The sequence below is a fragment of the Achromobacter sp. Root565 genome, from assembly GCF_001427425.1.
Taxonomy (GTDB): Bacteria; Pseudomonadota; Gammaproteobacteria; order Burkholderiales; family Burkholderiaceae_B; genus Achromobacter; species Achromobacter spanius_D.
In genome coordinates this window covers 399,811-618,709 of sequence record NZ_LMGO01000006.1, presented here as the reverse complement: position 1 = coordinate 618,709, position 218,899 = coordinate 399,811, and the positions used below count along the sequence as shown (strand labels likewise).

The following is a 218,899-nucleotide window of genomic DNA, read 5'->3' as shown; positions in this document are numbered from 1 at the left end:
CAAGACGGAATACGCCGGACGGAACGCACACAAACTGCAGAGTGGAACGTTCATCAGCAATTATTTCGAGGGGATGAAGAAACAGGCTGCGACTAATCCAAACCTGGGCAAGACGCTCGTAAGGCAGCAAAACCTGGTGAACTACGCAGGCGCGCTTTCGTTTCCCCGCATTTATGCCAAAGAAATAGAAGCGTTCGAAAACACAATTGCCAAAGCGGTACAGGATTCCCTGGCGTGGGTCCGCCTGATCGACTTATCGCAACTCTTGGGCAAGGCACTACGGTGCTTTGACCGCAGCGTGATCCACAACGCACACGACTATGAGGAAGCTGTACTTCAGTGCATTGGCGGACTGGTGCACTCCAAAGATGGAATACAGGTACTGAACCACCTAATCAATTTGCCCGTCGACGAAAGCCCCTTTTGGCTTGCGCTGGCCAATGGCAGCGAGCTGCTTCTTGCCCGTCTGAAAGCCAGTTCCGGTGAAATTGCCAAGAACCTTTTCAGCGTCATGGACAAGGTCTTGGAACAGCACCAATTGACCGCAGCCTCCAACGCGCTAATTGGGCTCCTGCAGCCGCTGCCGGAATCCAAAGTGGCGGATGTACTGATGCCACGTCTGCGGCACGTGATGGAGGTCAGAGCCGGCTTCACCATTGTCCGTTACGACGTTGGAATCGACGACCTGCTGCGAGCCGCTTATGAATTCCAGGGGTATCAAACGCTNTGTGATGGAGGTCAGAGCCGGCTTCACCATTGTCCGTTACGACGTTGGAATCGACGACCTGCTGCGAGCCGCTTATGAATTCCAGGGGTATCAAACGCTTGGCGAAGACGGATTGCGGGGGTGGAAGATGCCGTCCCCGAAGATCAATAAGGCAGACCTTGGTCAGAAAACGTCAGTCTATGACTGGGTGAAGGTTGGTGAAACCACGTACCGCGAACTTGACGAGGCGCCAACGGACAAGCCAGCACTGCCGCCGCCCAGGCCTATCAGGATGGAAGGCAACCCCTTCCTCAACTCGGTTAATAAACTCAGGGCGCCCGGAGGACTCGTCCTTACGGGATTGGGGGGCTTTCTTGCATTGAAGCCGCTAATCAATGCCTGGCGGGAATTCAGCCGCGGAACCGCCCGCATAGCAAATTTTTATAGTCTGCTGGGCGCCTCGAGCGCGCTTATTGGAGCAGGAATTGAAATTGGCGCAACGACTGTTGCGATACATGCCGGATCTCGTGGAAATGCCGCCTTCGCAACGAATATGAAAATCGTTGCAGCAAAACGAGGTGTTGCACTCTTCGGAGCTGGCGGGGCGGGACTCTCAGCCGTAGCGGACTTCGTTAAATCTATCAGTGCATTTAATGAAAGCAACCCACAACTGGGAAGCATGCTGATTGGCTCGGCGCTAGCCGGCGGTGTTGTATCAGTTGCGACGTGGGCAGGAGGAGTAGCCACAGCTAAGGCGCTGACTAGCGGAGGGGCAGTCGTCGTGCTCGGTCTTAACCCTGCCGGTTGGGCGATTGTTGCAGGCATCGCGCTCGTACTAATTGTTGGATTCGCGTTCGGCGCCGATATGACCAAACACGGACCAATTGATATCTGGCTTAAACACTCCGTCTGGGGCGTGGATCGTCGTCGATACACGAACCTGGAAGAACTGAATGCCTTCCACGGCTTGTGCTACCGTCCACGACTGACGCCGGAATGGAATAAGTCCTACGGGTACTCGGTCGGCACTCTTCGCATCAGCTGCCAGTTGCCGAACACAAATCGCCTGAACGGAGAAGAATTTCAGACCAAATTGGTCGTTACCTTGCGAGGGACCATGCTTTCCCGGGTTGACGGACCAATCGCTTACGCACCCGGTTCCAACCCGATTGACTATCGACGTGAATGCTTGGTTACACCGTTGGGCAGCACCAGCAGTGAATGTGGTTGGTCGATTCAGATGGACGAGGATGCTGAAGTTGCACTGGAGTATCTATACTTCCCCGACCCCGAACGTCAGCCTAATCTCGCACTACGGCAACCGGATGCTCCGAAAGCGCTCGTATTCTCGCCGGGGGGATGGCTCTCAGACCCTATCGATTCCGCCAAGCTTGAACCCGTCGAGGGTCCAAAGTGACGATTGAAGTCAAGCGCCTTCCAAAGAATCTGCGTTTCGGTGGGACACCGCTAGGTACCGGAAGTTGCGCCGGCCATGAGCCTCAGCCGGACGGGGTGAGGTGGATCAACGACAAATGTGTCGAGCTCGAAACATACCCAAACTACATTCGGAGCGGCACTGCGGGCTACATTGGCATGTCCGCTCTGGTTTTCGTCATCGTTTTTGCGTCAGTCTTGCTTGCTCTGGGGCCCGCCGACGTGGACTTGGAAACGGTCCTAATCATGCTTTCAGGACTCCCGGTTTCGATCGGGCTCGCCTTTGTTTTTTACATTGCCAGCGGTGCGCATCGAAGTCGGGGAGGTTTTATCCGGATTCACCGCGGTACTCGCAAGCTGTACTTCGTGTCCCTGCCGCAGAAGCGCCTCCACGCGCTCGATTGGGACCACATAGAGGCTTTGGCCGGCTATATCCCCATCGTCTCCACTAGCGGCTACACCAGCCGACATCCGCTGTTCTTAATTGGCGTTGACCACGGTATGAGCCCGCCAACGGAGATTTGCGTTGCATGCGGCAACCTCGGCCTGTTCGACGGAGACCGGTCAGCCAAGGCGCTGTGGGCTTATCTTCAAGCCTTCATGGCCCGAGGCCCTGAAGGCTTGCCAGAACCCGCGCCGCTGCCTCCTCGCCCAAGCCGCAGACAGGAAACCCTTCAACCATACCGGAAGTGGTATGCCGGATTGTGCCGCAGGTTGGCCGAGCCCTACGGCATATTGAAGGCACCTATCACCATCCCGCTATGGATAATTCTGCTGCTGATTGAAGCGTATCCGGACAGTGTTGAGGCCTTCATTCAGTTCAACGTGCCTTACACGCAGTTCCCCAAGGAAATCGACCGGTTGTGCGGCTTTGATGAAACAACCTAGGCCTTCCTACCGCCTACGCATCCCATCCAGCAGCAGATCCGTCATGAACTCCGCAACCGCCTGCTGCCCGGCCGCGTCGGGCAGCAGGCGCGTGAAACGTTCGATGATGGCTATGAGCGACTGGCCGAACCACTCGGGCGATATTTCCGGGCGGAAAAGTCCCGCTCGCTGCTCCGACCTGACGTTTTCGGCGATCAGGATGACCAGTTCATCCTTGAGCGCCTCGGCCGCTTCGGCCTGGAAAAAGCCGATGCGCGTGAGGTTTGGGTCTTCCTGCAGGATGGCGAGCAGTGTCCCTATGCCCTGCCGGATGCGGTTCACCAGAGCTTCGCCCTGCAGGTGGCCGGGAAGCCGTGCCTCGCTGATTGCCTGGCGCAACCGCTGGGCGAACAGCCCCACCAGCTCGTCATAGGCCGCTTGTTTGCTGGTGAAGTATTGATAGAACACCGGCTGGGTCACGCCGGCGCGGGCGACGATGTCGCTGACCCGGGTGTGCTGGAAACCGCGTTCGGCAAACTCGGCCGCGGCGACGGCCAAAAGCTGTTTGCGCGTGCGTTCGCCCTTGGTAAGACGCTTGTCCTGGGACGCTGTATTCGGTAGTGCCGTGATCATCGCAAAAAAATACTACCGATCCCCTGATTCCGCCACTGGCCGCGAGACCAATTTGCGGCACCCTTGATGGTTCATTTCACTGCGTTTCGCCCGTCACCCTTCTGAAATCAGTTGAAATTCCCGTAGCGTCTGGGGACATTCTTCTCGTGTCGGCCGAGCAGTACATTACGCCTATCGCCCGGCCTGATGGCAAGGTGCCGGCGCCGGGCGGCCGAGGAGCAAGATCATGAAGCGGTTTATTGGCCGGGTGACGATGGCGGCGTTGGTGCTGGCGGTTGCCAGCGCACCCGCAATGGCGGGCGGACGCGGCGGATATTGGGGCGGTTATGGCGGCGGCCATCATCATTACCGCGGCAGCTCGAACGGCTGGTGGATCGGCGGCGCCGTGGCGCTGACGTCGGTGGGTCTCATCGCAGCCAGTTCAAGGCCCGGATACGTGCGGACCGGCGTGTATTCGTCGGGGGTGGGTTATACCAGTCCCCCCCTGTACGCCGCACCCGTCGCCATGCCGGTATACGGCACGACGGTCTACCAAGCCGCGCCGGTGTATGACGCCCCCGTTTACCAGGCGCCGCCGGTGTACAACGCGCCCGTCTATCAGGCGCCGCCGGTCGTTTATCCCGTGCCAGTGGCCGTCCCGGCCAACCCGCCCGTCGTATACGCCCCTGCGCCCCAGGCCGAAATCGCGCTGGCCGATGCCTCGTACGAATGCCGGCGCTGGGCCATGAACGAAAGCGGCCATGACCCGTCCAACATCACCCCGTGGACGACGAAGGTCATGATCGATTCCTACAACCGCGCGCGGGATTCCTGCATGGAAAGCCGCGGCTACCGGGGATACCGCGCCTACTGACGCGAGCGTCCGGCTATTCCGGATACTGTTCGGCGGCGGCGCGGCGCCAACTGTCCTGTCAGCGCCGCCAGCCGCGCCAGGCAAACATCAGGCCGGCGGCCAGCAACGCCCCGGCCGGCAGCACCCAGACGAAGCCCGAGTCGGTGTAGACCACCTGCTCCACGGAATCGTAGTAGCGGCCAAGCTCGTTGAATTCCCAGCGCAGATACTGCGCGTACCAGGCGTAGAAGAAGACGGCGGAAAGCGCCAGGCTGACCAACGCGGCGGTCCGGGCAAGCACCCGGCTGCGGCCAGCATGCGCCAAGACCTTCCAGGCCAGATACCCGCCACCGGCCACCGCGGCCAGCACCATCCAGTCTCCCGCCTCAGCGAGCATCATCGGCCTCCAACTGCGCCAGAAACGCTCCGGCTTCAGCCCATTGGTGTTCGCTGAACACGTACAGGCCCGCCTCGCGCAGCAGTTCTGCGGTGACGCCCACGCCGGGCTGGCGGCGGCCCGCAAAATGGCCGTCGTAGACGTAGCCGCTGCCGCAAGACGGACTGCCCTCTTTCAGCACGGCGATGCGAATGCCGTGCGTCTGCGCAGCGGCCAGCGCCTGGCGTGCGCCGTGCACGAAGGGCGTCGTCACGTCGTCGCCCGTCACCGCCACCACACGCCCGTTTCCGGCCAGCACCGAGGCCGCGCTTCTACCCGGCTCGATTTCCGCCGGGGGGCGTGGGATTGGCATGCCGCCCGCCACCTCCGGACAGACCGACACCACACGCCCCTCCCGCAGCCAGCGGGCCAGGACGGCATCGTTATGCGTCACGCCGCGTCCGTCGTATCGCACGGGGTTGCCCAAGAGGCAGGAGCTGATCAGAACATGGTGCATGGGACGGCGGGATCGGGGGCCGGCAGCGGCCCGGGCGATCACCGATCTTAAGCCGAGTCGGTTTTCTTCGCGGTTTTGCGCGGCGCCGTCTTGCGGGCCGCGGTTTTGCGTGCCGGTTTTGCGGCCGTGCCGGTCTCGGCGGCGGGCGCCGTCGCGGGCGCCGCGCCGGCCGACGCGCTTTCCGGTTTGGCCGGCGCCTTGGGCGTGGTCTTGCGGGCGCCCCGGGCAGGCTTGGCGGCGGACTTGGTGGAAGCAGCATCGGGAGCAACTGCGGGAGCGGCTTCGGAAACGGCTTTAGTAGCCGCTTCCGACCGACGCGGCGCCCCGGCGAAGGGATCTGGCGCCTCGCCGCGGCGCTCGCGCTCGGTCTTCGCCGGCGGCGCGGCGAAGGTCCAATCGGCGACATTCACGACGGGTGGCGGGCCGGAGACCAGCGCCGACTGCGGCGGCGGGGGAACCGGCCGTGTGAACGCGGGCGGCGCCACGTCGTCGCGCTTGCTAGCCGGCGCGTGTCGCTTGGACGACGCCTGGCGCCCGGACGATTCTGGCGGTTCAGCCGAAGTCTTCCCTTCGGACGGCCCCTGCCCCTCGACCGGCTCACGCGGCTGAACGGCATCTTCACCCGACCCGGAATTCCCGGACTGCCGGGCATCATCGCCCGTCCTTGACCCGCGCCCCCGGCGGCCCGAGCGGCCCTGCCGCCCGTTATCCGCCTGTCTGGCGCCGCGCGGCGGCGACGAGCCGTCGGCAGAATCCTCGCCAGCAATCTGACCCGGCGCCTGCGACACATCCAGCACCGTGCCGCCTTCCGTCTGCTGCGGCGCGTCGGGCTGTTTCCAGGCATCCGCAACCTCGGCGGAACCCTCCGACGCGGTCACGGTCGCTTCCCGCTCCGAACCCTCGCCGTGCGAGCCAGCCGTCCGGCCGCCCGCCGTCTTGCGGCCACCGCGCGATTTGCGGCTGTTTCGGCCGCCAGAGCTCGGCGCCTCGCCGACATCGGCCGCCCCGTCAGCGCTCGACGCACCATTCGCGTCGCCAGACGGGTCCGAGGACGCGTCGCCCGAGCCATCACGGTAGACATACGTGCCAGATTTTTCTTCGCGGCCGACCTCAAGAAAGCCGCGCGACTGCGCTTCTTCCAGCAGATTGCCGAACGCGCGGAAGCCGTAGTAGGACTCGTTGAAATCAGGCTTGCGGCGCTTCAGGGCGTCTTTCAGGGCCGATGCCCAGATCTTGCCGCTGTCGCCGCGTTCGGCCATCAGCGCCTCGAAGGTCTCGACGACCATCTCGACCGCGCGCGTCTTGCGCGCGTCCTGCTCTTCCTTGCGGCGGCGCTCTTCGTCGGGCGAGCGGCGCTGGGCGCTGACGCCACGGTTGTCGCGGCGGGCCTCGGCGGTGCGCTGGCCTTCGCGGGCCAGGTCGTCATAAAAGATGAACTCGTCGCAGTTGGCGATCAGCAGGTCCGACGTGGACTGTTTGACGCCCACACCGATGACCTTCTTGTTGTTCTCCCGCAGCTTGGACACGAGCGGCGAAAAGTCGGAGTCGCCGCTGATGATGACGAAGGTATTGACGTGGGACTTGGTGTAGCAGAAGTCCAGCGCGTCCACGACCAGGCGGATGTCCGCAGAGTTCTTGCCCGACTGGCGCACGTGCGGGATTTCTATCAGTTCGAAATTGGCCTCGTGCATCGGCGCCTTGAATTCCTTGTACCGCTCCCAGTCGCAATAGGCCTTCTTGACCACGATGCTGCCCTTGAGCAGCAGGCGCTCGAGCACCGGCCGGATGTCGAACTTCTGGAATTTAGTGTCGCGCACGCCCAGCGCCACGTTCTCGAAGTCGCAGAAAAGCGCCATGCTGACGTTTTCGTTGGGGTTGTTCATGTTCTCTCCAATGCCGCGGTCGGAAGGCCAAACCAGGCCTGACACCGCCAGAATTCGCCCATGATATACATTTCCGCTTGGTCTCCCCCGTCATCCGCCCCGAGCCGCCATGCCCGACACCCTGCTGCCCCCCGAACTTGTCACCGATCGACTGGTGCTGCGCCCCCTGTCCCTGGACGATGCCGACGCCATTCAGCGCACGTTTGCCCACTGGGAGGTCGTGCGCTTTCTGGCAGACAAGGTGCCTTGGCCCTATCCGGCCGATGGCGCGCGCCAGTTCCTGCAAAACGCCGCCCTGCCCGCCATGCGCCGCGGGACGCAATGGCATTGGTCGGTGCGCACGCGCGCGCAGCCTGACCAGTTGATCGGCGTCGTCAGCCTGATGGACGACGAACCCGGCAACAACCGGGGTTTCTGGCTGGATCCGGCGCATCAGGGGCTGGGTTACATGACCGAAGCCAGCGCGGCCGTCACGGCGTATTGGTTCGACGTGCTGGGCAAACCCGTGCTGCGCGCGCCCAAGGCCGTCGCCAATACCGCCTCGCGGCGGATTTCCGAAAGCAGCGGCATGCGGCTGGTGGGTACCGAAGAACGCGGCTTCGTCAGCGGCCGTCATCCCGCCGAAATCTGGGAGATCACCCGCGAGGAATGGCTGGCGCAGCAGGCAGCCGCGCGGCAGCGCTAGACCGTCCCCGATTCTCGCCAGCGTATCGCTGGCACGCCGCGCGCCTGACTGGCCGATTAAGCCGGCGCTTACCGCCTATTTCGCCCCGCTTTCCGGCGAATTGACCGAGGCCCGCGCTGGCTAGAATTCCCGACAATCCGGCATTCCGCGCGTGGGATGCCATGTTCTCGGGCAAGATCCATGAATCCGTCTACCGTCATCGGCGCCGTTGTCGGCCTGCTCACCCTGATCATCGTGGTGGCGCTGTCCGCCAACGATGCCAGCCTGTACTTCAACCTGCCGGGCCTGGCGATCGTGCTGGGCGGCACCTGCGCCGCGCTGTTCATTGCGTACCCGCTGCAGGAAGTGGTGCGCGTGTTCAAGCTGGTTCGCACCGTGTTCCGCAACGACCAGCACGACCAGCAGCGCGACATCGAGGAATTGGTGTCGATGGCGCAGCTCTGGATGAACGCCGACGTCCACAAGGTCGAGCACGAGCTCAAGAAGGTCTCGAACCCGTTCCTGCGCACGGGCGTGCAGCTCATCATCGACAACACGCCCGAAGACCAGATCATCGAACTGCTGAAGTGGCGCGTGGCCCGTCTGCGCGCCCGCGAGCAGGCCGAGGCCCAGATGTTCCGCGTCATGGCTACGTTCGCGCCCGCCTTCGGAATGCTGGGCACCCTGGTCGGCCTGATCAACCTGATGGCCGTCCTGGGCGACGGCAGCATGCAGACCATCGGCCAGCAACTGGCCATCGGCCTGATGACCACGTTCTACGGCATCCTGCTCGCCAATCTGGTCTGCAAGCCGATCGCGCTGAAGCTGGAACGCCGCACGGCACGCCGCGTCGAGTCCATGAACATGGTGCTGCAGGGCATCTCGATGATGTGCGAGAAGCGCGGCCCGGCCATGGTGCGCGAGACGCTGAATTCCTTCGTCATGCACGTCGAAGACGAAATCTATGACGGCGGCGCCGACGCCAAGCCCAAGACCAAGACGGAAGGCCAGGTCAAGCCCGGTGCAACCGCCCCCGCAGCCGCCCCCGTGTCCGTCGCCCGCCCCGCTGCCGCGCGTCAATGAGCCTGATTTCCCCTTCCCTTGCGCAGCGGATCGAGCAGGCCCGCCAGGCGCAGCTACGCGCGCAGAAAACCGCCGCCGCGAGCGGCTGGCGGCCCAGCGATAGCGACCGCCAGGACCGCTATGCGCGCTGGCACGTCGAGGACGCCGTTGAACAGGATTCCGAGAACTGGCTGCTGAGCTACCTGGACCTCATCACGCTGCTGCTCGCGATGCTGGTCGTGATGCTGGCCGTCACCATGCACGGCGGCGCCACCGGCAAGTCCGAGCAGCCCGTCGAACTGGTCGGCACGCTGGGCGGTAGCGGCCTGCCCAAGTACGACGGCGAGTATTCCGAATTCGAGACCGTGCAGATTCCGGCCAGCTGGACTGAGCTGCCCGCTCCCGCCACCGCCGCTACTACCGCCACGCCTGCCCCGGCAGAAGACGAGGTCGTGGTGGCCGAGGCCGCCCCGCCGCTGACCGCGCCGTCCAAGGAATCGCTGGGCCTGGCGGACCTGGGCAATTCAGTGGACGTGATCGTCAATGAGCAGTCGGTCAGCTTTCGCATCAGCAACGAACTGCTGTTCGCCTCGGGCCAGGCCACGCTCAGCACCGCAGGTCTGGACGTGATCAAGCGCCTGGCCGGCATCCTCAACAAGAACGACTACCAGGTCTCGGTCGAAGGCCACAGCGATCCCGTGCCGATCCTGACCAAGCAGTTCGCCTCGAACTGGGAGCTGTCCAGCAGCCGCGCCACCAGCGTGCTGCGCGAGCTGGTGCGCGATGGCGTGACGCCGCAGCGGCTGCGCGCGGTGGGCTACGCGGAAACGCGGCCGATCGAATCCAACGACACGGCAGCAGGCCGCGCCGCCAACCGCCGCGTCGAACTCATCATGGACATCACGCCGCAGCAGCCGAAGACCGCCGCCGCCCCGCAGACGCCCGCCGCCGGCAAGCCGGGCAACGCGCCGCAAGCCGCCGCCCCCGTGGCGAAACCGGCCGTGCCGGATGCAACGCCGTCCGCGGCGAAGGCGGCCGCTCCGGACGCCAAAGCGCCTGCGAACGCCATGAAGGCGCCCGCTCCCGCCGCACCGGCGCAATCCTGATCCGCGATCCCTTTCCTTCCAAAAAACCGGCGCAAGCCGGTTTTTTATTGCCGGCTGGTCGCATATTGGAGATGTAAAGGACGCTTGACACACCGAGGCACGCCCGCCAGAATGTCAAGCACGCTTTACATCAACAAGGGCATTCCCATGAATCAACAACAAGCCAAGCGCCGCTATTTCAAGGAACTGGGCTTCTCGATGGCGCTCTACGCCGTCCTGCTGGTCGGTGCGCTTCGGCTCAGCTTCGACATGCAACCCGGCGCATTGCGCACCGTGGTGCTGCTCACGCCCATGCTGGCGTTTCTGCTGGCGCTGCGGGCCGTCGTGCGCGCCGTGCGCGGGTCCGACGAATTCATCCGCAAGATCACGCTGGAACACCTGGCCATTGCTGCCGCCGTCACCGCCGGCGTCACGTTCACGTATGGATTTCTTGAGATCGCCGGCTTTCCCAAACTGAGCATGTTCGTGGTCTGGCCGCTGATGGGCGGAGTCTGGGCGTTCACCACCATCGTCGACACGCTGCGCCATCGATGAAAAACAGCATCCGCGAATTGCGCGCCGCGCGCGGCTGGAGCCAGGCCGCGCTGGCTGAACGCCTGGACGTCTCGCGCCAGACCGTCAACGCCATCGAGACGGGCCGATACGATCCGAGCCTGCCGCTCGCCTTCGCCATCGCCCGCGTGTTTGAAACGTCCATCGAATCGATCTTCCAGGAAGATTGAGGCGATTTTTCCGGCATGGCGCGGACGCCGGGATCGGCGTTAACCTAGCGGACCCGCCGCTCGCGGCGACCCCAGTCCGCCCCGGAGTCCCCATGCCGTACATGCTGCTGATCGTCGAACCGGTGGGCCAGCGCGCCCAGCGCACGCCCGAGGAAGGGCGCGAGGCCTATGCGCAGATGGTGCGCTACGCCGAATCCCTGCAATCCCGCGGCCTGCTCACGCGCGCCGAATCCCTCAAGTCCGATGCCGAAAGCGTGCGCCTGCGCGTGCGCGACGGCGAACGCCAACTGATGGACGGCCCCTACGCCGAGGCCAAGGAAATGATCGGCGGATTCTTCCTTTTGACCTGCGAGTCGCGCGAAGAAGCGCTGGCGCTGGCCGCCGAATGCCCGGCCGCGCAGTGGGCCACGGTTGAAGTCAGGGAGCTGGGCCCCTGCTTCATGTAGCGCCAAAGGCGGCCTGCGCAAGGGCGCGGGGCCAGACCGGCCGTCGTTTCGCGGCCGGCCGCCGCCGGATCAGCAATTGCCCTTCTTGGCCTGTCCGGGCGGACAGAAGCCGCCACGGCCGCCGCCGTCATGCGGATCGACGACAACGGAGCCTTGCGGGGTGTACACGGCACAGCCGGACAGCACGGAGACGATGAGGGCAAGACTGCACAGAACTTTCATGGCGTTGCTTCAGGGTGGTTAAAGACGCTGCGAGTGTATGGGACCCGCCTGCAACAAGGCCTGGACCTTCGTAACGGGGTGCTAGGACGGCGATACATTCGCTTGACTCGGTGTTTACCCTAAGCAGGCGATGTGCTTGTCGATATCACACCACGCCGTTCGTCGTACCTGTACAAGCGCCCCTATCGGCCTTGCGATTCCCTCCCAGGAGACCTCAGATGCGATTCATGATCATCGTCCGGGCCACGCCCGACAGCGAAGCCGGCATGATGCCGGACGACAGCCTGCTTGCCTCGATGGCGACCTATCACGAAGCCCTGGTCAAGGCCGGCGTGTTGCTGGACGCCAACGGCCTGCACCCGACGTCGAAAGCCTGGCGCGTGCGCTACGACGACCGCGGCGAACGCAAGCTGCTCGACGGGCCGTTCGCCGAAACCAAGGAACTGATCGCTGGCTACACGATGATCCAGGTGCGCTCCCGCGAAGAGGCGATGCAATGGGCGATGCGCTTTCCGACGCCCTTCCCCGGCCAGGACTGCGAGATCGAGGTGCGCCAGGTATTCGAACTGGATGACTTCGAGCCCAGCAAGGAAGTCGAGCGCTTCCGCCAGATGCCAGCGCCGAACGCCTGACCCTCTGCGTACACCCCTGAACCGAAAGCGAGACACGCCATGCACAAGCAGATCTTCGTCAACCTGGCCATCAACGACATGCAGAAGTCCCAGGAATTCTTCAAGAAACTGGGCTACAGCTTCAACCCCGACTTCACCAACGAACAGGGCGCCTGCATGGTCGTCGGCGACAACCTTTACGTGATGCTGCTGGTGAAGGACTTCTTCCAGAGCTTTACCGGCAAGCCGGTGGCGGACGCCACGCAGACCACGGAAGTGCTGGTCTGCCTGTCCTGCGAAAGCCGTGCCGAGATCGACGGCCTGGTCGCGCGGGCCGTCGCCGCGGGCGGCACGGCGCCGCGCGCGCCGCAGGATCACGGCTTCATGTACGCGCACGGGTTCGACGACCTGGATGGGCACATCTGGGAATTCGCTTACATGGTGCCCGGCGAAGCGACCGGCGCATGACGCAGGCGGCCACGCATCGCGCCATCGAGGCGGTCTGGCGGATCGAAGCCGCCAGCGTCATCGCGGGGGTGGCGCGCCTGGTGCGCGACGTGGGGCTGGCCGAAGAGCTGGCCCAGGATGCGCTGGTCGCGGCGCTGGAGCGCTGGCCCCAGACGGGCGTGCCGGACAATCCCGGAGCATGGCTCATGACCACCGCGAAGAACCGCGCGCGCGACCGGCTGCGGCTCGATGCCCTGCACACCCGCAAGCACGAGCAGATCGGCCACGAACTGGAGGCCTTGCAGGCCGACGTGGAGCCCGACTTCGTCGACGCGCTGGATGCAGCGCGCCAGGACGACATCGGCGACGATCTGCTGCGGCTGGTCTTTACCGCCTGCCATCCGCTGCTGTCCACCGAGGCCCGCGTAGCGCTGACGCTGCGCCTCCTGGGCGGGCTGACGACGGCCGAGATCGCGCGCGCGTTCCTGGCGTCGGAATCGACCATCGCCCAGCGCATCGTGCGCGCCAAACGCACGCTGTCCGCCGCCAACGTGCCCTTCGAGGTGCCGTCGGCCGCCGACCGGGCGCAGCGCTTGGCCTCGGTGCTGGAAGTCGTCTACCTGATCTTCAACGAAGGCTATTCCGCGACCTCGGGCGACGACTGGATGCGGCCGGGTCTTTGCGATGAAGCGCTGCGCCTAGGCCGCATCCTGGCCGAATTGACGCCCGCGGAGGCCGAAGTGCATGGGCTGGTCGCGCTGATGGAACTGCAGGCGTCGCGCCTGCATGCGCGCACCGATGCCGAGGGCCGGCCGGTGCTGCTGATGGACCAGGATCGCCGCCGTTGGGATCCGCTCTTGATCCGGCGCGGACTGGCGGCGCTGGACCGGGCCGATGCGCTGGGCGGCGCGCGTGGCCCCTATGCGTTGCAGGCTGGCCTGGCCGCCTGCCATGCGCGGGCCCGGACGCCCGAGGAAACCGACTGGACGCGCATCGTGGCGCTGTACGATGCGCTCGCCCAGGCCGCGCCGTCGCCCGTGGTGGCGCTGAACCGCGCCGTCGCGATCGGCATGGCCTTCGGTCCGCAGGCGGGCCTGGATCTGGCCGACCAGTTGGCGTCGGAGCCCTCGCTGGCGAACTACCACTGGCTGCCCAGCGTGCGCGCGGACCTTCTGGCCAAGCTGGGCCGCAAGGCCGAAGCCCGCGCCGAATTCGAACGCGCGGCCGGCATGACCCGCAACGCCCGTGAACGCGAACTGCTGCTGGCGCGTGCAGGGGAAATGTCCGGGGAAACGGGAGACGTCAGCGGCGATTGAGGGGGCCAGACTCGGCGTGCTTAAATTCCAGGCATGCCACGCAACGCCGCCATCCCCGATCCGGCCGCCCCCCCGATCACGGGCGTGCCGACGGCGTTCGACCATCCCAATGACCGCGCACAGTTCCGCCGCGCGGCCCATCAGCCCGGCGTCGAGCTGTACCGCGCGCACATCATCCGCCACGCCTTCGAGCCGCACACGCACGAGGCCTTCGGGCTGGGCGCCATCGAATCTGGCGTCGAGCGTTTCCGCTATCGGGGCGCCGACCACCTGGCGCCGTCCGGATCGCTGGTGCTGATGAATCCGGACGAACTGCATACCGGACGCGCCGAAACCGAAGGCGGCTGGCGATACCGCATGGCTTACATCGACCCCGACGTCGCCGCGCGGGTAACGGGCGAATCCGGCTGGTGGTTCGGCGCGGCGGTCGGCCATGACCCGTCCGGTGCGCAGCGCGTCACGGCGTTGCTGGATGCGCTGTGGCACGCGTCCGAGCCGCTGGCGTTCGACAGCGCGCTGCACGCGCTGCTGGGCGAATTCCGCCGGCATGCCAGCGTGCCGCGACCGGCCGCCACCGAGGGCGCGCCGCGATTCTCGCAGGTCATCGAGTACTTACGCGCGAACCTTTCACGGCGCCTGACGCTGGACGAACTGGCGGCGGTGGCCGGATTGAGCCCCTTCCATTTCCTGCGCAGCTTCCAGGCCCACCATCACGCCACGCCGCAGCAGATGCTGATGGCGCTGCGGCTGTACGAGGCGAAGCGCCTGCTGGCGGCGGGGGTGGCGCCAGCCCAGGTCGCGCTGGCGGCGGGACTGACCGACCAGGCGCACCTCACGCGCGCGTTTTCGCGCCGCTACGGCGTCACGCCGGCGCGTTATCAAAAACAGACGCGCGGCTAGCGACGCCCCGCACCGCAATCTCGTACAAGATTTCCTCCATCCGCCTGGCTAGACTGCCCGCATTCATGATCTGGAGCGATGTATGTGGGCTGGAACCCTTTACGCCCTGGCCGCCGGCCTGATGTGGGGGCTGGTGTTCGTCGGGCCCTTGCTGCTGCCGGAATACCCGGCGGCCCTGCAATCCGTGGCCCGCTACCTGGCGTTCGGACTGATCGCCCTGCCGCTTGCCTGGCTTGACCGGCGCAACCTGCGCCTTTTGACGCGCGCGGACTGGATCGAAGCGCTCAAGCTCGCCGCCATCGGCAACCTGCTGTATTACCTGTGCCTGGCCAGCGCCATCCAGCGCGCGGGCGGCCCCGTGCCCACGATGATCATTGGCACGCTGCCCGTGGTCATCGCCATCAGCGCCAACCTGCGCAATGCGCGCCGCGACGGCCGGTTGCCGTGGAGGCGGCTGGCGCCGTCGCTCGCGCTCATCGCGCTGGGCATCGCCTGCGTCAACCAGGTGGAACTGCAGGCGCTCCGCCAGGACGCGGATGCCGACCTCTCGCGCTACGCCATCGGCGCGCTGCTCGCGCTGGTCGCGGTCGCATGCTGGACGTGGTATCCGCTGCGCAACGCCGACTGGCTGCGCAACCATCCCGGCCGCAGCCCCCGCACCTGGGCAACCGCGCAGGGTGTAGCCACGTTGCCGCTGGCGCTGGCGGGCTATGGCGTGCTGTGGGCGGGCATGGCGGCGGCGGGCAGCCCGTTCGACATGCCGCTCGGCCCTCGCCCCGACGTGTTCCTGGGGCTGATGATCGCCATCGGTCTCTTCGCGTCCTGGCTCGGGACGCTGTGCTGGAACGAAGCCAGCCAGCGGCTGCCGACCGCGCTGGCCGGTCAGCTGATCGTCTTTGAAACGTTGGCGGCGCTGGCTTACGCCTTCATGTTGCGTGGCGCCATGCCGGAACCGCTGACGCTGGTCGGGATCGGCTGCCTGATGGTGGGGGTGCTGAAGGCCGTGCGCGTGAAGCCGGAGCCGGTCGCGGCGGCGGTGTAAAGCGGCACATGATCTCCGGCGATGGCGATGGCGATGTGCGCCGGCGCGCCGTACGCAGCCAACGGCCAGACCGCCGCCCGCGCCTTCGCATGAGAAATAATTAGACGACGTATACTTTTCAACATCGTCTAACTATCTCCCCCCATCATGCCCGACTCTCAGTTCCTGCTACCTGGCGCAGACGCCACCGATATCGGCCGCCGCGAGCGCAAGCGCCAGCAGACACTGGACCATTTGACGCAGACCGCCTGGCGCCTGTTCGAAGCGCTGGGCTACGACGCTGTCACGATGGAGCAGATTGCCGCGCAGGCCGACGTGTCCAAGGGCACGCTCTACAACCACTTTCCGGTCAAGGAGGCGCTGCTGGCGCAACGCTTCCACGGCGAGCTTGCGGGCGCGCTGATGGCGCTCTGGCCGACGCTGCAAACGCTGCCCACCTTCGCCGAACGGCTGACGCGGCTGCTGCATGCGTCAGCGGATTGGGCAGAATCGCACCGCGCTTATCTTGGCCCCTATCTGCGCTACCGCTTTGCCACGATGCACGCAGGCACACAAGACGACGAGCGCCATCCGCGCAGCGGCCTGCACCGCGTGTTCGCGGCGCTGATCCAGAACGCCCAGGCCGCCAACCAGGCCCGCTCCGACATGGACGCCGAGCTGCTGGCCCATCACCTGCAATTCCTCTACCTGGGCGCCCTGCTGCGCTGGCTGGACCAGCCCGGCGCGTCGCTCCAGCAGGAATTCGACGCCGCCATTGCCCTGTTCGTGCATGGCATGGCGGGGAGCGCCGCATGAGCGCCCTGGTGCTGGACTGGGCGGCCGCGGCGCAGGCCGGTCCGCAAGCCGCGGGCGGCAAAGGCTGGCAGTTGGGCCGCATGGCGCAATTTGGCGTGCCGGTGCCCGACGGCTTTGTGATGGCGGCGCAGGCCAGCGTCGAACACCAGCCCGGCCAGGACGTCCCCCCCGCCGTGGCGCAGGCCCTCTTCCAGGCGCTGCACGCACGCGGCTGGCTGGAACGCCCCCTGGCAATGCGCTCATCGGCGCCGCAAGAAGACTCTGCCGGCGCGTCGTTTGCCGGCATCCATCTGTCCTGCCTGAACGTGCGGGGACCCGATGCCGCCGTGCAGGCGCTTGGCCGCATCTGGGATTCGCTGTGGACGCCGCAGGCGCAGGCGTACCGGCAGCGCCTCGGCCTGCCGATAGGCGGCACGGGCGGCATGGCGGTCGTCGTGATGCCGATGATCGAAGCGCAGGCGTCGGGCATCGCCTTCACCATTGACCCGGCAACGGGCCGCCACGACGAGATGGTCATCCACGCCAACTGGGGCCTGGGTGAATCCCTTGTGAACGGCGAGGCGGACGGCGACGAATACCGCCTGCGCGAAGACTACCTGCGCCAAGCCTGGCCGGTGACCGCACGGCGCATCGGCGCCAAGCGCCACGCCACACAACCCGCCGCCAGCGGCAGGGGCACACACTTGACCGATACGCCCGCGGCCCGCGCCGCGCAAGCCGTTCTGACGGACGCGCAGGCCGAAGCACTGGGCGATATTGTCCGCGATGCCGCCCGGGCGTTGGACTACAGCGGCGCGGCGTATGACCTTGAATGGGCCTGGGACGGCGACCGGTTCTGGATCGTGCAGGCGCGCCCGGTCACCGCGTCGGCGCGCCACACCTATCCCGCGCTACAAGACCAGCCGGACTACTGGTCGCGCGGCAATACCCGCGAGGTCCTGCCGCATGCCATGTCGGCCCTGGAGTGGGATGCGGGCCGCGTGATGGCGCAGCGCATGCTGACCTGCGGCTTCGAGTTGAGCGGCTACGCCACGCTGCCCGGCGTGCCGCTTGCGGCGCTATTCCAGGGGCGCGCCTACCTGAATGCCTCGGTCATCCAATGGGTGGGCCATGACGCGCTGGGCGTCAGCCCCCGCGACATGAACGCATTGCTGGGCGGCGCGCAGCCCGAGATCCGCGTGCCACCGGTCAGCGCCGCACAGCGCTTGCGGCACGGCCTGCGCATCGTGCGCTATCTGCGCCGGGCCGCGCCGCTGCGCCGCCAGGCCGCCACCGACCTGCCCCGGCTTCTGGCCCGCGCGCAAGCATGGCTGGATGCGCCGCTGCCCGCCTCCGACGCCGCCCTGGGCGCGCAGTTGCGCGAACAGTTCCAGACCGTGCTGGCCGCCGATCAATTGTTCTTTTTGCAGGGTTCGGGCGGCGGTGCGCTGTCCAAGCTGCTCGACATGGTGGAAAAGGCCGTGCCCGGCGAAGGCCACGCGCTGACCGCCGCGCTGATGGCGGGCGGCGCCCCCAGCGTGACCGCGGAGCAAGGTTATGCGCTCATGGCGCTGGCGCAATTGGCCGAGCAAGACGCGCAGGCCCTCGCGTGGCTGCGCGCGCCGGACCGCGACGACGCCGCGTGGGCAAAGGCGTTGCCCGATGACAGCCCATTCAAGAAGTCCTTTGCCGACTTCCTGCATCGCTACGGCCATCGCGCCGTTTACGAGACCTACCTGCGCAATGCGCGCTGGCGTGAGGCGCCCGGCTATCTGCTGGACAGCATCCTCAACCTGATCGGCGCCGATCCCGCCGCCCTGCGCGCCCGGCAGGACGACGCCGCGCGGCAAGCGTGGCAACGCGTGCGCCGCGCCTTGCCGTTCTGGCAGCGCCCGCTGGCCGCCAAGCTCCTCACGGCATCCCGCCTGGAAGGCAACCAGCGCGAGGCCGCGCGCAGCGTGCTCGTGGCGTATCTGGCCGTGGCCCGCAAGCGCGCGTTGGAGCTGGGACGCCGCAACATGGGCCCGAACGGTCTGGCAAACGCCGACGACATCTTCCATCTGAACGCGGCCGAGATATTTGCGCTGGCGGATGGCCGGATGGATGCCGCGGCGCTGGGCCGGCGCGCCGCCGCTCGACGTGCACAATTGCAGGTATGGACGGCGCTGCCGGATCACGACGTCATCACCGAATTCGCGGGCCAAACCGCGCCGGCTACTCAGACGCCCCCTGCATCCCGTGCGAACGCATCGCACGATTCCTGGCGAGGCACGCCGGTGGCGGGCGGCCGCGCACGCGGTCGTGCGTTCGTCGCCCGCACGCCAGACGAAGGCCTGTCCATGCCCGCCGGCGGCATTCTGGTCGCGGCGTCTTCCGACCCTGCGTGGACACCGCTCTTTCTACGCGCGGGCGCGGTCGTGATGGAGGTCGGCGGCTATCTGTCGCACGCCGCCATCGTCGCGCGCGAGTTCGGCGTTCCCGCCGTCGTCAGCGTCCACGGCGTGCTGCAAGGGGTCGCCACCGGCGACCTGCTGGAAGTCGATGCCGTGAAAGGCGTCGTCACCCGGCTGCGGGACGACGCCCTCGACTGACAGCGCCTACCCCTGATTTGCTGTCGCCAGTTCGAACTGAAACACCGCCCCGCCGCCTGCCCCGTCCACCAGCCGGATCTCGCTCTGGTGCAGTTGCAGGATGCGCTGCACGATCACCAGCCCCAGTCCGCCGGCTTCGCCCGGCCCGCGGTTCAGCGCCGACGCCCGCGTGAACAGCCCCGCACGCAGCGCCTGCGGGATGCCTTCGCCGGAATCGCTGACCCGCACCTGCACCCGGTTGCGCGACAAGCCAAGCTGCAAGGCAATCTGACCGCCCGGCGGGCTGTGCCGGATCGCGTTGTCCAGCAGGTTCGTCAGCACGCGTTCGATCAGCCCCAGATCCGCGCGCACCGGCGGCAGCGCCTGCGCAATGTCCGTGGTCAGCTGCTGCTGGCGCGCCTCGGCCGCCAATTCGAACTTCTGCATCACGTCCTGCACCAGTTCCGGCAGCGAAAACGTCTCGGGCTCCAGGCGCACCAGTCCGGACTCCAGCCGCGCCAGTTCAAAGAGTTCCTGCGCAAGCCGGCCGACCTTGCGGCTTTGCGCCAGCGCGATGTCCAGGTAGCGGCGGCGCTCGGCGGGATCGAGCGTCTCGTCCTTTAACCGCAGCGTTTCCAGATATCCATGCAGCGACGTCAGCGGCGTGCGCAGATCGTGCGAAATGTTGGCGACCAGATCGCGGCGCTGCTGGTCCTGCCGCGTCAGCTCGCGCCACTGATCCGAGATCCGCCGCCCCATCTGCGCAAACGTGCGCCGCAGCACCGCGATCTCGTCGCCGTTGCGCGCCGCCTGATCGGCCGGCAGCTCCAGCGCGGCCAGCGCCTGGCCGTCGTCGCCATCAAAAGCACGCACCGCGCGCGTCAGCGACCGCAACGGCCGCGTGATCAGCGCAAACGCCGCCAGCCCCGCCACCAGCCCCAGCAAGGCCACCAGCGCAATCGACCACAGCGTCGTGCGCAGCACCGAGGTGCGCGACACGTCCATCGCCAGCGCGTCATGCGCCTGGCCTTGCAGCACCACGTACACGTAGCCCTGTTCTCGGCCATCCACGCGCACCGGCGCCGCGCTGAACACCTTTTGCGCGTCCAGGCTGCGCGGATCGTCGCCCGTGATGGGCAGCATGCCGCCGGCAAGCAGGCGCTTGACCGGCGCAAGATCCACGCGCTCGCGCTTGATCTGGCCGGGCGGCGCGGCGTCGCCCACGATGCGGCCATCGTTGGACAGCAGGTAGACCTCCACCGCCGGATTCACCGTCATCAGCATGTCGAACATCGAGCGCACGGCATCCGGCTTCCAGCCGCCCGCATCCATCAGCTCGGTGGAGCCGGCGATGTGCTGCGCAAGCCCGCTGGATAACCGCTGCACGACCTCCTGTTCGTAGCGCGAGTTGGCCGCGATCTGCAGCCACGCGGACGCGCCGCAGCACGCCAACAGCAGCAACGCAAAAACGCCGGACAGGCGCTGAGTCAACGTGAAACGCTTCATGGCTGCACTCCGGGCGCCGCCGCAAACTTGTAGCCACGGCCCCAGACCGTCAGGATGCGCTGCGGATTGGACGGGTCGGCCTCGATCTTGGTGCGCAGCCGGTTGATGTGGGTATTGACCGTGTGCTCATAGCCTTCGTGCTGGTAGCCCCACACCTGGTTCAGCAGGTCCATGCGCGAGAACACCTTGTCCGGATGCCGCGCAAAGAAATGCAGCAAATCGAACTCGCGCGGCGTCAGATCCAGCCGGCGCGCGTCGACATCGACCGTGCGGGCAATCGGATCAATCGACACGCCATGGACGGCCAGGCTGCCGGCGTCCTGGCGCGCATTGCGCTCGATGGCGTCACTGCGGCGCAGCAGCGCCCGCACGCGCGCCACCAGTTCCAGCATCGAGAACGGCTTGGCCAGATAGTCGTCGGCGCCCAACTCCAGGCCCAGGATCCGGTGCACTTCGCTGGACCGGGCGCTGGTGATGATGATGGGGATGTAGCGCGCCATCGCGCGCGCTCGCTTGCAGATCTCAAGACCGTCGATGCCGGGCAGCATCAGGTCCAGCACCAGTGCGTCCCAGCCGCCTTCTTCAAGCAGGCGCATGCCCTCGTTGCCGTCGGCCGCGTGCTCGACCGCGTAGCCCTCGTCGCGCAGATGCAGGCGCAGCAGTTCCGCGATGTGGGCGTCGTCTTCAACTATCAGTACGCGGCGGGGCGTATCCATGGGGCAACCTGGGGCGTGATCAATGCGCCTATTGTCGCCAATCGGCGCGGGGCAAAGTTCACAATTAATTTAACTTTGCGTGAGGACTTCGGTATGGGCCAGGAGGAAGAATGCCTCCATCGACAGCCCACCGGAGACCGCCATGCTGGCCCGACCCGCCCCCAACAATACGCCGCTTGTTACGCCGGCCGCCGCGCCACCGGGCGCCCCGCCAGCCGTTGCCTCGGCGCCGGCGGCAAGAAAACAGGCCGATCAGCCAGCGTCCCCCGGGTCGTCCCCCGTCATCCACCCCCGCTGGCTGCGTTTGACGCATTGGTTGAACGCGCTGGCCGTGGTCGTCATGATCATGAGCGGCTGGCGTATCTACAACGCCGCGCCTTTTTTCGATTTCACCTTTCCCAACGGCATCACGCTGGGCGGTTGGCTGGGCGGCGCGCTGCAGTGGCACTTTGCCGGCATGTGGCTTCTGTTTGCCAACGGCCTGCTCTACCTGGCGCTGAACGTCGCCACCGGCCGCCTGTGGCGCAAGTTCCTGCCGGTCAGCCCCGGCGGCGTGGTCCGCGACCTGCTGGCCGCGCTGCGCGGCCGGCTCTCGCACGCCGACCCGCGCCGCTACAACCAGGTGCAGCGCCTGGCCTACCTCTTCGTCATGGCCGACATCGCCGTGCTGATCCTGTCCGGGCTCGTGCTTTGGAAGTCCGTGCAATTCGACCTGCTGCGCGACCTGATGGGCGGGTACGAGGCCGCACGGCGCGTGCATTTCTTCGCGATGGCCCTGCTGGCCGGCTTCGTCGCCGTGCACCTGGCGATGGTCGCCCTGGTGCCCCGCAGCCTGCTCACCATGATCCGCGGCAAATAGGAACCTGCCATGACTGAAAAACGCCGCCTGCTGCCAGGCCTGGACGCATCCACCATCCTGCGCGAAGCCGGAAAACTGCTGGGCAAGCGCGTCGAGCAACCCTCGCGCCGCGCCTTCCTGCGCCGCGGCCTGACGCTGGGAGGCCTGGCCATGCTGTCCGGATGCTCGCTGTCCGACGACGAAAGCGTCGAACAGGCGCTGTCCGCCGTCTCCCGCTTCAACGACCGCGTGCAGGGCTGGATCTTTGACCCGGCCAAGCTTGCGCCGACCTATCCCGAATCCATGATCACCCGGCCGTTTCCCTTCAATGCCTTCTACAGCATCGACGACGTGCCACAGGTGGACGAGGCGTCGTTCCGGCTGGAAGTCACCGGCATGGTGGCCGACAAGCGCCGCTGGCGGCTGGACGAGCTGCGCGCCATGGCGCAGGTGGACCAGGTCACGCGGCACATCTGCGTCGAAGGCTGGAGCGCCATCGGCAAATGGGGCGGCGTGCAGTTCTCTGCGTTCTTGAAGCGCGTGGGCGCCGACCTGTCCGCCAAGTACGTCGGTTTCAAGTGCGCCGACGACTACTACACCAGCATCGACATGCCCACCGCGCTGCACCCGCAGACCATCCTCGCCCTGACGTACGACGGCCGGACGCTGCCCCCCGAATACGGCTTTCCCATGAAGCTGCGCATGCCCACCAAGCTTGGCTACAAGAACCCCAAGCACATCCAGGCGATTTTCGTCACCAACACCTACCCGGGCGGTTACTGGGAGGACCAGGGCTACAACTGGTTCGGCGGCAGCTAGGTGATTTCCCGCTTTTTTTCACTGTCAAAAGGAACGCATCATGAACAAACTCACCACCGCCGCATTGTCCGTGTGCCTGGCCCTTGGCGCCACGGCCGCCCACGCTGCCGACACCATGGGCAAAGACGGAATGAGCAAGAACAGCATGTCGAAGGAAGCGCCGGCGCAGGACGGCATGAAGAAGGACTCGATGGGCAAGGACGGCATGTCGCACGACGGGATGAAGAAGGATTCCATGTCGCGCGATGGCATGTCGAAGGGGTCAATGTCGAAGGACTCCATGTCCCGCGATTCGATGTCGAAGGGGTCCATGCCGAAGGACTCCATGTCGAAAGGCGGCATGTCGAAGGACGGGATGAGCAAGGACGGCATGCAGAAGTGAACCCGCGCCGGGGCCGCATCCGCCGGCCCCTGGCTCGAACAAACCCGCATGGAACTCGCCATGAACCTCACACGCAGACACTTCCTTGGCCTGGGCGGCGCCGCGGCAGCCGCCGTTGGCATCGCCCCGCTGCTGGTCACGCGCAGCGGCTCGGCGCAAGCCGCCGCGCCCGCCGCCACCTTCCCCTACACGCTCACCGACGCCCAATGGCGCGAGCGACTGACGCGCGAGCAATACCAGGTGCTGCGCCGCGACGGCACCGAACGGCCCTACTCCAGCCCGCTCAACGACGAGCATGGCAAAGGCACGTTCGCCTGCGCCGGCTGCGAACACCCCTTGTTCTCCTCGTCGACCAAATTTGACAGCGGCACCGGCTGGCCCAGCTTCTGGCAGCCCCTGCCCAGCGCCGTCGGCGAAACCCGCGACCGCAGCTTCGGCATGACCCGCACGGCCGTGCATTGCGCCAACTGCGGCGGCCACCTGGGCCACGTGTTCGACGACGGCCCCCGCCCCACCGGCCTGCGCTACTGCATGAACGGCGTGGCCATGACCTTCGCCCCGCAAGCCTGATCGTCCCTCGCATCGCTACAAGGACCCGACACCATGTCCACGCACCCCACCCTGCGCCGCCTCTGCGCCGCGCTTGCCACCGCAGGCGGCCTGATCGCTTCGACCGCCGCCCCCGCCGCCGAACGCGCCTTCATCATCCCCCCGCCCGCCGACCAACAGTCTGCGAACGCGGCCAGTGCCACCGCCACGCAGGAAAAAGCCGTCATCGCCGGCGGCTGCTTCTGGGGCGTGCAAGCCGTCTTCCAACACGTCAAGGGCGTCAGCAACGCCGTGTCCGGCTACGCGGGCGGCCAAGCCAACACCGCCAACTACAACGCTGTAAGCGGCGGGCGCACCGGCCACGCGGAAGCGGTGGAAATCACCTACGACCCCAAACAGGTCAGCTACGGGCAGTTGCTGCAGATCTATTTTTCGGTGGCGCATGACCCCACCCAGCTCAACCGCCAGGGGCCGGATCACGGCACGCAGTACCGATCCGCCGTGTTTCCGGCCAACGACAGCCAGCGCAAGGTGGCCGAGGCGTATATCGCGCAGCTGAATAAAACGGGGGTGTATCCGAAGGCGCTGGCCACCACCATCGAACCGTTGCAGGCGTTTTATCCGGCGGAGGATTACCACCAGGACTATCTCGTGCGGAACCCCAACAGTATGTACATCGTGATCAACGATGTGCCGAAGGTGGAGAATCTGGCGAAGACGTTTCCGGATTGGTGGCGGGATAAGCCGGTATTGGTGAGCGCGAAGGATAGATAGCGCCGGGGGGGCGGCGCAAACGCGCGGCGAGGAATTCGGCATTTTCTTGCCGGCCACCGAGCCAACCGAGGCCCTACGCTGCGCAGAACGCCTACGCGCCGCGATTGAGCACGCCGTGCGGCATCCAGGCGACGAATCGCCGGTCACGATCGGCGCGGGGGGTGGCGCATACGGATGGCCTGGACTCCTGGGAAGCGTTGTATCAGCGGGCCGACGTCAAACTGTATCAAGCCAAACGGGCGGGCCGGAACCGGGTCGAGGCAGAGTAAAATCCGCCCCCCATGCGCTTTTCCGACCTCACCCATCGCCTCACCGCCCTAGGCGCCCTGCCCGTCCACCGTGGCCGGGTCGTGCGCGTCTGGTTGAACGGGCAAGCGCTCGACACCGGGACACGGCGGCGTAGTGCCGAGCACTTCCTGCCTCTCGCACTGCGTGATGCCATTCCCGCCTTGACGTCGGAACTGGATGGCCTTGCCCAGATCCGCTCCGAACACGCCGGCAGCGACGGCTCGCGATTGCTTGTCGAGCTGGCCGACGGGCAGATGGTCGAAAGCGTGCTGCTGCCGCGGGACGGCCTGTGCGTTTCCACGCAGGTGGGCTGTGCGGTCGGCTGTCGGTTCTGCATGACCGGCAAGAGCGGCCTGATCCGTCAGGTCACGAGCATGGAAATCCTTGCCCAGGTCGTGCTGGCTCGGCGTCAGCGCGCGGTGAAGAAGGTTGTCTTCATGGGCATGGGTGAACCGGCGCACAACCTGGACAACGTGCTCGAAGCCATCGACCTGCTCGGCACGGAAGGCAATATCGGCCACAAGAATCTGGTGTTCTCGACCGTGGGCGATCAGCGTGTGTTCGACGCCCTGCCGAAGCAACGCGTCAAACCGGCGCTGGCGCTGTCGCTGCACACGACCAAAGCCGACCTGCGCGCCCACCTGCTGCCGCGCGCGCCGAAAATCGCGCCCGAAGCACTGGTTGAACTTGGCGAGCAATACGCTCGCGACACGGATTACCCGATCCAGTATCAATGGACGCTGCTCAAGGGCATCAACGACGGCGACGACGAACTCGATGCCGTCGTGCGTCTGCTCAAGGGCAAGTACGGCGTCCTGAACGTCATCCCCTTCAATAGCCTCGAAGGGGATGACTACCAGCGCCCTGATGCAGAGCGTATCCGCGCGATCGTCCGCTATCTGCACGGCCGTGGTGTGCTGGCCAAGGTCAGGAACAGCGCTGGGCAGGACGTGGACGGCGGCTGTGGCCAGCTGCGCGCACGCGCGGTGGGCGCGGCGCAGGTGGTTGAACTGCGGCGAAAGCCGGCGTCAGTTGACCAGGCCGATCACCGGTAAGCGGATGTGGCGCGCATCACCCTTTAAACGCAAGGGCCAGAAGTTGTCGATGGCCTAACAAGTCGGCGTGGCTTGGCCCGCAGCAACAGGACGCTCAACCACTTGGCGCAGCCGCTCACTAATGCCTACGGAGTGCGATACATCGATTGTGCAAGTCTCCAAAATTCTATCGGTGTTCGTGACCCTATGAAACGTCTGCTGCCCCTCGCTCCTTGCCAGTCCAAAATGATGCGGGTACAACAGAGTCAAGCGCTCACAACCATAAAGGCTGCCATAGGCCATCATTTGATAAACGTCTTGTTGCGAAACCCCTAGCTTCTTGTCCTCGATATCGCTGCTTATCCGCTTCCATTTCGTATCGATGACTTGCAGCACCTGGCCCCCCTTTTTGATCAGGATGTCGGGTTTGGTCTGGAACAGACCACCCGCATTCCTGTGCGTCAGGCAATACACCAGTCCGCCCTGACTCACTACGCGCAAACCTCGGCCAGCCAAGCTCCGTCGCAGAATTCGGGAAACGTAAGTCTCGAACAACTCATTCATGGGAAACAGCAAGGAATAGCCGGACGAGTCTCCAACTGACGACGTCTGAAATCTGTTGCCTAACAACAATTGGGCAATGTTCAACAGTTCTTTCCAACGAACGTTGGTACGATCGAGAACTACGTCACTCCAACGAAGATCCGAAACGGCAATGTCAGAAACGTCGGCGTAGGCGAACGCGAGCTCACTCAGTCGGCGCTGGTTGGCAACGCTCTTGGTCATTCGCTGCAACCGTGCCACCGCAGCCTTCATGATCTGATTCAGGACGATGTCCGACGATAGGGCGTCAAAGCGGCACGCAAGACGTGAAGGGCTGGCAGCCAACACAGTGAATTGCCGCACCACGTCCAAACGCCCCCTCAATGCGCTCAAATCCTCTTCATGAGCGATGTACCGTCGAGGCATGCCTTGGTGTACGGCGGCAAGAAGCTTCTCCGAAAATACCCGAACAAGGATTTCGAGAAGATTGCTGCCTTGCCCTAACGCCGTCATTTGTCCCACGTCGATCTTGATATCGAGTGCTTCCATGAGCATATGGACCAGACGAATCCGAACGCTTCCCTCCTGGGATTTGTCCGTGACAGGCAGGCAGTCGATTTTCGGAAGTATTTCCAAAACGCAGTCCCCGGTGGCGACAACACCCACCATGCCGCGTGCGCGGAGCGCCTTTCTTCCATGTTCGATCACGCCCTGCCCGCCCTCGCCTGCTAACGATGAAGCGGCCGCCACTGCCGCTATTCGATCAGCTGCGCGAATCGGAATCGTCTGAACGTTATCTGGGTCTTCGCCATACTCGAGCTTTCCCCATTCGAGGACGGTCCGACGGATCATGGCTTGAGCAGTCCAGAGTAGTCAAAGTTGTCCTGGACGCTCCAGGCATATCGAACCCGCTCGTCGCCATCGGCGTCCAGCCCAGGAGGCGCGACTAGTTTCCTGCGATCGAGAAAACCAGGCTTACGGCCCCTTTCACCTTGATTGGCGTCGCCCAAGATTGCGGCTACTTTGCTCCAGTCTTCATAGGAGTATTCAGCGAGCAGGGGAATCACTTTGTGGCGCATCACATTGTCGACTTGCTCTCTGGAATCGCATCCTATGAAGTAGGCGTGTCCAATTTGATGCTCTCGATCAAAGAGATACTCGATTCGCTCATTGATGGTATTGAGCACTGTGGCCAAATCGATGCCATCGACAGTCTTCAGTACCTTGGGATCTGGCATCAATTCCTGAAACTCGAAGCGGCGGCGCAGCGCCGTATCAAGCAAGGCGATCGACCGATCCGCGGTATTCATGGTGCCGATGATGTGCAGGTTTGGAGGCACACCGAACTCCTGGTTGGAGTAAGGCAAGGTCACCTTGATCTCGTTGACGCAGCCAAGCCGTTTGTCAGTCTCAAGCAGGGTGATCAATTCCCCAAAAACCTTTGAGATGTTTGCCCGATTGATTTCGTCGATGACTAGCACATACGGCTTGGCAGTCGCAGCAGGACTAATTGCCTTGTCACCCAAAACAAGCTCTTCGAGCGCATCCCAGTTCACCAGGGTCGTATTCAACCGATAAATCGTCTGGCGACGGAAATAGTTCGGATAAAACTTCGCGCGGAGCGCACCTTCAGGATTGATCCAAATCCATTCAACCTTGCGACGGTGCGGGTGATAATCGGCCGATTCATCGAAATAATACTCGCCCGTGACTCGGCCAAACGCCCGAACATAGTCTCGGCCATCAGACAAAACCACGTAATCGCCCACTCGCATTTGCGACCGGAATGCGAAAAGCATCTCAACGTTGGCCTCCCGACCGGAGCCAATCGGATAGTTCTGCGCCTCCCATTCCTTGCGTACTTCCGGGCCGCTATCGAATCTTGAGTCTGACCAATCGATCTTTCCTCCCCAGCCCAGGTGTATAAGACCGTTGTCCAAGCCCTCGGCAATCCGGTCTTCTTCGACTCGCTTCTGCCCCAGCGCCATTTTAAATATCGGACGTTGGCGGTCGAGGTGCATCTTGTCCGTATCACTTCCGGTGTCCAGATGGGCTCGCTCGCAGATTCGCTTGAAGATGCCATCCTTCGTAGCCAATCGAAATCCGCCTGTTGCCGGTACCAAGCCATCGCTTTCATCATCATCCTGCGAGCTATCCGACGGTTCGGTTGTAGGCCTGAGACCCTCAACAAATTCCTCATAGGAGTAAGACTGATGAAACGTGACGAACTCGATTCGCTTTTCCGCGACCAGCCGACGATACGTTTCCATCAAGCGCTGACGGCCCCCCGCTTCTAGCAGCTGACCCATTTCATCTGCGCCTAAGCAAAGCTGAACCGCTTCCAATGCCGTTCTGTAGGTCTTTCCTGTTCCCGGAGGACCATACAAAATCAGATTAGTCGCGGTCTGCGTAGGCTGTAGCATCTTGCTCACTTTTGATGTCAGGTTGAAGGTGAAACGGGTCGTAGAGCCGTTGTCGGGGCCTTGCTGTTCGGGAGGAGGGACGGACGCGTACTCAAGAAATATTTTTCCACGGAGAACTTGACAAACATTGGGCAAATTCTGCTTCAATCCCAGTTCTTTATGAAGTGTTCCTGAAGTAATAGAGACGGTGGCATCACCCCGTTCACGCGCGGGACCAATATAGTTGGTCAAGGCATATGCGCGGATCCAATTCGCGCCGCTAATTAAATGCGCGTATTGATCCAGGGGCACGGGATGTAGTTGACCTTGTTCATCAACAATTAGATAGCCGGTGTTATGCAGCAACGCCCCAGCGGAGAGGGGTTGGGACCATCCGCCGTTAATCGACGTTACCCCGCGGGCGATAGCGGCAATAGCTTTGCTGGGATAGGCAGGGTATTTGCGTTGACGCGAGGGCCGAACCCAAAACTCCCTGGGCGAAGCAAACGTCGGATATCTCTCGCTGAACCCTTTCCGACCAAGCTCGTCGTATATGGACATCGCTTTTTCCACTGCGCTTCGGTCAAGTTCGATAGCGGAAGATCCCTGATCAATTACTTCTTCATTAGCCACGACTGCTCCGTGATATCTGATCTAGTTGTCTCGCGACAAAACTGAATTCGCTCCGACTTTCCAAATTAAGCCTTAATCCCGGCGAATGTAATAACTGAAGCAACGGCCAAGGTTACCTCTTGATACATCAATTCAGGGTGACGTCCCCTTTTTGGTCGCATGCCGCAGCCACCCCGCCACCGCCTGCACGGCCACCGACGCGTCCCGCTCGCCAAACATCGCCAAGTGATACGTGTGCCCGTCGATCTCGGGCCCGAACGGCTGCACCAGATGCCCGGCCCGCAACTCATCGTCCACCAGCGCCAAACTGACCAGCGCAATCCCATGCCCCGCCACAGCCGCCTGTATCGCGTGGCCTTCATCTGAAAACCGCAACTGCCCGCCCTCGGGCGGCAGCGGGCGCCCAGCTATTGAAAACCAGCGCTCCCACGTTGGATTCTCGGTTTGCGCGCGTTTCCAGTCGAAGCGGATCAACGGCACTCGCGCCAGATCATCCGGCGACACGACGCCCAGGCGCGGATTGGCGACCGGCGCGAACCGGTCGGTGAACAGCGGCTGCGTCACCAACCCGGGATACGGCCCGCGGCCATAGCGGATGGCGATGTCGACCGTGGACGAGCGCAGGTCGACGAGGTCGTCGCTGGCCTGCAATTGCAGGTCGATATCGGGATGCAGCCGACGGAAATCAGCCATGCGAGGCACCAGCCACTTCACGGTGAAAGCGTTGGTTGCCGAGATGCTGACTTGCGCCCGCGTGCGCTGCTGCGTGAGGCGCGCCAAGGTGGCCTCGAACTTGTCGAAGCCGTCGCGCAGCACGGGGTAAAGCTGCGCCCCGGTTTCGGTCAGCGTGACCTTGCGCACCTGGCGATCGAACAGCGCGAGGCCAGTACCCGCCTCGAGCGCGCGGATCTGGTGGCTGACGGCGGTGGGGGTGACGGCGAGTTCCTCGGCGGCGGCCTTGAAGCTGCCCAGGCGGGCGGCGGCCTCGAAGGCGCGCAGTGCGGATAGCGGAAGGGACCGGCGTTGCATGGGCGGCTGGCTTATAAATGAGTTTTTCTCGTCTTATAGCTGACAAACGAACCTTTGTCACGGTTCAGTCGCAAAGCCTACATTGGCATCACCGGACACCAGCCCCCATATTCCCGTCCGGTCATAGATGAAGGAATTCGCATCATGCTCAAACAAGTCATCACCCAGCCCGACAATTACGCACCCTTCCTGCTGTCGCAGGGCATCCAGTTCAACAATCTGCTTTTCATCTCGGGGCAGGCCGGCGCCGCCGACGACGGAAAGATCGTGGACGGCGGCTTTCTGGCGCAGGGCGAGCAGGCTTTCCAGAACCTGCGCCGCGCGCTGGAAGCCGGCGGCTCCAGCCTGAAGGACGTCATCAAGGTCACGATCTTTGTCACCGACATGGGACATTTCGACGACGTGGTGGCGCTGCGCCGCAAGTTCTTCTCGGCGCCCTACCCGGCTGACACCATTGCGGAGATCAAGGCCCTGTATGACCCGGCCGCGATGATCGAGATCGAAGCCATCGCCGCGGTCCGCCAATCGGAGGGCCAGTGAAATGACCACGCTTAGCAAGCGTCCGCGGAACGACGCGCCGACGCCACCCGCCACGCTGTTCACGCCGCTGCGCGTGGGCGCGCTGAACCTGCCCAACCGGCTGGCCGTCGCCCCCATGACACGCGTCAGCGCCACGGCGGACGGCCACGCCACCGCGCAGATGGCCGAGTATTACGAGGCTTTCGCCGCCGGCAGCTTTGGCCTGGTGATCACCGAAGGCATCTATACAGACAAGGCCCATGCGCAGGGCTACCTATTCCAGCCCGGTCTGGCGGACGACGCGCAGCGCGAAGCCTGGCGGCCGGTGGTGGACCGTGTGCATGCTCGGGGTGGACGCATCATTGCGCAGCTCATGCATGCGGGTGCGCTGTCGCAGGGCAATCCGCATCGGTCCGGGACCAAGGGACCGTCGGCGGTGCAGCCAGCCGGACAGCAGATGACCTTCTACCGCGGCCAAGGGCCCTACCGGATGCCGGAAGCGATGACGATCGATGAGATCGCCGAGGCGGTCGACGGCTTTGCGCGGGCGGCGCGCCGGGCGCAGGAAGCTGGGTTTGACGGCGTGGAGATACACGGCGCCAACGGTTATCTGCTGGACCAATTCCTCGGCGCCCACACCAATCTGCGCCAGGACCGTTATGGCGGCAGCGTGGACAACCGCCTGCGTCTAACCGTGGACGTGATCCAGGCGGTACGGCAGTCGACGCCGGCGGGCTTTGTCGTGGGCGTGCGCAGCTCGCAGGGCAAGGTCAACGACTTCACCCACAAGTGGCCGGGCGGCCAGGACGAGGCCGCACGGATCTTCGGCACACTGGGCGCGCAGCCCATCGATTACCTGCACACCACCGAGTTCGAGGCCTGGCGTCCCGCCTTTGGCGAGGACGGCCCCAGCTTGGCGGCGCTGGCGCGCAGGCACGTCTCGGTGCCGGTGCTGGCCAACGGCTCGTTGCATGACGTGGCGCGGGCCGAAGACCTGATGGCCCGGGAAGAGGCGGACTTCGTTTCGCTGGGGCGAGGCGCGCTCACGCATGCCGACTGGCCGGCCAGACTGCGCGCCGCCCAGCCGCAGGAGGAATTCGACCGAGGCCTGCTTGCGCCGATCGCCGATCTGGACAATGCGGTCCGCCATCGCGCGCTGGCTCAGCCTGCCTGATCTGTGGGCGAAATCCCGAGGATGAGATCAATCGGCGAGACAGGTCGGCGTGATCAATCGCTCACGCCGGCTGAGTCTGATTGTCGCGTCGGCACGGGCAGGACGCGGGTGCGCCCTGCTCGCGCTTCGCGCCTTTCGGCTCCCTGCACCCCGTCCCGGCCTCGCCGGCGGCGGATCAGCCCGCACGCAGCAAGGACTGACAGATCCACGTCCCGATGCCGGTGATTGCGGCATCGCCATGCGCCATCCCCATCACCTGCAACCCCAGCGGCAAGCCATCGACGGCCATCAACGGCACGTTGATCGCGGGCGCGCCCAGCAGTGACGACGCGCATGCAAAGGAGACGTCGCCCGTCGGATACTTGCTGTCGCGGATGTCGGCCGCGATGGGCGCCGCGCCGCAGGCATTCAGGCTCACCAGCGCATCGCATTGCGTGGCCAGGGCCGCCAAGCATTGGCGCGCGTGTTCGCGCAGCAGCAGGCATTCGCGGTATTCGGCCAGCGTCATGCCGCGGCCGCTTTCCAGTTGCCGCACCAGGCTGGGACCCAGCGTGTTGGGGTGGTTGGCAACCAGATTGGCCAGCGACCAGCGCTGCTCCCAGGAGATAAGCCGCAGCGACAGGGGCGCCGCCTGCGAGATGGCGCGCTCCAGCGCGTCGACCAGCGGCGAATCGCCACGGCGGATGATCGTCACGCCTTGCCCGGACAGCTTGGCGAGGCTGGCCTCAAACGCCGCGCGGGCATTCGGTTCCGCGCGCGCCCACCCCTCGGTTTCCAGCGCGACCAGCCGAGCAGGCTTTTGGGCCGAAGGCGGATGCAGCGGACCATACAAGCCCGGATGCCCCGGGTCGCCGCCTGCGCGCTGGGCGATTTCCGCCGCCGCTGTCCACATGTCCTCGACGGAATTGGCATGGATGCCGATGTGGGCCTGGCTAAGGCCCAGCCGTTCGCCACGATTGAGCGCGCCGAACGTCGGCTTCAAGGCCCAATTGCCGTTGTAGCTGGCCGGCCGCAGCACAGAGCCCACAAGCTGCGATCCGATGGCCATGGGCACCATGTTGGCGCCCACGACGGCGCCCGACCCGCTGGACGATCCGCCCGGCGTGCGGCGGGGGTCGAACGGGTTGGTCGTCGGACCGGGGTCGAGAAATCCCAGCGCCGTCGTGACGGTCTTGCCCAAAATGATGGCGCCGGCATCGCGCAGCGCACGCACGACGGCGCTGTCGTTCTTCGGGAAGTTGCCATCGAACGCCGCGCAGCCCATCTGCGTGGGCATATCGCGTGTTTCGATCAGGTCCTTGATGCCGACCGGCATCCCGTCGATCGCCGACAGCGGGCGGCCGTCGCGGTAGCGCTGGGCGCTGGCGTCGGCCGCGGCGCGGGCGCCGGCCTCGTTCAGGACGACCCAGCCCTTGAGCTGGCCCTCCCGCGCGGCAATCACTTCCAGACAACGTTCCAGGTAATCACGCGGCGAGTCGCGGCGTTCGGCGAAGTTGGCGCGGGCGTCATGAAACGTCAGCGCGGTGTGGGTGCTGGGATCGTAGGTCAAGGTGTGGCTCCGGTGTCTTATTCGCTGCTTTTTATTCGCTGCTCTTGATGCCGAGGGTCCGAATCAATGCGCTCCATCGGGCATATTCGGCGCGGAAGAACGTATCGAATTCGGCCGGCGTGCCTGGCTGCACCAGCAGATTGATGCCCTTCAGGCGTTCCTGGATCGCGGGCTCGGCCAGCACCTCGTTCAGGTCGCGGTTGATCTTCAGCTTGATGTCGTCGGGAATGCCGGCGGGCGCGAACAGGCCGTACCAGGCCTCCAATCGCAGCCCGGGCAGGCCCGCCTCGGCCGCTGAGGGCACGGTGGGCAAGGCCTCCAGACGCTGCGGCGACGCCACGGCGTAGGCCTTGAGCCTGCCGGCCTTCACGTGGTTGATGACGTTGCCCGACGCGAACTGCACCAGCAGGTCGACTTCGCCGCCAATCGCCGCCATCGAGGCCTCCAGCGCGCCCCGGTAAGGCACGTGCATCACGTCCACGCCGGCCTCGCGCTTGAAGATCTCGGTGAACAGCTGCAGCGACGATCCCGAGCCGTTGGACGCGTAGGTGTACTTGCCCGGTTCGGCGCGAAAGCGTTTGATCAGCGTGGCCAGATCGGCATCGTCGATGCCCGGGCGCGTGAGGACCAGGACCGGCAGGCTGCCGATCTTGCCGATGCGCGCCAGGCCGTTCTCGACGTCCAGCTTGGCGTTGGGATTCAAGGCGGGCAGCGTGGCCAGTTCGTTGAAGGTCAGCATCAAGGTGTAGCCGTCGGGCTTGGCCCGGGCCACGTAGTCGGCGCCGATGAGGGTGCCCGCGCCCGGTTTGTTCTCCACCACGACAGGCTGCCCCCAGCGTTCGGCCAGCCGCGGGCCGATCAGGCGGGCCAGGATGTCGGCGGTTCCGCCGGGCGTGGTCGGCACCACGATGCTGACGGGACGCTGCGGATAGCCGGCCGCCGTTGCGGGTCCGGCCAGCACTGCGGCGCCGCAGAGGGCGGCGATTCCGATCCGTCGAGCCAATGTTCTAAACATGGATTTCCCCTTATGGATGTTTCTTTTGGCTGCTCTTGCGCCGCGAAGTCGGGGCGGCCGTGCCATCTTGGGCGTTTGGGCATCAGGGTTCAAACGACTTTATCTATGGCACACTTAACTTTTTGTTAACTGAACCACCCCGATGACCGCCCTGCCTCCGCTCAATGCGCTGCGCTGTTTCGAGGTTGTCGGCCGTCTGGGCAGCATTACCAGCGCGGCCGAGGAACTCAGCGTGACGCCCGCTGCCGTCAGCCGCCAGATCCGCCTGCTGGAGGAACATCTGGGGCTCCGCCTGTTCCTGCGCCAGCACCGACGCATTGTGCTCACCTCCATGGGCGCGGGGTATCACGCCGATATCGCGCGCCTGTTCGGCGGGCTGCAGCGCGCGACGTCCGAACTGGGCGAGCGCTCGCGCCGGCGCCAGTTCGTCATCAAGGCGCCGCACAGCGTGGCCATGCGCTGGCTGCTGCCGCGCCTTTCCGGGTTTCACCGCCAATATCCCGACATCGACGTCAAGCTCCACACGGCCGTGGACGCGCCGGACTTCGAGCGCGAGGAAGTGGACGCCGGCATCTGCATGGGCGACGGCCGCTGGCGGGGCCTCGTCAGCTACAAGCTGATGGTCAATGAGTTGCTGCCGGTGTGCATTCCGGAAAAGCGCGCCCGGCTGCACACGCCCGCCGACCTGAAAGGCGAGATCCTGCTGCACACGCTGGCGCGCCCCGACTACTGGGAAATCTGGCTGCGGGCGGCCGGTCTGACGGAGATCGATGTGTCGCGCGGTTTGCGCTACGAGTCGTCCGCGCTGGCCTACGAGGCCGCGTTGGAAGGTTACGGCGTGGCCATCGCGCAAAAGCCGCTGGTGCAGAAGGAACTGGACGAAGGCCGGCTGGTTGCGCCGTTCGACCTGACTGTGGATCTGGGCGCGCAAAGCTATTACTTCGTGCTGCCGCCCGAGGACTACCGAAGGCCCTCGCCCGAGCTCACGCAATTTCGTGCCTGGGCCGAGTCGTGCGCGATCTAGCGGGCGCGGCAAAGGCGTACGGTCGCAATCGCCGTGCCGCGCCCCGGCCTGCGTGACAACCGTGCCACCCGCCCTGCCCGCGCATTAGGCTACAGTGCAGGGTCGCCCTCAAGGCCCGCGCCGTCATCGCCGCGCATCAACGAATCCAGGAGCAGTACCGCAGTGAACGACACTTCCACGCCGGACACCGACATTTCCGACGCGCCCAAGGAACAGGAAGCCAGGCTCTGGCGCGACGACGGCTGGACCGCGCGCGTCATCAAGAACGAAGACGACGACGGCTGGGCCGTCGAAATGACCAAGGACGGAGAGGCCGAACCCGCCCTGGTGGGCCCCTGGACCATGGGCCGCGACAAGAAGAACCCGAAGCCGCTCGACTCGCCTGCCTTCATCACGCTGGTCAAGACCGCCAACGAAGTCCTGCGCCGCCACGAACAACAACTGCACGCTACGCTGCACAAAAGCGTAAAGATCGACACCGACGATGGCCGTGTGACCATCAAGCTGGACATCGTGCCCGACGAGGACGAGCCCTATGCCACGCTCAGCGCCTACGACGAATTCGGCGACCAGCTCGCACAGATCCGCGTGCCGCCAACGTACAAGCTGAACGTGCAGCGGGCGTCGGAATGGGCGGCGGGCGGGTTCGGCAGAGAGGGCTGATATCCGCGGCCTGTGAAAGCACCGCCCGAGCACGCGCCAAAGCGTGCCCAGGCGGGCGGTTGCCGGGTAGTGCGCTGCCGCTTGTCGCCACATCGCGGCTTCTCTTAGAATGCGGATGATTCTCATTTTTCACGGTGCCGGTATTCTCCAGCCCCGCGACGCGCTGGAGGGCAGGATGTCCGCGACTGAGTTTGCAGTGCCGCAGCAGGGCATCGATGTCCTGTACGCGAATCACCATGGCTGGCTGAAAGGATGGCTGCGGCGGCGGCTGGGAAATTCATCCGATGCCGCCGATCTTGCGCACGACACCTTCATGCGCCTCCTGGTCCGCGGCGACACCGTCGAGGTGCGCGAGCCACGCGCGCTGCTGACCACCGTGGCCCAAGGCGTGGTGTCCAATTTCATACGGCGCCGCAGGATCGAAGAAGCCTACCTGGCCACCCTGGCCGACCTGCCCGAGCTTGAAACGCCCGGCCCCGAAACGCGCGCCATCCTGCTTGAAACCCTGGTCGAACTGGACCGCCGCCTGGATACGCTGGCTGCTCCCGTGCGCCGGGCGTTCCTGCTGTCTCAGTTGGAAGGCATGAAGCAGGCCGACATTGCCGCCACGCTGAACGTCTCACTGGCGACCGTGCAGCGCCATATCGCGAAGGCCGCGCACCTTTGCTTCTTCGGCGCCTGAGCATCGGCACGGCCGTAGCCGCCTGTTCCAAGAACGCCCGCTTCCCCATGCCCAACTCGCCCGCGGACCCGAGCCCGACGGCCTTCCCCCAGCTTGAGGGCCCGCCATTGCCCGCCAGCGTCAGCCTGCGCGCCGTGGACTGGCTGGTCGCCCTGCAGGCGCCCGACGCCAGCGACGCCACGCGCGAGGCCTGCCGGCGCTGGCGCGAGGCCGACCCCGACCACGAGCGCGCCTGGCGGCACATCGAGACCTTTGGCCAGCAGTTGCGCGGATTGAACACGCCGCTCGTACGCGGCGCGCTGACGCGCGAGGGCCGGAGCCGTCCCGCGCGGCGCCAGGCCGTCAAGGCGCTGGCGGTGGCGCTGTTTGCCGGCGGCGGCGCCTGGCTGGCGCGCGACAACCTGTGGCGCGGCTGGCAGGACTGGCAGTCCGATCACCACACTGCGGCCGGAGAACGCACGAGCATCCTGCTGGCCGACGCCAGCCGCATCGACCTGGACACGGCAAGCGCCATCGATGTCCGGTTTGACGGCTCGCAGCGCCTGGTCCGCCTGCTGCACGGCCGGATCCTGATCGCCACCGCGCCCGATCCGGCATCCCAGGCCGGGCGCCCCGCTCGTCCTTTTCTGGTGGAAACGGCGCAAGGCCGCGTGCGGGCCCTGGGCACTCGCTACAGCGTGCGGCAGTTCCCTGGCCGCAGCCACGCCGCGGTGTTCGAGGGCGCCGTGGAAATTCGCCCCGAACACCAAGCGGATACGCCGCACGTCATTCACGCGGGCGAACAGGCGTCGTTCACCCGCGACGCCGTCGGCCCCACGCGGGTGGCTGACCCGCGCGATGCGTCATGGTCCGTGGGCATGCTGGTTGCGCAGGACATGCCCCTGTCCGACTTCATTGCAGAGCTTGCCCGGTATATGCCCGGCCGGCTGGCCTGCGACCCCGATGCCGGCCGCCTGAAGGTCTCGGGCATCTATCCGCTGGACGACACCGACCGGGTGCTGGACATGCTGCGCCGGACGCATCCGATCGACGTCGACCAGGTGACGCGCTATTGGATCACCGTGCGCCTGCGCGGCGCCTAGCGCCGCGGCGCGCCTCGCCTCGCCGCGCCACGCATCGGCCCCAAAACTTTTTCGCGCCAACATGAGGGGTTTCCGTTTCCCAAGTGGCAAACCTAATAGAAGCCACATTTTTTCAACCGGAAACCGGACCATTCATGCACCCCCGTCAGTCTCGGCGCGCCGCGCGCCTCATCGCACGCAATACCCTCGCGCTGGCGGCAAGCCGCGCCCTCTGGCTCACGGCATCGGGCATCGCCCTGTCGGCCGGGACGGATGCCGTACACGCCCAGGCCAGCGTGAAAAGCTACGCGATCCCCGCCGGGTCGCTGGAAAGCGCCCTGACCCGCTACGCCCTCGAAAGCGGTTTGATGTTGTCCTATTCGGGCAGCGACATCGCGGGCAAGCGCAGTCCCGGCTTGCAGGGCAGCTTTGACGCGCCCGAGGCGCTGGCCAGGCTGCTGGCCGGCACCGGGCTGGCTGCCCGGCCACAGCCGAATGGCGGCTACATCCTGCGTCCGGTACCCGGCAGTCAGCCGGGCCAGGACGCCGCGCAAACCCTGCCCGCAGTGACGGTGACAGGCGTTGCCGAGGAATCCGCCTTCGGCCCGGTGCAAGGCTTTGTGGCCCGGCGCAGCGCAACCGCCACCAAGACGGACACGGCGCTGCATGAAACGCCCCAGTCCGTATCGGTGATTCCGCGCGACCAGGTTGTCGCGCAGGCGGCGGACTCGCTGGACCAGGCACTGGGCTACACGGCCAGCGTCCAGCCGCTGGAAGGCGGGGCGCTCAGGCACATCGGCACGGGCTTCACGATCCGTGGATTCAACGTTACCGGCGCGGCCCCGCTGTACCTGAACGGCACCAAGTTCCCCATCAACTCGCTCAGCGGCGCCATTGAGCCCTACAACTTCGAACGCATCGAGCTGCTCAAGGGACCGGCCTCGATCCTGTACGGCCAGGCCGCGCCCGGCGGCATCATCAACCTGGTCAGCAAGCGCCCCACGGCGGAGCCGCTGCGCGAGCTCGAATTGCAGACCGGAAGCTGGAACAAGAAGCAGATCGCGATGGACCTGGGCGGTCCGGTCACCGAGGACGGCAATGTCCGCTACCGCCTGACCGGACTGGCGCGCAACAGCGACAGCATGGTCGACTACATCAACAACGACCGCACTTCGCTGGCCGGCGCGCTGGAGTGGCAGATCAGCGATGCAACGCTGATCACGTTCCTGGCCAGCTACAGCCGCACCGATAGCCCCTACGATGTGGGCAAACCTCTGGAAGGCACCCTGCTGTCCAACCCCAATGGCCGCATTTCGCGCTCGCGCTTCGTTGGCGAACCGGACTTCGACCGCTATGTCACAAAGGGCGCCACGCTGGGCTACCTGCTCGAACACAAGCTGAACGACGACTGGAAGGTGCGCCAGAATCTGCTGACCTACAAGCAGCGCGCCGACAATCAGTACGCCGCGGTAGACACGCGCGTGGACGAGTCGGACCCGGCCCTGGCCACCCGCTATGCCCTGACGCGGTACGACACCGACAAGGGTCTGGCCGTGGACAACCAATTGCTGGGCAAGCTGCGCCATGGCAGCTTTGAACACACGCTGCTGTTCGGCATCGACTGGAGCAAGAACGAGTTCTCGCGCTCCCAGAAATTCGGCTCCATCGCGCCGCTGAACCTGTACCACCCCGTCTATGGCGCCCGGCCGGACCTCGGCCCCGCCGGTTATGGCGAAGACAGCACGCGCCAACTGGGCTTTTACGCGCAGGACCAGATCAAGTTCAACGAACGCTGGATCGCGCTGCTGGGCGGGCGCTACGACTCCGTGCGTACCGAGTCGACCCCGGGCACCGGCGCACAGAACTCCCACGCCTTCACGCCGCGCGTCGGCCTGATGTATCTGTTCGACAACGGCTTGGCGCCCTATTACAGCTACAGCAAGTCGTTCCAGCCCGTGACGGGACTGGACTTCGCCGCCAATCCCTTCAAGCCGACCACGGGCGTGCAGCACGAGATCGGATTGAAATACGAACCAAAGGGCGTGGATGCGTCGATCACGTTCGCGCTCTACGAAATCACCCAACGCAATGTCCTGACCAGCGACCCCGACCACGTGGGATTTCTGGTGCAGACGGGCGAAGTCCGCTCGAAAGGCGCGGAAATCGAGGCCCGGGCCAGCCTGAACCGGCAACTGGATCTGGTGGCCGCCCTGGCAACGACGGACGCGCGCGTGGTCAAGAGCAATTTCGGCAACGAAGGATCGCGGCCCGAATCGGTCCCGCGCAACATGGCATCGCTGTGGATGGATTACCGGTTTTCGTCCGTGCCGGGCCTGAGCGCGGGCGTGGGCGTGCGCTATGTGGGCCGCCAGGAAATCAACGAATTGCCGATACCGTCGTACACCACGTATGACGCAGCGGTGCGCTATCAACTGGACAAGTGGCAGTTCGCGCTGAACGTGAAGAACCTGACCAACAAAACCTATGTGGCCGCGTGCCCCTACACCTGCTATTACGGCGACGAGCGCAACATCACGCTGACGGCGCGCGTGAACTGGTAGGCCGCGTTCGTGTCGCATTTGGGATAGCCACGCTGTCGCATCCTGGTTTGGCCCTGGCGGCTGCGATCCATAGACTTGGGTTTGCCGACTGACGCGGGCCAAGAGAACACCACGCCCAGCAAGTTCCCCCCGCGTTTACGGCCCCGGCTTCACCAAGAAAGCCGTGAATCGCTCAGATTGCAAAGAAGGGGAAACATGCAAACCACCGAGTACGAGCGCCTGGACGGCCTTGCTCTGGCCAAATTGCTTGAACGCGGCGAAGTCACGTCCGCAGAACTCATGGATTGCGCCATCGAATTGGCCGAGCAGCGCAATCCCGTCCTGAACGCCCTCACCTATCCGCGCTACGAAGAATCGCGCGGCATCGCCGCCGGATGGACGCCGCGCGGCCCGTTTCGCGGCATTCCCTTCCTGCTGAAGGACTCCGGCTTCGCTCACAAACGATTTCCGTCAAGCATCGGTTCGGCGCTGTTCAACGGCACGACCTACCCTTACGCGGCAACCGTCGCAGACCGCTTCGAGGCGGCGGGCCTGATCCCGTTCGCGCGCACCACGGTTCCCGAGCTGTGCATGGCGGGCACCACCGAGGCCGTGCGTAACGGCGGCGCGACGCCCAACCCGTGGGACCGGACCCGCTCCGCGGGCGGCTCCAGCGGCGGCGCCGCAGCCGCCGTCGCAGCGCGCATCGTGCCCGTCGCCCACGGCAGCGACGGTGGCGGCTCCATCCGGATTCCGGCCGCGTGCTGCGGCGTGTTCGGATTGAAGCCCTCACGAGGCCGCGTGCCGATGGGTCCGGCGAAAGGCGAAGGATGGGCGGGCATGGCGACGGACGGCGTATTGAGCATTTCCGTGCGCGATACGGCGGCGGCGCTGGACATGATCTCCGGCTACGAAGCCGGCGCGCCCTATGCCGCACCGCCCAAGCCGCGCGCATTCCTGGAGGCCGTTCACGAATCGGCTTCGCGGCCGTTGCGCGTGGGCTTCCTGCGCACCGCGTGGAACGGCATCGCCATCGCCCCCGAGTGCGATGCCGCCGTCGCGCACACGGCATCGCTGCTGGAAGCCTTGGGCCATGACGTATTCGAGGCCACGCTGCCCGGCATCGACTATGACGGCTTCGTGCACGCCCACGGCAGCATCCTGGCCAGCAACATCGTGGTTGCCGTCGAAGGCCGTCTGAAGACGCTGGGCCGCAACCTGCAAGCGGGCGACCTGGAATCGGTCATCCACGACGGGTATCTCGTCGGCAAAGGCCTGGACGCGGCGTCCTACATCGACGCCGTGGCCCGCCTTCATGCCGTGGGCCGCGCCTTTGCCGCCGCCATGGCGGACCTGGACGTCCTGCTCACTCCCACGCTGGCGCAGCTTCCGTGCAAGCTCGATTATCTTGCGCTGAACACGTCCGATGGTCTCGGCTTTCGCGAGTACCGGGCGCGCGCCGCCACGTATTCCACCTTCCTCCCTGTCATTAACGGCGCGGGCCTGCCCGCGGCCAGCCTGCCCTTGTCCTGGACAGACGCGGGTCTGCCCGTGGCCACCCAACTGATCGGCCATTTCGGTCGCGAAGACATCCTGCTCGAACTCTCGGCGCAGCTTGAGCGCGTGGCCCCTTGGGCCGCGCGCAGACCGCAGTTCGGCTGACCAGACGGGCTCGCGGCCGAGCCTCGTCCATTTCGCCTGTTCCACCCTCACTCTGAAGGTACCGGTATGAAATTCACGCTTCCCGGACTGGGCCGCCTCTGCGCGCCCGCCGTTCTTGCTCCCACCCTTGTCTGCGCCATCGGAATCGCGCCTGTCAGCGCGCTGCACGCCGAAACCACGGCCAGGATCGTCATGCAGGCGCCGCTTCGCGTCGTCGATCCCATCCTGACGAATGCCTACATCACCCGCAACCACGGCTACATGGTCTTCGACACGCTGTTCGCCCTGGATGCCGCCGGAAAGCCCCAGCCCGAAATGGTCGAAAGCTGGCAGGAAAGCGCGGACCGGCTCACCGTCACTCTGACGCTGCGCAAAGGCCTGACGTTCCATGACGGCACGCCGGTAACGGGCGAAGACGTCGTCGCTTCGCTCAAGCGCTGGGGCCAGCGTGACGTCCTGGGCCTGCGCCTGATGGCCGCTACCCGCAGCCTGGAAAGCCCCGACGCCAGCACGGTCATATTCCACCTGAAGCAGCCGTTCGGCATGCTGATCGAAGCGCTGGCCAAACCGGCCTCGCCCGTGCCCTTCATCATGCCCAGCCGCATCGCGGCGGTGCCGGTCTCTCAACCGATCACCGAGGTAATCGGTTCGGGTCCGTACAAATTCGTGGCGGCGGACTTCCAGCCCGGCGTGAAGGCGACGTACGTGAAGTTCACCGGCTATGTGCCGCGCGCGGAACCCGCCAGCGGCTTTGCCGGCGGCAAGGTGGCCATCGCGGACCGGATCGAGCTGGTCAGCATTTCGGACTCGCAGACCGCCGTGAACGCCTTGCGACGCGGCGAGATCGACTTCGTGGAAGATGTGCCGCCGGATCTGATGCCGCAGCTCAAGGATGCCAAGAACGTTGCGCTCAAATCCTATGGCGACAGCACCAACATCTTCACGATGCGCATGAACTGGCTACAGCCGCCCTTTGACAATCCCAAGGTGCGCCGCGCGGTGCTTGCCGCCGTGTACCAGGGCGATTACCTGGCCGCGCAGATCGGCGACGAGACCATGTACCGCCTGTGCGGCGCCGTCTTGAGCTGCAACTCTCCGTATGCCTCCGAAGCCGGCGCCACCCAGACGAAAGAGCCCGATCTGGCGCACGCGAAGGCCCTGCTCAAGGAAAGCGGCTATGACGGCAGCAAGGTGGTGATCCTGCACCCCACCGATCTGCCGGTGCTGTCCAGCCTGGCGTCCGTGACCGCGCAGGCGCTCAAGACCATCGGCATGAACGTCGAGATCCAGTCCATGGACTGGGCCACCCTGCTGTCCCGCTATTCGAAGAAGGATCCGGTGGCGCAAGGCGGCTGGAGCATCTTCCAGACGGGCTTCACCAGTCTGGACCTGATGAACCCGCTGACCAATCCCAACCTGGATGGGCGCGGCGAAGCCGGCTACATCGGCTGGACCAAGAGCGACGAGATGGAGCGCCTGCGCGACCAGTTCGCCGAGACCGGCGATGCGGCTCGACGCAAGGAAATCGCCCTTGCCATCCAGAAGCTCAATTACGACCAGGTGTTCTTCATCCCGCTGGGCACGTACTCCAAGATGAAGGGATACAACCCGGCCAAGCTGGGGCGCATGACCGACGCGCAGATTCCTCTCTTCTGGTAGCGCGCAACGTCTCAGCCCGGCCGGCCGCCCCCGGACCGGCCCGGGCAATGGAAAGGCATATTCATGATTGAACTCATCATCAAACGCCTCCTGGCGGCGATCCCCGTCATGCTCATCGTCGCCACGGTGGTGTTCCTGCTGCTGCGCATGGCGCCCGGCGATCCCGCGCGCGTCATCGCCGGCGACATGGCCAGCGAGGAATCCATCGCCCAGATCCGGACGGAAATGGGCCTGGACCAATCGCTGGGCACGCAATACCTGCGCTGGATGGGCGCGCTTGTTCAGGGCGACCTGGGCCGCTCCATCCAATCCAGGCAGCCGGTGACCTCGCTCATCACGGCGCGGCTGGGCCCGACCTTCTCGCTGGCGGCGTGCGCGATCCTGCTGACCATTGCCACCGCGATTCCGCTGGGCGTGCTGGCGGCGTGGCGCCACCGGGGCCTGGCGGACCGCGGGATCATGGCCGGCGCCGTGCTGGCGTTTTCCATGCCCGCATTCGTCGTGGCGTATCTGTTGATTCTGGTGTTCTCGGTCCATCTGGACTGGCTGCCGGTGCAAGGGTACTCGCCGCTCGACGAAGGCATTGGCCGATATGCCCAGCACCTGTTGCTGCCGACCGTGACGCTGGCCATGGTGTTCGTCGCGCTGATCACGCGCATCACGCGGGCCAGCCTGCTGGATGTGCTGGGGGAAGACTTCGTGCGCACCGCCAGGGCAAAGGGCGTCACCGAACGCTTCGTGCTGTTTCGCCACGCGCTGCGCAACGCCGCGATTCCCATCGTCACGATTGTCGGGGTGGCGCTGACCACCCTGATCAGCGGCGTCGTGGTGACCGAGACCATCTTCAATATCGCCGGCGTCGGCCGCCTGATCGTGGATTCCGTGCTTGCCCGGGACTACCCCGTGGTGCAGGGAACCATCCTGTTCTTCTCGTTCATCTACGTCTTCGTCAACCTGCTGATCGACATGGCGTATGTCGTCCTCGATCCCCGCATCCGCTATTGAACCGCCGACGATCCGGAGCTGACTCATGCCCCCCACCCTTCCCGCCACCCTCCTGCCCGCCGCACCGCCATCGCGGCTGCGCCAGGCCATCACCGCCCTGATCCACGACCCTGTGATGCTCGGCTCTTTGCTGCTGCTCCTGCTGCTGGTGGCGCTGACCGTGGGCGCGCCGTGGCTCACTTCCCATGACCCCGGCACGCTCGCGCCGCGCGCGCGGCTGCAGCCCTCTTCCGATGTGTATTGGCTGGGCACCGATTCCCTCGGCCGCGACCTGCTGTCCCGGGTGCTCTACGGCGGCCGCCTGTCGATCACCCTTGCCGCGCTGGTCAGCGTAATCGCCATCGCGGCAGGCCTGGCCATCGGACTGGCCGCCGGGTATGTCCGCCGGCTCGATGCCCCCGTGATGCGATTGATGGACGGCATCATGGCGATCCCCGGCCTGCTCCTGGCGGTGGCGATGGTCGCGCTGGGCGGCGCCAACATCGTGACGATGGTCATCGCCATTTCGATTCCCGAGATCCCCCGCGTGGCCCGGCTGGTGCGCGGCGTCGTGCTGTCCGTGCGCGAGGAACCCTATGTCGAGGCGTCGCTCGGTTCCGGCACGCCGGCCCTGAAGGTGTTGTGGTGGCACATTTTGCCCAGCACGATCAACCCGTTGGTGGTGCAAGCCACCTTCGTCTGCGCAGCCGCCATCCTGACCGAAGCCGTGCTGGGCTTCCTGGGACTGGGCTTTCCACCGGAGATTCCCAGCCTGGGAAGCATCATCGCCGAGGGACGCCCCTTCTTCCAGCGCGCCCCCTGGATCGTGCTGTATCCGGGCGTGTTCCTTGCCCTGCTGATCCTCGCCGTGAACATGTTCGGCGACGCCTTGCGCGACCGCCTGGATCCCCGACTCTCCCGCAAATCGAAGGGCTGACGCCATGAACCCAGCATTCCCCCAGGCCCCGACGGCCGGCGCCCCCGACTCCCCCATCCTTGACGTGCGCAACCTGAAGGTGCGCCTGCCCGGCAGCGGCGATCGCAGATATGCCGTGGACGACGTGTCATTCACCGTTCGTGCCCGCGAAATCGTCTGCATCGTGGGCGAATCCGGGTCCGGCAAGTCCGTGACGTCCAGCGCCATCATGGGCCTGTTGCCCAAAGGGACGCTCACGCTGGAAAGCGGCCAGATTGCGCTGTCGGGCCGCGATATCACGCACGCCGGACGGGACACGCTGCAGAAGCTGCGGGGCAACCGGATGGCAATGATCTTCCAGGAGCCGATGACGGCGCTCAATCCGCTCATGCGCGTCGGCGACCAGATTGCGGAGGTGTTCGAGTTCCACGCGAAGACGCTCGGGCGCGAGGCGGTGGCCAGCCGTGTCCTGGCCCTGCTGTCCGATGTGCGCCTGCCCCATCCCGAAAAGCTCCAGCATGCGTACCCCCACCAGTTGTCGGGCGGTCAGCGCCAACGCGTGATGATCGCGATGGCGCTGGCGATGGAGCCGGGCTTGATCATCGCGGACGAGCCGACCACGGCGCTGGACGTGACGTCGCAGGCGCAGGTCTTGCGGCTGCTCAACGACCTGCGGGGCCGCCACGACAATGGCGTCCTGTTCATCACCCACGACTTCGACGTCGTCGCGGAGATTGCCGACCGCGTCGTCGTGATGCAGGCGGGGCGTATCGTTGAGCAGGGCACTGCCGCCGATGTGCTTGAGCGCCCCCGCCACCCTTACACGCAGCGCCTGCTGGCAGCGCGCCCGCGCGGCGATTTCCGCGCCAAGCCGCTGGAACCGGCAGACATGCCGGCGCTGGAGGTCCGCGACCTGACCCTGCGCTTTGAAACCCGGTCCCTGTTCAGATCCCGGCGCCGCCGCGTCGATGCGCTGGGCGGCGTGTCGTTGCAGTTGGCGCGGGGCGAGACGCTGGGCATCGTCGGCGAGTCAGGCTCGGGAAAGACTACGCTGGGCCGCTGCCTGGCCCGCTTCGCCTCCCCGACGTCGGGAGAGATTTTCATCGATGGGCAACCGGTCGGCAGGCTGTCCGGACCGCAGGCGCGTGCTTACCGAAAACGCGTGCAGATGGTGTTTCAGGACCCCTTCCGCTCGTTCAACCCGCGCCGCAGAATCGGCCGCACGCTGGCGGAAGGCCCTCTGAACTTTGGGGCGCAACCCGCGCAGGTTCACGCCCGCATGATCGAGATGCTGGAGCTCGTCAGCATGGATCCCGGCGCGCTGGACCGGTTTCCGCACGAGTTCTCGGGCGGACAGCGCCAACGCCTGTCAATCGCCCGCGCGCTGATGATGGAGCCGGAAATCCTGATTGCCGACGAAGCGGTCTCCGCGCTGGACGTTTCGGTGCAGGCGCAGATCCTGGACCTGCTGGAATCCATCCGGGAACGGCTGGGCGTGAGCATTGTTTTCATTACGCACGACCTGCGCGTCGCCGCACGCCTGTGCCATCGCATCGCCGTCATGCAGCGTGGGTGCGTGGTGGAAATCGGCGCGGCACGGGATGTGTTCCTGCAGCCATCCAGCGACTACACCCGGGAACTGATCGCTTCCATTCCGGGCCACGCCCCAACGGCGGGAAGCCCAGGAAAGGCGTTGTTCGAATCCGACGCGGGCACCGCCCGCTCGCCTGCCCTTTCAGGACTGTGCGGCGATGCCGGCTTCTGATGAGGGGTCCACCGCACGCAGCAGCCGGCCCAGGTGGCCGCTGCTGGAAAACCCCAATTCGGCGCTGACTCTCGCCGCCGGCTCGCCCATGGCAAGCCGCTGGCGCGCGGCCTGCGCCAGGACCATGCGGCGCAAGGAAATGGGAGACTGGCCATAGGCTTCCATGCAGGCGCGCTGCAGCGTGCGCGTGGTGGCGCCGAGCACGCTGGCCGAATCGGCGATCGCCGGCAACGGCTGCCCCGCTTCCAGCCGCTCGCGCAAGAGCTCCAACCATTGCCGCGCCAATGGCAGCGGCGCCTGCGGCGTCAGAACCTGGCCGTGAATCCGGTGCGTCGCATCCAGTTGGGTGATCAACGCCTCCACCAGCATCGGCAGCGCCGACGCCGACAACGCCGGCTTCCAGAGTGCGTCCAGCATGGCCTGCGCCGCGCCATCCAGCTGCAGCACGCCCCCCGCCCGGCAGGCCCGTAGCAATTCCGGCGCCAGATAGAGCTCGCCATGCTGTTGCGAAATGCTTTCGGCGCGCGTGCTGTGTTCGACATGGGACGGCAGCAACAACGCCTGGCCTCGGACCAGCCGGCAGCGGCGGCGCGCGCCCGCCTCGTCCCGCCAGGCGCTGTCCAGCGCGCCGGCCCGGGGCCAAAGCAGCATGGCGCAGTCGTGTTCGTGCCAATGGAAGGCGTAGCGCGGCTGCCGGCTGGCAGCCAGGGCGAAACCTGTCTGGGCGATGAGGTCCTGTTTGGAGGAAAGCGGGACGGAACGCGACATGAGGGAGTGCGGGCGTGTGGTGCGCCGGGGGATGCCCGGCAGCGGCAAGATTGGGCGTTGGGCCAGTATCGGCGCGCGGCCGCTTTCATGCAAGCCCGGCGCGGGCGCGTGGTTTCCCTTGTCGCGCTTGGGATCGGCTACTGTCGCGTCGCGGTTCGCCGCCGGCACGCCTGCTTCTTACGATCTGGGTCATTCGACAAACACACAAGGGGAAATCCATGAATCGCACACTTCCGTCGGCGTTGCTCTGCGCCGCCCTGCTTGCCCTGCCGCTTGCCAGCGCCCTGGCCGAGCCCGCCTGGCCGGACAAGCCGATCACCCTGATCGTGCCCTTCCCGGCCGGCGGCGGCACGGATCTGGTGGTGCGGACGTTGCAGCCTGCGCTGACGCGCGAACTGAAGCAGACCGTGATCATCCAGAATGCGGGCGGCGCGGGCGGAACCGTGGGCTCGGGCCAGGCCGCGCGCGCCAAGCCGGACGGCTACACCGCGCTGGCCGTCACGACCAGCACCACCGCGCTCGCCGCCCACCTGTACAAAAACCTGCCATACAAGCCGGCCCAGGATTTCGATTACATCGGCTTCATCGGGACGTCGCCTTATGTGCTGGCGGTGCAGCCCGCCCTGAAGGCAGCCACGCTTGCCGAACTGGTCGGCGCGCTGAAAGCGCGCCACGTCGGCACGTATGCCTCGGTGGGCGCCGGCACGGTGTCGCACCTGCTGGGCGAGATGTTCAAGAAAGACGAGAAACTGGATCTGACGCACGTTCCCTACCGTGGCGCGGCGCCCGCCTACACGGATCTGATCGGCGGTCAGGTCGACATCATGTTCGACAACCCCGTGGGCCTGGCGCCCTTCGTGCAGAGCGGCAAGCTGATCGCGGTGGCGACCACCAGCGCCACCCCCATCCTGCCCAACGTCCCCACCTTCGCGGCGCAGGGCATGCCGGCCTACACGCAATCGCTCTGGTATGGCCTGGCCTTTCCCAAGGGCACGCCGCCGGCCATCGTGGAAAAGATGAACCTTGCCCTGAACACGGTACTGCGGGACCCGGCCATTGCCGCCGACCTGGCGGCCAAGGGCGTGGACGTCAAACCCGGCACGGCCGACTCGCTGACTCAAACCGTCTCACACGACCTCACCTTCTGGGGCAACCTCATCACCAAGACCGGAGTCCAGTTTGACTGACCTTCACCCCACCCCCCTTCCCGCCCAGCCTCCCGCCGGTCAGGCGGCCCTGCTGCGCGTGTTCGTCGATTCGTCCCAGCCCCTGCAAGGCGGAAACCCGGTGCCGTTGGTGCTTGACGCGCGCGGCATGTCGGCCGCCGACATGCAGGCCCTGGCCGCCCATCACGGCCACGAATCTTCCTTCGTGGTGCCGGCCGACCGCGATGACCACCTGTGCCAACTGCGATTTTTCGTGCCCGGCCACGAAATGGAGATGTGCGGCCACGCAACGGTGGGCACGCTCTGGGCCCTGCGGCAGTGGGAACGCTGGAGCACGCCGCGCGCACGCGTTCAGACCTTGAGCGGCAGCGTGGACATCGAGTGGGACAACGCCGGCAATCGCGCCTGGGTGTCGCAACCTGCCGTTGTCACCTCAGCGCTCACGCCAGCGCAATGCCGCGCGATCGCCGCCGTGCTGCGCATCGATCCCGAATTGCCCGGCCTGCACATGATCAATGCCAGCACCAGCCGCGTAAAGACGTTGGTGCGGATGCCGACCGTGGCCGACCTGGATGCCTTGGCGCCGGACTTCGATGCGATGCGGGACATCTGCGAAGCGATCGGCTCGACCGGCCTCTATCCCTATGCGCTGAGCGAGGACAGCGCCAGCGCGCGGCAATTTCCCAAGGCGTCCGGCTACCCCGAGGATGCCGCCACCGGCATTGCCGCCGCGGCCTTGTGGGGTTACCTGAACGAGACAGGCAGCGTGCCGGCGGACCGGGTATACACGGTCCGCCAGGGCGTGGCCATGGGCTCGCCGTCGGCAATCCAGTTGCGCCGGCGCGCAGACGCCCCCGGATGTTGGTTGAGCGGCGAAACGCAATGGATGCGGTAACCCGCCTCTGTACGGCCGAGTCGCGGCTGACCGCGGCCGGCTGGCGCCTGCCCGCCGCGCCCGTTCCGCGCGGCGCCTATGCGCCCTACCACCTGGCAGCCCTGAGCGGCGCAACCCTGGTCTGCGTCAGCGGCCAGGCCAGCCGGCGGGACGGCACACCCATCGTCGGAATATGCGGGCATGGCGCCGATCTGGACGCGGCTCGCGCGGCGTGCGCGCAGGCTGCACTGAGCGCGCTGAGCGCCCTGCGCCAAGCCTGCGGCGGCGATTTGGACCGCGTGCGCGCCGTCCTGCAGTTGCGCGGCTATCTGCGCAGCGAGGCGGAATTCGAAGACCACAGCGCGGTGCTGGACGGTGCATCACAAGTGCTGCAGACCGCATTCCCGCACATGCCGCGTCCGGCGCGCAGCGCGGTGGGCGTGACCAGCCTGCCAGGCCGCAGCTGGGCCGAAATCGAAATCAGCGCGCTGCTGGACGACCGCAGCTGACCCCGCCAACCCGCCCGCGCGGTCGGGCGGGCGGGTTGGCGGGCGGCTCTGATACGACGATAACGGTATGACTGATCCGCCGCTTCGGCGGCCAGGCTCAATGCCCCGTCGAGTCGCCCTGACGGCTGGCTTCGAACAGGAACCACGTGCGCCGCTCGGTCTCGTCGATCCAGTTTTCAATGAGGCTGGAACTGGCGATGTCGCGATGCTCGTCGGTGACGTTGTGGGCTTCACGCAGCGACGCGGCCAGCACCTTGTTGTCTTCGCGCAGTTCGGCCAGCATGTCCAGCGGCTGCACGTAGTCGGCGTCGTTGTCGGCAATGCGCTGCGACCGCGAGATATGCCCGATGGACCGCAGCGTGGTGCCGCCAATCTTGCGGATGCGTTCGGCGATGGGATCCGTCATGGCGAACAGCTGATCGCCCTGCTCGTCCAGCAGCAGGTGATAGTCCCGAAAGTGGGGACCGCTGACGTGCCAATGAAAATTCTTGGTCTTCAGATACAGCGCAAATACGTCGGCCAGTATCTGGTTCAGCGCCGCGGAGATGTCGCGGGTGGCGTCAGCGGCGAGGTCGGTGGGCGTCGCCAGCGGCGCCTTGCGGCGGTCCTTCAGCGCCTTGGTGGTCTTCTCATTCAGTTTCTTGGCCATGAATCGCAGCTCCTGGATATGAATCGGAAAACACGATCGCGGCGCGCTTGCAACCGGCCGCGAGGCTCAGCGTAAATCTCCGGCTGCGCTTTGCCAATGCCCGGCGCGACGAAGGAGTATGCTACGCCGCTTCGCATCTCCCAGTTTCCTTCACCACCATGCGCGGCAATCCCGACGCCAGGCAAGGCGCCATCGCGTTGCACGGGTTCTATTTCCTGTACTACGGCTTGCAGGGCGTAAGCATCCCGTTCTTGCCCTTGTGGTTCGCCAGCCGGGGACTGGACCCGGCGCTGATCGGGCTGATCGTCGCCACCTCATTCCTGCCAAAGATCGTGTCGACGCCGATCGTGGCCCACGTGGCGGACCAGACGGGCCGCGCCCATGCGCTGATCGCCTCGGCGCTGGCCGCATCGCTGGCGCTTTTCGTGTGCTATCCGTTCAGCCAGACTTCAGCTTGGCTGCTGGCGATCACGTTGCTGCTGAACGCGGTGTTTCCCGCCGTGCTGCCGCTGATGGACCGCATGGCCATTGCAAGCGGGCGTGGACAAGGCAACTCCTACACGGTGATGCGCGCGTGCGGGTCGCTGGGATTTGCCACGGTGACCGTGGCGGGCGGCTATCTGATCAAGACGTTCGACACGGACTGGGTGATGTGGCTGTCGATCCTGCTGATCGTCGCGTGCCTGGCGTGCGTGCGCCTGTTGCCTCGGGCGGCACGGCCTGCGGCCAACGACACTCCGGTCGACCGCACGCGCCTGCCCATGCGCGACGTCCTGCGGGACCGCCCGCTGCTGTTGTGCATCGCCGCGGCTTCGCTGGTGCAGGCGAGTAATGGCTTTCTGTATTCCTATTCGACGCTGCACTGGACCGCGAACGGATTGTCGACGGCGATGATTTCGCTGCTGTGGGTGGTGGGCGTGACGAGCGAGGTTCTGTTCTTTTTTCTGGCGCCTCGCATTTTGGCGCGCACGGGCGCGCAGTGGCTGATTCTTGCCTCGGCCGTCATGACTGCGATCCGTTGGACGGGATTGTCTGCCACCACGGATCCTGCGTTTATCGCTGGCCTGCAATTGCTGCAATGCTTCACCCTGGCCGGCAACAACGCCGCGATCATGTGGTACATCACCCGCCATGTCCCGGCAGCCTGCAAAACGTCCGCGATTGCGTTGTACGCGTTGCTGTCGGGCGGCGTGTTCATGTTCGCCAGCATTCAGATTGGCGGCGCGATGTATAGGAGCTATGCGCCGGGTGGCTTTCTAGTGATGGCGATTTGTGCGGCTGGAGCGGTGCCGATGGTGGGGTATGCGGAGAAGATTCGGCGGCGGGGGACGGTGTGATTGTGGTTGGCGGTTGCTAAGCATGGTTGGCGGTTGCTGGGTATCGTCGGCGTTGCTGGGCATGGTTGGCGTTCTTTAGACGCCCGGCGCGGCGTGGGCCTGGGGCGGGCGGGGCTCCGATTGCGGTCCGGAGCCTTCGCTCCGGACTGCCCCGTCCTCAACTTCGTCCGCCTTCGGCTCCCTTCAGTTTCCGTCGGGCGCATCTAAACGCCCCGCCCACCCCAGGCCCACGCCACACCGGGCTCTGATTGCCTAATCTTTACGGGCGCTGGGGCGAGATGGGTTCTTTAGGTTCTTGCACACGGCGGGGTGGAAGAAAAGCGTCTTGCGGTGCCCGCCCCCGGCCGGCCGCGCGGGCGGCCTTTGGGGGCTTACGCAGCGTCTTGCGTCGTGGCGATGACGCTTCGCGTGTGGCTGGATCTGGGTCAGGTGTCTGACACCCTGGTGAGATGGCCGTCATGCCAAGCCCATCTCCCAAGGGTGTCAGACACCGGCAGCCGCATCCACCGCCACATTCGTAAGACTGATTCGGGTGTCTGACACCATCAGCAGCAACCGCCGCCCGCCAGTCATCGTCAAGTGAAATCCAGTGCCCGATGGGCGGCGCGCGTACTGGTCGGCAAGCTGACGCTGGAAGTCGCTGCGCGCCGCCCATCACCGCCCCACCCCCGTATTGGAGCGCCCATTAGCAATCACCCCTCCGTCAGCGCGCAAGCGCACAACGCTCGACGTCCCACGGAACCGATGCCGATTGCCGCCGCCCGGGCGGCAGCAATTCGGCGGCCCCGCAGATCCCCTGCCCCGTCCACAGGTCTTGCAGCGCGCAAACCAAAGAYGCGCCCGAGGGAATCTGAAGGGAAGGCCGAAGGCCTGGACGAAGATGACAACGGGGCAGTCCGGAGCGAAGGCTCCGGACCGCAATCGTGGGCGATCGCACCCACGGTGACCGCGGCGTCGGGCGACCTACGAAGAACTAATGCAACCTACGAAGAACATAACGCGCACGAAAATCGCCCCCTACGAACTGCCTAACATCACCCACAAAAAAAAAGGCCCTGCATCCGCAAGGCCTTCCAATTACCACTTCAGCAGCACCCAATCCGCTTCTTCCCCCCGTATCGCGCCTCCTGACGCTCCCGGAAGAAATCCTCATAGCTCATTGGCTCCTGCTCAGGGTGCGTGCGCCGCATATGCTCGACATAGGTCTCATAATCCGGCACGCCAACCATCAGCCGGAGCGTCTGCCCCAGGTAGCGGCCGGCGGCGCCGGCCGCTGAAGTCATATTGCTGAACAGCATGCGGCTTCTCCTGGATAAAGGTCAGTCCGCGCCAGCCGCGGCGGCTGCGGGCAGCGACTCGTACGGCGTTTCGCGGGACGTCGGCTTGTTTTCGTTGCGGGCGCGCTGCACCGACTTCAAGCCGAACACCACGATGCTCACCACCACGAAGATGAAGATCGCGCACAGCCCGGCGTTGATGTAGTCGTTCATCACCACCCGCGACATCTCGCCCAGCGACTTCGCCGGCGCCAGCACCTTGCCCTCGGCAATCGCCGCGTTGTACTTGTCGGCGTGGGCCAGGAAGCTCACGCGCGGGTCCGAATGGAACAGCTTCTGCAGACCGGCGGTCAGCGTGCAAGCCAGCAGCCAGAGCGTCGGCAGCACCGTCACCCACGCATAGCGGTCGCGCTTCATCTTGAACAGGACCACCGTGCCGAGCGTCAGCGCAATCGCGGCCAGCATCTGGTTGGCGATGCCGAACAGCGGCCACAGCGTGTTGATGCCGCCCAGCGGATCCACCACGCCCTGATACAGGAAGTAGCCCCACGCCGCCACGCACAGGCCCGTGGCGATCAGGTTGGCCGGCAGCGAATCCGTGCGCTTGAGCGACGGGGCGAACGTGCCCAGCAGATCCTGCAGCATGAAGCGGCCCGCGCGGGTGCCGGCGTCCACGGCCGTCAGGATGAAGAGCGCTTCGAACAGAATCGCGAAGTGATACCAGAACGCCATCATGCCCGGACCGCCCAGCGCCTGATGCAGGATGTGGGCCATGCCCACGGCCAGCGTCGGAGCGCCGCCGGCGCGCGAGATGATCGTGCTTTCGCCCACGTCCTTGGCCGTCTGCACCAGATCGGCCGGCGTGATCATGAAGCCCCAGCTCGACACCACCTGCGCGACCTGCTCCGGCGTCGTGCCGATCACGGCCGCCGGGCTGTTCATCGCGTAGTAGATGCCCGGTTCGATGACGCATGCCGCCACCAGCGCCATGATGGCTACGAAGGATTCCATCAGCATGCCGCCGTAACCGATGTAGCGGGCCTGGGTTTCGTTCTCGATCAGCTTGGGCGTCGTGCCCGAGGAGATCAAGGCGTGGAAGCCCGACACCGCGCCGCAGGCGATGGTGATGAAGAGGAACGGGAACAGGTTGCCCGACCACACCGGACCGGTGCCGTCGACGAATTGCGTCAGCGCGGGCATCTTCAGTTCGGGGGCCACGACCACGATGCCGATCGCCAGACCGACGATCGTGCCGATCTTCAGGAAGGTCGACAGGTAGTCGCGCGGCGCCAGCAGCAGCCACACGGGCAGCACCGAGGCGATGAAGCCGTAGACGATCAGGATCCAGGTCAGGCCCTTGCCGTCGAAGTCGAACATCGGGCCGATGACCGGATGCGCGGCCACGTCCTGACCGAACGTGATGGCTGCCATCAGACCCACGAAGCCGATGATGGACACCTCGCCGATCTTGCCCGGACGGATGTAGCGCAGGTACACGCCCATGAAGAGCGCAATGGGAATGGTCGCGGCCACCGTGAAGGTGCCCCACGGCGAATGCGTCAGCGCCTTCACGACGATCAGCGCCAGCACGGCCAGGATGATGACCATGATCATGAACGCGCCGAACAGCGCGATCACGCCCGGGATCTTGCCCAGTTCCGACTTGACCAGGTCGCCCAGCGAGCGGCCGTCGCGGCGGGTGGAGATGAAGAGGATCGTGAAATCCTGCACGGCGCCGGCGAACACGACGCCGGCCAGGATCCACAGCATGCCAGGCAGGTAGCCCATTTGCGCGGCCAGCACCGGGCCGACCAGGGGACCCGCGCCGGCGATGGCGGCAAAGTGGTGGCCGAACAGCACGTGCTTGTTGGTCGGCACGTAGTCCAGGCCGTCGTTGTACTTCCAGGCCGGCGTCATGCGCGTCGGGTCAAGCTGGAAGACCTTTCGTGCGATGAAGCGGCTGTAGTAACGGTAGGCGATGAGATAGACGCAGACGGCGGCAATCACCACCCAAAGCGCGTTGATGGTCTCCCCTCTGGCCAGCGCCACGGTGCCCAGCGCAAACGCGCCCAGTACCGCAACCGCCAGCCAGACCAGGTGCTGACCCAGTCCCTTACTGCTGGTGTGCATAAGTGCTCCTCTTGCCTCCCGCCATGCTCTTGGCGTGAAACGCTTTTTTCGTCCCGCGGAAGGCAGACTCATTGTTGTGGGGTGGCGGACGCACGCGTCCACGCTGCGTCAGGTCGACGCGGGCGCCAGTATTGCGCTGCGGCCATCGCGCCAACAAGCGCGGAACTACGCAACCGAGCTACGTGTTACTACGTCATGCGCCGCAGCAAATTTCCGTGGAAATCGTAAAATCCCCGAAGTTTCCGCGTTCCCGCCTCGATTCCCTTCCGGTTGATGCGTCGCAGCAAATTCGCTCCGACCTGATACAAATCCTTATGAAGCTGCGTCTCAAAATCTTGCTGCTTGCGGCGGTCCCGTTGCTGGTGGCCGTCGCCGCCATCACGGTCGCCGTCTACGTGCAGGGACTGCAGTTGGCGCAGCGCGAAAAACAGGTGGTCGAAACCGCCTGGCTGGCAAGCAAGGAAGGCGAGCTGCGCCACTACGTGAACCTTGCCTACAGCGCCATCGCGCCGCTGCAGGCCGCGGGCGACGACGAGGCCACGCGTCAGCGCGCCCTGGACCTGCTGGCGCAAATGGAGTTCGGCCACGACGGCTACTTCTTCGTTTATGACCTGAATGGCAAGAATCTGATGCATCCGCGCCAGCCCGAACTGGTCGGGCAAGACCTCTGGAACCTGCGCGACACCAAGGGCCAGCCCGTCATTCAGAACCTGCTCACGGCGGCGCGACGTGGCGGGCAGCAGGGCGAGGTGGTGCACTATCTCTGGGAAAAGCCGTCCAGCAACCAGACCGTGGAAAAGCTCGGCTACGTGGTGGTGCTGGAACGCTGGGGCTGGATGCTGGGCACCGGCATCTACCTGGACGACGTGCAGCAGGCGCTGGTGCGCATCGACGCCGCGGCGCAGGCCAACATTCGCGACATGTTCGCGTGGGTGGCTGGCATTGCCGCCGTGTCCATCCTGGGCGTGGCGGCCTGTGGTCTGGCCCTCAATATCAGCGACCATCGCCAATCCGACGCCAAGTTGCGCCTGATGGCCCGCCAGATCGTGCGCTCGCAGGAAGACGAGCGCGCCCGCCTGTCGCGCGAGCTGCACGACGGCATCAGCCAGGTGCTGGTATCGGTAAAACTGTCGCTGGAGGCCGCCCGCGAGCGGCTGCGCCAGTCGCACACGGACGATTCCCGCGCGCTTGCGCACATCGACACGCCGCTGGGCGGCGCGCTGGACCGCCTGAACATGGCGGTCGGCGAGGTCCGGCGCATCTCGCACAATCTGCGCCCCACCCTGCTGGATGACCTGGGCCTGCCCGCCGCGCTGGAGCATCTGGGCCGGGAGTTTGCCATCCGCCCCGAGAACGGCGCGCCGCCGCTGGCCGTGGACCTGCGCACGGTCGGGCAGCCGGTGAAGCTGCCCGACGCCTATGCGACGGCGCTGTTCCGCGTCACGCAAGAGGCGCTGACCAACGTCATGCGCCACGCCGGCGCCACGCGCGCCGACCTGACGCTGGCGTATTCGGCGCGCGACCTGCGTCTGACCATCAGCGACGACGGCTGCGGCTTTGACGACGCCGAGGTCCAGCAGGACCCGCATCGCGGCATCGGCCTGCGCAACATGCGCGAACGCATGAGCGCGCTGTCCGGCACCCTGACGTTTCATTCCACCGCGCAAGGCACGACCTTGCAGGCCTGGCTTCCGCTGCCGCCCGCCGGCGGCCCCCTTCCGACGCATTCTCAAGCATGACCGACAAACCCGACGCCGTCCGCCTCCTGCTGATCGACGACCACCCCCTGGTGCGCGATGGCCTGCGCCTGCGCCTGGAAACCGTGCCGCAGTTGCGCGTGGTGGGCGAAGCGGGCAACGCCGCTGCCGCCCAGGCTTTCCTGGCTGCCTGCATGGCCGAGGACCCGCAGGGCAGCACCCTGCCTCATCTGGTGCTGATGGACCTGAACATGCCCGGTGTCGGCGGCCTGGAGCTGACCGCGCTGCTGCACGAGCGCTATCCGCAGATCGCAGTATTGGTGCTGTCCATGCACGACAACCCCGAATACATGGTGCAGGCGGTCAAGGCCGGCGCTCGCGGCTATCTGCTGAAGGACGAGCCCGCGCAGGAAATCATCACCGCCATCGACGCCGTCATGGCCGGCCGCAGCTACTTCAGCGCCGCAGCGGCCGTGCGGCTGTCGCAGGCCAGCGCCCTGGCCACGCTGCTGACGCACCGCGAACGCGACGTGCTGCGCCATATCGCGGACGGCCATGCCAACAAGCAGATCGCGCAGACGCTGGGATTGTCGGTGCGCACCGTCGAGACGCACCGCTTGAACATCAAGCGCAAGCTGGGCATCGATGGACAGGCCGAACTCATCAAGTACGCGGTCGAAAACCGGGGGGTTTGAACGCGGGAAATACCCCCACACGCCGCGGGTAAGCCCGCGGTCCGTCCGCCCCGCTGAGGTAGACTTGCGACACCTACGCATTACGCCAAGCACCAAGCCTGGCGTTACCCCACGCATCACCCTTCGCATCATCGCGCGCCAGAGGGCGCGCCGCCAGGAGTCCCCATGTCATTGGAAAAGCACTACACCGCCATTCTCGAAGCACTAGGGGAAGATCCGTCCCGCGAAGGGCTGGCCGACACGCCCGCCCGCGCCGCCAAGGCCATGCGCCACCTGTGCCGCGGTTACGACCAGAATCTGGAAGAAATCGTCAACGGCGCGCTGTTCACGTCGGACACGCGCGAGATCGTCCTGGTCAAGAACATCGAGCTTTACTCGCTGTGCGAGCACCACATGCTGCCCTTCATCGGCAAGGCGCACGTCGCCTATCTGCCTGCCGGCAAGGTACTGGGCCTGTCCAAGGTGGCCCGCATCGTCGAAATGTACGCGCGCCGCCTGCAGATCCAGGAAAACCTCAGCCGCCAGGTGGCTGAAGCCGTGCAAAGCGTCACCGGCGCCGCTGGCGTCGCGGTCGTCATCGAGGCGCAGCACATGTGCATGATGATGCGCGGCGTCGAGAAGCAGAATTCCTCCATGGTCACGTCGGTGATGCTGGGCGAGTTCCACGAAAACCCGTCAACCCGCGCCGAATTTCTTAGCCTTATTCGCTGAACGGTGTCTGACACCCTACCGGCGCGGCCGTAATCTGACGGATATCTCTGGCGGGTGTCAGACACCTTGCCGAAGGCCGTGATCTGACGGCGCTCTCTGCAGGGTGTCAGACACCCGGCATGCAGTCACTGCCACGTCCCTCATCCTTTTGGCGCATATCGCGGGCCCGCCCGCTGCGACGACGATGCCCGTTCGGGCATTGCCGGCGCAGCCGGCGGGCCCGGTTGCTTTTGGCTCCTACTGATCCGGACATCTGGCCCTAGCGTTCTGGTCCCATCCGGGCAAACTGGAACCAGCAAGCCGGTCGCGCCGGGGCGCGGCCGTTCTCTCCCGGAGATCTCCATGAACGCGATATACCGCCTGATTCGCCGCTGCACCCTTGCCGGCCTGGCCGCCGCGCTACTGGCTGCGCCCGCCTACGCGCAGACCAAGCTCGTGGTGGGCTACCAGCTCATCGTCGGGCCGTTCCTGTCCGCCATCGCGGACGGCAGTTTCGACAAGGCCCTCAAGGACGCCGGCTACCAGGTGGACTGGCGCCAGTTCACCTCCGGCGGCGACATCTCCACCGCGCTGGCCTCGGGCAACGTGCCTGTCGGCGTACTGGGTTCGACCGGGATCACCTCGGCCGCCACGCGCGGCGTGGACATGCAGCTCTTCTGGATCCTGGACAACATCGGCAAATCCGAAGCATTGGTGGCGCGCAACGGCTCCGGCATCAACAGCACCGCCGACCTGAAGGGCAAGCGCGTCGCCACGCCGTTCGTGTCGACGTCGCACTTTCATTTGCTGGTCGGGCTTGAGCAGGTCTGGAAGGTGCCGCCCCGCGACGTGCGCATCCTGAACATGCAACCGCCGCAGATCGTGGCCGCCTGGCAGCGCGGCGATATCGACGCCGCCTACGTGTGGCCGCCGGCGCTGACCGAGATCGCCAAGACCGGCAAGATCATTGCCGACTCCGAACAGATTGGCGCGGCCAGCGTGCCGACCTTCGACGGCATCGTGGTCGACAAGGCCTGGGCGCAGAAAAATCCGAAGTTCATGGCCGCCTTCACCGGCGTGCTGGCCAAATCCTACGCGGACTATCGCGCCAACAGCGCCAAGTGGACGGCGGATTCGCCGCAGGTCAAGGGCATCGTGAAACTCATCGGCGGCAAGCCGGACGACATCGTCGAGGCGCTGGGCCTGCTGGTCTTCCCGACCGCGGAAGAACAGGCCTCCAAGACGTGGCTGGGCGGCGGCAAGGACTCGGGCGCCGCCCGCGCCTTCGCGGCCAGCGCCAAGTTCCTGAAGGACCAGAAGCAGATCGACAAGGCGCTGGACGACTACAGCCCGTTCGTCACGGACCAGTACGCGAAGGCGGCCCTCAAGTAATCCGTCCGGCCCGGCCCGGCGCCACCCCGGCGCCGGCCGCAGCGTCATGGCGGGGCCCGCAGCCGCAGGTCTCGCCGCCACGATCAGGGGGAACAGCATGACCATGCAGTCCACACCCGCCGCGCAGCGCCTGTGCGCGGAAGGCGTCAGCGTCACCTATCCCGGCCTGCACGACAGCGGCCCCGTCATCGCGCTGCACGACGTCAACCTGACCATCCAACCCGGCGAATTCGTCGTCGCGCTGGGCGCGTCGGGCTGCGGCAAGACCACGTTGCTCAGCCTGCTGGCCGGCTTTCTGTCGCCGACCGAAGGCGAGATCACGCTGGGCGGAAACCCCATCGTCGGGCCGGGCGCCGACCGCGGCGTCGTGTTCCAGAAGCACGCCCTGCTGCCCTGGCTGAACGTGCTGGAGAACACCGAATTCGGCTTGAAGCTGCAAGGCGTGGACAAAGAGACCCGCCGCGCGCGCGCCCGCCGCAATCTGGAACTGGTGGGGCTGCAGGACTTCCACCGGCACATGATCTACCAGTTGTCCGGCGGCATGCAGCAGCGCGTGGGCATTGCGCGCGCGCTGACCTGCGACCCCGCCATGCTGCTGATGGACGAGCCCATGGCCGCGCTGGACGCGCTGACCCGGGAAACCATCCAGGAGCTGCTGCTGGACATCTGGCGGCAGACCAACAAGATGTTTTTCTTCATCACCCACAGCGTGGAAGAAGCGCTCTTCCTGGGATCGAGGCTGATCGTCATGTCGCCGCGCCCGGGCCGGATCACGCATACGTTTGAGCCGGCGTTCAACCGGCGCTACCTGGAGACCCGCGATGGCCGTGGCATCAAATCCAGTCCCGACTTCATCGCCATGCGCGAACAAGTCCTCGGCATCATCTACGGGGACGAGCGCGCCGCCGCCCCGCACGCCCTCCATGCCTAAGCGCCGCATCGGCCACACGCCGGCGGCGCCGGGCAAGGTGTACGGGGCGCCGGGCGCCGGCTACAGCGGCCACATCAGCCTGCTGACCAGCCTGGCGCTGATCGCGCTGTGGTTCCTGGTGACCAGCGCCGGCTGGGTGCGGCCGCTGTTCCTGCCGTCGCCCATCGCCGTTTACGACAAGTTCGTCTTTGCCATGACCGAAGGGGTGGCCAACTCCACGCTGACCGAGCACGCGCTCGCCAGCCTGGGCCGCGTGTTCGGCGCGTTCTTCCTGGCGTGCGTCACGGCGACTCCGGTCGGCATCCTGATGGGCGTGAACCGCTACGCGCGCGGCGTCTTCGATCCGCCGATCGAGTTCTACCGTCCACTGCCGCCGCTGGCTTACCTGCCGCTCATCATCATCTGGTTCGGCATCGGCGAGTTCCCGAAGATTCTGCTGATCTACCTGGCCATCTTCGCGCCCATGGCGATCGCCGCGCGCGCGGGCGTGCGCTCGGTGTCCATCGAGCAGATCCACGCCGCCTACGCCATGGGCGGCACCAGCCGCCAGATCGTCTGGCACGTGATCCTGAAGGCGGCGATGCCCGAGATCTTTACCGGCATGCGCATCGGCATCGGGGTCGGCTGGACGACGCTGGTTGCCGCTGAAATGGTGGCAGCCGACCGGGGCCTGGGCTTCATGGTGCTGAACGCCGCGCAGTTCCTGGCCAGCGACACGGTCATCATGGGCATCATCGTGATCGGACTTTTTGCGTTCGCCTTCGACCTGCTGGTGCGTTACCTGGAACGCTTCGCCATCCCGTGGAAGGGACGAATCTGACAGGGCAATCCCCCATTCCTTCCCCCATCCGGCTCCCTTATTCTGAGACTCGGACGCCCCGGGCGCGGCAGTGCAGCGCCGGGCGTGTCCGCAGTCAAAAGGAGCCAGCCATGTCCAGCCAGGCCTCGATGCTCAAGCCTGTGTTGTGGGAACGCCTGTTCGAAAAGGCCAGCGCGCCCAACCTCAGCCTGCAGGGGCGCGTGCGCCAGATGCTGGTGTCGGCCATCCTGAGCGGCCACCTGCCGCCCGGCATGCCGGTGCCGTCCAGCCGCTACCTGGCCGACCAGTTGCGCATCGCGCGCAACACTGTGGTGTTTGCGTACCAGCAGCTCGTGTGCGAAGGGTATCTGGTGTCGCGCGAACGCAGCGGACACTTCGTCAGCGACACCGTCATGGAAGGCCACTCGGGTCCGGCTGCCGACGCCACGCCGGCGGATGGGCCTGAAACCGGTGGTGTGCGCTGGGACGAACGCCTGCGCTTTCGACCCTCGCGGCAACGCAACATCACCAAGCCGCGCGACTGGCAGAAGCAGCCCTATCCCTTCGTCTACGGCCAGTTCGACCAGGACCTCTTTCCCACCGCCGAATGGCGCGAATGCTGCATCAAGGCGCTGTCGGTGCTGGACATCCGCAGCTGGGCGCCGGACCTCATCACGCATGACGACCCGGCGCTTATCGAACAGATCCGCACCCAGGTGCTGCCGCGCCGCGGCGTGTGGGCGGACGCCGAGGAAATCGTCATCACGGTCGGCGCGCAGCACGCGCTCTATCTGCTGGCCGACCTGCTGGTGAACGAGGACACCGTGGTCGGCATGGAAGACCCCGGCTATCCGGACGCCCGCAACATCTTCGCCAGCCACACGCGCCATCTGCTGCCGCTGCCCGTGGACGAACAGGGCCTGCGCACGGGCACGCAACTGCTGGGATGCGACTACCTTTTTGTGACGCCGGGCCATCAATGCCCCACCACCGTCACGCTGTCCATGGAGCGCCGCGCCGCTCTCCTCGCCTTGGCGCGGCAGTCCGACAGCCTCATCATCGAAGACGACTTCGAAAGCGAAAGCCGCTGGGGCGAAGGCGCGATCCCCGCGCTGAAAAGCCTGGACCGGGACGGGCGCGTAATCTATGTGGGCAGCCTGGCCAAGTCCTTCGCGCCGGGCCTGCGCATCGGCTACATCGTCGCGCCGCGCGGGCTGGCCGCCGAACTGCGCGCGCTGCGCCGCCTGATGCTGCGTCACCCGTCCGCATACATCCAGCGCGCGTTCTCGCTCTTCATCTCGCTGGGCCACCATCATTCGCTGCTACGTCGCCAGTCGCAGGCCTATCAGAAGCGCGGCGCCGAATTGGCGCAGGCGCTGGCCCGGCACCTGCCGGATTTCACGGCCATTCCGATCACCGGTTCGTCATCGTGCTGGCTGCAGGGGCCGCCGTGGCTCAATGCGGCGGCGCTGTCGGAGGCCGCGCTGGCTGAAGGCGTCGTGGTCGAACCGGGGGACGTGTTCTTCATGGACGGCGCCAACGCGCCGCGGAACTTCCTGCGCGTGGGGTTTACGTCGATCCGGCCGGAACATATCGAACCCGGCATCGCGCGGCTGGCGAAGGTGGTCGACGCCCAGCGGCGCGTGGCGCAGGATCTCGTGCTTGACGGTGTCTGACACGCTTCATTTTGACGGTGTCTGACACCCTGGTGAGAACGTCCTCATCCTGCGATGCCGTCTCAGAGGGTGTCAGACACCTGCATCATTGCCCTTCATTTTGACGGTGTCTGACACCCTGGTGAGAGCGTCTTCATCATGCGATGCCCTCTCAGAGGGTGTCAGACACCTGCATCATCGGAGGGACTGACGTCCCCGCACCGCTACAGCAACTCGTCCCGTAAGTAGTACCAGCGGTACAACAACCCCTGCCCAATGCGGCGGAATGGTGCGAAGAGATGCCCCGGTAAAGGCGTGTCGTAAATCGGCAGGTTCCACGCAATCCCGTCCTTGCCCATCATCCGTTGCGCCAGCCGCCTGCCCGCGTGGGCCGAGAAGGCCACGCCGTTGCCGCCGTAGCCGAAGGCGTAGTACACCTGTTGCGCCGGATCCGGTTGCGTCACGCGCGGCATCATGTCGTGGCTGACGTCTACCCAGCCCCACCACGAATACGCCACATCCACGCCGCGCAGCGCGGGGAACTTGCGTGCCAAGCCTTCGCGCAGCAGTGCAAGGTGGCGCGGGTTTTCGGCGTCTGCGCCGCGTAGCGCGCTGCGGCTGCCTATCTGCATGCGGCCGTCGGGCAGCAGGCGGTAGTAAAAGCGCAGCGTGCGCGTGTCGGTGATGAACACCGTGCTTTTCAAACCCGCCGCCTCGCGTTCCTCTGCCGACAGCACCCGCGTGACCATCGAATTGGACAGCACCGGCATGATGCGGTTGTCCAGCAGCCGGTTGACGCCCTGCGCGGTGTAGCCGCCGGTGGCGAAGGCCACGCGCCGGGCGCGCACGGTGCCGCCGGGGGTTTGCAGCCGGTACACGCCGTTCTCGACGCGCCAGCCCAGCACGGGGCTGGACGGATGGATGCGCACGCCCAGCGCACGCGCCTGTCGCAGATAGCCGTAAGCAAGCTTGAGCGGGTGCACGCCGACACCATCTGGCTCGTGCATGGCGCCCACGGCCTCGCGATCGTCCACGTAGCGTTCGCGCAATTCGGCGCGGCTAAGCATCTTCGTGTCGTAGCCAAAGACGTCGCGCATCACGCGCGCTTCGTTCTGCAGGAAGGCCATCTTTTTCTGGCGATGCGCCGTGTACAGATGCCCGCCGGGCTGCGCGTCGCAATCCACCTGCGCGACCAGGCTCTTCCAATACTCGAAGCCTTCGCGGATCTCGGCATCCAGGCGCTTGGCCGTGTCCAGTCCCCAGCGTTCGATCCACTGCGAGCGGTACAGGCGTCCCGACGCATTCTGGCCCTGGCCGCCATTGCGACTGGTGCAGCCCCACACGGCGCGATTGGCCTCCAGCACCACGGCCTTCACGCCGAAATCGCGCGCCAGCGCCAATGCCGCCGACAGGCCCGTGAAGCCGGAGCCGACAATCACCACGTCGGCATCGACGTCGCCGCTGATCGGTCCATCGTCTTCGGGCGGCGTACCGGCCGTCGCCACCCAGTAGGTGGGCGCGTAGTCCTGGCCCTGGCCGGGCGGCGAGACCAGCGGATCGTAGGCCGGGTTGTAGGCGTTGATGGCGGCGCCGGACGCGGGCGCCGGACGGGAGATTCCGACCGACATTTGCGTGTCCATGATGTTGGCTAGCCCCGTGCCGGCAAGGCCGGGCGCTGCTTGCGGAAGGCGTTCTTCACCTGGATCTTGCCGCCCTTGAAGGTGAACACGTCGACCATGTCGGCCTCCACCCGCGAGCCGTCCGCGGCCGTGCCGCGAAACGTGGACTCGGAGACGCCGCGATCGCCGGCCACCCAGTGCCGGCCGTTTTCCCATTGCGCGTCCGGGAAGTTCTTCCAGGCCGCGGCGAAGGCCGCGCGCACCGCTTCCGGGCCTGCATGGCGGCTGCCGTACTGCTCGGGGCCGCCGACGGTCTCGAACACGCAGTCTTCGCTCATGAATGACATCAGGGCGTCGATATCGTGCCGGTTCCAGGCGGCCGCAAACTCGGCCAGCATTTCCACGGTGACGGTCTGTTGCATTGCCTACCCTCCTTCTCTGGCGCGGCGCGAGATGCGTCCACGCTGAACCTTCAAGGTACGTGCGCGGCATGCGCGCGGGTAGGACCAGACGCGGGGAATCGCTTGCACCAGAACTAGCGCAGCGGCACGGCGCAGGCTGCTTCGTGCGCGACTGCGACGTCGACATCGAGCAGCGCCGCCAGGTCCAGATGTGCCGCGATCGCCGGCATGCGGGTGACGCCACGCATGCCGATCACGACCAGCGATGGCTCGCATTGATCAGCAGGCGCGCGCGCCTGCGTGTCAAAGCGCACGCGCCGGCCCGCGAATTGCACCAGCACCCAGCCGTGCCGGCCGGTGCGGACCCAACCTTTGGCGCGCAGCACGTCTCGGGGCAACTGCTTCAGGCGCTCGGCCAGCATGTCCGCGTCCAACACCGCGGGCGCCCGCCATAGCCAGCTTTGAAAAGGATGGGCGGGATCGGACGGGTCGACGTGGTGCGGTATGTGCCGGCCGACGTGAGCGCCACCGGGATAATCGCCATGACCGCAGGCTGGACCGCAGTCATGACCGCACCCATCCTCCGCCTCATGCCCACTCGCCGTCCCCTCATCGCCGCCGATCAACACCTGCAAATCCACCCGCCCCTCACACACGCGCACCACGGGCGCCCCGCCGCTTGCCTCGTGCAGCCAATCCTGCACTGCCGCCAGCGCATCCGGCACCACCAGGTCGATTTTGTTCAACACCAGCAAATCCGCGGCGCGCAGCTGCCGCTGCACGGTATCCGCCAACAGTGGATCGGCCGCCACCTCGCGGATGGCGCCGGCATCGGCCAGTACCACCACACCTTCCAGCTGCAACAGCGGATCGGCCATCCCGACCTGCGCGATTCGGCCAGGATCGGACACGCCGCTCGCCTCGATGACAATCCATTCCGGCAACGGATCCAGCGCCAGCACACGCGCCAGCGCGTCATCCATTCCACCCGCCATCGAGCAGCACACGCAACCGTTCGCCAGCCGGATCACGTTGTCGGCGCGCTCCGCGATAAGACCCGCGTCGATGTCGACAGGCCCGAAGTCGTTGACCAATACCGCCGCGCGGCGCGGGCTGGCGGTCAGCACGTGGTTCAGCAAGGTGGTCTTGCCCGCGCCCAGAAAGCCGCCCACCACCGTCAGCGGTATGCGCGCCACGTCACGCCTCCCGCAGCGGCAGCGGACGCCCGCCGATGACCGTGCCCAGCACCTTCAGGTCCTTCAAGGATTCCGGCGCGGCTTCGGACGGATCGTCCGCCAGCACGCAGAAGTCCGCGTACTTGCCGACCTCGATAGAGCCCACCAGATGGTCCATGTGCAGCGTGTACGCGGCGCCCAGCGTGATGGCGTGCAGCGCGGCGTCGACGCCGATGCGCTCGGACTCGCCCAGCACGCGGCCCGAGGCCGTCTGCCGGTTCACGGCGCACCAGGCCGTAAAGAGCGGACCGAGCGGCGTGATGGGCGCGTCGGAATGGATGGCGTACGGCACCCCCGCGCGCGCCGCCGACGCGCACGCGTCCATGCGGTTGGCGCGGTCCGGCCCCATCGTCAGCGCATAGTGCGCATCGCCCCAATAGTAGATGTGGTTGGCAAAGAGGTTCACGCACATGCCCAGGCTCGCCATCCGGCGGAACTGGGCGGAGTCGGCCATCTGGCAATGCTGCAGCGTGTGGCGATGGTCGCGCCGCGGCGTGCGCTGCAATGCGCGGTCCACGGCTTCAATCGCAAGCTGCGTGGCCTCGTCGCCGTTGGTATGGATGTGAAGCTGCGCGCCGGCGTCGTGATAGGTTTGCACCATCGCGTCCAGTTCGGACGGCGCGATGACCCAGATGCCGTTGGGTGCGCCGTTGAAGTAGCCCGGCCAGCGCACGCGCGCCGTAAAGCCCTGGATCGACCCATCGACCACCAGCTTCACCATGCCCAGATGCAGCTTGGCGTGATTCAGCCGCCGCGCGGCCGTCAGCTTTTCCAGGCAGCCAGCCGCGTTGCCCGCGTACGTCAGCGCCGACGCGGCGGGCACGATGCGCACCGGGTATTCCTCCTCGCCCGTCACGCGCGCCAGGGTCGCCAGGCCTTCATCATTCAACTCGTTGACCAGATCCGTGGCGGTGGTCACGCCCGCCCACTGCGCCACCTTGCCGAACATCCGCAGCCCTTCCTCAGTCAGCCCGACCGTGCGGAACGGGCTGCCGATCAGCCGCATGACCGGGAACATGGCCGCGAATTCGCAGAGCTCGCCGCTCGGTCTGCCGTCCGCCAAGCGGGTCACGCCCTCGATGTCGGTGTCGCGGTCGATGCCCGCGCGCGCCAGCATGGGCGAGTTGACGTTCATGAGGTGCATGCTGGCGTGCATGACCACGATGGGCCGCTGCGCCGACACGGCGTCCAGGTCATGAATGCTCATGCGATCGCCGCCAAAGAAGATGGGATCGAAGCCCCACCCTATCAGCGTCTCGCCCTGCGCCAGCGCGCCCTCGGCATCGCGCAACCGGGCCGCAACCTCCGCGAAGCTTTTCAGGCCGGACCAGAGTTTGCCGTCCGGTCCGCGCCGGTCGTAGTAGCCGACGTAGACGAACTTCCACATGCCGCCCTCGGGCAGATGGCAATGTCCCTCCACGAGGCCCGGCATCAGCACGCATTCTGCAAAACGATCGTCAACCTGCGCCGGCCCCCAGCCGGCCAGATCCTCCCGGTTGCCCACGCCCAGAATGCGGCCATCCCGCACGGCAACGTGCGTGGCGCGCGGCTGCGCGGGGTTCATGGTCAGGATCGATCGGGCGACATAAAGCGTCGTGGAGCCGGAAGGCTGGGTCATCGGGGTTCCTTATCGGTCGGTGAAATCGGTACGCGCGGATCAGCCCTGCAACGGCGACACCGTCACGCCATCGCGCGTCTCGACAAAATGGCAGGCCACGTGATGCGCCGGCGCTACCTCGCGCAATTCGGGCTCACGGGTGGAACACAGCGCCTGCGCGGCCGGGCATCGCCCCGCGAAGCGACAGCCGGGCGGCGGGTTGACCGGGCTGGGCGGATCGCCTGTCAGCTTGACGCGCCGCGCCGCCGTTTCGCGGCCCCCCTTGACTGTCGGCACGGCGGACATCAGCGCCACGCTGTACGGATGCAGCGGCCGTGAAAAAAACGCCCGCCGCGAGGCCCGCTCAATGATCTTTCCCAGATACATCACGGCGATGTCGTCGCACACATGCTCCACGACCGCCATGTCGTGCGAGATGAAAAGAAACGACTGCCCCTGCTCGCGCTGGATGCGCCGCAGCAGATTCAAAATCTGCGCCCGGATGGCGATGTCCAGCGCCGACACGGGTTCGTCGCAGACGATCAGGTCCGGCGCGCTGGCCAGCGCCCGGGCAATATTCAGCCGCTGCCGCTGTCCGCCGGAAAACTGGTGCGGAAAAAGTTGGCGTTGTTCGGGCCGCAGCCCCACCAGTTCGAACATCAGCGCCACGCGCGCCTCGCGGCCGCCGGGCGGATCGATGCCCATCAGGTCCAGCGGCGTGCGCACGATCTCCTCGGCGCGCTGACGCGGATTGAGCGACGAGTACGGATCCTGAAACACCAGTTGCAGGCGCCGCCGCATCCGCCGCAGGGCTGCGCCGCGCATCGCGGTCAGGTCGCTGCCGTCGAAATGGATGCTGCCGCCGGTGGGGTCCGCCAGCCGCAGCACCGACAGCGCCGTGGTGGTCTTGCCCGAGCCCGACTCGCCCACGATCGCCAACGTGCGGCCGCGCTCAAGCTCGAACGACACGCCGTCCACCGCCCGCACCACCACCGGCTTGCCATCGCGTCCGCGCCCGCCCACCGGAAAATGCACCGACAGGTCGCGCACCGACAACAGGGATGACGATTGCGCCTGGCTCATTGCGATGCCTCCGGATAAAGCCAACAGGAAACGCCCTGCCCGCCGGCCAGCACGGTCATGGGCGGAAACTCGCGGCTGCAGCGCGCCATGGCGCGGTTGCAGCGGTCGACGAACGGACAGCCGACGCCACGCTCCCACACGGACGGCACCACGCCCGGAATCTCGGGCAGGTCGGGCCGCTCGTCGTCGGGTTCGCGGTCCAGCTCGGGCAGGCACGCGATCAGGCCCTGCGTGTACGGATGGCGCGGCTGCGCCAGAATCTGACCGACACTGCCCTGCTCCACCACCCGCCCGCCGTACATCACCACCACGCGGTCCGCCATCTCGGACACCGCGCCCATGTCGTGCGTGATCAGCAGCACGGCGGTGCCCCGGCGTGCCTGCTGCTCGCGCAACAGGTCGAAGATCTGCGCCTGCACCGTCACGTCCAGCGCGGTCGTGGGCTCATCGGCAATGAGCACGTCCGGGTCGCAGGCGAGCGCAATCGCGATCATGACCCGCTGCCGCATGCCGCCAGACAGTTGATGCGGATAATCGTCCACGCGGCGCTCCGGCAGCGGGATGCCCACGGACTTGAGCATCTCGATGGCGCGCTCGCGCGCCTCGCGCTTGGACAGCCCCTGATGCAGCCGCAGCGGCTCGCCAATCTGGTCGCCCACCGTGTAGACCGGGTTGAGCGCCGTCATCGGCTCCTGGAAGATCATCGAAATATTGTTGCCGCGCACCCGGCGCATCGCCTCGTCGTCGTGCATGGCAAGGTCCGCGCCGCGCAGGCGCACGTGACCGGCGCCCACGCGCGCCAAGGGCGGAATCAGCCGCATGATGGCCAGCGCCGTCATGCTCTTGCCGCAGCCCGATTCCCCCACCAGGCACAGCGTTTCGCCGGGACGCAGGTCGAAGCTCACATCGCTCAGCACCTCGGCCTCACGGCCACGCGTGCGGAACGCCAGGCTCAGGCCGTCCACTTCCAGCACGGGGGCCATGTCGGCGGCGTTCATGCCCGGCCCCGCGATGTCGGATTCAAGGCGTCGTTCAGCCCGTCGCCAATCAGGCTGACGGCCAGCACGGTCAGGAAGATGGCTGCGCCCGGCAGCGTCACCGCCCACCACGCGGTCAGGATATAGGGGCGGTTGCTGCCGATCATCAAGCCCCAGCTCATCACATTGGGATCGCCCAGGCCCAGAAACGACAGCCCCGCCTCAAACAGGATCGCCGTGCCGATGGCCAGCGTGGCCGACACGATCAGCGGCGCCAATGCGTTCGGCAGGATGACGCGCCAGATGATGCGCGCGTCTCCGGCGCCGATCACGCGCTCGGCAAGCACATACTCGCGCCGCTTGAGCCGCAGGAACTCGCCGCGCGCCAGCCGCGCCGTTCCCGTCCAGCTCACCACGCCGATGGCGACCGCGATGGTGGCCAGCGACGGGCTGAACAGCGTCACCAGCACCATCGCAAAGAGCAAAGTGGGCAGCACCTGAAAAAACTCGGTGATGCGCATCAGGGTTTCGTCGACCCAGCCGCCGTAGTAGCCCGCCAGCGCGCCAACCGTGATGCCGATGGCCATGGACAGCACCGCCGCCACCACGCCCACCAGCAACGTCGCGCGGCCGCCGTAGATCATGCCGGTCAGCACGTCGCGGCCCAGGTAATCGGACCCCAGCAGCAGCTCACCGCCGGGCGGCTCCATGGGCGCCGCGGCAATCTCGAACGGGTCGGCCTGCATCAGCATCGGCCCGAAGATCGTGATTGCCAGAATCGTCGCCAGCAGCAGCACGCCGGCCAGCGCGCTGGGGTTGCGCGCGAACACGCGCAGCGCCTCGTAAGTTGGCCGGGGTGGCGGCTTGGGCCGGGCGTCGGCGCCGGCGGCGCCGGGCAGCGCGATGGGTGCGGGTCTCATGATGTCTTGATCCGGGGATCGATCAGGCGATACGCCAGATCGGTAAGCTGGTTCATCACCACGACCAGCAGCGAGGCAAAGAGCAGGATCCCGAGCAGGGTCGGATAATCGCGCCGAAGCACGGAGTCGAATGCCAGACGCCCCAACCCGGGCCAGTTGAAGACCGTCTCCACCAGAATTGCCCCGGCCAGCACGTTGCCGAATTGCAGACCCAGCATGGTCACCACCGGCAGCACGCCGTTGCGCAGCGCGTGCTTGTACAGCACGGTGTTCTCGGGCAGCCCCTTGGCGCGCGCGGTGCGGATGTAGTCGGCCTGCAACGCGTCCATGACGCTGGCCCGCGCCAGGCGGCTGTATTGCGCCAGGTACACGAACGCCAGCGTGAAGGCCGGCAGCACCAGGTGATGCAGCACGTCCAACGCGCCCGCCCAGCCGTCCTGCGGACCGCCCGCCGACCGCATGTCCGACACCGGAAAGATCGGCCACACCGAGGCAAACAGGATGATGAGGATGATGCCGGTCCAGAACACCGGCGCCGAATAACCCACGACGGACAGCAGCGTGATGCCTTGCGACAGCAACCCGTTGGGCTTGCGGGCGGCCAGCGTGCCCAGCAGCGTGCCGACCAGGAACGCGACGGTCACCGACGTCACCACCAGCAGCAGCGTGGCGGGCACGCGATCCCAGATCAACTGGGCGACCGGCACGTTGAAAAAGTACGAGTAGCCCAGATCGCCGCGCACGACCTGCCCCAGATAGATGCCAAGCTGCGCGAGGAAGGGCTTGTCCAGCCCGTACTGCACGCGAAGCTGGGCCCGCAGGTCTTCGCTGATGCCGCCCATCGACCCCGCGATGGTCTCCACAGGGTCGCCCGGCGAGATATGGATGAGCAGAAAGTTCAGCGTCACCACGGCCAGCAGCAGGATCGCGGCGTAGAGCAGGCGGCGCGAGAGGTATCGCAGCATGACGGCTCCCGCTACTGCACGGAGGTGTCATCCAGCGGCGACAACAGGCCCCATATGCCGGACGGCAGACCTTGCACCTTCTTGGACGACAGCGTGTGGTACGGAATGACGGTCAGGAAATCGATGGGCACATCCTCGGTCACCAGGCGCTGAAACTCCGCATACAGTGCGCGGCGCTTGTCCGCGTCGGTCTCGGTGCCCGCCTGCTCCAGCAGCGCATCGACCTTCGGGTTCTTGTAGGACTGCGTGTTGGTCCAGATGATGTCGCGGATGTTGGACGACATGTACGTGCGATGCACGCCGATGACCGGATCGCCCCAGTTGAAGACGATGTCGGTGGTCATGTCGAAGTCCTTGCCGGCGATGCGCTTGGCCCAAGTCGGAAAGTCGGGCGAGGCGCGCACCTGCACGTTGATGCCCACCTTCTTCAACTGGCTGCGCAGGTATTCCGCGACATTCTTTCCCTGCACGTCGCTGCCGGGCATGTAGTCCACCGTCAGCGTCATGCGCTCGCCCTTGCCGTCCTTCTTGAAGCCGGCCTCGTCCAGCAGCTTTTCAGCCTGCTTCAGATCCAGCGGGTACTTCTTCACGTCGTCGCTGGCGAAGGGGCTGGTGCCCACGATGGGCCCATGCGCCGGCGCGGCAAAGCCCGCGTTCAGCGCCTTGGTGATGAAGCCTTTGTCGGTCGCATAGGCGATGGCCTGGCGCACCCGCACGTCGTCCAGCGGCTTGCGCGTCGTATTGAACGCCAGCCAACTCAGCGCGCCGATGCCTTCATAACCCTTGTTGGTCATGACGATGGACGGATTGTCCTTGGCGCGCCGCAGGATCGTCGGCTCGGTCATGAACGGCAGCGCGCCGATGTCGCCGCGCTCCAGCCCGATCAGCAGATTGGTCGCATCGGGATTGATCTTGACCACCACGCGGTCCAGCAGCGGCTTGCCCTTGATGAAGAATTTGTCGAAGCGTTCCAGCACGATCTCCTGGCCCGGCTTGAATTCCTTGAAGATGAACGGCCCCGAGCCCACCACGTTCGCGGAGTTGCGCGGATGGTTTTTAAGGTCCTGGCCGTCGCCGTAGATGTGCTTGGGCAGCACGGGCATCAGCGCCGGCGACAGCGCCAGCAGAATGGCCGGATGGGGCTTGCTCATGCGCAGCACGGCGGTGCGGGCGTCGGGCGTTTCGACGCTTTCGACGGGCGCGAACATGGTCTGAAACGGATGGTTCTGCTTGACTGCCATGATCGAGAACGCCACGTCCTCGGAGGTCACGGGCTTGCCGTCATGAAAGATCGCGTCGCCGCGCAGGTGCAGCGTCAGCGACTTGCCGTCCGGCGCCAGTTCCCACGACTCGGCCAGATAGGGCTGCGGATTCCAGTCCGCGTCGTAGCGCAGCGGACTGGCAAAGAGCTGTGAGCTGGGCAGCGCCGTGGCGGTCCCGGATTGGACCGCGCCGTTCAGGTGCCGCGGCACCTGCGTGGAGCCGATGACGAGCGTGCCGCCGGCCTTGGGCGCATCCGCCGCGGCGGCGCCCCCCGCCATTGCAAACACCGACAGAATCGTGGCCAGGCCTAGTCTTGCGCTGCGCATGTGCTACCCCTTTGATGTTGTCGCGTGAACCATTCATGGATGGCTTGCGGTCTAGCGTAGTCATCCCTCGGATGCACGCTTAGTACCAAACCGCTGGACTTGGTGGTGCCAGGCCAGCCTGCTCTCAGCCGCCCAGCGCGTGCGCGTACAGCGCCGCGACGGCGCAACTGTTGACGCGCGCCTCCATGGAATCGGACCGGCTCGTCAGCAGCACCGGCACGCGTGTGCCCAGCACCAGGCCCGCCGCGCCGGCGCCCGCCAGCCACGTGAGCTCCTTGTAGAGCATGTTGCCGGCCTCGATGTCCGGCACCAGCAGGATGTCCGCGTCGCCCGCCACGCGCGACACGATGCCCTTCTGGTCCGCCGCTTCGCGCGAGATCGCGTTGTCGAACGCCAGCGGCCCGTCGATGTCGCCGCCGCGGATCTGCCCTCGGTCCGCCATCTTGGATAGCGCCGCGGCATCCAGCGTGGCCGGCATCGCCGGATTCACCGATTCGGTGGCGCACAGCACGGCCACCTTCGGCCGCTCCACGCCCAGCGCGCGCGCCAGGTCGATCGCGTTCTGCGCGATGTCCGCCTTTTCCTGCAGCGACGGCGCGATGTTGACGGCCGCATCCGTCAGGATCAGCAGCTTCGGATACGCCGCCACCGCCATCACGAAGGCGTGGCTGATGCGCCGATTGGTGCGCAGGCCCGATTCACGCGTCACCACCGCGGACATGAAGTGGTCGGTGTGCAAGCTGCCTTTCATCAGCATGCTGACCGCGCCATCGCGCGCCAGCGCCGCGGCGGCGCGGGCGGCCAGCAGTTCGTCGTCCGGCGTATCGACGATCTCCATGGAACCCGCTCGCATGCCCTCCTGCGCCATCAGCGCGGCGATGCGGCCGGCCGGCCCGACCAGCACCGGCTCGATGTAGCCGGCCTCGCTGGCCTGGACGGCGGCGCGCAGGCTGACGGGGCACAGCGGATACGCCACCGCGGTGCGCAGCCGCCCCGCCGCCAGCGCGGCAACGCGCAGCGGCTCGAACAAACGGTCGAAAGCCATGTCTTCGCTCCTGCCGCGGCCGCGCGTGCGGCGGCCGGGTGAATGACCGGCGTGGGCCGGGGCGTCAACACACGTCCCGGCCCGCGCCGCGCGCGCCGGTCAGCGTCCGGCCGGCTCGATCGGCAGCGGCACCTCGCCGGCCTGGAACGGCTGGTTCACGTACTTGCGGTACTTGTCCAGGAAGCGCACCGGCTGCTTGAGCGCATCGCGGCGGAAGGGATCGCCCAGCTCCTTGCTGACCATCATTTCCAGCACAGTCGTCTTGCCTTCCAGCTGCGCCTGGCACGCGGCCTGCAGCGCGGCGCCAACCTGGTCGGCGTGCTCCACCCGGATGCCTTCGGCGCCCATGGCACGCGCCAGCTCCGAGAAATTCGGATTGAGCAGGTTGCTGCCCACGAAGCGGCGGCCATAGAAGTCCACCTGGTTCTTTTTCTCGGCGCCCCACTGGCCGTTGTGGAACACCACCGCGGTCACCGGAATCTGCTCGCGCACGCAGGTCAGCAATTCCTGAAAACTCATGCACCAGGCGCCGTCGCCCACGTAGGCCACCGCCGGGCGGTCGGGCCGGCCCAATTTGGCGCCGATCAGCGCGGGCAGCGCATAGCCGCAATTGCCGAAGCTCATGGCCGCGAGCATGGAATTGGGCTCGTCAAAGCGCAGATAGCTGTTGGACACCGAGCAGATGTTGCCGATGTCGGTCGACACCATCACGTGCTTGGGCATGGCGCGTTCCAACTCGCGGAGCATGCGGCGCGGGTGCATGCGGCCGCCGCCCTGCTCGATGATGTCCAGGCTCCAGTCGTCGCGCTCGTGCGACCAGCTGTCCAGTTCCTGTTCCCACTCGGCCTTCTGCGCGGCGATCTCGCTGGCGCGCCCTTCCTTGGTGCGGGTGCAGGCGACATCGCGTGCCTGCAACCGTGCCGTCAACGCGGCAGCAGCCGGCTTGGCGTCGCCGCAGATGCCCACCGACACCGGGCGTACCAGGCCAAGCATGCGGTGGTCGGCGTCGACCTGGATGATGCGGGCGTTCTGCGGCCAGTATTCCAGGCCGTGCTGCGGCAACGTGCCGAAAGGTCCCAGCCGCGTGCCCAGCGCCAGCACCACGTCCGCCTGCGACAGGAGCTTCATCCCCGCCTTGGCGCCCTGATAGCCCAGCGGGCCGCACCACAGCGGATGACTGGCCGGAAAGGCGTCGTTATGCAGATAGCTGGTGACCACCGGCGCGCCCAGCAGCTCGGCCAGCGCCACGCATTCGGCCTGGCCGTCCGAAAACAGCACGCCGCCGCCCGCCACAATGACCGGGAACTTGGCCTCGGCCAGCATGCGCGCCGCCGCCTCCAGGTCCTCTTCCGACCCGGGACCGCGACGGATGCGGCGCGGCTCCGGAATGGCAACATCGATCTCGCCATAGAAGTAGTCGCGCGGAATGTTCAGCTGCGCGGGGCCGCGCTCGGCCATCGCATTGTCGAACGCCTTGGCGGTGAATTCTGCCATGCGGTCCGGACGGTTCACGTGCGCCTGGTATTTGGTGATGCGCGAAAAGATAGGAAGCTGTTCGGTTTCCTGGAAGCCGCCCAGCCCCATGCCCGCCGTGCCGGTCTCGGGCGTGATCGCCACGACCGGGCTGTGCGCCCAGTAGGCGGCCGCCACGCCGGTCACGAAGTTGGTAATGCCGGGGCCGTTTTGTGCAATGCACACGCCGTGCCGGCCGGTCACACGCGAGTAGCCGTCGGCCATGTGCGCCGCGCCCTGTTCGTGCACCGTCGGCACAAAGCGGATGCCGGCCGCGGGAAACAGGTCCAGCGCATCCATGAAGGCCGAACCGACGATGCCGAAAACATCCTTGACACCCTGCGCGACCAGCGTTTCGACAAACGCTTCGCTGGGGGTCATGTGTTGCTTGCTGCTCATGGTCTCTCTCCTGGCGTGCCGGCGCTTGTCCGATTGCTGATTGGCCGGTGTGATCCGATACTGCGCCAGAAACCCCCGGCTTCCCACCCCATGCCGTTTCATTTTCTGCAATTTCTGTGCGAGGATGGTCAGCCGATCGCGGAAATCTCAATTATTGAAAGATGAAAGACGAATCCTCCGCCGCCCTGCGCGCGCTGACCTTGCTGGAACAGGTTGCACGCTCGGCCCAGCCCGTCTCGCTGGCCGAACTGACCGACGCCACCGGCCTGCCCAAACCTTCCGTGCTTCGGATCCTGTCGCGCCTGGTCGATGCCGGCATGCTGCTGCGCGAACCGGCCGGCAAAAGCTATGTCAGCGGCCCGCGCCTCGGTGCGCTGGCCCGCGACACGCTGCTCAATTCGCCGCTGCGTGGCGAGCGCCACCGCATCCTGGACAGCCTGGTCGACGAGATCGGCGAGACCTGCAACTGCACCATGCTCGACGGCGACGAGGTCATCTACCTGGACCGCGTGGAAACCGCCTGGCCGCTGCGCGTCAACCTGCAATCCGGCTCGCGCGTGCCGCTGCATTGTTCGGCCAGCGGCAAGCTGTTTCTGGCCTATATGCGCCGGGAAACCCGGCAACGAATGCTGGCCGCCGCGCAACTGCCGCGCTATACGCCGAACACGCTGTGCGACGTAGCCTCGCTGGAAGAAGAGCTGCGGGTCATCAAGAAGGAAGGCGCCAGCTTCGACCGGGAGGAATTCCTGCTGGGCATCGTCTGCATGGCGGTGCCCATCCTGCATGGATCGCGGGCGATTGCGGCGGTGGCGCTGCATGCGCCGGTGGCAAGGCTGTCGATCGACGGCGCCCGGGCGTGGCTGCCGCGCATGCAGGAGGCGGCGCGGGCGCTGGCGGGGACGTATGAGGCGTCCGCGTAACCGTTATTCAGCCGTCCTGATCTTTGCGCGCGGCGCCGGACTCGGCCCGCTCCTGCCGGCGGTTTCGCGCGCCCTCGATCTTGGCGAGCAGCGGCTGCTTTTTCTGAATGACGATTTCCAGGTAGCGTTCCCGGGGCAAGACAAGCCTGATGACCGTGGGCAACGCCTCGTAAGCGCGCTCCAGCACGTCTTTGACCATCGCGTCGTCCTTGAGCTTTTCGGCCGAGACGCTGAGCAGGCCGTCGACTGTCACGCGCTCAATGGTCTGCCAATGCTGTTCGACGAGCGCGCTGCCTTTTTCCGCGGTGGCGCCGGCCAGCTCGCGACCCTTTTCGGCCGTGGCACCCGCCAGTTCCCTGCCCCTTTCGGCCGTGGCGCCCGCCAGCTCAAGGCCCTTGGCCCGGGCAATCGCCGCGGCATCGCCCAACTGGGCTTTTGAACTTTCGAGCGCGCCTGCCGTGCGGCTGGTGAGCGCCTTTGCCTTGACGGCTGCGCCTTCCCGTAGCGCCTTCAACTTGTCGAACATGATCCACCCTGACATCGGTTGCCGTTGATTATCGGGACAGGCCCGCCCCGCAGCCGGCCATGCCCGTCGGCAGATCATACCGACTCAGGCTTTACACTAACGCGCAACTCAGCCTTTTTCCGATCCCTTGCGGGATCCGCCCCTCCGTGACCGACACCGCCTTCTCTACCCTCCCCCTCCTGCCGCCCCTGCTCGACAACCTGAAAACCCTGGGTTTCGAACAGATGACACCCATCCAGACACAGGCCCTGCCGCTGATCCTTGAACGGCGCGACGTGATCGCCCAGGCCAAGACCGGCAGCGGCAAAACCGCCGCCTTCGGGCTGGGCGTGCTGCAGAACCTGGACGTGAACCGCCTGACGCCGCAAGGGCTGGTGGTCTGCCCTACCCGCGAACTGGCAGATCAGGTCGCACAAGAGCTGCGGCGGCTGGCGCGCCTGATTCCCAACGTGAAGATCCTGACGCTGTGCGGCGGCGCCGCGGCCCGGCCGCAGGCCGAGTCGCTGGCGCGCGGCACGCATCTGGTGGTGGGCACGCCCGGCCGCATCCAGGACCATCTGGCGCGCGGCAGCCTGGACCTGTCCGGCTTGAACACGCTGGTCCTGGACGAGGCGGACCGCATGGTGGACATGGGCTTTTACGACGACATCGTCGCCATTGCCTCACACTGTCCCGCCAAGCGCCAAACGCTGCTGTTCTCAGCCACCTACCCTGACAACATCCGCAAGCTCAGCGCGCGCTTCCTGCGCAATCCGGCCGAGGTCAAGGTCGAGGCGCAGCACGACGCCAGCCGCATCGAGCAGCTTTTCTACGAGATCAACGACGGTGAACGCCTGGATGCGGTGGCAAAGCTGCTGGCGCATTTCCGGCCGGTTTCCACGCTGGCCTTCTGCAACACCAAGATCCGCAGCCATGACCTGGTGGAACGCCTGCAGGCCGAGGGCATCAGCGCGCAGGCGCTCAATGGCGACCTGGAACAGCGCGAACGCGACGAAATCCTGATCCAGTTCTCCAATCAGAGTTGCGCCGTGCTGGTCGCCACCGACGTGGCCGCGCGCGGTTTGGACATCCAGAACCTGGGCGCGGTCATCAACGTGGACGTGACCAAGGACACCGAAGTCCACGTACACCGCATCGGCCGCAGCGGCCGTGGCGACCAGAAGGGGTTGGCGCTCAGCCTGTGTTCGCCCGAGGAAATGCGCTGGGCCAACCTGATCGAGCAGTACCAGGGCGCGCCGCTGAAGTGGGCTGACCTCAAGTCGCTGCGCCCCAAGGCCGACCGGCCGCTGCGCGCGCCCATGGTCACGCTGAACATCCAGGGCGGCAAGAAGGACAAGCTGCGTCCCGGCGATCTGCTGGGCGCGCTGACCGGCGACGGCGGCCTGACGTTCGAACAGGTCGGCAAGATCAACATCACCGAGTTCAACTCGTACGTGGCCCTGGACCGGCAGATCGCCAAGCAGGCGTTCTCGCGCATTTCCAACAGCAACATCAAGGGCCGCCGGTTCCGCATGCGCTTCCTGGAAGAGTTCTAAGCACGTTGCTGCCGAAGCGGATTGAATGCGGGTTTACACCTTGGCGCTCTTTCCGCCCGGCGGGCTCTGACGAACGCGCTATGGCGTCTTCAGCGCCAACAGCGCCTTGGCGGCCTTGGCGGCGGCTGACGTGCCGGTAAAGCCCGCCAGCCAGCCGCGCAGTTCCGAGTCCGCAACCGGCTGCGCATGGCGCAGCGACTCATCCAGCAGCACCGTGAGCAGCGATCCGATACCGCGCGCCTTGGGATCCAGGCGCGGCAACAGGCCGCCCAGCACGGCAATGACCGCGGCGGGCGCCAGCGTCGCCGCATCGGTGAAGGACGCCGCCCAGCGCGTCAGCACGATAGCCGGCGCGCAGGCGGCGTAGGCTTGCGCCGCGGCCGTCGCGTCCACGCGCTGCGGGATCGCGGCGGCAAAAACTTCCACCGCTTGTGCGCGCACCTCCGCCTGCTTGGCCGCCATGCCCAGGGCCAGCAACTGGACTGTCTCCGGCTGCCAGGCGCCCGGATGCACGGCAAGAACGCGCAGGACGGCGGGCGCGCGATGCTCGGCCTCGTCGCCCGCCGCCACGTTCATGATCTCGATGCTGGCCGCGGCCAGCGGCAGGGTCGATGCCGGATTGGCCAGGCCGAGTTCCGCGCAGACCAGCGCGTGGGCGTCGACACTGTCGTGGTGTTGCGGCGCGCTCGACGGAATCAACGCCGGCTGCGTGGCCGTAGGCGCCTCGGCGGGCTCGGCATGGACCACCGGACTCCACCACACCCACTGCGGCGAACCATCGGTCTTCAAGGTGCTGGACCCGCGGCTGCGCCACTCGACCCGCACCGTGTCGGTTATCTGCGGCCATGCACCGCCGGTGGCCTGAATCACCCCCGCGCGGTGCTCGGGATGCACGCGCAGCAAGGCCTGAACCAGATCCACCGGTAGCGGCGCGCCGCTGTTCCTGCCCGCCTCGAAACGGGCCAGCAGGGCATCCGCGTCGACCCAGCCGTGCGTGTTGGTAGGCGTGGCCAGCAGCGGACGGTGCGGCGCCCTGCCTTGCACGACCCCGGCCACTTCGCGCAGGCGGGTGATGAAGCTGGGCAGCAGGGAGGATTGCTCGGCGCTCGGCAGCGGCTGGGGTTCGCCCACGTTCTCATACACCCACTCGCCGTTGACGACCTGGCTCGTGGTCTTCTGCCAGTACTTTTGCGGCAGGAAGGGACTCTCGGGATCATGCGCCGCCAGCAGCAACGCCGCTGCGTAGTGCTGGGCGTCGCGCTCCGCCAGGTGGCGGGCTCGCTTCACCAAGGGCGCGACGGTGGCAGCCACCTGACCGGACGTCGCCAGCCACGCCAGCGCCAGTTCGAACTCCAGCACGTCGGCGGGCGCTTCCAGCAGCGCCGCATAGCGCTCAAGGGCGTCAGCGTCGGTCCACGGGTGCAGCGGCCCGGGCAGCGGCAAGCCGGAAGACGTGTTTGTCGGGAGATGGGCAGTGGCGCCTTCCGCGAGGCCTGTCCCCGGTGTGCGCAAGGCCTCGGCGGCCCCGGCATCTTTGCCGGCCAAATCCGGCAGCAACACCGCCACCGCCGGCGCCAGCGCGTCGCGCTGCTGCTGCGCCAGGTCCGTCCGGCCCAGCTTCGCCAGTGCCTTCACCGCCGCCCGCTGCACGTCGGCATGCGGATGTGCGAGGCCCAGGGCCAACGCCTCTGCCAGGGCATCGGGTTCGGTGCTCGCCTGCGCGCCAAGCGCTTCCAGGATGCGCAGCACCGACAGCGCCGCGGCCTTCGATCCCGAGAAAGCGCCCCCGCAGGCGTCCACAAAGGGCGCAGCGTCGAGCAGGCCCTGCTTGTGCAGCGTTTCGAACTGCTTCACGGCCAGCGCGACGGTGGCCGTGATCGGCGAACCCAGGCTCTGGCGCAGCAGCGGCTGGTCCGCCGCCGCCTCGCCAGGCGTGGGGGCCAGCGTGGCGTACACACGCGAAAACCAGCCGGCGCGATAGGCGGAGAAATCCCGGTTGAGCGCCTCCAGGCAGCCGCGCAGCACGCGGCGACGGTCCAGCGTGCCTTCGTTGGCCAGCAGCACGACCGTGTTGTGCCAATTCAATTCCTCACGCGAGAACTTGTCGATGTTGGCCAGCGAGATCTCGCCGCCGCCTTCCACCTCGAAGAGCCGCCAGAACACTTCGTCGCGCAGCGCATGGTCGTGGCGCAGCATGAACAGACGCACTTCCTGTTCCTGCCGTCCGCCCAGCCCGCCGACCATGGCCAGCACATAGTCATCCGTCCGGTCGACCTGCAGCCCGTTGAACACCTCGTTCAGGCGGATCGGCAAAAAATTCGGGCGCTGGGACCAGCCCTGCGCCATCTCGCGCAGCCGCTTGGGCGAGGCCTGCACCGCGCGCATGTCTTCCGACTGTACGCCCAGCATGGCGTCGTACAGCGAGCGCAACGTCGCGCCCTCCTCGATCAGCCGCGCCGTATCGCGGTAGTAGTCCCAGAGGTTTTTGTAGGTGGTCATGCGAGTGGCTATCCTTCGAGAGCCCGCTGCGCGGCGGCAGCGGCAGTTGTGGCCAAAGGCGTCACGCGCGGCACGACGGCTTCCAGGCTGCGCAGGGTTACCGCCAGCACGGATGCGCCCTTGCGCCGCGCCGCCAGCGTGGCGGGCAACGCGATTGGCATACCGTAGTCATCGGACAGGCGCGCGGCCAGTTCGATGAGCTTGCCGGCCTGGGCCAGCGGCTTGCCTTCGGCATCGAGCAACTGCGGCAGCAGCGCCTCCAGCGTCTGAAGCGTGCGGCAGCCGGCGAGCGCGCTGATGGATGCGGCATCGCCCAACGTCTGCGCGAGCCGCCCGGCCAAAGCGAAGCCCTGCGCCAGATACGCTGCGATCTGAGCGGCGAACGGCGCGGGATCCAGCAGGCCGGCGTCGGCCAGCCGCGCGATCGCCTCCGCCGCCTGCGCACGCTGCTCGGCCATTTTTCCCGATGCGGCCAGCGCCAGGGCCGAATAGACGGGCGCGCCGGGCGGCAACCGGGACGCGCCCAGCGCCGTCAGCAACGGCCCCAGGCCGCGCACGTTGATGACCTGCACCGCCGCGCACAGCATCGGATGGAAATGCGCGGCCAGCGTGTCGGGGTTGGATTGCAGCAGCCAGGCCGTCCATTCGACGACTTGGCCGTAACCGTCCTGCTCACGCGCCTCCTGGGCGCGGAACGTGAATTCGGGGGGCACGTCGGCAACATCGAGGGCCGCCGACGCAAAGGTGTCGCCGACCGCGGCGGCGCCCGTCGCCATCCAGAACGGTTTGGGGCCATCTCCCAACACCGCCAGGTCGCGCGAAAACGTGCCCTCGCCCGGCTCGGCAAGCACGCGCTCCCACACGAAGCGCTGCGCGGAGATGGCCGCCGGCGGCCTGAACGGCGTGCCCTGCGCCCGGCTCGACCGCAGGTCGTGAAAGACGCCGGCCAGCAAGGCCAGCGGAGAATGCGTGGGCAGGTATTGATAGCCCCAGCGGGAGGTCCAGGTTTCATCGGACTTCCAGTCGCCGGTTTCCGCGTCGTAGCGGCTGCTGGAGACGGTTTGTTCCTGCAAGGCCACGCCGACGGGCTCCGGCTTGCCCGCGACGGCCACGACATAGCGGGCGTAGCCTCGGAAACTGACGTCTTCCCTGCCCAGCAGCGCGGCGGCCAGCAGGCGTCGCGGCGACGCATCCCGTTCCTCCCACACCGAATCGATGATCTCGGCGGCGCGGTATTGCAACGCGTCGGGCAGCGGCTGGTGCGGACGGCCGGCTAGGTAATCGAAGATGCGCGGCAGGTCGGCGCCGTGCCCTGTCCCCTCGAACTGCGCGGCGATCGATGCGTGCAATGCATCGTCGCCGCTGATGCGGGGCGTTGGATCGGGAAGATCGGGCAGCGGCATGCGGCGCGGCGCCGGTATTGCGATCCCTCGGGAAACGCCGTCAACCTCCACGCAGGCCTGACCGCGCGCCTCGGCCGCTTGCGTCTCGCTGAACGGCGTCACCAGCTTGCGCGCCAGCGGAGCGAGGTCCAATGGCATGCCTTCCAGCGCTTCGCCCACGATCCCCGACATGCGATGCCGCTGCCCGGCATCGGTTTTCAGCGCGGCAAACAGCCCAAGCAGGGCCTTGACGAGCTTCTTCTCCGATCGGGTCAGGACCGCGGACCCGGCCTCGATCATCGCGTCCACGTCCAGCTGTCCGGCGGCGCGCTTGAGCATGTCCAGGGCCAGGCCGAGCGCCGTGCTCGGCGCTGTGCCGAGCACGGCGAAATACGTGTGCTGGCGGGCCGCAACCTCATGCGCGGCCGGGTCGGCCAGGCGATGCATGCGCAAATACCAGGCAATGGTCTTCGCCGGAAAATCGCGCAGCAGCGCCTCCAGCGACTCGGCGAGCAGGCGGTCGCGGAACGCCTCGTTGTCTTGGCAAAGCGTGAGGACGGCGGCGTCCCAGGCAGGCCCGGTGCGCTCCATGAGTAAGTAATCGGCGCCCATGCCCTCGACCCGGAACAGGGCCCAGAACTCGCGCGCGATCTGATCGGGGTGGGCCTGAAGATAGGCGGCCATGAGCTTGCCATGGTCCGCGTCCAGTTGTCCGTCCCCGCCGATGGCGCTGACCTGTTGCACGAAACAGCGTAGATAAGCCGCGGATAGAGACGCATCGCTGTCCAGCCGAACCAGCGCGTGGCACACCGGCCATGCCAGATCCTCGGCCCACCAGCGCTGCTCCGCCAACAGTTCGACGAACGCGGCGCGCCACGGCGCGTCCCGTCCCGCCGCGGCATCGACGACAGCCGCCGCCATGTCGCCATGTCGCGTGGCATATTCGCGCTTGCGCACCATGTCCGCCGGCGCCAGCGTATCCGCCACGAGCTTGGGCTTGCCCAACGCCGCCAACACAAAGCACGCCCGCGGCGTGGGGCCCTCCGCGCTGAACAGGCGGGACGGCGGCAAGACCTTGGCCAACGCGGCGCGGTCCTCCTCGTTCGCCCCATCCAGCGCGCGTGCAAAAGATGCAATATCCGCCGCATCGCCACCGCCGGCGGCGTCGCGCAGCGCCGCACGGCGTTCAATCAGGCTCAGGGTCATGCGTCGGCTCCAGTTGCGTTGAGCGGGTCAAGAAACATGCGTACCGCCAACGTGTGTTTGCACGGCCCGCGCGTGCCTTGATATTTGGCGTGCCAGGGGCAGGTGCAGCGATCCAGAACCGGTTCGGCGCCCAGCGCAACCCGATAGCGCTGCTGCGCCGATTGGACGGAGAACTGCCCCTCGCCTTCATGCCGGACACCACCGCCGGCCACCAGCTTGCGTGCATCGGCAAGCCGCGGGTGCAGCGTATCGAGCAGCCCCGCCTGGACCGGCAGCGGCCGATGGAAATACGCGCCGGCCGCCAGATCGAACCCCACCTGGCCGGAAGACGCCAGCACGCTCAGCGCGGACAGGATCTGCGGTTCCGGCAGCAGGGCCCGCTCGGCCAGCCGCGCAATGTCGATGCGCGGCTCGAAGGCCAGCAGCGTCGACACGAACGCTGCATCCTCATTCGCATCCCCGCCCGCGACCCGGTGCAGCACCGCCCCCTCGCCCGAGAAACCGCGCGCTTTCTCCGGGCTGAGGCCCAGCGTGACCCGTGCGCCCGGCAGTTCCAGCACCCAGGCGCTGGCTTGCGGCAGCGCCCCTGCCGCCGCATCGGCACCATACGCGCGCAGCGCGGTGGCATGGCGCAGCAAGGGTTCCAGGACGCGCAGCCTTTCTGGCCCCGCCATGCAGACCGCGCCAGGCGTCGCCTGCGTGGCCAGCCGCAGCGAGCGGGCAGCCTGGGTCGCCCACATCACGGTTTTGGTCGCCGATGACCGGGGCAAAGCCTGCATGAACTGGCGCAAGGCCGCCCCCGTCAGAACATGGCGGCACGCCATGTCCGACGACAGCATCTGCGTCTCGGCAAAGCCCTTGAGCCAGCGCGCGGGCAGCGGCACTTTCTCTTCGACGATCTCCCCCGCTTGCGTCGTCACCCGCAACGCATCGCTGCCCACGTTCAGGTGCAGGGGCTCCGACGGTCGCAGCCCTGCCAGCGCCTGGCGCAACGGGGGATTCACGTCCACGTTGGTGACGCCCGCCGCCAGGTGCGTAGCGTCCAGCGCCGCCGCGTCCACGTCCAGCCGCGCATACACGCCGCAGCACACGCTGAAGGACTCGAAGCGCAGGCCTTCGGGCGTGGACGTCACGACCGGATCCGCCGCCCGCAGCACCGCCGCCAGCGTATTTGGCGGCACGTAGAAGCGCGTGCGCGCCACCCGCGCCAGCATCAGCAGCGCTTGCGCCACCACGGCGGGCTGCGCGACGAATCCGGAAAAGAAGAAGGGATGCACCACCGCGCCCGAAGGCGCAAGACCGCCGCTGGTGGCCAGGTTCAGGTCGGCCTGGCCCTGCCGCTGGGCGATTTCGGAGGGGGCAAGATACGCATAGGCCAGCGCCGTCATGATTCGTGGCTCCAACGGCGCGGCACGCTGCGCGGATCCGTTGCCGTCATCGGCAGGGACGTAGGCCCGTGATCTGGCTGGGGCGCGCACCTGCCGTGGGGTGTCTGCGCCAATGAGACTTTCAGCTGCTTGTTCATTGGGGACACATCTTAACTGGCATGGGCAGGCGCCCGGCTACCGGCTGCGGGCAAAGCTTGTGGGTTTTGTACCGGCTTTGCCATAATGGCGCCGCCTGCACGCCCGTATGCTGGATTTTTCGAATGTGCGGCGGGCACGGAACCAAAGGCAAGCGGTGCGTTCCAACTGGCGCACTGTCCCCCTTAACCATCAAAAGAGAAACTCACCATGATGAAGTCCGATGACACCGGCAAGCTGATCCTGCGCCTGACCCTCGGTATTCTGATTCTGCTCCACGGCCTGGCCAAACTGACCGGCGGCGGCGTCGGCGGCATCAGCGGCATGCTGTCCTCCCACGGCTTGCCCGGCTTCCTGGCCTACGGCGTCTACGTGGGCGAAATCATTGCCCCCGTCCTGCTGATCATCGGCGTCTACACTCGTCTGGGCGGCCTGATCATCGCCATCAACATGGTCGTCGCCATCCTGCTCGCACACAGCGGCAGTATTGCCAGCATGACCAACAACGGCGGCTGGGCACTGGAACTGCAAGGCATGTTCCTCTTCACCGGCCTGGCAATTGCCTTCATGGGCGCCGGCCGTTTCAGCCTGGCCGGCAACGGCGGCCGCTGGAACTGACCGCCCGACCTGCCCGCCGCGAATAGCGCGGCCGATCAAGGCGACGTCATGGGGACCGCATCACGCGGTCCCCTTTCTTTTTGCGACGCAAATAACGCATTCACGCAGGCATTGATACGAACGACATCGACCGTCACGCACCCGCAATCACTGGTCACGCGAAAGCTGTTTCGGAACGATTACAGTCCCGAACTCGACCCCGTGGCCGTGGCCTAATTCCCATGAGCGCAGGAAAGGCGTATCTCGCGCCTTGCGCCCGGCGGGAGCCGAAAATGAAGAAGCAAGTGTTGCTGTTGATGGCGATGGCAAGCGCCCTGAGCGGCTGTGTGGTCGTGCCGGCGCGGCCGGCCTACTACCGGCCCGCTCCGGTCTATTACACGCCGCATTATTACTATTACCCGGCGTATCCCGCCCCGCATTATTACTATCGCGGCTATTGAACCGCGGACTTGCTGCGCAGAGGACATTCTCATGAGCCCTTCCTTCCAGATCGCCCGCTTGCGCCCCCTGGCCACCGCAGCCCTTTTGGCGGCCAGCGCGGCCGCTACCGCGCAGACCGTCTATTCGACGCAGCAGGTGCCGGCGCCGTCCGCCCCGAACGTCTATTCCACGCAGCAGGCCCCGGTTCCGTCCGCCTATGAGCCAGCCTACGACGAGGGCGACCCCGCCAATGCGAACCTTGCGCTGGTGGACCGCAGCCCGGAACCGCCGCCGCCCCTGCCGGTGTATGTACAGCCGCCAGCGCCATCCGATGGCTATCTGTGGGTGCCGGGCTACTGGAGCCGCAACCGCTACGGCTTTTTCTGGGTGCCTGGCGCCTGGGTGCTGGCTCCGTTTCAGGGCGCGCTCTGGACGCCCGGATATTGGGGCTTTTCCAACGGCGTGTATCTCTGGAACGCGGGCTACTGGGGACCGCATGTGGGGTTTTACGGCGGCATCAACTATGGCTTCGGCTATACCGGTCTGGGGTATGTCGGCGGCTACTGGAAGCGCGACCGCTTCTACTACAACCGGTCCGTGACGAACGTGAACGTGACGCGCGTGACCAACGTCTACCACCGCGACATTGTCGTCAACAATGTGGACAACCGCCGTGTCAGCTATCACGGTGGCCCGCAAGGCGTGCGCCGGACCGCCGACCCGCGCGAATTGGCCGCGCGCAACGACCGCCACTCCGGACCCACGGCCGTGCAGCGTGGCTACGTGCGCGATGCGGGCGGCAACCGTGCGCAGTTCTACGAACACAACAAGGGACGGCCGCCGCAGGCGTATCTGGATCATGCTGACAACGGCAGACCGGGCCGGGATGGCCGCGCGCAGGGCAACAACCCGCCGCCTGGGTCAGCCCTGACCGACGATCGCGGGCGTGACGGACGGCCTGGGCAGCGTCCGCGCGACCCTTCCGCACAGCCCGACCGCCTGGCGCAAGACCGCCAGCAGCAGGTCCGCGACCAGCAGGCGCGCGATCAACTCAGAAACGACCAGCAGCGCCAGCAGCAGGCTCGCGAGCAGCAAGCCCGTGAGCAGCAGGACCGCAACCGCCAGCAGAACGACGCGCAGGCGCAGCAGCAGCTTCGCCAACAGCAAATGCGCGACCAACAGGCCCGCCAGCAATTGCAGCGCGACCAGCAGAACCAGCAGGATCTGCGAGAGCGGCGGCAGCAGGATCAACAGGCGCGCCAGCAGCGCGAACGCGATGACCGCGCGCGGCAAATGGCGCAGGACCGTCAAGAGCACGAACAGCAGGCGCGCCAGCAACGGGAACGCGACCAGCAGCAGACACAGCAACGCCATCAACAGCAGCGCGACCAGCAGGCCCGGCAGCAGCAGCAGCAGCAGCAGCAGCAGCAACAACAACGGCAGCAACAGCAACAACAGCAGCAATCCCGCCAGCAACAGCAACGAGACCAGCAGGCGCAGCAGGCGCGCCAACAGCAGCAGCGCGATCAGCAACAGCAGCGCCAGCAGCAGCAACAGCAGCAACAGCAGCAGCGCGACCAATCCCGGGGCAATGGCCGTGGCGGGCCTGATGGCGGCTAACTGGACCCTCGCCCGCCGCGCCGCTACAGTAGGCAGCTTGCCGCGGCTTTTTCGCGGTCCCAACTGGAGACTCCCATGAAGCGCCTTGCCCCCTGGTTCCTGGTATGCGGCCTGCTGGCCGGCACGGCGGCGAATGCCGCACTGCCCGTCGGCGCGCCCGCACCGGACTTCAGCGTGCCCGCTTCGCTGGGCGGCAACGAATACACGTTCAAGCTGAACGAAGCACTCAAGCAAGGTCCCGTGGTGCTGTATTTCTTTCCGGCGGCCTTCACGCAGGGCTGCACCATCGAAGCCCACAACTTTGCGGAAGCCACGGACGAATACAAGTCGCTTGGCGCCACCGTCATCGGCGTATCCACCGACAACATCGACACGCTCAAGAAGTTCTCCGTCAGCGAATGCCGCAACAAATTTGCCGTCGCGGCGGACAGCGACGGCAAAGTGATGAAGGCTTATGACGCCGTGCACGACAGGCGGCCGGAGTATGCGCAGCGCGTGTCTTACGTGATCTCGCCGGAAGGCAAGATCCTGTATGAATTCACGGACATGAGCCCCGAATCGCACGTCACGAACACGATGCGGGCGCTGCGGGCCTGGAAGGCAAAGCAATAAGGCCATGGCGCGCGCTCACCGCGCGCGCCAACTTCCCGACTTAAACTGCCCGCCTTAATCTTCCCGACTTAATTGAACGGCCAGACCGTCGGATGCGTACCCGGGGGGCTGGACGGCCGGATCCACCGCGCCGGCGTCTCCGAGAAGCGCGCCGCATGCCGCACGGCGACCAGTTCGCCAAAGCCTGACGGCGACGTTTCCATCAGGCCGTCAAACCCGGGCATCGCACAGTCCAGCCCGCCATCGACCCGGCCAAGGCCACGAAGCCAGTGCGCCGTCTGGGCAAGCGACACACGCACGTGCCAACTGCCGCCTTCGGTCGCCTGGCGCGCCAGCGCCGCCTGCGCGCCGAACGCCATCAGGTAACCCGAGGCATGATCCAGGATCTGCATGGGCAACGCCTTGGGCGTCGCCTGCCCGGCCGCCAGCGCTTCCGCGTGGTTGAAACCGGTGGACGTCTGCACCAGGGAATCGAAACCGCGGCGGTTGGCCCACGGACCCGTCGTGCCATACGCATTCAAGGACACGTAGACGATGCCGGGACGGATGCGCGCCGCGTCCAGGGGACCGAATCCAAGCGCGGACATCCCGCCCGGACGGTAACCCTGCACGAAGATGTGCGCGCTGCACAGCAAATTGCCAAGCGCGATGCGGCCATCCGCAGTATCCAGGTCGGCCAGCACCGACAGCTTGCCGCGGCTGGTGTCGATGATGTTGTCGATATTGGGCAGTTGCGGGCTGTTGACCAGCATCACGTCGGCGCCATAGGCAGCCAACGCGCGGCCGCACACCGGTCCGGCGATGATGCGCGTCAGGTCGAGCACGCGGATGTCCTGCAGCGGACGCGCGATCTGCGCGTACTTGGGCAGCGGGCGCGGATCGGCCTCGCCAATGCGTTCGATGGTCAGGAGGGGCTGCGCCGCGACGGCCTGCCCTTGCGGGTGGCGATCCCATTCCTCGAATGAGCGCATGGCTGACACCACCATGCCGGCATCGGCTGCGACCTGTTCGAAATCCAGCGCCTTCCAGCGGCTCAGCGCGCGTTCCACGGCCTCGCGCGTCGCGCCGTCGCCCGTCGGGCAGCCCAGCAACGCCAACGCACCGTCACGGTGATGCGCGAAATTGGCGTGGATGCGCACCCAGCCTCCATCGCCGCAACGATAGACGCCCGTAATCGGATCCCAGATATTGGGCGTGACGCCGTTGATCGTGAAGTGGCTGCGGCACTCCTGCGCCGCATGCAGCATGTCTACGCTGACCTGTTGGCGGGCGCCGCCACGCAGATGCCAGACCTCGGCAGCAGCCAGCGCGGCGGCGGCCATGCTGGCCTGCGCCGCCGTACCCACGGCGAATGAAGATGGGACGACAGGCTCGGCGCCCGTCAGCACCACGTGCTCCAGCGACTCCTCCGGCAAATCGACCGATTGCCAAAGCTTCTGCAATACATCGCGGGACGTCTTGCCTGCGGGTGTGCGCCCCTTCAGAAAGGACGGTCGGAAGTCCATCAGGTTTCCCATAGCGTTTGCCTGCTCTTAGTCGTTTATTTGCATTACATGGCGGGGTCCCGCGTGCGTCAATACGCCCCGCAGGCCAGCGTGTTTCATGGTTTGACGGCAAATTCGGGCGTCTCGGCCGCCCGGACGCCCGCTCGGCTCTCCCCCTTGCGAGGCCGCGGCGCAGTGGGTTGCGCCGCAACATCCGTCACATCTCCTCGTAGTTTTTACATCGTATTCCATGCGCCTGCGGGGCCACGCGCGGGCTCGGGATAGAATCGCAGCCTCGCCGGCCCGCCTTGCCCGGCCCCGTCCCTGGAGCCCTCCCATGAATACGCTGCTCTGGCTACGCACCGACCTGCGCATGCACGACAACGTCGCGCTGGCCGCGGCGGCCGAGGCCGGCACGGTTACCGCCCTTTTCCTGGCTGCACCGGACCAATGGCGCCAACATGGCGACGCCCCGGCCAAGGTGGATTTCTGGCTGCGCAACCTGCGCGAGCTGTCCCACGACCTGGCGCAGGCCGGCATTCCCCTGAAGCTGGTCACCGTGGACGACTGGCGCCACGCGCCGCGGGCCCTGGCCGGGTTCTGCCAGGAGTACGCCATCGAACAGGTCCACGCCAATGCCGAATGGGGCGTCAACGAACGGCGCCGCGACGACTCGGTCGCAAATGCCTTGGCGGACATCGGCGTCGATTGGACCCTGCACCATGGCGCGACGCTGCTGCGTCCCGGCACCGTGCTGAACGGCAAGGGCGAGTGCTACCGCGTCTACACGCCCTACGCCCGCACCTGCCGCGAGCGCCTGCGCAGCGCCCCGCTGCGCCCCATCGCCGCGCCGCGCGCCCAGACCCCGCCGCGCTGGAAGTCCGACCCCCTGCCGGCATCGTTCGACGGGTTCGACGCGCCCAACGACGCGGTGCGCGCGCTGTGGCCGGCGGGCGAAACCGCGGCCAGCGAGCGGCTGGCCGCCTTTGCCGACGACGCGATCTTTGCGTACAAGGACGAGCGCGATTTCCCCTCGCTGCCCGCCACAAGCTGCCTGTCGCCCTATCTGGCCGCGGGCGTCCTGTCCCCGGGACAGGCGCTGCGCGCCGCGCTGACGGCCAACCAGGGCGAGATCGACAGCGGCAAGGCCGGCGTCGCCACGTGGATCAACGAATTGCTGTGGCGCGAGTTCTACCAGCACCTCCTGGCCGCCTTTCCCGCCCTGTCCATGCACCAGCCCATGAAGCCGGAAACCGCCGCCGTGCCGTGGCGCGACGCGCCCGACGATCTGGCGGCCTGGCAGCAGGGCAAGACCGGCATTCCCATCGTGGACGCCGCCATGCGCCAGTTGCTGGCGCTGGGCTGGATGCACAACCGGCTGCGCATGGTGACGGCGATGTTTCTGTCCAAGAACCTGCTGATCGACTGGCGTCTGGGCGAGGCGTGGTTCATGGGCCAGCTCGTGGACGGCGACCTGGCCGCCAACAACGGCGGCTGGCAATGGAGCGCCTCGACGGGCGCCGACGCCGTACCCTATTTCCGCGTCTTCAATCCCTTGTCCCAATCGCGCAGGTTCGATCCGAGCGGCGCATTCCTGCGCGAATGGCTGCCCGAACTGGCGCACCTGGACGACAAGGCGATCCACGACCCCAACCCGATGGAGCGAGCCGCCGCCGGGTATCCGGAGCCGATCGTCGATCTGGCGCAAAGCCGGCTGCGGGCGCTGGAAGCCTTCGGCAATCTGCCCGCCGTATAAGCCGCCGAACCTGTGACGGCGTTGACGTACATCATTGCCGCCACCGCGCCCGTCCCCGATGATGCCCTCGCCCATCACAGGACGAGCGACGCATGCGCAACAATCAACCGGTCAACGACCGGGAAACCGAACTCCGCGACGAGCAGTATCTGATCTCCCGCACCGATTCCCGCGGCCGGATCATCTATGCCAATCCCGCGTTCGTCGAGGTCAGCGGCTTCTCGCGCGAAGAGCTGGTGGGCGCGGCCCACAACATCGTGCGTCATCCGGACATGCCGCAGGCCGCCTTCGAAGACCTGTGGCGCACCCTCCAGCGCGGCGAACCCTGGACGGGCATGGTCAAGAACCGGCGCAAGGACGGCGGGTTCTACTGGGTGCTGGCCAATGTCACGCCCATCATCGAGCGCGGCGTGACGGTCTGCTACGCGTCGGTGCGCGTCAAGCCGGCACGCGCGCAGATCGACGCCGCGCAAGCCGCCTACGACAGCCTGCGTCTGGGCACGGCGCCTGGCATCCGGCTGCACGCCGGCCAGGTCCGGCCCACAGGTTTGCGCGGCGTCCTGGCACGCCTGACCCGCGGCCGGCTGACCGGCGTGCGCTCGCGCATGCTGGCGTGGGCGGTGCTGTCGGCCTCCCTGTTTCTGACTGCGGCGGCAGCGGCGATCTACGGTCTGCACACGCGCCTCTCTTCCGAGGCGCTGGCCGTTGCCGCGGCGTTGACCGCAGGCGGCGTGGGCCTGATCTTCGCGGCGGGCTGGGGCTTTGCCCGGTCCATCGCCGGGCTGCTGGGCGCGGCCACGGACTTCACGCGCCAGATCGCGGCGGGCAACCTGAGCACCCCGCTCTCCGGCCCCCTGGCCCAGGACGAAATCGGCGAACTGAAATTCTCCCTGGAAGTCATGCGCAAAAGTCTGGTCAGCATCACCCGCGACGTGCATGCCGGCATCGAAAACGCCTTGAAATCGGCCGCCGACATCGCGGACGGCAACGCCGACCTGTCGGCCCACACCGAACGTCAGGCCGCGTCGCTGGAAGAGGCCGCGGCCAGCATGGAACAACTGGCGGCGACGGTGAAGCAGAACGCGGCGAACGCGCTCGACGCCGATGCCATGGCCAATCAGGCCAGCGATTTTGCGCGGCGTGGCGGCCAGGTGGTTGACGAGGCCGCGCAAGCGATGCAGGGCATCGTCCAAAGCTCGTCACGCATTGCCGAGATCGTGGGCATCATCGACGGCATCGCCTTCCAGACCAACCTCCTGGCGCTGAACGCCGCGGTTGAAGCCGCGCGCGCTGGCGAGGCCGGCAAGGGCTTCGCGGTGGTCGCCAGCGAAGTGCGCAGCCTCGCACAGAAAAGCGCCACCGCCGCGCGCGAAATCAAGGCGCTGATCGAAAGCTCGGATGCGCGGGTCGGCGAAGGCGTGCGGCACGTCGAACGGGCAGGCGCCAGCATGCGCGACATCGTGAACTCGGTGCAGCAGGTCACTCGCATCATCAACGAGATCGCTGCGACCTCCACTGACCAGCACGCGGGCATCGACACCGTAAGCCGCACGATCACCGAAACTGACAGCGCCGCGCAGGGCAACGCCGCGCGTGTCGCGCAGGCGTCGCAGGCGGTGGAGAATCTGCGCACGGATGGCGCCCGGCTGCGGCACGCAATTGAGGTATTCCGCGTGTCAGGTGTGCCGCCGGCGCCCCTGGCCGCTGAAGCCAGACAACAGTTGCCCGCACCGCAAACCCCATTTGCCCTGACGGGCGATCGCGGGATATAGGATGCGGGGACTTCACCCCCGCGCGCGGCGGATCGGTCAGGCGCCCGCGGCCGCTTCCTTGTTCAGGCGCTTGATGAACACCTGCAATTCCTTGACGACCTGCTGGTCGCCCCGCGCCTGGGCCGCTTGTAATCCAGACTCCCAGGCGGCGCGCGCGCCCGGCTTGTCGCCCAGCCCAAGGCAGGCCTTGCCCAGCCATTTCCAGGCGACGGAATACGTGGGATCGAAGGCCAGCGCCGCGCGCAGATGCGTCGCGGCATCGGCAAAGCTTTCCTGCTCCGCATAAGCCTTACCCAGCGAAAACCGCAGCAGCAGGTTGTCCGTGCCCTTGGCCAGCATGGCCTCAAGTCGCTCGATCATTCCTTCCATGCGGGGCTCCTTTCAAACCGGGTCTTCGGCAACACCGCATCATAGGACGGGCTTGGCCGCGCAGCCGGAAAGCCCCCACGCCGCTGTCCGGCGCTACACTCGCAGGTCTGCCCTCGCGCCCGCGCCGCCGCGCTCGGACGCCCGATTTCAGGAGCCCGCATGAGCACGATCCATGATTTCTCCGCCCGCGCCATCGACGGCACGGAACAGTCTTTAGAAACGTATCGCGGCCGCGTGCTGCTGGTGGTCAACGTCGCGTCCAAATGCGGGTTCACGCCGCAGTATGCGGGCCTGGAAGAGCTCTACCGGTCGTTCCACGACGACGGGCTGACCGTGCTGGGTTTTCCGTGCGACCAGTTCGGCCACCAGGAGCCCGGCGACGAAGCCGAGATCCAGAATTTCTGCAGCACCCAGTACGACATCACTTTTCCGCTGTTCGCCAAGATTGACGTCAACGGCGCGAACGCCCACCCGCTGTACCAGTGGCTCAAGGGCGAGAAACCCGGCGTCTTCGGCACCGAAGGCATCAAGTGGAATTTCACCAAGTTCCTGGTGGGACGCGACGGCCGCGTCATCAAGCGTTATGCCCCTACCGACACGCCCGCCAGCCTGCGCGAGGACATCACCCAGGCCCTGTCCGCCCCCGTCTAGCGCAGCGGCGGCAGCCGCCTGCGCACGGTGTGCGCCTTGACGATGGCGGTGTTGGTCTCGGCGAATTCGGTCACGCGCTCCAGGATGCCGTCCAGATGCGTGATCGACCTGAGCACCATGCGGGCGATGAAGCAGTCATCGCCCGTCACCTTGTCGCACTCCACGAATTCCGGAATCTGCTGGATCAGGCCCTCCACGTGGCGCAACTGCCCGGGCAGCGGCCGGATGCGCACGATTGCCTCCAGCGTATAACCCAGCGCCACCGGATCCACGTCCAGCGTGTACGCGCGGACCACCCCTGACTCTTCAAGCCGACGCATGCGGTCCGCGACGCTGGGCGCGGACATGCCGACCTGCCGCGCCAGATCGGCCGTGGTGGTGCGCGCATTGGCCGACAGCATCTCCACCAGACGGCGGTCAATTCCATCCAAAACCGGACTTTCATTTTTTAGGTCGTTCTGCATAAATTCCACCCAAAGCAAGGTTGAAATCCAAAACTGCCACCGCAAGATCATATAAGCAGATTGAACTGCCTGGGATAATTTCTCCATCAAATTCCTGGCCAGACGGCCTATCGGAGAACCATCATGATCCCCTCGACCGAACGCACGGGCCTCCTGCAGATGGCGGCCGCGATGACCCTGTCGGGCACCCTGGGCGTTTTCGTATTGGAGTCCGGGCAAAGCGCCTGGAACGTCGTCTTCTTCCGCTGTGTGTTCGGCGCGCTGTCGCTCTTTCTATACTGCTGGGCGCGCGGCCTGCTCAAGCCCGGCCTGTTCACCCCGAAGACACTGGCCCTGGCGCTGATCGCCGGCGCGGCGCTGGTGCTGAACTGGGTGCTGCTGTTTTCGGCCTACCGCCTGGCGTCCATTTCGCTGGCCACCGCCGTCTACAACGTGCAGCCGTTTTTCCTGATCGGCCTGGGTGTGCTGTTCCTGGGCGAGCGCCCCTCGCGCGGCAAGGTCGCGTGGTCGCTCGTGGCCTTTGCGGGCCTGCTGCTGGTGCTGCGTCTTGGCGACGCGGGCGCGGCGGGCGGCGGCGCGTATCTGTCGGGACTGATGTTGGGACTGGGCGCGGCCGCGCTCTATGGCATCACCGCCATTATCGTGAAGCGCCTGAAGGGCATCCCGCCGCAGGTGCTGGCGCTGGTGCAGGTAACGCTGGGCGCGGTGATGCTGCTGCCCATGGCGGACTTCAACGCCCTGCCCGCGCAGCCCGTGCAATGGGGGTATCTGGTGGCGCTGGGCCTGATCCATACGTGCCTGATGTACATCCTGATGTACTCGGCCATCCAGAAGCTGCCCACCACCTCCACCGCCGCGCTCAGCTTCATCTATCCCGCGGTCGCCATCCTGCTGGACTTCGTGGTCTACGGCCATCGCATGGATGTGACGCAAGTGGCTGGCGTGGCGCTGATCTTCCTGGCCGCCGCCGCCGTCAGCCTGAACTGGAGCTGGCGCCTGCCGCGCAGCCCGCGGGCGGGTGCGGTTTAGGGCAAACCCGCACCCGGTCCCCGGTTATTCAGGCGTGCGTCCGGTTCGCGCCGCTATCATGGCCCTTCCCATCCGCGGGCGGCTGCCCGCGGCGCCATGACGAACAGGACACCCCCATGATCGATCTCTATTACTGGACTACCCCCAACGGTCACAAGATCACGATGTTCCTCGAAGAGACCGGCCTGCCGTACAAGATCCACCCCGTCAACATCGGCCGCGGCGACCAGTTCAAACCCGAATTCCTGGCCATCGCGCCCAACAACCGCATCCCCGCGATCGTGGATCAGGCGCCCGCCGATGGCGGCGCGCCGATCCCGTTGTTCGAGTCCGGCGCCATCCTGCAATACCTGGCCGAAAAGACCGGCAAGTTCCTGCCCGCCGACGTGCGCGGCCGCGCTGAAGTGTCGCAATGGCTCTTCTGGCAAATGGGCGGCCTGGGTCCCATGGCCGGCCAGAACCACCACTTCTCGGGCTACGCGCAGGAACGCATTACCTACGCCATCGATCGTTACGTCAACGAAACCAATCGCCTGTACGGCGTGCTGAACAAACGGTTGGCCGACCGCGAATTCGTCGCCGGCGACTATTCCATCGCCGACATGGCGGCCTACCCGTGGATCGTGCCGCACGCCAAGCAGGGCCAGGACCTGAACGACTTTCCGCACCTCAAGCGCTGGTTCGACGCCATCCGCGCACGCCCCGCGACGCAACGCGCCTACGCGCTGGCCGACACGATCAACACCACGCCCCCGCTCAGCGACGACGAAGCGCGCCGCATCCTGTTCGGCCAGACCGCCCAACACGTCCGCTAACGCCCAAGGAGCGCGCCATGAATGCACCGCAACGCGTCTTTCGCCGCGCGCGCGCGGCCGATCTGCCCGCCATTGTGGCCATGCTGGCCGATGACGACCTGGGCGCCGGACGCGAGGACGCGTCCATCCCGCCGAACCCGCGCTATGTCGCCGCCTTCGAGGCAATTGAACAGGATTCCAATCAATTCCTGGCCGTGGTTGAGCAGGATTCACAACTGGTGGGCTGTTTGCAGTTATCGTTCATACCCGGCCTGTCGCGGCTGGGCCTGTGGCGCGGCCAGATCGAAAGCGTGCGCATCGCGTCGGCATTCCGCGGCGCGGGCCTGGGCCGCGCCATGTTCGAATGGGCCATCGAACAGTGCCGCAGCCAGGGCTGCGGATTGGTCCAGCTCACCACGGACCGCGCGCGTCCCGATGCGCGCCGGTTCTACGAAAGCCTGGGTTTCAAGGCCAGCCACGACGGCATGAAGCTCAGCCTGTAACGTCTGATTCTGATTTTCGAAAGGAGCGCCCAATGCCCTTGCATGGCGAATACAAAGTCCCCGGCGGCAAACTGGTCGTCGCGGATCTCGAAGTGCGCGATGGCCGTCTGGCCGACGTGCGCATCAGCGGCGACTTTTTTCTTGAACCGCCCGAAGCCCTCGAAGCCATCAACCGCGGCCTGAATGGCATGCCCGCGGACGCCGGCGAACTCGAGCTGGCGGTGGCCGTGCAATCGGCCCTGCCGGCCGACGCCGAGATGTTCGGCTTCTCGGCCGAAGCCATCGCGGTGGTGCTGCGGAGGGCGCTGGCATGACCCGCACCGACTGGAACGACTACGACTGGCAACTGATCCATGAAGGCCCGCAGCCGCCCGCGCTGCACATGGCGCTGGACGCGGTCATTACCGACGAAGTCGGCGCCGGACAGCGGCCGCCCACGCTGCGTATCTGGGAATGGTCGGCGCCGGCCGTCGTGATCGGCCGCTTCCAATCCCTGAAGAACGAAGTCGATCCGGAAGGCGCCGCGCGCCACGGCATCGAGGTGGTGCGGCGCGTGAGCGGCGGCGGCGCGATGTTCATCGAGCCCGGCAACTCCATCACCTATTCGCTGAGCGCCCCGCAGGCGCTGGTCCACGGCATGAGCTTCCAGGAGTCGTACGCCTTCCTCGACGCCTGGGTGCTGACCGCGCTGCAGGGCCTGGGCATCAAGGCGTGGTATCAGCCGCTCAACGACATCGCCTCCGACATCGGCAAGATCGGCGGCGCGGCGCAAGCCCGCCGCGCGGGCGCCGTGCTGCATCACGTCACCATGTCCTACGACATCGACGCCGACAAGATGGTCGAGGTCTTGCGCATTGGCCGCGAGAAGCTTTCCGACAAGGGCACCACCAGCGCCAAGAAGCGCGTCGATCCCCTGCGCACGCAGACCGGCCTGGCGCGCGAGGTCATCATCGACCGCATGGTGGAAACTTTTGCCGGCCTGCACCGTCTGACCCCGGGCAGCGTGGGCAGCGAGACGCTCGCGCGCGCCCAGGCGCAGGCGGACGAAAAGTTCTCCCGCGCCGAGTGGACAGGCGTCGTGCCCTGACGGCGCCTCGGTTTTTGGAGGTAATTGCATGAATCGCACATTCACGCCGCCTGGCGCGATACGCGGTCTGATTCTGGGCGCCGCCCTGCTGGCCCTTGCCGGGTGCAGCAGCACGCCCCCGTCGAACATCACACTGGCAACGCCCGATGCCCAGTCAACGGCCACGCCGGAAAAGGTGGGCGACCTGTCCACCGAGCGCATCAAGTGGGCCGCCAGCAAGCCGGGCTGCGAGGGCGACTGCCCGCGCATCGAGATCGACAGCGTGGCCTTCCCCGGCATCCCGAAGCTGACCGCGCTGGTGGACCACGTGCTCGCCTACATGACCGGCACCGACGCGAATCGCCGCGGCCCCTACAACACGCTGTCGGAATACACGACGTATTTCTGGTCCACGGCCCGTCCGCGCGACGCGACCTACTTCAAGGCCAGCGTGAAAGACACGGTGGGGGACGTCGTCTCCATCGAACTGCACACGGAACAGTATCTGACCGGCGCCGCGCACGGCATCCCGGCCACGCAATATCTGAACTGGGAACGCAGCCGAGGCCGCGTGATGAGCCTGGACGAAGCGCTGATCCCGGGACGCCGCGCCGAGTACGTCGCGGCCTTGCAGCGCGCGCACGCCAAATGGCTGACCGGCAACCCGGACGCCAAGCGCGACCCGGCGGCCTACAACAAGATGTGGCCGTTCCAGGAAAGCGACAACTTCGCGCTCACGCGCGACGGCATCGTGGTCAAGTACGACGCCTATTCGATCGCGCCGTATTCGCACGGCGAGCCGGAACTGGCGATTTCGTACCAGGACCTGCGCGGCATCCTGAAGCCGGAGCTGCTGCCGGCTTCGTGAAGCCACCATCGCGGCTGGCGTCCTCAAGCGAAGACGCCCGACATCCATTCGGCATTTTCTGGCGCCACAAATAGGAATCGCTCCTTGCGGAGCGATTCCTTTTTTTGCCTCTCTCTGCCTCCTCGGCGACGCGCCCGAGGACGCATCGTCGATTCAGTCTTTACGGATACAGGCCGCGCACCTGGCGGGCCTGCAGAATGCGCGTGCAAGCCACGATAAACGCGGCGGTGCGCAACGTCACCTTGTGCTCGCGAGACACCTGCGCCACCGCGGCATAGGCTTCACGCATCAGGCGTTCGAGGCGCTGGTTGATCTCTTCCTCGCTCCAGAAGAAGCTGGAGAAATCCTGCACCCATTCGAAGTAGCTGACCGTCACGCCACCAGCGTTGGCCAGCACGTCCGGCACGACGTACACGCCGTTCTCGGCCAGGATGTCGTCCGCTTCCGGGGTCGTGGGGCCGTTGGCGCCTTCGACCACGATCTTGGCGCGCACCTTGGCGGCGTTGTCGACGGTGATCTGGCTCTCCAGGGCTGCCGGGATCAGGAATTCGGTTTCCAGCGTCCAGAATTCGTTCTTGTCCAGCGCCTGGCCGCCCGAGAAGCCGCCCACGCCGCCAGTCTGCGACACGTGCGACAGCAGCTTGTGAACGTCCAGGCCAGCCGCGTTGTGCACGGTGCCGGTGTGATCCTGCGCGGCAATGACCTTGGCGCCGGCTTCATGAAACAGGCGGGCGGCGGTGCCGCCCACGTTGCCGAAACCCTGCACGACGACACGCGCGCCGGCTACATCGATGTTCCGGTCGCGCGCGGCTTCGCACGCCACGACGAACACGCCGCGGCCGGTGGCCTCGACGCGGCCCAGGCTGCCGCCCAGCGCGATCGGCTTGCCGGTGACCACGCCGGTGGCGGTGGCGCCTTCGTTCATGGAGTACGTGTCCATCATCCAGGCCATGGTCTGGGCGTTGGTGTTCACGTCAGGGGCGGGAATGTCCTTGGACGGTCCGATGATGACGCCGATTTCGCTGGTGTAGCGGCGCGTCATGCGTTCGAGTTCCGAGGCGGAGAGCTTGCGCGGGTCGACACGGATGCCGCCCTTGGCGCCGCCGTACGGCAGGTTGACCGCCGCGTTCTTCACCGACATCCAGGCCGCCAGCGCCATCACTTCGGACAGCGTCACGTCCTGGTGGAAACGCACCCCACCCTTGCCCGGGCCGCGCGACACGTTGTGCTGCACGCGGTAGCCCTCGAAGTGGGCGATGGTGCCGTTGTCGAGTTCGATCGGCACATCGACGATCAGCGAGCGCTTCGGACGCTTCAGCGTCTCGACCCACCGGCTCAGGGAACCGAGGTACGGCGTGACCCGGTCGACTTGTTGCAGGTAATTACCCCAGGGGCCGAGGTCCTCGGCATTCAGATAAGACGGCAAGGCATGGGTGGGAGTTTGAGACATGAGCATGCTCTCCTGACAAAGTTGCGCCATTTTATCCACGAAAGTTATAGCGTCCCTATTTAAAGTTTAAATATTTTAAATAGGGACGCATAATCGTTGCGAATACCGAGCGGGTCGCAGGCGGGGCCGGAAGCTGCACCTATCCTAAGCCCGCAATGTGGCGGCGTCCAGCCTGCGCTGGCCGCCACGGGGCCAATAAAAAGGGCAGCCCCCGCGTTGGGAGCCGCCCTTCATGTGCACCGGTGTCTGACACCCTGGGGAGACGGTCTACAGCCTGCACCACTGCGGCAAGGGTGTCAGACACCTCCATTGGCATCCTGCCCATCGCAGCAAGAGCACCGCATCACCCGGTGTCTGACACCCTGGCGAGACGGTCTACAGCCTGCACCACCGCGGCAAGGGTGTCAGACACCTCGCCAGCCTCAAATCACACCGACAGCAACTGCCAGGCCAGACGCGCCGCCGCGCGCGCGCCGTGCCCGTCGACGTCGAACTTGGGGTTGAACTCCGCCAGGTCCGCCAGCCGAAGTTTGCCGCTTGCCTTGACCCGCAGGACGATCTCCTCGACCACGGACATCGGCACGCCATAGGGCGCCGGCGCGGACACCCCCGGCATCACGCCCGCGGGCAGCACGTCCAGGTCGATCGTCAGGTACACATGCTGCGCCTTGGCCAGCAGCGCGTCCACATCGGCCAGCCGCGCCTCGAGATGACGCTCCTGCATGTCGCGGTCTTCGATCCACGCGGCCCCGATTTCCGCGGCGCGGGCGTAGAGCGCCGGCGTATTGGCCAGCCGTGAGACCCCCAGGCAGGCGTATTGCAGGTCGCGCCCGCGCGCTTCGCTGTCTGTCGCAATCTGGTCGAACGGCGTGCCGGAGCTGCCGGGGCGGCCCGTACGCAGATCGAAGTGCGCGTCCAGGTTCAGCACCAGCACGGCGCCGGCGTCGCCGCGCGCGTCCAGCCAGCGGGCCAATCCCTGGAAACTGCCCCAGGCAATTTCATGCCCGCCGCCCAGCACGACCGGCCGGGCGCCCCGCCCCATCAGTTCGGCCAGACGCAGGCCCAGGCGCTCCTGCGCGTCCTCCAGCTTGTCGCCGTGGCATTCGACGTCCCCGGCATCCAGCAGACGCGTCAGACCGTGCGCCGGCAGGCCCGCCAGATACCTGCGGATGCCGGCTGGCCCCGCGGCGGCGCCCACCCGGCCCTGGTTGCGCGCCACGCCCGCGTCGCAGGCAAAGCCCAGCACCACGGCCTCGCCCGCTTCGGCCTGCCCTGCTTCGGCCTGGACGATGTGCGCAAGCCGGCGCGTGTCGCCCTGTTCGCCGCTGTCGTCGCGCGCCTTCCACAGGCTTTTGTCCAGTTGCGGCGCGCTCATGCTGCCGCCCCCGGACCCGCGCTCAGGACCGCTTGCAGGAACTCGCGGGTGCGGGCTTCGCGCGGCTCGCTGAAGATCACCTCCGGCGGGCCGGATTCCAGGATGACGCCGCCGTCCATCACGGCCACCACGTCCGCCACGTCGCGCGCAAAGCCCATTTCGTGCGTAACGACCATCATGGTCATGCCTTCGCGGGCCAGCAGCTTCATGACCTGCAGCACTTCGCCCACCAATTCCGGGTCCAGCGCCGAGGTCGGCTCATCAAACAGCATCACCTGCGGCTGCATGGCCAGCGCACGCGCGATGGCCACGCGCTGCTTCTGGCCACCCGACAGGCTGGCGGGCATGGCCGCCATCTTCTGCGACAGGCCCACCTTGTTGAGCAGGTCGGACGCCATCGCATTGGCCTGCTCACGCCCCATGCCGAGCAGCGTGCGGGGGCCTACGGTCACGTTATCCAGCACCGACAGGTGCGGGAACAGATTGAAGCCCTGAAACACCATGCCCACCTGCGTGCGCAACTGGTTCAGTTCGGCTTCGGGCAACATCGCCCCGTCCGCCTGCAGCGTCTGGCCGCAGATATCGACCGTGCCGCGCTGGGCCACTTCCAGCCCATTGCAGCAACGCAGCAAGGTGCTCTTGCCCGAACCGCTGGGTCCGATGACCACCACCACCTGCGACTTCAGCACATCGAAATCGATGCCGCGCAGGACGGCATGATCGCCGTAGGACTTGTGCAGGCCGCGGATGCGGATCATTTCCTGACCTTCGATGACAAGGCTCATTGCACCATTCCTCCCGCGCGCAGACGATGCTCGATCTTGCGCAAAATCACCATGGCGGTCGTGGTCAGCGCCAGATAGATCAAAGCCACCACCAGGTAGGTTTCCAGCGAGCGGTATGACACGCTGATGATCTTCTGCCCTTCGTGCATCAGATCGTGAATGGTCAACAGCGAGACCAGCGCCGAGTTCTTGATGAGCGCGATGAACTCGTTGCCCAGCGGCGGAATCATGCGCACGAAAGCCTGCGGCAGGATGATGATGCGCATGGCTTGGCCGGACGACATGCCCAACGAGCGTGCCGCCTCCGTCTGGCCGCGATCCACCGACTGGATCGCGCCCCGCACGATCTCCGACACATAGGCCCCGGAATACATGCCCAGGCCCAGCACGCCGCAAGCGAACGCCGGCAGCGTCACGCCAAACTGCGGCAAGCCGAAGAACCAGATGAACAACTGCACCAGCAGCGGCGTGCCCCGGAAGAACAGCAGGTACGTGCTGCACAGGTGATACGTGATGCGGCGCTGCGGATTGAGCCGGCCGATACCGACCAAAAGCCCCATCACGCAGCCCAGCAGCAAGGCGCCCGCGGTCACCTCGATGGTGACCAGCGCGCCCCGCATCAGCGCGTCGAAGTCGGCGAAGACGGGTGAAAATTCCAGATTCATTTCGCGGGCGCCTCGAACCACTTGTTCACGATGGCCTGGTAGCTGCCATCGGCCTTCAGCTTCTGCAGCGCGGCGTTCAGGTCGCGCGTGAGCTCAGGCTTGCTCTTGGGCACGGCGATGCCATAGTCCTCGGTCGTGACCTGCTCGTTCAGGACGGTCAGGCCGTTGGTGCTCTGCGCGAACAGCTTGGCGGCGGGCTTGCCCGTCACCGCGGCATCGGCGCGGCCGATCTGCACCAGGTTGAACATCTCCTGGTTCTTCTCGACTTCCACGCGCTGCACCTTGGGGAAATGCTCTTTCACGTAGTTCACCGACTTCGTGCCAACCTGCACAGACACCTTGCGGCCATCGAGGTCCTTGATCGTCTTGATGGGGCCGTCGGCCTTGGTCAGCACCACCAGGCCGCCCGCATAGTACGGGTCGGTGAAATCGACGACCTTGCTGCGCTCGGGCGTGATGTAGATGGCGGATACCGCGATGTCGGCACGGCCAGCCTGCAGCGCCGGAATCAGGCCCTTGAAGTCGATGTCGATCCATTCGACCTTCTTGCCCATCGCGCCGGCCAGCGCTTCGACCAGCTCGATGTCAAAGCCGGTGCGCTTGCCATCCTTGACGAATTCCATCGGCGGGAAGGTGGCGTCGGTGACGGCGCGGATCGTTTCCTGAGCGTGCGCGGCGCCGGCGGCCCAGGCAAGGCTCAGGGTCAGGGCGGCGGACAGCAGGGTGCGGCGAGTGGTCATGGTGGGGTCCTATGGAGGTGGGTGCGGCAGGTGGTACGACGGTGGGTACGACGATCGTTGCGGCTAGGAACGGGCTTAGCGGTAAAGCGGGTAAATCAGATAATCGGATGCGGCAGGCACTGCGGCGTCAGGCGGCCTTCAAGCGTTCTGAAATGCGGCGGGCGGCGGCAAGGGTCATGTCGATCAGCGCGTCCGGATGCTGCGCGGCGCGCGTGGACGGCGCCATCAGCGTGATCGAGGCCACGGCCTGGTTCGGCCGCTGGAAGATCGGCACGCTCACGCCCCAGACGCCGGCGTCGACCTCGCTGTCGGTCACGGCGTAGCCCTGCGCGCGGATGGCCTCCAGCTCGCCCGTCAACCGGGCGGCATCCACGCCGGCCTCGTCGGCCAGATAGGCCAGCGCGGCCTGCAGACGGGCCTGCGGCATGAACGCCAGCAGGGACTTGGCCGACGCGCCCCGCGCCAGCGGCAGCCCGCGGCCCTTGGTGAACGAGCAGCGCAGCGGATGCTGGCTTTCCACCATGTCCAGGCACACGGCTTGGTCCTTCACGGCGACAAGCAGACCGATGGTTTCGCCGGACGACGCGGCCAGCGCCGCCATGTCGGGCTGCGCTTCGTGAATCAGGAACGACGACTGGTCAAAGCCCCATGCGAGTTGCACGCACAGGGGGCCCGGTCCGTATTCGCCCTCGTGTTCGGCAACGAAGCCCCAGCGTTTGAGGAGCGCGATCTGCCGGTAGAGCGTGCTCTGCGCCAAGCCCGTCTTGTCGGCCAGCGCGGCAATGCTCAGCGGGCCGTCGTGCCGGGCCAGGGTGGCCAGCACATACAGGACGCGATCCGCGCCCGCCCCGACAGAGGTTTCCGACATATCGATTCAACTCCCAGCAATATCGAAGCGAGATTATCAATTTGTGGCGGTTTTACTTCTGATTTTTCCCACCAATTGAGAATCTCAAGGGAAAACCCCGAATTTCCGGCGTAAAAAAACCCGCCGGAAGGCGGGTTTGATAGGTCGGCAGTTGGGTGTTCGAGCGACTGCCTACCGGGCGTTCGTCACGGCGCGGGCGGCTTCTCGTAATCCGACAGGCCGACGCCAGAGACCCCCTTCACCCCGCCACCGGGCGCCGCAGCAGCCGGCGCAGGCGTCGGCGGGGCCGCGGGCGCTTGAACCGCCGACGGCACATCGGTCGTCGGCGCGGTATCCGCTTGCTGCGGCGCGCCCTGCGCCGCCGCGCGGCGTTTGCGCTTGGCGTCCTCTTCCTTCTGAACCAAGGCCGTCAGCTCGGCGGCCAGCGACTCCGACTTGCCCGTGGCCGCCCACGCGGCCGCGTCCTGCCCCTTCGTGTCCTGCGTGGTGACGTCGGCCCCGGACTTGAGCAGCAACTCGACCATGGGCTTGCGGCCCGACAGCGCTGCCATCATCAGCGGCGTCTCGCCATTGGGCGCGGGCGCATTGATCATGGCCTTGTTCGCCAGCAGCAGGCGCGCCATCTCCATCTGCCCCTTGGACGCGGCGTAATGCAGCGGCGTCCAGCCCAGGCGGTTGACCTGCGCGCCGCGCGCAATCAGCTTCTTGGCGCGCTCGGTCTGTCCGGCGATGGCAAGGTACATCAGCGGCGTCTCGCCCGCCGGGTTCTCGGCGTTGACGTCGGTGCGCTTGTCCGCGGCCAGCACGTCGAAAACCTTCCAGGCGTTGTCCACGACGGCGCGCATGATGGCGGGCTGGCCGTTCTTGTAGCGCACGTTGGGGTCCGAGCCCTGCGCCAGCAGATCACGGATGTCGTCGGGGTAGTCGTTGGCGACGTAGACCCACCAGTCGGTGGGATTGGCGGCCTGCGCAGCGGGCGCGGCCAGGCCAATGGCCAGCGCCAGCAGGCCGGCGCGGCTGCATGACAGGAAGGCTTTGTGGGCGAAGGCGATGCGGATGGCCATGGCTGTCCTTGAATGCGGATTCAGTGAATCGGGATGACCTATTTCTTGATCTTGCTGAACAGCTTGAAGAAATTGTCGGTGGACGCGCGCGCGACCTCGGCCGCCGTGATGCCGCGAAGATCCGCGATCTTCTCGGCCACGTGGATCACCTTGGACGGATCATTGAGCTTGCCGCGAAACGGCACCGGCGCCAGGTACGGCGAATCGGTTTCGATCAGCAGCCGGTCCAGCGGGACCTTGGTCGCCACTTCATGCACGATCTGCGCGTTCTTGAACGTCACGATCCCGGACAGCGAAATGTAGAAATTCTGGTCCAGCGCGGCCTGCGCCACTTCCCAGGTCTCGGTAAAGCAGTGCATGACACCGCCCGCCTCGGCCGCCTTTTCCTCGCGCAGCATGCGCACGGTGTCCTCGGCGGACGACCGGGTGTGCACGATCAGCGGCAGGCCGGCGTCGCGCGCGGCGCGGATGTGGCGGCGGAAACGTTCGCGCTGCCAATCCAGCGGTTCGGATAGCCGGTAGTAGTCGAGCCCCGTTTCGCCGATGGCCACGACCTTGGGATGCTCGGCCAGGCGCACCAGTTCTTCGGGCGTCGGGTCCGGCGTGTCTTCGTAATCGGGGTGCACGCCCACCGACGCCCACAGGCGCGGCTCGGGCTCGACCAGCGACATCAGGCCGGGCCATTCCGGCATGTTGACGCTGACGACCAACGCGTGCGTGACCTGATTGGCCGTCATGCGGTCCAGAATGGCCGGCAGATCGTTGGCAAGCTCGGGAAAATTCAGATGACAGTGTGAATCGACGTACATGGAGAGTCTGGTAGGGCTTACGCCTGGCAGGATAGCACCACGCGTTGCAGGGTGGCGTGGGCGAACAGCTTGGCGTTCAGGGGGTGCGTGGCCAAGGCGCGCTGGCGCGTCAGCCAGCGGGCCGATTCGGCCACGCGCGCGGGATTGATACGGGCGGCAACCTGCGCCACGCCGGCTTGCAGCGACGGAAAATAGCGCACCGGCGCCCCGGCGCTGGCAAGCATCAGGTCGGTGTAGAGCCGTTGCAAGGCATCGATCCATTCAGCCGCCGCCACCTTTTCCAAGGATTCGGCCAGCGTGCCCACATCGGGCGTCTGGCCCTTGGACAGCGGATTGACCAACTGGCCCAGCCAGGCCGGACAGGCCGACTCGCCCGACTGCGCCAACCGCAACGCCGCCAGCGGCGCGCCACCCGCGGCGGCCAGCCACTCGCGCGCCGGTTCCACGTTCTGGTCACGCAACCATTGCAGCGCCGTATCCGCGTCGGGCGCGGGCAGCGGCAGGCGGCGGCAGCGCGACACCAGCGTGGGCAGCAGCCGGTCCGGCGCGTCCGCGACCAGCAGGAAGACGGTATGGGGAGGCGGTTCTTCCAGCACTTTGAGCAAGGCGTTGGACGACACGACGTTCAGCGCGTGGGCCGGGTACAACAGCGCCACGCGCCAGCCGCCGCGGTGCGTGGCGGTGTTGAACCAGGATTCCAGCGAGCGGATCTGGTCGATGCGGATTTCCTTGGAAGGCGCGCGCTTGGCGGCGCCCGCCGCCGGCTCGGCGTCTTCGGCCTGTTCGGCCGCGTCCGCGCCCTCTTCCACGGCCACCGCCTCGGGGCGGATACGGCGCAGGTCGGGGTGATTGCCGCTAGCAAACCAGTTGCAGGCGGCGCAGTGGCCGCACGCCAGTCCGTTCTCGGGCGTCTCGCACAGCAGGCTGGCTGCCGCGGCGATGGCGAAATCAAGCTTGCCGATGCCGGCCAGCCCGTGCACCAGCCAGGCGTGCGCGAACCGGTCGCGATTGCCCAGCCACACACGGGCCGTCTCCATTTGCCAGGGGTGGAACTGGGGCGCGCTCATGCAGGAACGGCCAGCAGCTCGCGCAGGCCCGCCTCGAGCTCGGTGCGGATCTGGGCGATGGAACGAGTGGAATCGACGACGCGAATGCGGTCGGGGTCGGCCTTGGCGCGGGCATGATAGGCCTCGCGGGTGCGCTCGAAAAACGCCGCGCCTTCGCGCTCGAAGCGGTCGGGCTCGCGCGCGTCGGCCAGCCGCGCCCGCGCGACTTCAAGCGGCACGTCGAATAGCCAGGTCCGGTCCGGTCGGCCGGCGCGCATCCAGTCTTCGAGGACCGCGACACGCTCGGCGCCCAGGCCGCGGCCGCCACCTTGATAGGCGTAGCTGGCGTCGGTGTAGCGGTCGCAGACGACCCACGCGCCGCGCGCAATCGCCGGTTCAATGACCTGGCGCGCATGTTCGCACCGGGCGGCAAACATCAGCAACGTCTCGGTATCCAGCCCCATGGCATCGTTCAGCACCAGCGCGCGCAGTTTTTCGCCCAGCGGCGTGCCGCCGGGCTCGCGGGTGGACACGACCTCTACGCCCTGCCCGCGCAGGAAGTCCGCGATCCAGTCCGTGTGCGTGCTTTTGCCCGCGCCGTCCACGCCCTCCAGCGTAATGAAGCGTCCGCGTGAGGTCATTGATCTTGTCCTTGTGCTGATTCGGGTTCGGGCGTTGCCGGCGCGGCGGCGGGCGCGGGGGTGGGCGCAGGCGTGGAACGCTGGCCCTGACCGAGAATGTAGCGGGCAACGTTGCGGTTGTGCTCGGACAGATTGGCCGAGAACTCGCTTGTGCCATTGCCTCGCGAGACGAAATACAGGAACTTGTGCTGTTCGGGCTGCACGGCGGCCAGCAAGGCGGCCCGGCCCGGCGCGGCGATCGGCGTGGGCGGCAGGCCCGGACGCGTGTAGGTATTCCAGGGCGTGTCGGTCTGCAGGTCGCGCTTGCGGATGCGGCCCTGATAGGCCTCGCCCATGCCGTAGATCACGGTCGGATCGGTCTGCAGCAGCATGCCGATCTTCAGCCGGTTGGTGAACACGCCCGACACGCGGCGGCGCTCCGGACCGTGGCCGGTTTCCTTTTCGATGATGGACGCCAGCACCAGCGCTTCATAGGGCGTGGCGACGGCCACGTCGGACTGGCGTTTGTCCCAGGTGTCGTTCAGGATGCGCTGGCCTTCCTGGTAGGCGCGGCGCAGCAGGTCGAAATCGGTGCTGCCCGGAGTGAAGACATAGGTGTCGGGGAAGAACAGGCCTTCGGGATGCTTGATGGTCGACCCCAGCCGTTCCAGCAATTCTTCGTCGCTGACCTCACCCAGCGTCTGCTTGACGTCCGTGTTTTCGCGCAGCGCCTGGCGGATCTGGCGATAGGTCCAGCCTTCCAGGAACGTGATCTGGCGCTGGGTCATGTCGCCGCGCGCCAAGCGCTCGAGCAGCAGCCACGGCGTATCGCCATTGATCGCCTGGTAGCCGCCCGCCTTCATCAGCTTGTCGCGTTCGGACAGGCGCGCCATCCACACGAAACCGGGCTCCCACATCGGCACGCCGGCCGCGTTGAGCGCGCGCGCGACGGTCCGCGGGCTGCTGCCCGGATCCACCACGAAGTCAATTTTGTCGGCCGGCAGGGTCATCGGGCGGTGCATCCAGGTGTAGGCGGCGCCCACCGCGCCGCCTACGGCCAGAACGATGAGCAGCAGGAACCACAGGACGAAATTTCGGAGTCGCATCTTCATAAGTGTCGGAAGTTTAATGGATCGCGGGCCTCGCCCGGGACACAACCGGGGCCGGATCGAGCGGCGCGCCCCTTTGGTCATCGGGGACATGGCGGGGCAAGGCCGGGATCGGGGCTATCATCAGCACTTTGATGACGCGATAACCCCGCCGCCATGCACGCCTATTACGCTTCGATTCCCGTCCGCGCCGAAGGTTGCGCGCAATGCGCTCCGCTGGACGATCTGGCGGTCTTCACCGCCTCGGGCGCCGACGCCCTCACCTTTCTGCACGGCCAGCTCACGCAGGACGTCACGGGCCTGCCCCCGGACGCCGCCCGCCTGGCCGGCTATTGCACCGCCAAGGGACGCCTGCTGGCCACGCTGGTCATGTGGCGCGGCGCAGGCAATGCCGACGACGCGCCCCAGTTCTACGGCATGGTCCGGCAGGACCTGTCCCAGGCCCTCATCAAGCGCCTGTCCATGTTCGTCCTGCGCGCCAAGGTCAAGCTGGCGGCCGCGCCGCTGCACGTGGCCGGGGTGCAGGCCACCTCGGAACAGGCCGCCGCGCTGGAGGCCCTGACGGGCACCCTGCCGCGCGCTACCTGGCAGCGCGCCGACCTGCCGTCCGGCACCTGGATCGTCGCGCCGTCGGCAGACGACCGCCTGCGCTGGTGGTGGATCGCGTCGGACGCGCAGCTGGAACAATCCGGCGCGCTCACGCAGGCGCTGGGACTGGCGCCGGCCGCGCACTGGCAAGCGGGAGACCTGGCGGCCGGCATTCCCTGGATTGCCGCGGCCACGCAGGACGTCTTCATTCCGCAAACGGTCAACCTGGACCTGATCCAGGGCGTCAGCTTCACCAAGGGCTGTTATCCCGGCCAGGAAGTCGTGGCGCGCAGCCACTACCGGGGCACCGTCAAGCGGCGCATGGCCTACGGCACCGTTGCCGACGCCGGCCTGAAAGGCCCGGCGCTCGCGGGGGTGGACGTGTTTGACGCCGCGCAGCCCGGCGAGGCCATTGGCCGCGTGGTGCAGGCCGCCAGCGACGCCGGCGTCGTGTCGGTGCTGTTTGAAACCACGCTGGCCGCGCTGCCCGAAGGCGACCTGCGCCTGGCCAGCGCCGACGGTCCCCGCATCGCGGCGGCGCCGCTGCCGTACTCGATCAATCCCTGATCCGTCCGGGCCTGCTCGCGCTGATTTCCGCGCGCAGGCCTTGCGGTCATTGTCAGACCGCCACCCCGAACAACGCCCCCACGCCGGCCGTCACGGCCATCGCCGCCGCGCCCAGCACGGTGACGCGCAATGCCGCGGGCAGCTTGGGCGCGCCGCCCGCCTTCGCGGCCATGGTGCCCAGCGCCGCCAGACAGCACACGGACGCACCGATGACCCAGCCGATCAGATGCGGTCCCGGCGATACCGCCGCCACCGCCAGCGGCACCGCTGCGCCCCCGGCAAACGACGCAGCCGAGGCCAGCGCCGCCTGCACCGGCCGCGCACGGTTATGCAGCGAGATGCCCAATTCGTCTCGGGCGTGCGCGTCCAGCGCGTCATGGGAGGTGAGTTGGCGCGCCACCTGTTCCGCCAGCTCGCGCGTCAGTCCCCGTGCCACGTAGATGTCGATCAGCTCGGCCAGTTCTTCGCCGGAATTGCGCTTGAGCGAGCGCTGCTCCATGCGCAGGTCAGCGGCTTCGGTGTCGGCCTGCGAGCGCACCGACACGTACTCACCCGCCGCCATCGACAATGCGCCGGCCACGAGGCCCGCCAGTCCGGAAGTCAGGATGGCGCCGTGCGAGGCCTGGGCCGCGGCAACGCCGGTGATGAGGCTGGCTGTCGAGACGATGCCGTCGTTAGCGCCCAGCACTGCGGCGCGCAGCCAGTTGCTGCGGAAAATTCGATGATGTTCTTTTGCTGGCATTGCCGGAAAACCCATGCGAGGCGCGACAAGCGCGGGGCACGCCCGGCCAGCGGCCCGGCGCGCCCCGCGCGGAATTCATCGCGGCGTCACGCGCACCGCGGTCAGCAAGCCTATCACGCACAACGTGGCATGTTCGCCATCGTACGCGTGCATCTCCACTTGGCAGACCGAAAGACGCTTGCCGGGCTTGACCACGCGCCCGGTCGCGACAAAGCGGTCGCCCTTGGCGGGCGCCAGGAAGTTCATCTTGAATTCCGACGTCAGCACGTCCTCATCCGGTCCGAACAGCGTGAACGCGGCATAGCCGCCCGCGCTGTCGGCGATGGTGGTGGAAATGCCCGCGTGCAGAAAGCCGTTCTGCTGGCAGAGGTCGGCGCGGTAAGGCAGAACGATGTCCACCCTGCCCGGCTCGACCGCGTCGAGCTTGGCGCCCAGCAGCGCCATGATGCTTTGCTGGCCAAAACTGGCCTGGACCCGCGCGGCCGGGTCCGCAGGTGCGTGGGACGGCGCCATGTCAGTCCTGCTCGCGCTTGACCAGGTTGACGATGCTGGAAAAGTCCAGCTTGCCCGACCCGCCCCCGCTGTGCAGCGAATACAGGTTGCGAGCCAGCTCGCCCAGCGGAATCGAGGCGCGCGCCGACAGCGCCGCCTCGGCCGCCAACCCCAGGTCCTTGAGCATCAGGTCCACGCCAAAACCGCCGGCATAGCCCTTGGACGCCGGCGCATGTTCCATGACGCCCGGCCAGGGGTTGTAGAGCTCGGTCGCCCAGTTGCGTCCCGAGCTCTTGGCGATGATGTCCGACAGCACCTTCGGGTCCAGTCCATTGGCCACGCCCAGCGCCAATGCCTCGGACGTGCCGGCCATCAGGATGCCGAGCAGCATGTTGTTGCAGATCTTGGCCACCTGCCCCGCGCCCGCCGGACCCGCATGGAAAATGTTCTTGCCCATCTTTTCCAGCACGGGGCGCGCGCGCTGCAGCGAGGCTTCGGCGCCGCCCACGATAAAGGTCAGCGTGCCTGCGGCCGCGCCGCCCGTGCCGCCCGAGACCGGCGCGTCGATCATGGCGATGCCGCGCACCTCGGCCGCCTGGGCCACCTTGCGCGCCGAGTCGGGCGCGATCGTGCTGCATTCGATGACCAGCGCGCTCGAGGCGATCTTGCCGAGCAGATCCTGATCGAGGTACAGGCCCTCGACGTGCTTGCTGGCCGGCAGCATCGAGATCACGACTTCGGCCCCTTCAACCGCTTCCGACGCGGACGCCGCCGCCGTCGCGCCGGCGTCGGTCAGCAGCTTGATGGCCGCCGGCACCAGATCGAACACTTTCAGGCTGTGGCCGGCCTTGACCAGATTCAATGCCATGGGCGCGCCCATGTTGCCCAAACCGATAAACGCGATGCTGCTCATGATGTCTTGTCTCCTGTTGCTATTGCTGTAGGTATGGATTCATCGTGACCTGCGTAACTGCGTGACCTGCGCGGCAGGCGGGGACCAGGGGCCAGCGGGCGGGCCGGCCGCCCTGTCAGGGCCCGCTCAGCGCCCTTCCTGCCCCAGATCGGCAAGCGGATGCGGCTCGCCCTCCGGCCAGGGTTCCTCAAAGAATTTCTGCACCCACGCGTCGGTGGCTACGTCGATGACGGCCGGGTTCCAGCGCGGGTTCTTGTCCTTGTCCACCAGCAGCGCACGGATGCCCTCGGCAAAATCGCCATGCGCGGTGCACGCCAACGCGGCGGTGTACTCGACGCGGAACACGTCATCCAGCGACCGCAAACGCGTGCGCTGCTGCAGTGCGAACGCCAGGCGAACCGATCCGGGCGAGCCCGCCAGCATGGTCTTGGCCGCGCGCGACAGCCACGGATCCTCGTGGTCCTTCAGGAAGGACAGCTCCTCGTAGATGTCGTCCAGCCGGTTGCCGTTGCACAGGTTGTTGACGACGAACGAGTGCTGGCGCAACGGCCCGGGTTCCAGCGGCGTGGGCGGCTCAAGCGCGGTGAGCGCGCGACGCAGCAGGCCGTCGTTGATGGAGCGCGGCGGAATGGCGTCTTCGGCTGCGCCCGAGGCCTGCCCGGCCCACGGCTGCTGCTCCAGCGAGGACAGCAACGCGGGCCAGTCCGCGCTGTTCAGGCGGAAATCCGCCAGACCCGCGAAGAAGGCGTCGGACGTATTCAACTGCGCGCCCGTCAGCGCCAGGAACACGCCGCTGCGGCCCGGCATGCGGTTCAGCAGCCAGCTTCCGCCCACGTCCGGGAACAGCCCGATCGACACTTCCGGCATGGCCAGGCGCGAGGTCTCGCTGACAACGCGGTGGCTGGCGCCCATCATCAGGCCGATGCCGCCGCCCATGACGATGCCGTGGCCCCAACACAGAACGGGCTTGGGATAGGTATGAATGCGATAGTCCAGCCGGTATTCGTGCTCGAAGAAGCGGCGCGCATAGGCGTTGCTCCAGCTAGGCTTGCCCGCGTTCTCGGTCATGCTGCGGTACAGGCCGTGCAGATCGCCGCCGGCGCAGAACGCCTTGTCGCCCGCACCCTGCAGCACCACCAATGCAACACCGGGATCGCGCGCCCACGCGTCCAGACGGTCAGCCAGCAGGTCCACCATCTCGAGCGACAGGCCGTTCAGGGTTTGCGGCGCATTCAGCGTCGCAATGCCGAAACGCATTCCATTGGCAGCGGATCTTTCTTCGAACAACACCGGTGCATTCATCTTATGTCGGCTCCTTTTTCCAACAATTGGCGGGCAATGATCACGCGCATGATCTCGTTGGTGCCCTCCAGAATCTGATGAACGCGAGTATCGCGCACCAAACGCTCCAAGGGATAGTCTTTCAGGTAACCATAACCACCATGAATCTGTTGCGCGTCCAGGCAGATCTGGAAGCCCATATCGGTTGCAAAGCGCTTGGCCATTGCGCAGTAGGTGGACGCATCGGCCGCGCCGGCGTCCAGCTTGCAGGCCGCCAGCCGCACCATCTGGCGCGCCGCCACCAGGTGCGTCGCCATGTCCGCCAGCTTGAACTGCAGCGCCTGGAACTCGGCCAGGCGGCGGTTGAACTGGCGGCGCTCATCCATGTAGCGGCGGGCTGCGTCCAGCGCGCCTTGCGCGGCGCCCACCGAGCAGGTTCCGATATTGATCCGGCCGCCGTCCAGGCCCTTCATGGCGATCTTGAAGCCCTCGCCCTCCACGCCCAGCATGTTGGCGGCCGGCACGCGGACGTTCTCGAAGGTGATGGGGCGCGTGGACTGGCTGTTCCAGCCCATCTTCTCTTCCTTGCGGCCGTAGCCGATGCCCTCGCTGTCGGCCGGGATCGCAAAGGCGCTGATGCCTGCCGGTCCCTCGCCGCCGGTGCGGGCCATCACGACCAGCAGGTCCGTGTCGCCGCCCCCGGAGATGAAGGCCTTCGCGCCGTTGACGATGTAGCTGTCGCCGTCGCGCTGCGCCCGCGTGGAAAGCGATGCCGCGTCGGAACCGGCGCCCGGCTCCGTCAGGCAATAGGAAGCCAGCTTTTCGCCGCTGGCAAGCAAGGGTCCCCAGGCGTCTCGCAGACCCGGCTGGCCCCACTTGCCCACCATCCAGGTCGCCATGTTGTGAATCGTCAGGAACGCCGTGGTGGACGGGTCCACCGCCGCCATTTCCTCGAACACCAGTGTGGCGTCCAGGCGCGGCAGACCCAGGCCGCCGATGTCTTCGCTGGCGTAGATCGCGCAAAAGCCCATCTCGCCCGCCCGGGCGAAGGCTTCGCGGGGGAAGATGCCCTCGGCATCCCAGCGCGCGGCGTGGGGAGCCAGCTCGCCCTCTGCGTAATCGCGCGCGGCCTGCGCGAACGCGCGCTGCTCGTCGGTCAGTTCCAAGTCCACAGCCTGTCTCCTGATGTAGTCGGTATTGTCTCGTGGCGTTGCTGCCGTCTCGTGAACGCCAGCTCGTCGATTTTGACATGACGTTGACGTAAACGTAAGAACGAACCCGGGTTAATGTTACGCCCGAAGCGGCCGGGCGCTTTGTCTTATTGATGACAATGTGCGGGGACGGGGCGGCGGCAACGGCCGCCCCTCAGTGCGCTACAGCAAACCGGCCGGCCGGACGCGCCCGTTGCGGGCGGTCTTGGTACGGCGGTGCTCGGCGCGACGGCGGCGCGACTCCTTGGGATCGAAGGTCAGACCGCGATAGATTTCCACGCGGTCGCCGTCGGCCAGCAACGCGTGCGGCTCAGTAGCGCGGCCAAAGACGCCCACGCCCCGTTCCCACGGTTTGACGACCGGAAACGCCTGCGCAAACCCGCTGGCCGCCAACGCGTCCTCGACGGTCGCCCCCTCGGGCAGGCGCACTTCCCGTTGCCACGCGTGGCCGGGCAAGGCGTAGCAGACGATGACGCCGATCTGCCCTGCCGCGGACGCCTCATTCGCCATACTTGGCCTGCGCGCGCTTGGTGAAGGAATCAATGAAGCTGGTCGCAATGCGGTTGAAGACCGGCCCCACCACCATTTCGAGCGGCCGGTTCGAAAACGCATACTCCATGGTGAACAGAACCTTGCAGGCGTCTTCGGCCAGCGGCTGGAACACCCAATGCCCCACAAGGCTGGAGAAGGGACCATCCACGAGTTCCAGGTCGATCCGTTCGGGATAGACGTGGACATTGCGGGTGGTGAAGCGCTGCTTCATCCCCGCAAAGGAAATCAGGATGGAGGCCTGCATGCCGTGTTCGTCGCGGGTCTGCACCTCGGCGCCGCCACACCACGGCATGAACTCGGGGTACTTCTCCACGTCGGCAACCAGGTCGAACATCTGGGCGGCGCTGTAAGGCACCAGGACGGATCGTTGTACTTTGTGCATCGACTATCGCAAATGGCTAGAATGGCAAGATTTTACCGGCACAGCGCTTTGTGGGCCTAAATGGGCCGAAACACTCGGCTTAAACCCCGGACCGGCACATCGCGCAGAATAACGAGCAATCCCCGTTCGCAACAACCCGCAATCGGCCGGATAGCCAGATTCGCAGAATCCCAGCAAGAAGGCTTTATGAGCATTATCGACAACCGCAAGGCCACGCACGACTATTTCATCGAAGACCGCTACGAAGCTGGACTTGTCCTGCAAGGCTGGGAAGTCAAGGCGATCCGCGACGGCCGCGTGCAGCTCAAGGAAAGCTACGTCATCGTGCGCGATGGCGAACTGTTCCTGCTCGGCATGCACGTCAGCCCCCTGCCCACGGCCTCCACGCACATCCATCCGGACGCCATGCGCACGCGCAAGCTGCTGCTCAAGGCGGAAGAAATCAGCAAGCTCATCGGCAAGGTCGAGCAGCGCGGCTATACGCTGGTGCCGCTGAATCTGCACTACAAGAACGGGCGCATCAAGCTGGATTTCGCGCTGGGCCGCGGCAAGAAGCAGTTCGACAAGCGCGACACCGCGCGCGAAAAGGACTGGGCGCGCGAAAAGGAACGCATCATGAAGCACGACACCCGCGCCCCGCGCCGCAGCAAGGACGACTGATTTACGCTGCCACCGGCAGCGCCGGGCGCTCGGCCTCGTGGCCGGGGCCCACGATGCGGTTGCGCCCCGCCGACTTGGCCGCATAGAGCTTGCGGTCGGCCCGTTCAAACAGCACCTGCAGGTTCTCACCAGGTATCCAGTCTTCGACGCCGGCGCTGAACGTGTACGAAATCGTGCTGCCGCCATGCGCACACGGCGTGCGCCGCACCGAATCCAGCAGCCGCTCGGCCACCTCCAGCACCGCGTCGCTGCGCATGTCCGCAAACAGCACGCAGAATTCTTCACCACCCACCCGGCCCACGTGATCGCCGGTGCGCAGCGTCGCGGTCGCCAGCAGGCCAAAATGGCGCAGCACCGCATCGCCGGCCGCGTGGCCGTGCGTATCGTTGATGCGCTTGAAATGATCGATGTCCAGCAGCAGCAAGGTCAGCGGACGGCGCATGCGCAGAGCCTGCGCGCAATAGCGCTCGGCCTGCAGCCACCACGCCTTGCGCGACATCAGACCCGTCAGGAAGTCAGTGTTGGCTTCCTGTTCGCGATCGGCCAGCATGCGGTCGTGGATGATCATGATGGTGCCCAGCGTCAGGCAAGGCATGATCAGCACGCCCAGCGTCAGGAAGGCGACGCTCCACAGCGTAGGTTCCAGAAAAGCCGACACCATGTCCAGTTCGACCAGGTACACCGCGGCGCGAAGCGCGCAGACCATGGCGGAGATCAGCGTCACCACCCACACGAAACGGTAGCTGTAGCGCGAGCGGTGCGCGGGCATGTTGCGCTGGACAACGATGGCCACGGCCAGCATGAACCCCATCTGCAGCAGCGACATCGCCACGATGCGCGGCCCCACCTGCCAGTCCACGTACGTATAGACCGCCACGACCGACAGCGCGGCCACACAGCCCAGCGTCATCAGATGCCGGGGCACCGTCAGCCCGAGCAGCCGGCGCACGCCCGCGTAGTACGCGCAGAGGGCGAGCGCGATGGCCGTGTTGGGCACCAGAATGGATGCCCACAGCGGCGCCTTGGTGTTTTGCAGCGCAAAAGTAGAAAACGCCAACAGCGTGAGCAGGTTGGCGCGGATGGTTTCGCGGATGCCGGCCATGCCGCTGCGCGCCAGCGACCCCAGCACGCAAAGGGAAAGCACTCCCGCCAGCGCTGCTATCAGAAGCAAATTAACGGGAGCGATCATGGGCGGGCGCGCCGCGAGGCGCGGTATCAGGTGTTGCGCGTGGACTTCACGATGGTCATGGCGGAAGCGATCATGCCGCCCACGTCGGAAAGGTTGGCCGGCAGGATGAGCGTGTTGCCTTCCTTGGCCACGTTGCCGAATGCCTCGACGTAGCGTTCGGCAACCTTCAGGTTCACGGCTTCCATGCCGCCCGGCTGGCGCACGGCATCGGCAACCTGCGTGATGGCCTTGGCCGTGGCTTCAGCGATCGCCAGCACCGCAGCGGCTTCGCCCTGGGCCTGATTGATCTGCGCCTGCTTCTCGCCCTCGGAACGCGCGATGGCGGCTTCGCGTTCGCCGGTGGCGATGTTGATCTGTTCCTGGCGGCGGCCCTCGGAGGCAGCGATCAGCGCGCGCTTTTCGCGTTCGGCGGTGATCTGCGCCTGCATCGAACGCAGAATTTCGTTGGGCGGCGTCAGGTCCTTGATTTCGTAGCGCAGCACCTTCACGCCCCAGTTCAGCGCCGCCTCGTCCAACGAAGAAACGATGTTGCTGTTGATGGAGTCGCGCTCTTCAAAGGTGCGGTCCAGTTCCATCTTGCCGATGACCGAACGCAGCGTCGTCTGGGCCAGCTGCGTGATTGCCGAAATGTAGTTGGACGAACCGTACGACGCACGCATCGGATCCGTGACCTGGAAGTACAGCACGCCGTCGACCTGGAGCTGCGTGTTGTCGCGCGTGATGCAGACCTGGCTGGGCACGTCCAGCGGAATTTCCTTCAGCGAATGCTTGTAGGCCACGCGTTCGATGAACGGAATCACGAATCCGGCGCCCGGCGACAGGACGCGGTCGAATTTGCCGAGCCGCTCGACCACCCAGGCATGCTGCTGCGGCACGATGGCGATCGCCTTGACGACGATCAGGATTGCCAGTGCAACGATGACAAGCAGCACGATGGTTGAAGTATCGATCATGGTGTGAAGCCTCTTTTGGAGTAGATGCGCCGGCTTGCCCCGCCGTGCCGGCCAGGGTTCCAGCGATTGCCCGCGGCGCTGCGCGGGCGCGTTCTGCTATGCCGAGCCGCCGCGCTTGGGAGTAAGCACGAGGATCGAACCGCGCAATTCGGTAATGGTGTGTTCGCCGGGCTGGGCGGCATGCCCCTTGGCCAGCTCAGCCTGCCAATGCGCGCCGCGGTACCAGACGCGCGCGGCCCCGCTGTCGGACCAGGCTTCGACCATGACGGTCTGGCCGATGTCCAGAATGACGTCGGCGTTGCGGGCGGAGTTGACCTCGCGCTTTTTCAGCACCCGCGTCTTGCGCAGCACCAGGAGCCCCAGCAGCAGCACGACGCCGCACGCCACCAGTTCCCATTGCAGGCCCGCATTCAGCCAGGCGGCAACACCGCCGGCGGCCAAACCCAAGGCGACGAGCAGCAAATAGAAGGTTCCTGTCGCCAGCTCACCAATGAGGGCCAGCGCGGCCAATCCTAGCCAAATCCACATAGTCTCAAGATCGTCTGTAAGGATGAGTATCTGAGCGGATTGTACGTATTTCCGGGACGGAGCGGGGTTTGTCGTGCACCGACGGGAACATTTTCGCTGGATTATGATGTGCCCCTGGCGCGCCCGGTCGCGAGACTTCCGCGCCGCCCTTATCCACGCACACGCATTTATGACCGCTGCAACTCCTTCTGCTCTCCCCGTCCTGATCCTGCACACCGGCGATCCGGACGATACGCTCAAAAGCCAGTTCGGCGGCTATGCCGAACAAATCATGTTGGCGGCCGGTCTGGCCGCCAGCGCCGCCGAGATCGTCGCGGTCTACGAAGGTCAACGCCCGCAGGCGCCCTCCAGCTACCGCGCCGCGTTGATTACCGGTTCGCCCGCCATGGTCTCCGACAAGGAACCCTGGAGCGAAGACACCGCCGCCTGGCTGCGCGAGGCCCTGGAAGCCGGCCTGCCCATGTTCGGCGTCTGCTACGGCCATCAGTTGCTGGCGCACGCATTCGGCGGCAAGGTCGGCTACAACCCAGCTGGCCGCGAAGTCGGCACCCAGACCGTCGAATTGCTGCCCACCGCCGGCGGCGATCAGCTCATGGCCGGCGTGCCGACCACGTTCCCGGCCCAGATGCTGCATGCGCAGACCGTGTTGCAACTGCCTGCGGGCGCGACGGTGCTGGCGCGTTCGGACCTGGACGAGCACCAGATGATCCGCATCGGCCGCAACGTCTTTTCCACCCAGTTCCACCCTGAGTTCGGCCCCGACTTCATCCGGGCCCATCTCGACCGCTATGGCCGCCGCTACGCCGCCGAAAACCTCGACATACCGGGGCTGTCGGCCAATGTGCGGGCCACGCCCGTGGCGGCTGGCCTGCTGCGCCGCTTTCTGGAGACCTACGCGCCCGGCGCCTGAGCCCTGCCAGCGCGCCCCATCGGCTGCGTCAGAGACCGCCGCAACAAGCGGAGTGCGCGGGCCGGCTTGCCTTGAGACGATAGCGTCATGCGTAAAGCCATCACGCGAGAAGCCAGGAGTCCCTTATGAGCCCCGCCGCCGTCCCCTTGAGCAAACAGCACGCCGCCGCCGTGGAACGCGCCTGCCGCGCACTGGAGGCCGAGCAGCCGCCTGATTTGTCGACGCTCGCCGAACAGGCCGGCATGAGCCGCTTCCATTTTCACCGCATTTTCAAGGCCGCCACGGGCATCACGCCCAAGGCCTACGCCAACGCCCTGCGCGCCAGCCGCGCGCGCCAAAGCCTGGAAGAAAGCGCCAGCGTCACCGACGCCATGTACGACGCCGGCTTCAATTCCAGCGGACGCTTCTACGAAGCCGCCCCCGCCATCCTGGGCATGACGCCCACCGCGTTCCGCAAGAACGGCGAAGGCGTGGATATCCGGTTCGCGGTCGCGCAGTGCTCGCTGGGCGCACTGCTGGTGGCCGCAAGCAGCACCGGCATCTGCGAAATCGCGCTGGACGAGGACCCGGACCGTTTGGTCCAGAACCTGCAGGACCGCTTCCGCGCCGCCAAACTGATCGGCGCCGACCCCCGATTCGAAAGCTGGGTGGCCGACGTGGTCGGCTTCGTCGAAGATCCGGCGCGCGGCCTGGACCTGCCGCTGGACGTGCGCGGCACGGCATTCCAACGTAAGGTCTGGGAGGCCCTGTGCGAGATTCCGCTCGGCGCCACCGCCACCTATTCGGAAGTGGCCGAACGCATCGGCGCACCCGCCGCCGTGCGCGCCGTCGCCCGCGCCTGCGCCACCAACAACATCGCGCTGGCCATTCCCTGCCACCGCGTGGTGCGCACCGACGGTTCGCTGGCGGGCTACCGCTGGGGCATCGACCGCAAACGCGAACTCATCGCCCGCGAAGCCCGGGCCGCCTGATCTGGGCGCGGCCGGGTCCGGGCTCCGATTACCGCCGCAAGAAGGCCGCGGAGGCCGCTGCGCATTCAAGGCTACAAGAAGGCATTTTGATCTTCCCCCTAGCCAGGTCTCCAACCCCTTGCGCACTTAAAGCAGCTTCGAGATCATCGCCCTGCATCTTCGATGTCGCGGGGAAATCGGGGCTCGTAGCAAAGCAGCAGCGAAAGCCAGTGGCCGGCAGCATGAATCAGGATAGCGGGCAACATTAATAGGTTCGCCACGACAAACACCCATAAGCCGCTGTGGCGCAGGAACTGGGTGTCCAAACCCCAAGCCGCCTTGAACGAAAGCCAGGGCCAGGGGAACTTGCTAACGAACTTCTTGGGCGCCGGCACGGCAGCGGGGCCGTCCTCCATGTAACGGCGGATGTACTCCCAAAACGCGAGGAGCTCGCTGGCGTTGCGAGTAGGTTTACCCACGAAAGTGACTTCGAGGTTGTCGGTAGGAGTTCCCTGCAAGTCCACACCATCGCCCCTGTCCCAGACCAAAATGACGAAGCCTCCGGTGCCCTCCAGTTCGCTCATGCTTTTGTCCATAAGCACCTCGGTTTTATCCCAATCCATGATACGAATGCCGCCTAGATGCTCGGGCCGTAGCAAGTAAACCTTGCGGGTGACGCGGTTGAAACGAACGATGATGCGACGGGCAGTGAGCGACTCCAACCGAAAATACCGTAATGTGTATTTTAAGAAAACGCATAGCACCGCAAACCAGAGCACCGGAAAGAGTATTAGGAAAAAGTAATCCTCACCATCCAGCGGCAAATTGTCATAGTAGCCATGACCTTGCAGGATGTAGTCCACGGATACGATTACGGTACGCAAGCACGCGTAGATCAGAAACCCATAAATCCATCCTAAAAACGCGGTGATTACTCCTCTCTTCTCATCATTTGGCGTGCGAAGGTCCATAGCCGATTCGGTCAATGCATATACCGACTCATTGTCGTAGACGTCGCTGCAAACACACTCGCTAACACCTTCAGGAGCGTGAATTTCAGACTGCCCCGGCTGGCGTTGTTGTTTGCCCAATTCTTCGGTCGCTTCCTCGTAGCTCATCAAATTTATTGACCACTGAAAACCGCGCTCTAATAAATACATTAGTGCACCACCTTCACCGTTCGTTGCATGAGTTCGGTCTCCATCTCTTCTGTCGCCACAGGACCGTTGCTGCGGTTTTTACGAAACGAGCAGTGATCCAGAAATAGTTCCAGAGCATCAGGAAGGATGTATATTTCAACCGCCGCCAAAGCCAAAATCGTGAGATTGACGCTCAGGAATATACGAAGCATCAAGATCATCCGGCCAGCAAGAGCAGCAGACACCTTGGAGCCCGCGTTGAGCGCACGCCCAAACATTCGACTGGTTCCATACCTCTTCGATAAGTGCGCTAAGTAAGCGCCCGCCGCACCCAACCCGACCGCAACGGATAGTGTGGCTGCACCCAGCTGGGCGCTAGCGTGCAAAAAGTAAAAGCCAGCGATTGAGAATCTTTTGAAGACGAGATTTTTATTGAAGTCTTGGAAGTCATAGGTTGCCCCGACTAGCGAAGCTGTGCCAGCCAAGACCCCCGCCGTAAAGCGAAGGCCACTGCGGAATACCTTGGCACAGCAGCGCTGCCACTCCTCTCAGCAAAGGTCACCGCGCCCGCGCCCACTTCGAAACCCGTTGCAGTTAGCGCCACCAGCGCCGCGACAATCTCCACATACTCCCTGCTTCGCTTGTTTGCCGCGGTCAGTCTGTTATAGAGGTTCCACATCTCCAAGAACACCAGAGTGCTTCCAATGCGGATTTCAGTCATCGGCCCTTTTACTCCCGTCTGCAGGGCCTTCTCGAACTGTCGGCTGGCGGAGCGCTCCATGCGTGCCGTTGATCCTCGACTGAGCTCCTTGCCGTTCCGCAATTCGAGACGATAATGCTGCGAGTACCGACCCAGGCGGGCGAGCAACACTGACGCCGCGAGCTTATTGAGTGGGGCGTCCACAATGGCAGCAGCGGTCTTGCTTTGAAATAATGAGCTTCCTAGCGTATTGATCAGCATTGCACCGCCGACCAGATAGCCGGACGGTGGCCCTCCGCCCGTCGAGGCATCAGCCAGCGAATCGAGCATGGCGTGGCTCTTTTCGTAGAGATCCGCCAGTTTCTTTAGCCGGTTTTGCAACGCGGCAGGGTCGACGGATTTCAGCGTATCGCTCTCACCGAAAAGTTGGTCCACTTCGCTTTCCACGCTCTCCTGGTTCTGCGCCAACGACCGCCAGAACAAGTTTTCTCGCGACACCCCCGCCTTACGCCAGCGATCAAGCAGTTCCTCGCCGACCGCAGTGGCGTTCATGCCGACGACGGCCTTTCCCATTTGGTCTTCAAACAGCAGGGCCTGCTCGGTATCTTCGCGATCAAAGACTTCGAGTGCGTCGAGAAGCGGTTCGCTCTGCAACCAGAGAAGGTGATCCGAAGCGCGCGCGTCCTTGACCGCGTCCGCTTTGCTAACTTCGTCTCGGTAGCGGTTCAGGAAATCCTGACGCATATCCTCATCAATGTAGCCAGCGTACTTGCTCCAACTTTTGGCACGCCTCCGCCTGGCGGCGGCCTCCTGAACTTCCCGCTGATGCTGTGGGTTGCGATAGTTGTAGTAGCCGCGCACCGATTGCGGGACCATGTGGCTGTTGCTCATCTCGTACCCGCGGTCCGAGTAACGCACTCCGAAGTCCCACTGCTCTTTGTAATAGAGCTTCTCGGCTTCGTCTTCTACAAGCATTCTGATGTTTTCAATGCCAAATGCGATAGTGAACTTGCGATGGTTGGTGAGTCTTTCGCCGTCCTCCGCTGCCATGAAGCCTTCAAGTGCTTCAATACTCGCATTTCGCCACGCGTTCAGTTCCTGAGTAATTCCGAGGGCGTCATCCACTACGATGGCCGCGCCACGGAACCGATTGTGCGTGGCCGTTGGTCGCATTTCTGCCTGAGTGGCTTGCAGGGGTGGCGCAAGAGGGTTAAACGCCTGCGCTTTAAGCAGCATGCTCAATCTGGGCTGGTTTACAGCCGCGAAGTCCGCTACGCAATCAAGCTGATCAAAAGTCAGCACGCCGTCTTGCGGGCGGACACAATCCATTTCCTCGGGGGCCTGCGACGCAAGTTTGGCGATATCCACCGGCACCAACTTATTCCGGCTTGCCGGGAGCGTGCGATATCGGCGCAGCGTTTCCTTGGTCAAAGGGCATGGGCTAAAGAGCAGGCGAAGGTCCTTGATGTCGTCGACGTCATGGACTTTGAACATCCAGCTCCAGCCAGGTGGGTCATCCATGCCCGGGACAGCTGCGGCTTTGCGCTTCCACGGTTCCTCAGCATCCATATAGGTCAGCGTTCCGGCTTCCGATACCCGGTACTGGCTATGCCATTCATACGTCCCTGCGCTCACGCGCTGGACAAGGACATACAGAAACCCCTGGCGCAGCGGGCGTAATGCGTAAGTGGATTCACTCAGACTGCCCACGCTGCTTGGCTTATTCAAATGCTCGGGCATAGACGGAAGGAGTTTGCGCTGTTCGGCGCTGCCTCCCACGGCGCCATACCGCAGCGGAAGTATGGTGAAGGTGCGAGTGCAAGTTACCTCCGCCCCACGATTCAAGATTCCATCGAGAAGCGTGCGATTCTCCGCACATTCATTAAAGATGTCGTTCCAACCGAACATTGACGTCCTCAACCATTTTTTCTGCGCATGCGCACTTGCAGAGCCTGCGCCAGGGGTTCTCGCAGCGCTTTCGCTTCCTGCAATGCGTCGTTCCATGCCGATGAACCCTCTAGCGCCTTGCCTTGCAACGCCATCAAGGTCACGTAGTCGATTCGGTCGCTCTGTTGGCTCAAGCCAATGCGATCCGCTTGAGCCAGCAAGTCATGAACGAGTCCAAGCCGGGTGCCATGGCAGTTTTCGCGGTCGCCCTTCATTTCAAGGGGCACCCGAAGCTGGTCCGCCAGCCGGTACGCGAGCGGGTCGCCCGCGAGCGCCACCCAGCATGACTCGTCCAGTTGGATGGCCGGTGAGGGATACGGCCTGGCTGAACCGTGACCTGTGAAGTGTTTCCAGGCCTTGCGCTCTCGGTGGGGAAATACGAGCCACCAATGGCGAACCGGCGCCAGCCAATCGGCGATTCCTGGTAGATCCTGACGCGCATGAAGCACGGGAAAGGCCAGTTCCGTATGAAAGCGCAGCAAGTAAGTGGCACCGTCCGGCCCCTGCGCGGTTGTGGCGCAGCTAAGGTGCTCGGCCAGCAGGGCTGGAGACATGGCACTGGTCAGCCAGGCGCTGATCGCGTCGCCCGCCATCTCGGCAGCGTCGCAGAGAAAGTCGTACTGGCCTTGCAGGCTTTCCTGCGTAGAAGGCGCAAAAAGCCATGGGCCAATCTCGCGGAGATTCTCCAACTCTCGCTGCTGCAGTAGCGGCCAGCCGGAAAATCGCTCCATAAGCTGCATTCGGACATTTGTCTTCAGGCGAGCCATTTCAACGATGGCTGTCAGTCCATGATCGGGGAGCCGGCGCAGTTCGTTCACAACACTTTCAGAGAATGGATTCATAGGTAGCTTATCCACCGAACCGCACGACGCTGCGGCCCTCCGCGATGGCCTTCAGCAGGCATCCCACACAAACGGGTTCGCCGGGTTCCGGCGTGCCGTTGACGGAGATCGAGTTCGTGCCGCCACCGGGCTTTTGATTTATCGGACCCTTGATCAGAATGGCGACCCCATCAAGCGTGATACCCGATGCATCGATTCGGATGGTTCCCCCCGGTCCCTTGATAGTCAGGCTCTCTGCCGCTTGGCTCTCAAAATCCTTCGTGCGCTGCCGGATCGCCTGCCCCGCCTGCAATTCCGATTGCCCCTCGACCGTGAGCTCCTGGTGTCCGCCGATACTCACCCAATGATTCGCCGCGGTCTTGTCGCGGCGGTTGTTGCCCACTTCTTCGGTGCGGTCCTTGGTGGTGTAGATCGTGTGATTGCGCCCCACAGTCAAAAAATCATCCCGTCCGATGTCATGCCGCCGGTCCTGGCCGATGGTGACCTGTTCGTCGTTGCCCGCCGTTTCCTTACGGTCGCGGCCGATCGTGATGGTCTCGTCGTGCTCGACCTGTTCGCTGCGGTCATGGCCCACGAACGTGGTTTCGTCGTGATTGACGTGGATGTTCTGGTCCTTCTGCGCGTGGACGTAGATTTCTTCCTGGTCCTTCTCGTCTTCGAAGCGCAGTTCGTTGTATCCCTCGCCTTTGTGGGTCTTGCTTTTGATCGTCATCCGCGACTTGTGACGCGGCAACTCGTAGGGCGGCAATTGCAGGCGGTTGTAGGCGCGGCCGGTGACCACGGGCTGGTCCGGATCCCCATCGAAGTAAGAGACGATGACCTCCTGCCCAATGCGCGGGATGGCCATGTGCCCCCAAGTGGCGCCGGCGATGTCCTGTGAAACGCGGATCCAGCAGGAGCTGCGTTCGTCCTCCTCGCCGAGCCGGTCCCACGGGAACTGGACCTTCACCCGGCCATACTCGTCGATATAAATCTCTTCATCGGGCGGGCCGACCACCACGGCGTTCTGCGGACCGTCGATGCGGGGCCTGGGTAGCGGTTCCGCGCGCCACTCGGCGTCGTCCGGGACCAGTTCGGCTTCGTAGCTGTAGTGGGTTCCCAACGGGGCTTGCGCACTTTCCTCGGCCTGGCTCGTGTGTTGGATGCCGCGGTGGACAATGCGCACCGGACGCCAGCCGCGGTTCAGGTCTTCGCGCGGATGACCGGCCAGGCTGAATGAAATGCCCGGCTGGAGCCGCGGGTCATCGCCTTCAACGAAAGCGACGCGCGCATCGCGGCGATGGCCGCGCAGGCGGTTTTCGGCGAAAGGTCCGCCGGCTTCGTCGAATTTAGCCCGAGCAGGATAGTCATAGCGTTCGTAACGGCGGCCCTGATGGTCCAGATCTCGTCCGTCGCGGCTGTGCTGGTGGCTGTAGCGCGGATGATGAAAGGTGTAGTCGCGCTGGGTCTGGCGTGCGGTACGCACGTTCTCGGTGTAGGCGAACCGCCGCAACGCAGGCTGCGGCTGGTCGCCACCGGGGATCGCGTTGTACTGCACCGGCTCATCACCGACGCGGCCATGGATGAACAGGCGGTCGCTGTGGATTAATTGATGGCCTTCAGCGGTATGGCGGAAGGAGTAGAAGAAGCCTTCCTCGCGCATGACGCGCTCGACGAAGTGGTAGTCGGTGTCGCCCGCCTGCACGCAGTATTCGCGCGCCTGGTGTTGGGTGGTGCTGCGCTGCTCGTAATCCTGGGTAAGGCCATGCGCCTTGAGCACCGCTTCGGTGATCTGGGGGACGCTTTGCGACTGGAAGATGCGCCAGTCGGAACTGAGTTTCAAGCGCGCCAGACGCGGCTCGACGATCGCGCAATAGCGTGAGCGGCGAAAGCCCGTGTCGCGTTGAGCAAGAGCAGAGACCGCGCCGTGCACGTACCGCACCGGCGTGTCGCCGTGCCAGATGGTCAGCAGTGCGGCGCGCTCCAGGACTGCGCCGAAATCGAGAGCGGGATTGGCGCTGGCCAGGTCCACTTCGAGCAGAAAGGTCTCCGACAACCCTTCCTGCAGCGTAAATTCGACGACCTCAAATGACTCGTCGCCGATGGTGAAAGTGAACCGCAGGTCGGATTGGGTAGGAATGACGTGCTCCCGCATCGACAGACCTTTAGCACCCGCAAGGAGCGCGCGGTCCGCCTATAAAAACGCGTCCGCTGCAAATAAAGAATCTCGCAATGGACGCGAATGGAATATGGGTCCATTACGTCACACGATCCTATCTATGGATATCAGAAGACTCTTACTTTGATCGGGTCATCTGAAAAAAGCATTCGTCGCCGACGCTCAACCAGCGCTTTTCCCTCAACGCGGCTGCGGCCTATTCCCACGGAGAATAAAAAAACCCCGCGTCCCAAAAAGGACGCGGGGCTTTTACTTCAACCAGCCAATCAGTTCTTGGCCAGACGCTGCCACGTATCGACAACGGTGTCCGGGTTCAGCGACATCGACAGGATGCCTTCGTCCTTCAACCACTGCGCGAAGTCGGGATGGTCGCTGGGGCCTTGGCCGCAGATACCGACGTACTTCTTGGCGGCCAGGCAAGCCTTGATCGCACGGCGCAGCATGAACTTGACGGCCTCGTCGCGCTCGTCGAAGTCGGCGGCCAGCAGTTCCATGCCGGAATCGCGGTCCAGGCCCAGCGTGAGCTGGGTCATGTCGTTCGAGCCGATCGAGAAGCCATCGAAATACTGCAGGAACTCGTCGGCCAGGATGGCGTTGGACGGAACCTCGCACATCATGATCAGCTTCAGGCCGTTCTCGCCGCGCGCCAGGCCGTGCTTGGCGAGCAGGTTCACGACCTTTTCCGCCTGACCCACCGTGCGCACGAACGGCACCATGATCTCGACGTTGGTCAGGCCCATTTCATCGCGCACCTTCTTCAGCGCTTCGCATTCCATGCGGAAGCATTCGGCGAAGTCTTCGGCGATGTAGCGCGATGCGCCGCGGAAGCCCAGCATGGGGTTCTCTTCCTCGGGCTCGTAGCGCGAGCCGCCGACCAGCTTGCGGTATTCGTTGGACTTGAAGTCCGACATGCGCACGATGACCGGCTTCGGATAGAAGGCGGCGGCGATGGTCGCCACGCCTTCGGCCATCTTCTCGACGAAGAAGGCGCGCGGGCTGGCATGGCCACGAGCGGCCGATTCCACGGCCTTCTTCAGTTCGCCGTCCACGTTCGGGTAGTCCAGGACCGCCTTCGGGTGGATGCCGATGTTGTTGTTGATGATGAATTCCAGGCGAGCCAGGCCGACGCCGCCGTTGGGAATCTGGGCGAAGTCGAACGCCAGTTGCGGGTTGCCGACGTTCATCATGATCTTCAGATCGATGGCGGGCATGTCGCCGCGGCGCACTTCCTCGACCTCGGTCTCGATCAAGCCGTCATAGATGCGGCCTTCGTCGCCTTCCGCGCACGACACGGTCACGGCCTGGCCTTCCTTCAGGAGGTCAGTCGCGTTGCCGCAGCCCACCACCGCCGGAATGCCCAGCTCACGCGCGATGATGGCGGCGTGGCACGTACGGCCGCCGCGGTTCGTCACGATGGCCGAAGCACGCTTCATCACGGGCTCCCAGTTGGGATCCGTCATGTCGGTGACCAGGACGTCGCCCGGCTGCACCTTGTCCATGTCGGAGATGTCACCCACCACGCGCACCGGGCCCGAACCGATCTTCTGGCCGATTGCACGGCCGGTGATCAGGACCTGGCCCGTCGCCTTCAGGCGGTAGCGCTGCTGCACGTCGTTGGCGCCCTGCTGCGACTTCACGGTTTCCGGACGCGCCTGCAGAATGTAGATCTTGCCGTCAACGCCATCACGGCCCCACTCGATGTCCATCGGACGCTGGTAGTGCTTTTCGATGATGACGGCGTAGCGGGCCAGTTCGTTGACTTCGTCGTCGGTCAGCGAGTAGCGGTTGCGCTCGGACACCGGCACGTCCACCGTGCGCACGGCACGGCCTTCGGGGCGCTCGGGATCGAACTCCATCTTGATCAGCTTGGAGCCAATGCGGCGGCCGACGATGGGATAGTGGCCCTGTTCCAGGGTGGGCTTGAAGACGTAGAACTCGTCAGGGTTGACGGCACCCTGCACGACGGTTTCGCCCAGGCCGTACGACGACGTGATGAACACCACGTCCTGGAAGCCCGATTCGGTGTCGATGGTGAACATGACGCCGGCGCTGCCCTTGTCGGAACGCACCATGCGCTGGATGCCGGCCGACAAGGCGACGTCGGCGTGGGCGTAGCCCTTGTGCACGCGATAGGAAATGGCGCGGTCGTTGTACAGCGACGCGAACACGTGGCGGATCTTGTCCAGCACGTCGTCGATGCCCACGACGTTCAGGAAGGTTTCCTGCTGGCCGGCGAACGAGGCGTCGGGCAGGTCTTCGGCGGTGGCGGAGGAGCGCACGGCAAACGAGCCCTTGCCGTCAGCGTCGAGCTTGGCAAAGGCTTCGCGGATCTGCGCTTCGAACTCAGGCGAGAACGGCGCGTCGACAATCCATTGGCGAATCTGCGCGCCGGCGGTGGCCAGCTCGCGCACGTCTTCGGGGTTCAGCGTGGTCAGCCGTTCAGCGATCCGCTTGTCCAGGCCAGAGGCCTTCAGGAAATCGCGGAAGGCGTCAGCAGTCGTGGCAAAGCCGCCCGGCACGCGGACGCCCGCGCCAGACAGCTGGCTGATCATTTCGCCAAGAGATGCGTTCTTGCCTCCTACCGAGTCCACATCCGTCATGCGGAGCTGCTCGAACAAAACAACATACGACATTGAAGTCACCTTTTACAATGGAATGAAAGCGAGTTTGGTCAATGGCTGAATCGTGCTGTTTTTGCCGCCGGAAAAACCGCGTTTTCCGGGCTTTGCAGACACGTTTTCAGACGCTGACCAAACTGGCCTTGGACCGCCCTTGGGGTGACTTATAGGGGCCTGATTGTACTCGGTGGAGTACGTCCGGCCATCTGCCTGGTTGGAATTTTTTACACATGACATCTACCCCTATCGTACGCACGGTTTACATCGTTTCCGACAGTACCGGCATCACCGCGGAGACGTTCAGCCAGTCTGTGCTTTCGCAGTTTGAGGAGGTCAATTTCAAGCCCATCCGCCTGCCCTTCGTGGACACACTCGAAAAGGCTGCGGAGGTCGCCATGCGGATCGACCGGAGCGCCCAGGACGCGGGCGTTCCACCCATTGTGTTCAGCACGTTGGTCAACCCGGAAATCCTGTCTCGTGTTCGACAGGCGAACGGAATTTTCCTGGATCTGTTCGGCACGTTTGTCAGCCACATCGAACAGGCGCTGGGGTTGAAGTCCAGCCATTCCATTGGCCGCTCGCACATGCAGGCCAATTCCGAAAAATATCGGAACCGGATCGACGCCATCAACTTCAGCCTGGCGCATGACGACGGCCAGTTCGTGAACCAGCTGGATCAGGCCGACGTGATCCTCGTCGGGGTCTCGCGCTGCGGCAAGACGCCCACCAGCCTGTACCTGGCCATGCAGTACGCCATCAAAGCCGCCAACTTCCCGCTGACGCCGGACGATTTCGAACGCGGCACCCTGCCCTCCACCATCGCGCCGCACCGCGCCAAGCTGTTCGGCCTGTCGATCCAGCCGGAACGTCTGGCCGAGGTGCGCAACGAGCGCCGCCCCAACAGCCGCTACGCGCAACTGGAGCAATGCCGCTACGAAGTGGCAGAGGCCGAACGCATGATGCGCCGCGAGGGCATTTCGTGGCTGTCCAGCACGACCAAGTCGATCGAAGAGATCGCGACCACCGTGCTGCAGGAAGTCGGGCTGGATCGCGGATAAAAAAAGGGCGCGCCAAGGCGCGCCCTGCTTGCCGCAGCGAAAAAATCAGGGACGCAGCTTCACGCGTTCGCGCGATCCCGCGCCCCAATATTTCAGCGGCGACATTTCTTGCTGAGCCACCGCTTCGGACGCTTCCAGGCGCATGTCCTGCCGGCCCACACTGGCGCTGTTTCCGGTGGCGCCTTCGATGCTCAGGCGCACGTAGCGCGTCTGTCCCGGCGCCAAATCGAACGTCAGGGACTCGCCATCGCGCAGCGTATCGATCTCATACTTGCCTGCGGGGCGGTTCACGTAGAAGAAACTGCCGGGCTTGGACCGGCCGACCTTCACGCCATTGACGCGCAGATACGGCTGATTCGACACCACGCCAATCGGCGCCGGCGGCTGATAAAAATAGATGCGGCCCGTGTCCGGGACCATGATCGGGATGGTGCCCGCCACGTCCTTGTAGCGGGGACCGCCGCAACCGGCCAACAGGGCGGCGCCCAGCGCGGCGGCGGCGATCATCTTGATGCTGCGGGTCATAGAAGCTCTCTGTTGTTTCTTTGCTGTTCGGACCTAGCGCAAGCCAGGAATCTGCTCGGACGAAGCCGCGCCCCAATAGCGCATCTTCAGGAGCTCGGTCTCGGCGACTTCCGGGGGATCCACCAGTTCCATGGACAGCTTGCCCACCGCGCCAGTGCTGCCCAGCGACTCGGCCGTGATGCGCACGTAGCGGGTCTGGCCGGGATCGAGCTTGAAGCTGACCCCATCGCCCGTCCAGTACAGGTTGGTCACGACGTAATTGCCCGCCGGACGGTCCACGAAGAAGAAGCTGCCCGGCTTGTTGCGGCCGACGACGTCCCGGTTCACGCGCAGCTTCTGCTGCGCCGATGCCACCGGCGAGGTCTGGGGTTGATAGAAGTAAATGCGCCCGTTGCCTTGCGCGACGGGCGGCATGCGTCCCTGCAAGGATTGGTACTGAGCGCCGGCACAGCCGGCCAGCGCAACCGCCGTCGCGGCCGTCGCCGCCAGTTTCAGCCAGATCTTCATTGACGCATTTCCACGGGCAAGGTGACGGGACGGTTGAGCGGCATATAAGCCGTTTCGCCTGGCAAGTAGAAGCCGACAAGCTTTCCGGAAGACGCCACGAGGTAGGCCTCGCCCTGGCGCCGGGTCTGGATCGTGAACAGCCCGCCGAGTGAACGGTAGACATCGCCTTGCACCAAGGCGCCTACGCGTTGCCATCGCGATGCCGAAGGCAGGCTGACGACGCTGTCATTCGGCAGTTGGGCACTGACCATGCGTGACAACTGGATCACGCTGGCCGGCTCCGAAGCCGCCACGGGAACAAGGCTGACCTTTTGCGTGGAAACGGACATGCAGGCGCTCAAAGACAGCATCCCCGCAACGGCCAACGCTGCAAACTTGCCAACGCGGGCCAGGCCCGCGACTTTCGGAACTACCGACGAGACCATGGTTACCCCGGCTACGAACGAAGTGCGTAAGTATAGGGGTGCGTCAGAAATCTACAAAACGTGTCATCTGATCAATAGCGCAGCGGCTCGCGATCGCGGTGGCTGGCGCCCCAATACCGCAGTTCGGACAAGGCCTGTTGCGCCGCCTCGGCAAAGGGTTCCAGGCGCAGAACCTGCTTCCCGCCGTCGATGTCGACCCTCACGTACTGGGTCTGTCCCGCCGCAAGCGGCACCACTAGCGGGTCTTTGCGTTCCTTGCGGTCGGTCGCCGTGATCACGTCGAGCGTGCCGGCTTGGCGATCCACAAAAAAGAAGTGGCCCGCCTTGGATTTTCCGACGCGGACGTTGTCCACCAGGATCGCCGGATGCCCGACCTTGCCGCCATTGGCCGTTTTGGGCTGGTAGAAATAGATCCGTCCTTCGCCCGGTTCCAGCGCGGAGATCTTTGCGGACACGTCGGCGTAGCGCGGTCCGGCGCAGCCCGCCAGCAAAGTTGCAGCGCCAAGCGCGGCTAAGCTGAGTTTGATCCAGTTCTTCACGTATCCCCTCCCCGGGTTTCAGATAGGCGGGCAGCGTCCATCCTCGGCGCGGGCCCGTGTTGCACGAGCGCGGCAGTATAAGGGGATGGATCACCCTTCAATCGGCGGAAAAGCGGGGGTCCTGCGGGGAATCAGGCGGGGTGGCGCACACTTGCCTGCCGGCGCTGCTCGAAGAGGCAGATCGCGGCGGCGGCCCCGACATTCAGCGACTCCACGGCCTTGGCGTCGTGCGGTATCCGCACCTTCAGGCTGGCAGCCGCCAACAGCGCGGGCGCCACGCCCTGGCCTTCGTGGCCGAAAACCCATGCGCATTGTTCAGGCAACCGGTCCGAGAACAGGTCGCGCGAACCGTCCAGGGCGGTCGCCACCAGCGGCACGCGCAAGCGGGGCAGCAAGGCCTCGAGATCGGCGTGTTCGTGGATGTCCAGGGCAAAATGCGCGCCCTGTCCGCTGCGCAGCACCTTGGGAGACCAGGCCGCCGCCGTCCCCGTGGCCAGGAACACGCGCTTGATGCCCGCCGCGGCGCACGTGCGCAACAGCGTGCCCACGTTGCCGGGATCCTGGATGCGGTCAAACAGGACACAGGTGTCATCCACCTGCTCAGGCAGTGCCGGAACGGGCGGCGTGACCAGGAAGGCGACGCCCTGCCCGCTTTCCACTGCGGCTACCGCGTGCATGAGCCGCGCATCCAATGCGAGGCTGACATCGTCGGGGACGGCTGCGGCAAGCGCTGCGATGTCAGGCTGAGACAGCCGCTCCACGTCGAAGATCGCCCGATCGGGCGCGCCGAAGTGCTGTAACCAGGCCTGGCATAGGTGCACGCCGTCAAGCAGCACCGGCGCGCCGCGCTTGCCGGCCGTGCCGGCCAGCTTGACCAGCGCCTTGACCGCCGGGTTGTCCCGGGAACTGATGTGCTTCATGAAACCAGGCCGAAGGCCTTGATGGGCGCGAAGCTGCGGCGGTGTTCGGCGCACGGGCCGTGCTCGCGCAGCCGTTGCAGATGCAGCGCCGTGCCGTAGCCCTTGTGCTGATCGAACGCGTACTGCGGATACAGCGTATGCAGGCGCAGCAGATCCGCATCGCGGGCGGTCTTGGCAAGAATGGAGGCGGCAGAGATCGCGGGGACGAGCGCATCGCCCTTGATGACGGTCTGCACGGTGCAGCGCAGCTTGGGCGCCTGATTGCCGTCCACCAGGGCCACTTGCGGCGCGGTGGCCAGGCCCTGCACCGCGCGCTGCATGGCCAGCATGGTGGCGCGCAGGATGTTCAGGCTGTCGATTTCCGCGACCGTGGCGCTGGCGATGCACCAGGCAAGCGCCTGTTCCTTGATCTGCAGCGCCAGTTCCTCGCGGCGGACCGCGGTCAGGACCTTGGAATCGGCCAAGCCGTCGATGAAGCGCGCCGGATTCAGGATGACGGCGGCCGCGTAGACCTCGCCTGCCAGCGGGCCGCGGCCGGCCTCGTCAACGCCCGCCGTCAGCAACGCGGGCTGTTCGGGCGCCACGAAAAGCTCAGGCTGCTCCATCGGCCACCTCCAGGATCGCCTGCGCGGCCAGCGCCGGCGTATCGCGCAACAGGTCTTGGTGCATGGCGGTGAATCGGGCCTCCACGCGAGCGATCAGCGCGTCGTCGGTCAACGCCTGCCAGGTCGCTTCAGCCAGTTTATCGGGCGTCGCGTCGTCCTGCAAAAGCTCGGGAACCACGAAATCGCGCAGCAGCACGTTGGGCAGGCCCACCCACGGCAGATACGGGCGCTGCTGGCCGGACTTCCAGGACATGATGCGTCGCATCCACGGCGACAACACGTACGAAATGACCATGGGCCGCTTGAACAGCGCCGTCTCGAGCGTGGCGGTGCCGCTGGCAACCAGGACCGCCGTGGCGGCTTCCATGACGGACCAGGCCACGGGCGCCTTGCGGTCGCCGCCCTCGCCGTGCAGGTCGTTCGCGGTGACGCAGCGCAACCCGGGCACCGGGTGCTGCGCCAGAATTTCCAGGAACTCCGCACGCCGCTGGTCGTTGACCATGGGCACGATGCACTGCAGGGCCGGATCCTTCTTCAGCAATTGCTGCGCCGCCTGCAGGAAGCGCGGCGCCAGCAGGCGGATCTCGGACGAACGGCTGCCGGGCAGGATCGCCAGCACGCGGGCGTTCTGGTCGATGCCCAGGCGCTCGCGGGCAGCCGCGCGGTCCGGCTGCATGGGCACAGCGCCAGCCAGCGGATGGCCCACGTACGTGACCGGAATGCCTTCCTTGCGGTAGATCTCTTCCTCGAACGGAAACAGCACCAGCATGTGCGATACCGATTCGCGGATCTTGTGAATGCGTTCGTAGCGCCACGCCCAGATAGAGGGGCCGACGAAGTGCACCGTCGGCGTACCCGCCTGCCGCAACTGGTGCTCCAGCCGCAGGTTGAAGTCGGGCGCGTCGATGCCGACGAATACCGAGGGGGGCTCGGCCAGCCAGCGGCGCTTGACGTCGCGGTACGTGGCCAGCAGGCTGGGCAGGCGCTTGAGCGCATCCACGTAGCCGAAGACGGTCAGCGCGTGCATCGGGTGCCAGGCCTCAAAGTCGCGGGCCTGCATCTGCGGCCCGCCAATGCCCTGGCAAAGCACGCCGTTGTCGCGCGCTTGCAGACCGGCAATGATGCGACCGGCCAGCAAGTCGCCCGAAGGCTCGCCGGCCACCATGCCGATCCGAGTACTCATGGGCGGATGATGCCGCGGGAGGCGACGTCCAGGAAATCCAGCAGCATCTGCAGGTGTTCCGCGGCTTCCGGGGTGGCCTGCTGGCGCTCGCGCAATTCGGCACGCGCCGCATCCAGGGACAAGCCACGGCGGTAAATGATCTTGTAGGCTTCGCGCAGGGCCGAAATGGAAGCTGCGGAAAAGCCGCGGCGCTTCAGGCCCTCGACGTTGACGCCCACCGGGCGGCACGGATTGCCGGCGGCCAGCACGAACGGCGGGGTGTCCTGCATGAGGGAGCTGTTGCCGCCCGTCATGGTGTGCGCGCCCACGCGCGAGAACTGGTGCACGCCGGTCAGGCCGCCGATGATCGCCCAGTCGCCCACGTGGACGTGGCCGCCAAGCTGCACCGAATTGGCCAGGATCGTGTGGCTGCCGATGTGGCAGTCATGCGCCACGTGAACGTAGGCCATGATCCAGTTGTCGTCCCCCAGCGTCGTTTCGCCGCCATCCTGCGTCGTGCCGGTGTTCAGCGTGACGAATTCGCGGACCGTGTTGCGGTCGCCGATGGTCAGGCGGGTGGGCTCACCCGCGTACTTCTTGTCCTGCGGCATCCCGCCGATGGAGCAATAGCGGTAGAAACGGTTGTCGCGACCGATGGTGGTCACACCGTCGACCATGCAGTACGGGCCGATCTCGGTCCCCGCACCGACGGTCACATCGGGCCCCACCACTGCGAACGGGCCGATGACCGCGGTCGGGTCGATTTTTGCCGCCGGATCGACAACAGCGGTGGGATGGATGTTTCCTGCCATTTACTCTTCCAGGCTGCGAATCGCGCACATCAGCTTGGCCGACGCCACTTCCTGGCCATCGACCGTCGCGCGAGCTTGATACTTACAGATGCTGCGGCTCAGGCGTTCAGCTTCGACTTCGATGCGCAGTTGGTCACCCGGGACGACGGGGCGGCGGAAGCGCGCGCCGTCGATACCGACCAGATAATAGGCGGTCTTGGCGCCGTCGCACTTGAGGCCACCGTTCTCGTCCGTGAAGGAGAACAGCGCCGAGGCCTGGGCCATGGCTTCAACGATGAGCACGCCCGGCATCACCGGATGGTGAGGAAAGTGACCGTTGAAAAACGGCTCGTTGATCGAGACGTTCTTGATGGCGACGATGGACTTGCCAGGCACCATTTCCACAACACGGTCAATCAGCAGCATCGGGTAGCGATGCGGCAGCCTCTCCATGATCCCCTTGATGTCGAGTTCCATTTTTCTCTGCGTTCCTGCGAAATTAAATAAGGTGGCGGCGCGCGCGCGCCAGGGCGGCGAACGCGCCCTAGTCCTTTTCCAGCGTGCGCAAGCGGCGGCGCAATTGCGCCAACTGTTGTATCACGGCGGCGTTGCGCTGCCATTCGCCATGTTCCGCGTACGGGAAGACCCCGGTGTAGCGGCCAGGCTTGGAAATATTGGACGTCACTGCCGTGCCGCCCGAGATGTGCACGTCATCGCCCAGCACCAGGTGGCCCGAAAGCATTGCGGCGCCGCCAATGGTGCAGCGTTCGCCGATGGTGGTGGACCCCGCCACGCCGACGCATGCCGCCATCGCGGTGTGCGCGCCGATGCGGCAGTTGTGGCCAACCATGATCTGGTTGTCGAGCTTCACGCCGTCCGCCAGGACGGTGTCTTCGAGTGCGCCCCGGTCGACGGTCGTGTTGGCGCCGATTTCGACGTCGTCGCCAAGGGACACGCCGCCAAACTGCGGAATCTTGCCCCAGGCGCCCTTGCCCAGCGAAGGATCCGGCGCGAAGCCGAAGCCGTCGGCGCCGAGCACCGATCCGCTATGCAGGATGACCCGGGCGCCGATCTTGACGCCTTCGTACAGCGTGACGTTTGCATGCAGACGTCCGTCCGGCCCGATGGTCGATCCGGCGCCGATGACGCAGCCGGGACCCAGCACCGTGCCGCGCCCGATCAGCGCGCCGGATTCGACGACGCAATTGGGGCCGATGCGCACGCCCTCTTCGATGATGGCGTCGGGCGCGATCACGGCGGAGGGATGGGTTTCAGCGGGCAAGGCGGGTCTGCGGGCAGTGTCGAACCACTGCGCGACGCGCGCGAAAAGCAGGTAGGGATGCTTGCAGACGACCAATGCGAACCGCGGCCGGTCGCTACCCTGGGCTTCAAGGGCTTCGGCGACGTCGGGAGAGACGATGACCGCCCCTGCTCCGGTTGCGCCAAGCTGGCTTTGATAGCGGGGATTGGACAGGAAAGAGATTTCCTGAGGACCGGCCGAAGACAAGGTCCCGATGCCGCAGACCCGCATGGGGTCTGCGCCGGGAACCGCACTGATACGCCAGTCGATACCCTGGGTATTGGCGGCGCTCAACATTGCTTCGAGTGTCGGCGCGCGGGCAAGATCCAGTAAAACCGGCATGACTAGACGGGTATCGCTTACTTGCCCAGGCTCTGAATCACCTTGTCGGTGATGTCGATGCGGGGGTTGACCGTCACTGCGTCCTGGATGATCAGGTCGTAGTTTTCTTGTTCAGCGATGCGCTTGATGGCGTCATTGGCCTTGGACACGATGCCCGAGAATTCTTCGTTGCGGCGACGATTGAAGTCTTCCTGGAATTCGCGGCGCTTGCGCTGCAGGTCGGTGTCCAGGTTGGCCAGATCGCGCTGGCGCTTGACGCGGTCGGATTCGGACAGGACGGGTGCGTCCTTGTCGAACTTCTCGGCTTGCGAGCGCAGGCTGTTGTTCAGGCGTTGAAGTTCGTCGTCGCGCTTCTTGAATTCGGCTTCGATTTTGCTTTGCGCAGTCTTGGCCGGACCCGATTCGCGCAGGATGCGTTCGGTATTGACGAAACCGATCTTGGTGCCTTGAGCTTGCGCGGGAATCGCGGCAGCCGAACCGAGAATGAGCGCACCCACCAGGGCAATGGAGCCGCCCAGCTTGCCACGGCGCTTCGCGCCCAGCGTCTTCGATGATTTAAGTGCGAAATCAGACATCATGAAAATCTCACCTTCCAGTAAGGCAAAGCCAAAGTGTGTATTGTGCCACTAAACAGCAAGGACGCTGGGCCGGTCGGCCCTGCCCTTGTTTTCAAGAGTAACGCCTTGCTTAGAATCCGGTCCCGATCTGGAACTGGAAGCTTTGCTTGTCGTCGCCCGGCTTGGAATTGAGCGGCCGCGCATAAGACAACTGCAGCGGGCCCATCGGCGACTGCCACGACAGGCCCACGCCCGCCGAGAAACGCCAGCCGCACGGATCCTCGATCTCGGTGTTGTCGCGGCCGCGGGTGCAGCTCAGGCCGCTGCCGGCCGACACCTGACCCGCGTCGCTGAAGATGAACCAGCGCAGCGTGCGGTCCTTCGAGGCGCCCGGGAACGGCAGGTAGAGCTGGGCGTTGGCCACGATGCGGCGCGTGCCGCCCAGGTAGTCGCCCGTCTTGACGTCGCGCGGACCCAGCGACGAGCCCTCGTAACCGCGGACGGTGCCAATACCGCCGGCATAGACGTTCTTGATGACCGGGTAATCCTTGTTGCCGTAGCTCTGGCCCCAATCGACCATGCCATTGAGCGCCAGCGTGTACGAGCCGCCCAGCGGCACGTAATACTGCTGTTGCGCCGTCAGCATCGTGTATTGCAGGTCGATGGTCGACAAGTCGGCCTTCAGGCGCGTGTACGAACCCTTGGTCGGCGCCAGTGCGCTGTCACGCGTGTCCTTGGACCAGCCAGCGCTCAGAATCACCGAGTTGGTCGCATCGCCGTATTGGTCGACGAAACTTTCGTAAGCCGCCGGCGAGTTGTTGTACAGGTCGATCTGGTTGCGTTCGAAGTTGCCGCCCAGGAAGATGCGGTCGTACTCCGAGATCGGGATACCGAAGTTCATACCCAGGCCCAAGGCCTTGACGCGGTAATCACCGTCGTTGTTGTTCCAGGGCTCGGTCACGCGGTAGTACGCGGACGTGGTGCGGCTGATGCCGTCCTTGGTCCAGTACGGGTCGGTGTGCGACAGCACCACGGCGCGGTTCGTCTTGCTGGTGTTCAGTTGCAGCGTCAGGTTGGTGCCGCTGCCGAAGACGTTGTCTTCGCTGATGCCGGCCGACAGAATGGCCTTTTCCGACGAGCCGTAGCCCACGCCCAGGTTGATCATGCCGGTGGGCTTTTCCTTCACGTCGACGTTGACGTCGACCTGGTCGGGAGAGCCCGGGACCGGATCGGTCTTGACGTTGACATCGCTGAAGTAGCCCAGGCGATCGACGCGGTCGCGCGAGGTCTTGATGTCGCCGGCGTCGTACCAGGCGGCTTCCTGCTGGCGCATTTCGCGGCGCACGACTTCGTCGCGGGTACGCGTGTTGCCGCCGATCTGGATGCGGCGCACATACACGCGGCGGCTCGGATCGACGTAGAACGTCAGGTCGGCTTCGTGCTTGGCACGGTCGAGCTGCGGGTTCGGGTTGACGTTGGCAAATGCGTAGCCCAATTCACCCAGGTAGTCGGTGATCGCCTTGGCGGAATCGTTGGTCTTGGCGGCCGAGAACGTCTCGCCAGCCTTGATCTGCACCAGATCGTTGATTTCCTTGTCCAGGCCCAGCAGGTTGCCGGCCAGCTTCACGCTGCGCACCTTGTAGGGCTCGCCCTCGTGAACGGTGATCGTGATGCGGATGTCCTGGCGGTCCGGCGAAATGGTGACTTGCGGCGGTTCGACCGAAAACTCCAGGTAACCCTGGTCCAGGTAGAACGACCGCAGGCGTTCGAGGTCGCCTTCGAGCTTTTCTCGCGAGTACTTGTCGGTATCCGTGTACCAGGTCAGCCAGCCCGGGGTGGTGAGCTTGAATTCGTCCAGCAGGTCGCTTTCGGAAAAGGCCTTGTTGCCGACAAAACGGATTTCCTGGATGCGGGCGACCGAGCCTTCAAACACGTCGAAGCTGACGCCAACGCGGTTGCGCGGCAGCGGCGTGACGGTGGAGGTGACTTCGACGCCGTACTTGCCCTTGGACAGATACTGCTGCTTCAGTTCGTATTCGGCGCGCTCGAGCATGGAGCGGTCGAAAATGCGGCCTTCCGCAAAACCGACCTGGCCCAGCGAGGTGGTGATTGCCTTGGAATCGAACTCGCGCATGCCGTTGAAATTGACGGAGGCGATGGTCGGGCGTTCCTGGACGACTACGACGACGACATTATTGTCCGTCTGGATCTGAACGTCGGTGAAAAAGCCCGTGCCATACAAACGGCGAATGGCTTCCGTGGCTTCTTCTTCGGTGAATTTCTCGCCGACCTTGACGGGAAGATAACCAAAGACGGTGCCGGCGTCGGTTCGTTGAATACCCTCTACGCGGATATCCCGCACGACAAAGGGTTCGAAGGCGTGGGCCAAGGCCGGCAACATCAACGCGGCAACGAGACCCGGCAGTAGACCCTTTTTGTGTTGAAACATCCGGCGAAAAGACATCCTTGAGTATCCTCGGTCGTGCAAATGGCGGGGGATTTTATGCTAAATCGCGTTCAAGTGAACAAACGCGTGAAATCGTTGAACAGCGCAAGCCCCATAAGGCTTGCCAATATACCTATGCCGGCGCGTTGTCCGATGTCGATCCATTTCGCAGGCGGGGGGCTACCCCGCACAATTTCGACGAGATAGTACAGCAGATGGCCACCATCCAGCATAGGAATGGGAAGCAAATTTAAAACGCCCAGGCTGATACTGATCAATGCGATATAGGCGATATACGCAACAATGCCGATCCGGGCGGTCTGGCCGGCGTAGTCGGCGATGGTGACCGGACCGCTGACATTGCGCCACGACACGTCGCCCGTCACCATGCGGCCCATCATGCGCAGCGAGAACCAAGCGGTGTCCCAGGTGCGGACCGCGCCGCGCCACAGGCTGTCAAAGACGCCATAGCGCACCGTCACCATGGGCACGTTGCCGCCCAACTGCACGCCAACGCGGCCGATCTCCTGGCCATTGACGACTTCGGGACGCGGCGTGACGTTCAGGGTGACGTTGGCGCCGTCGCGTACGACGGTCAGGGCAAGCGGCTTGCCGGCGCTTTCCTGGATCTGCTTGACGAGGGCGCCTGTATCGGGCGCCGGTTGGCCATTCACGGCCACGACCAGATCGCCGGCGCGCAGGCCAGCGGCCTGCCCTTCGCCGCCATCGATCACGGCGCGCACTGCCGGCTTGGGTTGGGCCAGACGCACACCCGCGGCGGCGAGCGGATCGCCGTCGGCCGGGTCCATCGTGTTGGGGGGAAGGTCGAGTTCGCGCCGCTGGACTGCGCCGGATGGGGTGCTGACCTCGATGCTGGCGCGGCCGCCGGTGGACATGACGTCCATCAGGCGCCAGCGGGCGTCGGACCAGGAAGAGACTTCCGCGCCGTCGATGGCCAGGATGCGATCACCGGCCAGCAGGCCGGCGCGGGCGGCGGGGGTCTCGGCCGCGGGCGGCGCGATAATGGCGACGGGTTCCTCGGTGCCGGCCATGTTCAGGCCCGCATACAGGAACACCGCGAGAATCAGGTTGAAGATGGGACCCGCCGCCACGATGGCGATGCGCTGGCCCACCGGCTTGGTATTGAACGCGGAAGCCGCAACCGCGGGCGAGGCACCGGGCGGCGCATCGTCCAGCATCTTGACGTAACCGCCAAGCGGCAGCGCGGAAACGGCCCATTCGGTGCCGTGCCGGTCGGTGCGGCGCAGGATGACCTTGCCAAAGCCCACCGAGAAACGCAAGACCTTCACGCCGCAGAGGCGGGCGACCCAATAGTGCCCGAGCTCATGGAAAATGATCAGTGAGCCAAGCGCTACGGCAAAGGCCAGCAGGGTGAAAAGCATGGGGTCGGAATCTAGGAAATCAGAGGCAGGCGCGGCCCGCTATCAGGCCAGTCCGAGGTTGCCCGCAAATGCGCGCGCCTCGGCGTCAAGCGAAAGTACGTCGTCAAGACTGCTGAGGGTAACAGATGGCTGCCGTGCTTGCCACTCGAGCGCGGCCTCGATGACTCGCGGGATCCAGGTGTAGGCCAGCCGGCCGTCCAGGAAGCCCTCGACCGCGACCTCGTTGGCGGCATTGAGCGCCACGCACGCGCCCTGCCCCGCCCGCATCGCGGTGAAGGAATGGGCCAGACACGGAAACCGGGTCAGATCCGGTTTTTCGAAGTCGAGACGGCCATGCCGGGTCAGGTCCAGCGGCCCGACGCCACTTTCGATGCGGTCGGGAAAGCCGAGGCCGTAAGCAATGGGCGTGCGCATGTCGGGCTGGCCCAACTGCGCAAGGACGGAGCCGTCGTCGTATTCGACCATCGAATGCACGACGCTCTGCGGGTGCACCACCACGTCGATCCGATCGGCGGGCATTGCGAATAGCCAGTGGGCTTCGATGACTTCCAGGCCCTTGTTCAGCATGGTGGCCGAATCGACGGAGATCTTGCGGCCCATGCTCCAGTTGGGATGGGCGCAGGCTTGCTCGGGGGTGACGTCGTGCAGGTCTTCGAGGTCGCGCCCGCGGAACGGGCCGCCCGACGCGGTCAGCAGCAGGCGCCGCACACCCTTCGCGGGAAGATGGGGCGCGTCGGCGCGGCCCTGATGCGGCAGACACTGAAATATGGCGTTGTGTTCGCTGTCGATGGGCAGAAGTTCGGCGCCGTTGTCGCGAATTGCCTGCATGAACAGGGTGCCGGCGGCGACCAGCGCCTCTTTGTTGGCCAGCAGCACACGCTTGCCGGCGCGCGCGGCGGCAAGTGCCGAAGGCAGGCCCGCGGCCCCGACGATGGCGGCCATCACGGCGTCGCACTGGGGATCCGCGGCGGTGTCGGCCAGCGCCTGTGCGCCGACGCGGATCTCGGGCATTGGCTGGCCACTTGGCCACGCATCGATGAATTTTTGACGGGCGGCGGTGTCGGGCACCACCACGACCGCGGCACGGCTGGCCAGCGCCTGCTCGGCCAACCGTTGCATCCGGCTATGCGCCGACAGTGCGTAAACCGCCATCCGCTCCGGGTGGCGAGCAATTACGTCCAGCGTGCTTTCACCGATCGAACCAGTCGACCCCAGCACGACGACACGTTGAAAAGCCGTCAAAACAAGACTCCAGACAAAAGTAGCGCGAACGGCGCGACGGGCAGGATCGCATCGATGCGGTCATAGACGCCGCCGTGACCAGGCAGGAGCGTGCTGGAATCCTTGCGGCCCGCGCGGCGCTTGAGCAGCGACTCGAACAGGTCTCCCACAATGGACAGCACGCCCAGCACCGCGGCGATCGGCAAGGCCAGCCCGAACGTCCAGCGTTCGACGAGCGCATGGCCGAAAGTGCCGTCCCACAGGCTGGACAGCCCGATCCACACCACCGCGCCGAGGACGCCGGCAACGGCGCCTTCAATGGTCTTGCCCGGGCTGACTCGCGGAGCCAGTTTACGCTTGCCGAATGCCCGGCCGGCAAAATATGCCGCAATATCGGCCACCCAGACGAGGGCCAGCAGGGACACGACGAACACCGCGCCGCGCGCCACGTACATTTGCGCCAGGACCGCCCAGGCGGCAAACGCCGCTGGCACGGAGAAGACCGACCAGGCCAGGCTGGCCGGCGGCGCATCGGAACGCCCGCGCACCACGGCGGCCACGCCGCCGAACAGCCAGACGGCCGAGACGGCAGGAACCAGATAGCGCAGCACCCAGCCCGGATCGCCGGCGCCGCTGCGGTCGCCCGCCAACCAGGCGGACGTCAGCACAAGCATGCCGGCAAACAGCAGCACGGCAACGCCGATGGAGATGACGGGGGACGGTGGTTGGGGCAGCGTCAGGCGCAGCCACTCCCAGTTGGCGCAAGCGGCCGCAAGGGCCAGCAACGCGACGAACCACCACGGATTGGCGCTCGCCATGGCGGCGGCCAGAATGGCCAACAAAACAACGGCGGTAACGATACGCTGGCCCAGCATGTGACGGTCTCCTCTTGTGCAGCCTGGAAAGACGCGCGCGTCGCGATGCGCCTATTTTGCGGCGGCTTCGCTGACTTGGGCGCTGGTGCGGCCGAAGCGGCGCTCGCGCGTGCGGTACCAATCAAAGGCGGCCGTGAGTTCATTGGCGCCAAAATCCGGCCAGTAGCGGTCAGTGAAGTAGAACTCCGCGTACGCCATCTGCCAGATCAGGAAATTGGAAATGCGCTGTTCGCCGCCCGTGCGGATGAACAGGTCGGGCTCGGGGGCCCATGCCATGGAAAGATGCCTGGAAAGGCGCTCTTCGTCCACCCGTTCGGGGTTGGCCGCCAAGTCCGGCTCTGCCGCCAGCATGGCGCGGGTGGCTTGCAGGATGTCCCAGCGGCCGCCGTAATTGGCGGCGACGGTCAGGTGCAGCCGGTCGTTGTGCGCGGTACGTTCTTGAGCGGCGGCGATGAGCTCGCGCAGGCGCGGCTCGAAGGCGCTCAGGTCGCCGATCACGTGCAGGCGCACGCCCTGCTCCTGCAGCTTGCCGACTTCTCGTTCAAGGGCCTGCACGAACAGGCGCATCAGCAGCGAGACCTCTTCGGCTGGACGGCGCCAGTTCTCGGAACTGAACGCGAACAGCGTCAGGTAGCGCACGCCCGCGCGTCCGCAGGCCTCGACCACGCGCCGGACCGCCTGCACGCCCTTGGCATGCCCGGCGGTGCGAGGCAGCAGACGCCGCGTCGCCCAGCGGCCGTTGCCATCCATGATGATGGCGACGTGCTCGGGGATGTCACGGATGTCGGGGACCGCCTGAGTCGAACTGGTTGCCATTAGTTTGGGGACTGCGCACGGCGGACCGGCGAAAAAGACGAATACGGGAAAAAACCTGCGCCGTCGTTTCCATCGCTACGAGGAAGTACCGCGAGGCAATGGACGGGACGGCGCATGTGCAACGAAATCCTGACGCCACGCGGGCCGCAATGCGGCGCCTCGTGGCGAGCTGGGATTATACGGTCATGATTTCGGCTTCTTTCTGGACGACCATCTTGTCGATGTCGGCGACGGCGCGATCCGTCAGCTTCTGGACGTCATCTTGCGAACGACGCTCGTCGTCCTCGGAGATTTCCTTGTCCTTGACCAGCTTCTTGAGCGCTTCGTTGGCCTCGCGGCGCAGGTTACGCACCGCGATCTTGGCGTCTTCGCCTTCGCTGCGCACGACCTTGGTCAGGTCGCGGCGGCGCTCTTCGGTCAGCGCGGGCATCGGCACGCGGATCGTGTCGCCCATGGAGATGGGGTTCAGACCCAGGTCCGACTCACGGATGGCCTTTTCGATCGGGCCGGCCATGTGCTTTTCGTACGGCTGCAGGCTGATGGTGCGGGCGTCGACCAGGTTCACGTTGGCGACCTGGCCAACCGGCACGGGCGAACCGTAGTATTCGACCTGCACGTGATCCAGGATGCCGGTGTGGGCGCGGCCCGTGCGAATCTTGGCCAAGTTGGTCTTGAGCGTATCAAGCGACTTGGCCATTCTGGCATCGGCGGATTTGCGGATTTCTGCTGCGCTCATGGAATTTCCTTTTCTTTAAACGTGTACCAACGTGCCTTCGTCCTCGCCGCTCACGACTCGCTTGAGCGCGCCGGACTTATTGATCGAAAACACTTTGATCGGCAGTTTCTGGTCGCGGCACAGCGCGAAGGCGGTGGCGTCCATGATTTCCAGACGGCGGACGATCGCCTCGTCGAAGCTGATGCGCGCGTAGCGCGTCGCGGTGGGATCCTTGTTGGGATCCGCGCTGTAGATGCCATCCACCTTGGTGGCCTTCAGCACGATCTCCGCGCCGATTTCGGCGCCGCGCAGTGCCGCAGCCGTATCGGTGGTGAAGAAGGGATTGCCGGTGCCCGCGGCGAAGATCACGACCTTGCCCTCTTCGAGGTAGCGCAAAGCCTTCGGCCGGATGTAGGGCTCGACGACCTGATCGATATTCAGCGCGGATTGTACCCGGGTGTCGATACCCTTGTGCTTGAGCGCGTCCTGCAGCGCAAGCGCGTTCATGATGGTGGCCATCATGCCCATGTAGTCGGCGGTGGCGCGGTCCATGCCCTGCGCACCCGGGGCGACGCCACGGAAGATGTTGCCTCCGCCGATGACGATGGCCAGTTCGACGCCTGCGGCGGCGACTTCAGCGATCTCATCGGTCATACGGACGATGGTGGAGCGATTGATGCCGAAAGCATCGTCGCCCATCAGCGCCTCGCCGGAAAGTTTGAGAAGAACCCGTTTGTATGCCCTGCTGCTCATAGGTGATATCCCGAAGAACAATCCGACGAAAGTGTAAGACAAGAATGGGGTTGACCCCCAGCGCCGCCCCGCGAGGCGGGTTGGCTGCCCCATAGGCGTCTGCCTTTTGGGGCCCATGCGGCGAAAAAGGCCGGACTAGAATTTAATCTAGCGCCGGCCTTTAAGCACTACCTAGAGGTCAGGCGGCGCCAGCGGCGGCAGCGGCAACCTCAGCGGCAAAGTCGCTGGTCTTCTTCTCGATACCTTCGCCGACGACGAACAGCACGAACTTGCTGATCGAGGCGCCCTTTTCCTTCAGGTGCTGTTCGACCGTGTGCTTGTCGCTCTTGACGAACGGCTGCGACAGCAGCGTCACTTCCTTCAGGAACTTCACGACCGAGCCTTCCACCATCTTGGCGACGATGTCGGCGGGCTTGCCGGATTCGGCAGCCTTCTGCTCGGCAACCGAGCGCTCGGCGGCGATGTCGGCCGGGTTCACGCCGTCGGCGTTCAGGGCCTTGGGCTTGGTGGCGGCAATGTGCATCGCCAGATCCTTGCCCACTTCTTCGGCGCCGGTGTATTCCACCAGCACGCCGATCTTGCCGCCGTGCACGTAGCTGGCCAGCGAGTTGGCGGTCTGGATGCGCTCGAAGCGGCGGATCGAGATGTTTTCGCCGATCTTGCCGATCAGGGCGGTACGGGTGGTTTCGACCGTGCCTTCACCGTACGGCAGCGCCGACAGCGCGGCCACATCGGCCGGGTTCTGCGTGGCGACCAGTTCGGCCAGCTTGTTCACGAAGCCGACGAAGTCGTCGTTCTTGGCGACGAAGTCGGTTTCGCAGTTGATTTCGATGACGGCGCCTTGCTTGGCGTCGGCGGAGATGAACAGACCGATCAGGCCTTCGGCCGTGACGCGGGCAGCAGCCTTGCTGGCCTTGTTGCCCAGCTTGACGCGCAGGATTTCCTCGGCGCGGGCCAGGTCACCTTCGGCTTCCGTCAGGGCCTTCTTGCATTCCATCATGGGCGCGTCAGTCTTTTCGCGCAGTTCCTTGACCAGGGCAGCGGTAATTTCAGCCATGTTTGCTCCAAATTTTGCTAAGACACGCCCCGGCGGGCCGGGGCTGTGATTTGATTCGATGGGACGCCCGCACTGGGCGGGCCTGGAAGATGGGAGCCCAGCTTCGCAGCGCCGGCGGGGCGGAAGCGGGCCAGTCTTGGCACCGCTTCCAGACCTTAACCGCCGGACATGACAACCGGCTTAGGCCTGGTTGTCTTGAACTTCGACGAACTCTTCCTGACCTTCGCCCAGTTCTTCGACCAGACCGTTCAGGTTTTGCTCGCGGCCTTCCAGGACGGCGTCGGCGATGCCCTTGGCGTACAGCGCGATGGCCTTGGCCGAGTCGTCGTTGCCGGGGATGACGTAGTCGATGCCTTCGGGCGAGTGGTTGGTGTCAACCACGGCGACCACGGGGATGCCCAGGGTCTTGGCTTCGGCGATGGCGATCTTGTGGTAGCCGACGTCGATCACGAACATGGCATCGGGCAGACCGTTCATGTCCTTGATGCCGCCGATCGACTTGTTCAGCTTGTCCAGTTCGCGTTGGAACAGCAGGCCTTCCTTCTTGATCATGCGCTCGGCGCCGCCTTCGGCGACGACGACTTCCATGTCCTTCAGGCGCTTGACCGAGGTCTTGACCGTCTTGAAGTTGGTCAGCATGCCGCCGAGCCAACGGGCGTCGACGAAGGGCATGCCGCAACGTGCGGCTTCGGTGGCGACCAGTTCGCGAGCGGCGCGCTTCGTGCCGACGAACAGGATGTTGCCGCCGCGAGCAGCCAGCTGCTTCACGAACTTGGTGGCTTCCTGGTACTTATCAACCGTCTTTTCGAGGTTGATGATGTGAATCTTGTTGCGGTGACCGAAGATGTACTGAGCCATCTTGGGGTTCCAGTAACGGGTCTGGTGACCAAAGTGGACACCCGCTTCCAGCATTTCGCGCATCAAAGACATTTAATTCTCCAAGGGTTGGTTTCTTGCGCCGCACCTGCATCAGCATCCTGCTGACACCCTGGGTGGTGTTGCGCGCGATTTCCCGCAAAACGCGGGATGACAAAGATTTTAACCGGGCCGGCCGATCACTGCCGCAATAACTACGACGCTCCAGGCGCGTTGCCTGTAGCGGCTCGCCTTTAACGACTTCTACTACGCTGCCGCGATAAACCCAGACGGCCGCCACACGACAAGAGACTTGCATTGCGTCTGTCCGACACTCCAGGAAGTTCCTGGAAGTTTCTTCGAGACGCACCCGGAATTGTTTTGTTGGCGGCGAAATCCAGTTCTTCGCAAACTTGGCCGCAAGGCCAGCCCGCGCATCAGGCCACTGTGGCAGTTCTTAAGGATCCCTTTCAGGATGCGCTTTTCAGCGCACGCTTTTCAGCGCAATTCCAAGAACTTAATCCAGCGCCCATACCGAACCTGCATCGCCGCTCGAAAACACTTCCGGGCTTGCAAGCACACCGCGCCCAGCCAATGCCGGCAGTCATGCCCACAGCCTGCCCAGCCGGATTTCCATGCAACACTTGGCTTTCCCTATGCCCAGCAGCCTGCCCGAATTCGCTCCACAACCTTCGCTTGCGGTGAAACTTCAGGGCTTGCCGCGGGATCCTAGAAAAGAACCGCGCGAAACGAGAAATCCTGCCGGATGTGCTCTGGACCCAAAGGCCAGCACCCGCCGGGTTTGGCTGGGGGCCAAGATGTTCTCACCCTGACGGATGTTTTCATCCCTGACCCTTCTTGCCGGTAACCCGATTGCTCCCCAAATTTTTAGGGAAGCTTATAATTCTACTATTCTTTCAAGCAGACATTCAAGCGACTCATCGCAAGCTTTCCATGGGCACAATCACCAATCCGGCCGACCTGGCCAAAATGCGCGCCGCCTGCCAGGACGCCGCCAAAGTTCTCGACTTCATCACCCCGCACGTCAAGCCGGGGGTCACCACGGGCGAACTCGACCGCCTGTGCCTGGAATACCTGACCGACGAACTGAAGGTGAAGTCCGCCACGGTCGGCTATGCGCCCCCGGGCTACCCGCCCTTCCCCGGCGCCATCTGTACCTCGGTCAATCACCAGGTCTGCCACGGCATTCCCGGCGACAAGGTCCTGAAAAACGGGGACTCATTGAATATCGACGTCACCATCATCAAGGATGGCTGGTTCGGCGACACCAGCCGGATGTACGCGGTGGGCGAACAGTCCATCCTGTCCCGGCGCCTGTCCGACACCACGTTCGAGTGCATGTGGAAGGGCATCCAGCAGGTCAAGAACGGCGCCACGCTGGGCGACATCGGCAACGCGATCCAGAAGCACGCCGAATCGAATGGCTTCTCCGTTGTCCGTGAATTCTGCGGCCACGGCATCGGCGAGCGCTTCCATGAAGATCCGCAGGTGCTGCATTACGGCAAGCCCGGCTCGGGCGTGAAGCTGGTGACCGGCATGCTGTTCACCATCGAGCCCATGATCAATGCCGGCCGCCGCGAGATCCGGCAACTGGCTGACGGCTGGACGGTCGTCACCCGCGACCACAGCCTGTCCGCGCAATGGGAACACGCCGTCTGCGTGACGGAAACCGGCTACGAGGTCCTGACCCTCTCGCCCGGCATGCCCCAGCCGCCCGCGTTCATCACCGAACCCATCGTCATCCCCGCCGTCTGAAGACCCGCAGCCACCCATGACCGCCGAAATCCTCACCAAGCTGCGCGAACGCATCCAGGAATCCCGGCGGGCCGTGGTGGCCCAGTTCCGGGAACACGAACGGCCGGACATCCTGCTGACCGAGCTGCGCCGCATCGTGGACGTCGCGCTACGGGATCTGGTCAAACATTGCCCGCTGCCGGTTGGCGCCACGCTGGCGGCCGTGGGCGGTTATGGCCGGGGCGAGCTCTACCCCCACTCCGACGTCGACCTGCTGATCCTGCTGCCGCACGCGCCGACGCCCGACGAAGAAAGCGCGATCGAAAAACTGGTGGCATCGCTGTGGGATCTGGGACTGGAGCCCGGCCACAGCGTGCGCACCATCGAGGACTGCGAGCGCGAGGCGGACGCGGACATCACGGTAGAGACCGCGCTGCTGGAATCGCGCTGGCTGGCCGGCAGCCGCGTGCTGATGCGCAAATTCGATGCGGCGACCAAGTCCCGGCTCGATCCGCAGGCGTTCTTTCTGGCCAAGCGCGTCGAAATGCAGCAGCGCCATGCGCGCTACCACGACACGCCGTACGCGCTGGAACCCAATTGCAAGGAATCGCCGGGTGGCCTGCGCGATCTGCAGGTCATTCTGTGGATGGCGCGCGCCGCCGGTTTCGGCAACAACTGGCGTTCGGTGGCGCAGGCGGGCCTGTTGACCTCGTCCGAGGCGCGCGACCTGCGCAAGGCCGAGCAGGCCTTCAAGCGCCTGCGCATTGAACTGCACCTGCTGGCCAACCGGCGCGAAGACCGGGTGCTGTTCGATCTGCAGCCCGCGCTGGCCGAGGTCTACGGCATTCACGCCACCGCCACTCGGCGGGGCAGCGAACTGCTGATGCAGCGCTACTACTGGGCGGCGCGGCTGGTGACGCAACTGAACGGCATCCTGGTGCAGAACATCGAGGAACGGCTGTTCCCGCGCCCCGACAGCGACGCGCGCGACATCGACGACGATTTCCGCAACCTGCGCGACCGCCTGGACATCATTCGGGACGACGGCTTCGAGCGCAATCCCACGCTGCTGCTGCGCGCCTTCCTGGTGATGCAGCAGCACCCCGAGCTGACCGGCATGTCGGCCCGCACGCTGCGCGCCATCTGGCATTCGCGCCACCGCATCGACGCGCAGTTCCGCCGCAACCCGGTCAATCGCAAGCTGTTCCTGCAGATCCTGCAGCAGCCGCGCGGCATCGTCCATGAATTGCGGCGCATGACCATGCTGAACATCCTGCCGCGCTATCTGCCGGTATTCCGCCGCATCGTCGGGCAGATGCAGCACGACCTCTTCCATGCCTATACGGTGGACCAGCACACGCTGGCGGTGGTGCGCAATCTGCGCCGCTTCACCATGCCCGAACATGCGCAGGAGTACCCGCTGGCCAGCCAACTGATCGCCGGCCTGGACCGGCACTGGCTGCTGTATGTGGCGGCGCTGTTTCACGACATCGCCAAGGGCCGCGGCGGCGACCATTCCGAACTGGGCGCGCGCGAAGTCCGCAAGTTCGCCGCGGAGCACGGCATGGACCCGGAGGACGCCAAGCTGGTCGAATTTCTGGTGCGCCAGCATCTGTTGATGTCGGCGGTGGCGCAAAAGCGCGACCTGTCCGACCCCGAGGTCGTGCAGTCGTTCGCCGCCACGGTCAAAGACGAGCGCCACCTGACCGCGCTCTATCTGCTGACGGTGGCTGATATCCGCGGCACCAGCCCCAAGGTCTGGAACGCCTGGAAGGGCAAGCTGCTGGAAGACCTGTACAAGCTGACGCTGGCGGCGCTGGGCGGCGCCCATGCCGACGCCCACACGGTCCTGGCCGAGCGCAAGGAAGAAGCGGCGCGGCTGACCCGGCTGGCCGGACTGCGCGACGACGCGCGCGAAGCCTTCTGGAATCAGCTCGACGTGGCGTATTTCCTGCGCCATGACGCCTCTGACATCGCCTGGCACACGCGCCACCTGTACCACCAGGTCGCTCCTGCCAAAGCCGTGGTCAAGGCGCGCCCCACCGAGCAGGGCGAAGGCCTGCAGATCATGGTCTACACGCGCGACGCGCCCGACCTGTTCGTGGCGATCTGCGGTTATTTCGATGCCAAGTCCCTGTCCATTCAGGATGCGCGCATTCACACGACCCGCCATGGCTGGGCGCTGGACAGCTTCATCGTCCTGCTGCCCGAGGGCGCGAGCGACCTGCGTGCGCAGGCCACGCTGGTTGAACACGAACTGGCCGAACGCCTGAAAGATCCGCAGACGGCCGCGCAGGCCCAGCCCGGCCGCGGCGGGTGGTACGGGCGGGGCCGGCAGTCGCGCGTGTCGCGCGTGTTTCCAGTCATGCCCCAGGCCGAACTCCAGCCGGACGAACGCAGCACGTCGTGGCGGCTGTCCGTCACGGCGACCGACCGCCCCGGGCTGCTGCACGCCCTGGCGCGCGTCTTTGCGCGCCACGAGATCAACCTGCTCATGGCCAAGATCATGACGCTGGGCGACCGCGTGGAAGACGTGTTCATCGTGGACGGATCCGCGCTGGCGCGCCCCCGCAGCCAGATGCAGTTCGAGCGCGACATTCTGGACGCGCTTTCGGGCGACGAGGCCCAGCAGCGCGCCGCCTGAGCCCGCATCGCCAGACCCGGCCCGGAACGCATACAATCCGGGTTTTCGGCCAGGCGATGCTTGCTCACATGCAGCTCAACGACTATCTGCGCATTTTCGGTGGCAGCTTTTTTTTCGCGCTGGCCACCCTGCTGCCATTCCTGAATCCGCCCGCGATCGCCCCCATCTTTCTATCGCTGACCGAGGGCGCGTCCTCCGCCACGCGGGTGGTGCTGGCCAAGCGGGTTGCGATCAATGTGTGCCTGATGCTGATCGTCGCCATGGTGGCGGGCAACGTGCTCCTGAGCTTTTTCGGCATTTCGCTGTCGATCGTGCGCGTGGGCGGGGGCATGCTGGTGATCGCCAGCGCCTGGCGGCTGGTGAATTCGCCGGATGCCGACACCGAACGGGTGGCGCGCATGGCCGAATCGTTCACACCCGAGATGGCCAAGGCCCGCGCGTTCTATCCGCTGACCTTCCCCATCAGCTGCGGCCCTGGCTCCATTGCGGCCGCCATCACGGTGGGCGTCTCGCTGCGGGACACGAACCACGCATGGAGCCTGGTGCGGCTGGCGGGCTCCATTCCCGGCATCATCGTCGTTTCGTTGACGCTTTACGTCTGCCTGCGCTTTGCGGCGCAGATGCTGCATCGCCTGGGCGACAACGGCACGGCGGTCTTCATGCGGCTGTCGGCGTTCATCATGCTGTGCCTGGGGGTGCAGATTTTCTGGGAAGGCGCGCGGGAACTGCTCCTGAGCGTGCTGACCCAGGTCATGCAACCAATTCCCGTCCCGAAGGCCTAAGCATGTCCGGCCGCCGCGCCGGCTTCGTCCAACCCATTTCAACGCAACAATGACATCTCGCTCAGAACGCCTGCTCCGCCTGATCGCCCTTTTCTCTTTCGGCGCCGTGGGCATCGCCCTCGTTTCCCAGCACGTCTTCGACATGCCGCCCTGCGCCTGGTGCGTGATGCAGCGCCTGATCTATCTCGTGATCGGCGTGGTCGCGCTGATCGGGGGCTTTGGCGGCGGACGCGCGCTGACGCGGATCTGCGGCTTTCTTGCTGCCCTCTTGTCGCTGTCCGGCATCGTGGCCGCCTGGTATCAGTACAGCGTCGCCGCCAACATGCTGTCGTGCGACCAGACGTTTGCCGACCGCTTCATGACTGGCATCGGCCTGGAAAGCGCCATCCCGCCGCTGTTCGGCATCTACGCCACCTGCATGGACGCCAAGGTGCCGGTGCTGGGCGTCGAATACGCCCTGTGGAGCCTGGCGCTCTTTGTGATCCTGTTCTTCATGGCGCTGCCGGTGGTGTTCCGGCGCGGCGCCTCGGCCTGAACGCCGCATCGAGATCGTGCAGACCCTGAAGTACCTCTCCGGCTATCCGGAGCCGCTCTTGGCGCAAGCGCAAAAACTGCTGGACCAGGACAAGCTGGGCGCCGCCCTGCTTGCCCGGTATCCGGGCGGCGCACATGAAGTGCGCACCGACAAGGCGCTGTACCAGTACGTGACCGACCTGAAGAACGCCTACATGCGCAACGGCGACCAGATCAACAAGGTGGCCTTTGACAGCAAGATCCACGTGATCCAGCACGCGCTGGGCCAGCACACCTACATCTCGCGCGTGCAGGGCGGCAAGCTCAAGGCCAAGCACGAGATCCGGGTGGCGACGCTGTTCAAGAACGTGCCCGCCGAATTCCTGAAGATGATCACCGTGCACGAACTGGCCCATCTGAAGGAAAAGGACCACAACAAGGCGTTCTACAACATGTGCCTGCGCATGGAGCCGCACTACCATCAGTACGAGTTCGACCTGCGGCTGTACCTGACGCATCTGGAGGCCACGCGCACGCCGTTGTGGGAAGCGCAAGGCTGACCATTTCCGGTGCGGTGGCGCCGGCGAAAAAAATGCCGTCCCGAGGGACGGCATTTCTGTTTGCGCGAACGCCCGCAGGAATCAGGCGTCGTCGGACGTGTATCCCATGTTGAAGCGCAGGCCGCCCGCGTCTTCGTCCTTGCCGGGCTCGGAACGCGACTGCCCCAGACGGGCCAGGTACTCGGGCGTGATGTCGCCGGTGATGTACTGCCCGTCGAAGCACGAGGCCTCGAAGCGCGTGAGCTTGGGATTGATGTCACGGACCGACTGCTGCATGTCGTGCAGGTCCTGGTAGATCAGGCTGTCGGCGCCAATCGCGCGGGCGATTTCCTCGTCCGTGCGGCCGGTGGCGATCAGTTCGCTTTGCGTGGGCATGTCGATGCCGTACACGTTCGGGAAGCGTACCGGAGGCGCGGCCGAGGCGAAGTACACCTTGTTGGCGCCGGCGGCGCGAGCCATGTCGACGATTTCGCGGCTGGTCGTGCCGCGCACGATGGAGTCGTCCACCAGCAGCACGTTCTTGCCCTTGAACTCCATGCCGATGGCATTGAGCTTCTGGCGCACCGACTTACGGCGCACGGCCTGGCCCGGCATGATGAACGTACGGCCCACGTAGCGATTCTTGATGAGCCCTTCGCGATAGTCCAGGTTCAGGCGCGCGGCAAGCTGCATGGCGGCCGGGCGCGAGGAATCGGGAATCGGCATAACGACGTCGATGTCGCCCAGGCGCATGTTGCGTGCAACCTTGTCGGCCAGGTATTCACCCATGCGCAGGCGCGCGTCGTACACCGACACGCCGTCGATCATCGAATCGGGGCGGGCGAAGTAGACGTATTCGAAAATGCAGGGAACGAGCTGCGGATTGTCGGCGCACTGACGGGCGACCAGGCGGCCGTCCAGGTCGATGAACACGGCTTCGCCGGGCTCGACGTCGCGCACGAAGGTGAAACCGCTGCCTTCGAGGGCCACGGATTCCGAGGCGGCCATCCATTCGACGCCTTCTTCGGTTTCCTGGCGGCCGATGCACAGCGGACGGATGCCGTTGGGATCGCGGAAGGCGAGCAGGCCGTAGCCGGAAATCTGGGCCACGACGGCGTAGGCGCCGCGCACGCGCTTGTGCAGGGCGGCAACCGCGCGGAACATTGCGTCGTCATCGAGCGACACGCCGTTGGCGGCCGATTGCAGCTCGTGCGCCAGCACGTTCAAGAGGACTTCGGAATCGGAGTTCGTGTTGATGTGGCGGCGGTCGACGCGGTACAGCGATTCACGCAGTTCGCGCCAGTTGGTCAGGTTGCCGTTGTGGGACAACATGATGCCGAACGGGGCGTTGACGTAGAAAGGCTGGGCTTCTTCTTCGCTGGCGCTGGAGCCGGCCGTCGGATAGCGAACCTGGCCGACGCCGGACGTGCCGGGCAGCGCGCGCATGTTGCGCGTGCGGAACACGTCGCGCACCAGGCCGTGCGCCTTGTACATATTGAACTGGTTGCCTTGCGACGTCGCAATGCCCGCGGCGTCCTGCCCGCGATGCTGCAACAGCAGCAAGCTGTCATAGAGCAGCTGGTTGACCGGCCCGCGCCCGATGACCCCTACGATTCCACACATGGTGAGATTTCCTGGTTGATTTGAAGCTAATCAGTACGGCAGCCACGTCGCCAGGGTTGGCGGCAGCCACGTCTTGATATGTTTGATGGCCTCGATGGCCGAATGCGAAAACATGGCGTCCTGCCACCATGGCTCTTGTGGCAGCGGCGTGTACCCTGCGGCGGCGACCAGCGCCAGCACAATCAATAGACCACGGGCCAGCCCGAACATTCCGCCCAGGCCGTGATCGGCCGGGCTCAGTCCGGTGCTGCGGATCAGGGCGGCAAGCGTCATATTGACCAACCCCACGCCGAGCAACACGATGATGAACACCGCCGCGTAGGAGACTCCCATGCGCAGCAGCGTCGTTTCAATATAGGGCTCCAGCCAGGTATAGACCGTGGGGCCCCACCATATCGCGGCCACGAAGGCCAGCAGATAGGCGACCAGCGACAGCACCTCTTTGAGCAGGCCGCGCACCAGGCCCAGCACACCCGATACCACCAGGATGGCCAGCACGACGAAGTCGAAGCCGGTCACTATTGGGCGGCAATGAAACCATTGTCATAGCCCAGCGTGCGCAACCGCGCCTGGGCCGCCTGAGCCGCCTCGCGCGAGGGGAACGGCCCCACGCGCAGACGGAACTGCTGCTTGCCATTGATGGTGGCCTGCTCGACAAATGCATTGGTGACGCCGGCCTGATGCAGCTTGCCGCGGCGCGACTGGGCGTCTTCCGACGTGGTGTACGCGGCGATCTGCAGCACGAAATTGCCCTTGGAGGCAGCCGGCTTGGGCGCGTCGGGCTTGGGCGAGGACGCCGGAGCGTTGCGACCTTCGAGCAGCGCCAGGGCGCGCGCGCCGTCGTCCGAACGCGAGTCGGGTTTGGCGGGCGTCGCGGGTTTGGCCGGCTCGGGCTTGGGTTTGACCTCGGGCTTGGGCGGCGTGACCGGCGGGACTGCAGGCGTGACCGGCTGTGCGGCGGGCGCGGTGGCGTGCGGCGTGTTGGACGCAGCGGCCACGGGCGGCACGGACGTCACGCCCGGTGGCGTGGGAACGGCGGCGGGGTCGGTGGGCGCGGACGGCTCGGCCGGTGCGGTGGCCTGCGGTTCCGAGACCTGCGGCTGGAACGGCGTATTGCGTTCCGGCACCTTGATGGGAATGTTGTCGTCGACCGGGGTGGGCTGCGAATCGAGCACCATGGGAAGGACGATGACGGCTGCCAGCACCAGCGCTACGGCGCCTGCGAGCCTGCGACGCGCGCGGCCACGCAACTCGGCGGCCTGGACCTCGCTTGGCACGGCAGCCCGTTTGGAGGCCTGCGCCTGCTCGGCGGGATCTTTGCGTTTGAAAAAACCCATGGAAGAGAATTCCTTGCGGCGCCTTGCGGCATTGAGGCGGCGGGGCCGCCATGACGCGAATGGCCCGATTTGCCTATGCCTTGCGACCCAGAGCCTGCAAGACGGAGGCTACGGTGAGAAACGATCCGAATACCACGATTCTATCATTCTCCCCTGCCCGTTCGCGCGCTGCGGCAAAGGCCTGGGCGGGATCGGCGTAGGGCTGGATGCTGGGGCTTTCGCTGCCGGCGGGCAGCGGCGGGAGGGCTGCGGCGACCTGGTCCGCGAGCGCCTGGGCGGGGGTGCCGCGCGGCCCTGGAAGACCGGCGCAATACCAGTAGTCGACGCGGGAGCCGAATTTGGCCACCACGCCGGCGAGGTCCTTGTCGTTCAGCATGCCGAACACCGCGTGGGTGTACGGATGAAAGCCCATGTTGTCGAGGTTTTGCGCCAGCACGGCAGCGGCATGCGGGTTGTGCGCCACGTCGAGAATGACGGTGGGTTGGCCCGGCAGGATCTGGAAGCGGCCGGGCAGCGATGCCTGCAACAACCCCAGGCGCACGGCCTGCTGCTGCACGGGCAGCCGGTCGCGCACGGATTCCAGCGCGGCCAGCGCCGCCGAGGCGTTGAGCAACTGGTTGGCGCCGCGCAGGGCCGGATAGGCCATCCCGCTGCGGCGCTGTTCCCGCCCGCCGTACGCCCATTGCTGGCGGTCGCCCGAATAGTTGTAGTCGCGCCCGAAGAGCCACAGGTCCGCGCCGATGGCTTCGACGTGATCCAGCAGCGACTGCGGGGGCACCGGATCGCTGCAGATGGCCGGCCGGCCGCTGCGGTAGATGTGGGCTTTTTCGAAGCCGATTTTTTCGCGCGTGTCGCCCAGCCAGTCGGTATGGTCCAGGTCGACGCTGGTGACGATGGAGCAGTCGGCATCGACGATGTTGACGGCATCCAGGCGTCCGCCCAGGCCGACTTCGAGGACGACGGCATCCAGGCGCGACTGCGAGAAGAGGCGCAGAATGGCCAGCGTGGTGAATTCGAAGTAAGTCAGCGACACATCGCCGCGCGCGGCTTCGACGGCCTGGAACTGCGTGATGAGGTCCTGATCGGAGGCGATCTGGCCGTTGACGCGGGCGCGCTCGTTGAAGTCGATGAGATGCGGCGAGGTGTACAAGCCGACCTTGTAGCCCGCGGCCAGCAGGATGGCCTCGAGCATGGCACAGGTGGAACCCTTGCCGTTGGTGCCGCCGACCACGAACTTGACGCCGGGCAGCGACAGTTGCATGCGGTCCGCGACCTGGCGCACCCGGTCCAGCCCCATGTCGATCGCGGTGGCGTGGATGGACTCCAGGTACTGCAGCCAATCGGACAGGTTGGCAGCGGCGTCAGGCGTGCGGACAGAAGACATGAGACGGGTTCGCGAAAGGAAATCAGCCTGCGATTTTAGCAGTGTGTGCCCGGTGTTTTCCCTAATCCCCTAGGGTGTGGCACGGTATCCGCCGGCAGAAAGTGCTTGCCCATGTTTTTCTCATACGTAAAAATAAATTCATGTATGGAAAATAACAGGAAGAGACATGACGCAGCGTTCAACTCCCAAATGGCTGGTGCGTGAAGCCGACGTTCCGGGCTACAGCCCTGCCAACCACACCGGCACCCTCAACCGCCGGCTGATCAGCCCGGACACCGTCGGCGCCCGCGGCGTGGAGGTGCTGCTGGGCGTCATCGACAAGGGTAAAGGCGCCCTGCCGCACGCGCACCCCGGCATCGAGCAGGTCTGTTACCTGATTTCGGGCACCGCCCGCGCGCAGGTGCAGGACGAATGGGCCGACATGGGCCCCGGCGACTGCTGTTACTTCCCCCCCGACATTCCCCACGTTTTCACCGTGACGAGCGATGAACCCGCCCGGCTGCTGGTGATCTACACGCCGCCTTACGAAGAATCCCCCGATCGCGTGATCCGCGATTTTCCGGCGCCACCCCCAGCCGCTTGACGCGGCGCTTCGCGAGAGGCAGCGGCCGATAGAGCCGCGCCTTATTCCAATAAAGACAGGAGACACACCCATGCAATCCCTACGCCTGCTTGGCGCCGCGCTGGTCAGCGGCGCCGCCATGATGGCGGCTGGCCCCGCCCACGCCGCCGATTACCCCACCAAGCCCATTACCCTTGTGGTGCCCTTCCCGGCAGGATCGGGCACGGACGCCGTGGGCCGGATCTTCGGGGCCGAATTGTCGACCCTCCTTGGCCAGCAGGTCGTGGTGGAGAACAAACCGGGCGCCAATGCCACGATCGCGGCCAACTACGTGGCGCGTGCCAAGCCGGACGGCTACACGCTGTTCGTCACCACCAATACTTCCCATTCGGCCGCCCCCTGGCTGATGAAGAACGTGCCGTATGACCCGGTCAAGGATTTCACCCCGATCGCGCGCGGCGGCAACCTGCCCTTCATCCTGGTCGTGAACCCGAAGCGCCCCTGGAAGACCGTGGGCGACCTGGTGGCCGACGCCAAGAAGAACCCGGGCCGCATCACCTACGCCAGCGGCAACAGCACCGGCATCGTCGCGGGCGCCACGCTGGCCAACCGCGCCAAGATCGACATCCTGCATGTGCCCTATAAAGGCACGCCGCAGAGCCTGACCGACGTGGTCGGCGGACAGGTGGACTTCATGTTCACGGACCTGACCTCTGGCCTGCCGTTCGTGCAGTCGGGCCAACTGCGCGCCCTGGCCGTGTCCACCGCCGAGCGCAGCGCCATCATTCCCGATCTGCCTTCGATGGCAGAAGCGGGGGTGCCCGACTTCGACTTGAACTCCTGGAACGGCTACTTCGGTCCCGCCGGCATGCCGCCCGAGATCGTGGCCAAGCTGAATGGGGCCATCAACCAGATCGTGGCAAAGCCCGACGTGAAGAAGCGCCTGGCGGGACTGGGCTTCGACGCCTTCTCGAGCACGCCCGAGGCCTTCGCCCAGTTTGTTGGTGAACAGCGCGACCTGTGGGGCAAGCTGATCCGTGACGCGGGGATCGAGCAGCAATGATCGACCAGCCCCTGCCCGACACGCCCGTTGCCGGACCGCTGGCCGGCGTGCGCATTCTGGACCTCAGCTCGGTGGTGATGGGGCCGTACGCGACCCAGGTTCTGGCGGACCTGGGCGCGGACGTCATCAAGGTGGAGTCGCCGGCGGGGGACAACATGCGGGCCGTCGGACCCATGCGCAACCCGGGCATGGGGCACCTCTACCTGCACCTGAACCGCAACAAGCGCTCGATCGTGCTGGACCTGAAGACCCCCGAGGGGCTTGAGGCCTGCCTGAAACTGGCCGAAAGCTGCGACGCCCTGCTCTACAACATCCGCCCCCAGGCGATGGCGCGGTTGGGCCTGTCGTACGAAGCGGTGACGGCGCGCAACCCGCGCATCGTCTATGTGGGCGCCTATGGGTTTGGCGAGGCCGGTCCCTACGCCGGCCGCCCCGCCTACGACGACCTGATCCAGGGGCAGACCGGCATTGCCGCGCTGTCCGCGCAGCAAAGCGGCGACGTGCCGCGCTACGCGCCGCTGACGCTGGCGGACCGGGCGGTGGGTCTGCACGTCGGCATTGCGCTGGTGTCCGCGGTGCTGAGCGCCCGCGCGCTCGGGCGCGGACAGCCGGTGGAGATTCCCATGTTCGAGGGCATGGCGCACCTGGTGCTGGGCGACCACCTGGGCGGCGCGACTTTCGAGCCGCCGATGGGGCCCACCGGGTACGCGCGCCTGCTGGCGCCGCATCGCCGTCCGTACGCCACGTCGGACGGGTACATCTGCCTGCTGATCTACAACGACAAGCACTGGCGCAATTTCTTTGACCTGATCGGGCGGCCCGAGCTGTCACAAGACCCGCGCTTCTGCACCCATGGCGCGCGCGCCGCGCACATCAGTGAGGTCTATGCCTTCGTGGCCGAGGTGATCGCCACCCGCCCCAGCGACGACTGGCTGCGGGAACTGGCTCGCGCCGACATTCCGGCCTCGCAGCTCTACACCATCGACGGCCTGATCCAGGACGAGCACCTGACCGCTACCGGGTTCATCCGGGAAATGGACCACCCCTCGGAAGGCCGCATCCGCACCACCGGGACGCTGGGCCGCTATGCCGGCACGCCGACCTCGATTCGGCGTCCCGCCCCGCGGCTGGGCGAGCACAGCCGCGAGGTGCTGGCCGAGGCTGGCTACGGACAGGAACAGATCGACGCCATGCTTGCCCGTGGCATTACCCAGGACGGAAACAACGATGGACTTTGAATTCACCCCCGATCAACTGGCGCTGCGCGACGCGGTTTCCCGCATCTGCGACCGCTATCCCGACGAGTACTGGCTGGAACGGGACCGCGAGGGCGGCTTTCCGGAACCCCTGCACGCCGACCTGGCGCGCGACGGATGGCTGGGCATTGCCATGCCGCAGGAGTACGGCGGCGCGGGCCTGGGCATGACCGAAGCCGCGCTGATGATGCAGACCATCGCGGCGTCGGGCGCCGGCTTCACGGGCGCCTCCGCCGTCCACATGAACATCTTCGGGCTGAATCCGGTGGTGGTGTTCGGCAGCGACGAGCAGCGCGGCCGCTGGCTCGAACCGCTGATTGCCGGCCGCGAGAAGGCCTGCTTTGCGGTCACCGAGCCCGATGCCGGGCTGGACACGACCAAGCTGAGCACCCGCGCCGTGCGCCAGGGCGACGAGTACGTCGTGCACGGCCGCAAGATCTGGATCTCGACGGCGCAGGTGGCCAGCAAGATGCTGCTGCTGGCGCGCACCACCCCGCTATCCGAAGTTGAAAAGCCCACGCAGGGCCTGTCGCTCTTTTATACCGACCTGAACCGCGAAAAGATCGAGGTGCGCGAGATCGAGAAAATGGGCCGCAAGGCCGTGGACTCGAACATGCTGTTCATCGACGGCCTGCGGATTCCGGTGGCCGACCGTATCGGCGAGGAAGGCCGCGGCTTTGAATACATCCTGCACGGCTTGAACCCCGAGCGCATCCTGATCGCCGCCGAAGCCGTGGGGATCGGCCGCGCGGCGCTGGACCGGGCCGTCAAGTATGCCGGCGAACGTACCGTGTTCGGCCGCCCCATCGGCAAGAACCAGGGGATCCAGCATCCGCTCGCCCAGGCCTGGATGCAGCTCGAAGCCGCGGACCTGATGGTGTTCAAGGCGGCCAGCCTGTACGACGCGGGCAAGCCCTGCGGCCCTGCCGCCAATTCGGCCAAGTACCTGGCGGCCGAGGCCGGCTACAACGCCTGCCAGACGGCGGTGATGACGCTGGGCGGCATGGGGTATGCCAAGGAGTACCACGTGGAGCGGCTGCTGCGCGAAAGCTTCATTCCCCGCATCGCGCCGGTCAGCCCGCAGCTCATCATGTGCTTCATCGCCGAAAAGGTGCTGGGCCTGCCCAAGTCGTACTAGACGGAAGCTGGCGGCAGGCAGGCGCGGTTCAGGCCTGCTGCTCCAGCCCCGTGCAGGCAGCCCGCAGGATGCGGGCGTAAGTTTCCTGCTCTGGCTCGATCCGGTAGATCGGGCCGCCAACAGAAATGGCGTAATGTTCACCGGACAGCGTGACCGGCCAGGCAATCGCCCCCACGTCGGCGATGGATTCTCCGCTGTTCATGAACCACCCCCGCTGCCGAGCGGCGTCCAGGTCCGCCAGCAAGGCCTCTCGGGTCACGAGGGTGCGGTCGTTGTAGCGCGTCATGGGAATGTTGGCGAGCAAGGCGTCGCGCGCCGGTTCGTCCAGCAGTGAAAGCAGCGCTTTTCCCAGCGAATTTGCATGAACGTCCTTGAACTCGCCTGCAACGGGCGCGTATCGGATCGTATGCGGCGAATCCAGCACATCCAGGTAGACGACGCGGCCGTCCGGCGAAAGCTTGGCGAAGACGACGGTTTCTCGCGTGGCGTCCCGCAGTTCAACCAGGCTGGGATAGACCCGGTCCAGGACGGGGTCGGCCCGCGCGATGCGCTGGGCCATGGCGAGCAGGCGGCCGGTGGGGTAATAGCCCTGGCGCCGGCCCGTTTCATACAGATAGCCAAGGCTGGTGAGCGTGCGGATCAGCGCCAGGCAACTGGAGACCGGCACGTCCAGCAGGCGGGCCAGCTCCGACAAGGGCAGCGCGCGTTTCTCGCGGGCGTAGGTTTCGATGATTTCGATCACTCGCAACGCCGTCTTGACACTCATCGCCCGATCCAGACTCTTAGCACGTGAACCATCCATATGCGCGGGGCTAAAGTTCCCTGCGAGGGTGCCGTTATGGTAACTGAGAATTTCCTGAAAACAGCGCGTTCTCCGAGACGCCCCCCTCGCCGTTGGAGTGATCATGGCCGTAACCCCGTTAGCCCCCGCAGCGTTCGCGTCGTTACCGGTTTCGACCGTTATCGCCACGCCGGACCCGTCCGCCACCGCCACGCCGGCTCCGGCCAGCGCCAACAGCAACGCCTCCGGCGGCGCCACGTCCGACCAGGCAAATGCGCAGAAGTTGCCGCTCGACAAAGCCCTGGATGAGATCAATGACCAGATGAAGGCCTGGTCGACACAGCTTCAGTTTGAAATCGACCCGAACGTGCACCAGGTCGTGGTGTCGGTGATCGACGCGGAATCGGGCGATGTCCTGCGCACCATTCCGAGCGAAACGGTGCTGAAGATCGCCAAGATGATCGTGAACATGCAGGGGAACGGTATCAAGACGTCGGCCTGATCCGGCACTTAAAACACCGTTCGCCAAGATTGACGCGCGGCCCGGTGAGAGAACCGCCGAATTAGGCCCGCCTTATGCCTTTACCCGGCCGATAGCCGGGATCACATTTTTGTCAGAATTGCATCGCTAGGAAGGAATTTCAATGGCCACCATCACCAATCTCGGCGCGAACTCAGGCTTGCCCCTGGAGGATATCCTCACGAAGCTGCAAGCAGCCGAGGAAAAGAAGCTGCAGCAGTACACCGTACGGCAGACCAGCTTCGAAACCCGCGTTACGGCATACGGCCAGCTCAAGAGCGCCGTGGAAGCCGTGCAGAAGGCTGCCGCCGCACTGGGCAAGCCCGAGACGCTGGGCGCCGTGAAAGGCAGCGTGACCGGCGGTGACGCCCTGACCGCGACCGTGGCCGCCGAAGGCGCCGTGGCCGGCCAGTACACGATCAACGTGAAGAACGTTGCCACTTCCCAGACGCTGCAATCGGGCGCGGTCGCCGACCGGAAGGCGTCCAACGGCGCCACGGGTTCGTTTGAAATCGAACTGGCCGACGGCACCAAGAAGACCGTCGACCTGAAGGACGACACCTCGCTGAACGGCATCGTCAAGGCGGTCAACGCCGACGACACGCTGGGCGTGCGCGCCACCGTCATCACCGACGGCGACGGCAAGAGCTACCTGATGATGACCGCCAAGGACACCGGCGTGCAGGCCTCGGTCAAGTCCATCACGGTGACGGGCGACCAGTCGCTCAAGGACGTCCTGTCCTACAGCAGCACCGATGCCGCCAATAGCAAAATGACGGCCACCGCCGCCGTCGATGCCGAGATCGATATCAACGGCATCACGATCAAGAGCGGCACGAACAACATTTCGACCGCCATCGACGGCGTCACGCTGAACCTGTCGTCCAAGACGGAAGCGGGCAAGCCGATCACGCTGAAGCTGGAAAGCGATCCCTCGGTGGCCAGCAAGGCCATCCAGAGCTTTGTCACCGCCTACAACACGCTGCAGACGACGATCAAGAACCTGACGGCCTTCGACGCCGCCGCCGCCACCAACCAGCCGCTGACCGGCGACGGCACGACGCGCGCGATCCAGTCGTCGCTTGCCAGCGCGCTGCAGTTCGTGACGGGCGAAGGCACGATGCGTTCGCTGGCCGACCTGGGCATCACGACCAACCCGCAGACGCGCCAGCTCACGCTGGACCAGACCAAGCTGGACAAGGCCCTGGCCACGAACAGCGCCGACGTCGCGCGCATGCTGACCGGCGAGAACGGTCTGGCCGCGAATTTCGACAAGGCCACCAAGGACATCCTGAGCGACACCGGTTCGATCAAGACCAAGACCGACGGTCTGGCCAAGTCGATCGCCAACGTGAAGGACCAGTACACGCGCGCCAAGGCCGCCGGCGAAGCATCGCTGGAACTGATGCGCGCGCAGTTCGTCCAACTGGACAAATTCGTTGCGCAGCAGTCGGTCACGGCCAACTACCTGACCCAGCAATTCGCGGCCATGAACAAGTCGTCGAAGTGATAACCGAGAAGATGCATTAAATGACGTACGCCGCGCGCCGCCCCACAGGCTCATACTCTGTCCGCTCCTACGCCGATATCGGCCTGGAGACCCAAGTGATGAGCGCCACACCGGAAAGGCTGATCACCCTGCTTTACCAGGGAGCGCGCGCGGCAATCGGACAGGCGCGCCTGCACATGCAGGAAGGTCGCGTGGCCGAGCGCGGCACGGCCATCACCAAGGCAATCAAGATCGTCGACGAAGGCCTGAAGATGGGCCTGAACATGGAAGCCGGCGGCGACATCGCCGCCAACCTGAGCCGGCTGTACGACTACATCGTCCGCACGCTGCTCATGGCAAACCTGAAAGCGGACGTCGAGCAGCTCGACATCGCGGACCGCCTGCTGGCGGACCTTTCCGACGCCTGGCAGACTTCCATCGATCGGCCTGCCCCGGACGTAACGCTTTGATGGCCCCTACAACGACTATTGCCAGCCATCGCTCGCCCGAGATTTCTATGACGTCGCTCACCCAGTACTCCGCCATCCTGGAACAGTATCAGGAGATCGCCATATCAACGAGCGAGATGTTGACAGCCGCCCAGGCCGGCGACTGGGACACCGCGCTCGTGCACGGTCAGCTCTATTGTGAGCAGGTCGAGCGCCTGCGCCATGCCGAGCCCGCCAGCCCCCTGGATGAAGCCGGCCGCACCATGAAGTACGACCTGCTCGTGCGCATTCTTGAAAACGACGCGTTGACGCGTGACCTGGCGCTGCCCCAACTGGCACGGCTGGGCGAATTGCTGGGACGCATGAAGCGCCAGCAGACCTTGCTGTCGGCCTACGGCAACCAGGCGTCTGAGCAATGAGCATCGGTCCCGCCGCGCTTGGCAACGTCCTGGTGCAGCGGTTGGACGCCGTGCTGGGCACGACGATGTCCGCCGCGAACGCCAACCAGATTTCGGGCGCGCGGCCCGACGCGGTCAGCCAGCCTGGCAGCCCGGAGAAAGCCGGGCCCTCGGACGGCTCGGCCCGCGATACCCGGCAAGGCATACAAACTGGCGGCGCCCGAGGCGACCGCCAGAATACTGTTGTCGACCCCAAAACCGCCGCCGCGCTAGCGCTGGCCGCCCGGGGTCTGGTCACCAGCAGCGATACCACCGCCTCGGCGCCAACCACGCTGGGCACGACCGCACGCACCATCCTGGCCCTGCTCGCCCAATACCCCGAAGCGGCCCCGGCCGTGCAGGGGCGTGCGCCGCTCTGGAGCGCCGACGCGCAGGGCGGACAGCAACCCGGTGGCGCCGCGCCAGGCGGCCAACCCGCGGCTCAGGCCGGCCAACCCGGCCAGCCCGCGCAGGCGGGTCAGCCTGGACAGCCGGCCGCCGCGACGACGGCCCAGCTTCCGGCGTCGACCACCCTGCCCGCCGCCACCGCCACGCCTTCGGCCACTGCCGCTGCGGATGCCGCGAATGGCAACGCCAAGCCAGGCGCCGCGCATGCGGGGGACCAGGCCGGCGGCGCGAAAGGGACGCAAGCCGCATCGCATGCCTCATTGGCTGCCGGCGGCCCGTCCGCCCGCGCCCTTGGCCAGGCGTTGCGCAATGCCCTGCAGACCAGCGGCCTCTTCTACGAATCGCACCTGACCGACATGGTGTTTGGGCGCAAGAACCCGTCCACCCTGGAAAACGAGCCCCAAGCCAGGATGTCGCGCGACACCGCCGCGCACGCCAGCACCCAGGCGCGCAGCCGCGGCGAAGCCGCCGGCGCCGGCCGCTCGGGCGCCAGCGCCGATGCGCCCTCGGGCTCTGGCACGTCGTCTTCCACGAACACGCCCGGCACGCCGATCGCCGGCATCCATCAGGATCTGACCGTGCTGGTGCGCCAGCAGCTCGATGTGCTGGCCAACCAGACGCTGAACTGGCAGGGCGAAGCCTGGCCCGGCACGCAGATGGAGTGGGAAGTCGAGCGCGACCCGTACGGCGAGGACCGCGAATCGGCCGTGCCAACCTGGGCCACCCGCGTGAAGCTGGACCTGCCGCGCCTTGGCCTGGTCGACGCCCGCCTGAACCTCGCCGGCGACCAGATCGTGCTGCAGCTGATTGCGCCGCACAGCGCGGCCGAAATCAACGATTCCTCGGACATGCTACGCTCGCGCCTCCTGGCCGCCGGCCTGACCCTGAGCAATCTGACGGTCAACGTGGTTGAACCCCGTCCCGTCATCCCGACCGATTTCTGATGAACACCCCCTCCTCCCCCGCGGACACCGGCCCGAACGCCAACCGCAACGCGGCGGTCGCCATCTCGTATGACGAAAGCGACGGCGCGCCGCGCGTGGTCGCCAAGGGTTATGGCCAGCTGGCGGACACGATTGTCCGGGCGGCCGAGGAAAACGGGCTGTACGTGCACGAATCCCGCGAGCTCGTGGGCCTGCTGATGCAGGTCGACCTGGACGCACATATCCCCCCCCAACTCTATGTCGCGGTGGCAGAATTGCTCGCCTGGCTGTACCGCCTGGAATCGCGCGACATCCCCCAGGCCGCGCGGCCCGAAATCTCTACCTAAGGACGATCACCGTGTTGGATGCTGCCGATCCGGAATTCCTGCTGACCCGGCCGGAAGACATGCGCTCCGCGCTCTTCGAGCTGACGCACCCCGACAGCCACATCCTGGTGCGCGATGCCGCGGACCGGGAGATCGCCGTGCTGATCCTGGGCGCCGACAAGCAGACCCGCCAATTTTTCTGGCGGCCGCGCGACTACGACGGCGCGGATTTTGAACAGTCCGACAGCATGGGCCTGCTGAGCGGCACGACGTTCCACTTCAATGCCACCGCCTATGGCGGCGTGCAGATCCGCTTTCGCGTCCAGCGACCGGAAATCATCCATTTCGATGACGGCAGTGCGGCTTTGATGTCGCCCTTCCCCGATCGGCTTGCCCGCATCCAGCGCCGCAAGATGTTCCGCGCCTCGATGATCTCCAGCGCCAACCGCTGCATGGCCACCTGGCAACCGGCAGCGCCGGAAAAGCCGATGGGCTTCACCGTGCGCGACATTTCGGTGGACGGGGTGGGCTTGCGCGTGGGCCTGGCGGTGGGCGAGCTGCCCCAGCGCGGCGCGGTGATGGAAGACGTGGAGCTGGATTTCGGCGAGCTTGGCAAGCTGAGCGCCGACCTGGAAGTGCGCAACATCTACCCGGTGTCGGGCCAGCCGATGGCCTCGGCCGACAGCAGCACCGATGGCGAAGCGCCGAAGCACGTGTCGCTGACGGGCGAACCGCCGGTCAGCCACGTGGGCGCGCTGTTCATGAACCTGAACGCCCGCCAGGAGAACTGGCTGCAGCAGGTGGTGTGGCGTCTGGAAAAAGGCGCGCAGCGCAACTGAACGTGAAACGCAAAAGGCCTTCCCGCGGGAAGGCCTTTTGCCAAGCCGCGGGCCTTAGACGGCCATCGACGAGATTTCCTTGTAGGCCGCAACCAGCTTGTTGCGCACCTGGACCGCCGTCTGGAAGCCGAGACTGGCCTTCTGCAGGTCGATCATGACGTCGTTGAGCGAGATATCGGGCGCCCCCAGTTCGAACGCCTTGGCCTGATTGCTGGCGGCGTTCTGCGCGGCGGTCACGCGTCGAATGGAACGTTGCAGTTCCGCGGCAAAACCGTCGGGCTGCGCAACGGCGTCGCCGGCGCCCAGATTACCGGTCTCCGCCTTGCTCACGACCGAGCGCATCTGCTGGAGCATGCCTTCGATGCCGGACAAGCCTGATACAGCCATTACCTATTCCTTGCTGGTGGGTGGATTACGCCAAAGTGCACACGCAGCGTAACGCCGATCGGGCCGGCCCATAGCCGACAAGAACCGCCAAAAAACCCGACATTTCAACGAATGCCGACATCCCTGGCCGGGGATGCGGCCCCGCTTTGCGTCTTGCCGCCGACATAGGGATTAAGTAACGCCAAAAAACGGCTGTTTTCATCGATTGGGATCGCTGTCTCAGGGGCAATAATCCACGCTCTCCCCAGACCAGAAGCACGTTGCATGTGTAATCGGCCCTACCCAGACATGAAGTCATTTTCCCTGCTCCGCGAAGCCAGCGGGAGCCGTCAATGAATCAGCAGGCTACCCTGAGCTCGTCGCTTCTGGCCAAGTTCCCCGTGCTGGAACGGGTCCGCGCGCTTCCCAAGCCCGTCCTGATCGGCGCCGCCGCCGCCCTTGTCGCGGTGATCGTCGCCGTGGCCATGTGGAGCAGCGAACCGAAATACAAGGTTCTGTTCTCGAACCTGGACGACCGCGATGGCGGCGCCATCGTGACCGCCCTGGGCACGATGAACGTTCCCTACCGCTACAACGAAAACGGCACCGCGCTGCTCGTGCCCGCCGACCGCGTCTATGACGCCCGGCTGCAGCTTGCGTCGCAAGGCCTGCCGCGCGGCGGTTCCGTCGGCTTCGAGCTGATGGACAACGCCCGCTTCGGCGCCAGCCAGTTTGCCGAGCAGATCAACTACCAGCGCGGTCTGGAGGGTGAGCTGGCCCGTTCGATCGAAGCAATGCACACCGTGCAGCACGCCCGCGTCCACCTGGCCATGCCGCGCCAGTCGCTGTTCGTGCGTGAGCGCCAGGCGCCCACCGCCTCCGTGCTGCTGAACCTGTATCCGGGCCGCAGCCTGAGCGACGCGCAGGTGTCCGCGATTTCCTGGCTGGTGGCTTCCAGCGTGCCGGAACTGACCGCAGAAAGCGTGTCCATCGTCGACCAGAACGGCCGCCTGCTGTCCTCCCCGCTGGGCGAAGGCCGCGGCATGGACGCCGACCAGCTTCGCTTCGTGCGCGAGATCGAGCAGCGCACCGTCGAGCGCATCCTCACCATCCTGAATCCCCTGGTCGGCCCCGGCAACGTGCACGCCCAGGCCACTGCGGACGTCGATTTCTCGCGCCGCGAAGAAACGTCCGAGGTCTACCGTCCCAACCAGGAACCTGGCCAGGCCGCCGTGCGCAGCCAGCAGACCAGCGATTCCACGCAGCGCGGCGTCGGCCCCGCCCAGGGCGTGCCCGGCGCGCTGTCGAACCAGGCGCCCGCCGACGCGCAGGCGCCGATCACCAATCCGCCGCAGCAACAGCCGCCCCGCCCCGGCCAGCCGCCGCAGCCCAACGCGCAGCAGCAGCAACAACAGCAGCAGCAGACCGGCACCCAGGCCCCCGCGGCCAACCTGAACGAACGCCGCGACGCGACGACGAACTACGAAGTCGACCGCACCATCAGCCACATCAAGCAGCCGACGGGCAACCTCAAGCGCATGTCGGTGGCCGTGGTCGTGAACTACGTGCGCGACAAGGACGGCGAACTGCAGGCCCTGCCGCCCGAAGAACTGAACAAGCTCACCAACCTGGTGCGCGAAGCCATGGGCTATTCCGAAGGCCGAGGCGACTCGCTCAACCTGGTCAACAGCCAGTTCAACGATGGCCCGCCGCCGTTGCCGATGTGGCGCGATCCGGAAATGATCTCGCTGTTCAAGACGATCCTGGCCTGGCTGATTGGTGGCGTCCTGGCACTGTGGCTGTATCGCAAGCTGCGCCGCTCGGTGACCGAGTACCTGTACCCGCCGGTGGATCCGGAAGTGGCCGAAGCCGAGCGCGTCGAAGCCGCCCGCGAAGCCCAGGATCTGGCCCGCGCCAAGGAAACCGACCGCTACCAGGACAACCTGGAGCGCGCACGCACCATGGCCAACAAGGATCCGCGCGCCGTCGCGATGGTCCTGCGCACCTGGATGACCAAAGATGAAAAATGATTCCCTGCCAATGGACGGCATGACGCGCAGCGCCGTCCTGATGATGTCGCTGGGCGAAGACGCCGCGGCGGAAGTGTTCAAGTACCTGAGCGCCCGTGAAGTGCAGCAGGTCGGCGCCGCGATGGCGAGCTTAAAGCAGGTCACGCGCAACGACGTCGCCGTCGTGCTGGAGGAGTTCCGCCAGGAAGCCGACCAATTCATGGCCGTGACGCTGGGCTCGGACGACTACATCCGCAGCGTACTGACCAAGGCGCTGGGCAGCGATCGCGCGGCTGGCCTGATCGAAGACATCCTGGAAGCCGGCGACGGCGGCAGCGGCATCGACGCGCTGAACTGGCTGGACCCGAACACCGTGGCCGAGCTGATCGGCGACGAGCACCCGCAGATCATCGCCACCATCCTGGTTCATCTGGAGCGCGACCGCGCGGCCGGCGTGCTGGCCCTGCTGACGGACCGCCTGCGCAACGACGTGATGCTGCGTATCGCCACGTTCGGCGGCGTGCAGCCGGCGGCGTTGTCGGAGCTGACCGAAGTGCTGAACTCCGTGCTGGCTGGCCAGGGCGCCAAGCGCAGCAAGATGGGCGGCGTGCGCACCGCGGCCGAGATCCTGAACATGATGAACTCGACGCAGGAAGAGACCGTGGTCGCCAGCCTGCGCGAACGCGACAATGACCTGGCGCAGAAGATCATCGACGAGATGTTCGTCTTCGACAACCTGCTCGACGTCGAGGACCGCGCCATCCAGCTCATCCTCAAGGAAATCGACAACGACACGCTCATGGTCGCGCTCAAGGGCGCCCAGGAAGAGCTGCGCGCCAAGTTCCTGCGCAACATGTCCAGCCGTGCGGCCGAAATGCTGCGCGAGGACCTGGAAGCCCAGGGCCCGATCCGCATGTCGAAGGTCGAAACCGAACAGAAGAAGATCCTGCAGATCGCCCGCCGCCTGGCGGAAAGCGGCCAGATCGTGCTGGGCAACTCCGGAGACGACGCGTATGTCTGACGCGGACAACGGCGCGGCGACGCTCATCTCGCGCAGCGCCGCCTGGCGTCGCTGGCAGATGCTGTCGTTCGACGAGCCGGCGCCCGTCGAAGTCGAACCCGAGCCCGAACCCGATCCGGGTCCCGATCCCGCCGTGGTCATGGCGCAGTTGCGCGCCCAGGCCATCGCGGAAGGACACGAGGAAGGATTGGCGCGCGGCCACGCCGCGGGCCAGGAAGCCGGCCAGCAGGCAGGCTACGAGGCCGGCCTTGCCGCCGGCCGCGAAGCCGGTCATGCGGAAGGCCTGGCCCAGGGCCGCGAACAGGGCGCCGCCGAGGCGCAACGCCTGCACACGCTGGTCGAAGCCTGCGCCGTGTCGATCGGCGCGCTGGAAGAAAAGATGGGCCAGAGCCTGCTGACGCTGGCACTGGACATTGCCCAGCAAGTGGTTCGCACCACCCTTGCCGAACAGCCCGAGACGGTCGTGAACGCGGTTCGCGACGTCCTGCACATCAATCCGACCGCTGGCGGCCAGATGCGCCTGTGGGCGAACCCGGACGATATCGAGCTGATCCGCCTGCACCTGGCCGACGAACTGAAGGAAGGCCATTGGCGCGTGCTGGCCGATGAATCCATTCTGCGCGGCGGCTGCCGCGCCGAGACGCCTTTCGGCGACATCGACGCCACCTTGCAGACCCGCTGGCGCCGCGTGGCCGCCTCGCTCGGCCGCAACGCAACCTGGGAGGAGCCGGTGTGAACGGCAATCCGGCCTCCGAGCAATCCGGCCAGGCGCCCCTCGCGGGCGCCGCAGCCGCTTCCGCGGCGGCCAAGCCGACCGCGCCCGTGCTCGACCGCTGGCAGACGCAACTGGAGATCGGCTCGATCCGCGCGGCGTCCACCGATCCGTGGCTGGTCAGCGGCAAGATCACGCGCGCGACCGGCCTCGTGCTGCACGCCACCGGCCTGCGCCTGCCCGTCGGCGCCGCCGCCCGCATCGAGATTGCGCGCGGCCACGACCATTGGGCAGACGCCGAAGTCGTGGGCTTTGACGGCCACACGCTGTACCTGATGCCGCAGGCCGACATTTCCGGCCTGCCCCCCGGCGCGCGCGTCGTGCCCGGTGAACCGCCCGTGCAGCGCCAGATTCCGCTGCCGCGCAAGGCCGAACTGAACGGCAACGCCAAGCCCCAGCTTGGCCGCCACCTGCCTGTCGGCAACGCGCTGCTCGGCCGCGTGCTGGATGGCGCCGGCCGCCCGCTGGACGGACTGGGTCCGCTGACGGGCGCCGAACTCGCTCCCCTGTCGGCCCAGCCCATCAATCCGCTGTCGCGCGCGCCCATCGACACGGTGCTGGACACGGGCGTGCGCGCCATCAACGGTCTGCTGACCGTCGGCCGCGGTCAGCGCATGGGCCTGTTCGCCGGCTCCGGCGTCGGTAAATCGGTGCTGCTGGGCATGATGGCCCGCTACACCAAGGCCGACGTCATCGTCGTGGGCCTGATCGGCGAGCGGGGCCGCGAAGTGAAGGAATTCATCGAGCACAACCTGGGCCCCGAAGGCCTCGCGCGCTCGGTCGTGGTGGCCGCGCCGGCCGACGTGTCGGCGCTGCTGCGCCTGCAGGGCGCCGCGTATGCGACCCGCCTGGCCGAGCATTTCCGCGACCAGGGCCTGGACGTGCTGCTGATCATGGACTCGCTGACCCGCTACGCGATGGCGCAACGGGAAATCGCGCTGGCCATCGGCGAACCGCCCGCCACCAAGGGCTATCCGCCGTCGGTATTTGCCAAGCTGCCGATGCTGGTGGAACGCGCGGGCATGGGCGCGCCGGGTCCGTCCGGCAAGGCGGGCTCCATCACGGCGTTCTATACCGTGCTGGCCGAAGGCGACGACCAGCAGGATCCGATCGCCGACTCGGCGCGCGCGATCCTGGACGGCCACGTCGTGCTGTCGCGGCACCTGGCCGAATCGGGCCACTACCCCGCCATCGACATCGAAGCGTCGATCTCGCGGGCGATGACCTCGCTCATCACGCCGCAGCAGTTCTCGATCGTGCGCCGCTTCAAGCAAAGCCTGTCGCGCTACCAGCGCAATCGCGACCTCATCGCCGTCGGCGCCTACGCCGCCGGCAACGACCCGCAGCTGGACGACGCCATCGCGCGCTACCCGCGCCTGGAAGCCTTCCTGCAGCAGGACATCGGCGAGAACATCGGATACGAAGACGCCGTCAATCAATTGCGAGCCAGTTTCGAATCACGGGACACCTATGCCTAGCCAACTGCCTCTGGACATGCTGATCAACCTGGCCAAGGAGAGCACGGACGAAGCCGCCCGCCTCCTGGGCCGGCTGACCGCCGAACGCAGCAATGCGCAGCGCCAGCTTTCCATGCTGCACGACTACCGTCAGGACTACCTCGAGCGCCTTCAGACGGCGATGACGAGCGGCATGGCGGCCAGCGACTGCCACAACTATCAGCGCTTCATCGGCACGCTGGACGACGCGATCGGCCAGCAGCAGGGCGTGCTGCGCCAGGCCGAGGACAACCTCACTAAGGGCCAGCTTTACTGGCAGCAGGAAAAACGCAAGCTCAATTCCTACGATGCCCTGGCGCAGCGCGAGCAGCGCGCCCAGGCCCTCGTGGATTCGCGCCGCGAACAGCGCGCCAACGACGAATACTCCGCCCGTCTGGTCCAGCGCCAGGCCAGCGGCATGCATTAAGCAGTTCCACACAGGAAGCCCAAGATGACCGCTCCCCTGCCCTTGCCTTCGCTTGCACCGGCCGCCCCGACGTCGATGAACGACGTGCTTGGCGCCAAACCGGCTGCCTCGAACAAGAAAGACAAAGGACCCTCCTTCTCGGACGTGCTGGCTCAGCAACGTCCGGCGCAGCAGCGGCCCAACCAGGCCGCCGACGCCCGTCCCGCAAACGGCAACAGCAAGACGCCGTCCAAGGACGGCAAGGCCAGCGATCCCGCCAGCACGGCCGAAGGCGCTGCCGGCGGCGCCATCAATGATGCAGTGCAAAGCGCCGCGCAGGCCGAAGCCGGCGCTCTCGCCGTCGCCGCGCAGCAACCGGTGGCCGCGTCCGACCTGCCGCAACAAGCCCTGGAGATCGCGGCCCAGGCCGCCGAGCAGGTGCAGCTTGCGCGCGGCAATGCCGCTGCGACCGCCACCGCCATGAACCAGGGCGCTGCCGTGCTGACGGCCGCGCTGAACGCCGCCGACACGCTGGTGCCGCAGGCCGCGCTACAGGCGCAGACGCCGGTGGCCGCGACCGCCGGCCAGGCGCAGGCCGCGGCAGCGCAAATCGCCCGCGAAGCCGAAGCCGCGCTGCCGGTGGTCACCGCCGCCGTCAAGCCGGGTTCCGCCCCGCTTGCCCAGGCCCCCGTCGACCCCAAGGCAGCGGTCAAGACCGACGCCTCGAAGGCCGCGCCGGAACTGCCCCTGCCGCGCGTCGCGCGCGATGTGCCCGCGGATCAAAAAGAAGGCGCACCCGCGCTGCCCGCCCACGTGGCCGACGAAGAGCAGCCCGACCTGCTGGCCGGCACGACCCCGCAATTCCAGGCGCCGCAGCATGGCGCCAACCCGCAGGAGGCGCTGGCCCACGCGCTGGCCGCCGCCACGCAGCGCCAGGCGCTGCCGGTCGTCAACCAGGCCGCCATCGCGCAGCCGATCGTTCCCGTCGTCATGCAAGTGGCCACCCCGGTCGGCGCAACCCACTGGGGCACCGAGCTCGGCCAGCAGATGGTCATGATGAGCAGCAACGTGCGCCAAGGCATGCAGACCGCCGAACTGCGGCTGGATCCGCCGGACCTCGGTCCGCTGCGCGTCAGCCTGAACCTGGCGGACGGCGTGGCCACCGCCTCGTTCGTGTCGGCGCATGCGTCGGTGCGCCAGGCGATCGAAGTCGCGATTCCGCAGTTGCAGCAGGCGCTTGCCCAGGCCGGCATCTCGCTGGGCCAGACCAGCGTCGGTGAACAGGCCGCGCAGCAGGAATTCGCGCAGCAAGGCGGCAACGGCTCGCAGCGTCAGCAAGGCGGCGGCGCCGCAGTGGCGGACGGCGGGGCGGATGCCGCCCAGCCCGCGGTGACGGTGTCGCGCAATGCCAACGCGCTGGTCGACACGTTCGCGTAATGATCCGGCGGCCCGTATCCGGCAACGGATGCGGGCAGTGCAGCAATAGCTTGAGATACGCGGCTTTCGCCCTGTTTTTCGCCTCCAAGCGGCGGCGTGAATTCGGGCAGAATGCTTTCATCCACTAAGAATCCGTTTTCACCAGCGGCAAACACGCATCGAACTCCAGATGGCGACAATCAAACCCATTCCCGCGCCGGCGCGCGGCGCGTCCTCCGGCGGCATCGGCCGCATTCTTCGCCCGCTGCTGGCGATCCTGGTGCTGCTGCTCGTTGCCGCCGCCAGTGCGGGCGCAACCTGGTTCATCACGCAGCGCCTGCAGCAACCGCAAGGCGGCGCTCCGGTGCAGCTTGGCGTCGGCCAGGTGCCTGGCGGCCAACCCGGCCAGCCTGGTCAACCCGGTCAGCCGGGCAGCGTGCAAGGCCAGCCGGGCCAAGGCCCGCAGGCCACGCCGACGACCTTCGTCGCGCCGTCCGCCACCCCGATCGCCGTTCCCGCGCCGATCTTCGTGCCGATCGAAGCCTTCACGGTCACGCTGCAGAACGCGGACACGGAACGCATCATGCACGTTGGCCTGACCCTGCGCGTCAGCGACGAACATACCCGCACGCGTCTGGAAAAGTACATGCCGGAAGTGCGCAGCCGCATCCTGATGGTCCTGTCGTCCCAGTCGCCCACTGCCGTGCAAACGCAGCAAGGCAAGAACGACATGGTCGCGGCCATCAAGCAGGCAGTGAACCGTCCCTTCTCGCCCTTGCCTGACGGCCAGTACGTGACCGACGTGCTGTTCACGGCGTTCGTGGTGCAATAAGCATGGCCTACGAGGCGTTTCTTTCGCAGGACGAAGTCGATGCGCTGCTGGCTGGCGTCACCGGCGAGAGCGATAGTAAAAAGGAATCCGACGGCCAGAACGCCGGTGCGCGCGCCTACGACCTGAGCTCGCCCGAGCGCGTCGTGCGCCGCCGCATGCAGACGCTGGAGCTCATCAACGAGCGGTTTGCGCGCAACATGCGCAACGTGCTGTTGAACTTCATGCGCCGCAGCGCCGACATCACCGTCGGCTCGATCAAGATCCAGAAATACGCGGACTTCGAGCGCAACCTGCCTGTTCCCAGCAATCTGAACATGATTCAGATGAAGCCGCTGCGCGGCACGGCGCTCTTTACCTATGACCCGAACCTGGTGTTCCTGGTCATCGACAGCCTGTTCGGCGGCGATGGCCGCTACCACACGCGGGTCGAAGGCCGGGACTTCACCACCACCGAACAGCGCATCATCCGGCGCCTGCTCAACCTGACCCTGGAAAGCTACGGCAAGTCCTGGGACCCCGTCTATCCGATCGAGTTCGAATACGTCCGCTCGGAGATGCACACCAAGTTCGCCAGCATCACCGGCAACAACGAAGTGGTGGTCGTCTCGTCGTTCCACATCGAATTCGGCGCGACCGGCGGCGACCTGAACATCTGCCTGCCGTATTCCATGATCGAGCCGGTGCGCGATCTGCTGACGCGTCCGCTGCAGGAAACCACGCTCGAGGAAGTCGATCAGCGCTGGTCGCAGCAGCTTTCCCGCCAGGTGCGCAGCGCCGACATCGACGTGGTCGCGGAATTTGCCCGCATCCCGTCGTCGATCCGCGAACTGATGAGCCTGAAGGTCGGCGACGTCCTTCCGGTCGACGTGCCTGAAACCGTCATCGCCCACGTCGACGACGTGCCGCTGATGGAATGCGGCTACGGCGTCTTCAACGGCCAATACGCCCTGCGCGTACAAAACCTGTTTACCCACGATACAGAACCCAACGAGGCCTCTGACCATGACTGACAAGAACGAGCCCGGCACTGGCTCGTCCCCGGCCGACGACTGGGCCGACGCGCTCGCCGAACAATCCCGCGCCAACCCGCCCACGCAAGCCGACGGTCTGAAGCCGCAGGACGACTGGGCCGCCGCGATGGCCGAACAGGCCGCTGCACCCGAAGCAGCGGCGCCTGCTCCCGCCCCGGCGCCGGCCCCGGCTCCCGCCGCGGCACCGGCTGCCTCGGCATCGGCCGCCGCGTCCGTGTTCAAGCCGCTGGCCGGCGCCACGCCCGGCCAGGGCACCGACATCGACCTGATCATGGACGTACCCGTCCAGTTGACGGTTGAGCTGGGCCGCACCCGCCTGACCATCAAGAACCTGCTCCAGCTGGGCCAAGGCTCGGTGGTGGAACTGGACGGCCTGGCCGGCGAACCGATGGACATTTTCGTCAACGGCTACCTGATCGCCCAAGGCGAAGTCGTCGTCGTCGAAGAAAAGTACGGCATCCGCCTGACCGACATCATCACCCCGTCCGAGCGGATCAACCGCTTGAACAACCGTCGTTGATCCCTGGCGCCATGACCGAACCTGCCCTGCTGCGCGTCATCATCGGCCTTGTGCTGGTGGTGGCCGCCATTCTGGCCGCCGCGTGGCTTGCCAAGCGCGCCGGACTGGTCCAGCGCGGCGGCGGCAACGTGCTGCGCCAGGTTGCCAGCATGCCGGTCGGTCCGCGCCAAAGCGTCGTCGTCGTCGAGATCGAAGACACCTGGCTGGTGGTGGGCGTTGGCCCGAACCAGCTCACCACGCTGCATACCCTGCCCGCCGGCCAGTTGCCGGAGGGTTCGCCTCTGCCCACGGCCGCTTTCGCGGCCAAGCTGGGCCAGGCACTCAAGCGCCGCTAGGGCTGTACGCCCCGGCGCGAATCAAGCGATACCCATGAGTTTGCCTTCTCGCACGTCTACCGCCCGCGCCGCCCAGCGTGCGCTGCCCATGCTGGCTGCCGCCGCGGTGCTGGGCCTGGCCTTCTTCCCGGCCGGCGTCGTGGCGCAGGCCACGCTGCCCGCGCTGACGGCCACGCCGGGCGCGAACGGCTCGCAGACCTACTCGCTCAGCATGCAGACCATGCTGCTGATGACGTCGCTCTCGTTCCTGCCGGCGGCGCTGCTGATGATGACGGGCTTCACGCGCATCATCATCGTGCTGGGCCTCTTGCGCAGCGCGATGGGCACGGCCATGTCGCCGCCCAACCACGTGCTGATCGGCCTGGCCCTGTTCCTGACCTTCTATACGATGTCGCCGGTGTTCGACAAGATCTACACCGACGCCTATAAACCTTTGTCCGAAGGCACGATCCAGTTCGAGGCCGCGGTCGAACGCGCCGCGAATCCGCTGCGCACCTTCATGCTGCACCAGACGCGCGAGAACGACCTGTCGCTCTTTGCCAACCTGGCCAACCAGCCCGCGCTGGAAGACCCCTCGCAGGTGCCGATGCGCATCCTGGTGCCGGCCTTCATCACCAGCGAGCTGAAGACCGCCTTCCAGATCGGCTTCACGATCTTCATTCCCTTCCTCATCATCGACCTGGTGGTTGCCAGCGTCCTGATGGCGCTGGGCATGATGATGGTGCCGCCCGTCACCGTGGCGCTGCCGTTCAAGCTGATGCTGTTCGTGCTGGCCGACGGCTGGAACCTGCTCATGGGCTCGCTGGCCCAGAGCTTCTACCAGTAACGCGGAAAGGAGATCGCCATGACTGCCGAAACCGTCATGACCATGACCTACCAGGCGATGAAGATCGTTCTGGCGATGGCCGGTCCGCTCCTGCTCGTCACGCTGGCCGTGGGTCTGGTCATCAGCATCTTCCAGGCCGCCACGCAGATCAACGAAATGACGCTGTCGTTCATTCCGAAGCTGCTGGCCATGTGCGGCGTGCTTGTGCTGCTGGGTCCGTGGCTGATCGGCGTCATGGTCGACTACATCCGGCAACTGATCGGCCAGATCCCCATGCTGGTGTCCTGAGCGGCGCCCGCCGCGGGACAAGGGTTGCCACGCCATGTTCTCTTTCACGCTCGAGCAGCTCAACGGCTGGATCGGCCAGTTTCTCTGGCCGTTCGTGCGTATCCTGGCGCTCGTGGCGACCGCGCCGCTGTTCTCCGAATCGCTCATTCCCGTCAAGGTCAAGATCGGCCTGGCGTTCGTGCTGGCAGTGGCCATCAGCCCGGCGCTGGACGCCATGCCGCCTGTCGCGCCCGGCTCCTACGCCGGCCTGTGGATGGTGATGCAGCAGGTGCTGATCGGCATCGCCATGGGATTCACCATGCGCATCGTCTTCGCGGCGGTGCAGACGGCGGGTGAATTCGTGGGCCTGCAGATGGGTCTGTCGTTCGCGTCGTTCTTCGATCCCAGCTCGGGCGCCAATACCGCCGTGCTGTCGCGCATGTTCAACATTGTCGCGATGCTGACCTTCCTGGCGCTGGACGGCCATCTGCTGGTGCTGGCGGCGCTTGTGCGTTCCTTCGACACCCTGCCCATCGCGATGATCCAGCTGCACCAGAACGGCTGGGGCGCGGTCGTGGAATGGGGCAAGACGGTATTCGTATCAGGCCTGCTGCTGGCGCTGCCGCTGATCTGCGCCCTGCTCACCATCAACCTGGCGATGGGCATCCTGAACCGCGCGGCCCAGCAGCTTTCCGTGTTTTCGGTGGGCTTTCCCGTCACGCTCATCATCGGCGTGACGGTGCTTGCGATCGTGCTGCCCCACGCCGGCCCCTTCCTGGAATCGCTGTTTGAATCGGGCCTGACGGCGATGAGCCGCGTCGTGGACGCGCTGGCGGGCCGATAGTTTCGCCACGTTGCCGGCGGACAGCGGCCGGCAACGCGTTCAACCGGCCGCCGCCTTTCAGTGCTGCCCCACCACGCGGAAGACGCGGATGGTCTCGCGCAGCGCGCCGGACTGATCGCCCAGTTGCGTCACCGCCCCGCCCAATTCCTGCACGAGCGCCGTGTTCTGCACGGTCATCACGTCCATCTGCGAGACGGCGGTATCCACCTGCTCGATGCCGGTCGACTGTTCCTGCGAGGCGCGCGAGATCTCGCCGATGATGGCCGTGACGCGGTGCACGGCGTCCACGATCTCCTGCATGGTCGCGCCGGCCTGTTCCGCCTGGGCCGAGCCTTCGGTCACGCGATCCACCGAGTCTTCGATCAGCGTCTTCACTTCCTTGGCGGCCTGCGCGCTCTTTTGCGCCAGGCTGCGCACTTCGCCCGCCACCACCGCAAAGCCTTTGCCGGACTCGCCGGCCCGGGCCGCTTCCACCGCCGCGTTCAGCGCCAGGATGTTGGTCTGGAACGCGATGCCTTCGATGATGGTGACGATGTCGGCGATCTTGCGCGAGCTGTCCGAGATGCCGTGCATGGTGTTGACCACCTGCCCGACGGCCACGCCGCCGCGCCGCGCCACGTCCATGCTGCTGGCGGCCAGATTGTTGGCTTGCCGCGCGTTGTCGGCGTTCTGGCGCACGGTGGACGTCAGTTGCTGCATGCTGGCGGCCGTCTGCTGCAGCGAAGCCGCCTGCCCTTCCGTGCGGCCGGCCAGTTCCTGGTTGCCGCGGGCGATGTGCACCGCGGCGTGCGTCGTACCCTCGATGCCGCGATAGACGTCCTGGGCGATGCCGATCAGGCTCTTGCGCATGACCTCCAGCGAAAACTTCAGGCTGCCCACCTCGTCATCCGAGTCCGGCACGATCTGCGTGGTGAGGTTGCCGGCGGCAACCTGGCGCGCCATGTTCGCGGCGTCGAGCATCGGACCCAGCAGCGAACGCGACAGGCTCCAGCCCATCGCGTAGATGGCGACGATACCCAGCCCGATCGCGCAGCAGCCCAGCGCCGCGCCCCACGGGCTCAGGCCGGCCCAATTGGCATGCAGGCCATACGCCCCGGCGGCGCCGACGATGGCGGACGACAGCGTGGCGTGGCGCAGCATGCGGTTGCGCACGCCGGGCTGAAACGGGAACGCCAGCACGTCCAGTCCGCGGCGCCAGCCCGCGCGCACGGGCCGGCCGCGCAGGATGCGTACGCCCTTGGCCGTGCCCTCGCGCATGCGCGCGTAGAGGTCTTCGGCCATCTCGATCTGTTCTTCCGACGGCCGCACGCGCACCGACGAATAGGCCACGACCTCGCCGTTCTCGACGATGGGCGTGGCGTTGGCCAGCACCCAGTAGTAGCCCCCATCCTTGCGGCGGTTCTTGACGACGCCCAGCCACGACTCGCCCGCCTCCAGGGTCTCCCAGAGGTCCGCGTAGGCTTCCGGCGGCATGTCGGGATGGCGCACGATGTTGTGCGCCTTGCCGATGAGTTCGTCACGGGAAAAGCCGCTGACGTCGACAAACGCCGGGTTGGCGTAGACGATGCGGCCCTTGGTATCCGTGCGAGAGATCAGATACTGGTCCTCGCGCAGCTTGGTTTCCACATTGGTGACAGGTAGATTGACGCGCACGTTTTGTCTCCAGCTGGCGCCCGATCCCCCGGCCACCATCGATTACTGTGTTTTCGTCCTGAAAAATCAGGCGTTGACATTATTTACGGTCATAAAGCGGAAAACTTAACGTGCTTATGATTTGAGTCAATGCGCATATAACTTGTAGATATAAAACAAGCCCAACCCGGAGGGCATATATTTGTTCGGGACGGTGTCTGACACCCGGGTGACGGGTTATCGGCATGTGGCGGCAATTCGGTGGGTGTCAGACACCTTGGCTCATTCCAGGTGTCTGACACCCGCCAGAGAAGACTGCCAAGCTGATGGAATGCCGCATGGGTGTCTCGGGACGGTGTCTGACACCCGGGTGGCGCGTCATCGGCATGTGGCGGCAATTCAGTGGGTGTCAGACACCTTGGCTCATTCCAGGTGTCTGACACCCGCCAGAGAAGACCGCCAAGCTGATGGAATGCCGCATGGGTGTCTCGGGACGGTGTCTCACACCTGGGTGGCGCGTCATCGGCATGGGGCGGCAATTCGGTGGGTGTCAGACACCTTGGCTCATTCCAGGTGTCTGACACCCGCCAGAGAAGACCGCCAAGCTGATGGAATGCCGCATGGGTGTCTGACACCGTGCCAACGAGCGCAAAAAAAACCGCGCCCGATCCCGCGTCAGCAGGATCGGGCGCGGCTTGGATCAAGACGATCAGTTCAGCGACGGTGCGGCATAGCCACCGAGCTGGTGCGCCGGGACTTCGATGACTTCGCCAGCGTTGATCTTGAACACAGCGACCGCTTCGGCCAGGCGCTGCGCCTGTTCCTGCAGCGAGCCGGCGGCGGCCGCGGCCTCTTCCACCAGTGCCGCATTCTGCTGCGTCACTTCATCCATCTGCGACACGGCGCGGTTGACCTGGTCAATGCCGCTCGACTGCTCTTCGGACGCCGCCGAGATCTCGCCCATGATGTCCGTCACGCGTTTGACCGAGGCCACGATTTCCTGCATCGTCGCGCCGGCGCGTTGCACCTGCTGCGAACCCGCACCCACCTTGGTCACGGAATCCTCGATGAGGCCCTTGATCTCCTTGGCGGCTTGGGCGCTACGTTGCGCCAGCGAGCGCACTTCGCCCGCCACCACCGCAAAGCCCTTGCCCTGCTCGCCCGCACGGGCAGCTTCCACCGCGGCGTTCAGCGCCAGGATGTTGGTCTGGAACGCGATGCCGTCAATGACCGACACGATTTCCGAGATCTTGCGCGAGCTGGCCGAGATGCCTTCCATGGTGTTGACCACTTCCGACACCGCCGAACCGCCGCGCTCGGCCACGTCCGACGCGCTGGCCGCCAACTGGTTGGCCTGGCGGGCGTTGTCCGCGTTCTGCTTGACGGTCGAGGCCAGCTCTTCCATCGATGCGGCGGTCTCTTCCAGCGAGGCGGCCTGCTCTTCCGTGCGGCTGGACAGGTCCGTGTTGCCGGCCGAGATTTCACGCGAACCCACGGTGATCTCGTCCACGCCACGGCGTACCGTCGACACGGTGCGCGTCAGGCTTTCCTGCATGCGCTTGAGCGCGGCGAACAGCTGGCCGATCTCGTTGTGCGAACGCACTTCCACGCGGCCCGTCAGGTCGCCGGCGGCAATCTTGTCGAAGTGCTGACCCGCTTCGACCAAGGGACGTACCACCAGGCGGCCGAACAGGATGCGGGCAAGCACCATCAGCAGCAGCGCCAGCGCAACCGCCACGCCCACGGCGATCATGGCCAGGTTGAAGTTCGCCTCGGCCTGCTCGATCGTTTCGCGCTGCTGGTCGGCGATGTACTTGTCGAATTGGCCGATCGCCTCGATGAAGGCGGCGCTGCGGGGCGTGCCGTATTCGTTGTTCACCATGTAGAACGTCGAATAGTCTTCGCTGCGCAGGGCTTCAACCATCGTGTCCACGCCGTCGTCGATGTACGAGCGATAGCGGCGCACGAGGTTCATCGACAGCTGGCGGCCAGTGTCGTCCTCGAGCATGTTCTTCTGGAAGTCGGCGAAGCGGCTGCGCACGCCGGTCAGGAGATCCGTCGCGCCCTTTAGCGAAGCGGCCGCGTCACGCGCGGAGTTTTCGCCGCTGCCCCAGCCGGATTCCTGCAGGTGGCGGGCGGCCACCATCAGGCTCACGCGGGCGCGCAGCATGTCGCTGTTGATGATTTCGACCTGCTTGGCGCGCGCCGTCAGGGCGTTGACCTCGCGGATAGATTCATAGTTGCTTTGCAGGAAGTACGCGGCCAGGCCGCCCACCGCCGCAATCAGCAGCGCGAAAAACGCCATCACCCACAGCAGCATCGTGCCAACGCGGGCATCGCGCAGCCTCAGTTTGCGCTTGACCTTGGGTGCGCGCGCGGCTTTTTTCTTGCCGGCCTTGCCGGCTTTGCCACCGGATTCGAGACTCGCTTCCATTTATTTCCCCATCCCTCAGAACTGCTCTGACCAAATGAAAAACCACCCTGTGGACACGCCCTGTTACACAGGGTATGCACTCAGGGCGACGAACATCGGGCTTGACGCCCGATGTCTTCTGCCGAACCGCAGGCTATTTGCCCTGCGGCGCCAGACCGGCCGGTTCGCCCGGGCCCGGAATGTAGATGGTTTGCACCTCGGGCTCCGTCGCAGGTTGTGCCCAGTCCTGCGTCAATGCAGGCGCGGGGGCAGGTCCCAGCAACTTCTGGCGTTCCCAAGGTTCCAGCAGAATATTGGTGCTGTCGACGAGCCGCATCAGCCGCCCATCGGGGCCGAACTGCAGCAGCGCTTCCTTACGGCTGTACAGGCCGTCGGTGACAAAGGTGATTTTGTGGGACCAAAGCACCAGCACGGTGCCGTCGCTCTGTTTGAACTGTTGGGCAGGCGGGGCGGTCAGCGCGCGCGCGGCCTCTTCCATGGTCGTCTGCCCGGGCGTCAGGGTCGACAGCTTGCTCGGGTCGAAGTTGTGACCCGTTGCTGCACAGCCAGCGACAAGGGCCGCAAAAGCGGCCGCTGCCAGAAGATGTAGATAACCTCGCATACCCTGCCTATTTGCCGGCAACGCCGGCGTCAGAAAGATTCCCAATCATCGTCCGAAGGCGCCTGCCGCCGGCTTGCGGCCGGTGCTGGCGCGGGCTTCGAAACGTCCTTTGCCACGGGTGCCGGACGCGTCGCCGCGGGCTTGCGCGGCGGGCGCGCTGCCGAGGCGCCGGCGGCCGGTTCCGGCTTGGCGCGGGCAGTGTGTGTCAGGCGCACAGCAGCGGCTGGCTTGGCGGCCGGCGCAGCGGGTTGCGGTGCAACCTCGGGCGCGGGCGCGGCCACGCGGGCGGCCGGCCGATGCTGCTGCGCCAACTGGCGCGCCGGCACTTCGATGACTTCGCCTGCATTGATCTTGAACACGGCCACCGCTTCGGCCAGGCGCTGCGCCTGGTCCTGCAGCGAGCCTGCGGCGGCCGCAGCCTCTTCCACCAGCGCCGCGTTCTGCTGCGTCACTTCGTCCATCTGCGCGACCGCGCGGTTGACCTGATCGATGCCGCTGGACTGCTCGTCGGACGCCGCCGAGATCTCGCCCATGATGTCCGTCACGCGTTTGACCGACGCTACGATCTCCTGCATCGTCGCACCGGCGCGTTCAACCTGCTGCGAACCGGCGCCGACCTTGGACACCGAATCCTCGATCAGGCTCTTGATTTCCTTGGCGGCCTGGGCGCTACGCTGCGCCAGCGAGCGCACTTCGCCCGCCACCACCGCAAAGCCCTTGCCCTGCTCGCCGGCACGCGCGGCTTCCACCGCCGCGTTCAACGCCAGGATGTTGGTCTGAAACGCGATGCCGTCGATGACCGACACGATTTCCGAAATCTTGCGCGAGCTGGCCGAAATGCCTTCCATGGTGCTGACCACTTCCGACACCGCCGAGCCGCCGCGTTCGGCCACGTCCGACGCGCTGGCCGCCAACTGGTTGGCCTGGCGCGCGTTGTCCGCGTTCTGCTTCACCGTCGACGCCAATTGCTCCATCGATGCGGCGGTCTCTTCCAGCGAAGCGGCCTGCTCTTCCGTGCGGCTGGACAGGTCCGTGTTGCCGGCCGAGATCTCGCGCGAGCCGACGTTGATTTCGTCCACGCCGCGGCGCACCGCCGACACGGTGCGCGCCAGGCTTTCCTGCATGCGCTTGACGGCCGCCATCAGCGCGCCGATCTCGTTGGTGGAATTGACGTCCACCCGCACGGTCAGGTCGCCCGCGGCGATCTTGTCGAAGCTTTCGCCCACGGCGCGCAGCGGACGCAGCACGACGCGGTTCATGAACAGGAACGCACCCAGCGACACCACCAGGATCAGCAGCGCCAGCCCGATGTAGACGTAGGTCATCATCGACGCCTGCGCGCGCGACGAACTCACCATCTGTTCGCTGAACGTGTTGATGTTGGCGGCGAAATCGGTGAGCTGCTTGAAGAACAGACCGCTGGCGGCGCCCGCCTGGGTGTTCTTGATCGACAGGTAGGTCGCGGCATCGCCCTTGTCCAGGGCGGCCATCATGCTTTGCAGGGAACCCGAAAAGCCGTTGAAGGCGGACAGCAGTTCGCCTTCCGAGGCCTTACCGATTTCGGTCGTCTTCGGAATCGCCTTGAAGGTCTCCATCTTCTTCTTGGCGTCCGCGATCAGCTGCTGGACGGTGCGCGAGTTTTCGGCAGCGCCGCTCGTGTCGCCTGCGGCGCGCTGGGCGGCGGCAATGTCGGCGCGCACGGTGGCGCGCAGCATCTGCGTGTACGAATCCTTGATCAGGTTGCTCTGCTGAACGCTCAGAGAATCCAAGGTGTTGATCGCCCGGGCGTTGGACTGCATGCTGTTCCAACCCAGGACGATGGCAACGAGCGCGGCCAATGCAACTGCCAACTGGGCCAGCATCAAGCCGGTGCGCACCTTCAGATTGCTAAACATTTCCGTAGTTCCGGTAATCGTGCTGGCGGCGCTTCGTGGCTGTCAGCACGTAAAAGGGATTTTCTCTACTGCCTGTTCAATGCATTGGCGGAACGGGTCCGTCAGAAAGACTCCCAATCGTCATCCGAGGGCGGCGGACGACGCGAGGCGGGCTTGGGCGCCGCCGCGGTCACGTCCGCGGCATCGGCGGCGCGCGGGGCCGGCCGGCGCAACGGGCGCGCGGCGGTAGCGCCCGCCGGCTTGGGCCGGGCGACCTGGGTCAGACGGGGTGCGGGCGCGGCCTTGACGGCAGGCTCGGGCTGCGTGGCCGGCGCGGCGACAGCTTCCTGCGCGGGCTTCGGCGCGGGCATCAGCGGCGCGCTGCGTTGCTGCGCCAACTGGCGCGCGGGCACTTCGATGACTTCGCCGGCGTTGATCTTGAACACGGACACGGCTTCGGCCAGGCGCTGCGCCTGTTCCTGCAGCGAGCCGGCGGCGGCCGCGGCCTCTTCCACCAGCGCCGCGTTCTGCTGCGTCACTTCGTCCATCTGCGACACCGCGCGGTTGACCTGGTCAATACCGCTGGACTGCTCTTCGGACGCCGCCGAGATCTCGCCCATGATGTCCGTCACGCGCTTCACCGAGGACACGATCTCCTGCATGGTGGAGCCGGCGCGTTCGACCTGTTGCGAACCCGCACCCACCTTGCTTACGGAGTCCTCGATCAGGCCCTTGATTTCCTTGGCGGCCTGGGCGCTGCGCTGCGCCAGCGAGCGCACTTCGCCCGCCACCACCGCAAAGCCCTTGCCCTGCTCGCCCGCACGGGCGGCTTCCACCGCGGCGTTCAGCGCCAGGATGTTCGTCTGGAACGCAATGCCGTCGATGACCGACACGATTTCCGAGATCTTGCGCGAGCTGGCAGAGATTTCCTGCATCGTGCTGACCACTTCCGACACCGCCGAACCGCCGCGCTCGGCCACGTCCGACGCGCTGGCCGCCAACTGATTGGCCTGGCGGGCGTTGTCCGCGTTCTGCTTCACGGTGGACGCCAGCTCTTCCATGGACGCCGCGGTTTCCTCGAGCGAGGCCGCCTGCTGCTCCGTGCGGCTGGACAGGTCCGTGTTGCCCGCGGAAATTTCACGCGCGCCCAGGTTGATTTCTTCCACGCCCCGGCGAACAGTCGCCACCGTGCGGGTCAGGCTTTCCTGCATGCGCTTGATCGCGCCGAACAGGTGGCCGATCTCGTTGGTGCTGCGCACTTCGATGCGGCCAGTGAAGTCGCCAGCGGAAATTTTCTCGAAATGATCGCCAGCCTCGTGCAGCGGACGCAGCACGGTGCGATTGATGAAGATCCAGCAGCCGAGCGCCAGGACCAGGGCGATGGCAAGCATCACAATGGTGACCATGCGCGAAATGTTGTGATCGGCTTCCGCCTGCGCAATGAGCTCGTCGGTACGCGTGTCCGTGAACTGCAGCACGTTGTTCACGGCCTCGCGGAACGCGGTGTTGGCGGCCCCGCCTGCGTCGTTCAGGTCCAGGTAGTCCTGGATGGCGAGGTTGGCCAGGGCAGCGGCCTGACGGCGGTAGACGTCTTCGAACTGCTTGTAAGCGACTTCCAGCTTGGCCACGAGGTCTTCGGAGCCTGCCATGCGCGGCGCCTTGCGGAACAAGTCGAACAACTTGAGGCCTTCGGCCATGAGCGTATCGGCGCGCTTGGCTTGCGACGTGGACTGTTCAGTCTTGCCCTGCTGCATGTCCATCAGCGAATTGGCAAGCAGCAGGCGGCCGCGCAGGAACGTGCTATAGGCACGCTGCAATTGCGTCGCCTGGTTGGCATAGGCTTCGTTGACCTGTCCCAGCTTGTCACTGCCGGAATTCAATCCCATCCACGCCACACCGTTCGAAATGAACATGGCGCCCGTGAAGAGCAACAGCACCAGGATGATGCAGGTGCGAACTTTTAAATTACCAAGCATGAAATATCCGAGCGTTAAGCAACGAAGAACGACACAACCTACCCTATACGCACTACGGACGCCCCGGCCCTTGGCCGGCAGCGTCCGAAAAGTGCGCCACCCGCGGCGCACGCAAGCGGCGCCGCGCTGAAAGCTACCGCATCACTTGCGGCTGAACAGGCTGGAACCCTGGATGGTCATGAACGCGGCCGAGGCCGCCTGCAATGCCACCTGGCGCAGCGCGAGCTGGCTGGCGCCGGCGTAGTAGTCCAGGTCTTCCAGATCCGACAGCGACTTCGAGTACGACAGGCCCTTCTGCGAGCCGGTGGCGTCCAGCGCCTCCAGTTCGTTCAAGCGCGCGCCCACAGAGGCGCCCACGGTCAGGACGTTGTCGTAGCTGGACGCCAGCTTCTTGTTCGCCGTCGCCAGTTCGTTGTTCAGACGGGCCAGCGCCTTCTCATCGCCCGCGATGGGCGAATCCAGCACCTTGATGAGGTTGTCCAGCGTGTTGAACATGTCCACATCGGCCGACTGAATGCTTTCAACGTCGATCACGTCGCCGTTCTGCGGCGTGCCCTTGACCACCACGGCGACACCGCCGAAGTCGATGCTGGAGCCCGGCGTGTATTGGGTCGGACCGGCCGGCGGCGCGGGCGAGGTCACCGGCGGCACGGGCGGGTTGGCGGTCGGGTCGGTCGTGATGACGCGATAGCCCATGTTGCCCGTGGCGGGATCCGATTCGAATTGCAGGCTGAAGTTCTTGCCGATATTGGGGCTGCCCGGCGTGACCGAGACGGTGCCGAACTGCGCGGTGCCGCCGTTGGTCGGCGCGGCGGTGCTGACGTAGGCGGTCGAACCCGGATTGGCGCGGCCGAAGATGTCGCTGCCCAGGTCGCTGGTGGACAGTTGGCGCGATTGGTCGACCTGCACGGTACGCTCGCCGGTGGCGCCGCTGTAGACGATTTTGCCGGTGGCATCCTGCGCGTAAGGCACGACGCCGCCTTCGTAGCCCGAGAACAGGTACTGACCGTTGCCGTCGGTGCTGTTGGCAAGGCCCAGCAGCGCGTCGCGGGCGCTCTTCAGCGCCGTCGACAGGGCCTGGCGGTCGCTGTCGGCGAACGTGCCGTTACCCGCCTGCACGACGCGGGTGCGCACGTCTTGCAGCGCGACGGTGATCGAGTCCAGGACGTTGGCTTCCTGCCCGAGGTTGGTCTTGGCCGTGTTACGGTTCAGCCCGTACGTCGTGTTCATGCTCTGCGTCTGCGCGACACCGATCGACAGGGATGCCGACAGCGGATCGTCCGCGGGCGAGAGGAACTTGCGGCCGCTGCCAACCTGTTCGACCAGGCGATTCATGTCGGATTCCTGAGCGAGAACGCCGCTCAGTCCGTTCGAGTACATCATCGTGGTGCTCAGACGCATGGTGCAGCTCCGTAATGCTTTCTAGTATTCACAGTCAACGTTCTGATCAGCCGCGCAGGCCCAACAGCGTGTCAAAAATGGTGCTTGCCACATCGATGATGCGGGCGCTGGCCTGGTATTGCTCCTGGTACAGCGACAGGCTTACGTATTCTTCGTTCAGGTTCACGCCCGACACCGCCTGCTGAGCCGCGGTCGTCTGCTTGACCAGGTTGACCTGCGCAGTGGCGGCCGTCTTGATCTGCTGCGTCTGCACCCCGACGGTGTTCACGACCTGCGCGAACATGTCGTTGATGCTCATCGTGCCGTGGCCCAGCACCTTGCTGGTCTGCAGCTGCGCCAGCTTCAGGGCGTTCTTGCCGTTGGCGTCGCCGCCGTCCGCGTCCGCCGCGGCAACCTTGTCGGGATCGGTGATCAGGACGTTGATGTCGCGGGCGGCATCGCGCGTGGGCGACAGCGACCACTTGTCGCCGGCCTGGGGCGGCGCATTGATGGTCAGCGTCAGGCCCATCTCGCTTTCAAGGTTCAGCGTGGCGGTGGGCGGCGTGCCGGTGGCCGGGCCGTTGTAGACCTGCGAGCCTTCCGGCATGCGCACGACCTGGTAGTTGGTGCCGTCGAACGAGATCTCGTAGTCCTTGGCATTGATGTTTGCCAGGTTGGTGAATTCACCCGAGATCTGCGCGTTGCTCTTGTTCTGCGTGTTCGGCACGCCCTGGGGCGAACCGATGCCGAAGAAGTCCGTGCCCGGATTGCCGCCCTGGTCCAGACCCTGCTTGTGCTGGTCATTGAACGACAGCGCCAGACCGACGGCCATCTGGCCGAGCTGGTTCTGCATGACGTCCAGGGACGAGGCGCGGAACTGCAGCAGCCCGCCCAGCTTGCCGCCGGAGATTTCCGTGTCCTTCATTTCGACCGCGATGGTCTTGCCGGTGCCCGCGGGCAGCGTGTAGGCAATGACCGTGCGGCCGGCGTCCGCGGAGGACGGCACGGCTTGCAGCGGGTAAATCGTGTTGCCCGACAGCAGCGACTGGCCGCCCTTCGTGAGCGAGATGCTGATCTTGTCGCCCTGCTCGTACGTCGTGATGCCGATGAGCTGGTTCAGTTCCATGACGGCCTGATCGCGCTGGTCGAGCAGGTCGTTGGGGGGGCTGCCGCCAGCCTTGCCGGCCGCGACGGAAATCTGTTGATTCAGGTCATCGATACGGGTCAGGTAGCTGTTGACCTGTTCCACCGTGGTGCTGATCTGCGAGTTCAGGCCTTCACGCTGCTTCTGCATCTCCTGGTAGGCCGAACGGATCTGCGTGGTCAGACTGTTGGCCTGGCCCAGCAGGTCGGCGCGCGCGGCGGGATCCGCCGGCTTGCTGGCCACCGTGTTCATGCTGGTGAAGAAATTGGTCAGACCCGGGGCGATGCCCACGGTGCGGTCGGAGAACAGGTTGTTGATCTGCGAGACCTGGTCGAGCTGGGCCTGGAGCTGCGCGCCGCTGCCGGTTGCGCCGACGAGCTGCTTGTACAGGAAGCTGTCGTAGCTGCGCACGACGGTGTCGACCTGGACGCCGCGGCCGATGTAGCCGTTGGCGGTCGCTTGCGCGCCCGCCGTCGAGGTCATGACGCGTTGGCGGTTGTAGCCGACCGTGGTGGCATTGTTGATGTTATGGCCGGTGGTGGCCAGGCCGGCTTGCGCCGCGTTCAACCCGCCCAATGCCGTTTTGTACAAATTCATGCTGACAATGCCCCGTATGTAACCGCAGCTGTTATCTCTGGATACCCCGTTTACGGCAGGGGATCACCCAAATTTAGAGTCCTTCCAACATCCGGCGCGAATTTTCCACGTTGGATGCCGCGCCCCGCAGCTGACCCATGATGCCGATGAGCTTCTGGGCGTAACGCGGGTCCGTCGCGTAACCCGCGTCCTGGATCCGGCGGGCCGCCTCGACCTCGTTGCGGGCCGTCGTCACGCTCTCGTAGCGCGGGCTGTTGCCGATCAGGCGGGCGTAGTCGGCGAACGATTCCTCGTACGACGCGTAGGCCCGGAACGGCTGCGTCACCTTGCGGGCGACGCCGTCTTCATATTCGGTGGTCAGCACGTTGACGACCTTGCCCTTCCAGCTCGCACCGGCCTTGATGCCGAACAGGTTGAAGCTGGTGCTGCCGTCCTCGTGCTTGATTTCACGCTTGCCCCAGCCGGACTCCAAGGCCGCCTGGCCCATGATGAGACGGGCCGGGACGCCGCTCTGCTGCGACGCCAGGTTGGCCGCGCGCGACATCTTGGACACGAAGTCGACCACGTGCTCGGGCGCGCCTTCGGCGGCGGCCAGCGCACGGTCGGCCGGCCGGTTGTTGCGCATCACGTTCAGCAGCGCCGACACTTCACGCGAGCCGCCGGTCTGGAAGTCCAGATCGCCGCCCTGCCCGATGCGCTTGACCGATTCGTCCGAAATCTCGCCGGGCTTGCCCTGCTGCATCTGCGCCAGGATGGCCTGGGACAAGCCAATGCCGGGCGAGGCCAAGTGCAGGGCCAGTTGCTCGTCCGCCATGGACTGCAGCATCTGCGTCTGCTGGGAGTCGAACAGGCCTTCCTTGGGCGTGGCCTCGCGCATGCGCTTGACCATCATCTGCAGGAACAGCGCCTCGAACTGCTTGGCGACCTGTTTCTGCTGCTCGGTGCCGGCGGGATCCTTCTTGACGTCGCGCTTCAGGTCTGACAGGCGGCCCATGTCAAAGACCGAATCCTGCCGGGTGTTGGTGCGTCCCGCGTCGCTGGTATAAGCCATGGCCGTCAGATGATTTCAAGTTCGGCGCGCAAGGCGCCCGCGGTCTTCATCGCCTGCAGGATGGCCAGCAGGTCCTGCGGCGTGGCGCCCAGGGCATTCAGGCCCTTGACCACGTCGGCCAGGTTGGCGCTGGTGCTCACGCGCTGCAGCGAGCCGTTGTCCTGGCGCACTTCGATCTGGGTGTTGGGCACCACCACCGTCTGACCCTGCGTGAACGGCGTGTCCGGCTGGACCACCTCGTTCTGGCGGTTGATGATGACGGACAGGTTGCCGTGCGCCACGGCGGCCTCTTCGATCATGACCGTACGGTTCATGACGACCGAGCCGGTGCGGGCGTTGATGATGACCTTGGCGACGGTTGGTGCGCGCGCGACCTGCAGGTCTTCCATCTGCGACAGGAAGCGGGCCTGCGAGCCCTGCTCCATGGGCGTGCGCACCTGGATGACGCGGCCGTCCAGCGCCGTGGCGGTGCCCTGCCCGAACTTGCGGTTCAGGGCCGTGGCCACGTTCTGCGCGGTGCCGAAGTCGGTATTGTTCAGTTCGACATGCACGTAGCCGTCGCGCGCGAACGTGGTGGGCACGCCACGTTCGACGATGGCGCCCGCGCTGATGCGGCCGCCGTTCAGCTGGTTGATCTGCACGCTGGAACCGCCCGCGGATGCACCGGCGCCGCCGACCAGGATGTTGCCCTGGGCAATGGCGTAGACCTGGCTGTCCGCGCCCTTGAGCGGCGTCATCAGCAGCGTGCCGCCGCGCAGGCTCTTGGCGTTACCCATCGAGGACACGACCACATCCAGCGTCTGGCCGGGCCGCGCGAATGCGGGCAAGGTTGTCGTGACCATGACCGCGGCCACGTTCTTCAATTGCATGTTGCTGCCGGCGGGCACCGTGATGCCCAGCTGCGACAGCATGTTGGTCAGGCTTTGCTGCGTGAAAGGCGTCTGGCGCACCTGGTCGCCGCTGCCGTCCAGGCCCACGACCAGGCCGTAGCCGATGAGCTGGTTGCCCCGGACGCCCTGGATGCTTGCCAGATCCTTGAGCCGTTCGGCGTGCGCCGCGCCGGCGCCCGCGGCCAGCCCGACGGCCACGCACACCCGCGCCAACAGGGACAGCAAGGTGGATATCGGAGTCTGTTGTTTCATGATTTAGAACGGCGAAGCGATCAGGAAGAAGCGTTGCAGCCAGCCCATGGTCTGGACTTCGTCCATGACGCCCTTGCTGCGGTATTCGATGCGCGCGTCAGCCACTTGCGTGGACGACACGGTGTTCGTGCCCGTGATGGAGCGCGGATCGACCACGCCGGCAAAGCGCACGTACTCGCTGCCGCGGTTGATGGCGATCTGCTTTTCGCCGGCGACCTGCAGGTTGCCGTTGGACATCACGCCCACCACCGTGGTGGTGATGGTGCCAGTGAAGGCATTGTTGGCGCTGCTGTCGCCCTTGCCCTGCGACACGTTGCCGCCATTGGCCTCGGTGTTCAGATTGGCGTTCGCCCAGCTGTCCATGAAGGACGGCGCCGCAGCGATGCCCAGCGTGGCCGAGCCGGTGCGGTTGGTGTTCGTCGCCACGTTCTTGGACGCGTTGGTGCGTTCGTTCAGCACGATGGTGACGATATCGCCCACATTGCGCGGCCGGCGGTCTTCGAACAACGGGTAGTTGCCGTAGGTCGTGGGCTGGTAAATGGAGCCCGTGGGCTGCGCCATCGGCATCGGCGGCGGCGGCGGGGCCGCCGTCGTCGGCCCGGTCACGATGGGTTCGGGCGGGATAATGGCGCAACCAGCCGCCAGCAGAGCCAGCGCAGACGCAAGTACCAGGCGCAGGACAGACATGAGCATCACAGTTGGGTCAGGCGGGCCAGCATTTCGTCCGACGTCTTGACGGCCTTGCTGTTCATTTCGTAAGCGCGCTGCGTCGTGATCATGTTGACCAGTTCTTCAGCGACGTTGACGTTGGAGGTCTCGACGTACTTCTGCATGATCGAGCCCGCGCCGTCCACACCGGGCTGCAACAGGTTCGCCGGACCCGACGAGTCGGTTTCCAGATACAGGTTTTCGCCGATGCTTTGCAGGCCGGTCGGGTTGATGAAGGTGGCGATCTGGAGCTGGCCGATCTGCACGTTGACGCCGGCCGCGCCGGGCTGCGTCACGGAAACCATGCCGTCGTTGCCGATGGTGATGGACAGCGCGTTGTCCGGCACGTTGATCGGCGGCTGGATGACATAGCCGCTGACGGTCACGAGCTGGCCGTTCTGGTCGCGCTGCAGGGCGCCGTCACGCGTATAGGCCTGCGTGCCGTCGGGCAGTTCGACCGGCAGGAAGCCGCGGCCGTTGATCGCCACGTCCATCTCGCTGCCGGTGTTGTTCAGGTTGCCGTCCGAGTGGATGCGCTCGGTGGCGGCCACGCGCGCGCCGGTGCCCAACTGCAGGCCGGACGGCAGTTGCGTGGCATCGCCCACCTGGGCGCCGGGCTGGCGCAGCGTCTGATACATCAGGTCCTGGAACACGGCACGGCCGCGCTTGAACCCGTTGGTGGAGACGTTGGCCAAGTTGTTGGAAATCACGTCCATGGAGGTCTGCTGACCTTCCAGGCCCGTCTTGGCGATCCACAGCGAACGCATCATGATGAAAGACTCCGGTGCCGCGGCCTGGCCGCGAACTAAATGTTATTTAAATCAGGCGCTTACGGACAGAATGCCGTTGGCGCGTTCCGCATTGCGGTCCGACTGCTGAATCACCTGCATCTGCTGCTCGAAGCGGCGGGCGTTTTCGATCATGCCCACCATCGACGCCATCGGATTGGTGTTGCTGCCTTCCAGCACGCCCGACAACAGGCGCAGGCTGGGATCGGCGGGCACCGGCGGCGCGGGCTGGCCGTTGACCGGCGCCATGCGGAAGACACCGTCATCGCCGTGCACCAGCTGCTTGTTGTCCGGATTGACCAGCTTGAGCCGGCCCAGATTCAGGATGTTGTTCGGACCGTCGCCGGCGCCCAGCGCCGTGATCGTGCCGTCCGACGTGATGGTCAGCGCGGCCTGGTCGGGCACGTCGATGGGACCCCCCTGGTCCGACAGGACCGGCTGGCCCAGCGACGTCTGCAACAGGCCGTTGATGCCAACCTGCAGGCTGCCGGCGCGGGTATAGGCTTCGCCCTGCGGCGTCTGCACCGCGATCCAGCCGTTTTCGCTGGCCAGCGCCACGTCCAGGTCGCGGCCCGTGGTCTGCATGGTGCCCATCTGAAAGCTGTTGCCGGGCGTGGACGCCACCGTCGAAACGCGCGTGGGCAGGCTCACCCCGTCCGTCACGGGAACCGAGCGGTACAGCGCGATCTGCTCGCGAAAGCCCGCCGTGTTCACGTTGGCCATGTTGTTGGAGAGCGCGGCCTGATGCTCCGTGATCCGCGCTGCGCCATTCATGGCGGTGTAGATGATTCTATCCATTGCCTATTCCGTCGGTGTCGTCGCTTGCCCAGCGGGCATTACTTCAGGTTCATCAGGACTTGCATGATTTCGTCCTGGGTCTTGATGGTCTGCGAATTGGCCTGGTAGGTGCGCTGGGCAATGATCATGTTGACCAGCTCCTTGCTCATGTCCACGTTGGACGCTTCGGTCGCCTGACCGACCACCGTCGACATGCTGTTGGTGCCGGGCTGGCCCAGGATCGGCTGGCCGGAAGCCGCCGTTTCCTTCCAGGCGTTGTTGCCCACGGGCTGCAGGCCCTGCAGGTTCGAGAAGTCGGCCAGCACGAGCGTGCCAACGATCTGGGTTTCGCCGTTGGTGTAGCTGGCGACCAGGCTGCCGTCGCTGCTGATGTTGATGCCGCTGAACTCGCCGGACGTGTAGCCGTCGGGCTTGGCAACCAGCTTGTAGTTGCTGCCGTACTGGGTCGTGCCGGTGTAGTTGATCGCGACGTTCAGCGGATCGGCCGGGGTGGACGTGCCGCCGGGCTGGGCGAACGAGAGGTTCACGATCGGCGCGCTGGTCAGCGTGCCGGCGTTGTTGAACGTGAACTGCTGGGGGTTGCCCCACACGCCGCCGGCTTCCGACGTGGGCGCCATGGCCTGGCCGTCCATCGTGTAGTACACGTCGTACACGCTGGTGCCGCCCGTCGCTTCACGCTTGACGAAATACTGCATGACCTGGTGCGAGTTGCCCAGGGAGTCGAACACCGTCATGGGCGAGGCGTTCGTGTAGGTGCTGGAGATCTTGGGATCGAACGGCTTGCCGATTTCGGTGACCGCGGCGGTGTAGTCCACGTAGCCGGGAATGCTCTCCAGCGTGCCGGCGGAGACCTGGCCCGTACCGTCGATCGTGACGGTGTTCGGAGCCGTGCCGTACACGGCGGCCGGCGGGTTGGCCGGGGTCCACGTCAGCGCGCCGCCGGCGGCCTTGGTGAAGGTGTAGGGCGTGCCGCCCAGGGTGACCGAGCCGGGAACGGCGGGCGCCGTCACGGTGTCGACCTGGTAGATGACCTTGGCGTTCGCGTCCAGGTTGGCCACGGTGGTGGCGGTGCTGGTGGCCTGCGGCGCGACGTTGGCCGTCGGCAGTTGCAGTTCGACCGGGTTCGCACCGATGGCGCCGGGCGGGTAGCCGGTCAGGCGATAGCCCTGGGCGTTCACGATGAAGTTGTTCTTGTCGACGAGGAACTCGCCATTGCGCGTGTACATGACCGAGCCGCTCTGGTCGGTGACGCGGAACATGCCCTTGGCGCCGTCGATGGCGATGTCGTATTCGCCGCCGCCGCCCGTCACCGCGCCAACGGTGAAGCGCTGGTTGATGGCCGCGACCTTGACGCCCAGGCCCACGCGCGAGCTGGCGTAGACGTCAGCGAACGATGCGGTTGCCGACTTGAAGCCGACGGTGCCCGAGTTGGCGATGTTGTTGCCGATGACGTCCAGGTTCTGCGCAGCGGCATTCAAGCCGCTCAATCCTTGTCCGAAGCCCATGTTTACTCTCGCTAATCTTTAGTGGAGAAGCCGTCGCCCGTGCGCCGGCACCAATTCATATCCGCCCGTTCAGGCGCCGATCACCTTGCGCACGTCCAGCATGCTGGTCTGGCCGTCCAGGCCCAGATCCAGACGCAGGCCGTTGGTCGAGTACGCCACGCTCTTCACGTTGCCGTAGCTCAACACTTCCGAATTCACCTTCGCGCCGTCGGCATCGGTCGCCAGCACGGACACGTTGTACGCACCCGCTTCCAGCGCCACGCCGGAATCGTTCTTGCCGTCCCACTCCAGCGTGTACACGCCATTCTTCTGCTCGCCCAGCTCGATGGTGCGAACGACGGCGCCGTTCGAATCCGAGATGCGGACCTGAACCTTGGCGGCGTCGCCCTGCAGATCCAGACCGTAAGGCGTGACCACGCGGTCGGCGGGGTTGGCGCTGTCGACGCCGACCTTGACCTTCGAGCCCGGGATCAGGACGCCCTTGCCGATCATCGACACGGCGTTCATCGACTGCGACACGTCGATCTGGCCGCTGATGGCCAGCATGGTGTTCTTCAGGTTGGTGATGCCTTCCACCGTGGAGATCTGCGCCAATTGCGACGTCAGCTCCGCGTTCTGCATCGGGTTCAGCGGATCCTGGTTCTTGAGCTGAGTGACCAGCAGCTTCAGGAACTGGTCCTGCAGGCCTTGCGCGGTGCTCGCGCTGTTGGCGCCGGTTTGCGCCAGGCCCATGGCCGTGGTGCTCGTGTTTTGATCGACGGTCGTCATGGATAGACTCTGGCTGAAAATTAGGATTGACCGATGGTCAGCGTCTTCTGCATCAACGTCTTGGCGGTGTTGAGGACCTCGACGTTGGCCTGGTAGGACCGCGATGCCGCGATCATGTTGACCGTTTCGGCCACCGGATCGACGTTGGGCATGCTGATGTAGCCCTGCGCGTCAGCCAGGGGGTGCTTGGGGTCATAGACCATCTTCAGGGGCGACTGGTCCTGGACCACGCCGGCCACGCGAACGCCGCCGATTTCCTGCCCCAGCGCCTGGCCTGCGGCCGGGTTGACCTGGAACACGACCTGCCGGGCGCGGTAGGGCTGGCCATCCGGACCGACCACGCTGTCGGCGTTGGCCATGTTGCTGGCCGCCACGTTCATGCGCTGCGACTGCGCGCTCAACGCCGAACCGGCGATATCGAAAATGCTCAACAAGGACATTGCCTGTTGCTCCCTTTAAAGATCAATCCTGGATGGCGGTCTGCAACCCGCGGATGCGGCTGGAGATAAGCTGCATCGTGCTCTGGTAATGCAGGGTGTTGTCGGCGAACTGCACGCGCTCGATGTCCATGTCCACCGTGTTGCCGTCCATGCTGGGCTGGTACGGCAGGCGGTACAGCAGATCCGTCGGACCCTGCGACACGGCCTTGGCCGGAATGTGGCGGGCCGACGTCAGCTTGAGCGACGTGTCGGGCAGGCGCATCGTGCCTTCCATGGCGCTTTGCATGGCGGCCTTGAAGTCGATGTCGCGCGCCTTGTAGTTGGGCGTGTCGGCGTTGGCGATGTTCGAGGAAAGCACTTCCTGGCGCTGCGCGCGCAGTGACAAAGCCTGCTGGTAGAACCGGAAATCTTCGTTGAGCCTGTCGAGCATCGTGGCGCCTTGAATTCGTTGCAAATCGGATAAAGCAGGGATGCCGGACACACCGTTATCCCATTGGATGACGGCATGATAGGGGCCGGACCTGTAACACAATCAGCCAAATAACCCGTCATTTCTCATCCAATTCACGTATTGCCGAACGCCGCCCACTTCTACAATTCATCCATCATGAAAATCTCCGCAAGACTCCTTCTCGCGCGCGCCGGCATCGCCGCCCTGCTCCTGGCCTCGGCAAGCGCCGTCCAGGCACAGGCCGCGGCCACCCAGGCCCCGGAAGCGATCATCATTGCGGCGCAGACGTATCTGCAGGAACAACTGGCCTCCCTGCCCGGCGAGGCGTCCATCGCCATCGACCCGCCGCGCACCGATCGCCTGGCGCCCTGCGACGACCTGGCCCCGTTCCTGCCGTCCGGCATGAAACTGCGGTCCCGCATGACGGTCGGCGTGCGCTGCAACACGGCCAAGGGCTGGACCGCCTACGTGCAGGCGTCCGTCAGCGTGGCCGGACACTATTACGTGGCCTCGCGCCTGATCGCCGCCGGCCAGGCCCTGACCCCGGCAGACCTGGACGCCCGCGAGGGCGATCTGGTCTCCCTGCCCCCGGGCGCCATCACCGACCCGCAGGCAGTGGCCGGCATGACCGCCGCGTTCCGCATCAACGCCGGCCAACCGATCCGCAGCTCGTCGCTGCGCAATGCCCAGTCCGTGCAGCGCGGCACCAACGTGCGGATCAACGCGCGCGGCAACGGTTTCATGGTCAGCAGCGAAGGCGAAGCCATGGGCAACGCGGCCCCCGGCGCCGTGGTCCAGGTCCGCACGGCGGGCGGCCAGGTGGTCAGCGGCGTCGTCCGTAACGCCACCCTGGTGGAAATTCAGCTATAGATACTGTTACAAATCGCGTTGCGCCTGGCTCGCATATACCCTAAAGTTCCTCCGGCCCTTGTCGTTACAGAGACATAAGTAGGCGGATCCGTCGCAAACCGACCCAGAACGCCCTGCGGAGAAAACCTTGAAAATCAATTCGACCACCAACCGGCCCCTAGCAGCCGATGCCGTCGGTGCCCGCGCCGAGTCCGCGGTCAGTCAAGCTTATGGCGCCGGCAGCGCCACCGGCTCGAGCAGCTCGCAAGTCGCGCTGAGCTCGGCGTCGCGCAAGATGCTGGCCATGCAAGACGGCTCGAACGACATCAATGTCGAGCGCGTTGCCGCCATTCGCGCCGCGATCGCCTCCGGACAGCTCAAGATCGACACCGGCCGCATCGCCGACAGCCTGATCGCCAGCGCCCGAGACCTGCTGAAATAGCCCGTCCCTTCTCTCCATTGAGCCGTCTGTCATGAGCCTCGTCGATTCCCTGCAATCCTGCATGAAGCAGGAAGACACCCTGATCTCCGAATTCTCCTCGATCCTCGAGGAAGAAACCGAGGTCCTGGTCAGCCAGGGCAGCGTCGAGGCGCTGAACCAGATCACCGAGCGCAAGCGCGGCATCGCGCAGCAGTTGGTCGACCTGAGCCAGACGCGTGACAACCTGCTCACCGAAATCGGCCTGCCCGCGGGCCACGTCGGCACCGAACAGGCCGCGGCGCAATATCCGCAGCTGTCCGGCGTGTGGCACGCCCTGCTGACCAAGTCGGCCTCCGCCAGCGAAATCAATATGCGCAACGGCGCCCTGATCGACGTGCATCTGCGTTACACCCAGCAGTCGCTGGACGCCCTGCGCAACGTCGGCGTCGGCAGCGCCTCGACCTACGACGCGCAAGGCCGCGGCGCCCGCAGCGCGCCGGGACGCCGGCCGATTGTGGCAGGCTGAAGCCCTCCCCGGACCTCCGTCCAAAAGAAAACGGCGTGCATGGCACGCCGTTTTTTTATTCGTTCACGCTAGATGGGTTTTGCGGCCTCACGCCCCGCCCGTCATCTCCAGCAGCGCAAACATCTTCAGCAGCGCCACCGGCAGCATCTTGCCCGACAGCTTGCGTTCGGTGCCCACGATGCCCGACAGCGGCCCACGCACGACGTCGGCCGCCGGCGAATGGGCCAGTTGCCAGCAGGCCGCGCCGAGCTGCCCGGCCATGAGCGACTGGCGCGCCAGCGTGTGGGCGCCATCGACGGCGGGCAGCGCCTGCCAGGCATTGGCCATGTAACGGAACGCCGCCTTGGCCTCGTCCTGCAGGACCAGCCAGCGCGCGATCGTCGCCGCGTCCGCCTGCGAAGCCGGCAGGTTCGTGGCGCCAAACAACTGGCCCGCGACCTCGCCGGTGACCGTGTCGATCAGACGCGCGCAGATGAGGCGAACGCTCGCGCCCTGCCCCTTGCCCGGCAGCACGACTTCGGTGCCGGAGGCCCACAGTGCCAGCGGCGCGGTTTTGCCGCCGGACGCCGGGCGCAGGCCCGGCATGTCGCCGGGCTGGCCCACGGGCAGGTAGCCCACGCTCTTGCCGACGGCATTCAGGTTGGTCGGGCATTCATCCTGGATCACCCGCGTGCCACCCGCGCAACGCGCCACCCAGGACACCCCCTGCTCGCTCAACAGCTGCCACAACGCAACCGTGCCGGCCTCCAGCATGTGAACCAGCGGCACGGACTGCAGGCGCTCGCCCAGCCACTGCACGCGGGCCTGCAACGCGGCCGCCGCATCCGGCTGGGCCGGCGCGGCGGGCGAAAAAGAGGTCAACATGCCATGCGGCAGCACGAGCTGCTGCGCGGGCGACGCCAGCGCGGCCCCGCGATCGCTCATCAACAACGCGCCTAGCAGCGCGCCGCCGGGCAAGGCCTCGCCTTTCATGGCGGTCTTGCCGTGCATCACGAGCAGGTTGCGGTTGCAGACGGCGGAAAACTCGCGGCGCACCATCGCCAGCGGCTCGTCGCCCAGCGCGGCCAGGCTGGCGCCCGCGCCGTCGCTGACGTACTCGCGCCAGGCGCTACGCGCTTGCAGGCACGCCGGGTCCCTGTCCAGCCACGAAATGGTGTCGTCCAGGCTCTGGGCCGCGGCGATCGAACCCGCACCGCCCTGCTGCGGCAGGATGGCCGAGGCCAGCAACTGGCGGCGGCGCGCCGGGTCCACGGCGTCCGGCTCGCGCGACGACGACACCAGCGACGCCAGATCGGCCTCGCTCGGGGTGTACAGCGCGCGGGCGCGCTCCACCATCGAAAACGCGCGGTCGATCAGCACGTCCGCGCGGGCCAGTTCCATGTGCTCGGGCACCTTCTGGCCGACGGACATGTAATGGATCGGCAGACGGTGGCGGATGGCGGTGTCCAGCGCCGCGCCCAGGCGGGTGGCTTCGTCCAGCTTGGTGATGATGCAGCCGGCGACGTCCTCGCCGACCCCATTGCGATAGGCGTGCGCCACCTCGTCCAGCGTGTCGCCCTGGCTGGCGGCATTGAGCACCAGCAGCCGGCGAACGGGCTTGCCCGCGTTGCACAGCATCGACGCCTGCTCGGCCACCAGGCGATCGCGCTGGCTGATCCCGGTGGTGTCGATCAGCACGATCTTGCGGTTGCCGAGTTCAGCCAGGATGCGGCGCAGCTCGCCGGCATCGCGCACCGAGTGCGCCGGCACGCCCATCAGGCGGCCGTAGATCTGCAATTGTTCCAGCGCGCCGATCCGGAACAGGTCGGTCGTCAGCATGGCGACCTGCTCGCGCCCTTCGCGCGCCACGCAGCGGGCGGCCAGCTTGGCCAGCGTCGTGGTCTTGCCCACGCCGGTCGGACCGACCAGCGCGTACACGCCGCCGGCCAGGAATTCGTCTTCGGAACGCACCACCGGCAGGTGCGTCACCAGTTCATTGCGTGCCCAGCTCAACGCGGCCTCGGTGGAGAGGCCTTGCGGCAGGCGCTCGACCAGCGTGCGGACCAGCTTGGTGCTGAAACCGGCGTCCAGCAGGCTGCGGAACAGCGCGGCGCCAGCCGGCTCGCGGCCCGGACCCTGGCGGCCACCCCACAGCAGGCCGTCCATGCGGCTTTCCATCGCGCCACGCAAGGCGCTGATCGCGTCCTGCAGACCGGCGGCCGTATCGGCCGGCAGATTCGCGGGCGGCAGGCCCTGCGGCGGCCGCACGGGGGCATCGGGCGTGCGGCCCATGGGCGGTGCGGCATGCAGCGTGGCAGGTTGCGGCGGCGCTGCGGGCGGAATGGCGGGCGCTTGCACGGGTCCGGGCGGCGCAGCGTAGCTTTGCGGCGCGTGATAGGCGGTCGCCGGCGCGGCGGCCATGGCGGCGGCGGGCGCAGACGCAGTGACCATGCGCTCGGGCATGGCGGGAGACGGCGCCATGCGTGCAACGGGCGCAAGCGGCGGCAGCTCGACGCGAATTGGCGCGGCCGGCATAGGCGCGGCCGGCATAGGCGCGGCCGGCTGAGGCGCGGTCGGCTGAGGCGCGGCCGCCGTCGCGGCCACCGGCGACGGTGCAGCGGGTGTGAATTCTGCCGGGGACGGTTCAATCTCCGGCTGGGCCGACGCCGCGTACGCGGACTGGTAGGCGGCAATGGATCGCGCCGGCGTCGCATAGCCGGCGGGCGCCATCGCGGGGGACACGACAGGCGGCATCGCGGCAGGCGGCAGAGGCGGCATGGCGACAGGCGTTACCTGCGGCCGCTCAAACCCAGCCGGCTCGCGGAACGACGGCGCCGCGGGCTGGCGTTCCTGAGCCGGCGGCGCATAGGCCGGCGCTTCGCGCGGCGGGGTCTGCGGTTGCGGCGCGTCATCGAAGGCGCCGTCGATGGTGGCCAGCACCTCGATGCCGCCGTCGACACTGCGGTTCGACACGATCAGCGCGTCCGGCCCCAAGGCCTCGCGCACCTGACGCATCACGTCACGGGTGTTGGCCCCGTAAAAGCGGCTGATCTTCATTGCCCGTTGCTCCCGCCGATCAGCGCCGTCACGCGGACGATGCGCTCATCGGGAATTTCCGTATTCGACAACACACCCAGTTGCGGCAGGTGGTGGCGCAGGAAGCGCGACAGCGGCGCGCGCAGCACCGGCGACACCAGCAGCACCGGCGCATTGCCCTGTGATTCCTGCCGTTCGACCGCCGCTTGCGCCTCGCGCAGCAGCGTATCGGCAAGGCCCGGCTCCAGACCGCCGCTGGTCGTCATGGCTTGCGACAGCACGCGTTCCAGCTTCACATCCAGGCCGATCACCCGCAGCTCGCCCTCGCCGGGGAACCATTGCTGCGTGATGGCGCGGCCGAGCGCGCGGCGCGTCAGCGCGATCAGTTCGTTGATGTCCGGCTGCCCGCCCGACCCGGCTGCCATCGCGGCCAGGCGCGGACCGTGTTCGGACAGCGTGTCGATGATGGTGCGCATGTCGCGGATCGGCACCTCTTCCGACAGAAGGCCCTGCAGCACCTTCTGCAGCGCGGTAAGCGATAGCGTCTTGGGCACCAGGTCCTCGACCAGCTTCGGCGCGTCGCGGCCGATGCGGTCCAGCAGCTGCTGCACTTCCTGGCGGCCCAGCAGGTTCGAGCCGTGGCGGTGCATCAGGTGATTCAGGTGCGTGGCCACGACCGTGCCCGCATCCACCACCGTGTAACCGGCCACCTGCGCCTGATCGCGCAGCGAACTGTCGATCCACAGCGCCGGCAGGCCGAACGCCGGATCGGTCGTCGGCGTGCCCTTGATCTGCATGGTCACGCCGCCCGGGTCGATGGCCAGCCACTGGCCGGGCATCGCGACGCCATTGCCCACTTCCACGCCCGACAAGAGGATGCGGTAATCGTTGGGCTTGAGTTCCAGGTTGTCGCGGATGTGCACCACGGGCGGCAGAAAGCCGACGTCCTGGGCAAACTTCTTGCGCAGGCTGCGGATGCGGTGCAGCAGCTCGCCGTTCTGGGCGTGATCCACCAGCGGAATCAGGCGGTAGCCCACTTCCAGCCCCAGCTGATCCACCATCGACACGTCTTCCCAGCTTGCTTCGGCGGCCGCGGCCTGCGCCTGGGTGATCGCCTGCGGCGGTATCTCCTCGGCGGCCACGGCGGCGGCCTTCCTGCGTTTGAGCAGCGCCCAACCGCCCCAGCCCAGCGCGCCGGCCAGCGTCAGGAACGCGATGTGGGGCATGTTGGGGATGAGACCCATGATGCCGATGATGCCGGCGGTCAGGAACAGCACGCTCGGATTCGAAAAGAGCTGGCTGATGATCTGCTGGCCGATGTCCTGGTCCGTCGACACGCGCGACACGACCACACCGGCGGCGGTGGAGATCACCAGCGCGGGGATCTGGGCAACCAGACCGTCGCCGATGGTCAGCAGCGTGTAGACGCGGCCGGCATCGCCCATGGACATGTCGTGCTGCGCCACGCCGACGACCAGACCGCCGATGACGTTGATCGCCATGATCAAAAGGCCGGCGATGGCGTCGCCGCGCACGAACTTGCTGGCGCCGTCCATCGAGCCGAAGAAGTCCGACTCCTGCGACACTTCCGCGCGGCGCTTGCGCGCCTCGTCTTCGCCGATCAGGCCGGCGTTCAGGTCCGCGTCGATCGCCATCTGCTTGCCGGGCATGGCGTCCAGGGTGAAACGCGCGCCCACTTCCGCGATACGGCCCGCACCCTTGGTGATGACGATGAAGTTGATGATGGTCAGGATGATGAAGACGATGATCCCGACGGCGAAGTTGCCGCCCACCAGGAAGTGGCCGAAGGCCTCGATCACCTTACCCGCGGCGTCCGGACCCGTGTGACCGTGCAGCAGCACGACCCGGGTGGACGCGACGTTCAGCGACAGGCGCAGCAGCGTGGCGAACAGCAGCACGGCCGGGAACGCGGCAAAGTCCAGCGGCTTGCGCGTGAACATGGCCACCAGCAGGATCATCACGGACAACGCGATGTTGAAGGTGAACAGCAAGTCCAAGAGGAACGTGGGCAAGGGCAGCACCATCATGCCCAGCACCATCACGATCAGGATGGGACCCGCCAGCAGCCGCGCGTGCATGGCGCCGTTATTCTTCAACATGGTGAGCAGTGCGCTCATTCCTTAAACTCCTTGTCCTGCGGTTTTAGCCTGCGGGTCCAGTTCGGCTGGCACGTTCAGTTTCGTGGGGGCCGACGGTTCAAGCCCCCAGCCCGAGCGCCAGGATCGTAGCTGGAAAACCCATGCCAGCACTTCCGCCACCGCGGTATACAGCTCGGCCGGGATTTCTTGCCCCAGCTCGACGTGTTGATGCAGGGCGCGCGCCAGCGGCGGCGCCTCCAATGTGGGAATCTTGTTCTCGGCGGCCAGTTCGCGGATCTTCGCGGCGATCAGGCCCGTGCCCTTGGCCAGCACGCGCGGCGCGCCGCCCTTCGATTCGTCGTACTTCAGCGCCACCGCATAGTGCGTCGGGTTGGTCACGACGACGTCGGCCTTCGGCACCTCGGACATCATGCGCCGGCGGGCCGCCTGGCGCTGCTGCTGCCGGATGCGCGCCTTCACATGCGGATCGCCTTCGCTTTCCTTGTGTTCCTGGCGCACGTCTTCCTTGGACATTCGCAGCTTCTTCAGGTGGCTCCAGATCTGCCAGGGCACGTCCAGCAAGACGATGATGAGCAGCGAGGCCACGATGAAGGCGCAGCACATCGCCACCAGGCTCAGCGCCTTGGTCAGCGCGGCCGACGGCGCCACGTGCATCAGCCCCATCATGTCGTCGTGGTAGCGCCAGATGACCCAGACCGCCACGCCGCCAACCAGCATCGCCTTGGCCAGCGCCTTGATCAGCTCCACCACCGTCTGCGACGAGAACATGCGCTTCAAGCCCGCCAGCGGGCTGAGCTTCGAAAAATTGGGTGTCAGCGGCTTGGTCGAAATCACCAGACCGCCCAGCGCCACGCTCGACAGCACCGCCACCACCGCCAGCAGACCGAAGATCGGCAGCAGCACCATCAGCGCATGGCCGAAACCGCTTACCGCCTGCTCGATCATGACCCCAGGATCCAGCGCGACGCGCTGATCGAACGCCAGCCCGTTGCGCAGCACGCCGCTCAGGCCCTTGTACAGCGACCCGCCGCTCGCCCAGATCGCGGCGACACCGACGGCCAGCATCATGAACGTGCCCAGTTCCCGGGAACGCGCAATCTGCCCCTCCTCGCGCGCCTTTTCCAGGCGCCTGGGAGAGGCGGCTTCGGATTTCTCGAGGTCGCTTTCTTCGGACATGCTCTACGGGATTGTTGCGGCTCGCTGACGTGGAAATGCAAGCCGCCCGCCGAGATTCTAGGAGGCGCCGGGGGTTGGCGATATGCCAAGAAACGGGGGGAAAGCGGCGCTATTCCCGGATGCGCCGCCGGCTGCCGGGCGCCGTGCGATCAACCCGCCGCCCGCGCCACCCGGCCGTCGCCGGCCTGCCCGTCCAGAATGGCCTGAAAGCGCGCGTAATCCAGCCCGATACGCACGGCGCCCCAGTGTTCCGGTCCCAGATAAATGGGCAAGGAAATGTCGTTGACGATCTCGCCGGTATCGCGCGAGTACGTCTGAAACAACTGAGCCCCCGTGTTGGCGGCCAGCCGGGCGCCCACCGGATCGTCAAAGATCCGCTTGTTGCGCACCCGGACGATGTCGACCTTCGGATCCCCCGTTGGCGCCTGCGAGAATCGGCTGTTGTGGGCCGGCGCGTAGCCCCGGTTGTCCACCAGAATCGTGTAGATGGCGCCCGGCACTGCCTCCAGCACGCTATCGAGCAGGCGCGTCAGCGGCTCGTCGATGGTCCGGTCATACGCCGTGTGATAGCGCGGCGGCTCGCTGCCGGGGATGCGTTGATAGTGCCGGTCGAACACGTCCACGCCGCGCCGCCGGGCATCGTGCAGCAGCCCGGCCGCCGCATCGGCAAACGCCTGCAGCGACGCCGACAGGCTGTCGAACGCGGTATCGCCTGTGCGCATGTCGGCCAGCACCTCCTGGACGCTTTCCGTCTGGCGGCGGATACGGTCGATCTCGCCCGACATGCTGCCCACCCGTTCCAGCACGTCCGCGCTCAGCGCCGCGATGCGCCCGACATCCTGGCTCATGCCGTGATTGGTCGCGTCGACCTCGCCGATCGCCTGGACCACTTCGCCCACCTGCCGGTTCATGCTGTCGAAGTCGCGCACGAAGCGCTCGAATCCGCCACAGGTGCGGTTCAGCACGGCGCCCGACGCATCCACGTCCTCGCGCAGCGTGCCGGTCTGGCGCTGGGTGGACTCGACGAGGCCCAGCATCTCAGCCGTGTGGCGGCCGATATCGCCGGTGGCGCTGTTGACGCGCTCGGCCAGCCGGCCGACCTCGCTGGCCACCACCGCAAAGCCGCGGCCCGCATCTCCTGCCCGGGCGGCCTCGACGCCCGCGTTCAACGCCAGCAGCTGCGTCTGCAGCGCAATGCCCTTGATCGCCTTGCTGATGTCGCCCACCGAGTGCGCGCGGGCGGCCAATTGCTCCACGACTTCGGTAAACGCCGCCATCTCGCGCGTCATGCGATCGACGCGCTCCTTGACCTCGGTAAGCTCGGCCAGCGCCTGCTGCGCGGCGTGCAGATTCTGTCCGGAGACCGCCGCGATATCCCGCGCATGCGTGGACGTGGACGCGGACAGGTCGGCGATCTGCGCGCCGCTGACCGCGAGCGCCTCGGCAGCCCTGGCCTGCTCGCGCGCCAGCAGCGAACAGCGTCCCGCCTGGAACTGCGTGCGCGCCGCGTTGAGCGCGATCTCGATGCTGGACTGGCGCACGGTCATGACCCGCAGGCGGATCTGCGCAAGAAACCGGTACAACGGCCAGGCGGCCGGACTGAAAGACAGGGCGCGCTCCGACAGCATCGCGTCGCCGCGATTGAGCCGACGCAACAAGCCCCACATGCCGCCCAGGCGGAATACGGATCTGGCCACAATGAACCTCCTCTCCCTGGCCTGGACCGCCTTCTGTGGGCATCCATGGCCTGACGCGCAAAGCGCGCCTTGTCTCACGCTGCAAGGCCCCGATTATTGTTGGCAGGAGTCTATCGGCCGGGCAGCGATTGCACCCTTAGGGAATACGTCATGAGAGGGAAGCCGAACGGCTGCATCCGCACGGCGGAGAGCTGGACGGTGTCAGACACCCAACGAGACTTATCTGGACGGTGTCAGACACCCAAGGGGCATCCAGACTTATGAAGCGTGTCTCTGGAGGGTGTCAGACACCTAGGGATGCCTGGATGGAGGTGTCTGACACCCCTGAAGCAGCCGGGCACGTAACGATGACGCCACCMGGGTGTCAGACACCCAAGGGGCATCCAGRCTTATGAAGCGTGTCTCTGRAGGGTGTCAGACACCTAGGGATGCCTGGATGGAGGTGTCTGACACCCCTGAAGCAGCCGGGCGCGTAACGATGACGCCACCCGGGTGTCAGACACCGGGTTAGCACGCCGGTGTCTGACACCCGCGAGTAACCCCGCGCGGCATCCGGCGCCTCTGGAGCATGTGGGCGGGAAGGCGATCCGCTTTCCCGCCAACGCCGGACATCGCGCGAAAGCCGGGTTTAGAAGCCCAGGCTGGCCAGCAGGTCGTCGACCTGGTCCTGGCTGGTGACCACGTCGGTCTTGCCTTGCGGGTTGATTTGCGGACCGTTGAGCAGGCTGTTGGCTTCATCGCGGCGCTCTTGCGGCACGTTGTCCAGCAGCACCTGCAGCAGTTCGCGTTCGATCGCGCCCACCACGTCCATCATGCGCATGATGACCTGGCCCGTCAGGTCCTGGAAATCCTGGGCCATGATGATTTCCATCAGCTTGGACTGCGTCTGCTGCGTCTGTTTGGGCACGTCGGCCAGGAAGGCCCGCGTGTCCTGCACCAGTTCGCGCGCTTCCGGCATCTCCAGCGGCTGGTCATACCATTGCTGCCAACGGCTATCCAGCGCCTGCGCCGAACGCGACATGTTGTCCTGGATCGGACCGGCCTGCTCGGTGGCGTTGAGCACCCGATTGGCGGCCTGTTCGGTCATCTGCGCCACGTACCGCAGGCGGTCGCGGGCGTCGGGGATCGCATTGGCGGCGTCCTTGATCGCCTGGTCCAGGCCCAGTTCGCGCATGCTGTCGCGCAGCATGCGGGTCAGCGAGGCGATGCGATGGATGAGGTCTGGCGACTCTGCCGGGTCGACGGTTTCCGTTGAGCTCATCGCACGCCTCAGCCGCCAAGTTTCTCGAAGATCTTGGTCAGCTTTTCCTCCAGCGTTGCCGCGGTGAAAGGCTTGACCACGTACCCGTTGGCGCCGGCCTGGGCTGCGGCAACGATGTTTTCCTTCTTGGCTTCCGCCGTCACCATCAGCACCGGCAGCGAGGCCAGCGACGCGTCGGCGCGGATCTGCTTGAGCATCTCCAGACCGTCCAGGTTGGGCATATTCCAGTCGGACACCACGAACTGGAAGCCGCCGTTGCGCAGCTTCTCCAGGCCAATGGCGCCGTCCTCGGCCTCATCCACGTTTTCGAAACCCAGCTCCTTGAGCAGGTTGCGGATGATCCGCCGCATGGTGGGGAAGTCATCCACCACCAGAATCTTCAGGCCCTTGTCTACCATCTTTCACTCCAGAAAAAATTTGCTTGAGACCGATCGTGGCGTCAGCCCGCGTTAAACGCGGTGCCCACGGTCGCCCAGGCGAGTCAGAATGCGTTCGCTCATCGCCGACAACGGCACCACTTCACTTGCAGCCCCGATGGCAATGGCCTCGCGGGGCATGCCGAAGACCACGCAGCTTGCTTCGTCCTGCGCGATCGTGTGGGCGCCCGCCCGGTGCATGGCCAGCATGCCGGTGGCGCCATCCTTGCCCATGCCCGTCAGGATCACGCCGATGGCGTTCTTGCCCGCTGCGACGGCCGCGGAGTTGAACAGCACGTCCACGGACGGACGGTGGCGGTTGACTGGTTCGCTGGCTTCCAGCTCGATGACGTAGTTGGCGCCGCTGCGGCCCAGCCGCATGTGCATTTCGCCGCCCGGCGCCAGATACACGTGGCCCGGCAGCACGCGCTCGCCATGTACGGCCTCGCGCACGGTCACGGCGCACAGCGCGTCCAGGCGCTGCGCGAACGACCGCGTGAAGCCGGCCGGCATGTGCTGCGTGATCAGGATCGCCGGGCTGTCCGGCGGCAGCGGCTGCAGGACTTCGCGAATGGCTTCGGTGCCGCCCGTGGACGCGCCCACGATGACCAGCTTTTCCGAGCTGGACAGCGGACGGCGCAGCATGGGCGCCGGCGCAGCCTGCGCCGCATGGGGCGTCGGCGCGCGCAGCTTGGCGCGCGACGCCGCGCGAATCTTGTCGGCGATGAGTTCCGTGTATTCGAGCAGGCCGTCGCGGATGCCCAGCTTGGGCTTAGTCACGAAGTCGATGGCGCCCAGCTCCAGCGCGCGCAGCGTGATTTCGCCGCCGCGCTCGGTCAGCGACGACACCATCACCACCGGCATGGGGCGCAGGCGCATCAGCTTTTCCAGGAAATCCAGCCCGTCCATGCGGGGCATTTCCACGTCCAGCGTCAGCACGTCGGGGTTGTGACGCTTGATCAGGTCGCGCGCGACCAGAGGATCGGGTGCGGTCGCAACCACTTCCATATCCGGCTGGCTATTGATGATTTCGGTCATCAAGCCTCGCACAAGCGCGGAGTCATCCACACACAAAACGCTTATTTTCTTCATCTTGTTTGCTGCCCTGGCCCGGTCAGGCCTTATTTGCGCATTCGTAGACTGTCTGCCCGCGCAGACGGAAATCCCGGCTGATGTACGTGAAGTTCTCGGAGTGGCCGGCAAACAGCAGGCCGCCCGGCTTCATGAGCGGCACGAACCGCTCCAGGATCTTGGCCTGCGTCGGCTTGTCGAAATAGATCATGATGTTGCGGCAGAAGATCACGTCGAACTTCTCGGTGATCCCCCACGACGACGACAACAGGTTCAGCGTCTCGTAGCGCACCATGTCGGCGATCTCGGGCCGGACCCGCACATGCCCTTCGTTCGAGCCGCGTCCCTTCAGGAAAAAGCGGCGCAGGCGCTCGTCTTCCATCTTCGCGACACGCTCGTTCGGATAGACCGCCGTGCGCGCGCGGTTCAGCACGCTGGTGTCGATGTCCGTGGCCAGCACGGTCGAACCGGCGGCGCGCGGGCCCAGGGCCTCAGTCAGCGTGATCGCGATGGAGTACGGCTCTTCGCCCGTCGAGGCTGCGCAGCACCACACCGAAACGGGTCCCCCGCGCTTCTTCGCGAAGTCCGCCAGGATCGGAAAGTGATGCGACTCACGAAAGAACGCGGTCAGGTTCGTCGTGAGTGCGTTGATGAAGTCTTCCCACTCCGCGGCGTCGGGCTCGTTCTCCAGGCTGTCCAGATAACTGCCGAAGTCCTGTCCGCCCAACGCCCGCAGGCGGCGCGCGAGGCGGCTGTAGACCATCTCGCGCTTGTGCGTGCCGAGCGAAATGCCGGCGCGCGCGTGGATCATCTTGCGGACGCGGGAAAAGTCCGCGTCACGGAAATCAAACTGGCGGTCCACCGAAATGGACGGGGCCGTATTCGCCGAAGTTGCCACGCGTATCCTCAGCGTCCCAGAGCAGGCGCATCGGGCGCATGCAGGCGGGCGTCGTCATAGGTGGCGCGCACCGATGACAGCCGATGCGCCGGCACTTCGATGACCTCGCCCGTATTGATCTTGAACACGGCCACCGCTTCGGCCAGGCGCTGCGCCTGTTCCTGCAGCGAGCCGGCGGCGGCCGCGGCTTGTTCCACCAACGCCGCGTTCTGCTGCGTCACTTCATCCATCTGCGACACCGCGCGGTTCACCTGGTCGATGCCGCTCGACTGCTCTTCGGACGCCGCCGAAATCTCGCCCATGATGTCCGTCACGCGCTTCACCGAAGCCACGATTTCCTGCATCGTGGAGCCGGCGCGTTCGACCTGCTGCGAACCCGCGCCCACCTTGGTCACGGAGTCCTCGATCAGACCCTTGATTTCCTTGGCGGCCTGAGCGCTGCGCTGCGCCAGCGAGCGCACTTCGCCCGCCACCACCGCAAAGCCCTTGCCCTGCTCGCCCGCGCGGGCAGCTTCCACCGCCGCGTTCAGCGCCAGGATGTTCGTCTGGAAAGCGATGCCGTCGATGACCGACACGATTTCCGAAATCTTGCGCGAGCTGGCCGAGATGCCTTCCATGGTGTGCACCACTTCCGACACCGCCGCGCCACCGCGCTCGGCCACGTCCGACGCGCTGGCCGCCAACTGGTTGGCCTGCCGCGCGTTGTCCGCGTTCTGCTTCACGGTCGAGGCCAGCTCCTCCATCGAGGCGGCGGTCTCTTCCAGCGAAGCGGCCTGCTGCTCCGTGCGGCTGGACAGGTCCGTGTTGCCGGCCGCGATTTCGTGCGAGCCGACATTGATTTCGTCCACGCCGCGGCGCACCGAGGCCACCGTGCGGGTCAGGCTTTCCTGCATGCGCTTGAGCGCCGCGAAAAGCTGGCCGATTTCATTGGTGTTGGTAGCTTCGACGCGAGCCGTCAGGTCGCCGCCGGCAATGCGGTCGAAATGGTGACCAGCATCCTTGAGCGGCTGCAGCACGCGGCGGCGCAGGAAGACGTACGTGGCAAACACCAGCAGCGCGGCAATGATGCCGCCGGCGCTGACGGCCATCAGCACGAACTGGTAGCGCACCTGCGCCACTTCGAACGCGTCCGTCATCTTGCT

208 protein-coding genes (1 of these 208 cut by a window edge) are annotated in these 218,899 nt (G+C 65.8%); 96 read left to right on the top strand and 112 right to left on the bottom strand.

Annotation, left to right across the window (positions count from 1 at the left end; genetic code table 11):
* Positions 1-2,299 precede the first annotated feature (2,299 nt).
* Entirely contained in the window at positions 2,300-3,028 is a 729-nt protein-coding gene (locus ASD71_RS24230; protein WP_156395267.1) for a DUF6708 domain-containing protein, read from the top strand.
* Between the two features lie 6 nt (positions 3,029-3,034).
* On the opposite strand, the gene ASD71_RS24225 is transcribed toward ASD71_RS24230, so the two are convergent.
* A complete protein-coding gene (locus ASD71_RS24225; RefSeq protein WP_056570536.1) occupies positions 3,035-3,640 on the bottom strand; it encodes a TetR/AcrR family transcriptional regulator in 606 nt (201 codons plus the stop codon).
* Between the two features lie 226 nt (positions 3,641-3,866).
* Between ASD71_RS24225 and ASD71_RS24220 the strand changes: the two genes are divergently transcribed.
* Positions 3,867-4,493: a hypothetical protein gene (locus ASD71_RS24220; protein ID WP_056570534.1), complete on the top strand. Its 627-nt coding sequence runs from the start codon at positions 3,867-3,869 to the stop codon at positions 4,491-4,493.
* Between the two features lie 58 nt (positions 4,494-4,551).
* Here the strand turns inward: ASD71_RS24220 and ASD71_RS24215 are convergent, their stop codons facing one another.
* From ASD71_RS24215 to ASD71_RS24205, 3 genes are read right to left on the bottom strand one after another with little or no spacing between them, the layout of a single operon-like run.
* Entirely contained in the window at positions 4,552-4,872 is a 321-nt protein-coding gene (locus ASD71_RS24215; RefSeq protein ID WP_235512307.1) for a hypothetical protein, read from the bottom strand.
* Positions 4,859-5,365: a DUF523 domain-containing protein gene (locus ASD71_RS24210; protein ID WP_056570530.1), complete on the bottom strand. Its 507-nt coding sequence runs from the start codon at positions 5,363-5,365 to the stop codon at positions 4,859-4,861. Before ASD71_RS24210 ends, ASD71_RS24215 begins: the two co-directional genes overlap by 14 nt.
* A gap of 47 nt (positions 5,366-5,412) precedes the next feature.
* The gene (locus ASD71_RS24205; RefSeq protein WP_056570528.1) at positions 5,413-7,248 is read right to left on the bottom strand and encodes an NYN domain-containing protein; all 1,836 of its coding nucleotides are present in this window, start codon (positions 7,246-7,248) and stop codon (positions 5,413-5,415) included.
* 109 nt (positions 7,249-7,357) lie between these two features.
* On the opposite strand from ASD71_RS24205, the gene ASD71_RS24200 reads away from it, so the two are divergent.
* The 6 genes from ASD71_RS24200 (at position 7,358) to ASD71_RS24175 (ending at position 11,248) form a co-directional block, all read left to right on the top strand.
* A complete protein-coding gene (locus tag ASD71_RS24200) occupies positions 7,358-7,933 on the top strand; it encodes a GNAT family N-acetyltransferase (protein WP_056570526.1) in 576 nt (191 codons plus the stop codon).
* 180 nt (positions 7,934-8,113) lie between these two features.
* A complete protein-coding gene (locus ASD71_RS24195; RefSeq protein ID WP_056570524.1) occupies positions 8,114-8,995 on the top strand; it encodes a motility protein A in 882 nt (293 codons plus the stop codon).
* Complete coding sequence (locus ASD71_RS24190; protein WP_056570522.1) at positions 8,992-10,080, top strand: OmpA family protein; 1,089 nt, start codon at positions 8,992-8,994, stop codon at positions 10,078-10,080. The genes ASD71_RS24195 and ASD71_RS24190 overlap by 4 nt, the downstream gene beginning before the upstream one ends.
* 147 nt (positions 10,081-10,227) lie before the next feature.
* Positions 10,228-10,614: a hypothetical protein gene (locus ASD71_RS24185; RefSeq protein WP_056570617.1), complete on the top strand. Its 387-nt coding sequence runs from the start codon at positions 10,228-10,230 to the stop codon at positions 10,612-10,614.
* Positions 10,611-10,802 (top strand): helix-turn-helix transcriptional regulator, encoded by a 192-nt coding sequence (locus ASD71_RS24180; RefSeq protein WP_056570520.1) that lies wholly within the window; start codon positions 10,611-10,613, stop codon positions 10,800-10,802. The genes ASD71_RS24185 and ASD71_RS24180 overlap by 4 nt, the downstream gene beginning before the upstream one ends.
* A 92-nt stretch (positions 10,803-10,894) precedes the next feature.
* Entirely contained in the window at positions 10,895-11,248 is a 354-nt protein-coding gene (locus ASD71_RS24175; protein ID WP_056570518.1) for a YciI family protein, read from the top strand.
* A 69-nt stretch (positions 11,249-11,317) separates the two neighbouring features.
* On the opposite strand, the gene ASD71_RS28285 is transcribed toward ASD71_RS24175, so the two are convergent.
* Positions 11,318-11,470, bottom strand: coding sequence for a hypothetical protein (locus ASD71_RS28285; protein ID WP_175121829.1), 153 nt, complete (start codon positions 11,468-11,470; stop codon positions 11,318-11,320).
* Positions 11,471-11,688: 218 nt separating this feature from the next.
* On the opposite strand from ASD71_RS28285, the gene ASD71_RS24170 reads away from it, so the two are divergent.
* From ASD71_RS24170 to ASD71_RS24140, 7 genes are all read left to right on the top strand, one after another.
* On the top strand, positions 11,689-12,102 hold the full coding sequence (locus ASD71_RS24170) for a YciI family protein (RefSeq protein ID WP_056570516.1): 414 nt from the start codon (positions 11,689-11,691) through the stop codon (positions 12,100-12,102).
* 39 nt (positions 12,103-12,141) lie between these two features.
* Positions 12,142-12,549 (top strand): VOC family protein, encoded by a 408-nt coding sequence (locus ASD71_RS24165; protein WP_056570514.1) that lies wholly within the window; start codon positions 12,142-12,144, stop codon positions 12,547-12,549.
* Positions 12,546-13,844: an RNA polymerase sigma factor gene (locus ASD71_RS24160; protein WP_056570512.1), complete on the top strand. Its 1,299-nt coding sequence runs from the start codon at positions 12,546-12,548 to the stop codon at positions 13,842-13,844. Before ASD71_RS24165 ends, ASD71_RS24160 begins: the two co-directional genes overlap by 4 nt.
* Before the next feature lie 33 nt (positions 13,845-13,877).
* Positions 13,878-14,744 carry an AraC family transcriptional regulator gene (locus ASD71_RS24155; RefSeq protein WP_056570511.1) on the top strand — a complete coding sequence of 289 codons (867 nt, stop codon included), beginning with the start codon at positions 13,878-13,880 and terminating at the stop codon, positions 14,742-14,744.
* 82 nt (positions 14,745-14,826) lie between these two features.
* Positions 14,827-15,786 carry a DMT family transporter gene (locus tag ASD71_RS24150; protein ID WP_056570509.1) on the top strand — a complete coding sequence of 320 codons (960 nt, stop codon included), beginning with the start codon at positions 14,827-14,829 and terminating at the stop codon, positions 15,784-15,786.
* A gap of 147 nt (positions 15,787-15,933) precedes the next feature.
* On the top strand, positions 15,934-16,581 hold the full coding sequence (locus ASD71_RS24145; RefSeq protein WP_056570507.1) for a TetR/AcrR family transcriptional regulator: 648 nt from the start codon (positions 15,934-15,936) through the stop codon (positions 16,579-16,581).
* On the top strand, positions 16,578-19,151 hold the full coding sequence (locus tag ASD71_RS24140; protein WP_056570505.1) for a PEP/pyruvate-binding domain-containing protein: 2,574 nt from the start codon (positions 16,578-16,580) through the stop codon (positions 19,149-19,151). The genes ASD71_RS24145 and ASD71_RS24140 overlap by 4 nt, the downstream gene beginning before the upstream one ends.
* A gap of 6 nt (positions 19,152-19,157) precedes the next feature.
* Here the strand turns inward: ASD71_RS24140 and ASD71_RS24135 are convergent, their stop codons facing one another.
* Positions 19,158-20,636 carry a HAMP domain-containing sensor histidine kinase gene (locus tag ASD71_RS24135; protein WP_056570502.1) on the bottom strand — a complete coding sequence of 493 codons (1,479 nt, stop codon included), beginning with the start codon at positions 20,634-20,636 and terminating at the stop codon, positions 19,158-19,160.
* Entirely contained in the window at positions 20,633-21,352 is a 720-nt protein-coding gene (locus tag ASD71_RS24130; protein ID WP_056570500.1) for a response regulator transcription factor, read from the bottom strand. Before ASD71_RS24130 ends, ASD71_RS24135 begins: the two co-directional genes overlap by 4 nt.
* A 142-nt stretch (positions 21,353-21,494) precedes the next feature.
* On the opposite strand from ASD71_RS24130, the gene ASD71_RS24125 reads away from it, so the two are divergent.
* From ASD71_RS24125 to ASD71_RS24100, 6 genes are all read left to right on the top strand, one after another.
* Positions 21,495-22,211 (top strand): cytochrome b/b6 domain-containing protein, encoded by a 717-nt coding sequence (locus ASD71_RS24125; RefSeq protein ID WP_082579034.1) that lies wholly within the window; start codon positions 21,495-21,497, stop codon positions 22,209-22,211.
* Between the two features lie 9 nt (positions 22,212-22,220).
* On the top strand, positions 22,221-23,009 hold the full coding sequence (locus tag ASD71_RS24120; protein WP_056570497.1) for a molybdopterin-dependent oxidoreductase: 789 nt from the start codon (positions 22,221-22,223) through the stop codon (positions 23,007-23,009).
* Positions 23,010-23,049: 40 nt separating this feature from the next.
* Positions 23,050-23,391 carry a pentapeptide MXKDX repeat protein gene (locus ASD71_RS24115; RefSeq protein WP_056570496.1) on the top strand — a complete coding sequence of 114 codons (342 nt, stop codon included), beginning with the start codon at positions 23,050-23,052 and terminating at the stop codon, positions 23,389-23,391.
* Positions 23,392-23,451: 60 nt separating this feature from the next.
* The gene (msrB, locus tag ASD71_RS24110; RefSeq protein ID WP_056570494.1) at positions 23,452-23,961 is read left to right on the top strand and encodes a peptide-methionine (R)-S-oxide reductase MsrB; all 510 of its coding nucleotides are present in this window, start codon (positions 23,452-23,454) and stop codon (positions 23,959-23,961) included.
* A 33-nt stretch (positions 23,962-23,994) separates the two neighbouring features.
* On the top strand, positions 23,995-24,714 hold the full coding sequence (gene msrA / locus ASD71_RS24105) for a peptide-methionine (S)-S-oxide reductase MsrA (protein ID WP_056570492.1): 720 nt from the start codon (positions 23,995-23,997) through the stop codon (positions 24,712-24,714).
* 281 nt (positions 24,715-24,995) lie between these two features.
* Positions 24,996-26,057: an RNA methyltransferase gene (locus tag ASD71_RS24100; RefSeq protein ID WP_056570490.1), complete on the top strand. Its 1,062-nt coding sequence runs from the start codon at positions 24,996-24,998 to the stop codon at positions 26,055-26,057.
* A 54-nt stretch (positions 26,058-26,111) separates the two neighbouring features.
* On the opposite strand, the gene ASD71_RS24095 is transcribed toward ASD71_RS24100, so the two are convergent.
* From ASD71_RS24095 to ASD71_RS24085, 3 genes are all read right to left on the bottom strand, one after another.
* Positions 26,112-27,431, bottom strand: coding sequence for an McrC family protein (locus tag ASD71_RS24095; RefSeq protein WP_056570488.1), 1,320 nt, complete (start codon positions 27,429-27,431; stop codon positions 26,112-26,114).
* Entirely contained in the window at positions 27,428-29,614 is a 2,187-nt protein-coding gene (locus tag ASD71_RS24090) for an AAA family ATPase (protein WP_156395266.1), read from the bottom strand. Before ASD71_RS24090 ends, ASD71_RS24095 begins: the two co-directional genes overlap by 4 nt.
* Before the next feature lie 132 nt (positions 29,615-29,746).
* The gene (locus ASD71_RS24085; RefSeq protein ID WP_056570485.1) at positions 29,747-30,643 is read right to left on the bottom strand and encodes a LysR substrate-binding domain-containing protein; all 897 of its coding nucleotides are present in this window, start codon (positions 30,641-30,643) and stop codon (positions 29,747-29,749) included.
* Between the two features lie 144 nt (positions 30,644-30,787).
* Between ASD71_RS24085 and ASD71_RS24080 the strand changes: the two genes are divergently transcribed.
* Both ASD71_RS24080 and ASD71_RS24075 read left to right on the top strand, forming a co-directional pair.
* Entirely contained in the window at positions 30,788-31,183 is a 396-nt protein-coding gene (locus ASD71_RS24080; protein ID WP_056570483.1) for a RidA family protein, read from the top strand.
* Position 31,184: 1 nt separating this feature from the next.
* Positions 31,185-32,336: an NADH:flavin oxidoreductase gene (locus ASD71_RS24075; RefSeq protein ID WP_056570481.1), complete on the top strand. Its 1,152-nt coding sequence runs from the start codon at positions 31,185-31,187 to the stop codon at positions 32,334-32,336.
* A 175-nt stretch (positions 32,337-32,511) separates the two neighbouring features.
* Here ASD71_RS24075 and ASD71_RS24070 read toward each other — a convergent pair whose 3' ends face one another.
* Positions 32,512-33,885: an amidase gene (locus ASD71_RS24070; RefSeq protein WP_056570479.1), complete on the bottom strand. Its 1,374-nt coding sequence runs from the start codon at positions 33,883-33,885 to the stop codon at positions 32,512-32,514.
* 31 nt (positions 33,886-33,916) lie between these two features.
* Positions 33,917-34,900: a tripartite tricarboxylate transporter substrate binding protein gene (locus ASD71_RS24065; protein ID WP_056570477.1), complete on the bottom strand. Its 984-nt coding sequence runs from the start codon at positions 34,898-34,900 to the stop codon at positions 33,917-33,919.
* Positions 34,901-35,042: 142 nt separating this feature from the next.
* Between ASD71_RS24065 and gcvA the strand changes: the two genes are divergently transcribed.
* The 10 genes from gcvA (at position 35,043) to ASD71_RS24015 (ending at position 47,856) form a co-directional block, all read left to right on the top strand.
* Complete coding sequence (gene gcvA, locus ASD71_RS24060) at positions 35,043-35,924, top strand: transcriptional regulator GcvA (RefSeq protein WP_056570475.1); 882 nt, start codon at positions 35,043-35,045, stop codon at positions 35,922-35,924.
* A gap of 162 nt (positions 35,925-36,086) precedes the next feature.
* Positions 36,087-36,587: a hypothetical protein gene (locus ASD71_RS24055; RefSeq protein ID WP_056570473.1), complete on the top strand. Its 501-nt coding sequence runs from the start codon at positions 36,087-36,089 to the stop codon at positions 36,585-36,587.
* A gap of 175 nt (positions 36,588-36,762) precedes the next feature.
* Positions 36,763-37,269, top strand: a complete 507-nt coding sequence (locus ASD71_RS24050; RefSeq protein ID WP_056570471.1) for a sigma-70 family RNA polymerase sigma factor — start codon at positions 36,763-36,765, stop codon at positions 37,267-37,269.
* A gap of 47 nt (positions 37,270-37,316) precedes the next feature.
* The gene (locus ASD71_RS24045) at positions 37,317-38,351 is read left to right on the top strand and encodes a FecR domain-containing protein (protein WP_056570613.1); all 1,035 of its coding nucleotides are present in this window, start codon (positions 37,317-37,319) and stop codon (positions 38,349-38,351) included.
* Between the two features lie 134 nt (positions 38,352-38,485).
* Positions 38,486-40,891 carry a TonB-dependent siderophore receptor gene (locus tag ASD71_RS24040; RefSeq protein WP_056570469.1) on the top strand — a complete coding sequence of 802 codons (2,406 nt, stop codon included), beginning with the start codon at positions 38,486-38,488 and terminating at the stop codon, positions 40,889-40,891.
* A gap of 195 nt (positions 40,892-41,086) precedes the next feature.
* On the top strand, positions 41,087-42,532 hold the full coding sequence (locus ASD71_RS24035; protein WP_056570467.1) for an amidase: 1,446 nt from the start codon (positions 41,087-41,089) through the stop codon (positions 42,530-42,532).
* A 66-nt stretch (positions 42,533-42,598) separates the two neighbouring features.
* Positions 42,599-44,191, top strand: coding sequence for an ABC transporter substrate-binding protein (locus ASD71_RS24030; RefSeq protein WP_056570465.1), 1,593 nt, complete (start codon positions 42,599-42,601; stop codon positions 44,189-44,191).
* Between the two features lie 63 nt (positions 44,192-44,254).
* Complete coding sequence (locus tag ASD71_RS24025) at positions 44,255-45,196, top strand: ABC transporter permease (protein WP_056570463.1); 942 nt, start codon at positions 44,255-44,257, stop codon at positions 45,194-45,196.
* Positions 45,197-45,221: 25 nt separating this feature from the next.
* Positions 45,222-46,112 (top strand): ABC transporter permease, encoded by an 891-nt coding sequence (locus ASD71_RS24020; RefSeq protein WP_056570461.1) that lies wholly within the window; start codon positions 45,222-45,224, stop codon positions 46,110-46,112.
* Positions 46,113-46,116: 4 nt separating this feature from the next.
* On the top strand, positions 46,117-47,856 hold the full coding sequence (locus ASD71_RS24015; protein ID WP_056570459.1) for an ABC transporter ATP-binding protein: 1,740 nt from the start codon (positions 46,117-46,119) through the stop codon (positions 47,854-47,856).
* Here the strand turns inward: ASD71_RS24015 and ASD71_RS24010 are convergent.
* Complete coding sequence (locus tag ASD71_RS24010; protein WP_056570612.1) at positions 47,827-48,624, bottom strand: helix-turn-helix transcriptional regulator; 798 nt, start codon at positions 48,622-48,624, stop codon at positions 47,827-47,829. The genes ASD71_RS24015 and ASD71_RS24010 overlap by 30 nt on opposite strands.
* 218 nt (positions 48,625-48,842) lie before the next feature.
* On the opposite strand from ASD71_RS24010, the gene ASD71_RS24005 reads away from it, so the two are divergent.
* The 3 genes from ASD71_RS24005 to ASD71_RS23995 are packed head-to-tail and all read left to right on the top strand — an operon-like array spanning position 48,843 to position 51,173.
* A complete protein-coding gene (locus tag ASD71_RS24005) occupies positions 48,843-49,811 on the top strand; it encodes a tripartite tricarboxylate transporter substrate binding protein (protein WP_056570457.1) in 969 nt (322 codons plus the stop codon).
* Positions 49,804-50,685, top strand: a complete 882-nt coding sequence (locus ASD71_RS24000) for a PhzF family phenazine biosynthesis protein (protein ID WP_056570455.1) — start codon at positions 49,804-49,806, stop codon at positions 50,683-50,685. The genes ASD71_RS24005 and ASD71_RS24000 overlap by 8 nt, the downstream gene beginning before the upstream one ends.
* Entirely contained in the window at positions 50,673-51,173 is a 501-nt protein-coding gene (locus ASD71_RS23995; protein ID WP_056570453.1) for a RidA family protein, read from the top strand. The genes ASD71_RS24000 and ASD71_RS23995 overlap by 13 nt, the downstream gene beginning before the upstream one ends.
* Before the next feature lie 97 nt (positions 51,174-51,270).
* On the opposite strand, the gene ASD71_RS23990 is transcribed toward ASD71_RS23995, so the two are convergent.
* Positions 51,271-51,822, bottom strand: a complete 552-nt coding sequence (locus ASD71_RS23990; RefSeq protein WP_056570452.1) for a Dps family protein — start codon at positions 51,820-51,822, stop codon at positions 51,271-51,273.
* Positions 51,823-51,980: 158 nt separating this feature from the next.
* On the opposite strand from ASD71_RS23990, the gene ASD71_RS23985 reads away from it, so the two are divergent.
* Positions 51,981-53,159 carry an MFS transporter gene (locus tag ASD71_RS23985; RefSeq protein ID WP_056570450.1) on the top strand — a complete coding sequence of 393 codons (1,179 nt, stop codon included), beginning with the start codon at positions 51,981-51,983 and terminating at the stop codon, positions 53,157-53,159.
* 1,085 nt (positions 53,160-54,244) lie between these two features.
* Here the strand turns inward: ASD71_RS23985 and ASD71_RS23980 are convergent.
* Positions 54,245-54,457: a YbdD/YjiX family protein gene (locus ASD71_RS23980; protein WP_105238611.1), complete on the bottom strand. Its 213-nt coding sequence runs from the start codon at positions 54,455-54,457 to the stop codon at positions 54,245-54,247.
* A 21-nt stretch (positions 54,458-54,478) separates the two neighbouring features.
* Complete coding sequence (locus ASD71_RS23975) at positions 54,479-56,566, bottom strand: carbon starvation CstA family protein (protein ID WP_056570448.1); 2,088 nt, start codon at positions 56,564-56,566, stop codon at positions 54,479-54,481.
* 314 nt (positions 56,567-56,880) lie between these two features.
* Here ASD71_RS23975 and ASD71_RS23970 point away from each other — a divergent pair, with 314 nt between their 5' ends.
* The 7 genes from ASD71_RS23970 (at position 56,881) to ASD71_RS23940 (ending at position 64,446) form a co-directional block, all read left to right on the top strand.
* Positions 56,881-58,305 carry a cache domain-containing protein gene (locus tag ASD71_RS23970; protein WP_056570446.1) on the top strand — a complete coding sequence of 475 codons (1,425 nt, stop codon included), beginning with the start codon at positions 56,881-56,883 and terminating at the stop codon, positions 58,303-58,305.
* Positions 58,302-58,958, top strand: a complete 657-nt coding sequence (locus ASD71_RS23965) for a response regulator transcription factor (RefSeq protein WP_056570444.1) — start codon at positions 58,302-58,304, stop codon at positions 58,956-58,958. The genes ASD71_RS23970 and ASD71_RS23965 overlap by 4 nt, the downstream gene beginning before the upstream one ends.
* A 165-nt stretch (positions 58,959-59,123) precedes the next feature.
* Positions 59,124-59,669 carry a GTP cyclohydrolase I FolE gene (folE, locus tag ASD71_RS23960; RefSeq protein ID WP_056316955.1) on the top strand — a complete coding sequence of 182 codons (546 nt, stop codon included), beginning with the start codon at positions 59,124-59,126 and terminating at the stop codon, positions 59,667-59,669.
* 342 nt (positions 59,670-60,011) lie between these two features.
* Positions 60,012-61,040, top strand: a complete 1,029-nt coding sequence (tauA, locus tag ASD71_RS23955; protein ID WP_056570442.1) for a taurine ABC transporter substrate-binding protein — start codon at positions 60,012-60,014, stop codon at positions 61,038-61,040.
* 97 nt (positions 61,041-61,137) lie between these two features.
* A complete protein-coding gene (locus tag ASD71_RS23950; protein ID WP_056570440.1) occupies positions 61,138-61,971 on the top strand; it encodes a taurine ABC transporter ATP-binding protein in 834 nt (277 codons plus the stop codon).
* Positions 61,964-62,791: an ABC transporter permease subunit gene (locus tag ASD71_RS23945; RefSeq protein ID WP_056570438.1), complete on the top strand. Its 828-nt coding sequence runs from the start codon at positions 61,964-61,966 to the stop codon at positions 62,789-62,791. The genes ASD71_RS23950 and ASD71_RS23945 overlap by 8 nt, the downstream gene beginning before the upstream one ends.
* 110 nt (positions 62,792-62,901) lie before the next feature.
* Positions 62,902-64,446, top strand: a complete 1,545-nt coding sequence (locus ASD71_RS23940; protein WP_056570437.1) for a PLP-dependent aminotransferase family protein — start codon at positions 62,902-62,904, stop codon at positions 64,444-64,446.
* Positions 64,447-64,649: 203 nt separating this feature from the next.
* Here ASD71_RS23940 and ASD71_RS23935 read toward each other — a convergent pair whose 3' ends face one another.
* The 11 genes from ASD71_RS23935 to xsc form a co-directional block, all read right to left on the bottom strand.
* On the bottom strand, positions 64,650-66,053 hold the full coding sequence (locus ASD71_RS23935; protein WP_235512305.1) for an FAD-binding oxidoreductase: 1,404 nt from the start codon (positions 66,051-66,053) through the stop codon (positions 64,650-64,652).
* A 20-nt stretch (positions 66,054-66,073) separates the two neighbouring features.
* Positions 66,074-66,466, bottom strand: coding sequence for a nuclear transport factor 2 family protein (locus ASD71_RS23930; protein WP_056570433.1), 393 nt, complete (start codon positions 66,464-66,466; stop codon positions 66,074-66,076).
* Positions 66,467-66,579: 113 nt separating this feature from the next.
* Positions 66,580-67,641 carry a GTP-binding protein gene (locus ASD71_RS23925; RefSeq protein ID WP_056570431.1) on the bottom strand — a complete coding sequence of 354 codons (1,062 nt, stop codon included), beginning with the start codon at positions 67,639-67,641 and terminating at the stop codon, positions 66,580-66,582.
* 1 nt (position 67,642) lies between these two features.
* A complete protein-coding gene (locus ASD71_RS23920; protein ID WP_056570429.1) occupies positions 67,643-69,298 on the bottom strand; it encodes an amidohydrolase in 1,656 nt (551 codons plus the stop codon).
* Between the two features lie 39 nt (positions 69,299-69,337).
* Positions 69,338-70,360, bottom strand: coding sequence for an ABC transporter ATP-binding protein (locus ASD71_RS23915; protein WP_056570427.1), 1,023 nt, complete (start codon positions 70,358-70,360; stop codon positions 69,338-69,340).
* Positions 70,357-71,358, bottom strand: a complete 1,002-nt coding sequence (locus tag ASD71_RS23910; RefSeq protein ID WP_082579032.1) for an ABC transporter ATP-binding protein — start codon at positions 71,356-71,358, stop codon at positions 70,357-70,359. The genes ASD71_RS23915 and ASD71_RS23910 overlap by 4 nt, the downstream gene beginning before the upstream one ends.
* Complete coding sequence (locus ASD71_RS23905) at positions 71,355-72,257, bottom strand: ABC transporter permease (RefSeq protein WP_056570426.1); 903 nt, start codon at positions 72,255-72,257, stop codon at positions 71,355-71,357. The genes ASD71_RS23910 and ASD71_RS23905 overlap by 4 nt, the downstream gene beginning before the upstream one ends.
* A complete protein-coding gene (locus ASD71_RS23900; RefSeq protein WP_056570423.1) occupies positions 72,254-73,222 on the bottom strand; it encodes an ABC transporter permease in 969 nt (322 codons plus the stop codon). The genes ASD71_RS23905 and ASD71_RS23900 overlap by 4 nt, the downstream gene beginning before the upstream one ends.
* 11 nt (positions 73,223-73,233) lie before the next feature.
* The gene (locus ASD71_RS23895) at positions 73,234-74,811 is read right to left on the bottom strand and encodes an ABC transporter substrate-binding protein (RefSeq protein ID WP_056570421.1); all 1,578 of its coding nucleotides are present in this window, start codon (positions 74,809-74,811) and stop codon (positions 73,234-73,236) included.
* Between the two features lie 124 nt (positions 74,812-74,935).
* Positions 74,936-75,856 (bottom strand): bifunctional enoyl-CoA hydratase/phosphate acetyltransferase, encoded by a 921-nt coding sequence (locus tag ASD71_RS23890; protein ID WP_056570419.1) that lies wholly within the window; start codon positions 75,854-75,856, stop codon positions 74,936-74,938.
* A gap of 99 nt (positions 75,857-75,955) precedes the next feature.
* A complete protein-coding gene (xsc, locus tag ASD71_RS23885; protein WP_056570417.1) occupies positions 75,956-77,767 on the bottom strand; it encodes a sulfoacetaldehyde acetyltransferase in 1,812 nt (603 codons plus the stop codon).
* A gap of 161 nt (positions 77,768-77,928) precedes the next feature.
* Between xsc and ASD71_RS23880 the strand changes: the two genes are divergently transcribed.
* Entirely contained in the window at positions 77,929-78,687 is a 759-nt protein-coding gene (locus ASD71_RS23880; protein WP_056570413.1) for an IclR family transcriptional regulator, read from the top strand.
* Positions 78,688-78,694: 7 nt separating this feature from the next.
* Here ASD71_RS23880 and ASD71_RS23875 read toward each other — a convergent pair whose 3' ends face one another.
* Positions 78,695-79,213: a hypothetical protein gene (locus ASD71_RS23875; RefSeq protein ID WP_056570410.1), complete on the bottom strand. Its 519-nt coding sequence runs from the start codon at positions 79,211-79,213 to the stop codon at positions 78,695-78,697.
* Between the two features lie 146 nt (positions 79,214-79,359).
* Here ASD71_RS23875 and dbpA point away from each other — a divergent pair, with 146 nt between their 5' ends.
* Entirely contained in the window at positions 79,360-80,748 is a 1,389-nt protein-coding gene (dbpA, locus tag ASD71_RS23870) for an ATP-dependent RNA helicase DbpA (protein WP_056570408.1), read from the top strand.
* Between the two features lie 78 nt (positions 80,749-80,826).
* Here the strand turns inward: dbpA and ASD71_RS23865 are convergent, their stop codons facing one another.
* Genes ASD71_RS23865 through ASD71_RS23855 form a run of 3 tightly spaced genes read right to left on the bottom strand, consistent with a single transcriptional unit; the run spans position 80,827 to position 87,223 of the window.
* Positions 80,827-83,247 (bottom strand): DUF6493 family protein, encoded by a 2,421-nt coding sequence (locus ASD71_RS23865; RefSeq protein ID WP_056570406.1) that lies wholly within the window; start codon positions 83,245-83,247, stop codon positions 80,827-80,829.
* 8 nt (positions 83,248-83,255) lie between these two features.
* Entirely contained in the window at positions 83,256-85,835 is a 2,580-nt protein-coding gene (locus ASD71_RS23860) for a DUF6493 family protein (protein ID WP_056570404.1), read from the bottom strand.
* On the bottom strand, positions 85,832-87,223 hold the full coding sequence (locus ASD71_RS23855; protein WP_056570402.1) for an SWIM zinc finger family protein: 1,392 nt from the start codon (positions 87,221-87,223) through the stop codon (positions 85,832-85,834). The genes ASD71_RS23860 and ASD71_RS23855 overlap by 4 nt, the downstream gene beginning before the upstream one ends.
* 345 nt (positions 87,224-87,568) lie before the next feature.
* Here ASD71_RS23855 and ASD71_RS23850 point away from each other — a divergent pair, with 345 nt between their 5' ends.
* The 4 genes from ASD71_RS23850 to ASD71_RS23840 all read left to right on the top strand — a co-directional run bounded on the left by ASD71_RS23850 (position 87,569) and on the right by ASD71_RS23840 (position 90,628).
* Positions 87,569-87,976, top strand: a complete 408-nt coding sequence (locus ASD71_RS23850) for a DoxX family protein (protein WP_056570401.1) — start codon at positions 87,569-87,571, stop codon at positions 87,974-87,976.
* Positions 87,977-88,248: 272 nt separating this feature from the next.
* Positions 88,249-88,416 (top strand): hypothetical protein, encoded by a 168-nt coding sequence (locus tag ASD71_RS28280; RefSeq protein WP_200949468.1) that lies wholly within the window; start codon positions 88,249-88,251, stop codon positions 88,414-88,416.
* Between the two features lie 31 nt (positions 88,417-88,447).
* Positions 88,448-90,016, top strand: a complete 1,569-nt coding sequence (locus ASD71_RS27790; RefSeq protein ID WP_082579031.1) for a YXWGXW repeat-containing protein — start codon at positions 88,448-88,450, stop codon at positions 90,014-90,016.
* 75 nt (positions 90,017-90,091) lie between these two features.
* The gene (locus tag ASD71_RS23840) at positions 90,092-90,628 is read left to right on the top strand and encodes a peroxiredoxin (protein ID WP_056570399.1); all 537 of its coding nucleotides are present in this window, start codon (positions 90,092-90,094) and stop codon (positions 90,626-90,628) included.
* 68 nt (positions 90,629-90,696) lie between these two features.
* On the opposite strand, the gene ASD71_RS23835 is transcribed toward ASD71_RS23840, so the two are convergent.
* On the bottom strand, positions 90,697-92,145 hold the full coding sequence (locus tag ASD71_RS23835) for a CoA transferase (protein WP_056570398.1): 1,449 nt from the start codon (positions 92,143-92,145) through the stop codon (positions 90,697-90,699).
* A gap of 304 nt (positions 92,146-92,449) precedes the next feature.
* Here ASD71_RS23835 and phrB point away from each other — a divergent pair, with 304 nt between their 5' ends.
* A complete protein-coding gene (phrB, locus tag ASD71_RS23830; protein WP_056570396.1) occupies positions 92,450-93,868 on the top strand; it encodes a deoxyribodipyrimidine photo-lyase in 1,419 nt (472 codons plus the stop codon).
* A 92-nt stretch (positions 93,869-93,960) separates the two neighbouring features.
* The gene (locus ASD71_RS23825; RefSeq protein WP_056570394.1) at positions 93,961-95,640 is read left to right on the top strand and encodes a PAS domain-containing methyl-accepting chemotaxis protein; all 1,680 of its coding nucleotides are present in this window, start codon (positions 93,961-93,963) and stop codon (positions 95,638-95,640) included.
* 36 nt (positions 95,641-95,676) lie between these two features.
* Here ASD71_RS23825 and ASD71_RS23820 read toward each other — a convergent pair whose 3' ends face one another.
* Positions 95,677-96,009 (bottom strand): tetratricopeptide repeat protein, encoded by a 333-nt coding sequence (locus tag ASD71_RS23820; protein ID WP_082579030.1) that lies wholly within the window; start codon positions 96,007-96,009, stop codon positions 95,677-95,679.
* A 159-nt stretch (positions 96,010-96,168) separates the two neighbouring features.
* On the opposite strand from ASD71_RS23820, the gene ASD71_RS23815 reads away from it, so the two are divergent.
* The gene (locus ASD71_RS23815) at positions 96,169-96,660 is read left to right on the top strand and encodes a glutathione peroxidase (RefSeq protein ID WP_056570392.1); all 492 of its coding nucleotides are present in this window, start codon (positions 96,169-96,171) and stop codon (positions 96,658-96,660) included.
* On the opposite strand, the gene ASD71_RS23810 is transcribed toward ASD71_RS23815, so the two are convergent.
* Entirely contained in the window at positions 96,657-97,124 is a 468-nt protein-coding gene (locus tag ASD71_RS23810; protein ID WP_056570607.1) for an Lrp/AsnC family transcriptional regulator, read from the bottom strand. The genes ASD71_RS23815 and ASD71_RS23810 overlap by 4 nt on opposite strands.
* Before the next feature lie 123 nt (positions 97,125-97,247).
* Between ASD71_RS23810 and ASD71_RS23805 the strand changes: the two genes are divergently transcribed.
* The 6 genes from ASD71_RS23805 to ASD71_RS23780 all read left to right on the top strand — a co-directional run bounded on the left by ASD71_RS23805 (position 97,248) and on the right by ASD71_RS23780 (position 101,384).
* Positions 97,248-98,153, top strand: coding sequence for a DMT family transporter (locus ASD71_RS23805; protein ID WP_056570390.1), 906 nt, complete (start codon positions 97,248-97,250; stop codon positions 98,151-98,153).
* A 116-nt stretch (positions 98,154-98,269) separates the two neighbouring features.
* Positions 98,270-98,968, top strand: coding sequence for a glutathione S-transferase N-terminal domain-containing protein (locus ASD71_RS23800; protein WP_056570388.1), 699 nt, complete (start codon positions 98,270-98,272; stop codon positions 98,966-98,968).
* A 17-nt stretch (positions 98,969-98,985) separates the two neighbouring features.
* Positions 98,986-99,450 (top strand): GNAT family N-acetyltransferase, encoded by a 465-nt coding sequence (locus ASD71_RS23795; RefSeq protein WP_056570385.1) that lies wholly within the window; start codon positions 98,986-98,988, stop codon positions 99,448-99,450.
* A gap of 38 nt (positions 99,451-99,488) precedes the next feature.
* Complete coding sequence (locus tag ASD71_RS28275; RefSeq protein ID WP_056318682.1) at positions 99,489-99,764, top strand: lipoate protein ligase C-terminal domain-containing protein; 276 nt, start codon at positions 99,489-99,491, stop codon at positions 99,762-99,764.
* Positions 99,761-100,537, top strand: coding sequence for a biotin/lipoate A/B protein ligase family protein (locus tag ASD71_RS23785; RefSeq protein WP_056570383.1), 777 nt, complete (start codon positions 99,761-99,763; stop codon positions 100,535-100,537). Before ASD71_RS28275 ends, ASD71_RS23785 begins: the two co-directional genes overlap by 4 nt.
* Before the next feature lie 28 nt (positions 100,538-100,565).
* Positions 100,566-101,384 (top strand): RsiV family protein, encoded by an 819-nt coding sequence (locus ASD71_RS23780; RefSeq protein WP_056570382.1) that lies wholly within the window; start codon positions 100,566-100,568, stop codon positions 101,382-101,384.
* 160 nt (positions 101,385-101,544) lie between these two features.
* Here the strand turns inward: ASD71_RS23780 and ASD71_RS23775 are convergent, their stop codons facing one another.
* From ASD71_RS23775 to mltG, 11 genes are all read right to left on the bottom strand, one after another.
* Positions 101,545-102,834 carry a Glu/Leu/Phe/Val dehydrogenase gene (locus ASD71_RS23775; protein WP_056570380.1) on the bottom strand — a complete coding sequence of 430 codons (1,290 nt, stop codon included), beginning with the start codon at positions 102,832-102,834 and terminating at the stop codon, positions 101,545-101,547.
* Positions 102,835-103,261: 427 nt separating this feature from the next.
* On the bottom strand, positions 103,262-104,209 hold the full coding sequence (gene hutG, locus ASD71_RS23770) for a formimidoylglutamase (RefSeq protein ID WP_056570378.1): 948 nt from the start codon (positions 104,207-104,209) through the stop codon (positions 103,262-103,264).
* Entirely contained in the window at positions 104,206-104,994 is a 789-nt protein-coding gene (locus ASD71_RS23765; RefSeq protein WP_056570376.1) for an amino acid ABC transporter ATP-binding protein, read from the bottom strand. Before ASD71_RS23765 ends, hutG begins: the two co-directional genes overlap by 4 nt.
* On the bottom strand, positions 104,991-105,659 hold the full coding sequence (locus tag ASD71_RS23760; protein ID WP_056570374.1) for an amino acid ABC transporter permease: 669 nt from the start codon (positions 105,657-105,659) through the stop codon (positions 104,991-104,993). Before ASD71_RS23760 ends, ASD71_RS23765 begins: the two co-directional genes overlap by 4 nt.
* Complete coding sequence (locus ASD71_RS23755; protein WP_056570372.1) at positions 105,656-106,399, bottom strand: transporter substrate-binding domain-containing protein; 744 nt, start codon at positions 106,397-106,399, stop codon at positions 105,656-105,658. The genes ASD71_RS23760 and ASD71_RS23755 overlap by 4 nt, the downstream gene beginning before the upstream one ends.
* A gap of 127 nt (positions 106,400-106,526) precedes the next feature.
* Entirely contained in the window at positions 106,527-107,267 is a 741-nt protein-coding gene (locus tag ASD71_RS23750) for an IclR family transcriptional regulator (RefSeq protein WP_056570370.1), read from the bottom strand.
* Positions 107,268-107,452: 185 nt separating this feature from the next.
* The gene (locus ASD71_RS23745; RefSeq protein ID WP_056570368.1) at positions 107,453-108,331 is read right to left on the bottom strand and encodes an ankyrin repeat domain-containing protein; all 879 of its coding nucleotides are present in this window, start codon (positions 108,329-108,331) and stop codon (positions 107,453-107,455) included.
* Positions 108,332-108,369: 38 nt separating this feature from the next.
* A complete protein-coding gene (locus ASD71_RS23740; RefSeq protein WP_056570366.1) occupies positions 108,370-109,140 on the bottom strand; it encodes a TatD family hydrolase in 771 nt (256 codons plus the stop codon).
* 17 nt (positions 109,141-109,157) lie between these two features.
* A complete protein-coding gene (holB, locus tag ASD71_RS23735; protein ID WP_056570364.1) occupies positions 109,158-110,207 on the bottom strand; it encodes a DNA polymerase III subunit delta' in 1,050 nt (349 codons plus the stop codon).
* A complete protein-coding gene (gene tmk, locus ASD71_RS23730) occupies positions 110,204-110,827 on the bottom strand; it encodes a dTMP kinase (protein WP_056570362.1) in 624 nt (207 codons plus the stop codon). The genes holB and tmk overlap by 4 nt, the downstream gene beginning before the upstream one ends.
* Complete coding sequence (gene mltG / locus ASD71_RS23725; RefSeq protein WP_369818998.1) at positions 110,824-111,912, bottom strand: endolytic transglycosylase MltG; 1,089 nt, start codon at positions 111,910-111,912, stop codon at positions 110,824-110,826. Before mltG ends, tmk begins: the two co-directional genes overlap by 4 nt.
* A gap of 159 nt (positions 111,913-112,071) precedes the next feature.
* On the opposite strand from mltG, the gene ASD71_RS23720 reads away from it, so the two are divergent.
* Positions 112,072-113,070: a folate-binding protein YgfZ gene (locus ASD71_RS23720; protein WP_056570358.1), complete on the top strand. Its 999-nt coding sequence runs from the start codon at positions 112,072-112,074 to the stop codon at positions 113,068-113,070.
* Between the two features lie 52 nt (positions 113,071-113,122).
* On the opposite strand, the gene ASD71_RS23715 is transcribed toward ASD71_RS23720, so the two are convergent.
* The 7 genes from ASD71_RS23715 to ASD71_RS23685 form a co-directional block, all read right to left on the bottom strand.
* Positions 113,123-113,812: a VIT family protein gene (locus ASD71_RS23715; protein WP_056570606.1), complete on the bottom strand. Its 690-nt coding sequence runs from the start codon at positions 113,810-113,812 to the stop codon at positions 113,123-113,125.
* Between the two features lie 75 nt (positions 113,813-113,887).
* Complete coding sequence (locus ASD71_RS23710) at positions 113,888-114,325, bottom strand: PaaI family thioesterase (RefSeq protein WP_056570356.1); 438 nt, start codon at positions 114,323-114,325, stop codon at positions 113,888-113,890.
* Position 114,326: 1 nt separating this feature from the next.
* On the bottom strand, positions 114,327-115,217 hold the full coding sequence (mmsB, locus tag ASD71_RS23705; RefSeq protein ID WP_056570355.1) for a 3-hydroxyisobutyrate dehydrogenase: 891 nt from the start codon (positions 115,215-115,217) through the stop codon (positions 114,327-114,329).
* A gap of 126 nt (positions 115,218-115,343) precedes the next feature.
* On the bottom strand, positions 115,344-116,519 hold the full coding sequence (locus tag ASD71_RS23700) for an enoyl-CoA hydratase/isomerase family protein (protein ID WP_056570353.1): 1,176 nt from the start codon (positions 116,517-116,519) through the stop codon (positions 115,344-115,346).
* Positions 116,516-117,670: an acyl-CoA dehydrogenase family protein gene (locus ASD71_RS23695; RefSeq protein WP_056570351.1), complete on the bottom strand. Its 1,155-nt coding sequence runs from the start codon at positions 117,668-117,670 to the stop codon at positions 116,516-116,518. The genes ASD71_RS23700 and ASD71_RS23695 overlap by 4 nt, the downstream gene beginning before the upstream one ends.
* 201 nt (positions 117,671-117,871) lie before the next feature.
* Positions 117,872-118,219 (bottom strand): RnfH family protein, encoded by a 348-nt coding sequence (locus ASD71_RS23690; protein ID WP_056570349.1) that lies wholly within the window; start codon positions 118,217-118,219, stop codon positions 117,872-117,874.
* On the bottom strand, positions 118,209-118,643 hold the full coding sequence (locus ASD71_RS23685; protein ID WP_056570347.1) for a type II toxin-antitoxin system RatA family toxin: 435 nt from the start codon (positions 118,641-118,643) through the stop codon (positions 118,209-118,211). Before ASD71_RS23685 ends, ASD71_RS23690 begins: the two co-directional genes overlap by 11 nt.
* Before the next feature lie 60 nt (positions 118,644-118,703).
* On the opposite strand from ASD71_RS23685, the gene smpB reads away from it, so the two are divergent.
* Positions 118,704-119,303 carry an SsrA-binding protein SmpB gene (gene smpB, locus ASD71_RS23680; RefSeq protein ID WP_255357214.1) on the top strand — a complete coding sequence of 200 codons (600 nt, stop codon included), beginning with the start codon at positions 118,704-118,706 and terminating at the stop codon, positions 119,301-119,303.
* 1 nt (position 119,304) lies between these two features.
* Here smpB and ASD71_RS23675 read toward each other — a convergent pair whose 3' ends face one another.
* The 3 genes from ASD71_RS23675 to ASD71_RS23665 form a co-directional block, all read right to left on the bottom strand.
* Complete coding sequence (locus tag ASD71_RS23675) at positions 119,305-120,492, bottom strand: GGDEF domain-containing protein (protein WP_056570343.1); 1,188 nt, start codon at positions 120,490-120,492, stop codon at positions 119,305-119,307.
* A 26-nt stretch (positions 120,493-120,518) separates the two neighbouring features.
* Complete coding sequence (locus ASD71_RS23670; protein WP_008167745.1) at positions 120,519-121,445, bottom strand: SPFH domain-containing protein; 927 nt, start codon at positions 121,443-121,445, stop codon at positions 120,519-120,521.
* A 96-nt stretch (positions 121,446-121,541) separates the two neighbouring features.
* On the bottom strand, positions 121,542-121,973 hold the full coding sequence (locus ASD71_RS23665; protein ID WP_056570340.1) for an NfeD family protein: 432 nt from the start codon (positions 121,971-121,973) through the stop codon (positions 121,542-121,544).
* A 169-nt stretch (positions 121,974-122,142) separates the two neighbouring features.
* On the opposite strand from ASD71_RS23665, the gene ASD71_RS23660 reads away from it, so the two are divergent.
* Both ASD71_RS23660 and ASD71_RS23655 read left to right on the top strand, forming a co-directional pair.
* The gene (locus ASD71_RS23660; RefSeq protein WP_056570338.1) at positions 122,143-122,883 is read left to right on the top strand and encodes a glutamine amidotransferase; all 741 of its coding nucleotides are present in this window, start codon (positions 122,143-122,145) and stop codon (positions 122,881-122,883) included.
* Positions 122,884-123,008: 125 nt separating this feature from the next.
* On the top strand, positions 123,009-123,854 hold the full coding sequence (locus tag ASD71_RS23655; protein ID WP_056570336.1) for a bifunctional transcriptional activator/DNA repair enzyme AdaA: 846 nt from the start codon (positions 123,009-123,011) through the stop codon (positions 123,852-123,854).
* Between the two features lie 143 nt (positions 123,855-123,997).
* Here the strand turns inward: ASD71_RS23655 and ASD71_RS23650 are convergent, their stop codons facing one another.
* The 6 genes from ASD71_RS23650 to ppsA all read right to left on the bottom strand — a co-directional run bounded on the left by ASD71_RS23650 (position 123,998) and on the right by ppsA (position 133,252).
* Complete coding sequence (locus ASD71_RS23650) at positions 123,998-124,993, bottom strand: DUF6708 domain-containing protein (RefSeq protein WP_056570334.1); 996 nt, start codon at positions 124,991-124,993, stop codon at positions 123,998-124,000.
* Positions 124,993-125,457, bottom strand: coding sequence for a hypothetical protein (locus tag ASD71_RS28080; RefSeq protein ID WP_156395265.1), 465 nt, complete (start codon positions 125,455-125,457; stop codon positions 124,993-124,995). The genes ASD71_RS23650 and ASD71_RS28080 overlap by 1 nt, the downstream gene beginning before the upstream one ends.
* Positions 125,436-127,676 (bottom strand): T6SS effector BTH_I2691 family protein, encoded by a 2,241-nt coding sequence (locus tag ASD71_RS23640; RefSeq protein WP_156395264.1) that lies wholly within the window; start codon positions 127,674-127,676, stop codon positions 125,436-125,438. Before ASD71_RS23640 ends, ASD71_RS28080 begins: the two co-directional genes overlap by 22 nt.
* Positions 127,589-128,461 (bottom strand): DUF4123 domain-containing protein, encoded by an 873-nt coding sequence (locus ASD71_RS23635; RefSeq protein WP_056570328.1) that lies wholly within the window; start codon positions 128,459-128,461, stop codon positions 127,589-127,591. Before ASD71_RS23635 ends, ASD71_RS23640 begins: the two co-directional genes overlap by 88 nt.
* 7 nt (positions 128,462-128,468) lie before the next feature.
* A complete protein-coding gene (locus ASD71_RS23630) occupies positions 128,469-130,595 on the bottom strand; it encodes a type VI secretion system Vgr family protein (RefSeq protein WP_235512301.1) in 2,127 nt (708 codons plus the stop codon).
* Positions 130,596-130,885: 290 nt separating this feature from the next.
* Positions 130,886-133,252 (bottom strand): phosphoenolpyruvate synthase, encoded by a 2,367-nt coding sequence (gene ppsA / locus ASD71_RS23625; protein ID WP_056570326.1) that lies wholly within the window; start codon positions 133,250-133,252, stop codon positions 130,886-130,888.
* Positions 133,253-133,467: 215 nt separating this feature from the next.
* Between ppsA and ASD71_RS23620 the strand changes: the two genes are divergently transcribed.
* Positions 133,468-134,295: a pyruvate, water dikinase regulatory protein gene (locus tag ASD71_RS23620; protein ID WP_056570325.1), complete on the top strand. Its 828-nt coding sequence runs from the start codon at positions 133,468-133,470 to the stop codon at positions 134,293-134,295.
* Positions 134,296-134,340: 45 nt separating this feature from the next.
* On the opposite strand, the gene ASD71_RS23615 is transcribed toward ASD71_RS23620, so the two are convergent.
* The 20 genes from ASD71_RS23615 to rpsB form a co-directional block, all read right to left on the bottom strand.
* Positions 134,341-134,820 (bottom strand): DUF2846 domain-containing protein, encoded by a 480-nt coding sequence (locus ASD71_RS23615; RefSeq protein ID WP_056570323.1) that lies wholly within the window; start codon positions 134,818-134,820, stop codon positions 134,341-134,343.
* A 33-nt stretch (positions 134,821-134,853) separates the two neighbouring features.
* Complete coding sequence (locus ASD71_RS23610; RefSeq protein ID WP_056570321.1) at positions 134,854-135,327, bottom strand: DUF2846 domain-containing protein; 474 nt, start codon at positions 135,325-135,327, stop codon at positions 134,854-134,856.
* Complete coding sequence (locus tag ASD71_RS23605; RefSeq protein ID WP_235512300.1) at positions 135,324-135,656, bottom strand: hypothetical protein; 333 nt, start codon at positions 135,654-135,656, stop codon at positions 135,324-135,326. The genes ASD71_RS23610 and ASD71_RS23605 overlap by 4 nt, the downstream gene beginning before the upstream one ends.
* 167 nt (positions 135,657-135,823) lie before the next feature.
* Complete coding sequence (locus ASD71_RS23600; protein WP_056570317.1) at positions 135,824-136,291, bottom strand: DUF2846 domain-containing protein; 468 nt, start codon at positions 136,289-136,291, stop codon at positions 135,824-135,826.
* Between the two features lie 131 nt (positions 136,292-136,422).
* Positions 136,423-137,211: an RNA methyltransferase gene (locus ASD71_RS23595; protein ID WP_056570315.1), complete on the bottom strand. Its 789-nt coding sequence runs from the start codon at positions 137,209-137,211 to the stop codon at positions 136,423-136,425.
* Complete coding sequence (gene rnhB / locus ASD71_RS23590; protein ID WP_056570313.1) at positions 137,208-137,816, bottom strand: ribonuclease HII; 609 nt, start codon at positions 137,814-137,816, stop codon at positions 137,208-137,210. Before rnhB ends, ASD71_RS23595 begins: the two co-directional genes overlap by 4 nt.
* Positions 137,803-138,999 (bottom strand): lipid-A-disaccharide synthase, encoded by a 1,197-nt coding sequence (gene lpxB / locus ASD71_RS23585; protein ID WP_056570311.1) that lies wholly within the window; start codon positions 138,997-138,999, stop codon positions 137,803-137,805. Before lpxB ends, rnhB begins: the two co-directional genes overlap by 14 nt.
* Positions 138,996-139,790 (bottom strand): acyl-ACP--UDP-N-acetylglucosamine O-acyltransferase, encoded by a 795-nt coding sequence (gene lpxA, locus ASD71_RS23580; protein ID WP_056570309.1) that lies wholly within the window; start codon positions 139,788-139,790, stop codon positions 138,996-138,998. The genes lpxB and lpxA overlap by 4 nt, the downstream gene beginning before the upstream one ends.
* The gene (gene fabZ, locus ASD71_RS23575; RefSeq protein ID WP_056570307.1) at positions 139,791-140,246 is read right to left on the bottom strand and encodes a 3-hydroxyacyl-ACP dehydratase FabZ; all 456 of its coding nucleotides are present in this window, start codon (positions 140,244-140,246) and stop codon (positions 139,791-139,793) included.
* Between the two features lie 67 nt (positions 140,247-140,313).
* Positions 140,314-141,411, bottom strand: a complete 1,098-nt coding sequence (lpxD, locus tag ASD71_RS23570) for a UDP-3-O-(3-hydroxymyristoyl)glucosamine N-acyltransferase (RefSeq protein ID WP_056570305.1) — start codon at positions 141,409-141,411, stop codon at positions 140,314-140,316.
* 17 nt (positions 141,412-141,428) lie between these two features.
* Positions 141,429-141,989, bottom strand: a complete 561-nt coding sequence (locus tag ASD71_RS23565) for an OmpH family outer membrane protein (RefSeq protein ID WP_056570303.1) — start codon at positions 141,987-141,989, stop codon at positions 141,429-141,431.
* A 109-nt stretch (positions 141,990-142,098) separates the two neighbouring features.
* Positions 142,099-144,432: an outer membrane protein assembly factor BamA gene (bamA, locus tag ASD71_RS23560; protein ID WP_056570302.1), complete on the bottom strand. Its 2,334-nt coding sequence runs from the start codon at positions 144,430-144,432 to the stop codon at positions 142,099-142,101.
* A 53-nt stretch (positions 144,433-144,485) separates the two neighbouring features.
* Positions 144,486-145,817, bottom strand: coding sequence for an RIP metalloprotease RseP (gene rseP / locus ASD71_RS23555; RefSeq protein WP_056570300.1), 1,332 nt, complete (start codon positions 145,815-145,817; stop codon positions 144,486-144,488).
* Between the two features lie 42 nt (positions 145,818-145,859).
* Complete coding sequence (locus ASD71_RS23550; RefSeq protein ID WP_056570298.1) at positions 145,860-147,059, bottom strand: 1-deoxy-D-xylulose-5-phosphate reductoisomerase; 1,200 nt, start codon at positions 147,057-147,059, stop codon at positions 145,860-145,862.
* Positions 147,056-147,913, bottom strand: a complete 858-nt coding sequence (locus ASD71_RS23545) for a phosphatidate cytidylyltransferase (RefSeq protein ID WP_056570297.1) — start codon at positions 147,911-147,913, stop codon at positions 147,056-147,058. The genes ASD71_RS23550 and ASD71_RS23545 overlap by 4 nt, the downstream gene beginning before the upstream one ends.
* A gap of 51 nt (positions 147,914-147,964) precedes the next feature.
* On the bottom strand, positions 147,965-148,729 hold the full coding sequence (uppS, locus tag ASD71_RS23540; RefSeq protein WP_056570295.1) for a polyprenyl diphosphate synthase: 765 nt from the start codon (positions 148,727-148,729) through the stop codon (positions 147,965-147,967).
* 175 nt (positions 148,730-148,904) lie between these two features.
* Complete coding sequence (gene frr / locus ASD71_RS23535) at positions 148,905-149,465, bottom strand: ribosome recycling factor (RefSeq protein WP_056570293.1); 561 nt, start codon at positions 149,463-149,465, stop codon at positions 148,905-148,907.
* A gap of 15 nt (positions 149,466-149,480) precedes the next feature.
* Positions 149,481-150,197: a UMP kinase gene (pyrH, locus tag ASD71_RS23530; RefSeq protein WP_056570291.1), complete on the bottom strand. Its 717-nt coding sequence runs from the start codon at positions 150,195-150,197 to the stop codon at positions 149,481-149,483.
* A 178-nt stretch (positions 150,198-150,375) separates the two neighbouring features.
* Positions 150,376-151,254 carry a translation elongation factor Ts gene (tsf, locus tag ASD71_RS23525; RefSeq protein ID WP_056570288.1) on the bottom strand — a complete coding sequence of 293 codons (879 nt, stop codon included), beginning with the start codon at positions 151,252-151,254 and terminating at the stop codon, positions 150,376-150,378.
* 180 nt (positions 151,255-151,434) lie between these two features.
* The gene (gene rpsB, locus ASD71_RS23520) at positions 151,435-152,184 is read right to left on the bottom strand and encodes a 30S ribosomal protein S2 (protein WP_056570286.1); all 750 of its coding nucleotides are present in this window, start codon (positions 152,182-152,184) and stop codon (positions 151,435-151,437) included.
* Between the two features lie 879 nt (positions 152,185-153,063).
* Here rpsB and map point away from each other — a divergent pair.
* From map to ASD71_RS23495, 5 genes are all read left to right on the top strand, one after another.
* Positions 153,064-153,885, top strand: a complete 822-nt coding sequence (gene map / locus ASD71_RS23515; RefSeq protein ID WP_056570284.1) for a type I methionyl aminopeptidase — start codon at positions 153,064-153,066, stop codon at positions 153,883-153,885.
* 16 nt (positions 153,886-153,901) lie between these two features.
* A complete protein-coding gene (locus tag ASD71_RS23510) occupies positions 153,902-156,508 on the top strand; it encodes a [protein-PII] uridylyltransferase (protein ID WP_056570282.1) in 2,607 nt (868 codons plus the stop codon).
* A gap of 68 nt (positions 156,509-156,576) precedes the next feature.
* The gene (locus ASD71_RS23505; RefSeq protein ID WP_056570280.1) at positions 156,577-157,290 is read left to right on the top strand and encodes a MarC family protein; all 714 of its coding nucleotides are present in this window, start codon (positions 156,577-156,579) and stop codon (positions 157,288-157,290) included.
* A gap of 49 nt (positions 157,291-157,339) precedes the next feature.
* Entirely contained in the window at positions 157,340-157,825 is a 486-nt protein-coding gene (locus ASD71_RS23500; protein WP_056570278.1) for a disulfide bond formation protein B, read from the top strand.
* 16 nt (positions 157,826-157,841) lie between these two features.
* Entirely contained in the window at positions 157,842-158,363 is a 522-nt protein-coding gene (locus tag ASD71_RS23495; protein WP_056570277.1) for a M48 family metallopeptidase, read from the top strand.
* Between the two features lie 81 nt (positions 158,364-158,444).
* On the opposite strand, the gene purF is transcribed toward ASD71_RS23495, so the two are convergent.
* The 4 genes from purF to folC form a co-directional block, all read right to left on the bottom strand.
* The gene (gene purF, locus ASD71_RS23490) at positions 158,445-159,965 is read right to left on the bottom strand and encodes an amidophosphoribosyltransferase (RefSeq protein WP_056570275.1); all 1,521 of its coding nucleotides are present in this window, start codon (positions 159,963-159,965) and stop codon (positions 158,445-158,447) included.
* A 30-nt stretch (positions 159,966-159,995) separates the two neighbouring features.
* Entirely contained in the window at positions 159,996-160,484 is a 489-nt protein-coding gene (locus tag ASD71_RS23485) for a CvpA family protein (protein ID WP_056316730.1), read from the bottom strand.
* Positions 160,484-161,302, bottom strand: a complete 819-nt coding sequence (locus ASD71_RS23480) for an SPOR domain-containing protein (protein ID WP_056570273.1) — start codon at positions 161,300-161,302, stop codon at positions 160,484-160,486. Before ASD71_RS23480 ends, ASD71_RS23485 begins: the two co-directional genes overlap by 1 nt.
* Positions 161,303-161,375: 73 nt before the next feature.
* Positions 161,376-162,686 (bottom strand): bifunctional tetrahydrofolate synthase/dihydrofolate synthase, encoded by a 1,311-nt coding sequence (gene folC, locus ASD71_RS23475; protein ID WP_056570272.1) that lies wholly within the window; start codon positions 162,684-162,686, stop codon positions 161,376-161,378.
* Between the two features lie 166 nt (positions 162,687-162,852).
* Between folC and ASD71_RS23470 the strand changes: the two genes are divergently transcribed.
* From ASD71_RS23470 to ASD71_RS23455, 4 genes are all read left to right on the top strand, one after another.
* Complete coding sequence (locus tag ASD71_RS23470; protein ID WP_056570270.1) at positions 162,853-163,269, top strand: cupin domain-containing protein; 417 nt, start codon at positions 162,853-162,855, stop codon at positions 163,267-163,269.
* A gap of 70 nt (positions 163,270-163,339) precedes the next feature.
* Positions 163,340-164,311, top strand: coding sequence for a tripartite tricarboxylate transporter substrate binding protein (locus tag ASD71_RS23465; protein WP_056570268.1), 972 nt, complete (start codon positions 163,340-163,342; stop codon positions 164,309-164,311).
* Positions 164,308-165,549, top strand: a complete 1,242-nt coding sequence (locus ASD71_RS23460) for a CaiB/BaiF CoA-transferase family protein (protein ID WP_056570266.1) — start codon at positions 164,308-164,310, stop codon at positions 165,547-165,549. The genes ASD71_RS23465 and ASD71_RS23460 overlap by 4 nt, the downstream gene beginning before the upstream one ends.
* Entirely contained in the window at positions 165,539-166,705 is a 1,167-nt protein-coding gene (locus ASD71_RS23455) for an acyl-CoA dehydrogenase family protein (RefSeq protein WP_056570264.1), read from the top strand. The genes ASD71_RS23460 and ASD71_RS23455 overlap by 11 nt, the downstream gene beginning before the upstream one ends.
* Positions 166,706-166,733: 28 nt before the next feature.
* Here the strand turns inward: ASD71_RS23455 and ASD71_RS23450 are convergent, their stop codons facing one another.
* Complete coding sequence (locus ASD71_RS23450) at positions 166,734-167,471, bottom strand: IclR family transcriptional regulator (protein ID WP_056570263.1); 738 nt, start codon at positions 167,469-167,471, stop codon at positions 166,734-166,736.
* 139 nt (positions 167,472-167,610) lie between these two features.
* On the opposite strand from ASD71_RS23450, the gene ASD71_RS23445 reads away from it, so the two are divergent.
* The 7 genes from ASD71_RS23445 (at position 167,611) to ASD71_RS23415 (ending at position 172,877) form a co-directional block, all read left to right on the top strand.
* The gene (locus tag ASD71_RS23445; protein ID WP_056570262.1) at positions 167,611-167,988 is read left to right on the top strand and encodes a flagellar protein FlaG; all 378 of its coding nucleotides are present in this window, start codon (positions 167,611-167,613) and stop codon (positions 167,986-167,988) included.
* A gap of 142 nt (positions 167,989-168,130) precedes the next feature.
* Positions 168,131-169,516, top strand: a complete 1,386-nt coding sequence (gene fliD / locus ASD71_RS23440) for a flagellar filament capping protein FliD (protein WP_056570260.1) — start codon at positions 168,131-168,133, stop codon at positions 169,514-169,516.
* 20 nt (positions 169,517-169,536) lie between these two features.
* Positions 169,537-169,965 carry a flagellar export chaperone FliS gene (gene fliS, locus ASD71_RS23435; protein WP_056570258.1) on the top strand — a complete coding sequence of 143 codons (429 nt, stop codon included), beginning with the start codon at positions 169,537-169,539 and terminating at the stop codon, positions 169,963-169,965.
* Positions 169,966-170,012: 47 nt separating this feature from the next.
* Positions 170,013-170,363 (top strand): flagellar protein FliT, encoded by a 351-nt coding sequence (locus ASD71_RS23430; protein ID WP_056570256.1) that lies wholly within the window; start codon positions 170,013-170,015, stop codon positions 170,361-170,363.
* Positions 170,360-171,733 (top strand): flagellar hook-length control protein FliK, encoded by a 1,374-nt coding sequence (locus ASD71_RS23425; protein WP_056570254.1) that lies wholly within the window; start codon positions 170,360-170,362, stop codon positions 171,731-171,733. Before ASD71_RS23430 ends, ASD71_RS23425 begins: the two co-directional genes overlap by 4 nt.
* Entirely contained in the window at positions 171,733-172,059 is a 327-nt protein-coding gene (locus ASD71_RS23420; RefSeq protein WP_056570252.1) for an EscU/YscU/HrcU family type III secretion system export apparatus switch protein, read from the top strand. Before ASD71_RS23425 ends, ASD71_RS23420 begins: the two co-directional genes overlap by 1 nt.
* 14 nt (positions 172,060-172,073) lie before the next feature.
* Positions 172,074-172,877, top strand: a complete 804-nt coding sequence (locus tag ASD71_RS23415) for a flagellar brake protein (protein WP_056570250.1) — start codon at positions 172,074-172,076, stop codon at positions 172,875-172,877.
* 54 nt (positions 172,878-172,931) lie between these two features.
* Here the strand turns inward: ASD71_RS23415 and fliE are convergent, their stop codons facing one another.
* Positions 172,932-173,264, bottom strand: coding sequence for a flagellar hook-basal body complex protein FliE (gene fliE / locus ASD71_RS23410; RefSeq protein ID WP_056570247.1), 333 nt, complete (start codon positions 173,262-173,264; stop codon positions 172,932-172,934).
* A gap of 332 nt (positions 173,265-173,596) precedes the next feature.
* Between fliE and fliF the strand changes: the two genes are divergently transcribed.
* From fliF to fliR, 13 genes are all read left to right on the top strand, one after another.
* Entirely contained in the window at positions 173,597-175,273 is a 1,677-nt protein-coding gene (fliF, locus tag ASD71_RS23405; RefSeq protein ID WP_056570245.1) for a flagellar basal-body MS-ring/collar protein FliF, read from the top strand.
* On the top strand, positions 175,263-176,273 hold the full coding sequence (fliG, locus tag ASD71_RS23400; protein ID WP_056316680.1) for a flagellar motor switch protein FliG: 1,011 nt from the start codon (positions 175,263-175,265) through the stop codon (positions 176,271-176,273). The genes fliF and fliG overlap by 11 nt, the downstream gene beginning before the upstream one ends.
* Entirely contained in the window at positions 176,266-177,009 is a 744-nt protein-coding gene (gene fliH, locus ASD71_RS23395) for a flagellar assembly protein FliH (RefSeq protein WP_056570243.1), read from the top strand. The genes fliG and fliH overlap by 8 nt, the downstream gene beginning before the upstream one ends.
* A gap of 86 nt (positions 177,010-177,095) precedes the next feature.
* Positions 177,096-178,523: a flagellar protein export ATPase FliI gene (gene fliI, locus ASD71_RS23390; RefSeq protein WP_056570602.1), complete on the top strand. Its 1,428-nt coding sequence runs from the start codon at positions 177,096-177,098 to the stop codon at positions 178,521-178,523.
* The gene (gene fliJ / locus ASD71_RS23385; RefSeq protein WP_056570241.1) at positions 178,516-178,968 is read left to right on the top strand and encodes a flagellar export protein FliJ; all 453 of its coding nucleotides are present in this window, start codon (positions 178,516-178,518) and stop codon (positions 178,966-178,968) included. The genes fliI and fliJ overlap by 8 nt, the downstream gene beginning before the upstream one ends.
* 24 nt (positions 178,969-178,992) lie before the next feature.
* Entirely contained in the window at positions 178,993-180,384 is a 1,392-nt protein-coding gene (locus tag ASD71_RS23380) for a flagellar hook-length control protein FliK (protein WP_056570239.1), read from the top strand.
* Between the two features lie 169 nt (positions 180,385-180,553).
* The gene (gene fliL / locus ASD71_RS23375) at positions 180,554-181,195 is read left to right on the top strand and encodes a flagellar basal body-associated protein FliL (RefSeq protein WP_056570237.1); all 642 of its coding nucleotides are present in this window, start codon (positions 180,554-180,556) and stop codon (positions 181,193-181,195) included.
* A gap of 2 nt (positions 181,196-181,197) precedes the next feature.
* Entirely contained in the window at positions 181,198-182,205 is a 1,008-nt protein-coding gene (gene fliM / locus ASD71_RS23370; protein ID WP_056570235.1) for a flagellar motor switch protein FliM, read from the top strand.
* The gene (gene fliN / locus ASD71_RS23365) at positions 182,198-182,746 is read left to right on the top strand and encodes a flagellar motor switch protein FliN (protein WP_056570233.1); all 549 of its coding nucleotides are present in this window, start codon (positions 182,198-182,200) and stop codon (positions 182,744-182,746) included. Before fliM ends, fliN begins: the two co-directional genes overlap by 8 nt.
* A gap of 11 nt (positions 182,747-182,757) precedes the next feature.
* On the top strand, positions 182,758-183,081 hold the full coding sequence (gene fliO / locus ASD71_RS23360; protein WP_056570231.1) for a flagellar biosynthetic protein FliO: 324 nt from the start codon (positions 182,758-182,760) through the stop codon (positions 183,079-183,081).
* 34 nt (positions 183,082-183,115) lie between these two features.
* Positions 183,116-183,907, top strand: coding sequence for a flagellar type III secretion system pore protein FliP (gene fliP, locus ASD71_RS23355; RefSeq protein WP_369818995.1), 792 nt, complete (start codon positions 183,116-183,118; stop codon positions 183,905-183,907).
* Between the two features lie 18 nt (positions 183,908-183,925).
* Entirely contained in the window at positions 183,926-184,195 is a 270-nt protein-coding gene (fliQ, locus tag ASD71_RS23350) for a flagellar biosynthesis protein FliQ (protein ID WP_056570227.1), read from the top strand.
* A 34-nt stretch (positions 184,196-184,229) separates the two neighbouring features.
* Entirely contained in the window at positions 184,230-185,018 is a 789-nt protein-coding gene (gene fliR, locus ASD71_RS23345) for a flagellar biosynthetic protein FliR (RefSeq protein ID WP_056570225.1), read from the top strand.
* 57 nt (positions 185,019-185,075) lie between these two features.
* Here the strand turns inward: fliR and ASD71_RS23340 are convergent, their stop codons facing one another.
* The 16 genes from ASD71_RS23340 to flgB all read right to left on the bottom strand — a co-directional run bounded on the left by ASD71_RS23340 (position 185,076) and on the right by flgB (position 204,286).
* Positions 185,076-186,671 (bottom strand): PAS domain-containing methyl-accepting chemotaxis protein, encoded by a 1,596-nt coding sequence (locus ASD71_RS23340; RefSeq protein ID WP_056570223.1) that lies wholly within the window; start codon positions 186,669-186,671, stop codon positions 185,076-185,078.
* A 688-nt stretch (positions 186,672-187,359) separates the two neighbouring features.
* Complete coding sequence (locus tag ASD71_RS23335; RefSeq protein WP_056570221.1) at positions 187,360-189,084, bottom strand: methyl-accepting chemotaxis protein; 1,725 nt, start codon at positions 189,082-189,084, stop codon at positions 187,360-187,362.
* Between the two features lie 133 nt (positions 189,085-189,217).
* Positions 189,218-189,685 (bottom strand): hypothetical protein, encoded by a 468-nt coding sequence (locus ASD71_RS23330; RefSeq protein WP_056570214.1) that lies wholly within the window; start codon positions 189,683-189,685, stop codon positions 189,218-189,220.
* Positions 189,686-189,714: 29 nt separating this feature from the next.
* Positions 189,715-191,580, bottom strand: a complete 1,866-nt coding sequence (locus ASD71_RS23325; protein WP_056570212.1) for a methyl-accepting chemotaxis protein — start codon at positions 191,578-191,580, stop codon at positions 189,715-189,717.
* Between the two features lie 101 nt (positions 191,581-191,681).
* Positions 191,682-193,535, bottom strand: a complete 1,854-nt coding sequence (locus tag ASD71_RS23320) for a methyl-accepting chemotaxis protein (protein WP_056570210.1) — start codon at positions 193,533-193,535, stop codon at positions 191,682-191,684.
* A 141-nt stretch (positions 193,536-193,676) separates the two neighbouring features.
* Positions 193,677-194,936, bottom strand: coding sequence for a flagellar hook-associated protein FlgL (gene flgL, locus ASD71_RS23315; protein WP_056570208.1), 1,260 nt, complete (start codon positions 194,934-194,936; stop codon positions 193,677-193,679).
* A gap of 46 nt (positions 194,937-194,982) precedes the next feature.
* Entirely contained in the window at positions 194,983-196,656 is a 1,674-nt protein-coding gene (flgK, locus tag ASD71_RS23310; protein ID WP_056570207.1) for a flagellar hook-associated protein FlgK, read from the bottom strand.
* Between the two features lie 73 nt (positions 196,657-196,729).
* Positions 196,730-197,707 carry a flagellar assembly peptidoglycan hydrolase FlgJ gene (gene flgJ / locus ASD71_RS23305; RefSeq protein ID WP_056570206.1) on the bottom strand — a complete coding sequence of 326 codons (978 nt, stop codon included), beginning with the start codon at positions 197,705-197,707 and terminating at the stop codon, positions 196,730-196,732.
* 5 nt (positions 197,708-197,712) lie between these two features.
* Positions 197,713-198,849 carry a flagellar basal body P-ring protein FlgI gene (locus ASD71_RS23300; RefSeq protein WP_056570204.1) on the bottom strand — a complete coding sequence of 379 codons (1,137 nt, stop codon included), beginning with the start codon at positions 198,847-198,849 and terminating at the stop codon, positions 197,713-197,715.
* A 3-nt stretch (positions 198,850-198,852) separates the two neighbouring features.
* Positions 198,853-199,542 carry a flagellar basal body L-ring protein FlgH gene (locus tag ASD71_RS23295; RefSeq protein ID WP_056570202.1) on the bottom strand — a complete coding sequence of 230 codons (690 nt, stop codon included), beginning with the start codon at positions 199,540-199,542 and terminating at the stop codon, positions 198,853-198,855.
* A complete protein-coding gene (flgG, locus tag ASD71_RS23290) occupies positions 199,542-200,327 on the bottom strand; it encodes a flagellar basal-body rod protein FlgG (RefSeq protein WP_056570201.1) in 786 nt (261 codons plus the stop codon). Before flgG ends, ASD71_RS23295 begins: the two co-directional genes overlap by 1 nt.
* 51 nt (positions 200,328-200,378) lie before the next feature.
* Positions 200,379-201,143 carry a flagellar basal body rod protein FlgF gene (locus ASD71_RS23285; protein ID WP_056570199.1) on the bottom strand — a complete coding sequence of 255 codons (765 nt, stop codon included), beginning with the start codon at positions 201,141-201,143 and terminating at the stop codon, positions 200,379-200,381.
* 38 nt (positions 201,144-201,181) lie between these two features.
* Positions 201,182-202,648, bottom strand: a complete 1,467-nt coding sequence (locus tag ASD71_RS23280; protein WP_056570198.1) for a flagellar hook-basal body complex protein — start codon at positions 202,646-202,648, stop codon at positions 201,182-201,184.
* 69 nt (positions 202,649-202,717) lie between these two features.
* Positions 202,718-203,416, bottom strand: coding sequence for a flagellar hook capping FlgD N-terminal domain-containing protein (locus tag ASD71_RS23275; protein ID WP_056570196.1), 699 nt, complete (start codon positions 203,414-203,416; stop codon positions 202,718-202,720).
* Positions 203,417-203,436: 20 nt separating this feature from the next.
* Entirely contained in the window at positions 203,437-203,856 is a 420-nt protein-coding gene (gene flgC / locus ASD71_RS23270; protein WP_056570194.1) for a flagellar basal body rod protein FlgC, read from the bottom strand.
* A 22-nt stretch (positions 203,857-203,878) separates the two neighbouring features.
* Entirely contained in the window at positions 203,879-204,286 is a 408-nt protein-coding gene (gene flgB / locus ASD71_RS23265) for a flagellar basal body rod protein FlgB (RefSeq protein ID WP_056570192.1), read from the bottom strand.
* 177 nt (positions 204,287-204,463) lie between these two features.
* On the opposite strand from flgB, the gene flgA reads away from it, so the two are divergent.
* The 3 genes from flgA to ASD71_RS23250 all read left to right on the top strand — a co-directional run bounded on the left by flgA (position 204,464) and on the right by ASD71_RS23250 (position 206,103).
* On the top strand, positions 204,464-205,177 hold the full coding sequence (gene flgA / locus ASD71_RS23260) for a flagellar basal body P-ring formation chaperone FlgA (protein ID WP_056570601.1): 714 nt from the start codon (positions 204,464-204,466) through the stop codon (positions 205,175-205,177).
* 127 nt (positions 205,178-205,304) lie between these two features.
* Positions 205,305-205,598 (top strand): flagellar biosynthesis anti-sigma factor FlgM, encoded by a 294-nt coding sequence (gene flgM, locus ASD71_RS23255; RefSeq protein ID WP_056570190.1) that lies wholly within the window; start codon positions 205,305-205,307, stop codon positions 205,596-205,598.
* 31 nt (positions 205,599-205,629) lie between these two features.
* Positions 205,630-206,103, top strand: a complete 474-nt coding sequence (locus ASD71_RS23250; RefSeq protein ID WP_056570188.1) for a flagella synthesis protein FlgN — start codon at positions 205,630-205,632, stop codon at positions 206,101-206,103.
* Between the two features lie 87 nt (positions 206,104-206,190).
* On the opposite strand, the gene flhF is transcribed toward ASD71_RS23250, so the two are convergent.
* From flhF to ASD71_RS23205, 9 genes are all read right to left on the bottom strand, one after another.
* A complete protein-coding gene (gene flhF / locus ASD71_RS23245; protein ID WP_056570186.1) occupies positions 206,191-209,139 on the bottom strand; it encodes a flagellar biosynthesis protein FlhF in 2,949 nt (982 codons plus the stop codon).
* Complete coding sequence (gene flhA / locus ASD71_RS23240; RefSeq protein WP_056570184.1) at positions 209,136-211,256, bottom strand: flagellar biosynthesis protein FlhA; 2,121 nt, start codon at positions 211,254-211,256, stop codon at positions 209,136-209,138. Before flhA ends, flhF begins: the two co-directional genes overlap by 4 nt.
* Positions 211,257-211,259: 3 nt before the next feature.
* A complete protein-coding gene (flhB, locus tag ASD71_RS23235; protein ID WP_056570182.1) occupies positions 211,260-212,414 on the bottom strand; it encodes a flagellar biosynthesis protein FlhB in 1,155 nt (384 codons plus the stop codon).
* Between the two features lie 149 nt (positions 212,415-212,563).
* A complete protein-coding gene (locus ASD71_RS23230) occupies positions 212,564-214,111 on the bottom strand; it encodes a methyl-accepting chemotaxis protein (protein ID WP_369818994.1) in 1,548 nt (515 codons plus the stop codon).
* Positions 214,112-214,739: 628 nt separating this feature from the next.
* Complete coding sequence (gene cheZ, locus ASD71_RS23225) at positions 214,740-215,372, bottom strand: protein phosphatase CheZ (protein WP_056570181.1); 633 nt, start codon at positions 215,370-215,372, stop codon at positions 214,740-214,742.
* An 8-nt stretch (positions 215,373-215,380) separates the two neighbouring features.
* A complete protein-coding gene (gene cheY / locus ASD71_RS23220; RefSeq protein WP_056570180.1) occupies positions 215,381-215,770 on the bottom strand; it encodes a chemotaxis response regulator CheY in 390 nt (129 codons plus the stop codon).
* Between the two features lie 51 nt (positions 215,771-215,821).
* The gene (locus tag ASD71_RS23215) at positions 215,822-216,880 is read right to left on the bottom strand and encodes a chemotaxis response regulator protein-glutamate methylesterase (protein ID WP_056570179.1); all 1,059 of its coding nucleotides are present in this window, start codon (positions 216,878-216,880) and stop codon (positions 215,822-215,824) included.
* A 22-nt stretch (positions 216,881-216,902) separates the two neighbouring features.
* A complete protein-coding gene (locus tag ASD71_RS23210; protein ID WP_056570177.1) occupies positions 216,903-217,757 on the bottom strand; it encodes a CheR family methyltransferase in 855 nt (284 codons plus the stop codon).
* 8 nt (positions 217,758-217,765) lie between these two features.
* Positions 217,766-218,899 carry the 3' portion of a methyl-accepting chemotaxis protein gene (locus tag ASD71_RS23205; RefSeq protein WP_056570597.1) on the bottom strand. It continues 570 nt past the right edge of the window, so 1,134 of the gene's 1,704 nt are visible here — the last part of the coding sequence; the start codon falls outside the window, past its right edge — the gene reads right to left on this strand; the stop codon is at positions 217,766-217,768.

Excerpts from the sequence above, each read along its gene's own strand:
- ASD71_RS24050 (WP_056570471.1), top strand. The coding sequence starts at position 36,763 with ATGTCCGCGACTGAGTTTGCAGTGCCGCAGCAGGGCATCGATGTCCTG.
- lpxD (WP_056570305.1), bottom strand. The coding sequence starts at position 141,411 with ATGCCGGTTTTACTGGATCTTGCCCGCGCGCCGACACTCGAAGCAATG.
- ASD71_RS23895 (WP_056570421.1), bottom strand. The coding sequence starts at position 74,811 with ATGCGCAGCGCAAGACTAGGCCTGGCCACGATTCTGTCGGTGTTTGCA.
- ASD71_RS24120 (WP_056570497.1), top strand. The coding sequence starts at position 22,221 with ATGACTGAAAAACGCCGCCTGCTGCCAGGCCTGGACGCATCCACCATC.
- ASD71_RS23815 (WP_056570392.1), top strand. The coding sequence starts at position 96,169 with ATGAGCACGATCCATGATTTCTCCGCCCGCGCCATCGACGGCACGGAA.
- ASD71_RS23905 (WP_056570426.1), bottom strand. The coding sequence starts at position 72,257 with ATGAGACCCGCACCCATCGCGCTGCCCGGCGCCGCCGGCGCCGACGCC.
- flgC (WP_056570194.1), bottom strand. The coding sequence starts at position 203,856 with ATGTCCTTGTTGAGCATTTTCGATATCGCCGGTTCGGCGTTGAGCGCG.
- ASD71_RS23855 (WP_056570402.1), bottom strand. The coding sequence starts at position 87,223 with ATGACGGCGCTGGCCTATGCGTATCTTGCCCCCTCCGAAATCGCCCAG.
- ASD71_RS24200 (WP_056570526.1), top strand. The coding sequence starts at position 7,358 with ATGCCCGACACCCTGCTGCCCCCCGAACTTGTCACCGATCGACTGGTG.
- ASD71_RS23755 (WP_056570372.1), bottom strand. The coding sequence starts at position 106,399 with ATGACCACTCGCCGCACCCTGCTGTCCGCCGCCCTGACCCTGAGCCTT.
- ASD71_RS23470 (WP_056570270.1), top strand. The coding sequence starts at position 162,853 with ATGACGCAGCGTTCAACTCCCAAATGGCTGGTGCGTGAAGCCGACGTT.
- ASD71_RS24035 (WP_056570467.1), top strand. The coding sequence starts at position 41,087 with ATGCAAACCACCGAGTACGAGCGCCTGGACGGCCTTGCTCTGGCCAAA.
- ASD71_RS24195 (WP_056570524.1), top strand. The coding sequence starts at position 8,114 with ATGAATCCGTCTACCGTCATCGGCGCCGTTGTCGGCCTGCTCACCCTG.
- ASD71_RS23565 (WP_056570303.1), bottom strand. The coding sequence starts at position 141,989 with ATGATGTCTGATTTCGCACTTAAATCATCGAAGACGCTGGGCGCGAAG.
- ASD71_RS24020 (WP_056570461.1), top strand. The coding sequence starts at position 45,222 with ATGCCCCCCACCCTTCCCGCCACCCTCCTGCCCGCCGCACCGCCATCG.
- ASD71_RS23760 (WP_056570374.1), bottom strand. The coding sequence starts at position 105,659 with ATGAATCTGGAATTTTCACCCGTCTTCGCCGACTTCGACGCGCTGATG.
- ASD71_RS23930 (WP_056570433.1), bottom strand. The coding sequence starts at position 66,466 with ATGCAACAGACCGTCACCGTGGAAATGCTGGCCGAGTTTGCGGCCGCC.
- ASD71_RS24010 (WP_056570612.1), bottom strand. The coding sequence starts at position 48,624 with ATGTCGCGTTCCGTCCCGCTTTCCTCCAAACAGGACCTCATCGCCCAG.
- ASD71_RS23455 (WP_056570264.1), top strand. The coding sequence starts at position 165,539 with ATGGACTTTGAATTCACCCCCGATCAACTGGCGCTGCGCGACGCGGTT.
- ASD71_RS23620 (WP_056570325.1), top strand. The coding sequence starts at position 133,468 with ATGACATCTACCCCTATCGTACGCACGGTTTACATCGTTTCCGACAGT.
- ASD71_RS23780 (WP_056570382.1), top strand. The coding sequence starts at position 100,566 with ATGAATCGCACATTCACGCCGCCTGGCGCGATACGCGGTCTGATTCTG.
- ASD71_RS24180 (WP_056570520.1), top strand. The coding sequence starts at position 10,611 with ATGAAAAACAGCATCCGCGAATTGCGCGCCGCGCGCGGCTGGAGCCAG.
- ASD71_RS27790 (WP_082579031.1), top strand. The coding sequence starts at position 88,448 with ATGAGCCCTTCCTTCCAGATCGCCCGCTTGCGCCCCCTGGCCACCGCA.
- ASD71_RS23915 (WP_056570427.1), bottom strand. The coding sequence starts at position 70,360 with ATGAGCCAGGCGCAATCGTCATCCCTGTTGTCGGTGCGCGACCTGTCG.
- ASD71_RS23750 (WP_056570370.1), bottom strand. The coding sequence starts at position 107,267 with ATGTCGGAAACCTCTGTCGGGGCGGGCGCGGATCGCGTCCTGTATGTG.
- fliF (WP_056570245.1), top strand. The coding sequence starts at position 173,597 with ATGAATCAGCAGGCTACCCTGAGCTCGTCGCTTCTGGCCAAGTTCCCC.
- ASD71_RS24025 (WP_056570463.1), top strand. The coding sequence starts at position 44,255 with ATGATTGAACTCATCATCAAACGCCTCCTGGCGGCGATCCCCGTCATG.
- ASD71_RS23765 (WP_056570376.1), bottom strand. The coding sequence starts at position 104,994 with ATGAGCCTTGTCATCGAAGGTCAGGAAATGATCCGCATCCGCGGCCTG.
- rnhB (WP_056570313.1), bottom strand. The coding sequence starts at position 137,816 with ATGGAGCAGCCTGAGCTTTTCGTGGCGCCCGAACAGCCCGCGTTGCTG.
- purF (WP_056570275.1), bottom strand. The coding sequence starts at position 159,965 with ATGTGTGGAATCGTAGGGGTCATCGGGCGCGGGCCGGTCAACCAGCTG.
- cheY (WP_056570180.1), bottom strand. The coding sequence starts at position 215,770 with ATGGTAGACAAGGGCCTGAAGATTCTGGTGGTGGATGACTTCCCCACC.
- ASD71_RS24045 (WP_056570613.1), top strand. The coding sequence starts at position 37,317 with ATGCCCAACTCGCCCGCGGACCCGAGCCCGACGGCCTTCCCCCAGCTT.
- ASD71_RS23500 (WP_056570278.1), top strand. The coding sequence starts at position 157,340 with ATGACATCTCGCTCAGAACGCCTGCTCCGCCTGATCGCCCTTTTCTCT.
- ASD71_RS24145 (WP_056570507.1), top strand. The coding sequence starts at position 15,934 with ATGCCCGACTCTCAGTTCCTGCTACCTGGCGCAGACGCCACCGATATC.
- ASD71_RS23800 (WP_056570388.1), top strand. The coding sequence starts at position 98,270 with ATGATCGATCTCTATTACTGGACTACCCCCAACGGTCACAAGATCACG.
- ASD71_RS23965 (WP_056570444.1), top strand. The coding sequence starts at position 58,302 with ATGACCGACAAACCCGACGCCGTCCGCCTCCTGCTGATCGACGACCAC.
- gcvA (WP_056570475.1), top strand. The coding sequence starts at position 35,043 with ATGACCGCCCTGCCTCCGCTCAATGCGCTGCGCTGTTTCGAGGTTGTC.
- ASD71_RS23975 (WP_056570448.1), bottom strand. The coding sequence starts at position 56,566 with ATGCACACCAGCAGTAAGGGACTGGGTCAGCACCTGGTCTGGCTGGCG.
- ASD71_RS24210 (WP_056570530.1), bottom strand. The coding sequence starts at position 5,365 with ATGCACCATGTTCTGATCAGCTCCTGCCTCTTGGGCAACCCCGTGCGA.
- ASD71_RS23610 (WP_056570321.1), bottom strand. The coding sequence starts at position 135,327 with ATGAAGATCTGGCTGAAACTGGCGGCGACGGCCGCGACGGCGGTTGCG.
- ASD71_RS24185 (WP_056570617.1), top strand. The coding sequence starts at position 10,228 with ATGAATCAACAACAAGCCAAGCGCCGCTATTTCAAGGAACTGGGCTTC.
- ASD71_RS23300 (WP_056570204.1), bottom strand. The coding sequence starts at position 198,849 with ATGAAACAACAGACTCCGATATCCACCTTGCTGTCCCTGTTGGCGCGG.
- fliP (WP_369818995.1), top strand. The coding sequence starts at position 183,116 with ATGAGTTTGCCTTCTCGCACGTCTACCGCCCGCGCCGCCCAGCGTGCG.
- ASD71_RS24135 (WP_056570502.1), bottom strand. The coding sequence starts at position 20,636 with ATGAAGCGTTTCACGTTGACTCAGCGCCTGTCCGGCGTTTTTGCGTTG.
- ppsA (WP_056570326.1), bottom strand. The coding sequence starts at position 133,252 with ATGTCGTATGTTGTTTTGTTCGAGCAGCTCCGCATGACGGATGTGGAC.
- fliJ (WP_056570241.1), top strand. The coding sequence starts at position 178,516 with ATGCCTAGCCAACTGCCTCTGGACATGCTGATCAACCTGGCCAAGGAG.
- ASD71_RS23670 (WP_008167745.1), bottom strand. The coding sequence starts at position 121,445 with ATGATCGATACTTCAACCATCGTGCTGCTTGTCATCGTTGCACTGGCA.
- ASD71_RS24155 (WP_056570511.1), top strand. The coding sequence starts at position 13,878 with ATGCCACGCAACGCCGCCATCCCCGATCCGGCCGCCCCCCCGATCACG.
- msrB (WP_056570494.1), top strand. The coding sequence starts at position 23,452 with ATGAACCTCACACGCAGACACTTCCTTGGCCTGGGCGGCGCCGCGGCA.
- ASD71_RS23980 (WP_105238611.1), bottom strand. The coding sequence starts at position 54,457 with ATGCTGTTCAGCAATATGACTTCAGCGGCCGGCGCCGCCGGCCGCTAC.
- flhF (WP_056570186.1), bottom strand. The coding sequence starts at position 209,139 with ATGAAGATCAGCCGCTTTTACGGGGCCAACACCCGTGACGTGATGCGT.
- tauA (WP_056570442.1), top strand. The coding sequence starts at position 60,012 with ATGAACGCGATATACCGCCTGATTCGCCGCTGCACCCTTGCCGGCCTG.
- ASD71_RS24005 (WP_056570457.1), top strand. The coding sequence starts at position 48,843 with ATGAATCGCACACTTCCGTCGGCGTTGCTCTGCGCCGCCCTGCTTGCC.
- fliL (WP_056570237.1), top strand. The coding sequence starts at position 180,554 with ATGGCGACAATCAAACCCATTCCCGCGCCGGCGCGCGGCGCGTCCTCC.
- ASD71_RS24040 (WP_056570469.1), top strand. The coding sequence starts at position 38,486 with ATGCACCCCCGTCAGTCTCGGCGCGCCGCGCGCCTCATCGCACGCAAT.
- ASD71_RS23970 (WP_056570446.1), top strand. The coding sequence starts at position 56,881 with ATGAAGCTGCGTCTCAAAATCTTGCTGCTTGCGGCGGTCCCGTTGCTG.
- ASD71_RS24160 (WP_056570512.1), top strand. The coding sequence starts at position 12,546 with ATGACGCAGGCGGCCACGCATCGCGCCATCGAGGCGGTCTGGCGGATC.
- ASD71_RS23880 (WP_056570413.1), top strand. The coding sequence starts at position 77,929 with ATGAAAGACGAATCCTCCGCCGCCCTGCGCGCGCTGACCTTGCTGGAA.
- fliD (WP_056570260.1), top strand. The coding sequence starts at position 168,131 with ATGGCCACCATCACCAATCTCGGCGCGAACTCAGGCTTGCCCCTGGAG.
- ASD71_RS23745 (WP_056570368.1), bottom strand. The coding sequence starts at position 108,331 with ATGGCCATCCGCATCGCCTTCGCCCACAAAGCCTTCCTGTCATGCAGC.
- ASD71_RS24075 (WP_056570481.1), top strand. The coding sequence starts at position 31,185 with ATGACCACGCTTAGCAAGCGTCCGCGGAACGACGCGCCGACGCCACCC.
- ASD71_RS23325 (WP_056570212.1), bottom strand. The coding sequence starts at position 191,580 with ATGTTTAGCAATCTGAAGGTGCGCACCGGCTTGATGCTGGCCCAGTTG.
- ASD71_RS23380 (WP_056570239.1), top strand. The coding sequence starts at position 178,993 with ATGACCGCTCCCCTGCCCTTGCCTTCGCTTGCACCGGCCGCCCCGACG.
- ASD71_RS24125 (WP_082579034.1), top strand. The coding sequence starts at position 21,495 with ATGCTGGCCCGACCCGCCCCCAACAATACGCCGCTTGTTACGCCGGCC.
- ASD71_RS23640 (WP_156395264.1), bottom strand. The coding sequence starts at position 127,676 with ATGGAACGACGCATTGCAGGAAGCGAAAGCGCTGCGAGAACCCCTGGC.
- flgK (WP_056570207.1), bottom strand. The coding sequence starts at position 196,656 with ATGAATTTGTACAAAACGGCATTGGGCGGGTTGAACGCGGCGCAAGCC.
- ASD71_RS24220 (WP_056570534.1), top strand. The coding sequence starts at position 3,867 with ATGAAGCGGTTTATTGGCCGGGTGACGATGGCGGCGTTGGTGCTGGCG.
- ASD71_RS24205 (WP_056570528.1), bottom strand. The coding sequence starts at position 7,248 with ATGAACAACCCCAACGAAAACGTCAGCATGGCGCTTTTCTGCGACTTC.
- ASD71_RS24095 (WP_056570488.1), bottom strand. The coding sequence starts at position 27,431 with ATGATCCGTCGGACCGTCCTCGAATGGGGAAAGCTCGAGTATGGCGAA.
- ASD71_RS23275 (WP_056570196.1), bottom strand. The coding sequence starts at position 203,416 with ATGACGACCGTCGATCAAAACACGAGCACCACGGCCATGGGCCTGGCG.
- flgL (WP_056570208.1), bottom strand. The coding sequence starts at position 194,936 with ATGCGTCTGAGCACCACGATGATGTACTCGAACGGACTGAGCGGCGTT.
- ASD71_RS23430 (WP_056570256.1), top strand. The coding sequence starts at position 170,013 with ATGACGTCGCTCACCCAGTACTCCGCCATCCTGGAACAGTATCAGGAG.
- ASD71_RS24130 (WP_056570500.1), bottom strand. The coding sequence starts at position 21,352 with ATGGATACGCCCCGCCGCGTACTGATAGTTGAAGACGACGCCCACATC.
- folC (WP_056570272.1), bottom strand. The coding sequence starts at position 162,686 with ATGTCTTCTGTCCGCACGCCTGACGCCGCTGCCAACCTGTCCGATTGG.
- map (WP_056570284.1), top strand. The coding sequence starts at position 153,064 with ATGGGCACAATCACCAATCCGGCCGACCTGGCCAAAATGCGCGCCGCC.
- ASD71_RS23630 (WP_235512301.1), bottom strand. The coding sequence starts at position 130,595 with ATGCGGGAGCACGTCATTCCTACCCAATCCGACCTGCGGTTCACTTTC.
- ASD71_RS23660 (WP_056570338.1), top strand. The coding sequence starts at position 122,143 with ATGACCGCTGCAACTCCTTCTGCTCTCCCCGTCCTGATCCTGCACACC.
- ASD71_RS23995 (WP_056570453.1), top strand. The coding sequence starts at position 50,673 with ATGGATGCGGTAACCCGCCTCTGTACGGCCGAGTCGCGGCTGACCGCG.
- ASD71_RS23805 (WP_056570390.1), top strand. The coding sequence starts at position 97,248 with ATGATCCCCTCGACCGAACGCACGGGCCTCCTGCAGATGGCGGCCGCG.
- ASD71_RS23920 (WP_056570429.1), bottom strand. The coding sequence starts at position 69,298 with ATGACCCAGCCTTCCGGCTCCACGACGCTTTATGTCGCCCGATCGATC.
- uppS (WP_056570295.1), bottom strand. The coding sequence starts at position 148,729 with ATGGCAACCAGTTCGACTCAGGCGGTCCCCGACATCCGTGACATCCCC.
- frr (WP_056570293.1), bottom strand. The coding sequence starts at position 149,465 with ATGAGCGCAGCAGAAATCCGCAAATCCGCCGATGCCAGAATGGCCAAG.
- mltG (WP_369818998.1), bottom strand. The coding sequence starts at position 111,912 with ATGCGACTCCGAAATTTCGTCCTGTGGTTCCTGCTGCTCATCGTTCTG.
- ASD71_RS23945 (WP_056570438.1), top strand. The coding sequence starts at position 61,964 with ATGCCTAAGCGCCGCATCGGCCACACGCCGGCGGCGCCGGGCAAGGTG.
- ASD71_RS23545 (WP_056570297.1), bottom strand. The coding sequence starts at position 147,913 with ATGCTGGGCCAGCGTATCGTTACCGCCGTTGTTTTGTTGGCCATTCTG.
- msrA (WP_056570492.1), top strand. The coding sequence starts at position 23,995 with ATGTCCACGCACCCCACCCTGCGCCGCCTCTGCGCCGCGCTTGCCACC.
- flhB (WP_056570182.1), bottom strand. The coding sequence starts at position 212,414 with ATGTCCGAAGAAAGCGACCTCGAGAAATCCGAAGCCGCCTCTCCCAGG.
- hutG (WP_056570378.1), bottom strand. The coding sequence starts at position 104,209 with ATGAGCGCGCCGCAACTGGACAAAAGCCTGTGGAAGGCGCGCGACGAC.
- ASD71_RS23425 (WP_056570254.1), top strand. The coding sequence starts at position 170,360 with ATGAGCATCGGTCCCGCCGCGCTTGGCAACGTCCTGGTGCAGCGGTTG.
- ASD71_RS23875 (WP_056570410.1), bottom strand. The coding sequence starts at position 79,213 with ATGTTCGACAAGTTGAAGGCGCTACGGGAAGGCGCAGCCGTCAAGGCA.
- ASD71_RS23675 (WP_056570343.1), bottom strand. The coding sequence starts at position 120,492 with ATGATCGCTCCCGTTAATTTGCTTCTGATAGCAGCGCTGGCGGGAGTG.
- ASD71_RS23935 (WP_235512305.1), bottom strand. The coding sequence starts at position 66,053 with ATGTCGGTCGGAATCTCCCGTCCGGCGCCCGCGTCCGGCGCCGCCATC.
- ASD71_RS23295 (WP_056570202.1), bottom strand. The coding sequence starts at position 199,542 with ATGCTCATGTCTGTCCTGCGCCTGGTACTTGCGTCTGCGCTGGCTCTG.
- ASD71_RS23820 (WP_082579030.1), bottom strand. The coding sequence starts at position 96,009 with ATGGAAGGAATGATCGAGCGACTTGAGGCCATGCTGGCCAAGGGCACG.
- ASD71_RS24190 (WP_056570522.1), top strand. The coding sequence starts at position 8,992 with ATGAGCCTGATTTCCCCTTCCCTTGCGCAGCGGATCGAGCAGGCCCGC.
- ASD71_RS24165 (WP_056570514.1), top strand. The coding sequence starts at position 12,142 with ATGCACAAGCAGATCTTCGTCAACCTGGCCATCAACGACATGCAGAAG.
- rpsB (WP_056570286.1), bottom strand. The coding sequence starts at position 152,184 with ATGTCTTTGATGCGCGAAATGCTGGAAGCGGGTGTCCACTTTGGTCAC.
- ASD71_RS23480 (WP_056570273.1), bottom strand. The coding sequence starts at position 161,302 with ATGGGTTTTTTCAAACGCAAAGATCCCGCCGAGCAGGCGCAGGCCTCC.
- ASD71_RS23685 (WP_056570347.1), bottom strand. The coding sequence starts at position 118,643 with ATGCACAAAGTACAACGATCCGTCCTGGTGCCTTACAGCGCCGCCCAG.
- ASD71_RS23650 (WP_056570334.1), bottom strand. The coding sequence starts at position 124,993 with ATGTATTTATTAGAGCGCGGTTTTCAGTGGTCAATAAATTTGATGAGC.
- ASD71_RS23330 (WP_056570214.1), bottom strand. The coding sequence starts at position 189,685 with ATGCGAGGTTATCTACATCTTCTGGCAGCGGCCGCTTTTGCGGCCCTT.
- flgJ (WP_056570206.1), bottom strand. The coding sequence starts at position 197,707 with ATGGCTTATACCAGCGACGCGGGACGCACCAACACCCGGCAGGATTCG.
- ASD71_RS24065 (WP_056570477.1), bottom strand. The coding sequence starts at position 34,900 with ATGTTTAGAACATTGGCTCGACGGATCGGAATCGCCGCCCTCTGCGGC.
- ASD71_RS23785 (WP_056570383.1), top strand. The coding sequence starts at position 99,761 with ATGACCCGCACCGACTGGAACGACTACGACTGGCAACTGATCCATGAA.
- ASD71_RS23715 (WP_056570606.1), bottom strand. The coding sequence starts at position 113,812 with ATGCCAGCAAAAGAACATCATCGAATTTTCCGCAGCAACTGGCTGCGC.
- ASD71_RS23840 (WP_056570399.1), top strand. The coding sequence starts at position 90,092 with ATGAAGCGCCTTGCCCCCTGGTTCCTGGTATGCGGCCTGCTGGCCGGC.
- ASD71_RS23505 (WP_056570280.1), top strand. The coding sequence starts at position 156,577 with ATGCAGCTCAACGACTATCTGCGCATTTTCGGTGGCAGCTTTTTTTTC.
- ASD71_RS23835 (WP_056570398.1), bottom strand. The coding sequence starts at position 92,145 with ATGGGAAACCTGATGGACTTCCGACCGTCCTTTCTGAAGGGGCGCACA.
- ASD71_RS24215 (WP_235512307.1), bottom strand. The coding sequence starts at position 4,872 with ATGATGCTCGCTGAGGCGGGAGACTGGATGGTGCTGGCCGCGGTGGCC.
- ASD71_RS23285 (WP_056570199.1), bottom strand. The coding sequence starts at position 201,143 with ATGGATAGAATCATCTACACCGCCATGAATGGCGCAGCGCGGATCACG.
- fliN (WP_056570233.1), top strand. The coding sequence starts at position 182,198 with ATGACTGACAAGAACGAGCCCGGCACTGGCTCGTCCCCGGCCGACGAC.
- ASD71_RS24175 (WP_056570518.1), top strand. The coding sequence starts at position 10,895 with ATGCCGTACATGCTGCTGATCGTCGAACCGGTGGGCCAGCGCGCCCAG.
- folE (WP_056316955.1), top strand. The coding sequence starts at position 59,124 with ATGTCATTGGAAAAGCACTACACCGCCATTCTCGAAGCACTAGGGGAA.
- bamA (WP_056570302.1), bottom strand. The coding sequence starts at position 144,432 with ATGTCTTTTCGCCGGATGTTTCAACACAAAAAGGGTCTACTGCCGGGT.
- ASD71_RS23825 (WP_056570394.1), top strand. The coding sequence starts at position 93,961 with ATGCGCAACAATCAACCGGTCAACGACCGGGAAACCGAACTCCGCGAC.
- fabZ (WP_056570307.1), bottom strand. The coding sequence starts at position 140,246 with ATGGAACTCGACATCAAGGGGATCATGGAGAGGCTGCCGCATCGCTAC.
- ASD71_RS23700 (WP_056570353.1), bottom strand. The coding sequence starts at position 116,519 with ATGAATGCACCGGTGTTGTTCGAAGAAAGATCCGCTGCCAATGGAATG.
- ASD71_RS23910 (WP_082579032.1), bottom strand. The coding sequence starts at position 71,358 with ATGAACGCCGCCGACATGGCCCCCGTGCTGGAAGTGGACGGCCTGAGC.
- ASD71_RS23510 (WP_056570282.1), top strand. The coding sequence starts at position 153,902 with ATGACCGCCGAAATCCTCACCAAGCTGCGCGAACGCATCCAGGAATCC.
- ASD71_RS23865 (WP_056570406.1), bottom strand. The coding sequence starts at position 83,247 with ATGACCACCTACAAAAACCTCTGGGACTACTACCGCGATACGGCGCGG.
- ASD71_RS24150 (WP_056570509.1), top strand. The coding sequence starts at position 14,827 with ATGTGGGCTGGAACCCTTTACGCCCTGGCCGCCGGCCTGATGTGGGGG.
- ASD71_RS23665 (WP_056570340.1), bottom strand. The coding sequence starts at position 121,973 with ATGTGGATTTGGCTAGGATTGGCCGCGCTGGCCCTCATTGGTGAGCTG.
- ASD71_RS23445 (WP_056570262.1), top strand. The coding sequence starts at position 167,611 with ATGGCCGTAACCCCGTTAGCCCCCGCAGCGTTCGCGTCGTTACCGGTT.
- ASD71_RS23795 (WP_056570385.1), top strand. The coding sequence starts at position 98,986 with ATGAATGCACCGCAACGCGTCTTTCGCCGCGCGCGCGCGGCCGATCTG.
- ASD71_RS23950 (WP_056570440.1), top strand. The coding sequence starts at position 61,138 with ATGACCATGCAGTCCACACCCGCCGCGCAGCGCCTGTGCGCGGAAGGC.
- ASD71_RS24100 (WP_056570490.1), top strand. The coding sequence starts at position 24,996 with ATGCGCTTTTCCGACCTCACCCATCGCCTCACCGCCCTAGGCGCCCTG.
- ASD71_RS23595 (WP_056570315.1), bottom strand. The coding sequence starts at position 137,211 with ATGAAGCACATCAGTTCCCGGGACAACCCGGCGGTCAAGGCGCTGGTC.
- ASD71_RS23635 (WP_056570328.1), bottom strand. The coding sequence starts at position 128,461 with ATGAATCCATTCTCTGAAAGTGTTGTGAACGAACTGCGCCGGCTCCCC.
- ASD71_RS24030 (WP_056570465.1), top strand. The coding sequence starts at position 42,599 with ATGAAATTCACGCTTCCCGGACTGGGCCGCCTCTGCGCGCCCGCCGTT.
- ASD71_RS23740 (WP_056570366.1), bottom strand. The coding sequence starts at position 109,140 with ATGTACGTCGATTCACACTGTCATCTGAATTTTCCCGAGCTTGCCAAC.
- ASD71_RS23990 (WP_056570452.1), bottom strand. The coding sequence starts at position 51,822 with ATGGCCAAGAAACTGAATGAGAAGACCACCAAGGCGCTGAAGGACCGC.
- ASD71_RS23615 (WP_056570323.1), bottom strand. The coding sequence starts at position 134,820 with ATGACCCGCAGCATCAAGATGATCGCCGCCGCCGCGCTGGGCGCCGCC.
- ASD71_RS23720 (WP_056570358.1), top strand. The coding sequence starts at position 112,072 with ATGCACGCCTATTACGCTTCGATTCCCGTCCGCGCCGAAGGTTGCGCG.
- ASD71_RS23900 (WP_056570423.1), bottom strand. The coding sequence starts at position 73,222 with ATGCTGCGATACCTCTCGCGCCGCCTGCTCTACGCCGCGATCCTGCTG.
- rseP (WP_056570300.1), bottom strand. The coding sequence starts at position 145,817 with ATGCTTTTCACCCTGCTGGCCTTTGCCGTAGCGCTTGGCTCACTGATC.
- ASD71_RS23465 (WP_056570268.1), top strand. The coding sequence starts at position 163,340 with ATGCAATCCCTACGCCTGCTTGGCGCCGCGCTGGTCAGCGGCGCCGCC.
- ASD71_RS24080 (WP_056570483.1), top strand. The coding sequence starts at position 30,788 with ATGCTCAAACAAGTCATCACCCAGCCCGACAATTACGCACCCTTCCTG.
- ASD71_RS23890 (WP_056570419.1), bottom strand. The coding sequence starts at position 75,856 with ATGGCTTTCGACCGTTTGTTCGAGCCGCTGCGCGTTGCCGCGCTGGCG.
- ASD71_RS23450 (WP_056570263.1), bottom strand. The coding sequence starts at position 167,471 with ATGAGTGTCAAGACGGCGTTGCGAGTGATCGAAATCATCGAAACCTAC.
- ASD71_RS23605 (WP_235512300.1), bottom strand. The coding sequence starts at position 135,656 with ATGTCCGTTTCCACGCAAAAGGTCAGCCTTGTTCCCGTGGCGGCTTCG.
- ASD71_RS23775 (WP_056570380.1), bottom strand. The coding sequence starts at position 102,834 with ATGTCTCAAACTCCCACCCATGCCTTGCCGTCTTATCTGAATGCCGAG.
- flhA (WP_056570184.1), bottom strand. The coding sequence starts at position 211,256 with ATGAGCGCACTGCTCACCATGTTGAAGAATAACGGCGCCATGCACGCG.
- ASD71_RS23710 (WP_056570356.1), bottom strand. The coding sequence starts at position 114,325 with ATGGCGCCGTCCCACGCACCTGCGGACCCGGCCGCGCGGGTCCAGGCC.
- ASD71_RS23940 (WP_056570437.1), top strand. The coding sequence starts at position 62,902 with ATGTCCAGCCAGGCCTCGATGCTCAAGCCTGTGTTGTGGGAACGCCTG.
- tsf (WP_056570288.1), bottom strand. The coding sequence starts at position 151,254 with ATGGCTGAAATTACCGCTGCCCTGGTCAAGGAACTGCGCGAAAAGACT.
- ASD71_RS24170 (WP_056570516.1), top strand. The coding sequence starts at position 11,689 with ATGCGATTCATGATCATCGTCCGGGCCACGCCCGACAGCGAAGCCGGC.
- ASD71_RS23460 (WP_056570266.1), top strand. The coding sequence starts at position 164,308 with ATGATCGACCAGCCCCTGCCCGACACGCCCGTTGCCGGACCGCTGGCC.
- ASD71_RS23985 (WP_056570450.1), top strand. The coding sequence starts at position 51,981 with ATGCGCGGCAATCCCGACGCCAGGCAAGGCGCCATCGCGTTGCACGGG.
- ASD71_RS23250 (WP_056570188.1), top strand. The coding sequence starts at position 205,630 with ATGAGCCTCGTCGATTCCCTGCAATCCTGCATGAAGCAGGAAGACACC.
- fliM (WP_056570235.1), top strand. The coding sequence starts at position 181,198 with ATGGCCTACGAGGCGTTTCTTTCGCAGGACGAAGTCGATGCGCTGCTG.
- tmk (WP_056570362.1), bottom strand. The coding sequence starts at position 110,827 with ATGACCTCACGCGGACGCTTCATTACGCTGGAGGGCGTGGACGGCGCG.
- lpxA (WP_056570309.1), bottom strand. The coding sequence starts at position 139,790 with ATGGCAGGAAACATCCATCCCACCGCTGTTGTCGATCCGGCGGCAAAA.
- ASD71_RS28280 (WP_200949468.1), top strand. The coding sequence starts at position 88,249 with ATGAAGAAGCAAGTGTTGCTGTTGATGGCGATGGCAAGCGCCCTGAGC.
- ASD71_RS24085 (WP_056570485.1), bottom strand. The coding sequence starts at position 30,643 with ATGCAACGCCGGTCCCTTCCGCTATCCGCACTGCGCGCCTTCGAGGCC.
- ASD71_RS23215 (WP_056570179.1), bottom strand. The coding sequence starts at position 216,880 with ATGAAGAAAATAAGCGTTTTGTGTGTGGATGACTCCGCGCTTGTGCGA.
- pyrH (WP_056570291.1), bottom strand. The coding sequence starts at position 150,197 with ATGAGCAGCAGGGCATACAAACGGGTTCTTCTCAAACTTTCCGGCGAG.
- ASD71_RS24230 (WP_156395267.1), top strand. The coding sequence starts at position 2,300 with ATGTCCGCTCTGGTTTTCGTCATCGTTTTTGCGTCAGTCTTGCTTGCT.
- ASD71_RS23850 (WP_056570401.1), top strand. The coding sequence starts at position 87,569 with ATGATGAAGTCCGATGACACCGGCAAGCTGATCCTGCGCCTGACCCTC.
- lpxB (WP_056570311.1), bottom strand. The coding sequence starts at position 138,999 with ATGAGTACTCGGATCGGCATGGTGGCCGGCGAGCCTTCGGGCGACTTG.
- fliQ (WP_056570227.1), top strand. The coding sequence starts at position 183,926 with ATGACTGCCGAAACCGTCATGACCATGACCTACCAGGCGATGAAGATC.
- ASD71_RS23655 (WP_056570336.1), top strand. The coding sequence starts at position 123,009 with ATGAGCCCCGCCGCCGTCCCCTTGAGCAAACAGCACGCCGCCGCCGTG.
- smpB (WP_255357214.1), top strand. The coding sequence starts at position 118,704 with ATGGGCCGAAACACTCGGCTTAAACCCCGGACCGGCACATCGCGCAGA.
- mmsB (WP_056570355.1), bottom strand. The coding sequence starts at position 115,217 with ATGAGCAGCATCGCGTTTATCGGTTTGGGCAACATGGGCGCGCCCATG.
- holB (WP_056570364.1), bottom strand. The coding sequence starts at position 110,207 with ATGAGCGCGCCCCAGTTCCACCCCTGGCAAATGGAGACGGCCCGTGTG.
- cheZ (WP_056570181.1), bottom strand. The coding sequence starts at position 215,372 with ATGAGCTCAACGGAAACCGTCGACCCGGCAGAGTCGCCAGACCTCATC.
- ASD71_RS23810 (WP_056570607.1), bottom strand. The coding sequence starts at position 97,124 with ATGCAGAACGACCTAAAAAATGAAAGTCCGGTTTTGGATGGAATTGAC.
- fliH (WP_056570243.1), top strand. The coding sequence starts at position 176,266 with ATGTCTGACGCGGACAACGGCGCGGCGACGCTCATCTCGCGCAGCGCC.
- ASD71_RS24140 (WP_056570505.1), top strand. The coding sequence starts at position 16,578 with ATGAGCGCCCTGGTGCTGGACTGGGCGGCCGCGGCGCAGGCCGGTCCG.
- phrB (WP_056570396.1), top strand. The coding sequence starts at position 92,450 with ATGAATACGCTGCTCTGGCTACGCACCGACCTGCGCATGCACGACAAC.
- fliO (WP_056570231.1), top strand. The coding sequence starts at position 182,758 with ATGACCGAACCTGCCCTGCTGCGCGTCATCATCGGCCTTGTGCTGGTG.
- ASD71_RS23335 (WP_056570221.1), bottom strand. The coding sequence starts at position 189,084 with ATGGAAGCGAGTCTCGAATCCGGTGGCAAAGCCGGCAAGGCCGGCAAG.
- ASD71_RS24225 (WP_056570536.1), bottom strand. The coding sequence starts at position 3,640 with ATGATCACGGCACTACCGAATACAGCGTCCCAGGACAAGCGTCTTACC.
- ASD71_RS24115 (WP_056570496.1), top strand. The coding sequence starts at position 23,050 with ATGAACAAACTCACCACCGCCGCATTGTCCGTGTGCCTGGCCCTTGGC.
- ASD71_RS23690 (WP_056570349.1), bottom strand. The coding sequence starts at position 118,219 with ATGGCGAATGAGGCGTCCGCGGCAGGGCAGATCGGCGTCATCGTCTGC.
- ASD71_RS24015 (WP_056570459.1), top strand. The coding sequence starts at position 46,117 with ATGAACCCAGCATTCCCCCAGGCCCCGACGGCCGGCGCCCCCGACTCC.
- fliE (WP_056570247.1), bottom strand. The coding sequence starts at position 173,264 with ATGGCTGTATCAGGCTTGTCCGGCATCGAAGGCATGCTCCAGCAGATG.
- fliS (WP_056570258.1), top strand. The coding sequence starts at position 169,537 with ATGACGTACGCCGCGCGCCGCCCCACAGGCTCATACTCTGTCCGCTCC.
- ASD71_RS23320 (WP_056570210.1), bottom strand. The coding sequence starts at position 193,535 with ATGCTTGGTAATTTAAAAGTTCGCACCTGCATCATCCTGGTGCTGTTG.
- flgA (WP_056570601.1), top strand. The coding sequence starts at position 204,464 with ATGAAAATCTCCGCAAGACTCCTTCTCGCGCGCGCCGGCATCGCCGCC.
- ASD71_RS23280 (WP_056570198.1), bottom strand. The coding sequence starts at position 202,648 with ATGGGCTTCGGACAAGGATTGAGCGGCTTGAATGCCGCTGCGCAGAAC.
- ASD71_RS23860 (WP_056570404.1), bottom strand. The coding sequence starts at position 85,835 with ATGACCCTGAGCCTGATTGAACGCCGTGCGGCGCTGCGCGACGCCGCC.
- ASD71_RS23420 (WP_056570252.1), top strand. The coding sequence starts at position 171,733 with ATGAACACCCCCTCCTCCCCCGCGGACACCGGCCCGAACGCCAACCGC.
- flgG (WP_056570201.1), bottom strand. The coding sequence starts at position 200,327 with ATGATGCGTTCGCTGTGGATCGCCAAGACGGGCCTGGAAGGTCAGCAG.
- fliG (WP_056316680.1), top strand. The coding sequence starts at position 175,263 with ATGAAAAATGATTCCCTGCCAATGGACGGCATGACGCGCAGCGCCGTC.
- flgB (WP_056570192.1), bottom strand. The coding sequence starts at position 204,286 with ATGCTCGACAGGCTCAACGAAGATTTCCGGTTCTACCAGCAGGCTTTG.
- xsc (WP_056570417.1), bottom strand. The coding sequence starts at position 77,767 with ATGAGCAGCAAGCAACACATGACCCCCAGCGAAGCGTTTGTCGAAACG.
- ASD71_RS28285 (WP_175121829.1), bottom strand. The coding sequence starts at position 11,470 with ATGAAAGTTCTGTGCAGTCTTGCCCTCATCGTCTCCGTGCTGTCCGGC.
- fliR (WP_056570225.1), top strand. The coding sequence starts at position 184,230 with ATGTTCTCTTTCACGCTCGAGCAGCTCAACGGCTGGATCGGCCAGTTT.